The 230,686-nt window shown below is 62.4% G+C and carries 194 protein-coding genes and 4 pseudogenes (2 of these 198 running past the window's edge); 84 read left to right on the plus strand and 114 right to left on the minus strand.

Annotated elements, in window-relative coordinates:
• The 11 genes and pseudogenes from ubiB to ACI7M0_RS24730 all read left to right on the plus strand — a co-directional run.
• Positions 1–314: the 3' end of a ubiquinone biosynthesis regulatory protein kinase UbiB gene (ubiB, locus tag ACI7M0_RS24680; RefSeq protein ID WP_104886965.1), read on the plus strand. The gene continues 1,309 nt to the left of window position 1, outside the view; 314 of the gene's 1,623 nt are visible here — the last part of the coding sequence; the start codon falls outside the window, past its left edge; the stop codon is at positions 312–314.
• Positions 315–386: 72 nt separating this feature from the next.
• Entirely contained in the window at positions 387–779 is a 393-nt protein-coding gene (gene hisI / locus ACI7M0_RS24685; protein ID WP_064490835.1) for a phosphoribosyl-AMP cyclohydrolase, read from the plus strand.
• A 1-nt stretch (position 780) separates the two neighbouring features.
• Positions 781–1,116: a phosphoribosyl-ATP diphosphatase gene (locus ACI7M0_RS24690; protein ID WP_003249283.1), complete on the plus strand. Its 336-nt coding sequence runs from the start codon at positions 781–783 to the stop codon at positions 1,114–1,116.
• A gap of 81 nt (positions 1,117–1,197) precedes the next feature.
• The gene (locus tag ACI7M0_RS24695) at positions 1,198–1,470 is read left to right on the plus strand and encodes a twin-arginine translocase TatA/TatE family subunit (protein WP_010955575.1); all 273 of its coding nucleotides are present in this window, start codon (positions 1,198–1,200) and stop codon (positions 1,468–1,470) included.
• A gap of 3 nt (positions 1,471–1,473) precedes the next feature.
• The gene (gene tatB / locus ACI7M0_RS24700) at positions 1,474–1,860 is read left to right on the plus strand and encodes a Sec-independent protein translocase protein TatB (RefSeq protein ID WP_104962690.1); all 387 of its coding nucleotides are present in this window, start codon (positions 1,474–1,476) and stop codon (positions 1,858–1,860) included.
• Entirely contained in the window at positions 1,857–2,645 is a 789-nt protein-coding gene (gene tatC / locus ACI7M0_RS24705) for a twin-arginine translocase subunit TatC (RefSeq protein WP_129933677.1), read from the plus strand. Before tatB ends, tatC begins: the two co-directional genes overlap by 4 nt.
• The gene (locus ACI7M0_RS24710) at positions 2,642–3,349 is read left to right on the plus strand and encodes a 16S rRNA (uracil(1498)-N(3))-methyltransferase (protein ID WP_020192065.1); all 708 of its coding nucleotides are present in this window, start codon (positions 2,642–2,644) and stop codon (positions 3,347–3,349) included. The genes tatC and ACI7M0_RS24710 overlap by 4 nt, the downstream gene beginning before the upstream one ends.
• 218 nt (positions 3,350–3,567) lie before the next feature.
• Positions 3,568–4,512, plus strand: a pseudogene (locus ACI7M0_RS24715) (methyl-accepting chemotaxis protein); the annotation flags it as partial.
• Between the two features lie 141 nt (positions 4,513–4,653).
• A complete protein-coding gene (locus ACI7M0_RS24720) occupies positions 4,654–5,367 on the plus strand; it encodes a methyl-accepting chemotaxis protein (RefSeq protein ID WP_370588293.1) in 714 nt (237 codons plus the stop codon).
• A gap of 739 nt (positions 5,368–6,106) precedes the next feature.
• A pseudogene (locus ACI7M0_RS24725) lies at positions 6,107–7,147 on the plus strand (methyl-accepting chemotaxis protein); the annotation flags it as partial.
• Positions 7,148–7,345: 198 nt separating this feature from the next.
• Entirely contained in the window at positions 7,346–8,050 is a 705-nt protein-coding gene (locus ACI7M0_RS24730) for a methyl-accepting chemotaxis protein (RefSeq protein WP_371920368.1), read from the plus strand.
• Positions 8,051–8,159: 109 nt separating this feature from the next.
• Here ACI7M0_RS24730 and ACI7M0_RS24735 read toward each other — a convergent pair whose 3' ends face one another.
• The 12 genes from ACI7M0_RS24735 to hutU form a co-directional block, all read right to left on the minus strand.
• Positions 8,160–8,894, minus strand: a complete 735-nt coding sequence (locus ACI7M0_RS24735; RefSeq protein WP_010955581.1) for an amino acid ABC transporter ATP-binding protein — start codon at positions 8,892–8,894, stop codon at positions 8,160–8,162.
• Positions 8,887–9,849 (minus strand): amino acid ABC transporter permease, encoded by a 963-nt coding sequence (locus tag ACI7M0_RS24740; protein WP_010955582.1) that lies wholly within the window; start codon positions 9,847–9,849, stop codon positions 8,887–8,889. The genes ACI7M0_RS24735 and ACI7M0_RS24740 overlap by 8 nt, the downstream gene beginning before the upstream one ends.
• 79 nt (positions 9,850–9,928) lie before the next feature.
• Positions 9,929–10,726: a transporter substrate-binding domain-containing protein gene (locus tag ACI7M0_RS24745; protein WP_026031986.1), complete on the minus strand. Its 798-nt coding sequence runs from the start codon at positions 10,724–10,726 to the stop codon at positions 9,929–9,931.
• Positions 10,727–11,023: 297 nt separating this feature from the next.
• Positions 11,024–13,597: a glucans biosynthesis glucosyltransferase MdoH gene (gene mdoH, locus ACI7M0_RS24750; RefSeq protein WP_129933732.1), complete on the minus strand. Its 2,574-nt coding sequence runs from the start codon at positions 13,595–13,597 to the stop codon at positions 11,024–11,026.
• Positions 13,590–15,329 (minus strand): glucan biosynthesis protein G, encoded by a 1,740-nt coding sequence (locus tag ACI7M0_RS24755; RefSeq protein ID WP_218567989.1) that lies wholly within the window; start codon positions 15,327–15,329, stop codon positions 13,590–13,592. The genes mdoH and ACI7M0_RS24755 overlap by 8 nt, the downstream gene beginning before the upstream one ends.
• A 263-nt stretch (positions 15,330–15,592) precedes the next feature.
• Positions 15,593–16,030: a D-aminoacyl-tRNA deacylase gene (gene dtd / locus ACI7M0_RS24760; protein WP_003249262.1), complete on the minus strand. Its 438-nt coding sequence runs from the start codon at positions 16,028–16,030 to the stop codon at positions 15,593–15,595.
• Positions 16,027–16,998 (minus strand): prolyl aminopeptidase, encoded by a 972-nt coding sequence (gene pip, locus ACI7M0_RS24765; RefSeq protein ID WP_003249260.1) that lies wholly within the window; start codon positions 16,996–16,998, stop codon positions 16,027–16,029. The genes dtd and pip overlap by 4 nt, the downstream gene beginning before the upstream one ends.
• A gap of 169 nt (positions 16,999–17,167) precedes the next feature.
• Positions 17,168–17,971 (minus strand): N-formylglutamate deformylase, encoded by an 804-nt coding sequence (hutG, locus tag ACI7M0_RS24770; protein ID WP_104962696.1) that lies wholly within the window; start codon positions 17,969–17,971, stop codon positions 17,168–17,170.
• Between the two features lie 10 nt (positions 17,972–17,981).
• Positions 17,982–19,187 carry an imidazolonepropionase gene (gene hutI / locus ACI7M0_RS24775; protein ID WP_129933730.1) on the minus strand — a complete coding sequence of 402 codons (1,206 nt, stop codon included), beginning with the start codon at positions 19,185–19,187 and terminating at the stop codon, positions 17,982–17,984.
• A 15-nt stretch (positions 19,188–19,202) separates the two neighbouring features.
• Positions 19,203–20,606 carry an amino acid permease gene (locus ACI7M0_RS24780; protein WP_003249253.1) on the minus strand — a complete coding sequence of 468 codons (1,404 nt, stop codon included), beginning with the start codon at positions 20,604–20,606 and terminating at the stop codon, positions 19,203–19,205.
• A 156-nt stretch (positions 20,607–20,762) separates the two neighbouring features.
• The gene (hutH, locus tag ACI7M0_RS24785; protein WP_010955589.1) at positions 20,763–22,295 is read right to left on the minus strand and encodes a histidine ammonia-lyase; all 1,533 of its coding nucleotides are present in this window, start codon (positions 22,293–22,295) and stop codon (positions 20,763–20,765) included.
• A 108-nt stretch (positions 22,296–22,403) separates the two neighbouring features.
• On the minus strand, positions 22,404–24,077 hold the full coding sequence (gene hutU, locus ACI7M0_RS24790) for a urocanate hydratase (protein ID WP_004577162.1): 1,674 nt from the start codon (positions 24,075–24,077) through the stop codon (positions 22,404–22,406).
• A 478-nt stretch (positions 24,078–24,555) separates the two neighbouring features.
• On the opposite strand from hutU, the gene ACI7M0_RS24795 reads away from it, so the two are divergent.
• Positions 24,556–25,551, plus strand: a complete 996-nt coding sequence (locus ACI7M0_RS24795; RefSeq protein ID WP_129934054.1) for an IS110 family transposase — start codon at positions 24,556–24,558, stop codon at positions 25,549–25,551.
• Positions 25,552–25,868: 317 nt separating this feature from the next.
• On the opposite strand, the gene ACI7M0_RS24800 is transcribed toward ACI7M0_RS24795, so the two are convergent.
• Positions 25,869–26,441: a HutD family protein gene (locus ACI7M0_RS24800; protein WP_129933742.1), complete on the minus strand. Its 573-nt coding sequence runs from the start codon at positions 26,439–26,441 to the stop codon at positions 25,869–25,871.
• Positions 26,438–27,148 (minus strand): histidine utilization repressor, encoded by a 711-nt coding sequence (gene hutC, locus ACI7M0_RS24805; protein ID WP_172830964.1) that lies wholly within the window; start codon positions 27,146–27,148, stop codon positions 26,438–26,440. The genes ACI7M0_RS24800 and hutC overlap by 4 nt, the downstream gene beginning before the upstream one ends.
• Before the next feature lie 144 nt (positions 27,149–27,292).
• Between hutC and ACI7M0_RS24810 the strand changes: the two genes are divergently transcribed.
• Positions 27,293–28,657, plus strand: coding sequence for a formimidoylglutamate deiminase (locus ACI7M0_RS24810; protein ID WP_129933743.1), 1,365 nt, complete (start codon positions 27,293–27,295; stop codon positions 28,655–28,657).
• A gap of 156 nt (positions 28,658–28,813) precedes the next feature.
• Here ACI7M0_RS24810 and ACI7M0_RS24815 read toward each other — a convergent pair whose 3' ends face one another.
• From ACI7M0_RS24815 to ACI7M0_RS24835, 5 genes are all read right to left on the minus strand, one after another.
• Entirely contained in the window at positions 28,814–29,386 is a 573-nt protein-coding gene (locus tag ACI7M0_RS24815) for a lipocalin family protein (protein WP_010955593.1), read from the minus strand.
• Positions 29,383–29,637 carry an outer membrane protein assembly factor BamE gene (gene bamE, locus ACI7M0_RS24820; protein WP_003249234.1) on the minus strand — a complete coding sequence of 85 codons (255 nt, stop codon included), beginning with the start codon at positions 29,635–29,637 and terminating at the stop codon, positions 29,383–29,385. Before bamE ends, ACI7M0_RS24815 begins: the two co-directional genes overlap by 4 nt.
• Positions 29,638–29,864: 227 nt before the next feature.
• On the minus strand, positions 29,865–30,461 hold the full coding sequence (locus ACI7M0_RS24825) for a DUF924 family protein (protein ID WP_104886960.1): 597 nt from the start codon (positions 30,459–30,461) through the stop codon (positions 29,865–29,867).
• A 3-nt stretch (positions 30,462–30,464) separates the two neighbouring features.
• Positions 30,465–31,475, minus strand: a complete 1,011-nt coding sequence (locus ACI7M0_RS24830) for a class 1 fructose-bisphosphatase (RefSeq protein ID WP_010955595.1) — start codon at positions 31,473–31,475, stop codon at positions 30,465–30,467.
• A gap of 184 nt (positions 31,476–31,659) precedes the next feature.
• On the minus strand, positions 31,660–34,110 hold the full coding sequence (locus ACI7M0_RS24835) for a glycogen/starch/alpha-glucan phosphorylase (protein ID WP_020190970.1): 2,451 nt from the start codon (positions 34,108–34,110) through the stop codon (positions 31,660–31,662).
• Between the two features lie 184 nt (positions 34,111–34,294).
• Here ACI7M0_RS24835 and ACI7M0_RS24840 point away from each other — a divergent pair, with 184 nt between their 5' ends.
• Positions 34,295–34,699, plus strand: a complete 405-nt coding sequence (locus ACI7M0_RS24840; protein ID WP_003249225.1) for a YkgJ family cysteine cluster protein — start codon at positions 34,295–34,297, stop codon at positions 34,697–34,699.
• Positions 34,700–34,881: 182 nt separating this feature from the next.
• Here ACI7M0_RS24840 and typA read toward each other — a convergent pair whose 3' ends face one another.
• Positions 34,882–36,702 (minus strand): translational GTPase TypA, encoded by a 1,821-nt coding sequence (typA, locus tag ACI7M0_RS24845; RefSeq protein WP_010955599.1) that lies wholly within the window; start codon positions 36,700–36,702, stop codon positions 34,882–34,884.
• Between the two features lie 128 nt (positions 36,703–36,830).
• Positions 36,831–38,285 carry a tRNA uracil 4-sulfurtransferase ThiI gene (gene thiI / locus ACI7M0_RS24850; protein ID WP_003249221.1) on the minus strand — a complete coding sequence of 485 codons (1,455 nt, stop codon included), beginning with the start codon at positions 38,283–38,285 and terminating at the stop codon, positions 36,831–36,833.
• 450 nt (positions 38,286–38,735) lie between these two features.
• On the opposite strand from thiI, the gene glnA reads away from it, so the two are divergent.
• The 4 genes from glnA (at position 38,736) to ntrC (ending at position 43,619) form a co-directional block, all read left to right on the plus strand.
• A complete protein-coding gene (gene glnA, locus ACI7M0_RS24855) occupies positions 38,736–40,142 on the plus strand; it encodes a type I glutamate--ammonia ligase (protein WP_003249219.1) in 1,407 nt (468 codons plus the stop codon).
• A gap of 148 nt (positions 40,143–40,290) precedes the next feature.
• Positions 40,291–40,833, plus strand: a complete 543-nt coding sequence (gene aroQ, locus ACI7M0_RS24860; RefSeq protein WP_104962703.1) for a gamma subclass chorismate mutase AroQ — start codon at positions 40,291–40,293, stop codon at positions 40,831–40,833.
• 267 nt (positions 40,834–41,100) lie between these two features.
• Positions 41,101–42,186 (plus strand): nitrogen regulation protein NR(II), encoded by a 1,086-nt coding sequence (gene glnL / locus ACI7M0_RS24865; protein ID WP_010955600.1) that lies wholly within the window; start codon positions 41,101–41,103, stop codon positions 42,184–42,186.
• Positions 42,183–43,619, plus strand: a complete 1,437-nt coding sequence (gene ntrC, locus ACI7M0_RS24870) for a nitrogen regulation protein NR(I) (protein WP_010955601.1) — start codon at positions 42,183–42,185, stop codon at positions 43,617–43,619. The genes glnL and ntrC overlap by 4 nt, the downstream gene beginning before the upstream one ends.
• Before the next feature lie 987 nt (positions 43,620–44,606).
• Here the strand turns inward: ntrC and ACI7M0_RS24875 are convergent.
• Positions 44,607–45,044 (minus strand): hypothetical protein, encoded by a 438-nt coding sequence (locus ACI7M0_RS24875; protein WP_129932733.1) that lies wholly within the window; start codon positions 45,042–45,044, stop codon positions 44,607–44,609.
• Between ACI7M0_RS24875 and trmL the strand changes: the two genes are divergently transcribed.
• Positions 45,043–45,504 (plus strand): tRNA (uridine(34)/cytosine(34)/5-carboxymethylaminomethyluridine(34)-2'-O)-methyltransferase TrmL, encoded by a 462-nt coding sequence (gene trmL / locus ACI7M0_RS24880; RefSeq protein ID WP_003249209.1) that lies wholly within the window; start codon positions 45,043–45,045, stop codon positions 45,502–45,504. The two genes, ACI7M0_RS24875 and trmL, sit on opposite strands and share 2 nt — an antisense overlap.
• Positions 45,505–45,659: 155 nt before the next feature.
• On the opposite strand, the gene secB is transcribed toward trmL, so the two are convergent.
• From secB to ACI7M0_RS24895, 3 genes are read right to left on the minus strand one after another with little or no spacing between them, the layout of a single operon-like run.
• Positions 45,660–46,145: a protein-export chaperone SecB gene (secB, locus tag ACI7M0_RS24885; RefSeq protein WP_003249206.1), complete on the minus strand. Its 486-nt coding sequence runs from the start codon at positions 46,143–46,145 to the stop codon at positions 45,660–45,662.
• 39 nt (positions 46,146–46,184) lie between these two features.
• Positions 46,185–46,439 carry a glutaredoxin 3 gene (grxC, locus tag ACI7M0_RS24890; RefSeq protein WP_003249204.1) on the minus strand — a complete coding sequence of 85 codons (255 nt, stop codon included), beginning with the start codon at positions 46,437–46,439 and terminating at the stop codon, positions 46,185–46,187.
• 1 nt (position 46,440) lies between these two features.
• Positions 46,441–46,854, minus strand: coding sequence for a rhodanese-like domain-containing protein (locus tag ACI7M0_RS24895; RefSeq protein WP_010955605.1), 414 nt, complete (start codon positions 46,852–46,854; stop codon positions 46,441–46,443).
• Positions 46,855–47,061: 207 nt separating this feature from the next.
• Here ACI7M0_RS24895 and gpmI point away from each other — a divergent pair, with 207 nt between their 5' ends.
• The 4 genes from gpmI (at position 47,062) to ACI7M0_RS24915 (ending at position 52,225) form a co-directional block, all read left to right on the plus strand.
• Positions 47,062–48,597, plus strand: a complete 1,536-nt coding sequence (gpmI, locus tag ACI7M0_RS24900; RefSeq protein ID WP_010955606.1) for a 2,3-bisphosphoglycerate-independent phosphoglycerate mutase — start codon at positions 47,062–47,064, stop codon at positions 48,595–48,597.
• A 140-nt stretch (positions 48,598–48,737) separates the two neighbouring features.
• Entirely contained in the window at positions 48,738–50,054 is a 1,317-nt protein-coding gene (locus tag ACI7M0_RS24905) for a murein hydrolase activator EnvC (protein ID WP_014592693.1), read from the plus strand.
• 78 nt (positions 50,055–50,132) lie between these two features.
• Positions 50,133–51,449: a S41 family peptidase gene (locus ACI7M0_RS24910; RefSeq protein ID WP_004576741.1), complete on the plus strand. Its 1,317-nt coding sequence runs from the start codon at positions 50,133–50,135 to the stop codon at positions 51,447–51,449.
• A gap of 8 nt (positions 51,450–51,457) precedes the next feature.
• Positions 51,458–52,225, plus strand: a complete 768-nt coding sequence (locus ACI7M0_RS24915) for a divergent polysaccharide deacetylase family protein (RefSeq protein ID WP_129932734.1) — start codon at positions 51,458–51,460, stop codon at positions 52,223–52,225.
• Positions 52,226–52,269: 44 nt separating this feature from the next.
• On the opposite strand, the gene ACI7M0_RS24920 is transcribed toward ACI7M0_RS24915, so the two are convergent.
• A complete protein-coding gene (locus ACI7M0_RS24920) occupies positions 52,270–56,955 on the minus strand; it encodes a dermonecrotic toxin domain-containing protein (protein ID WP_129932735.1) in 4,686 nt (1,561 codons plus the stop codon).
• 117 nt (positions 56,956–57,072) lie between these two features.
• Complete coding sequence (locus tag ACI7M0_RS24925) at positions 57,073–59,019, minus strand: BCCT family transporter (protein WP_256658237.1); 1,947 nt, start codon at positions 59,017–59,019, stop codon at positions 57,073–57,075.
• A 532-nt stretch (positions 59,020–59,551) separates the two neighbouring features.
• On the opposite strand from ACI7M0_RS24925, the gene betI reads away from it, so the two are divergent.
• From betI to betA, 3 genes are all read left to right on the plus strand, one after another.
• Entirely contained in the window at positions 59,552–60,208 is a 657-nt protein-coding gene (gene betI, locus ACI7M0_RS24930; protein ID WP_014859113.1) for a transcriptional regulator BetI, read from the plus strand.
• A 39-nt stretch (positions 60,209–60,247) separates the two neighbouring features.
• Positions 60,248–61,720, plus strand: coding sequence for a betaine-aldehyde dehydrogenase (gene betB / locus ACI7M0_RS24935; protein WP_003249182.1), 1,473 nt, complete (start codon positions 60,248–60,250; stop codon positions 61,718–61,720).
• 77 nt (positions 61,721–61,797) lie between these two features.
• Complete coding sequence (gene betA / locus ACI7M0_RS24940; protein ID WP_010955611.1) at positions 61,798–63,495, plus strand: choline dehydrogenase; 1,698 nt, start codon at positions 61,798–61,800, stop codon at positions 63,493–63,495.
• 42 nt (positions 63,496–63,537) lie between these two features.
• Here the strand turns inward: betA and ACI7M0_RS24945 are convergent, their stop codons facing one another.
• Positions 63,538–65,688, minus strand: a complete 2,151-nt coding sequence (locus ACI7M0_RS24945; RefSeq protein ID WP_129932736.1) for a dermonecrotic toxin domain-containing protein — start codon at positions 65,686–65,688, stop codon at positions 63,538–63,540.
• Between the two features lie 173 nt (positions 65,689–65,861).
• Between ACI7M0_RS24945 and ACI7M0_RS24950 the strand changes: the two genes are divergently transcribed.
• The 4 genes from ACI7M0_RS24950 (at position 65,862) to trxC (ending at position 73,136) form a co-directional block, all read left to right on the plus strand.
• Complete coding sequence (locus tag ACI7M0_RS24950; RefSeq protein ID WP_104886953.1) at positions 65,862–67,604, plus strand: potassium/proton antiporter; 1,743 nt, start codon at positions 65,862–65,864, stop codon at positions 67,602–67,604.
• Positions 67,605–67,639: 35 nt separating this feature from the next.
• Positions 67,640–70,948 (plus strand): mechanosensitive channel MscK, encoded by a 3,309-nt coding sequence (mscK, locus tag ACI7M0_RS24955; protein ID WP_129932737.1) that lies wholly within the window; start codon positions 67,640–67,642, stop codon positions 70,946–70,948.
• Between the two features lie 162 nt (positions 70,949–71,110).
• A complete protein-coding gene (selO, locus tag ACI7M0_RS24960) occupies positions 71,111–72,571 on the plus strand; it encodes a protein adenylyltransferase SelO (RefSeq protein WP_104962710.1) in 1,461 nt (486 codons plus the stop codon).
• A 130-nt stretch (positions 72,572–72,701) separates the two neighbouring features.
• Positions 72,702–73,136, plus strand: coding sequence for a thioredoxin TrxC (trxC, locus tag ACI7M0_RS24965; RefSeq protein ID WP_129932738.1), 435 nt, complete (start codon positions 72,702–72,704; stop codon positions 73,134–73,136).
• Here trxC and ACI7M0_RS24970 read toward each other — a convergent pair.
• A complete protein-coding gene (locus tag ACI7M0_RS24970) occupies positions 73,133–73,906 on the minus strand; it encodes a ParA family protein (protein ID WP_010955617.1) in 774 nt (257 codons plus the stop codon). The two genes, trxC and ACI7M0_RS24970, sit on opposite strands and share 4 nt — an antisense overlap.
• A 76-nt stretch (positions 73,907–73,982) precedes the next feature.
• Positions 73,983–74,882 (minus strand): LysR family transcriptional regulator, encoded by a 900-nt coding sequence (locus tag ACI7M0_RS24975; protein ID WP_064491022.1) that lies wholly within the window; start codon positions 74,880–74,882, stop codon positions 73,983–73,985.
• Positions 74,883–75,047: 165 nt separating this feature from the next.
• On the opposite strand from ACI7M0_RS24975, the gene ACI7M0_RS24980 reads away from it, so the two are divergent.
• Positions 75,048–76,235 (plus strand): MFS transporter, encoded by a 1,188-nt coding sequence (locus ACI7M0_RS24980; RefSeq protein ID WP_256658238.1) that lies wholly within the window; start codon positions 75,048–75,050, stop codon positions 76,233–76,235.
• 67 nt (positions 76,236–76,302) lie between these two features.
• On the opposite strand, the gene ACI7M0_RS24985 is transcribed toward ACI7M0_RS24980, so the two are convergent.
• The 11 genes from ACI7M0_RS24985 to pilM form a co-directional block, all read right to left on the minus strand.
• Entirely contained in the window at positions 76,303–76,650 is a 348-nt protein-coding gene (locus tag ACI7M0_RS24985; protein WP_014859120.1) for a YgiW/YdeI family stress tolerance OB fold protein, read from the minus strand.
• A 116-nt stretch (positions 76,651–76,766) separates the two neighbouring features.
• Entirely contained in the window at positions 76,767–77,831 is a 1,065-nt protein-coding gene (gene hemE / locus ACI7M0_RS24990; protein WP_010955621.1) for a uroporphyrinogen decarboxylase, read from the minus strand.
• A 194-nt stretch (positions 77,832–78,025) separates the two neighbouring features.
• Complete coding sequence (locus tag ACI7M0_RS24995) at positions 78,026–79,444, minus strand: FAD-dependent oxidoreductase (RefSeq protein ID WP_003249156.1); 1,419 nt, start codon at positions 79,442–79,444, stop codon at positions 78,026–78,028.
• 123 nt (positions 79,445–79,567) lie between these two features.
• On the minus strand, positions 79,568–84,013 hold the full coding sequence (gene gltB, locus ACI7M0_RS25000; RefSeq protein WP_129932740.1) for a glutamate synthase large subunit: 4,446 nt from the start codon (positions 84,011–84,013) through the stop codon (positions 79,568–79,570).
• 373 nt (positions 84,014–84,386) lie between these two features.
• On the minus strand, positions 84,387–85,976 hold the full coding sequence (locus tag ACI7M0_RS25005; protein ID WP_129932741.1) for an SPOR domain-containing protein: 1,590 nt from the start codon (positions 85,974–85,976) through the stop codon (positions 84,387–84,389).
• Positions 85,977–85,991: 15 nt separating this feature from the next.
• The gene (gene aroB, locus ACI7M0_RS25010; protein WP_010955624.1) at positions 85,992–87,089 is read right to left on the minus strand and encodes a 3-dehydroquinate synthase; all 1,098 of its coding nucleotides are present in this window, start codon (positions 87,087–87,089) and stop codon (positions 85,992–85,994) included.
• 96 nt (positions 87,090–87,185) lie between these two features.
• Positions 87,186–87,704 (minus strand): shikimate kinase AroK, encoded by a 519-nt coding sequence (gene aroK, locus ACI7M0_RS25015; RefSeq protein ID WP_010955625.1) that lies wholly within the window; start codon positions 87,702–87,704, stop codon positions 87,186–87,188.
• A gap of 4 nt (positions 87,705–87,708) precedes the next feature.
• A complete protein-coding gene (locus ACI7M0_RS25020; protein ID WP_129932742.1) occupies positions 87,709–88,971 on the minus strand; it encodes a type IV pilus secretin PilQ in 1,263 nt (420 codons plus the stop codon).
• Positions 88,895–89,896: a pilus assembly protein PilP gene (locus ACI7M0_RS25025; RefSeq protein WP_129932747.1), complete on the minus strand. Its 1,002-nt coding sequence runs from the start codon at positions 89,894–89,896 to the stop codon at positions 88,895–88,897. The genes ACI7M0_RS25020 and ACI7M0_RS25025 overlap by 77 nt, the downstream gene beginning before the upstream one ends.
• 11 nt (positions 89,897–89,907) lie before the next feature.
• Positions 89,908–90,444, minus strand: coding sequence for a PilN domain-containing protein (locus ACI7M0_RS25030; RefSeq protein ID WP_020191285.1), 537 nt, complete (start codon positions 90,442–90,444; stop codon positions 89,908–89,910).
• Positions 90,441–91,322, minus strand: a complete 882-nt coding sequence (gene pilM / locus ACI7M0_RS25035) for a type IV pilus biogenesis protein PilM (RefSeq protein WP_129932743.1) — start codon at positions 91,320–91,322, stop codon at positions 90,441–90,443. Before pilM ends, ACI7M0_RS25030 begins: the two co-directional genes overlap by 4 nt.
• Before the next feature lie 206 nt (positions 91,323–91,528).
• Here pilM and ACI7M0_RS25040 point away from each other — a divergent pair, with 206 nt between their 5' ends.
• Entirely contained in the window at positions 91,529–93,979 is a 2,451-nt protein-coding gene (locus tag ACI7M0_RS25040; protein ID WP_371920359.1) for a penicillin-binding protein 1A, read from the plus strand.
• Between the two features lie 177 nt (positions 93,980–94,156).
• Here ACI7M0_RS25040 and ACI7M0_RS25045 read toward each other — a convergent pair whose 3' ends face one another.
• The 3 genes from ACI7M0_RS25045 to rpmE form a co-directional block, all read right to left on the minus strand.
• On the minus strand, positions 94,157–95,425 hold the full coding sequence (locus ACI7M0_RS25045) for a malic enzyme-like NAD(P)-binding protein (RefSeq protein WP_004575488.1): 1,269 nt from the start codon (positions 95,423–95,425) through the stop codon (positions 94,157–94,159).
• 177 nt (positions 95,426–95,602) lie between these two features.
• On the minus strand, positions 95,603–96,424 hold the full coding sequence (locus ACI7M0_RS25050; protein WP_129932745.1) for a thermonuclease family protein: 822 nt from the start codon (positions 96,422–96,424) through the stop codon (positions 95,603–95,605).
• Between the two features lie 2 nt (positions 96,425–96,426).
• Complete coding sequence (gene rpmE, locus ACI7M0_RS25055) at positions 96,427–96,642, minus strand: 50S ribosomal protein L31 (protein WP_003249127.1); 216 nt, start codon at positions 96,640–96,642, stop codon at positions 96,427–96,429.
• Positions 96,643–96,809: 167 nt separating this feature from the next.
• On the opposite strand from rpmE, the gene ACI7M0_RS25060 reads away from it, so the two are divergent.
• The 3 genes from ACI7M0_RS25060 (at position 96,810) to ACI7M0_RS25070 (ending at position 101,653) form a co-directional block, all read left to right on the plus strand.
• Positions 96,810–99,029 carry a primosomal protein N' gene (locus ACI7M0_RS25060; protein WP_129971884.1) on the plus strand — a complete coding sequence of 740 codons (2,220 nt, stop codon included), beginning with the start codon at positions 96,810–96,812 and terminating at the stop codon, positions 99,027–99,029.
• Positions 99,030–99,216: 187 nt separating this feature from the next.
• Positions 99,217–100,953 (plus strand): arginine--tRNA ligase, encoded by a 1,737-nt coding sequence (argS, locus tag ACI7M0_RS25065; RefSeq protein ID WP_010955633.1) that lies wholly within the window; start codon positions 99,217–99,219, stop codon positions 100,951–100,953.
• Position 100,954: 1 nt separating this feature from the next.
• Positions 100,955–101,653, plus strand: a complete 699-nt coding sequence (locus ACI7M0_RS25070; protein WP_014859104.1) for an SPOR domain-containing protein — start codon at positions 100,955–100,957, stop codon at positions 101,651–101,653.
• Between the two features lie 90 nt (positions 101,654–101,743).
• Here the strand turns inward: ACI7M0_RS25070 and ACI7M0_RS25075 are convergent, their stop codons facing one another.
• Entirely contained in the window at positions 101,744–102,163 is a 420-nt protein-coding gene (locus tag ACI7M0_RS25075) for a TM2 domain-containing protein (RefSeq protein WP_010955634.1), read from the minus strand.
• Between the two features lie 164 nt (positions 102,164–102,327).
• On the opposite strand from ACI7M0_RS25075, the gene ACI7M0_RS25080 reads away from it, so the two are divergent.
• Complete coding sequence (locus ACI7M0_RS25080) at positions 102,328–102,951, plus strand: C40 family peptidase (protein ID WP_104962719.1); 624 nt, start codon at positions 102,328–102,330, stop codon at positions 102,949–102,951.
• 127 nt (positions 102,952–103,078) lie between these two features.
• Here ACI7M0_RS25080 and ACI7M0_RS25085 read toward each other — a convergent pair whose 3' ends face one another.
• Entirely contained in the window at positions 103,079–104,077 is a 999-nt protein-coding gene (locus ACI7M0_RS25085) for a type IV pilus twitching motility protein PilT (RefSeq protein WP_405314529.1), read from the minus strand.
• A gap of 65 nt (positions 104,078–104,142) precedes the next feature.
• Here ACI7M0_RS25085 and ACI7M0_RS25090 point away from each other — a divergent pair, with 65 nt between their 5' ends.
• From ACI7M0_RS25090 to ACI7M0_RS25130, 9 genes are all read left to right on the plus strand, one after another.
• On the plus strand, positions 104,143–104,829 hold the full coding sequence (locus tag ACI7M0_RS25090; protein ID WP_019439137.1) for a YggS family pyridoxal phosphate-dependent enzyme: 687 nt from the start codon (positions 104,143–104,145) through the stop codon (positions 104,827–104,829).
• Between the two features lie 38 nt (positions 104,830–104,867).
• Positions 104,868–105,686, plus strand: a complete 819-nt coding sequence (gene proC, locus ACI7M0_RS25095) for a pyrroline-5-carboxylate reductase (protein ID WP_004575483.1) — start codon at positions 104,868–104,870, stop codon at positions 105,684–105,686.
• 10 nt (positions 105,687–105,696) lie between these two features.
• Entirely contained in the window at positions 105,697–106,287 is a 591-nt protein-coding gene (locus ACI7M0_RS25100; RefSeq protein WP_003249110.1) for a YggT family protein, read from the plus strand.
• A 99-nt stretch (positions 106,288–106,386) separates the two neighbouring features.
• Complete coding sequence (locus ACI7M0_RS25105; RefSeq protein WP_129933993.1) at positions 106,387–107,526, plus strand: homoserine O-acetyltransferase; 1,140 nt, start codon at positions 106,387–106,389, stop codon at positions 107,524–107,526.
• Between the two features lie 7 nt (positions 107,527–107,533).
• Complete coding sequence (metW, locus tag ACI7M0_RS25110) at positions 107,534–108,154, plus strand: methionine biosynthesis protein MetW (RefSeq protein ID WP_003249106.1); 621 nt, start codon at positions 107,534–107,536, stop codon at positions 108,152–108,154.
• A 22-nt stretch (positions 108,155–108,176) separates the two neighbouring features.
• Positions 108,177–108,611 carry a DUF4426 domain-containing protein gene (locus ACI7M0_RS25115; RefSeq protein WP_019439139.1) on the plus strand — a complete coding sequence of 145 codons (435 nt, stop codon included), beginning with the start codon at positions 108,177–108,179 and terminating at the stop codon, positions 108,609–108,611.
• Entirely contained in the window at positions 108,608–109,204 is a 597-nt protein-coding gene (gene rdgB / locus ACI7M0_RS25120) for an RdgB/HAM1 family non-canonical purine NTP pyrophosphatase (protein WP_020192922.1), read from the plus strand. The genes ACI7M0_RS25115 and rdgB overlap by 4 nt, the downstream gene beginning before the upstream one ends.
• Positions 109,201–110,376 (plus strand): radical SAM family heme chaperone HemW, encoded by a 1,176-nt coding sequence (hemW, locus tag ACI7M0_RS25125; protein WP_129933992.1) that lies wholly within the window; start codon positions 109,201–109,203, stop codon positions 110,374–110,376. The genes rdgB and hemW overlap by 4 nt, the downstream gene beginning before the upstream one ends.
• A 9-nt stretch (positions 110,377–110,385) precedes the next feature.
• Entirely contained in the window at positions 110,386–110,712 is a 327-nt protein-coding gene (locus ACI7M0_RS25130) for a DUF3392 domain-containing protein (protein ID WP_003249095.1), read from the plus strand.
• 894 nt (positions 110,713–111,606) lie between these two features.
• Here ACI7M0_RS25130 and trmB read toward each other — a convergent pair.
• The 4 genes from trmB to ACI7M0_RS25150 all read right to left on the minus strand — a co-directional run bounded on the left by trmB (position 111,607) and on the right by ACI7M0_RS25150 (position 113,880).
• Positions 111,607–112,329, minus strand: a complete 723-nt coding sequence (gene trmB, locus ACI7M0_RS25135; protein WP_004575478.1) for a tRNA (guanosine(46)-N7)-methyltransferase TrmB — start codon at positions 112,327–112,329, stop codon at positions 111,607–111,609.
• Positions 112,330–112,338: 9 nt separating this feature from the next.
• A complete protein-coding gene (locus ACI7M0_RS25140) occupies positions 112,339–113,151 on the minus strand; it encodes a thiazole synthase (RefSeq protein WP_003249091.1) in 813 nt (270 codons plus the stop codon).
• A gap of 54 nt (positions 113,152–113,205) precedes the next feature.
• Positions 113,206–113,406 carry a sulfur carrier protein ThiS gene (gene thiS / locus ACI7M0_RS25145; RefSeq protein ID WP_003249090.1) on the minus strand — a complete coding sequence of 67 codons (201 nt, stop codon included), beginning with the start codon at positions 113,404–113,406 and terminating at the stop codon, positions 113,206–113,208.
• Positions 113,407–113,508: 102 nt separating this feature from the next.
• Entirely contained in the window at positions 113,509–113,880 is a 372-nt protein-coding gene (locus ACI7M0_RS25150) for a DUF423 domain-containing protein (protein WP_104962726.1), read from the minus strand.
• Positions 113,881–113,909: 29 nt separating this feature from the next.
• On the opposite strand from ACI7M0_RS25150, the pseudogene mtgA reads away from it, so the two are divergent.
• A pseudogene (gene mtgA / locus ACI7M0_RS25155) lies at positions 113,910–114,655 on the plus strand (monofunctional biosynthetic peptidoglycan transglycosylase).
• A gap of 474 nt (positions 114,656–115,129) precedes the next feature.
• On the opposite strand, the gene rpoH reads toward mtgA, so the two are convergent.
• The 4 genes from rpoH to ftsY form a co-directional block, all read right to left on the minus strand.
• The gene (rpoH, locus tag ACI7M0_RS25160) at positions 115,130–115,984 is read right to left on the minus strand and encodes an RNA polymerase sigma factor RpoH (protein ID WP_003249083.1); all 855 of its coding nucleotides are present in this window, start codon (positions 115,982–115,984) and stop codon (positions 115,130–115,132) included.
• Between the two features lie 111 nt (positions 115,985–116,095).
• The gene (gene ftsX / locus ACI7M0_RS25165; RefSeq protein WP_010955647.1) at positions 116,096–117,121 is read right to left on the minus strand and encodes a permease-like cell division protein FtsX; all 1,026 of its coding nucleotides are present in this window, start codon (positions 117,119–117,121) and stop codon (positions 116,096–116,098) included.
• Positions 117,118–117,789 (minus strand): cell division ATP-binding protein FtsE, encoded by a 672-nt coding sequence (gene ftsE, locus ACI7M0_RS25170; protein WP_003249079.1) that lies wholly within the window; start codon positions 117,787–117,789, stop codon positions 117,118–117,120. Before ftsE ends, ftsX begins: the two co-directional genes overlap by 4 nt.
• Positions 117,790–117,791: 2 nt before the next feature.
• Positions 117,792–119,276, minus strand: coding sequence for a signal recognition particle-docking protein FtsY (gene ftsY, locus ACI7M0_RS25175; protein WP_405314530.1), 1,485 nt, complete (start codon positions 119,274–119,276; stop codon positions 117,792–117,794).
• A 231-nt stretch (positions 119,277–119,507) separates the two neighbouring features.
• On the opposite strand from ftsY, the gene ACI7M0_RS25180 reads away from it, so the two are divergent.
• The 6 genes from ACI7M0_RS25180 to ACI7M0_RS25205 all read left to right on the plus strand — a co-directional run bounded on the left by ACI7M0_RS25180 (position 119,508) and on the right by ACI7M0_RS25205 (position 126,756).
• Positions 119,508–120,863 (plus strand): pitrilysin family protein, encoded by a 1,356-nt coding sequence (locus ACI7M0_RS25180; RefSeq protein ID WP_129933529.1) that lies wholly within the window; start codon positions 119,508–119,510, stop codon positions 120,861–120,863.
• Positions 120,856–122,346 carry a pitrilysin family protein gene (locus ACI7M0_RS25185; RefSeq protein WP_020192227.1) on the plus strand — a complete coding sequence of 497 codons (1,491 nt, stop codon included), beginning with the start codon at positions 120,856–120,858 and terminating at the stop codon, positions 122,344–122,346. The genes ACI7M0_RS25180 and ACI7M0_RS25185 overlap by 8 nt, the downstream gene beginning before the upstream one ends.
• Complete coding sequence (gene rsmD / locus ACI7M0_RS25190) at positions 122,346–122,948, plus strand: 16S rRNA (guanine(966)-N(2))-methyltransferase RsmD (protein ID WP_129933527.1); 603 nt, start codon at positions 122,346–122,348, stop codon at positions 122,946–122,948. Before ACI7M0_RS25185 ends, rsmD begins: the two co-directional genes overlap by 1 nt.
• 90 nt (positions 122,949–123,038) lie before the next feature.
• Entirely contained in the window at positions 123,039–124,340 is a 1,302-nt protein-coding gene (locus ACI7M0_RS25195; protein ID WP_129933525.1) for a pitrilysin family protein, read from the plus strand.
• A complete protein-coding gene (locus tag ACI7M0_RS25200; protein ID WP_129933523.1) occupies positions 124,333–125,703 on the plus strand; it encodes a pitrilysin family protein in 1,371 nt (456 codons plus the stop codon). Before ACI7M0_RS25195 ends, ACI7M0_RS25200 begins: the two co-directional genes overlap by 8 nt.
• A gap of 60 nt (positions 125,704–125,763) precedes the next feature.
• A complete protein-coding gene (locus ACI7M0_RS25205; protein WP_129933521.1) occupies positions 125,764–126,756 on the plus strand; it encodes a hydrolase in 993 nt (330 codons plus the stop codon).
• Positions 126,757–126,858: 102 nt separating this feature from the next.
• On the opposite strand, the gene ACI7M0_RS25210 is transcribed toward ACI7M0_RS25205, so the two are convergent.
• Together ACI7M0_RS25210 and ACI7M0_RS25215 are read right to left on the minus strand one after the other, a co-directional pair.
• Positions 126,859–127,713: a sulfurtransferase gene (locus tag ACI7M0_RS25210; protein WP_129933519.1), complete on the minus strand. Its 855-nt coding sequence runs from the start codon at positions 127,711–127,713 to the stop codon at positions 126,859–126,861.
• A 35-nt stretch (positions 127,714–127,748) separates the two neighbouring features.
• Positions 127,749–128,414 carry a TetR/AcrR family transcriptional regulator gene (locus tag ACI7M0_RS25215; RefSeq protein WP_129933516.1) on the minus strand — a complete coding sequence of 222 codons (666 nt, stop codon included), beginning with the start codon at positions 128,412–128,414 and terminating at the stop codon, positions 127,749–127,751.
• Between the two features lie 150 nt (positions 128,415–128,564).
• On the opposite strand from ACI7M0_RS25215, the gene ACI7M0_RS25220 reads away from it, so the two are divergent.
• From ACI7M0_RS25220 to ACI7M0_RS25245, 6 genes and pseudogenes are all read left to right on the plus strand, one after another.
• Positions 128,565–129,995, plus strand: a complete 1,431-nt coding sequence (locus ACI7M0_RS25220; RefSeq protein WP_129933514.1) for a coniferyl aldehyde dehydrogenase — start codon at positions 128,565–128,567, stop codon at positions 129,993–129,995.
• 10 nt (positions 129,996–130,005) lie between these two features.
• Positions 130,006–130,491, plus strand: a complete 486-nt coding sequence (locus ACI7M0_RS25225; protein WP_014592739.1) for a hypothetical protein — start codon at positions 130,006–130,008, stop codon at positions 130,489–130,491.
• Between the two features lie 20 nt (positions 130,492–130,511).
• Positions 130,512–132,110 carry a GMC family oxidoreductase gene (locus ACI7M0_RS25230; protein ID WP_129933512.1) on the plus strand — a complete coding sequence of 533 codons (1,599 nt, stop codon included), beginning with the start codon at positions 130,512–130,514 and terminating at the stop codon, positions 132,108–132,110.
• Positions 132,111–132,222: 112 nt separating this feature from the next.
• Positions 132,223–132,708: a pantetheine-phosphate adenylyltransferase gene (gene coaD, locus ACI7M0_RS25235; RefSeq protein WP_010955660.1), complete on the plus strand. Its 486-nt coding sequence runs from the start codon at positions 132,223–132,225 to the stop codon at positions 132,706–132,708.
• A 101-nt stretch (positions 132,709–132,809) separates the two neighbouring features.
• Positions 132,810–133,061, plus strand: coding sequence for a YfhL family 4Fe-4S dicluster ferredoxin (locus tag ACI7M0_RS25240; protein WP_003249063.1), 252 nt, complete (start codon positions 132,810–132,812; stop codon positions 133,059–133,061).
• Between the two features lie 138 nt (positions 133,062–133,199).
• Positions 133,200–133,376, plus strand: a pseudogene (locus ACI7M0_RS25245) (ferredoxin); the annotation flags it as partial.
• A gap of 353 nt (positions 133,377–133,729) precedes the next feature.
• On the opposite strand, the gene mutM reads toward ACI7M0_RS25245, so the two are convergent.
• Together mutM and ACI7M0_RS25255 are read right to left on the minus strand one after the other, a co-directional pair.
• Positions 133,730–134,542, minus strand: a complete 813-nt coding sequence (gene mutM / locus ACI7M0_RS25250) for a bifunctional DNA-formamidopyrimidine glycosylase/DNA-(apurinic or apyrimidinic site) lyase (protein WP_010955661.1) — start codon at positions 134,540–134,542, stop codon at positions 133,730–133,732.
• Between the two features lie 3 nt (positions 134,543–134,545).
• On the minus strand, positions 134,546–135,364 hold the full coding sequence (locus ACI7M0_RS25255; RefSeq protein WP_177413614.1) for an HDOD domain-containing protein: 819 nt from the start codon (positions 135,362–135,364) through the stop codon (positions 134,546–134,548).
• Positions 135,365–135,539: 175 nt separating this feature from the next.
• On the opposite strand from ACI7M0_RS25255, the gene ACI7M0_RS25260 reads away from it, so the two are divergent.
• On the plus strand, positions 135,540–136,736 hold the full coding sequence (locus ACI7M0_RS25260; protein WP_129933508.1) for a class I SAM-dependent rRNA methyltransferase: 1,197 nt from the start codon (positions 135,540–135,542) through the stop codon (positions 136,734–136,736).
• A 270-nt stretch (positions 136,737–137,006) separates the two neighbouring features.
• On the plus strand, positions 137,007–138,848 hold the full coding sequence (gene ilvD, locus ACI7M0_RS25265) for a dihydroxy-acid dehydratase (protein ID WP_003249056.1): 1,842 nt from the start codon (positions 137,007–137,009) through the stop codon (positions 138,846–138,848).
• A 70-nt stretch (positions 138,849–138,918) separates the two neighbouring features.
• Here ilvD and ACI7M0_RS25270 read toward each other — a convergent pair whose 3' ends face one another.
• A complete protein-coding gene (locus tag ACI7M0_RS25270) occupies positions 138,919–139,809 on the minus strand; it encodes a LysR family transcriptional regulator (RefSeq protein ID WP_218115555.1) in 891 nt (296 codons plus the stop codon).
• A gap of 101 nt (positions 139,810–139,910) precedes the next feature.
• On the opposite strand from ACI7M0_RS25270, the gene ACI7M0_RS25275 reads away from it, so the two are divergent.
• Positions 139,911–140,579, plus strand: coding sequence for an FMN-dependent NADH-azoreductase (locus ACI7M0_RS25275; RefSeq protein WP_129933506.1), 669 nt, complete (start codon positions 139,911–139,913; stop codon positions 140,577–140,579).
• An 8-nt stretch (positions 140,580–140,587) separates the two neighbouring features.
• On the opposite strand, the gene ACI7M0_RS25280 is transcribed toward ACI7M0_RS25275, so the two are convergent.
• Positions 140,588–141,643 carry a phosphorylcholine phosphatase gene (locus ACI7M0_RS25280; RefSeq protein ID WP_021783642.1) on the minus strand — a complete coding sequence of 352 codons (1,056 nt, stop codon included), beginning with the start codon at positions 141,641–141,643 and terminating at the stop codon, positions 140,588–140,590.
• A 243-nt stretch (positions 141,644–141,886) separates the two neighbouring features.
• Here ACI7M0_RS25280 and ACI7M0_RS25285 point away from each other — a divergent pair, with 243 nt between their 5' ends.
• The gene (locus tag ACI7M0_RS25285; RefSeq protein WP_104962741.1) at positions 141,887–143,278 is read left to right on the plus strand and encodes an L-cystine transporter; all 1,392 of its coding nucleotides are present in this window, start codon (positions 141,887–141,889) and stop codon (positions 143,276–143,278) included.
• 131 nt (positions 143,279–143,409) lie between these two features.
• Here ACI7M0_RS25285 and ACI7M0_RS25290 read toward each other — a convergent pair whose 3' ends face one another.
• Positions 143,410–143,925, minus strand: coding sequence for a dihydrofolate reductase (locus tag ACI7M0_RS25290; protein WP_104962742.1), 516 nt, complete (start codon positions 143,923–143,925; stop codon positions 143,410–143,412).
• Between the two features lie 54 nt (positions 143,926–143,979).
• On the opposite strand from ACI7M0_RS25290, the gene ACI7M0_RS25295 reads away from it, so the two are divergent.
• Together ACI7M0_RS25295 and ACI7M0_RS25300 are read left to right on the plus strand one after the other, a co-directional pair.
• A complete protein-coding gene (locus ACI7M0_RS25295) occupies positions 143,980–145,371 on the plus strand; it encodes a DUF2868 domain-containing protein (protein ID WP_020192726.1) in 1,392 nt (463 codons plus the stop codon).
• Positions 145,364–146,728 (plus strand): GTPase/DUF3482 domain-containing protein, encoded by a 1,365-nt coding sequence (locus tag ACI7M0_RS25300; protein WP_129933504.1) that lies wholly within the window; start codon positions 145,364–145,366, stop codon positions 146,726–146,728. The genes ACI7M0_RS25295 and ACI7M0_RS25300 overlap by 8 nt, the downstream gene beginning before the upstream one ends.
• Positions 146,729–147,695: 967 nt before the next feature.
• Here the strand turns inward: ACI7M0_RS25300 and ACI7M0_RS25305 are convergent.
• The 5 genes from ACI7M0_RS25305 to ACI7M0_RS25325 form a co-directional block, all read right to left on the minus strand.
• Positions 147,696–148,721, minus strand: coding sequence for a putative 2-aminoethylphosphonate ABC transporter substrate-binding protein (locus ACI7M0_RS25305; RefSeq protein WP_014592747.1), 1,026 nt, complete (start codon positions 148,719–148,721; stop codon positions 147,696–147,698).
• Positions 148,722–148,739: 18 nt separating this feature from the next.
• Positions 148,740–150,464 carry a putative 2-aminoethylphosphonate ABC transporter permease subunit gene (locus ACI7M0_RS25310; protein ID WP_129932865.1) on the minus strand — a complete coding sequence of 575 codons (1,725 nt, stop codon included), beginning with the start codon at positions 150,462–150,464 and terminating at the stop codon, positions 148,740–148,742.
• A 1-nt stretch (position 150,465) separates the two neighbouring features.
• Positions 150,466–151,524 carry a putative 2-aminoethylphosphonate ABC transporter ATP-binding protein gene (locus ACI7M0_RS25315; RefSeq protein ID WP_129932864.1) on the minus strand — a complete coding sequence of 353 codons (1,059 nt, stop codon included), beginning with the start codon at positions 151,522–151,524 and terminating at the stop codon, positions 150,466–150,468.
• Between the two features lie 255 nt (positions 151,525–151,779).
• The gene (locus ACI7M0_RS25320; RefSeq protein WP_129932863.1) at positions 151,780–152,649 is read right to left on the minus strand and encodes a LysR family transcriptional regulator; all 870 of its coding nucleotides are present in this window, start codon (positions 152,647–152,649) and stop codon (positions 151,780–151,782) included.
• Between the two features lie 9 nt (positions 152,650–152,658).
• On the minus strand, positions 152,659–154,917 hold the full coding sequence (locus ACI7M0_RS25325; RefSeq protein ID WP_129932862.1) for a heavy metal translocating P-type ATPase: 2,259 nt from the start codon (positions 154,915–154,917) through the stop codon (positions 152,659–152,661).
• An 83-nt stretch (positions 154,918–155,000) separates the two neighbouring features.
• Between ACI7M0_RS25325 and cadR the strand changes: the two genes are divergently transcribed.
• Complete coding sequence (gene cadR, locus ACI7M0_RS25330; RefSeq protein ID WP_019439122.1) at positions 155,001–155,444, plus strand: cadmium resistance transcriptional regulator CadR; 444 nt, start codon at positions 155,001–155,003, stop codon at positions 155,442–155,444.
• A gap of 118 nt (positions 155,445–155,562) precedes the next feature.
• Here the strand turns inward: cadR and ACI7M0_RS25335 are convergent, their stop codons facing one another.
• Genes ACI7M0_RS25335 through ACI7M0_RS25345 form a run of 3 tightly spaced genes read right to left on the minus strand, consistent with a single transcriptional unit; the run spans position 155,563 to position 158,191 of the window.
• On the minus strand, positions 155,563–156,534 hold the full coding sequence (locus ACI7M0_RS25335) for a thymidylate synthase (RefSeq protein WP_010955677.1): 972 nt from the start codon (positions 156,532–156,534) through the stop codon (positions 155,563–155,565).
• Between the two features lie 51 nt (positions 156,535–156,585).
• The gene (gene lgt / locus ACI7M0_RS25340) at positions 156,586–157,392 is read right to left on the minus strand and encodes a prolipoprotein diacylglyceryl transferase (RefSeq protein WP_010955678.1); all 807 of its coding nucleotides are present in this window, start codon (positions 157,390–157,392) and stop codon (positions 156,586–156,588) included.
• Positions 157,393–157,408: 16 nt separating this feature from the next.
• On the minus strand, positions 157,409–158,191 hold the full coding sequence (locus ACI7M0_RS25345) for a sulfite exporter TauE/SafE family protein (RefSeq protein WP_014861379.1): 783 nt from the start codon (positions 158,189–158,191) through the stop codon (positions 157,409–157,411).
• A 130-nt stretch (positions 158,192–158,321) separates the two neighbouring features.
• On the opposite strand from ACI7M0_RS25345, the gene ACI7M0_RS25350 reads away from it, so the two are divergent.
• On the plus strand, positions 158,322–159,068 hold the full coding sequence (locus tag ACI7M0_RS25350; RefSeq protein ID WP_129932861.1) for an NRDE family protein: 747 nt from the start codon (positions 158,322–158,324) through the stop codon (positions 159,066–159,068).
• Positions 159,069–159,203: 135 nt separating this feature from the next.
• Here ACI7M0_RS25350 and ptsP read toward each other — a convergent pair whose 3' ends face one another.
• Together ptsP and ACI7M0_RS25360 are read right to left on the minus strand one after the other, a co-directional pair.
• Entirely contained in the window at positions 159,204–161,483 is a 2,280-nt protein-coding gene (ptsP, locus tag ACI7M0_RS25355) for a phosphoenolpyruvate--protein phosphotransferase (protein ID WP_003249020.1), read from the minus strand.
• A 22-nt stretch (positions 161,484–161,505) separates the two neighbouring features.
• Positions 161,506–161,985, minus strand: a complete 480-nt coding sequence (locus ACI7M0_RS25360) for an RNA pyrophosphohydrolase (RefSeq protein WP_003249017.1) — start codon at positions 161,983–161,985, stop codon at positions 161,506–161,508.
• 141 nt (positions 161,986–162,126) lie between these two features.
• On the opposite strand from ACI7M0_RS25360, the gene ACI7M0_RS25365 reads away from it, so the two are divergent.
• Positions 162,127–162,783 carry an HAD family phosphatase gene (locus tag ACI7M0_RS25365; RefSeq protein ID WP_010955680.1) on the plus strand — a complete coding sequence of 219 codons (657 nt, stop codon included), beginning with the start codon at positions 162,127–162,129 and terminating at the stop codon, positions 162,781–162,783.
• Between the two features lie 129 nt (positions 162,784–162,912).
• Here the strand turns inward: ACI7M0_RS25365 and ACI7M0_RS25370 are convergent, their stop codons facing one another.
• Entirely contained in the window at positions 162,913–163,338 is a 426-nt protein-coding gene (locus tag ACI7M0_RS25370; protein ID WP_012054018.1) for a DUF2269 domain-containing protein, read from the minus strand.
• Positions 163,339–163,485: 147 nt separating this feature from the next.
• On the minus strand, positions 163,486–165,000 hold the full coding sequence (gene ilvA / locus ACI7M0_RS25375) for a threonine ammonia-lyase, biosynthetic (protein WP_012054019.1): 1,515 nt from the start codon (positions 164,998–165,000) through the stop codon (positions 163,486–163,488).
• Between the two features lie 133 nt (positions 165,001–165,133).
• Here ilvA and rpiA point away from each other — a divergent pair, with 133 nt between their 5' ends.
• Positions 165,134–165,808 (plus strand): ribose-5-phosphate isomerase RpiA, encoded by a 675-nt coding sequence (gene rpiA / locus ACI7M0_RS25380; protein WP_129932860.1) that lies wholly within the window; start codon positions 165,134–165,136, stop codon positions 165,806–165,808.
• A 104-nt stretch (positions 165,809–165,912) separates the two neighbouring features.
• Here the strand turns inward: rpiA and ACI7M0_RS25385 are convergent, their stop codons facing one another.
• From ACI7M0_RS25385 to ACI7M0_RS25400, 4 genes are all read right to left on the minus strand, one after another.
• The gene (locus ACI7M0_RS25385; protein ID WP_104886931.1) at positions 165,913–166,815 is read right to left on the minus strand and encodes an SdiA-regulated domain-containing protein; all 903 of its coding nucleotides are present in this window, start codon (positions 166,813–166,815) and stop codon (positions 165,913–165,915) included.
• A 90-nt stretch (positions 166,816–166,905) separates the two neighbouring features.
• Positions 166,906–167,826, minus strand: coding sequence for an SdiA-regulated domain-containing protein (locus tag ACI7M0_RS25390; RefSeq protein ID WP_104962746.1), 921 nt, complete (start codon positions 167,824–167,826; stop codon positions 166,906–166,908).
• A gap of 202 nt (positions 167,827–168,028) precedes the next feature.
• Positions 168,029–168,694, minus strand: coding sequence for a fumarylacetoacetate hydrolase family protein (locus ACI7M0_RS25395; RefSeq protein ID WP_010955685.1), 666 nt, complete (start codon positions 168,692–168,694; stop codon positions 168,029–168,031).
• A 26-nt stretch (positions 168,695–168,720) separates the two neighbouring features.
• Entirely contained in the window at positions 168,721–170,118 is a 1,398-nt protein-coding gene (locus ACI7M0_RS25400) for an FAD-binding oxidoreductase (protein WP_129932859.1), read from the minus strand.
• 171 nt (positions 170,119–170,289) lie between these two features.
• Here ACI7M0_RS25400 and serA point away from each other — a divergent pair, with 171 nt between their 5' ends.
• The gene (gene serA, locus ACI7M0_RS25405; protein ID WP_020189953.1) at positions 170,290–171,519 is read left to right on the plus strand and encodes a phosphoglycerate dehydrogenase; all 1,230 of its coding nucleotides are present in this window, start codon (positions 170,290–170,292) and stop codon (positions 171,517–171,519) included.
• Positions 171,520–171,566: 47 nt separating this feature from the next.
• Here the strand turns inward: serA and ACI7M0_RS25410 are convergent, their stop codons facing one another.
• Complete coding sequence (locus ACI7M0_RS25410; protein ID WP_010955687.1) at positions 171,567–172,043, minus strand: DUF4399 domain-containing protein; 477 nt, start codon at positions 172,041–172,043, stop codon at positions 171,567–171,569.
• Positions 172,044–172,265: 222 nt separating this feature from the next.
• Here ACI7M0_RS25410 and ACI7M0_RS25415 point away from each other — a divergent pair, with 222 nt between their 5' ends.
• Positions 172,266–172,754 (plus strand): transporter substrate-binding domain-containing protein, encoded by a 489-nt coding sequence (locus ACI7M0_RS25415; RefSeq protein WP_129932858.1) that lies wholly within the window; start codon positions 172,266–172,268, stop codon positions 172,752–172,754.
• A 270-nt stretch (positions 172,755–173,024) separates the two neighbouring features.
• On the opposite strand, the gene ACI7M0_RS25420 is transcribed toward ACI7M0_RS25415, so the two are convergent.
• Positions 173,025–173,528: a DUF523 domain-containing protein gene (locus tag ACI7M0_RS25420; RefSeq protein ID WP_129932856.1), complete on the minus strand. Its 504-nt coding sequence runs from the start codon at positions 173,526–173,528 to the stop codon at positions 173,025–173,027.
• A complete protein-coding gene (locus ACI7M0_RS25425) occupies positions 173,515–174,147 on the minus strand; it encodes a 2OG-Fe(II) oxygenase (protein WP_029380732.1) in 633 nt (210 codons plus the stop codon). The genes ACI7M0_RS25420 and ACI7M0_RS25425 overlap by 14 nt, the downstream gene beginning before the upstream one ends.
• A 113-nt stretch (positions 174,148–174,260) precedes the next feature.
• Here ACI7M0_RS25425 and ACI7M0_RS25430 point away from each other — a divergent pair, with 113 nt between their 5' ends.
• Positions 174,261–175,013, plus strand: a complete 753-nt coding sequence (locus tag ACI7M0_RS25430) for a DUF2059 domain-containing protein (RefSeq protein ID WP_010955691.1) — start codon at positions 174,261–174,263, stop codon at positions 175,011–175,013.
• On the opposite strand, the gene ACI7M0_RS25435 is transcribed toward ACI7M0_RS25430, so the two are convergent.
• Entirely contained in the window at positions 175,014–175,940 is a 927-nt protein-coding gene (locus ACI7M0_RS25435; RefSeq protein WP_129932855.1) for an alpha/beta hydrolase, read from the minus strand.
• Between the two features lie 280 nt (positions 175,941–176,220).
• Between ACI7M0_RS25435 and ACI7M0_RS25440 the strand changes: the two genes are divergently transcribed.
• The 3 genes from ACI7M0_RS25440 to ACI7M0_RS25450 all read left to right on the plus strand — a co-directional run bounded on the left by ACI7M0_RS25440 (position 176,221) and on the right by ACI7M0_RS25450 (position 179,328).
• Positions 176,221–176,784, plus strand: a complete 564-nt coding sequence (locus ACI7M0_RS25440; protein WP_129932854.1) for a DUF6436 domain-containing protein — start codon at positions 176,221–176,223, stop codon at positions 176,782–176,784.
• An 85-nt stretch (positions 176,785–176,869) separates the two neighbouring features.
• A complete protein-coding gene (locus tag ACI7M0_RS25445) occupies positions 176,870–179,056 on the plus strand; it encodes an S-type pyocin domain-containing protein (protein ID WP_129932853.1) in 2,187 nt (728 codons plus the stop codon).
• A complete protein-coding gene (locus tag ACI7M0_RS25450; RefSeq protein WP_129932852.1) occupies positions 179,053–179,328 on the plus strand; it encodes a bacteriocin immunity protein in 276 nt (91 codons plus the stop codon). Before ACI7M0_RS25445 ends, ACI7M0_RS25450 begins: the two co-directional genes overlap by 4 nt.
• 38 nt (positions 179,329–179,366) lie before the next feature.
• On the opposite strand, the gene ACI7M0_RS25455 is transcribed toward ACI7M0_RS25450, so the two are convergent.
• On the minus strand, positions 179,367–179,918 hold the full coding sequence (locus ACI7M0_RS25455) for a sugar O-acetyltransferase (RefSeq protein WP_129932851.1): 552 nt from the start codon (positions 179,916–179,918) through the stop codon (positions 179,367–179,369).
• An 86-nt stretch (positions 179,919–180,004) separates the two neighbouring features.
• Between ACI7M0_RS25455 and ACI7M0_RS25460 the strand changes: the two genes are divergently transcribed.
• Positions 180,005–182,371, plus strand: a complete 2,367-nt coding sequence (locus ACI7M0_RS25460) for a penicillin acylase family protein (protein WP_129932850.1) — start codon at positions 180,005–180,007, stop codon at positions 182,369–182,371.
• Positions 182,372–182,580: 209 nt separating this feature from the next.
• On the opposite strand, the gene ACI7M0_RS25465 is transcribed toward ACI7M0_RS25460, so the two are convergent.
• From ACI7M0_RS25465 to ACI7M0_RS25515, 11 genes are all read right to left on the minus strand, one after another.
• Positions 182,581–183,366, minus strand: coding sequence for a MetQ/NlpA family ABC transporter substrate-binding protein (locus ACI7M0_RS25465; protein WP_019439108.1), 786 nt, complete (start codon positions 183,364–183,366; stop codon positions 182,581–182,583).
• Positions 183,367–183,541: 175 nt separating this feature from the next.
• Positions 183,542–184,372: a sigma 54-interacting transcriptional regulator gene (locus ACI7M0_RS25470; protein ID WP_129932849.1), complete on the minus strand. Its 831-nt coding sequence runs from the start codon at positions 184,370–184,372 to the stop codon at positions 183,542–183,544.
• A 64-nt stretch (positions 184,373–184,436) separates the two neighbouring features.
• Positions 184,437–185,018 carry an alpha/beta hydrolase gene (locus tag ACI7M0_RS25475; RefSeq protein WP_129932848.1) on the minus strand — a complete coding sequence of 194 codons (582 nt, stop codon included), beginning with the start codon at positions 185,016–185,018 and terminating at the stop codon, positions 184,437–184,439.
• Positions 185,019–185,228: 210 nt separating this feature from the next.
• Positions 185,229–186,218: a sulfate/molybdate ABC transporter ATP-binding protein gene (locus tag ACI7M0_RS25480; protein ID WP_003248965.1), complete on the minus strand. Its 990-nt coding sequence runs from the start codon at positions 186,216–186,218 to the stop codon at positions 185,229–185,231.
• 3 nt (positions 186,219–186,221) lie between these two features.
• Positions 186,222–187,094, minus strand: coding sequence for a sulfate ABC transporter permease subunit CysW (gene cysW / locus ACI7M0_RS25485; protein WP_010955698.1), 873 nt, complete (start codon positions 187,092–187,094; stop codon positions 186,222–186,224).
• An 11-nt stretch (positions 187,095–187,105) separates the two neighbouring features.
• On the minus strand, positions 187,106–187,924 hold the full coding sequence (cysT, locus tag ACI7M0_RS25490) for a sulfate ABC transporter permease subunit CysT (protein WP_003248961.1): 819 nt from the start codon (positions 187,922–187,924) through the stop codon (positions 187,106–187,108).
• A 183-nt stretch (positions 187,925–188,107) separates the two neighbouring features.
• Positions 188,108–189,115 carry a sulfate ABC transporter substrate-binding protein gene (locus ACI7M0_RS25495; RefSeq protein ID WP_129932847.1) on the minus strand — a complete coding sequence of 336 codons (1,008 nt, stop codon included), beginning with the start codon at positions 189,113–189,115 and terminating at the stop codon, positions 188,108–188,110.
• 51 nt (positions 189,116–189,166) lie between these two features.
• Entirely contained in the window at positions 189,167–189,349 is a 183-nt protein-coding gene (oscA, locus tag ACI7M0_RS25500; RefSeq protein WP_003248957.1) for a sulfur starvation response protein OscA, read from the minus strand.
• A 234-nt stretch (positions 189,350–189,583) separates the two neighbouring features.
• Positions 189,584–192,637 (minus strand): efflux RND transporter permease subunit, encoded by a 3,054-nt coding sequence (locus tag ACI7M0_RS25505; RefSeq protein ID WP_104962759.1) that lies wholly within the window; start codon positions 192,635–192,637, stop codon positions 189,584–189,586.
• Complete coding sequence (locus ACI7M0_RS25510) at positions 192,634–193,701, minus strand: efflux RND transporter periplasmic adaptor subunit (RefSeq protein ID WP_020192410.1); 1,068 nt, start codon at positions 193,699–193,701, stop codon at positions 192,634–192,636. The genes ACI7M0_RS25505 and ACI7M0_RS25510 overlap by 4 nt, the downstream gene beginning before the upstream one ends.
• Entirely contained in the window at positions 193,698–194,786 is a 1,089-nt protein-coding gene (locus tag ACI7M0_RS25515; RefSeq protein ID WP_104962760.1) for an efflux RND transporter periplasmic adaptor subunit, read from the minus strand. Before ACI7M0_RS25515 ends, ACI7M0_RS25510 begins: the two co-directional genes overlap by 4 nt.
• Before the next feature lie 342 nt (positions 194,787–195,128).
• Between ACI7M0_RS25515 and ACI7M0_RS25520 the strand changes: the two genes are divergently transcribed.
• The 3 genes from ACI7M0_RS25520 to ACI7M0_RS25530 all read left to right on the plus strand — a co-directional run bounded on the left by ACI7M0_RS25520 (position 195,129) and on the right by ACI7M0_RS25530 (position 197,940).
• Complete coding sequence (locus ACI7M0_RS25520; RefSeq protein ID WP_129932845.1) at positions 195,129–196,028, plus strand: RHS repeat-associated core domain-containing protein; 900 nt, start codon at positions 195,129–195,131, stop codon at positions 196,026–196,028.
• A gap of 387 nt (positions 196,029–196,415) precedes the next feature.
• Positions 196,416–197,180: an RHS repeat-associated core domain-containing protein gene (locus ACI7M0_RS25525; RefSeq protein ID WP_129932844.1), complete on the plus strand. Its 765-nt coding sequence runs from the start codon at positions 196,416–196,418 to the stop codon at positions 197,178–197,180.
• 304 nt (positions 197,181–197,484) lie between these two features.
• Positions 197,485–197,940, plus strand: a complete 456-nt coding sequence (locus ACI7M0_RS25530) for an REP-associated tyrosine transposase (protein ID WP_129932843.1) — start codon at positions 197,485–197,487, stop codon at positions 197,938–197,940.
• 77 nt (positions 197,941–198,017) lie between these two features.
• On the opposite strand, the gene ACI7M0_RS25535 is transcribed toward ACI7M0_RS25530, so the two are convergent.
• From ACI7M0_RS25535 to ACI7M0_RS25570, 8 genes are all read right to left on the minus strand, one after another.
• Positions 198,018–199,387 (minus strand): IS3 family transposase gene (locus ACI7M0_RS25535; protein WP_256658304.1). Its coding sequence is split into 2 segments (ribosomal slippage): positions 198,018–198,905 and positions 198,908–199,387, totalling 1,368 coding nucleotides; the frame shifts between segments, so codons are not numbered across the junction.
• A gap of 585 nt (positions 199,388–199,972) precedes the next feature.
• Entirely contained in the window at positions 199,973–200,866 is an 894-nt protein-coding gene (locus ACI7M0_RS25540) for an ABC transporter permease subunit (RefSeq protein ID WP_129933963.1), read from the minus strand.
• A complete protein-coding gene (locus ACI7M0_RS25545) occupies positions 200,863–201,783 on the minus strand; it encodes an ABC transporter permease subunit (RefSeq protein WP_003253736.1) in 921 nt (306 codons plus the stop codon). The genes ACI7M0_RS25540 and ACI7M0_RS25545 overlap by 4 nt, the downstream gene beginning before the upstream one ends.
• Complete coding sequence (gene potA, locus ACI7M0_RS25550) at positions 201,780–202,922, minus strand: polyamine ABC transporter ATP-binding protein (protein ID WP_104962763.1); 1,143 nt, start codon at positions 202,920–202,922, stop codon at positions 201,780–201,782. Before potA ends, ACI7M0_RS25545 begins: the two co-directional genes overlap by 4 nt.
• A gap of 72 nt (positions 202,923–202,994) precedes the next feature.
• Complete coding sequence (locus ACI7M0_RS25555; RefSeq protein WP_104962764.1) at positions 202,995–204,089, minus strand: polyamine ABC transporter substrate-binding protein; 1,095 nt, start codon at positions 204,087–204,089, stop codon at positions 202,995–202,997.
• A gap of 156 nt (positions 204,090–204,245) precedes the next feature.
• Positions 204,246–205,343, minus strand: a complete 1,098-nt coding sequence (locus ACI7M0_RS25560) for a polyamine ABC transporter substrate-binding protein (RefSeq protein WP_104962765.1) — start codon at positions 205,341–205,343, stop codon at positions 204,246–204,248.
• A 168-nt stretch (positions 205,344–205,511) separates the two neighbouring features.
• Positions 205,512–206,873 carry an aspartate aminotransferase family protein gene (locus tag ACI7M0_RS25565; protein ID WP_010955709.1) on the minus strand — a complete coding sequence of 454 codons (1,362 nt, stop codon included), beginning with the start codon at positions 206,871–206,873 and terminating at the stop codon, positions 205,512–205,514.
• Positions 206,874–206,921: 48 nt separating this feature from the next.
• Positions 206,922–208,280 carry a glutamine synthetase family protein gene (locus tag ACI7M0_RS25570; RefSeq protein WP_010955710.1) on the minus strand — a complete coding sequence of 453 codons (1,359 nt, stop codon included), beginning with the start codon at positions 208,278–208,280 and terminating at the stop codon, positions 206,922–206,924.
• Positions 208,281–208,321: 41 nt separating this feature from the next.
• On the opposite strand from ACI7M0_RS25570, the gene ACI7M0_RS25575 reads away from it, so the two are divergent.
• Both ACI7M0_RS25575 and ACI7M0_RS25580 read left to right on the plus strand, forming a co-directional pair.
• A complete protein-coding gene (locus tag ACI7M0_RS25575) occupies positions 208,322–208,582 on the plus strand; it encodes a hypothetical protein (protein ID WP_020193883.1) in 261 nt (86 codons plus the stop codon).
• A gap of 272 nt (positions 208,583–208,854) precedes the next feature.
• The gene (locus ACI7M0_RS25580; RefSeq protein WP_010955711.1) at positions 208,855–210,231 is read left to right on the plus strand and encodes a glutamine synthetase family protein; all 1,377 of its coding nucleotides are present in this window, start codon (positions 208,855–208,857) and stop codon (positions 210,229–210,231) included.
• Positions 210,232–210,372: 141 nt separating this feature from the next.
• Here the strand turns inward: ACI7M0_RS25580 and ACI7M0_RS25585 are convergent.
• The 3 genes from ACI7M0_RS25585 to argE all read right to left on the minus strand — a co-directional run bounded on the left by ACI7M0_RS25585 (position 210,373) and on the right by argE (position 214,383).
• Positions 210,373–211,727 (minus strand): IS3 family transposase gene (locus ACI7M0_RS25585; RefSeq protein ID WP_405314512.1). Its coding sequence is split into 2 segments (ribosomal slippage): positions 210,373–211,251 and positions 211,254–211,727, totalling 1,353 coding nucleotides; the frame shifts between segments, so codons are not numbered across the junction.
• A 90-nt stretch (positions 211,728–211,817) separates the two neighbouring features.
• Complete coding sequence (gene argA / locus ACI7M0_RS25590) at positions 211,818–213,116, minus strand: amino-acid N-acetyltransferase (protein ID WP_003253723.1); 1,299 nt, start codon at positions 213,114–213,116, stop codon at positions 211,818–211,820.
• 124 nt (positions 213,117–213,240) lie between these two features.
• Positions 213,241–214,383, minus strand: a complete 1,143-nt coding sequence (gene argE / locus ACI7M0_RS25595) for an acetylornithine deacetylase (protein ID WP_020193884.1) — start codon at positions 214,381–214,383, stop codon at positions 213,241–213,243.
• A gap of 116 nt (positions 214,384–214,499) precedes the next feature.
• Here argE and ACI7M0_RS25600 point away from each other — a divergent pair, with 116 nt between their 5' ends.
• Positions 214,500–215,867, plus strand: coding sequence for an inorganic triphosphatase (locus ACI7M0_RS25600; RefSeq protein WP_064491257.1), 1,368 nt, complete (start codon positions 214,500–214,502; stop codon positions 215,865–215,867).
• A 94-nt stretch (positions 215,868–215,961) separates the two neighbouring features.
• Here the strand turns inward: ACI7M0_RS25600 and ACI7M0_RS25605 are convergent, their stop codons facing one another.
• Positions 215,962–216,432 carry an Lrp/AsnC family transcriptional regulator gene (locus tag ACI7M0_RS25605; protein ID WP_010955714.1) on the minus strand — a complete coding sequence of 157 codons (471 nt, stop codon included), beginning with the start codon at positions 216,430–216,432 and terminating at the stop codon, positions 215,962–215,964.
• A gap of 126 nt (positions 216,433–216,558) precedes the next feature.
• Between ACI7M0_RS25605 and ACI7M0_RS25610 the strand changes: the two genes are divergently transcribed.
• The 3 genes from ACI7M0_RS25610 (at position 216,559) to ACI7M0_RS25620 (ending at position 219,099) form a co-directional block, all read left to right on the plus strand.
• A complete protein-coding gene (locus tag ACI7M0_RS25610) occupies positions 216,559–216,864 on the plus strand; it encodes a hypothetical protein (protein ID WP_064491258.1) in 306 nt (101 codons plus the stop codon).
• 158 nt (positions 216,865–217,022) lie between these two features.
• On the plus strand, positions 217,023–218,696 hold the full coding sequence (locus ACI7M0_RS25615) for a GspE/PulE family protein (RefSeq protein ID WP_129931911.1): 1,674 nt from the start codon (positions 217,023–217,025) through the stop codon (positions 218,694–218,696).
• Between the two features lie 88 nt (positions 218,697–218,784).
• Positions 218,785–219,099: a DUF2388 domain-containing protein gene (locus ACI7M0_RS25620; protein ID WP_003253711.1), complete on the plus strand. Its 315-nt coding sequence runs from the start codon at positions 218,785–218,787 to the stop codon at positions 219,097–219,099.
• A gap of 65 nt (positions 219,100–219,164) precedes the next feature.
• Here the strand turns inward: ACI7M0_RS25620 and gcvP are convergent, their stop codons facing one another.
• From gcvP to pepP, 9 genes are all read right to left on the minus strand, one after another.
• Positions 219,165–222,038: an aminomethyl-transferring glycine dehydrogenase gene (gene gcvP, locus ACI7M0_RS25625; RefSeq protein ID WP_129931910.1), complete on the minus strand. Its 2,874-nt coding sequence runs from the start codon at positions 222,036–222,038 to the stop codon at positions 219,165–219,167.
• A 196-nt stretch (positions 222,039–222,234) separates the two neighbouring features.
• Complete coding sequence (gene gcvH, locus ACI7M0_RS25630) at positions 222,235–222,618, minus strand: glycine cleavage system protein GcvH (protein WP_020191591.1); 384 nt, start codon at positions 222,616–222,618, stop codon at positions 222,235–222,237.
• Positions 222,619–222,669: 51 nt separating this feature from the next.
• On the minus strand, positions 222,670–223,752 hold the full coding sequence (gcvT, locus tag ACI7M0_RS25635; protein WP_020191592.1) for a glycine cleavage system aminomethyltransferase GcvT: 1,083 nt from the start codon (positions 223,750–223,752) through the stop codon (positions 222,670–222,672).
• Between the two features lie 127 nt (positions 223,753–223,879).
• A complete protein-coding gene (locus tag ACI7M0_RS25640; protein ID WP_129931909.1) occupies positions 223,880–225,502 on the minus strand; it encodes an iron ABC transporter permease in 1,623 nt (540 codons plus the stop codon).
• Positions 225,503–225,655: 153 nt separating this feature from the next.
• Positions 225,656–226,657 carry an extracellular solute-binding protein gene (locus ACI7M0_RS25645; protein WP_064491263.1) on the minus strand — a complete coding sequence of 334 codons (1,002 nt, stop codon included), beginning with the start codon at positions 226,655–226,657 and terminating at the stop codon, positions 225,656–225,658.
• A gap of 115 nt (positions 226,658–226,772) precedes the next feature.
• Positions 226,773–227,990: a 2-octaprenyl-3-methyl-6-methoxy-1,4-benzoquinol hydroxylase gene (locus tag ACI7M0_RS25650; RefSeq protein ID WP_165366971.1), complete on the minus strand. Its 1,218-nt coding sequence runs from the start codon at positions 227,988–227,990 to the stop codon at positions 226,773–226,775.
• Between the two features lie 9 nt (positions 227,991–227,999).
• Positions 228,000–228,482: a DUF4442 domain-containing protein gene (locus tag ACI7M0_RS25655; RefSeq protein WP_129931907.1), complete on the minus strand. Its 483-nt coding sequence runs from the start codon at positions 228,480–228,482 to the stop codon at positions 228,000–228,002.
• A complete protein-coding gene (ubiH, locus tag ACI7M0_RS25660) occupies positions 228,479–229,678 on the minus strand; it encodes a 2-octaprenyl-6-methoxyphenyl hydroxylase (protein ID WP_014592796.1) in 1,200 nt (399 codons plus the stop codon). The genes ACI7M0_RS25655 and ubiH overlap by 4 nt, the downstream gene beginning before the upstream one ends.
• On the minus strand, positions 229,675–230,686 hold the 3' portion of the coding sequence (pepP, locus tag ACI7M0_RS25665) for a Xaa-Pro aminopeptidase (RefSeq protein ID WP_003253692.1). It continues 323 nt past the right edge of the window; 1,012 of the gene's 1,335 nt are visible here — the last part of the coding sequence; the start codon falls outside the window, past its right edge — the gene reads right to left on this strand; the stop codon is at positions 229,675–229,677. The genes ubiH and pepP overlap by 4 nt, the downstream gene beginning before the upstream one ends.

The following is a 230,686-nucleotide window of genomic DNA, read 5'->3' on the forward strand; positions in this document are numbered from 1 at the left end:
GGATGCGCGACCGCTATAGCCCCAAGGCCGTATTCGGCAACCTGCACAGCCAGGTAGAGCAACTGCCGCACCTGGCCGGCATGACCCGCGACCTGCTCGAACGCCTGTCGCAGCCTCACCTGCACGATCCACAATTGCCGGAACGTCGCCGCCAGGGCGACCGTTGGGCGCTGCGCCTGCTGGGTGCCGGCCTGCTTGGCGGTGGCGCAGTCTTGGCCGCAGGCGCTGCCGAAACCGCCAGCCTGGCCGCCCCGGCCGCCTGGCCCGCCTGGCTGATGCTGGCTGCGGGCCTTTACCTGATCGTGCGCCAATAGCCAGCCGCGCCTGTGGCTGGCACACTAGCGCAAAGGGCCCGGCACAGGAGCGGGCCCGCTTTGGAGTCGACGATGAAAGACTGGCTGGACGAGATCAAGTGGAACAGCGATGGCCTGGTACCGGCGATCGCCCAGGACCACAAGACCGGACGCGTGCTGATGATGGCCTGGATGAACCGTGAATCGCTGGCCCTGACCGCCGCCGAGCAGCGTGCCATCTACTGGTCGCGTTCGCGTGGCAAGCTGTGGCGTAAAGGCGAGGAGTCCGGGCATGTGCAAAAACTGCATGAGTTGCGCCTGGACTGTGACGCCGACGTGATCATCCTGATGGTCGAGCAACTGGGCCATATCGCCTGCCATACCGGTCGTGAAAGCTGCTTCTACCGCGTCTTTGAAGACGGCCAGTGGAAAATCGTCGACCCGGTTCTGAAGGACCCGGATGCTATCTACAGCGCAGGACACTGACATGAGCGACACCCTCAACCGCCTGGCCGAAGTGCTTGAAGAACGCAAGCAAGCGGCGCCTGACAGCTCTTACGTGGCCAGCCTGTACCACAAGGGCCTGAACAAGATCCTTGAAAAACTCGGCGAAGAGTCGGTCGAAACGATCATTGCGGCCAAGGATGCCCAGATCAGCAAGGATTACAGCGATGTCATCTACGAAACCGCCGACCTGTGGTTTCATAGCCTGGTGATGCTCAGCGCGCTGGGCCAGCATCCGCAAGCCGTGCTGGATGAACTGGAACGCCGCTTCGGGCTTTCCGGGCATGATGAAAAGGCCGCACGCCAGCCATCTGCCTGATGTTTTATCGGGGACGCCCGCTCCCACAGGCGCCGGGTTGCCGCATCGATATGCTGTACACACAATTTTCAGGAGTACGAAATGGGTATCTTTGACTGGAAACACTGGATCGTCCTGCTGGTCGTCGTGGTCCTGGTGTTCGGCACCAAGAAGCTGAAGAACTTCGGCAGCGACCTGGGCGAGTCGATCAAGGGCTTCCGCAAGGCCATGAACGAAGAAGAGACCAAGCCGGCCGAGCAGACTCCGCCGCCTGCGCAGCCTGTGCCACCGGTGCAAAACACCGCGCAGCCGCAGCAAGGCCACACCATCGAAGGCCAGGCCCACCCGGTCCAAGAGCCGCAGCGGAAAGACTGACCCATGTTCGGCATGAGTTTCAGCGAGCTGCTGCTCGTCGGCCTGGTCGCCCTGCTGGTGCTCGGCCCCGAGCGCCTGCCGGGTGCCGCGCGCACGGCAGGGCTGTGGATCGGCCGGCTCAAGCGCAGCTTCAACAGCATCAAGATGGAAGTGGAGCGCGAAATAGGCGCCGACGACATCCGACGCCAGCTGCATAACGAGCACATCCTGCAGATGGAAGAGGAAGCCAAGCGTATCCTCAACCCCATGACGCCACCCGCGCAGCCGCCGGTCACCACGGCCAGCGTGCAGCCACCTGCCGGGCTCGAAGCCAGGCCGGTCGAAGCACCTGCAGCCCCGGCCGCACCGTCTGAACCGCCTCAACCGCCTCAACCGCCGCGAGCCCCATGAGCGAGAATCCGGACCACGACCAGCCAATGCCGCTGGTTTCGCACCTGACCGAACTGCGCACCCGCCTGCTGCGCTGCGTTGCCGTCATTTTCCTGATCTTTGCCGGGCTGTTCTCCTTCGCCCAGCAGATCTACACACTGGTTTCCGCGCCACTGCGCGAGCACTTGCCGGCCAATGCAACGATGATCGCCACCGATGTGGCCTCGCCGTTCCTCACGCCGTTCAAGCTGACCATGATCGTCTCGCTGTTCCTGGCCATCCCGTTCATCCTTCAGCAGATCTGGGGTTTTATCGCGCCAGGGCTATACCGCCATGAAAAGCGCATCGCCATTCCACTGTTGGTGTCGAGCATCTTCCTGTTCTATGCCGGCATGGCATTCGCCTATTTCCTGGTATTCCCGCTGATCTTCGGTTTCTTCGCCAGCGCTACACCAGAAGGCGTTTCGATGATGACCGACATCGCAAGCTACCTCGACTTCGTGATGACGCTGTTCTTCGCCTTTGGCGTGGCCTTCGAAATCCCAGTGGCGGTGGTGCTGCTGGTGTGGATCGGCGTGGTCGACGTGAAGTATCTGAAGAAAGTCCGCCCGTATGTGATCATCGGCTGCTTCGTGGTCGGCATGGTCCTCACCCCACCGGACATCTTCTCCCAGACCCTGCTGGCCGTGCCCATGTGGCTGCTGTTCGAGATCGGCGTGCTGTGCGGCAGCCTGATCCGCAAGCGCAGCGCCCACGACGAAACCGCCGACGACCATAACGACCAGCCACCAGCGACCCAACCGTGAACCTGTTGCTTCTTGAAGAGGCCGACTTCGTCTCGGCCAACCGCGTCGTTCTTGCTGATCGGCGCTTCACCCATATGCAGGAAATCCACCGCGTGGCAGTGGGCGACAACCTGCGCGTGGGCCGTATCAACGGCCTGATGGGCAAGGCCACGGTGCTGCGCCTGGAAAAGCACGAAGCCGAACTTGAAGTGGCCTTCGACCAGCAGCCACCGGCGAAGCTGCCGCTGACCCTGGTGCTGGCGGTGCCTCGGCCCAAAATGCTGCGACGGCTGTTCCAGACCGTGGCCACGCTGGGCGTGCCGCGGCTGATCCTGCTGAACAGCTACAAGGTCGAGAAAAGCTTCTGGCAAACGCCCTTTCTGCAGCCCGACACCATTCGCGAGAACCTGATCCTGGGCCTGGAACAGGCGCGTGACACCGTGCTGCCCGAGGTGATCATCGAAAAGCGCTTCAAGCCTTTTGTCGAAGACCGCCTGCCCACCATCGCCGCTGGCACCCTAGGCCTGGTCGGCCACCCCGGCCCTTACCCAGCCTGTCCGCGCGCCGTAGAACAAGCCGTTACCCTGGCCATCGGCCCTGAGGGTGGCTGGATCCCCTACGAGGTCGACCTGCTGGGCAAGGCAGGCCTGGCGCCGGTACAGCTGGGTGATCGCATCTTGCGGGTGGAGACCGCCGTCACCGCGCTGCTTTCGCGTATTTTCTGACACAAACACCCCTTCTTCGCCCATCAAGTTTCCCCCTCCCGGGCCGATGGCCTTGGCAACAATACAATTATTTGTGCTGCCAAGCCGCCGGGGAGTCGAACATGTATCAATGGTTAGCCCAATCGCTGGGCAATGTGAGCGTCAATCGCAAACTGGGGCTGGGTTTCGGCCTGGTGCTGCTGTTGACCTTGGCGATTACCCTGACCGGCTGGCACGGCATGGACAGCATCATCGACCGTGGCGACAAACTGGGAAACATCTCGGTCATCCAGCAATACACCCAGGAATTGCGCATCGCCCGCCAGCAGTATGATCGCCGCCGCGACGACGCTTCGCTGGCAGAACTGGAAAAAGCCCTGAGCAACCTCGACCGCCAGGTGCAGCTGATGCTTGGCCAGATCGAACAACCCGCCGATCGCCAACGCCTCGAACAGCAACGCGAGGCAGTGCGCATCTACCAGCAGGCATTCAACGAGCTGAAGCAGGCCGACCAACGCCGCGAAGCCAGCCGTGATGTACTGGGTAGCAGCGCCGATAAGGCCGTGGATTTGATAGGCCGCGTACAGCGTAGCCTGCTGCAAGGCGCTGACATCAATCAGTACCAGCACGCGGTGGACGTCAGCGCCCTGCTGCAACAAGCGCGTTTCCAGGTGCGTGGCTACACCTACAGTGGCAATGCCGATTACCAGCAAACGGCACTGAAGGCCATCGACCAGGCCTTGGCCGAACTGCGCGCCCTGCCGGCCAAAGTGCCAGCCGAACATGCTGCCAGCCTGGATGATGCCGCCACAGCCATGGGCGGCTACCGCGATGCGGTGACCCAGTTCGGCAATGCCCAGCTCGCCAGCGAGCAAGCGCTGCAACGCATGGTTGAACAAGGCACGGTACTGCTGCAGGCCAGCCAGATGATGACCGCTTCGCAAACCGAGGTGCGCGATGCCGCTGCCGCGCAGGCCAAAACACTGCTCACGGTTGCCACCGTGCTGGCACTGGCCCTTGGCCTGCTGGCCGCCTGGGCCATTACCCGGCAAATCATCATCCCGCTGCGCCAAACACTGCGCGCCGCAGAGCGTGTGGCCAGCGGAGACCTGACCCAGAGCCTGCAGGTGCAACGCCGCGACGAGCTGGGCCAATTGCAGGCCAGCATGCATCGCATGACCCAAGGTTTGCGTGAACTGATCGGCGGCATTGGCGACGGCGTCACGCAGATCGCCAGCGCTGCCGAGGAGCTGTCGGCGGTGACAGAACAGACCAGCGCGGGGGTCAACAACCAGAAGGTCGAAACCGACCAGGTGGCGACTGCGATGAACCAGATGACTGCCACCGTGCACGAAGTGGCACGCAATGCCGAACAGGCTTCGGAAGCCGCCTTGATGGCCGACCAGCAGGCCCGCGAGGGCGATCGCGTGGTGGGCGAGGCGGTGGCACAGATCGAGCGCCTGGCCAGCGAAGTGATCAACTCCAGCGAAGCGATGAACCTGCTCAAGACCGAGAGCGACAAGATCGGCAGCGTACTCGACGTAATCAAATCGGTGGCCCAGCAAACCAACCTGCTGGCCCTCAACGCAGCAATCGAGGCCGCCCGCGCCGGTGAGGCCGGGCGTGGCTTTGCCGTGGTTGCCGACGAAGTGCGCAGCTTGGCTCAGCGCACACAGCAGTCGACCGAAGAGATCGAAGAGTTGATTGCCGGCCTGCAAAGCGGCACCCAACGGGTGGCCAGCGTGATGGACAACAGCCGCCAACTGACCGACAGCAGCGTCGAGCTGACCCGCCGCGCCGGCAGCTCGCTGGAAACCATCACCCGCACGGTGTCGTCGATCCAGGCGATGAACCAGCAGATTGCCACGGCGGCCGAGGAGCAGACGGCGGTGGCCGAAGAAATCAACCGCAGCGTGATGAATGTGCGTGATATTTCCGACCAGACCTCGGCGGCCAGTGAGGAGACGGCCAGCTCCAGCGTGGAACTGGCGCGGTTGGGTACCCATTTGCAAGGGTTGGTTGGGCGGTTCAGGCTGTGATCTGAACCAGCGGTCGCCCGGTCGGGCCTCTTCGCGGGTAAACCCGCTCCTACACACAAATGCACAGGCCTTCGTAGGAGCGGGTTCACCCGCGAATGGGCCAGGCCGGCTGGCCAATTTCCACCCGCCGTTCACCGTTGCCGGCACCACCGTATTCGCGGGTAAACCCGCTCCTACACACAAATGCACAGGCCGTCGTAGGAGCGGGTTCACCCGCGAAAGGGCCAGGCCGGCTGGCCAATCTCCACCCGCCGTTCACCGTTGCCGACACCACCGTATTCGCGGGTAAACCCGCTCCTACACACATGCACAGGCCTTCGTAGGAGCGGGTTCACCCGCGAATGGGCCGGCCTTGCTGGCCAATCTCCAGCCGCCGTTCACCGTTGCCGGCACCACCGTATTCGCGGGTAAACCCGCTCCTACACACATGCACAGGCCTTCGTAGGAGCGGGTTCACCCGCGAAAGGGCCGGCCCTGCTGGCCAATCTCCACCCGCCGTTCACCGTTGCCGGCACCACCGTATTCGCGGGTAAACCCGCTCCTACACACATGCACAGGCCTTCGTAGGAGCGGGTTCACCCGCGAAGAGGACGGCACAGGACGATATGCATCCTACTGTTCGCGACGAAATTTCCTACCTGATTATCAGGTCAAGTCCTACAGCTCCGCTGCCGATGGGCAGAGATGTGATGCCAGCCATGCGCCTGCATCCTTTCTCTCACTCGCTCGGAGATTCCCCATGCTTGGCTCCCTCAACCGCAAGCTCGGCAACATCAGTGTCGCCGCCAAGCTGGCCCTCGGCTTTGCCGTGGTCCTGCTGCTCACCCTGGCCACCACCATCAGCGGCTGGCGTGCCCTGGATGGTGCCATCGTGCGCTCACAGCAACTCAGCGAAATAGGCCTGATCAACGATCTGACAAAAGACCTGCGCGCGGAACGCATCACCTACCGCGTGCTCAACGACGATGCCAGCAAAGCACGCATCAGCAACATCCTCGACCAGCTCAACAGCATGCTGACCACCCTGCAGCAACGCAGCAATGTCGATGAGTCACGGCAGTTGCTGACAGAAAAAATGGCATTGTTACAGCGCCTGCGCGACAACTTCAGCGAACTGCAGCGCAGCGTCGCCAGCCGTGTAGCCCTGCGCGAAGCCCTGCAGTCGCAGGAGCATGCACTCAGCGAGGCGATTGACCAACTGCAGACCCAGGCCTTGCTGAAAATGCCTGACGACAGTCAGCAAAGTGGTGTGCTGGGCCTGATGGATACCCTCAGCCGGCATGTCGAAGGTGCCAACCAGCAAAGCCTGGTTCCAGCCTACACCTTCGTCCCGGTCGAGGATTTTGCCAAAGTCGGTGATAACGCCCTGAACGCCGCCGACAGTAGCCTTGCGCAACTGCTTGAAGGCCTTGCGCCGTTGGGCTTGCCACGCGCGATCAGTGAGCAACCGGGTGTCGAGCTGAGCAAGTACCGCACCAGCCTGGATCAGTATCGCCGCGCCGCCGTACGTGTCGAGCAGTTGCAGAACAACATGGAAAACATGGGCAATGAGCTACGAACAGTGAGCCTCGAACTGGGTAAACGCAAGGTCGAACAACGCGACAGTGAGGCCCTGGCCGCCCGGTCGCTGCTGACCAGTGTGGCGCTGCTGGCAATGGTGGTAGGGGCGCTGGCCGCCTGGCTGATCACCTTGCAGATCACCCAGCCGTTGCGCCAGACGCTGGCTGTGGCTGCCCGCATCGCCAAAGGAGACCTGAGCCAGGTCGACACCGTGCAACGTCGCGACGAAATGGGCCAGCTGCAAACCAGCATGCGCGAGATGACCTTGAGCCTGCGCGAGCTGATCGGCGGCATTGATCAGGGTGTCGGCCAGCTGTCACAGGCAGCCACGCAGTTGGCGGCCAGTAGCGAAGACACCAAGCTGCGCATCAATCAGCAGCGCGAGGAAACCGACCAGGTGGCGACTGCCATGAACCAGATGAGCGCCACCGTACAGGAAGTGGCACAGAACGCCGAGCAAGCCTCCCTGGCCGCGACCAACGCTGACCAGCAGGCACAGGTGGGTGACCAGGTAGTCGCCGAAGCCATCGGCCGTATCGAACAACTGGCCGGGCAGATGGACCATTGCCTGGCGGCCATGCAGCACCTGGCAGGCGAGAGCCAGCGGATTGGCAGCATCCTCGATGTGATCAAGTCGGTGTCTGAACAGACCAACCTGCTGGCGCTGAACGCAGCGATCGAAGCGGCACGGGCCGGTGAAGCCGGGCGCGGCTTCGCCGTGGTGGCCGATGAGGTGCGTGGCCTGGCCCAGCGCACGTCGACGGCGACCGAGGAGATCGGCCAACTGATAGACAGTCTGCACAACGGTACCGACGAAGTGACCCGCTTGCTGGACAGCAGCAAGAGCCTGACCGAACAGAGCGTGGAGCTGAGCCGCAGGGCCGGGCACGCATTGAGCCAGATCACCGACACGGTATCGAGTATTCAGGGCATGAACCAGCAGATCGCCACCGCCAGTGAGGAACAGAGCGTGGTGGCCGAGCAGATCAACCGAAGTGTGATCAATGTGCGGGATGTTTCGGATCAGACCAGTGCGGCCAGTGAGCAGACGGCAGCCTCGAGCGGGGAGCTGGAGCAGTTGGGGCAGCAATTGCGGGGGATGGTTGGGCGGTTCAGCATCTGACTTCGCATCGCCCTCTTCGCGGGAAAGCCCGCTCACACAGGTACATCACCCCCATCAAGGCAGTGGTGGACATGCAGGAGCGGGCTTGTCCGCGAAGAAGCCCGCGCGGTTACAGCACCTGGCGCAGGAATGCCTGCGCACGCGGGTCTTTCGGCGCAGCGAAGAATGCGGCCGGGGCCGAATCTTCCAGCAGTTTGCCGTGGTCGAAGAACAGCACGCGGTCAGCCACTTCGCGGGCAAAACCCATTTCGTGGGTGACGCAAACCATGGTCATGCCTTCCTGGGCCAGGGTCTTCATCACGTCCAGCACCTCACCGACCATTTCCGGGTCGAGCGCCGAGGTCGGCTCGTCGAACAGCATCACTTTCGGGTCCATCGCCAGGGCCCGGGCAATCGCCACCCGCTGTTGCTGGCCGCCAGACAAGCGCGACGGGTACTCGTTGGCCTTCTGCGAAATACCCACCTTCTCCAGCAACGCCCGGGCCTTGGCTTCGCGGTCAGCCTTGTTGCGCTTGCGCACCACCTTCTGCGCCAGGCACAGGTTTTCCAGCACAGTCATGTGCGGAAACAGGTTGAAGTGCTGGAACACCATGCCGACTTCGCGGCGGTAGGCATTGATGTCGGTCTTGGGGTCGGCCAGTTGCAGGCCGTCGATGGCCACATGGCCTTGGTCGAAATGCTCCAGGCCGTTGAGGCAGCGCAGGAACGTCGACTTGCCCGACCCCGACGGGCCGAGCACGACCACCACTTCGCCCTTGGCGACCTGAGTGGTGACGTTATCCACAGCCCTTACCACCTGGCCACGGGTGTCGAAGACTTTCAGCAGGTCACGGACTTCAATCACTTTGCGCAAGCCTCCGCTCGAGCCGGCTGGCGATGTGCGACAGCGGCAGGTTGATCAGCAGGTACAGGCCTGCCACGCAGAACCAGATCTCGAAAGTAGAGAACGAGGTGGTGATAGCCTCACGGCCACTCTTGGTCAGTTCGGTGATGGCGATCACCGACACCAGCGAGGTGTCCTTGACCAGGCTGATGAACTGGCCGGCCAGGGGCGGAAGCACGCGCTTGAAGGCCTGCGGCAAGATCACATGGCGCATCGACTGGCCAGCGTTCAGGCCCAGCGACCGGGCAGCCTCGTTCTGGCCCTTGGCGATCGACTGCACGCCAGCACGGACGATCTCGGCCACGTAAGCACCAGTGAACAATGCCAGCGCCGCTACCCCGGCAAACTCGCGGGACAGGTTGAGCACGGTGCCGATGAAGAAGTAGAAGATGAAGATTTGCACCAGCAGCGGCGTGCCGCGCACCAGTTCGACATAGACGGTCGACAGGTCGCGCAGGGTCGGGTTGTTCGACAACCGGCACAATCCGGCGAACAGGCCGATCACCAGGCCCAGCGCCCCGGACACCACCGAGATCCACAAGGTGGTCCACAGGCCCCATGCCAGCGGGCCAGCGGCCCAATGGCGGGTTACCCCGATCTGGTCGCCCTCGGCAACATCGTCGCCGCGGCTCAGTTGCAGGCTGTCCTTGTCCACATCGAGCACTTGCTCGGCACCACTTTCGTCCTTCAGCGTGACGCGGGCGTTGTCACCGGAAATGACGATTTCCTGCACAGTGCCGTAGCCGGCAGCGCGTTGCGTTTCCTCGGCCTTGTAGGCGAAGTACTGCGGTACGCGGTTCCAGCGCCACTCGTAGGAAATCATCGAGGTGGCCATGTAAAGGCTGAGCGCCAGGCCTACCAGGACCAGGGCGGTCAACCCATGCCAAGGCCACTGGGCTTTCTTGTGTTTGATCACGTGGGGTACTTCCGTAAATGCGAACGCGCAGGGTTTGCCTGCGCGTCGGGGTCATAAAGCCGGGCTTGTGGCCTGAGCCTTATTCCATTTCCTTCAGCCAGTCCTTGTTCTTGAACCACTTGTCGTGAATACGATCGTAGGTCCCGTCGTGCTTGATCTGGTGCAGGAAGTTGTTGATGAAGTTGATGCTGTCGTAGTCGCCTTTCTTCAGGCCGAAGGCCAGCGGCTCGTAGGTGAAGGGCTCGTCGAGGAAAAGCAGCTTGCCGGCACCGGCTTTATCCACCGCCACCACGTTGTACGGCGCATCATAGACAAAGGCGTCGGCCTTGCCGTTGACCACGTCCATGACGGCTTCCTGTTCGTTGTCGTAGCCGTGGTACTTGGCTTTGCTGATCAGCTTCTTGGAGACCATTTCGCCGGTGGTGCCAAGCTTGGAGGTCAGGCGGTACTTCTCGTTGTTCAGGTCCTTGTACGACTTGATCTCGCCAGCCAGCTCCTTGCGGATCAGCAGGGTCTGGCCAACCACGATGAAGGGTTCGCTGAAGTTCAGACGCAGGTTACGCTCCTGGGTCAGGGTCATGCCGCTGCCGATCATGTCGAACTTGTCGGTCAGCAGCGCCGGGATGATGCCGTCATAGGCGGTGGACACGGCCTCGAACTTCACGCCCATGGACTTGGCCATGGCCTTGAGGATATCGACTTCGAAGCCGATGATCTCGCCACGCTTGTTGGTCATCTGGAACGGCATGTAAGTCGGGTCCATGCCCACCCGCAGGGTGCCACGCTTGACCGCGTCATCGATGGCGCCCGCCTGGGCCGCGGTCACGGCGACCAGGGCGGTCACACCGACCAGCAGTCGCGAAAGGTATTTCTTGATCATCACCAAGTCCCCTAGCAAGAAAAGTAGCGAATCTTATTGTGTTGGCACGGCCGTACTGGCCGAAGCGTCGTATCGGAGAGGGATGCTAACGCATGGCGGCCCGTGGACCTAGAGCCGCGGGGGGACTTTGTTGGCCAAAATGAGGGGGCTAGGCCAAAAAGCTTCGCGGGTGAACCCGCTCCTACAAGGGCATGTGTATCCCTGGTAGGAGCGGGTTCACCCGCGAACAGGCTCGATCAGGCGCCCCGTAGGAGCGGGTTCATCGGGGCGCCGAACCGCCGCGAACAGGCCCGATCAGGCGCCGACGAGGCTCGGTTGGCCTGCGTTTTCCGGGTGCAACGGCAACAGCGGCGAATGCGGGTCATTGTTGATCGACGCACGCCACACATCGATCCATGCCGCATTGTGCTCGGCCCACACCTGCTCGTGCAGGCGGCTCAGCGCCACCGGGTCGCTGAGCAGGGCCAGGCGAGTATTGAGGTCCAGGCCTTTCGGCCCGACTTCAATCGCCTTGGCAACGCGCTCGGCACGCAACGCTTCGATCGGTGCCGCCTGGCCATGGCGGGCAGTGGCCATGGCACAGGCCAGGGCATTCTGCCGCGGGTCGACCACGGCCCGCACGAAGCCATCATGCAGGGCATGCCAGCGGTTTTCGTGGGTGTACTGGTCGGTAGCCAGCAGCTCTTGTGGGGTGGCGTATTCCTCTGGGATGAGGAACAGCTTCTCGTCCTTGGCCGCCAGGCCCAGGCGGGTGCGGCTGGAAATCACCGATACCGGGATCGACAACACCAGCGAACCGACGATAGGCGCCAGCCACCACAGGAAGCTCGGGTTCAACCACGCCACCAGTGCGGCCCAGGCAACGCCCAGCAGCGTCTGCGGGCCATGCCGGCGCACCGCTTCGCCCCACGGCGTGGAGTCGTCGTCACGCTGCGGCGAGTTCCAGGTCGCAGCCCAGCCGAGGAACGCGGCCAGCACGAAGCGGGTGTGGAAGATCATGCGTACCGGTGCCAGCAACATGGAGAACAGCATCTCCATCAGCATCGACAAGGTGACCTTGGCTCGCCCACCGAACTCGACGGCGCCCTTGGCCCAGATCAGGATGACGCTGAGCAGCTTGGGCAGGAACAGCAGCACAATGGTGGTGGAGAACAGCGCCACAGCCTTCTCCGGGTGCCACTGCGGCCACAGCGGGTAAAGCTGGTAAGGCTCGATGAAATACTGCGGCTCCATCAGCGTGTTGGTCGCCAGCAGCGCGGTCGACAGCACCAGGAACAGGAACCACAGCGGCGCCGACAGGTAAGACATCACCCCGGTGAGGAACACCGCACGGTGAACCGGGTGCATGCCCTTGACCAGGAACAGGCGGAAGTTCATCAGGTTGCCGTGGCACCAGCGACGGTCGCGCTTGAGCTCGTCGAGCAGGTTTGGCGGCAGTTCTTCGTAGCTGCCCGGCAAGTCGTAGGCAATCCACACACCCCAGCCGGCACGGCGCATCAGCGCGGCTTCGACGAAGTCGTGGGAAAGGATGGCACCGGCGAACGCGCCCTTGCCCGGCAACGGCGCCAGGGCGCAGTGCTCGATGAACGGCTTCATGCGGATGATCGCGTTGTGGCCCCAGTAGTGCGACTCACCCAACTGCCAGAAGTGCAGACCGGCAGTGAACAGTGGGCCGTACACGCGGGTAGCGAACTGCTGCATGCGTGCATACAGGGTGTCCATGCCCGAGGCTTTCGGCCCGGTCTGGATGATGCCGGCGTCCGGGTTGGCCTCCATCAGGCGCACCAGGCTGCTCAGGCACTCGCCACTCATGACGCTGTCGGCGTCGAGCACGACCATGTACTTGTACTCGCCACCCCAGCGACGGCAGAAGTCGTCGAGGTTGCCGCTCTTGCGCTTTACACGGCGCCGACGGCGGCGGTAGAAGATGCGGCCAAAGCCTTTGGTTTCACGGCACACATCCAGCCAGGCCTGTTGCTCGGCCACGGCGATGTCGGTGTCGTTGGTGTCGCTGAGCACAAAGAAGTCGAACCGGTCGAGGTTGCCGCTGGCGGCCACCGACTCGAACGTTGCGCGCAGGCCGGCGAACACCCGCGGCACGTCTTCGTTGCAGATCGGCATCACCAGCGCGGTACGCGCCTCGGGCGCGATCGGCTCGTTGCCTGCGCTGCTACCGGAAATCTTGTATTTGTCGCGCCCGGTGAGCAGCTCGAGGAAGCCCATCAGCGCGGTCCAGAAGCCCGCCGACACCCAGCAGAACAGGATGCCGAAGAGGATCAGGATGGAAGTTTGCAGGGCATACGGCCACACCTGCACCACCGTGTCCCACAGCGGCTGGTTGACGATTTCGTCAAGGTCCACGAACGACCAGCCCTGGTACGGCAGGATGCCTTTCATGTACCAGCCAGCGACGATGGTCTGGCCGATCATCAGCGCCAGCAGAATGTAACGGCGGATAGAGCCGACCGTGCGCCAGCGGGCTGGCGGCAGCTCGCGCTTGGGCGGCTGCGGGGCGTTGGGGCGGCCGGTCATGCGTCGCCACATGCGGATCAGCACATTGGTGCGCCATGGCTCGGGCACGACCTTGGTGCGTTTGATCGGCGGGGCGATCTTCAGGCACAGGCGGCCGCTGCCGTCGACGCCGAGCATTTCGGCTTCTTCCAGCTCGGCGGCACTGCCCACGGTCAGGCGCGGGCCCACCGAGGCCTGCACGGCCTCGGCAGAGCTGGCGGCCGGGTTGGCCGCCAAGCGTTGGTGTAGCTCACTGAACGAGGTGCAGCTGGCAAGCTCAGCCCGCTGCTCGTCGCTCAGTGGTAGGTGGGCCAGGTACTCGCCAAGCGATTCCGGCCTTGCGCTTGAGTTACTCATCGGCAGGCAACTGATAGCTCCAGGTCTCGGTCAGCACCTGCTCGGTGGTGGCCGGGGCCCCGTTGGTGGGCGCCGCATCGGCGGCAGGTTGTTCGGCCTTGGCAGATTGCTCAGCCTTGACGGCTTTCTCGGCCTTGGCATGCTTGGCTGCGGCCTTGTCCTGCTTGGCGTCCTGGGCAGGCTTGGCAGGCTCGACCGGTACATCACGCACCAGTGCGGCGCGCATTTCGGTCGACTTGTTGGCTTCCTTGACCTTCAGGCGCAGAGTCAGGCGCCAGCCCTTGGTCTCAGGGTTATAGCGCAGATTGTTCTCGACCACCTCGGCGTTGTCGCCCACGCTGATCTGGCTGCGCACGGCGGTGTCTTCCGGCAGGGCGGCAAGCGCCGGGCCGGCGAAGTCGACCAGGAATGCCACGCTGCCATCTGGCTGGCGGATCAGGTTGGACTGCTTGACGTCACCGGTGGAACGCAGGGTCTGCTTGACCCAGCCCAGATCAGGGGCCTGGAACTTCGGCTCGTCGATGGTCCAGTGCAGGCGGTAGGCGTACTCGAACGGTTTACCTGGCTCCGGCAGTTTCTCCGGGCTCCAGAAGGCCACGATATTGTCGTTGGTCTCGTCGGCGGTCGGGATTTCGACCAGGTCGACGCTACCCTTGCCCCAGTCACCCTTCGGCTCGATCCAGGCGCTTGGGCGCTTCTGGTAGTTGTCGTCGAGGTCTTCGTAGTCGCTGAAGGCGCGCTGACGCTGCATCAGGCCGAAACCACGCGGGTTCTCGACACTGAAGTTACTCACGGCCAGGTGTTTCGGGTTGTTCAGCGGGCGCCACAGCCACTCGCCGTTGCCGGCATGGATCGACAGGCCTTCGGAGTCGTGCAGGGCCGGGCGGTAGTTGAGCACCTTGGACGGCTGATTGGGGCCGAACAGGTACATGCTGGTCAGCGGCGCAATGCCCAGGCGGCTGACATGGTCACGCAGGAACACGCGGGACTGCACGTCGACCACGGTGTCGTTGCCTGGACGCAGGGTCAGCTTGTAGGCGCCGGTGGAGCGCGGCGAATCCAGCAGCGCGTAGATCACCAGGTGCTTGTCGGCTGGCTTGGGTTTTTCAACCCAGAACTCGGTGAAGCGCGGGAATTCTTCGCCCGACGGCAGGGCGGTGTCGATGGCCAGGCCACGGGCAGACAGGCCGTACACGTGGCCCTTGCCGACCACGCGGAAATAGCTGGCGCCAAGCAGGGTCATGATCTCGTCCTGCTTGTCGGCCTTGTTGATCGGGTACAGCACGCGGAAACCGGCATAACCGAGGTTTTTCGTGGTTTCCGGGTCGTGCGGCACGTCACCGAACTCGAAGCGGTCCGGGTCGTACTTGATTTCCCGGACCTTGGTGGCGGTGACCTCGTTGATTTTCACCGGGGTGTCGAAGTGCATGCCCTGATGATAGAACGACAGCTTGAACGGGGTCTTGTCCTTGGCCCACTCGGCCTTTTCCTGCAGGAAACGGATTTTCTGGTAGTCCGCGAACTTCATGTCGCGGAATACGGCCGGCAGGTTGCTTTTTGGCGCGTCGTACTTCTGGCCGGCCAGATCCTTTGCCTTGGCAGCAACATCGTCAAGATTGAATGCCCACAGCTGGCCCGCGCTCATCAGGCCGACCAGAGCCACACTGGCCATCAGCGCCTTGCGTAGCCCGACGCCGGGGATTCTTGATGCTTTTTGGGGACTAACAATCACGAGCAACCCTCGCCGAAAACAGATCATGAAACCAACGGCCAGCGACAAATGCCGGGTTGGCGAGCACTGTTCGGACCCCGAGAGGGCGTAATGATTCCCCAAACGGATCCAGACAATGCTCGAGTCAGAGTGAAACGGACCTACGAACGCAGGTCCATGCAGCGCGCGATTATCCAGCAGGTTGCGTGACAACGCATCAGGCTGGAGCAACTATTTATCGTACAAAACCCCTTGTTTTCCTGTGAACAAAGGGTTTTTTGACCTCATATTTGTAACATAAATGTTACGGGGCCATCATTGACCAGGTGCACCTGCATATCCGCACCAAAACGGCCGCTGGCCACGTCGGCGTACTGAGCTTTTGCCTGTTGCAAAAGATAGTCGAACAACTCGGCGCCTAGGGCCGGTGGCGCTGCGGTCGAGAAGCTTGGACGCATGCCATTGCGGGTGTCGGCCGCCAAGGTGAACTGTGACACCAGTAGCAGGCCACCCCCGACATCCTTGAGCGACAGGTTCATCTTGCCCTGCTCGTCACTGAAGACCCGGTAGTTCAGCAGCTTGTGCAACAGCTTATCGGCCTGTTCACGGGAATCTTCAGGCTCGACCGCGACCAGCACCAGCAACCCTTGGTCGATGGCGCCGACCACCTCCCCCGCCACTTCAACCCGCGCACCGCGCACGCGCTGCAGCAGGCCCCTCATGCTTCTTCCAGGGGCAGGTCGAGCAGGCGCCGGGCCATCTGGTCGGCGGCACGCACCAAGGCATCGGTGATGCCAGGCTCGGAAGCCGCGTGACCGGCGTCACGGATCACTTTCAACTCACTGTTCGGCCAGGCCTGGTGCAACGCCCAAGCGTTGTCCAAGGGGCAGATCACATCGTAGCGACCATGCACGATCACCGCCGGCAGGTGGGCGATTTTGGGCAGATCGCGGATCAGCTGGTCCGGTTCGAGGAAGGCGTTGTTCATGAAGTAGTGGCATTCGATGCGGGCGATCGACAGCGCCCGCTGCGGTTCGGAAAAGCGGTCGACCACCAGCGGGTTGGGGCGCAGGGTGGCGGTACGGCCTTCCCAGGTGGACCACGCCTTGGCGGCGTGCATCTGGGCGATCTGGTCGTTACCGGTCAGACGCTTGTGGAAGGCCCTGACCAGGTCGCCGCGTTCCTCCGGTGGAATCGGTGCGATGTAGTCCTGCCAGTAGTCGGGGAACAGGCGGCTGGCGCCTTCCTGGTAGAACCACTCGATTTCCTGCGGCCGGCACAGGAAGATGCCGCGCAGGATCAGGCCGTGCACGCGTTCTGGGTGAGCCTGAGCGTAGGCCAGGGCCAGGGTCGAGCCCCAAGAGCCACCAAACAGCACCCACTTGTCTATGCCAAGGTGTTCGCGAATGCGCTCCAGGTCTTCGACCAGGTGCCAGGTGGTGTTGTTCTCCAGGCTCGCATGGGGCGTGGAGCGACCACAGCCGCGCTGGTCGAAGGTGATGATGCGGTACAGGTTGGGATCAAAGTAGCAGCGGCTCTGGGCGTCGCAGCCAGCACCGGGGCCTCCGTGGATGAACACCACGGGCAGACCTTCCGGCGAGCCGCTTTCGTCGACATAAAGCACATGCGGCGCTTCCACGGCCAGATCGTGCCTGGCGTAGGGTTTGATCTGCGGGTAGAGGGTCTGCATTGCGCACTCCGTGTGAGGATTATTCGGCCGTGGGCCATCATAAACCTGAATTGCGCTTTCAGCACCGTCCTTGCTGACGCGTTCGAACGGCGCGAATTGACCCTTGCGCAGAATTCCGGCAACTGCCTCCCACGGTGCCTGGCGACGCCGATAGCGTCGCCGCCTCCACTCAACGCTTGTAACGCTCGTCGCCCCAGGCCAGCAGCGCTTGCAGTAGCTGCCTCAATACCGCTTGCGTCGGTTGCGCCAAATCTTCCCGATAGGCAAAAGGCTCGACTTCCTCCATATAGGTGCTTTGCGCCAGCTCCAGCTGCACAGCATGGATATGGTTGGCCGGGTCGCCATAATGCCGGGTGATGTGACCGCCTTTGAACCGACCATTAAGCACGTGGCTGTAACCTTGCACCTTGGCGCACACACCCTGCAGCCGCTCAGCCAGTGCCGGATCGCAACTGGCGCCGTTGAAAGTACCCAGGTTGAAGTCCGGTAACTTGCCGTCGAACAGGTGCGGGATCAGCGAACGGATCGAATGGGCATCCCACAGCAGCGCATAGCCAAACTGCTCACGCAAGCGATCCAGTTCACGACGAATGGTCGCGTGATAAGGGCGCCAGATTTGCTCCAGGTAGCGTTTGCGCTCTTCGCCAGACGGCGCCAGCCCGTCTTTGAAGAGGGGTTCGCCGCCGAACAAGGTCGCCGGGTACAAGCCCGTGGTGGCGCCGACGTACAGCGGCTTGTCGTCGTCCGGACGGTTCAGGTCGATGACGAAGCGTGAGTACTCTGCGGCCACCACGCTGGCGCCCATGTCACGGGCAAAGTCGTACAACTGCGGGATGTGCCAGTCGGTGTCCGGCAAGCTTTGCGCCTGGTCGACCAGGCCGTCGCGCACGGCGTCGGTCAGACGCAAGCCAGCGTGCGGCATGCTGATCAGCAGCGGCAGGCGACCTTGGTGAAAACTCAATACCTTGTCCATCGTGCCTCGCTCAGTTGGAGATTTCGTGGCCCATGCGCACTACGCGCTTGGGCAGGTCGCCACCCAGCCAGTAGGCCAGGTCGGCGGGGCGTTCGATTTGCCAGGCAACGAAGTCGGCCACCTTGCCCACTTGCAGCGAGCCGTGGCTGTCACCCAGGCCCAGCGCCGTGGCAGCGTGGACCGTAACGCCGGCCAGGGCTTCTTCCGGCGTCATGCGGAAGCAGGTGCAGCCCATGTTCAGCATCAACCGCAGCGACAACCCTGGTGAGGTGCCGGGGTTGAGGTCGCTGGCCAGGGCAATCTTTACCCCGTGGCGGCGCAATGCATCCATTGGCGGCAGCTGGGTTTCACGCAGGAAGTAGAAAGCACCCGGCAACAGCACGGCGACCGTGCCGGCGTTTGCCATGGCCACGGCGTCTTCCTCTGTCATGAACTCCAGGTGGTCAGCCGACAGTGCCTGGTAACGCGCGGCCAGGCTTGAGCCGTGCAACGATGACAGCTGTTCGGCATGCAGCTTGACCGGCAGGCCCAGTTCGCGCGCCCTGATGAACAGCCGCTCGACCTGGGCCGGCGAGAACGCGAGGTGTTCGCAGAAGGCATCCACGGCATCCACCAGGCCTTCCCTGGCCAGGGCAGGCAACATCTCGTCACAGATGTGCGCGATGTAGTCGTCGGCCCGACCCGCGTACTCCGGGGGCAAAGCGTGCGCCGCCAGGCACGTGGCACGCACCGTCAGCGGCAGCTCGTCAGCCAGGCGGCGGACCACTCGCAGCATCTTGCGCTCATTGGCCAGGTCCAGGCCGTAGCCGGACTTGACCTCAAGGGTGGTCACGCCATCGCGCATCAGTGCCTGAACACGCTGGCGAGCACTGGCGAACAGTTCGTCTTCGCTGGCTGCCCGGGTAGCCCGCACGGTACTCGCGATACCACCGCCCTGCGCGGCGATTTCGGCATAGCTCACGCCCTGCAGGCGCTGCTCGAACTCGCCGCTGCGGTTGCCACCGAACACCGCATGGGTGTGGCAGTCGATCAGCCCGGGGGTGACCCAGGCACCACCCAGGTCAACCGTGCGGTCAGCTTCGACGGGCGCCAGCTCGGCGCGCGGGCCTATCCACTCGATCAGCCCAGCGCTGGTGACGATCGCCGCATCCTCGATGGCCGAGTAGCGGCCGTCGGCCATGGTTGCAACATGGCAATGCTGCCAGAGGGTTCTCATGCACAATCTCCTTTGCTAGCGGTGCAACTCGGCCGGCTCCGCTACCGGCTGGCCCTGCCCTGCGCGCGGCTTGCACCACAGCAGGTAGGACGCCACCAGGAACACCACCCAGATCACGCCGACGATCAATGCCGCCTGGGTGTCCGGGAAGTAACCGAGCACGCCAAAGATGAACACCATGAACGCAATGGCCATGGCCGGGCCGTATGGCCAGAACGGTACCGGGAACTTGAGCTGGGCCACTTCCTCGCGGCTCATGCTGCGGCGCATGGCTACCTGGGTGAGCAGGATCATCAGCCACACCCACACCGTGGCGAAGGTGGCGATCGAGGCAATCAGCAGGAACACATTTTCCGGGATCAGGTAGTTGAGCAATACGCCGATCAGCAGCGCAGCCCCCATCACCACGACGGTCATCCACGGTACGCCATGTTTCGACAACTTGCTGAAACCGCGCGGGGCGTGGCCTTGCTGGGCCAGGCCATACATCATGCGGCCTGCGCCAAAGATGTCGCTGTTGATGGCAGAGATGGCAGCGGAAATCACCACGACGTTCAGCACAGCAGCGGCAGAGCCAATGCCCAGGTTGCTGAAGATCTGCACGAACGGGCTGCCCTGGCTACCGATCTGCGGCCATGGGTACAGGCACATCAGCACGAACAGGGTGAGCACGTAGAACAGCAGGATCCGCAGTGGCACCGCGTTGATCGCTTTGGGAATGACGCGCTGCGGGTCTTTTGCCTCACCGGCGGTGACGCCGATGATCTCGATACCGCCAAAGGCGAACATCACCACGGCAAACGACGCGATCAAGCCACCCACGCCGTTAGGCATGAAGCCGCCATGGTCGAACAGGTTGCTCATGCCCACGGCATGCCCGGTACCCACCTGGCTGAAACCGAAGGCCATGATGCCGAGGCCGGCCAGGATCATCGCCACGATGGCGCCGACCTTGAGCAGCGACAGCCAGAATTCCATTTCGCCGAATACCTTGACGTTGCACAGGTTGAGGCCGCCGATCAGGAAAACGATGCCCAACACCCAGATCCAGCGGGCTACCTCCGGGAACCAGAAACCCATGTAGATACCGAACGCGGTGACGTCGGCGATGGCGACGATGACCATCTCGAAAGCGTAGGTCCAGCCAAGGATGAAACCGGCCATTGGGCCGAGGTAGGTGGTGGCGTAGTGGCCGAAGGAGCCGGCCACCGGGTTGTGCACGGCCATTTCGCCAAGGGCGCGCATGACCATGAACACTGCAGCGCCGCCGATCAGGTAGGCCAGCAGCACGGCCGGGCCTGCCATCTGGATGGCCGAGGCAGAGCCGTAGAACAGGCCGGTGCCGATGGCGGAGCCGAGGGCCATGAATCGGATGTGGCGGGCACTTAGCCCGCGCTTGAGACCTTGAGCTTGTTGCATGTCACGTCCTTGAATTGTTTTTGTGGTCGTGAGATTCAGGGGGCTGCTGCGCAGCCCCTTCGCGGGCACGCCCGCTCCCACAGGGGATGGTGTTTTGCACCTACTTCTGTGGGAGCGGGCGCGCCCGCGAAGGGCCGCCCAGCGGCCCCAGGGGCGTTACAGGCTTGGCAGTACACCCGCCGGCAGCAAGCCGGTCAGACTACCCTTGGCCAACAGGTCCACGGCCTTTTCAATATCCGGCGCGAAGAAACGGTCACGGTCGTAGTGCGGCACCTCGCTGCGCAGCGCCTGGCGCGCTTGCTCCAGCTTGGCCGAAGTCTTCAGGCCTTTGCGCAGGTCCAGGCCCTGGCACGCGCCCAGCCATTCGATGGCCAGCACGCCACGGGTGTTTTCGGCCATTTCCCACAGGCGCTTGCCGGCGGCCGGGGCCATCGACACGTGGTCTTCCTGGTTGGCCGAAGTTGGCAGGCTGTCGACGCTGTGTGGGTGCGACAAAGCCTTGTTTTCGCTGGCCAGGGCGGCAGCGGTGACCTGAGCGATCATGAAGCCGGAGTTGACCCCACCGTTTTCCACCAGGAACGGCGGCAGCTGGGACATGTGCTTGTCCATCATCAGCGAGATGCGGCGCTCGCTGAGCGAGCCGATTTCAGCGATGGCCAGGGCCAGGTTGTCAGCCGCCATGGCCACCGGTTCGGCGTGGAAGTTGCCGCCGGAGATCACATCACCTTCGGCAGCGAACACCAGCGGGTTGTCCGACACAGCGTTGGCTTCGATGCCCAGTACCTCGGCGGCCTGACGCAGCTGGGTCAGGCAGGCACCCATGACCTGCGGCTGGCAGCGCAGCGAGTACGGGTCCTGGACCTTGTCGCAGTTCTTGTGCGACAGCGACACTTCGCTGGAGTCGCCCAGCAGGTCGCGGAAGCAGGCCGCGGTGTCGATCTGGCCGCGTTGGCCACGCACTTCGTGGACACGCGCATCGAAGGGCGAGCGCGAGCCCAATGCGGCTTCGACGCTCAGGCCGCCGCAGGCGATGGCCGCGGCATACAGGTCTTCGGCCTGGAACAGGCCACGCAAGGCATAGGCGGTGGAGGCCTGGGTACCGTTGAGCAGGGCCAGGCCCTCTTTGGCGGCCAGGGTCAGCGGTTCGAGGCCGGCAATCGCCAAGGCTTCGGTGGCCGGCAGCCACTGGCCCTTGTAGCGGGCCTTGCCCTCGCCCAGCAGCACCAGCGACATATGCGCTAGCGGGGCAAGGTCACCGGATGCGCCTACCGAGCCTTTCAGCGGGATGTGCGGGTAGACTTCGGCGTTGACCAGGGCAATCAGCGCGTCGATGACTTTGCGGCGGATGCCGGAGAAGCCACGGCTGAGGCTGTTGATCTTCAGCACCATGATCAACCGCACCAGGTCGTCATCCAGCGGCGCGCCGATACCGGCGGCGTGGGACAGCACCAGCGAACGCTGCAGGTTCTCCAGGTCATGGCTGGCGATGCGGGTCGAGGCCAGCAGGCCGAAACCCGTGTTGATGCCGTACGCAGTACGGTCTTCGGCAATGATCTGCTCGACACAGGCGACGCTGGCGTCGATGGCCGGTGCGGCACTGGCATCCAGTTGCAGGCGCACGGGCGCGGCATGGATCGCGCGCAGCTGGGCCAGGGTCAGGGTGCCGGGCTTGAGGGTGAGTTCGGTCACGTTACTACTCCAAATCGCGTGGAGCCGCAGGCCCGCTTGTGGGTGCCTGCGCGCTCCTTCTTGTTGTTCAGTATCACCCCTTGCAGGGTGCGATCCAAAGCGTGGTGATCAGCCGGTGATCATCGGCAGGTCCAGGCCCTGCTCCTTGGCGCAGTCGATGGCGATGTCATAACCGGCATCGGCGTGACGCATGACGCCAGTCCCTGGGTCGTTGGTCAGTACCCGGGCGATGCGCTCGGCGGCCTCATCGGTACCGTCGCAGACGATGACCATGCCCGAGTGCTGCGAGAAGCCCATGCCCACGCCACCGCCATGGTGCAGCGAGACCCAGGTGGCGCCGCCTGCGGTGTTCAGCAGGGCGTTGAGCAGCGGCCAGTCGGAAACAGCGTCCGAACCATCACGCATGGCCTCGGTTTCGCGGTTCGGGCTGGATACCGAGCCGGAGTCGAGGTGGTCACGGCCGATCACCACCGGAGCCGACAGCTCGCCGCTGCGGACCATTTCGTTGAAAGCCAGGCCCAGCTTGGCGCGAAGGCCCAGCCCCACCCAGCAGATACGTGCCGGCAGGCCCTGGAAGCTGATGCGCTCGCGGGCCATGTCCAGCCAGCGGTGCAGGTGGGCGTCGTCGGGGATCAGTTCCTTGACCTTGGCGTCGGTCTTGTAGATGTCCTCAGCTTCACCGGACAGCGCCGCCCAGCGGAACGGGCCGACGCCGCGGCAGAACAGTGGGCGGATGTAGGCCGGAACGAAGCCTGGGAAGTCGAAGGCATTGGCCACGCCCTCTTCCTTGGCCATCTGGCGGATGTTGTTGCCGTAGTCGAAGGTCGGGATACCCTGCTTCTGGAAGTCCAGCATGGCCTGCACGTGCACGGCCATCGACTGCTTGGCGGCCTTGACCACTGCAGCCGGTTCGGTCTGCGCACGGTCGCGGTACTGCTCCCAAGTCCAGCCGGCTGGCAGGTAGCCGTTCAGTGGGTCGTGGGCGCTGGTCTGGTCGGTGACCATGTCCGGGCGCACGCCACGTTTGACCAGCTCTGGGAGGATTTCGGCGGCGTTGCCGTGCAGGGCGATGGAGATGGCCTTGCCTTCGGCGGTGTACTTGGCGATGCGTGCCAGGGCGTCGTCGAGGTCAGTGGCCTGCTCGTCGACGTAGCGGGTTTCCAGGCGGAAGTCGATACGGCTCTGCTGGCATTCGATGTTCAGCGAGCAAGCACCGGCCAGGGTCGCGGCCAGTGGCTGGGCGCCGCCCATGCCGCCCAGACCAGCGGTGAGTACCCACTTGCCTTTCAGGCTGCCGCCGTAGTGCTGGCGACCGGCTTCGACGAAGGTTTCATAGGTGCCCTGGACGATGCCCTGGCTGCCGATGTAGATCCAGCTGCCGGCGGTCATCTGGCCGTACATGGCCAGGCCCTTGGCGTCCAGTTCGTTGAAGTGTTCCCAGTTGGCCCAGTGTGGCACCAGGTTGGAGTTGGCAATCAGCACGCGCGGTGCGTTGCTGTGGGTCTTGAACACACCGACCGGCTTGCCCGACTGCACCAGCAGGGTTTCGTCGTCTTCCAGGCGGGTCAGGGTTTCGACGATCTTGTCGTAGCAGGCCCAGTTGCGCGCGGCGCGGCCGATACCGCCGTATACCACCAGCTCTTTGGGGTTTTCCGCGACCTGTGGATCGAGGTTGTTCATCAGCATGCGCAGTGGCGCTTCGGTCAGCCAGCTTTTGGCGGTCAGCTTGTTGCCACGTGGGGCACGGATTTCAACGTCACGGTATTTGTTGTTGTCGGTCACGGGAAAGGTCCTCTGCGGTCGTCCGCGGGCGGGTATGTCGTGGTCAATATACAAACACACCTTTACTTGTATGTACAAGCATGGACAACCAAAATAATCGGACCTTGTCGTTCTTACCTTGACTTTTTGGGGGGTGAAGCGAGCGCCGGTCCGGCTTGAGTTCTGCGGCGGTGCGAAGATCGAGCGCCGCCCGCGCGGCGCTTCGCGGGTAAACCCGCTCCTTGTATGTTGTCCTTAGCCTGGCGGGAGAGGTTATTCTCGTCAGGCTGAAGAAGCACTTCCGGGGAGGCCGATCGCTCCTAAAGGCAGGGATTACCCCTGACCTTGTACGTAGAGAGGCCCCCCGCCTCATTGCCCACTGCGAAGAGTATCGAGAAGCCGACAAGTCGGACTTCGCATTACAAGGTTGCAGCAGCATGAAGTTCGAGGTCGGGGAACCGGAGGCCATTGTTACCTAACTCGCTGGGGAGAGGGAAGAATGAGTGTCTGTGTTGGCCTCGATATCGGCTCACGCACTTCGATCGTCGGGGTACGTAAAGATGGGCGTCCGGCCGGACAGTGGGATATCGCTCAAACCCCTGCAGGCCGTAAGGCTGCGGTGAAAAAGCTGCTGGCACTCAAGCCCAAGTCGATCGTGATGGAGGCGACCGGAATCTATTACCTAGACTTGGCTCTTGAGCTACATGCGGCTGACCTCCCTGTTTCAGTGATCAACCCCAAGAGCTTTCACAATTTCGCCAAACTGATGCTGGTGAACAGCAAGACCGATGCAATAGATGCTCAGTTGCTGTCCGAGTACGGCGAGCGTATGACACCGCGCTTGTGGACGCCTCCAAGCCCTGTGCAGCTTGAGCTGAGGGCTCTGGGCCGGCACATCAACCGTTTGGTGGGACACCGTACCAGGGCGAAGAACGAACTTCATGCGCTGCAGGCGACCTCTACGACCGTGTCGATGCTGATCGAAGATCAAGAAGAAGCCATTGCTTCACTGGATAATCGAATTGAACGCTTTCGTAAGGCTGGCCGCGAGATGGTCGCCCAGTGTCCGACGCTTACTCGGCAGTACAAGCAGCTGCTCGCAGGCCCAGGAATAGGAGAAGTCTCAGCACTTGCTGCATTGGCTGAGCTGACCACCCTTCCTCAAATGCTCAAGTCCTCGCAGGTAGCTCGTCACGCGGGGCTGGATGTTCGGCAGACACAGTCGGGGACGAGCATTGACAAGCCCGGTCGGCTCGGCAAAAGCGGGAATGCTTATCTGCGGGCAGCCATGTACATGCCTGCCTTGACCGCAGTGCGCTGCGACCCTTATGCGAAGGCTTTTTACGAATCCCTGGTCAGTAGGGGCAAGAAAAAAATGCAGGCTATCGCTGCTGTCATGCGCAAGTATCTGACAGGCATCTGGGCATGCATGCGTGGGGATGTGCCATTTGATACGGTGAAGCTTTTCAGCTCTGAACACCTCGGAAAAGCTTGACCGCCAACAGAGTATCTACGTTTGTTTCGGGCCAGTCCATCCTGTGCCTGGCGCGCGCGACCGCCTTGTTGGTACGAAGCGATATCGAGATGGGCACCAAGGCGTTCGCGCGCAAATCCCACAGGCATAATTGGCCTGAAACAAACGTAGGAGCGGGTTTACCCGCGAAGCGCCGCGCGGGCGGCGCTCGATCTCACAGGCGCAGAATGTGTCGAGCCGGACACCTGCGGCGCTCGATCTCACAGGCGCAGAATGTGTCGAGGCGGACACCTGGCGGCGCTCGATCTCACAGGCGACAAAAACCTACAGCCAGACCCTCAGCGTTCAACCAGTTCGATCAGGCAGAACCGCCCCTGAACCTCCAGCCCAAGCAATTCCACATTGCCCTCCAGCCGCAGGCAGTCATACAACCCTAGCCGCTGCGTTTCACGCCCCACGATGGTCACCTCAACATGGCTGCTGGCAGCAAACAACAACACCGTCGACGCCGAGCTGTACACCCGGCTGGTGCCATCCAGCCACTGCAACCGCGCCCGATATCGCTGCGGTGCATAGATCAGGTTGAAATCGCGGATCGCCCCACCCAGCAACTTGCAGCTGACCTGGCTCTCGCCGCTGAACGCAAACGCATCGAACGCCAGCAATGGCCGGCTGGCCTGGCCATCGACCAGCAGGCGCATGCCGTCGCCCTGCAGCACGGTGATGATCCGCTGGTAGCCGGCAAAGGTGGAAAACCCTCCCGACTCTTCGATATCGGCAATCGACAGACGCCAGCCAAAACCGTCCAGGCCCTCGCCACTGTCGCGGGTGATCTCTTCGGTGAAACCACCACCGTTCTTCCAAGGCATGCGCGGGTAATCATGCGCACGCAACAACTGCAGCTGACTCATTTGCTGAAACGTCCTTCCAGGCGATGACGGGAACCGGGGTGGATCAGCCGTGCAGCGGTCACCGGCTGGCGGCCGGACCAGGTGCGACGACGAATCAGCAGGCAAGGCTCGCCCCGGTCGATCTGCAACAGGGTGCATTCTTCCGGCTCGGCCAAGATTGCCTCGACCACGTGCTCGCCCTCCGTCAGCGGCGCCACCTGGGACAGGTAGGCGTAAGGCGTCTGCCGGGTGAAATCCTGCTTGAGGTAATCGGGCGCAATGGCCGCGTTGACGTAACGGTCCTCGATCTGCACCGGCACGCCGTTCTCGAAATGCACGATCAGCGAATGGAACACGCGCTGACCTTCACGCATGTCCAGCGCCAGCGCCCGTTCGGAGCCGGCCGCTTCTTCGGCAAGCGTGATCACCTGGCAGCTATGCTGGTGTCCGCGCGCGGCAATTTCGTCGGCAATGTTGTTGACCTCGAACAGCGCCGAACGGCCCTTGGGCTCGGCCACGAAGGTGCCGACCCCTTGCATGCGCACCAGCAGGCCTTCGGCGGTGAGTTCACGCAGGGCGCGGTTGATGGTCATGCGGCTGAAGCCCAGCTCGTTGACCAGCTCGCTCTCGGAGGGTACCCGGTGATGCGGTGGCCAGCTGCCGTTGTCGATCTGCTGGATGATCATCTGTTTGACCCGGGCGTAGAGCGGCGCCGGGCCCTCGCCCATCTGGGCAACCAGCACGGAGACAGGAGGTGTCGGCACGGCGATGGATCCTTGTGCAAATGAAATGAGCGGTAGCTTGCCGCAGTTTACCCGGCAGGCAAACGCCTGTATATGTATATACAAGTTAACAATAACAGGATTCCACCGATGTCAGCCTACTTCGCCGAACGCGCCCTGCTACCTACGGGTTGGGCCAGCCATGTGCGTATCGAGGTCGCCAGTGATGGCCGTGTGGCCAGCATCGAGCCTGGCGCTTCGGCCGAAGACGCCGAGCGCCTGGCCGGCCCGCTGCTGCCCGGCATGCCCAACTTGCACTCGCATGCCTTCCAGCGCGCCATGGCAGGCCTGGCTGAAGTTGCCGGCAACCCCAACGACAGTTTCTGGACCTGGCGAGACCTGATGTACCGCCTGGTCGGGCAGATCAGCCCAGAGCAGCTTCAGGTCATCGCCCGCCAGCTGTACATCGAAATGCTCAAGGCCGGCTACACCTCAGTGGCGGAGTTCCACTACGTGCACCACGACCAGGCCGGCAAGCCCTACGCCGACCCGGCCGAACTGTCGCTCCGCATCAGCGCGGCTGCGGCCGATAGCGGCATTGGCCTGACCTTGCTGCCGGTGCTGTACAGCCATGCAGGCTTTGGCGGCCAAGCACCGAACGACGGGCAGCGGCGCTTCATCAACTCCACCGAACAGTACCTGCAGCTGCAAGCGCAACTCCTCCCGTTGCTGGCCGCGCAACCGGCGCAGCAACTGGGCCTGTGCTTCCACTCGCTGCGGGCGGTGAGGCCTGGGCAGATCGCCGAAGTGCTGGCGGCCAGCGACAGGCAGTGCCCAGTGCATATCCACATCGCCGAACAGCAGAAGGAAGTCGACGACTGCCTGGCCTGGAGCGGCCTGCGCCCGCTGCAGTGGCTGTACGAGCACGTGGACGTGGACCGCCGCTGGTGCCTGGTACACGCTACCCATGCCGAACCGGACGAAGTGACTGCCATGGCCCGCAGCGGCGCGGTGGCCGGGTTGTGCCTGACCACCGAAGCCAACCTGGGCGATGGGATCTTCCCGGCAGTGGATTTCCTGGCACAGGGCGGGCGCATGGGCATTGGTTCGGACAGCCATGTGTCGTTAAGCGTGGTGGAGGAGCTGCGCTGGCTGGAATATGGCCAGCGCCTGCGGGACCAGCGACGCAACCGCCTGTATCGCGGCGACCAGCCGATGGTCGGGCGTACGCTGTATGACGCGGCGCTGAGCGGTGGTGCGCAGGCACTGGGGCAGGCGGTCGGCGAGTTGGCGGTGGGCAAGCGTGCCGACTGGCTGGTGCTCGATGGGCAGGACCCCTACATCGCCATGGCGGAGGGTGATGCCATTCTCAACCGTTGGCTTTTTGCCGGTGGCGATCGCCAGGTGCGCGATGTCATGGTGAACGGGCAATGGGTGGTGCGCCAGGGGCGGCATGCCCAAGAAGAAGAAAGCGGGCGGGCGTTTGCCAAGGTGTTGCGCCAGCTTTTGGGCTGAGCGTACCGGGGCTGCGTTGCAGCCCTTCGCGGGCAAGCCCGCTCCCACAGGTTGGTGGACTGCCCCACAAAACGTCTTGGGGGCAGCCCAGGGTTCAGCGCAGAACCTGTGGGAGCGGGCTTGCCCGCGAAGGGTTGCAACGCAACCCCAAAAAACTCAGTGCATCTTTACTATTTGCTGATCGGACGCCCGCCAGATCAAGCGGCTGGTGTCATAGCCCTGCTGCCGCGCCCTGGACAGCAGGTTCTCGCGCTCCCATGCCGGCAGTGTCGGCGTGCGCGACAGAATCCAAAGGTATTTGCGGTCCGGGCTGCCGACGATGGCCGTACGGTAGTGCTCGTCCACATAAAGAATCCAGTACTCACCCCGCGCCACGCCTGGTACCAGCCTGGTGAACCAGTTATCGAACTCGACCCATAGCTTGTCGGTGTGCCCCGGCTCCTGGATATTCGCATGCCCTTCGGCGCGAAGCCATTCATCACCCATGGTGCGGCAGCGGTTGAGCACGCCATAACTGCCATCAGGCCTGAGGTTGTAATGGGCCTCGGACTGCTCGCAGCCTTCCTGGAAGCGCATGGGCAGGCGCGCCAGCTCGTACCATTTGCCCTGGTAGCGCTTGAGGTCGACATGGCCGGCGGTTTTCGGCGCCAGCGGGTCGTGCACGGAACCTGCACAACCGCCCAGCAGCAACGCCAGGCATACCCCCATCAGCAGGTACGCACGCCTCATTTGAGGCCCTGCCCGGAATACATCAGCACCTTGTCAGCTGCGTACTGCACGCTGATGAAGCTCTTCTCGTCCCCCCAGGTGCAGCTGCTCATGCCCAACGCGCCAGAACACTCGGTCGGCGTGCCGAGCAACTGCTCGACCTCGGCCTTGTTCATACCGGCCTTGATCTTGGAATAGTTTTCCTGATTGATCTTGCTGCAGGCAGTCAGCACGACGCACAGCGACAACAGGGCGAGGGAACGCAACGACATGAAGGGACACTCCTGAAAGATGATACAGGCGAGTGGCCTGCAGTGACCTTCGACGTGAAAATCCCTCCCAGGTTCCCTGCTCCACCCCCTATGTCCCTACACCATTGGTCGGATGGCCACTACTGTGCGATTAATCACAAAGCATTAATCATGCGCCCAATAAAAAAGGCCGCCCCCAATGGGAGCGGCCTTGCGTCGCGATGCCTGCACAGCAGGCCCCTTGGGCCTCAGAACCGGGACCCAGGCTCCAGCAAAAAGTCCATCTCTTCGCTGGTGCTCGGCCGCTCCAGCACCAGGTTGCGGTGCGGGAAGCGCCCGAAGCGGGCAATTACCCGCTGGTGCTGCTCGGCATAGTCGAGGAAGCCTTCAAACAGCCGGCGGTTGGCCTCGGGCTGTTCGTCCAGCAGCATTCGATAACGCTCCACGCACAGGTTCTGCCAGTCCAGCACTTCGGCATGCTCCAGTACCAGCAGCACGAACACGCGCTGGATCGGCAGCAACTGGTAGTCCCAGCCCTTCTGCAGGCCCTGCATGGCGACTACCTGGGCACGCCGGTCGCCGTCGAAGGCACGCGGCGTGTCGCGGTAGATCATGCGTGGCAGCTGGTCGAGCAAAATCAGCAGGCCCAGCCAGCCCTGCGGGGTTTGCTGCCACTCTTCGAGCCCACCCGCCAGGGCGTGCTCGACCAGGTCGCCAAACAGCGCATGGGCGTCGGCATCGTAATGCTTGCCGAACCACAGCGTGCTCTTCTCGTCAGCCACGGCCTGGGCACTGGTGCCCCAACCGAACCACCATTCCAGCAACGGCTGCCAAGGTGCGAGCATGACTTACTCCTTGTGGTAAGCGGTGACGCGCTCGACCTCTTCCTTCGAGCCGAGAATCACCGACACACGCTGGTGCAGGCTTTCTGGCTTGATGTCGAGGATGCGATCGTAACCGTTGGTGGAAGCGCCACCGGCCTGTTCGATGATGAACGACATCGGGTTGGCTTCGTACATCAGGCGCAGCTTGCCCGGCTTGCTTGGTTCGCGGGCGTCACGTGGGTACATGAACAGGCCGCCACGGGTCAGGATGCGGTGCACGTCGGCCACCATCGAGGCGATCCAGCGCATGTTGTAGTTCTTCTTCAGCGGGCCGGTCTCGCCTGCCAGCAGTTCGCCCACATAGCGCTGTACCGGGGCTTCCCAGTGGCGCTGGTTGGACATGTTGATGGCGAACTCGGCGGTGGTCTCCGGTACGCGGATGTTTTCGTGAGTCAGCACGAAGCTGCCCAGTTCGCGATCCAGGGTGAAGCCCTTGACGCCGTTGCCCAGGGTCAGGATCAGCATGGTCTGCGGGCCGTAGATGGCATAACCGGCAGCAACCTGCTCGGTACCTGGCTGCAGGAACGCTTCTTCGTTGAGGCTTTCGTTCTGGCTCAGGTACTGGTTAGGGCAACGCAGAACCGAGAAGATGGTACCGACCGACACGTTGACGTCGATGTTAGACGAACCGTCCAGCGGGTCGAAGACCAGCAGGTAGGCGCCTTTCGGGTACCTGCCCGGGATCTGGTACGCGTTGTCCATTTCTTCGGAAGCCATGCCAGCCAGGTGACCGCCCCACTCGTTGGCTTCCAGCAGGATATCGTTGGAAATCACGTCCAGTTTCTTCTGGACCTCGCCCTGCACGTTTTCAGTGCCCATGCTGCCCAGCACACCACCGAGGGCGCCTTTGGACACGTGGTGGCTGATTTCCTTGCACGCACGCGCTACCACTTCGATCAGGAAGCGCAGATCGGCAGGGGTGTTGTTGCTGCGGGTCTGCTCAATCAGATAGCGACTCAGGGTAACGCGGGACATGTATGGCTCCGAACGGATTGGGGGGATGAAAAACCCACGCAGTTTACAGGGAGAGTGACGGGCTAGCGAGTGATGAGACTCGCCACGGCTCTCAGACGGCACAATAGGTCGGTAGTTCAGCCTTCGCCAGGCCGGTGGTCTGGTTGTGTGTCCATTCGCGGGCGCGCCCGCGAACGGCCTCACCTCAATCCAATGCCTTCCAGATCTCGGTGGCATATTCGCGAATGGTGCGATCCGACGAGAACCAGCCCATCCGTGCCGTGTTCAATACCGCCTTGCGCCACCACTCCTGCGGTGTGTGCCACAGATCCTCGACCCGGCGCTGAGCATCCCAGTAGTCATCGAAATCGGCACACACCAGGAAGCGATCATAGGCCACCAGGCCGTCGATCAACCCGGTGTACCGGGAAGGGTCGTCTGGCGAGAACACACCACTGCGAATGGCCTGCAACACATCGGTCAAGCGGTTGGAAGCAGCTATGGCAGCATTGGCGCCAAAATCACCGGCACGCTTGCGCGCTTCAACCTGCTGCGAGGTCAGGCCAAAGATGAACATGTTGTCGGCCCCCACCTGTTCGCACATCTCCACGTTGGCGCCATCCAGAGTGCCAATGGTCAACGCACCATTGAGGCCGAACTTCATGTTGCTGGTACCGGAAGCTTCGTAGCCCGCGGTGGATATCTGCTCGGAAAGGTCCGCCGCCGGGATGATGCTCTCAGCCAGGCTGACGTTGTAGTTGGGCAGGAACACCACCTTCAGCAGGCCGCGCACTGTCGGGTCGTTGTTCACCACCCGGGCGATATCGTTGGCCAGCTTGATGATCAGTTTGGCCTGGTGGTAACTGGCCGCAGCCTTGCCGGCGAAGATCTTCACCCGCGGCACCCAGTTGGTGCCAGGGTCGTTGCGTATGGCCTGGTACAGTGCAACGGTGTGCAGCAGGTTGAGCAACTGGCGCTTGTATTCGTGAATGCGTTTGACCTGAACGTCGAATAACGCCTCGGGGTTGACCGTGACGCCGATGCGATCCTGAATGATGCTGGCCAGGGCACGCTTGCTGTGCAGCCGCTGGGCAGCGAACTGCTTGCGGAAACCGGGTTTGTCGGCAAACGGCACCAGGCCCGCCAGAAGCGTCTGCGGGTCGTCCTTGAGTTCCGGCCCAAGCGCCTCGACCAGCATCTCGGTCAGCTGAGGGTTGGACTGGTACAACCAGCGGCGGAAGGTAATGCCGTTGGTCTTGTTGTTGATCCGTTGCGGGTAAAGCTTGTGCAGCTCGGAGAACACCGTGCTCTTCATCAACTTGCTGTGCAGCGCCGACACACCGTTGACGCTGTGCGAGCCGAGAAACGCCAGATTGCCCATGCGCACCCTTCGACCGTTGTCTTCCTCGATCAGCGAAACCGCGCGCAGCACGTCGAAATCGTGCAGGCCTTTGGCCCGCAACGCATCGATATGGTAGGCATTGATCAGGTAGATAATCTGCATGTGCCGCGGCAGCATGCGCTCCATCAGCGCTACCGGCCAGGTTTCCAGGGCTTCTGGCAACAGGGTATGGTTGGTGTAGGCGAGTGTGCCGACAGTCAGCTCCCAGGCCTTTTCCCAAGGCACTTCGTGCTGATCCACCAGCAACCGCATCAGCTCCGCCACTGCAATCGAAGGGTGGGTGTCGTTTAGCTGGATGGCCGCTGCATCAGGCAGGTTGAGCAGGTCCTTGTGCATGTTCAGGTGGCGCCGCAGCAAGTCCTGCAGCGAAGCCGAGACGAAAAAGTACTCCTGGCGAAGGCGCAGTTCCTGGCCTGCCTCGGTACTGTCGGCTGGGTACAGCACACGCGAAATGCTCTCGGCACGCGCCACTTCAGCCACAGCCCCCAAGTGGTCACCGGCGTTGAAGCGCTCCAGGTGCAGCTCTTCCAGCGCCCGCGCACGCCACAGGCGCAGGGTGTTGACGCTGGATCCACGCCAGCCGACTACCGGCGTGTCGTAGGCCACCGCCCGCACCGTCTCGCCCGGCCACCATACCTGGCGCTGGGTACCGCTTGCATCGTGCACCGTTTCGACACTGCCGCCAAAGCTGATCGGGTAGATCACCTCGGCGCGCTCGAACTCCCAGGGGTTGCCGAAATCCAGCCAGTTCTCGGTCTGTTCCTGCTGCCAGCCATCGACCACGGCCTGACGGAACAGCCCGTGCTCGTAGCGGATGCCGTAACCATGGGCAGCGATACCCAGGGTAGACATGCTCTCCATGAAGCACGCCGCCAGACGGCCAAGGCCACCATTGCCCAGCGCGGCGTCCGGCTCGAGCAGGCGAATGCGTTCGAGGTCCACATTCAGCCCTTCCAGCGCATCGCGGGCGATGTCCAGCAGGCCCAGGTTGCTCAGGCTGTCGTACAGCAGGCGGCCGATGAGAAACTCCAGGGAAAGGTAGTAGACCCGCTTCTGGCTGCGCCGATAGGCCTGCCGGGTGTGATCCATCCAGTGGTCGACCATGTGATCGCGCGCGGCCAGGGCAATGGCTTCGAACCAGTCATGGTCGAAGGCGTGCTCGGGGTCCTTGCCGACCGCATAGGTCAGCTTGTTCAGTACAGCAGCGCGAAAATCCGCGACTTCGGCGTCACGTGCTTTGGGTTCCTGGGACATGCGGCATCCTCGGGCAAGTTGACGAAAGCGGAGGGAGAGTGTTGAGACTAGACCCTTCGACAGAGAGCGACAGTTACGGTTCGCAGTTTTCATGCCCACTCTGCGATTCCGGCAAAAGGTTGTTCATAAATTGAACAATTCCGGTATCATCGCGCGCCCCAAGACCGTGATCCACCTTATAAAGATGAAAACGACCCTGATCGCCGCGGCCGAAGTCGACCGCCTGGAGACCTGGCAGCGCTACACCAGCAACATGTGCCATGGCTGCCATTCGACCTGCTGCACCCTGCCGGTGGAGGTGAAGATCAAGGATCTGATCCGTATCGGCGTGGTCGACGAGTTCGAAAAAGACGAACCACCCAAGAACGTGGCCAAGCGCCTGCAAAAAGAAGGCATCATCGAGCGCTTCAACCAGAAGTCCGGAATCTTCACCCTGACCCGGATGAGCAACGACGACTGCATGTACCTGGATCGTAAAAGCCGGCTGTGCACCATTTATGACAAGCGCCCGGATACCTGCCGCAACCACCCCAAGGTCGGACCGCGCCCGGGGTATTGCGCCTACAAGCCCAAGGTGGTTGGGCGTTGATCTATTGCCTGCACCGGCCTCTTCGCGGGTAAACCCGCTCCTACAGGTCTTGACCTTTGTGGATATCCCGTAGGAGCGGGTTCACCCGCGAAGAGGCCGGTACAACCAGCACAAAAAACCCAGACAAACAAGAACGCCCCCGGCCTTTCGACCGGGGGCGTTTTCATTCAGCCTGAGCTAACTCAGTTCTTGGCTTTCTTGGCTGCGCGGGTACGCTCGCCTTCGTCCAGGATCTTCTTGCGCAGACGGATCGACTTAGGAGTCACTTCGCACAGCTCGTCGTCCTGGATGAATTCCAGGGCCTGCTCGAGGGTGTGGCGAACTGGCGGTACCAGGGCGATGACTTCGTCTTTGCCCGAAGCACGCATGTTGTCGAGCTTCTTGCCTTTGGTCGGGTTCACGCCCAGGTCGTTGTCACGGCTGTTCAGGCCGATGATCTGACCGTTGTAGATCTCCTGGCCGTGTTCAACGAACAGCTTGCCGCGAGCCTGCAGGGTTTCCAGCGAGTAGGTCAGTGCCTTGCCGGTCTCGACCGAAACCAGTACGCCGTTGAGGCGGCCGGACATCTGGCCCGACTTCATGGTGTCGTAGCGATCGAAGATCGAGGTCAGGATGCCTGCACCGTTGGTCAGGGTCAGGAACTGGTTACGGAAACCGATCAGACCACGGGCTGGAATGTTGTACTCCAGACGAACACGGCCCTTGCCATCCGGAACCATGTTGGTCAGGTCGCCTTTACGCAGACCCATCTCTTCCATGACCTTGCCCTGGGATTCTTCAGGGATGTCGATGGTGACGTTCTCGAACGGCTCCTGCTTCACGCCGTCGACTTCACGGATGATCACTTCAGGACGGCCCACGGCCATTTCGAAGCCTTCACGACGCATGGTTTCGATCAGCACCGACAGGTGCAGCTCACCACGGCCCGAAACCTTGAACTTGTCTGGGGAGTCGGTCTCCTGAACGCGCAGGGCAACGTTGTACAGCAGCTCCTTGTCCAGACGGTCCTTGATGTTACGGCTGGTGACGAACTTGCCTTCTTTACCGCAGAACGGCGAGTCGTTGACCTGGAAGGTCATCGAAACGGTCGGCTCGTCAACGGTCAGCGGCTTCATCGCTTCTACCGCATCCGGGGCGCACAGGGTGTCGGAGATGAACAGCTCATCGAAACCGCTGATGCAGACGATATCGCCAGCCTGGGCTTCTTCGACGTCAACGCGGTGCAGACCGTGGTGACCCATCAGCTTCAGGATACGGCCGTTGCGCTTCTTGCCGTTGGTGTCGATGGCGACAACCGGGGTGTTCGGCTTGACGCGGCCACGGGCGATGCGGCCAACACCGATCACGCCGAGGAAGCTGTTGTAGTCCAGTGCCGAGATCTGCATCTGGAACGGGCCGTCGCGGTCAACAGACGGTGCTGGTACGTTGTCGACGATCGACTGGTACAGCGGGGTCATGTCTTCGGCCATGGCAGTGTGGTCCAGGCCGGCAATGCCGTTCAGGGCCGAGGCGTAGACCACTTTGAAGTCCAGCTGTTCGTCGGTGGCACCGAGGTTGTCGAACAGGTCGAAGATCTGGTCCAGAACCCAGTCAGGACGTGCGCCCGGACGGTCAACCTTGTTGATCACGACGATTGGCTTCAGGCCGGCTTCGAAAGCCTTCTTGGTCACGAAGCGGGTTTGCGGCATCGGGCCGTCCTGGGCGTCGACCAGCAGCAGCACGGAGTCGACCATCGACATTACACGCTCAACCTCGCCACCGAAGTCGGCGTGGCCGGGGGTGTCGACGATGTTGATGTGGTAGCCGTTCCAGTTGATGGCGGTGTTTTTCGCCAGAATGGTAATACCGCGCTCTTTTTCCTGGTCGTTGGAGTCCATGACGCGCTCGTCGTTGAGCTCGTTACGCTCCAGAGTGCCGGACTGACGCAGGAGTTTGTCGACCAGAGTGGTTTTACCATGGTCAACGTGGGCGATGATGGCGATGTTACGCAGATTTTCGATCACAAGTGTATCTCGATCAGAGGATTCGGTTGCCGCCCAGTGTAGGCGGCCAATATGTACCGTTTAAGGCTCAGCGGGCCCGGCGGTCGGGAGGGCGATGGCGAATACTGCCGCCATACAGCCCCGGCGTCTTATGTCGGACGATAAACACGCACATTGGCATGTCCCTCACTGAGCAGATGGTGTGCGTGCAAACGGCTCATCACACCCTTGTCGCAATACAGCAAGTACTGGCGCGTGGGGTCCAGGTGCTTGAACTTGCTGTTGATGGCGTAGAACGGCATGGCCTGGACTTCGATACCTTCCAGCACCAGAGGTTCGTCTTCCTGGGCATCGGGGTGGCGAATGTCGATGACGATCTGGCCTGGCAGCGCCTCGGCCACTTCCTCGATTTCGATGTCCTTGCCCAGCTCATCGATCACATGGTCGATGGAAATGAACTTGGCGCGCTCGAGAGCGCGCTCCAGCACGGCCATGTCGAACTGCTTTTCTTCGTGCTCCATGCGGTGACGCTTGGCATGGGTGGTCGGGTTTACCGAGATCACGCCGCAGTATTCCGGCATGTGCTTGGCAAAGTCCGCGGTGCCGATTTCGGTGGCCTGGTCGATGATGTCCTGCTTGTGGCTGGCCAGCAGCGGGCGCAGCACCAGCTTGTCGGTGGCCGAGTCGATGATCGACAGGTTCGGCAGGGTCTGGCTGGACACCTGGGAAATCGCTTCGCCGGTCACCAGCGCGTCGATCTGCAGGCGGTCGGCCATATGGGCGGCGCCGCGCAGCATCATGCGCTTGAGGGTCACGCCCATGTAGCTGTTGTCGACCTTGTTGAGGATCTCGCCAACCACTTCTTCGAACGGCACGCTGATGAACAGTACGCGCTGGCTGCTGCCGTACTTTTTCCACAGGTAGTGGGCTACTTCCATCACGCCCAGCTCGTGGGCACGGCCGCCGAGGTTGAAGAAGCAGAAGTGGGTCATCAGGCCGCGGCGCATCATCTGGTAGGCCGCAACGGTGGAGTCGAAACCACCGGACATCAGCACCAGGGTCTGCTCCAGGGCACCCAGCGGATAACCGCCGATGCCATTGTGCTGGTTGTGGATCACGTACAGGCGCTGGTCGCGGATTTCGATGCGCACCAGCACTTCAGGCTTTTTCAGCTCGATCCCGGCGGCGCCACACTGCTGGCGCAGCTGGCTGCCGACGTAACGGTCGACGTCCATCGAGGTGAAGTCATGGTGGCCACCGCGCTTGCAGCGCACGGCGAAGTGCTTGCCGGCCAGCAGGTGGCCGAAGTGGTGCTTGCACTTGGCGACGATGTCGTCGAAGTCACCCAGCGGGTATTCCTCTACCTGCAGGAAGTGGGTGATACCCGGGGTGCAGGTGAGGCGTTCGATCATCTCGCGCTGGACTTTTTCGTCTTCGACGCGGGTGACCACCTCGAGATTGTCCCAGACACCATCGACCGCGAGCTCAGGGTCGAGATCCTTGAGCACGTTGCGGATGTTCTTGCCAAGCTGGCGGATGAAGCGCTTGCGCACCGGCCGGCTTTTGATGGTGATTTCTGGGAAGACTTTGACGATAAGTTTCATTGGTTAACAGCGCGCGCAGGGCCTGCCGAAAATGAGGGGCGCGAATTATATCGGAAATTGCTCAGGATTTGACCAACTTTTGATCAGAAGCTTTGAGATAAATGCAGAGGCCAGGTTTTGCAGTGCCTGTTCCGGCCCTTTCGCGGGTAAACCCGCCCGTAGGAGCGGGTTTACCCGCGAAGAGGCCCTAGAAGCTAGCACACCACTCACGTCACGCACCCAATTGGTGCGAGACGATCAAAAAACGCATCGTAAGGGTGCACTTTCACCCGCTAACCCAACGCCAAATGCCCGCAAACGCCCCCTTTTATCCCACCCTCGCCATTTTCGGGCACTGGCATGCAATTTGCTCCCTTGTGAGGCAGGTAAGCTTGGCCGACTATCCGCGCCCGGCAACACCCTTTTTCCAGGGCAGCGGCCCACCGCGCTCTAGACCATCCGGAGGACAACATGTCGAAGTCGGTTCAACTCATCAAAGATCATGACGTCAAGTGGATTGATCTGCGTTTCACGGACACCAAAGGCATTCAGCACCACGTGACCATGCCGTCGCGTGATGCGCTGGACGAAGACTTCTTCGAAGTCGGCAAGATGTTCGACGGTTCCTCCATCGCTGGCTGGAAAGGCATCGAAGCTTCCGACATGATCCTGATGCCGGTCGACGAAACCGCCGTTCTGGACCCGTTCACCGAAGAACCAACCCTGATCATCACCTGCGACATCGTCGACCCGTCGAGCATGCAGGGCTACGACCGCGACCCACGCGCCATCGCCAAGCGCGCCGAAGAGTACCTGAAGAGCACCGGCATCGGTGACACCGTATTCGCCGGCCCAGAGCCTGAGTTCTTCATCTTCGACGAAGTGAAGTTCCACTCGGACATCTCCGGTTCGATGTTCAAGATCTTCTCCGAGCAGGGCTCGTGGATGACCGGCGCTGACGTGGAAGGCGGCAACAAAGGCCACCGTCCAGGCGTGAAAGGCGGCTACTTCCCGGTTCCGCCGTTCGACCACGACCACGAAATCCGTACTGCCATGTGCAACGCCCTGGAAGAAATGGGCCAGACCGTTGAAGTTCACCACCACGAAGTGGCGACTGCCGGCCAGAACGAAATCGGCGTCAAGTTCAACACCCTGGTGAAGAAGGCTGACGAAGTACAGGCGCTGAAATACGTCGTGCACAACGTTGCCGACGCTTACGGCCGTACCGCCACCTTCATGCCGAAGCCACTGTACGGCGACAACGGCTCGGGCATGCACGTGCACATGTCGATCTGGAAAGACGGCAAGAACACCTTCTCGGGTGAAGGCTATGCCGGCCTGTCCGACACCGCCCTGTACTTCATCGGCGGTATCATCAAGCACGGTAAGGCCCTGAACGGCTTCACCAACCCGTCGACCAACTCGTACAAGCGTCTGGTCCCAGGCTTCGAAGCCCCGGTAATGCTGGCCTACTCGGCTCGCAACCGTTCCGCCTCGATCCGTATTCCTTACGTTGGCAGCCCGAAAGCCCGCCGTATCGAAGCACGCTTCCCGGACCCATCGGCCAACCCGTACCTGGCGTTCGCGGCCCTGCTGATGGCTGGCCTGGACGGCATCCAGAACAAGATCCACCCAGGCGACGCGGCCGACAAGAACCTGTACGACCTGCCGCCAGAAGAAGCCAAGAACATCCCGCAAGTGTGCGGCAGCCTGAAAGAAGCTCTGGAAGAGCTGGATAAAGGCCGTGCGTTCCTGACCAAGGGCGGCGTGTTCTCCGACGACTTCATCGATGCCTTCATCGAGCTGAAGAGCGAAGAAGAAATCAAGGTCCGTACCTTCGTACACCCGCTGGAATACGAGCTGTACTACAGCTGCTGATCTGATTGGCGCCTCGCGCCGATGACATGATCACAACGGCCTCCCTCGGGAGGCCGTTTTTGTTTTCATACATGCGAATCAGAACGCCCCTACAAGCAGCAGTTGGTCAACTGCGCACAATCCATTCTCCCTCTGTATGGAGAACACCATGCGCCTGGCCATCACGTCACTTTGCTTGCCGTTTGCCTTGATCGGCTGCATCGCTCCTGAAGCCTCCCAGCCTGAATTCAACCCACTCCTATCCAACATCGAGTACCGACTGGACCTGGCCAGCTCGGTTGCACTGCACAAGTGGGAACACAACCTTGCCGTAGCAGCGCCCGAGCGCGAGCGCGAAGTCCTTGCCCTGGTGCGCCAGCAGGCCGCCGACCATGACCTCAGCCCCGAACGCGCCGCAGCTTTCTTCAGCGACCAGATCGAGGCCAACAAGCTGATGCAGTACACCTTGCTCGATCGCTGGGTCACGCTAGAGCAGAGGCCATCAGCAGCCGTCCTTGATTTGGTCGACCAACTGCGACCTCGTCTGGACAAGCTTCAGGCAACGCTTCTATTCGAGTTGGGGCGCTTCGACCGGCACCCTCCAGAGGACTGCGCGCGTAAACTCGCCAACGCCCTGCACGCCCGCACCAATGACCCGATACGCCACCTTGCCCTGGTCCGCGCAACCGCACAGCTGTGTCCGAAACACTAGACGCGTCAATGCTCTATATTGGTGCATAACAACGCCTAACGCTCCGCCATGCACCCCAAAACAGGTCGCGCGGAGCGCCCGCTCAGCAAATTTTGATCCGATTGAGCGCAAATCCAGGCCTTTCTCAGCTATTTCCGCTTCTTTTCGGAGCCTTGGTTTGTTTCTTGCATTTTTTGCAGGAAGAGAGTCTCGCATCAGCGGATCCACAGCACGCCCGGATCTGGCCCCAAGTGCCAGGCAAGCGCCAAACGAGGTCAACGACGCCTTATGACCATCAGCGATGCACAGCACCGTCTGCTTCTGGACAACCTGACCACCGCCACGTTGCTGCTCAACGCCGAGCTGCGCCTGGAGTACATGAACCCGGCCGCAGAAATGCTGCTGGCCGTCAGTGGCCAGCGCAGCCATGGGCAGTTCATCAGCGAGCTGTTCACCGAATCGACCGAGGCGCTCAGTTCGCTGCGCCAGGCGGTCGAGCAGGCGCACCCGTTCACCAAGCGTGAAGCGCAGCTTACATCGCTGACCGGGCAGACCATCACCGTCGACTACGCGGTGACGCCGATACTGCATCAAGGCCAGACCCTGCTGTTGCTCGAGGTGCACCCGCGTGACCGGTTGCTGCGCATCACCAAGGAAGAGGCCCAACTGAGCAAGCAGGAAACCACCAAGATGCTGGTGCGCGGCCTGGCCCACGAAATCAAGAACCCCCTTGGCGGCATCCGCGGAGCGGCCCAGCTACTGGCCCGCGAACTGCCTGAGGAAGGGCTGCGCGACTACACCAATGTGATCATCGAGGAGGCCGACCGCTTGCGTAACCTGGTCGACCGCATGCTCGGCTCGAACAAGCTGCCGTCGCTGGCCATGACCAATATTCACGAAGTGCTGGAGCGGGTGTGCAGCCTGGTCGATGCCGAAAGCCAGGGGTGCATCACTTTGGTGCGCGATTACGACCCAAGCCTGCCGGACGTGCTGATCGACCGAGAACAGATGATTCAGGCCGTACTCAACATCGTGCGCAACGCCATGCAGGCGATCAGCTCGCAGAATGAGCTGCGCCTGGGTCGCATCACCTTGCGCAGCCGCGCGCTGCGCCAGTTCACCATCGGCCACGTGCGTCACCGCCTGGTAGCGCGGGTAGAGATCATCGACAACGGCCCGGGCATCCCGCCGGAACTGCAGGAAACCCTCTTCTATCCCATGGTCAGTGGCCGCCCGGACGGTACCGGGCTGGGCCTGGCCATTACCCAGAACATCATCAGCCAGCACCAGGGCCTGATCGAGTGTGAAAGCCACGCTGGCCATACCGCCTTCTCGATTTACCTGCCTCTGGAACAAGGAGCCACCGCCTCATGAGCCGAAGTGAAACCGTATGGATCGTCGACGATGATCGCTCCATCCGCTGGGTCCTGGAAAAAGCCCTGCAACAGGAAGGCATGACCACCCAGAGCTTCGACAGCGCAGACGGTGTCATGGGGCGCCTGGCACGTCAGCAACCCGACGTGATCATTTCCGACATTCGTATGCCTGGCACCAGCGGCCTCGACCTGCTGGCGCAGATCCGCGAGCAGCACCCGCGCCTGCCGGTCATCATCATGACCGCCCACTCCGACCTGGACAGCGCCGTGGCCTCGTACCAAGGCGGTGCCTTCGAGTACCTGCCCAAGCCATTCGACGTCGACGAAGCGGTATCGCTGGTCAAGCGCGCCAACCAGCACGCCCAGGAGCAGCAAGGCCTGGATGTGCCACAGAACCTGGCGCGCACCCCGGAAATCATTGGTGAAGCCCCGGCGATGCAGGAGGTGTTCCGCGCCATCGGCCGCCTCAGCCACTCCAACATCACCGTGCTGATCAACGGCGAGTCCGGCACCGGCAAAGAACTGGTGGCCCACGCCCTGCACCGGCACAGCCCACGCGCAGCATCCCCGTTCATTGCCCTGAACATGGCTGCCATCCCCAAGGATTTGATGGAGTCGGAGCTGTTCGGCCATGAGAAAGGCGCCTTCACAGGTGCTGCCAACTTGCGTCGCGGCCGTTTCGAGCAGGCCGATGGTGGCACGCTGTTCCTCGACGAAATCGGGGACATGCCTGCCGACACCCAGACCCGCCTGCTGCGTGTGCTGGCCGATGGCGAGTTCTACCGCGTGGGCGGCCATGTGCCGGTCAAGGTCGACGTGCGCATCATCGCCGCCACCCACCAGAACCTGGAGTCACTGGTGCAGGCCGGCAAGTTCCGTGAGGACTTGTTCCACCGCCTGAACGTGATCCGTATCCATATTCCGCGCCTGGCCGACCGCCGCGAGGATATCCCCGCCCTCGCCCGCCACTTCCTTGCCCGGGCGGCCCAGGAGCTGGCAGTCGAGCCGAAGATCCTCAAGCCGGAAACCGAAGAGTTCATCCGCAACCTGCCATGGCCTGGCAATGTGCGGCAGATGGAGAACACCTGCCGCTGGATCACCGTGATGGCCTCCAGCCGCGAAGTGCTGATCGGCGACCTGCCACCCGAACTGCTGAACCTGCCACACGATGCCGCGCCAGTGACCAACTGGGAGCAGGCCCTGCGCCAGTGGGCCGACCAGGCCTTGGCGCGCGGGCAGACCAGCCTGCTGGACAGCGCAGTGCCGAGCTTTGAGCGGATCATGATCGAGACGGCACTCAAGCACACCGCCGGCCGCCGTCGCGATGCCGCGCTGTTGCTAGGTTGGGGGCGCAACACCCTGACACGCAAGATCAAGGAGCTGGGGATGAATGTGGCTGGTGGGGATGATGAGGAAGGTGATGACCACTGAGCGCTGAATTAGCCTTCTAGATTGCTGGGGCTGCTTTGCAGCCCATCGCGACACAAGGCCGCTCCCACAGGATCGCCTCTGCCCCCAAGGCTGATGCGATGGACACACATCGGGGTCGTCGTAGGAGCGGGTTCACCCGCGAAGAGGCCGGGCCTGCTGGCCAATCTCCACCAGCCGTTCAGCGTTGCCGCCACCACCGTATTCGCGGGTAAACCCGCTCCTACCACGGCGGTGGGCACACATCGGGGTCGTCGTAGGAGCGGGTTCACCCGCGAAGAGGCCGGGCCTGCTGGCCAATCTCCACCTGCCGTTCAGCGTTGCCGCCATCACCGTATTCGCGGGTAAAACCGCTCCTACCACGGCGGTGGGCACACATCGCGGTCGTCGTAGGAGCGGGTTCACCCGCGAAGAGGCCGGGCCTGCTGGCCAATCTCCACCTACCGTTCAGCGTTGCCGCCGCCACCGTATTCGCGGGTAAACCCGCTCCTACCACGGTGTGGACACACATCGGGGTCGTCTTAGGAGCGGGTTCACCCGCGAAGAGGCCGGGCCTGCTGGCCAATCTCCACCTGCCGTTCAGCGTTGCCGCCGCCACCGTATTCGCGGGTAAACCCGCTCCTACCACGATCCTGTGGGAGCGGCCTTGTGTCGCGATGGGGCGCAAAGCGGCCCCAGCCATTTCAGCCCTCTGAATGCACCGTTCCTGTGCCCGCTGCACCTCTCGAAGGCACAAATCCCCTCAAAATCCGGCCAAATCACCCGCAAAGCCCAGTATTCACGGCTTTTGCAAAACTGGCACGCCCCCTGCAATAAGCAATACATCTCCAGTTTCGGGGGCCCTGGTACAGGCAGGCCGGGTGAACCCCTCTTTTATTTGCAGCACCGCCGCTTTTGGGGACCTCGGTACAGGCAGGCCGGGCATCCCCCCTTTATACGCAGTACCCCTTTTGGGGACCCTGGTACAGGCAGGCCGGGATATCCCCTCTTTTATTCGTGCAGTTTCACTTGCACCCGCCAGCGCCCAGCGTCCTCTGCACCGGCCCATTCGCCGTGCAGGGGGCGCGCGGCCACCACCGTCAGCAACAAACCTTCCTCGCTGTGCTGTACCCGCCAGCTCACCGGCTTGCCCTGCAGGCTGAGCTGCCCTTGCTGAGCCTTGCCCCGGGCCTGGAACAGCAACGCCACCGTCCCTTCCACGTTCTCGCCATGCAGCTTGGGCTCTTCGTTGAACCACAGCTCCAGGCCATCCTGCATCACTTGCACCTGCTGCAGTTCACGCTCGTCCGGCGTAGTCAGGCGACCGATCATCAGCCCTACCATCAAGCCGACGATCGCCAACGACAGCATCACCCGTGGGAAGGCCTTCGAACGCACGTCCGGTTCAGGGGTAGAATGCCCGTCATCTTCACGTTTGGAGCCGTGCATGTTTCACGTCATCCTTTTTCAACCAGAAATTCCGCCGAATACCGGCAACATCATTCGTCTATGCGCCAACAGCGGCTGCGCCCTGCACCTGATCGAACCCATCAGCTTCGAACTGGATGACAAGCGCCTGCGCCGCGCAGGGCTGGACTACCACGAGTATGCCACGCTCAAGCGCCACGAGAGCTTGGCCGGATGCCTGGAAAGCCTTGGCAACCCACGGTTGTTCGCCTTTACCACCAAGGGCTCGCACCCGTTCCACGAAGTGGCCTTCCAGCCGGGCGACGCCTTCCTGTTCGGGCCAGAGAGCCGCGGGTTGCCGGCCGAGGTGCTGGACAGCCTGCCGGCCGAGCATCGCCTGCGCCTGCCGATGCGGCCGGGGTGCCGTAGCCTGAACCTGTCCAATACGGTGGCGGTGACGGTGTATGAGGCGTGGCGGCAGAACGGGTTTGCCGGGAGCTGATGTGTTGCCTGTGCCGGCCTCTTCGCGGGTAAACCCGCTCCTACGCAGGTCGAGAGAACGGCGCGATCCCCTGTAGGAGCGGGTTTACCCGCGAAGAGGCCCGCACAGGCAACAAAAAAGCGCCCCGAGAGGCGCTTTCTTTATACCGGCAGTAATTACTGCACAGTAGGCGCTTCACCCGCTTCCTGCATACGCTGCATTTCTTGCGCGTACAGGGCGTCGAAGTTGACCGGCGACAGCATCAGCGCCGGGAACGAACCGCGGGTCACCAGGCTGTCCAGGGCCTCACGGGCATAAGGGAACAGGATGTTCGGGCAGAACGCACCCAGGGTGTGGCTCATCGAAGGCGCATCGAGGTTGGCGATCAGGAAGATACCGGCCTGCTGCACTTCAGCAATGAAGGCCACTTCGTCACCGTTCTTGACGGTAACCGACAGGGTCAGCACGACCTCGTGGAAGTCGCCTTCCAGGGATTTCTGCTTGGTGTTCAGGTCCAGGGCAACGCTCGGTTCCCAGGTCTGACGGAAGATCTGCGGGCTTTTCGGGGCCTCGAACGACAGGTCGCGCACATAGATGCGTTGCAGGGAGAACTGAGGGCTGTTGTCTTCTGCAGCAGCGCCGTTGGTCTGTTGGTCAGTCATGTCAGATCCTTATCCTAATGTTTTTGAATGCAGTGCAAATCAGGCCGCCAGCAACGCGTCGAGCTTGCCCGCGCGCTCCAGGGCATAGAGGTCATCGCATCCACCGACATGGGTGCTGCCGATCCAGATCTGCGGCACCGACGTGCGGCCGGCTTTCTGACTCATCTCGGCGCGAACCTGCGGCTTGCCGTCGACCTTGATTTCCTCGAAGGCCACGCCCTTGCTCTCGAGCAGGTACTTGGCGCGCATGCAGTAGGGGCAGTAGTCGCTGGAGTAGACGATGACAGGCTTCATATCACTTCACCAGGGGCAGGTTATCGGCTTTCCAGCTGGAAACGCCACCGCTCAGTTTGGCGGCGTTGTAACCAGCTTTGAGCAGCTCGCGGCAAATGGTGCCGGACTGCTGGCCCATCGCGTCGACGACGATCAAGGTCTTTTCTTTATGCTTGCCCAGCTCGGTCATGCGGTTGGCCAGCTTGTCCTGCGGGATGTTCACCGCACCGACGATATGACCGGCGGAGTATTCCTTGGCCGGGCGAATGTCGATCACCAGGGCCTTCTCGGCATTGACCAGGGCTGTCAGTTGGCCATTAGTCAGGCTTTGGCCACCACGACGGATTTCATTGATGAGCAGCAGGACCAGCAGAATGAGGAAGATCGCAACCAGGATGTAGTGATCTGTCGCGAATTGAATCAGGTGAGCAACCATCAGCGGTGTTCCAGGCGATTGAAAATGCCGGCCAGTATACACAGCCCCTTGGTGCCACCAAAGCCCGACGGGCCGGCCACAAAACCACCTTCATGTTGCCACCACAGGTGCGCCGGTCGGTGGAATGGGACGAATATTCGCCGCAGGTGGCGTATTTGCCCTAAAATGCGTGTCTTTATCATCTTTGAACAACCGTGAGTTTGATTGATGACGAGCACGCCCAAACCCCTGGTCCTGATTATCCTGGATGGCTTCGGCCATAGCGATATCCCCGAACACAACGCCATCTTTGCCGCCAATAAACCGGTCTATGACCGCCTGTGCGCCACCCAGCCGCATGGCCTCATTTCCGGCTCGGGCATGGATGTCGGCCTGCCGGACGGGCAGATGGGCAACTCCGAAGTCGGTCATATGAACCTCGGCGCAGGTCGCGTCGTGTATCAGGACTTCACGCGGGTGACCAAGGCCATCCGCGACGGCGAGTTCTTCGAAAACCCGGTACTGACCGGTGCTGTGGACAAGGCAGTCGGTGCTGGCAAGGCCGTGCACATCCTCGGCCTGCTGTCCGATGGTGGCGTACACAGCCACCAGGACCACTTGGTGGCCATGGCCGAACTGGCCGCCCAGCGTGGCGCCGAAAAGATCTACCTGCACGCCTTCCTCGATGGCCGCGACACCCCGCCACGCAGCGCGCAGTCGTCCATCGAACTGCTCGACGCCACCTTCGCCAAACTGGGCAAGGGCCGTATCGCCAGCCTGATCGGCCGCTACTACGCCATGGACCGCGACAACCGCTGGGACCGCGTCAGCGCTGCCTACAACCTCATCGTCGACAGCGCTGCCGAGTACACCGCTGACACAGCCCTGGCAGGCCTTGAAGCAGCTTACGCCCGCGACGAAAGCGACGAATTCGTCAAGGCCACGCGCATTGGCGAAGCCGTCAAGGTCGAAGATGGCGATGCCGTGATTTTCATGAACTTCCGCGCCGACCGTGCTCGCGAGCTGTCGCGTGCATTCGTAGAACCAGACTTCACGGAATTCGCCCGTGCGCGCCTGCCGAAGATGGCGGCGTACATCGGCCTGACCCAGTATTCGGCGAAGATCCCGGCACCAGCAGCCTTCGCCCCGTCCAGCCTGAACAACGTGCTGGGCGAATACCTGGCGAAGAACGGCAAGACCCAGCTGCGCATCGCCGAAACCGAGAAATACGCCCACGTCACCTTCTTCTTCTCGGGTGGCCGCGAAGAGCCGTTCGAAGGCGAAGAACGCATCCTGATCCCGTCGCCGAAGGTCGCCACCTATGACCTGCAACCGGAAATGAGCGCACCAGAGGTGACCGATCGCATCGTCGAAGCCATCGAACAGCAGCGCTTCGACGTCATCGTGGTCAACTACGCCAACGGCGACATGGTCGGCCACACCGGCGTGTTCGAGGCAGCGGTCAAGGCCGTCGAAGCACTGGATACCTGTGTAGGGCGCATTGTCGACGCACTGGACAAGGTCGGCGGCGAAGCGCTGATCACCGCTGACCACGGCAACGTCGAGCAGATGGAAGACGAGTGCACCGGCCAGGCGCACACCGCGCACACGACCGAGCCGGTACCGTTCATCTACGTGGGCAAGCGCAACGTGAAAGTGCGCGAGGGCGGCGTGCTGGCCGACGTGGCGCCGACCATGCTGAAGCTGCTGGGGCTGGAAAAGCCGGTGGAAATGACCGGTACTTCGATTCTGGTCGACGCCTGAATGTCGAAAGGGGCTGCGTTGCAGCCCCAATTGCACATGAATTCCAGACAAACGCCCCCCTGCATCCGCAGCGAGGCGTTTTTTTTGCCTGCCCAGGCGGGCATACTAGGCCAGTCTCCATCCTTGGTACGCCAAACCCCATGCTTCGCGCCCTGATCCTCCTAGCCCTGTCTTGCCTGCTCAGCCCGGCCTTCGCCGATGAGCGTGCGCAGACCCAGCAGCAACTGGATGCCACCCGCCAGGACATTGCCGAGCTCAAGAAAACGCTGAGCAAGCTCCAGGAAGAAAAGGCCGGTGTGCAAAAAGACCTCAAAGCCACCGAAACCGACATCGGCAACCTCGAAAAGCAGGTGGAGGCCCTGCAGCAAGAACTAAAAAAGACTGAAGGCGAGCTGGAGCGCCTTGATACCGAGAAAAAAAAACTCCAGAGCGCCCGCGTTGAACAACAACGACTGATCGCCATTCAGGCCCGTTCGGCCTACCAGAACAACGGTCGCGAGGAATACCTCAAGCTGCTGCTCAACCAGCAGAACCCCGAGAAATTCGCCCGCACCCTCACCTATTACGACTACCTGAGCAAGGCGCGCCTGGAGCAATTGCGCACCTTCAACGAGACCTTGCGCCAACTGGCCAACGTCGAACAGGAAATTTCCAGCCAGCAACAACAACTGCTGGCCCAGCGCACCGACCTCGACAGCCGTCGCCAGGCCCTGGAAACCGAGCGCGCCAAGCGCCAGCAGGTACTGGCAAAGCTCAACAGCGATGTGAAGGACCGCGATCAGAAGCTGCAAGCGCGCGAACAGGACCAGGCCGACCTGGCCAAGGTCCTGAAGACCATCGAGGAAACCCTCGCCCGCCAGGCGCGTGAAGCTGAAGAGGCACGCAAGAAGGCCCTGCTGGCGCAGCAGGAAGCGGAAAAACGCCGCCAGCAGGAAGCGCTGGCCGCCGCCGCTGCCCGCGACCGGGCCCGTGAGCCTGCAGAGCCAGTGGAACCGCCGAAAAAGGCCCGTACCACCCTCGGGCCGATGGTTTCCAGCGATGGCGCCAACTACGGCGGCGCATTTTCTGCTGCGCGGGGCAAACTTCCATGGCCAGTCAATGGTCGATTGCTGGCACGTTTCGGTGATGCCCGCGGTAGCGACGCCCGTGCCAAGTGGGACGGGGTTATGATCAGCGCCAACCCAGGCACCCAGGTACGTGCCGTGCACGGCGGGCGTGTGGTATTCGCGGACTGGTTGCGCGGTGCCGGGCTTCTGGTCATTCTCGACCATGGCAACGGTTACCTGAGCCTGTACGGCCACAACCAGAGCCTGCTCAAGAATGCCGGTGATATCGTCAAGGCCGGTGAAGCCATTTCCACCGTTGGCGACAGCGGTGGTCAGGACGCGGCAGGCTTGTATTTCGCTATCCGCCAGCAGGGCCGGCCTACCGACCCTTCGCAGTGGTGCCGGGGCTAGTCAAATTTCTACGGCGCAGCCTGAGTGCTGCGCCGATGCTCCCCAGGGAGCGCTTACAGGATCAGGAGTTCGTTCGACATGCTGCACTCGCCTCGTCTCACCCAGCTGGCCCTGTCCATCGCCCTGGCGGTCGGCGCGCCCCTGGCCACCGCCGCAGAGCCGGCCAAGGCCGCCGCAGTGCCAGCCACCGAGGTGACCGCCAAGGCGCCACTGCCGCTGGAAGAACTGCGCACCTTCGCCGAGGTCCTGGACCGCATCAAGGCCGCCTACGTCGAACCGGTAGACGACAAGACCCTGCTGGAAAACGCCATCAAGGGCATGCTCAGCAACCTTGACCCGCATTCGGCCTACCTTGGCCCCGAGGACTTCCAGGAGCTGCAGGAAAGCACCAGCGGAGAGTTCGGCGGGCTGGGCATTGAAGTAGGCCAGGAAGACGGCTTCATCAAGGTGGTCTCGCCAATCGACGACACCCCAGCCTCGCGGGCCGGCGTGCAGGCTGGTGACCTGATCGTCAAGATCAACGGCGCCCCGACCCGCGGCCAGACCATGACCGAAGCCGTCGACAAGATGCGCGGCAAGGTCGGCGAGAAGATAACCCTGACCTTGGTGCGCGACGGCGGCAACCCGTTCGACGTGAACCTGACCCGTGCAGTCATTCAGGTCAAGAGCGTGAAGAGCCAGCTACTGGAGAACGACTACGGCTACATCCGTATCACCCAGTTCCAGGTCAAGACCGGTGACGAAGTGGGCAAGGCCCTGGCCAAGCTGCGCAAGGACAACGGCAAGAAGCTGCGCGGGGTGGTGCTGGACCTGCGCAACAACCCAGGCGGCGTGCTGCAATCGGCAGTGGAAGTGGCCGACCACTTCCTGACCAAAGGCCTGATCGTCTACACCAAGGGCCGCATCGCCAACTCCGAGCTGCGTTTCTCGGCCGACCCGGCCGATGCCAGCGCAGGCGTGCCGCTGGTGGTACTGATCAACGGTGGCAGTGCATCGGCATCGGAAATTGTCGCCGGCGCCCTGCAGGACCAGAAGCGCGCCGTGCTGATGGGCACCGACAGCTTCGGCAAAGGCTCGGTGCAGACCGTGCTGCCACTGGCCAACGACCGCGCCCTGAAGCTCACCACTGCGCTGTACTACACCCCCAACGGCCGCTCGATCCAGGCCCAGGGCATTGTCCCGGACATCGAGGTGCGCCCGGCCAAGCTCACCGCCGAAGCCGACACCGAAAACTTCAAGGAAGCCGACCTGCAGGGCCACCTGGGCAACGGCAACGGCGGCGCCGACCGCCCGACCGGCAGCAGCAAGCGCAAGGAACGCCCGCAGGATGACGACTTCCAGCTGAGCCAGGCACTGAGCCTGCTCAAGGGCCTGAACATCACCAAGGGCGACTGAGCCACCCTATGCGTTTTCTGCTGTGTCTGTTGTTTTGCCTGATGGCCGGAATCGCGCAAGCGGCACCGGCCAACAAGGCCTACATGAGCATCATCATCGACGACCTGGGCCAGAGCCCGGAGCGCGACAGCCGTACCCTGGCCCTGCCTGGGCCGGTGACCATGGCGATCATGCCCGACACCCCGCATGCCACCGACTTTGCACGCCAGGCGCACAAGGCCGGCAAGACGGTGATCCTGCACATGCCCATGGACCCGGCCACCGGGCCCTATGCCTGGCACCCGGGCATCGCCATCGAAGAGCTGGCGCGGCGCCTGGACGCAGCATTGGTCAAGGTGCCCTACGCCGCCGGCATCAACAACCACATGGGCAGCCGCATGACCGCACAGCGTGAACCCATGGCGTGGTTGATGGGCGAGCTGCAGCGGCGCCATCTGTTCTTTGTCGACAGCCGCACCAGTGCCGCCACGGTCGCCGCGGCCGAGGCTCAAGCACACGATGTCGCGCATGTGTCACGGGATGTATTTCTGGATGACGTGCGCACGCCCGAAGCCATCGACGCTCAGCTGCAACAGGGTATTGCACTGGCCCGCAAGCAAGGCTCGGCCGTGCTGATCGGCCACCCCTACCCGCAAACGCTAGCGGTGCTGGAAAGTCAAATTCCACGGCTCAAGCAGTTGGGTATCGAACTGGTCACGCTGCAACAGATGATCGCCACACGTGGCAACCAGGCCATGCCTGCACACGGTAAGCATGGCCGTTACAGCAATCGCTAGCATTTGTTGATCGCGGGCAGCCGCTGGGCCACCCGGGCGAATGTTCAGAGGTTGAACGGAATGACATCCCTGGCCTGTGCGTAGGTCAGGTTACCCCGATAAATGCTCAGTACCTGCCCCTCGCTCGCCGCCTTCATTTGCTCGCGATACCCCATCTTGCGCTGGCTCCACAGCTTGAGATGGCCTTTGCCAAACGCCGTCGGCGCCGCCTGCGAGTCGGCAAAATGGAAATGCGCGGCCCACAAGGGTTTACCTCGACCCTCACCGGGAGCACGCAACAGGCTGATCCGGTACTCGTCCAGATAGCCATCGGAAACCACCTGCCGAGGCCCGACATATTCCACGGCGAGCAAACCCTGCTGATGGAGAAAATTCAGCCCTCTGGCACCTGGATAGCGCGTCTTGCTGTAAAGCGCTACCAAACAGTCGCGACGGGCCTGACGCAACTGAATCAGCGCATCGTCCATGCCCGCCAGCAGCGCGTGCTCTGCGTTGGCATCGCTGAGCTGTTCACGCAACTCGGACACTTCGTTGATCTGGCCGTCCAGCATCGACATCAGGCCCATGTCGTCAGCATCCTTGGCAACCAGGGCTCTGGCTTGAGCGATGACATTTTCGTTCTGTGCCAGCATGGCCTCGGCCAGTTCCCGGTTGTTCCTTTCGGACTCCGGCGTAGAAGTCCGCGACTGCTGTTCCGGTTCGCCCGCGGCTACCTCTTCAACCCAGGTGTTTCCCTGCTTCTGGAAGCGATGCAGCGCACTCTTGTTGAAAGCCGCTACAACTTGCAGCACAGCCTGCCCGTCGACCACCGATTCGCTGCCAATGACTATCTGACCAGCCCGCGTATGGGCCACCTGCAGGCTCTTTCGTGAATAGACCGCACGACGTGTGCCACGGACCTGCCCGTCCGCCTGCTCGCGCATGGCCTCGACCAACGCCTCACCGGCTATGGTTTTCAGTTCCACCATCTGTTGCTTGTAGGCCTCAAGGCGCTGGACATCGATGAGCTTGCTGCCGAGTGTCTTGATCCGTTCGGCGTTGAGAATCGCCGCGAGGTATTCGTCCCACGCACTTTGCAGCACCTCGATTCGTTCGGCGACAGGCAAGTCACAGAACATCAGCAGATGATGGGTTTGTGCAGCCACCCGCAAACGCTGACTGGCGAGCGCATGGCGGAAAATCATGTAGTGCTGGGTAGGCGTGCCTTTGTGCCACTGCAGGGCCAGCTCGACCAGGCCCATGGCCTGGAAAAACCGGATGTTGATCGTGGTCGTCTTGCGGCTCTCGATAATGCTCGAAACGGTCAGCGTGGTATTGACGTAAGGCACTTGCATGTCGATGTCGGTGATGGCCAACAGGCGATCCAGCTGGCTGGAGACATTGATGATCCTGGGCTGCTCTTCAAGCAACTTTTCCAACATCGTCCGGAACCTGGCATACAACTCGGCCTGTTTCTCTGGCGGTGCGACATTGAGCGCATTGGTGAGTTGGTCATATTCCCTGAACCCACCCAAGGCCAGCAGCTCATCAATGAAGAACATGCCAAAGCTGATCAGGTTCTTGCGGACCTGGCCCAAGAGTATCCGTTGATCTCTCACGCTGCCGACGTGCGTCGAGGCGCTCGACTTGTCAAGCACGTAGGTAATGTTGCGTTCGGCGTCGAGATAATCAAGGAACAATCTCTCGTTCAAGGGCAGGCGCTGGTTGCGCAACTTACTCGTCTGCTCTTGCAACTGCTGGAACTTGAGCTTGAACAACTCGGTAGCCTGCTCGAATTGCGCACGTTCGCCCGGCTCGGTGGGTGGCGCCTTTTGCAACCGTTCCTCGACTTTTTTTACCGGATCACGCAAACCGACAATCTGCTCGCTCAACGCGTTGAAATCCTTCGTGGCAGCCTCTGCGGCCAGGATAAGCCGCTCTATCTCGGCCTGAGCCTTGGCAATCGGCCCGCCAAGCTTCTTGCGCAATCGCTCTCGGGCCAACTCGCCGGAGCGATCATTGCCACCGTGCAAGCGCGAATTATTGAGGTGCCAGACATTGCCGTCGCGCATCAGGTATGGCCCAACCGTGCCGTCCGGACCAATGATGCGAAACGCTGCGTTATCAAGGCTGACTCGGTAGACATCACCGTCCAGAGACACATAGAAATCATCCCCGATCCGTACCAGCCCCGCGGCCACGCCCTGCGTCTGCGGTTCGCGCCCTTCCAGCGAAACACTGGCCGCCAACGCGCGCATCTGGCCTCGCTGGGCGCTTGACAGGCCATTGAGCCCCCCAGCCCCACGCCAGGAAAAATCGAGGTGGGTGTTGGCCATGGCCTGCAGGCTGTCGACCGAGGCGCTGGGCTCCCGCGTTGCTGCGCAAAGGTTCGCCAGCTCGACCCCAGTGCCTGCAGGTGGCCCCTGGAGCAGCGCTGGCGGCAGGTCGCCAGAAACGGGCGGCGCTGCCAGTTTCGGCGTCTGCAGGTGTATCAGCGCCAGCAAGGTGTTGTTCAGCACATCGACCATCGCCTGGATGCGCTCGTCGAGATGCGAGCTGCCCAGGCCATGCACATCGTTGATCAAGCTGCGCATGCCGATGTAGAGCCAGGCAACCGAGGTGAGCGGCCCTGGCAACACCGGAAACACAACATTCAGCAGTTCCCAGGAAAATGCCGTGACCAGTCGCCAGCGCACCTCGCTGTTGCTCATGGCGCTGCGATCCGCCAGCTCCAGCAACATCCGGCCCTTGGCTTCGAACATCTGCCGATCCACGTCCCGCGCCCAGAATTGCAGCGCCAACTGAACAGGCTGCGGTTTCTCCGGGAGGGTGTAAGGGTCGAGCAGCCATTGGGGCAGGTGCGGCTCCCGGAAGCCACCATTGTCGTAGACCGCGCGCTGAGCTTGCTCAATCCACAGCAGCACGTTGTCCTGCAACGCCCCCGGGCGGCTGATCGCATCCAACAGTGCTTGAGCGCTGTCGTACTGAATCAGCGCCTTTTCGGTGTACAGCGGGCAGTACAACAGATGAACACCCAACTCGATGAGTTCGATCACGTAGAAACCATGCGCGACGTCGACCCTCTCTGATGTCGGCGAGCGTTTGAACGCAAGCGGTGCAATCCGCACAGCGGCTGCCCCTTCCGCGCCGCTACGGCAGAATTCTGCCAGGGCGCCGTAGGCGAATTTGTCGAGCCGTTTGACGGCCCGCGCCCGCGCAGCATCGAACATCAGGGTGATACGCCAGCGTATGGCAAATGCCGAGATGTGTTCGGCGCGGCTCGCCGAGCGATCGAGCATCGACTGAACATGCCGTGGATAACTGCCGCCGATATCGACTCGCTGCACCAGCTCACGGACGTAATCAATGGTCATCCACTTCATGATCAGCTGGTTTTCCCGGTGGGCGATGTGTGTCACCACCCCGCCTGCGGTGGCATCCAGGCGGCCGATCGCCAGCTGCGTCAGGGTCAACGTCTTTTCACCGGTCTTCTGGCCGAAGCCCAGCCCGTGACCGTCACTGACAAAGGTCTCGACCGTGAGGAGAAGGTCATCAGGAAAATAATTTGCGTCTACCGGGTGGTCATGCAGCATCGCTTCGCGCAGGCGCGTCGCCGCATAGGTGTGCAAGTCCGGCAGACCGTCCTGAATGCCCTGCGCTGGGCTGTGCTGTTGCAGTAGCGACAAGTCGAGCATGGCTTGGAGGTAAGCGGTCTGGCTATCCGTATCGGCTCGCGACAGGCCCTTGGGAAGCGCCAGGCCCAGCCCACCAGTGCCATGGTCACTGAACTCGGCGAAAAATGATGTGGGGTCGCAGGCCAAGTGGCAGTAGTGCTCCAGTTGGTCGACGCTGTCGATCGCACTCCAGCGCAGGCGGGCCACGCGCTCGAGCAAGATTTCCAGCAGCGAGGCGCTGTACAGGGCGAAAGCGTCGCCCTCCACAGTCAGGCCCTGCCAGTTCAACTCATCAAACCGGTAACGTCCAGCCATCTGTATTTGCAACGCCGCGCCGAATGCAGCCTGGGCGTCGAAACTGCGGACCAGGCCTTCGGGAGAACACCAGAGTGTCAGTTCGCGAACCTCACTGGAGGCGGTAATCAGCAAGCCGGGCAACAGCTCATGGAACGTGTCTTCGCCCTCACGTAAGGCTACCCGCACCAGCTGCACATCGAGCCCGGTGCGGTTGCCCATCATCAGGTCACGCAGAAGCTTGCGCTGTTCGTCGTCCAGCGCTTCGTCTTTCAGGCCATCGAGCAGGTTGGCGCGCAACAACTGTTGCAACCACAGGTCCCGGTCGATCGTGCCGTCGCCGTTCCAATAGTCGATCTGCGCTCGCTGGAAGTGCCAAAGCAGCATTGGCAGCAACGCGTTGAGGCCATCGGTCAGGCGCGCGGGCTCGATCAAATCGCCCTCAGCCGTTTCGAAGCTCGACTCGATGGCGAAAAAGCGCCGGGGCGGGTTCAGGCTAAGGCGGTAGTCACCCGCCGGGGCGAGGTCCAGTGGTTTAGCCGCAAGCAGGGCCTGCAGCACAACATCCACCAGCGGCTGAGGGCGCCAGACACCATCCGGCTGCAGGGACATCAGGTACAGCGGTGCAGCCGAGGTCATTTCAGGGCGATGCACGCCAACCAGAGGATAGTGCTCCAGGATCACCTTCATGACCTGTTCGCCTACGACCTGGCGGAGCGTGGGACGGCTGGCGAACTGGGCGGCGACTGCGTGTTTGAGGTTGTGCGCGTGAGTGGCGGGCATGACCAGGACTCGTTGTGGAATGAACCACAAAGCGTCCTGGAAATGGTATCGAAACAGGTGCTACATATTGCTGCTGGCAGGCCGCGGCACCTGGCGATGCGGCGACCTGCCGGGCTGTCAGCTATAGACGCGGCCAAGCACCTGGCGATGGCTCTCGAACTGATCGAGCACATCACGCACGATCTGGTCTGGGGCAAAGCCCATCAGGTCGTACTCCTGACTGCCGTCATGCAGGTAGACCTCGGCGCGGTAGAAGCGCTGGCGCAGTTCAGGCTCACCCTCGACCGGCGCCTCGCTCGGCGCGGCCATATAGCCGTCAAGGCTCACTTCGTAGACGAACGGGTTGCCTTCTTCCATCATCACCCGCAAGCCCATCAGGTTGCGCGACTGGCCAACGCGGGTTTCCACCTCGAAGCCCTGCGTCTGCAGCTGTGCAGCGGCTTCTTTCAACGCCGGGCTGACCTGCTTGTCCATGAAGCGCTGCACCACGGCCTGGGTCGGCTGCAGTTCCAGCTGGGTCAGGCGCTCGCTAAAGCCGCGACGGCCACGGGCGGCCAGTTCGGCTCGCTCCTGCTCGATCACCACGTCCTGCTTCATGGCCTTGTACAGGCCGAACATGAACAGCACCAGCACCACCGAGAACGGCAGGCCCGCCAGCACGACCATGGTCTGCATGGCTTCGAAGTTACCGGCAAACAGCAGGCCGATGGTCACCAGGGTGATCACCACGGACCAGAACACCACCATCCAGTGCGGGGCATCTTCGTCGACCTTGCCGCCTGTGCACGACAGGTTGGCCATCATCACCGCGCCGGAGTCGGCCGGCGTGAGGAACAGCACGAACCCGACGAACACTGCCACACCAATGACGATCTTGGCTGCCGGGAAGTATTCCAGCAGCTGGTAGATCGACATCGATGGCTGTTCCAGCGCAGTCTTGCCCAGCTCCACGGCGCCCTGGTTGATCACCAGGTCCAGTGCGGTGTTGCCGAAGATCGACAGCCAGGCCAGGGTGAAGCCCAGCGGGATCAGCAGCACGCCCATCACCAGTTGGCGCACGGTGCGGCCCTTGGAAATACGCGCAATGAACATGCCGACGAACGGGCCCCAGGAGATCCACCAGGCCCAGTAGAACACGGTCCACAGGCCCAACCAGCGCTCCGACTTGCCGGCTTCGCCTTCATACACATAGAGGTCGAAGGTTTTCAGCACGATGCCGTTCAGGTAGTCGCCGACGTTCTGCACGAAGCCGTTGAGCAGGTGCAGGGTTTCGCCGCCCAGCAGTACGAAGATCAACAAGCCGCTGAACAGCATGATGTTCAGGTTGGACAGGCGGCGGATGCCGTTCTCCACGCCCGATACCGCTGCCACGGTGGCCACGCCAGCCATGACCAGGATCACCACCAGCAGGTTGGTCTTGCTGTGGTCCATGCCGAACAGGTATTCCAGGCCGGACGACACCTGCATCGCGCCGATGCCCAGGTTGGTCACCAGGCCCAGCAGGGTGACGAACATGCCGAAGATATCGACGGCGTTGCCGGCAGCGCCCTTGACCCAACGCTCGCCCACCAGCGGGTACAGCGCCGAGCGCAGTGCCAACGGCTGGTTGTGGCGGTAGGCAAAGTAACCCACGGCCAGGCCCACCAGGGCATAGATCGCCCAGCCGTGCAGGCCCCAGTGCAGGAAGGTCAGCTGCAGGCCCTGGCGCGCGGCCTCGAGGCTGGCCGGGGTGCCCTCCGGTGGGTTGAAGTAGTGGTCCAGGGGCTCGGAGGCGCCGAAGTACAGCAGCGAAATACCGATACCGGACGAGAACAGCATGCCGGCCCAGGCGCCATAGCTGAAGTCAGGCTGGTCGTCCTTGCCACCCAGCTTGAGGCTGCCGTAGTCGGAGAAAGCCAGGTAGACGACGAACAGCAGGTATCCGCAGATGACCAGCATGTAGTACCAGCCAAAGGTGCGCGTCAGCCACTTCTGGGCCACGCCCAGCACCTGGCCGGCGGTTTCGGGTACAGCGATCAGCAAGGCAGTCAGAACAAGGATCATCAGCGCGGAGGTGAAAAACACCACGCGGTTGACCCGTACCCTCTCGGCGGGGGGCTTGGTAAGTGAGGCAGAACTCATTGCACGAATGCTCCGGGCAGTGCGGCTGTGGAGGCTAATCAGTCTTTCCCGAGCAATTGGTGGAATATCCCCACTGCATCAGGTGTTATAAAAGAACCCTGGAAACCGTGATCCCGAATCGATACGTTGCCAAAAACAGACAGGTGGCCTGCTGAAAATGCCACGCCTCAACGGAGGTGCGCGCATTCGTCACAGGTCACCCCGCCCGCTCCAAGGGCCTGTCGCAGGGCCAATGGCCGTACGGCAGAATCTGCATTTCGCATCGCTCATGCCCGTCAACACCTTGTATTCCGGGGGTTACGCGATTTCCTGGGGTGTCAATCCGTGCCTTCTCGACCGCCTGAAAAACTGTCAATGGCACAAATTGTCGCAGAGCTTATTCTTTATTGATTGAACGTTCAATCAAAACAAAATAGACTGGCCTTCGCCGAGTCAGCCGCCTGTCGTCTGCTCGCAGGCCTGAGGAGATAGCAAGATGCCCAAGGTCGGTATGCAACCCATCCGGCGCCAGCAGTTGATCGAAGCCACATTGCAGGCGGTCGATCAGGTCGGACTGGGGGACGCCAGCATTGCGCTGATTGCCCGTTTGGCCGGTGTGTCGAACGGCATCATCAGTCACTACTTTCGGGACAAGAACGGCCTGATCGCAGCGACGATGGGTTACATCATGAGCATGCTCAACGAAGGCGTCAGAGCACGTCGCCAGGCCCTGAAAGACGACAGCCCGCGCGCTCACCTGAAAGTGATCATCGAGGGCAACTTCGATGCCAGCCAGGTAAACGGCCCGGCAATGAAAACCTGGTTGGCCTTCTGGGCTTCCAGCATGCACCAGCCCGATTTGCACAGGTTGCAGCGGATCAACGACCACCGCTTGTATTCCAACCTGTGCTGCCAGTTCCGCCGCGCCCTGCCGCTCTACCATGCGCGCAAGGCAGCCCGCGGCCTGGCAGCCCTGATCGACGGTTTGTGGCTGCGTGGCGCCCTGTCGGGTGATGCATTCGACACCGACCAGGCGATACGGATTGCTTACGAATACATGGAACTACAACTGGCCAAGCAGCACACCCTGGGCACAAACGACCAGGCTGCTGACAATGCGCGCAGGGCCCTTGCCAACCCGGCAGGAGCATGACGCGCAAGCCAAACCACACACTGCACTTGCGAGGACACTATGGCCCGTTTCGGAACGCAAAAACTCTACATTGATGGCGCTTACGTCGACGCTGGCAGCGATGCCACTTTCGAAGCCATCAACCCGGCCACCGGCGAAGTCCTCGCCCACGTACAGCGTGCTACCGAGGCAGACGTCGAGAAGGCCGTGGAAAGCGCCGAGCGTGGCCAGAAAGTCTGGGCTGCGATGACTGCCATGCAGCGTTCGCGCATCCTGCGCCGCGCCGTCGACATCCTGCGCGAGCGCAACGATGAGCTGGCCATGCTGGAAACCCTGGACACCGGCAAGTCGTACTCCGAAACCCGCTACGTCGACATCGTCACCGGCGCCGACGTGCTGGAATACTACGCAGGCCTGGTACCGGCCATCGAAGGCGAGCAGATCCCGCTGCGCGAATCGTCCTTCGTCTACACCCGCCGCGAGCCGCTGGGCGTGACCGTGGGTATCGGTGCCTGGAACTACCCGATCCAGATCGCCCTGTGGAAATCTGCCCCGGCCCTGGCCGCTGGCAACGCGATGATCTTCAAACCGTCGGAAGTCACCTCGCTGACCACCCTGAAACTGGCCGAGATCTACACCGAAGCCGGCCTGCCAAACGGCGTATTCAACGTTCTGACCGGCAGCGGCCGCGAAGTCGGCACCTGGCTGACCGAGCACCCGCGCATCGAAAAAGTGTCCTTCACCGGCGGCACCACCACCGGCAAGAAAGTCATGGCCAGCGCCTCCAGCTCATCGCTGAAGGAAGTGACCATGGAGCTGGGCGGCAAGTCGCCACTGATCATCTGTGCCGACGCCGACCTGGACAAGGCCGCTGACATCGCCATGATGGCCAACTTCTACAGCTCGGGCCAGGTGTGCACCAACGGCACCCGCGTGTTCATCCCGGCCGAAATGAAGGCGGCCTTCGAAGCCAAGATCGCCGAGCGCGTTGCCCGCATCCGCGTTGGCAACCCGGAAGACGAAAACACCAACTTCGGCCCGCTGGTCAGCTTCCAGCACATGGAAAGCGTGCTGGGCTACATCGCCAAAGGCAAGGAAGAAGGTGCCCGCGTGCTGTGCGGCGGCGAGCGTCTGACTGCCGGTGACTTCGCCAAAGGTGCCTTCGTTGCCCCGACCGTGTTCACCGACTGCACCGACGACATGACCATCGTCAAGGAAGAGATCTTCGGCCCGGTGATGAGCATCCTCACCTACGAAACCGAAGAAGAAGTGATCCGCCGTGCCAACGACACCGACTACGGCCTGGCCGCCGGCGTCTGCACCAACGACATCACCCGCGCCCACCGCATCATCCACAAGCTCGAAGCCGGTATCTGCTGGATCAACGCCTGGGGTGAATCGCCGGCCGAAATGCCGGTAGGTGGCTACAAGCAGTCGGGCGTCGGCCGTGAAAACGGCGTCAGCTCGCTGGCTCAATACACTCGCATCAAGTCGGTCCAGGTCGAGCTGGGCGGCTACAACTCGGTTTTCTGAACCCTGTCTAGCCCCGCCCGTGCCACCGCGCACGGGCGTTCCCGCTCCCCGATCACCGCCAACACGAGGGTACTTTCATGTCCCAAGAATTCGATTACATCATCGTCGGTGCCGGCTCGGCCGGTAACACCCTGGCGACCCGCCTGACCGAAGACGCCGGCGTCACCGTATTGCTGCTGGAAGCCGGTGGCCCCGACTACCGCTTCGACTTCCGCACCCAGATGCCAGCCGCCCTGGCCTTCCCGCTGCAAGGCCGCCGCTACAACTGGGCCTACGAGACCGACCCGGAACCGTACATGGACGGCCGCCGCATGGAATGTGGCCGTGGCAAGGGCCTGGGTGGCTCGTCGCTGATCAACGGCATGTGCTACATCCGCGGCAACGCCATGGACTTCGACGGCTGGGCAGAACTGCCAGGCCTGGAAGACTGGACCTACCTGGACTGCCTGCCGTACTTCCGCAAGGCCGAAACCCGTGACATCGGCCCGAACGACTACCATGGCGGCGAAGGCCCGGTCAGCGTGACCACGCCGAAAGCCGGCAACAACCCGCTGTTCCACGCCATGGTCGAAGCCGGCGTACAGGCCGGTTACCCACGCACAGAAGACCTCAACGGTTACCAGCAGGAAGGCTTCGGTCCGATGGACCGCACCGTGACCAAGAACGGCCGCCGCTCCAGCACTGCCCGTGGTTACCTGGACCAGGCCAAGAAGCGCCCGAACCTGACCATCGTCACCCACGCCCTCACGGATCGCGTTCTGTTCGACGGCAAGCGCGCCATCGGCGTGACCTACCTGGTCGGCGACAGCGAAGAGCGCGTCGAAGCCCGCGCCCGCAAGGAAGTGATCGTCAGCTCCGGGGCCATCGCCTCGCCGCAACTGCTGCAGCGCTCCGGCGTCGGCCCGCGCGCCCTGCTGGAAAGCCTCGACATCCCGGTTGTGCACGACCTGCCGGGCGTTGGCGAAAACCTGCAGGACCACCTGGAACTGTACCTGCAGTACGCCTGCACCCAGCCGGTTTCGCTATACCCGTCGCTGCTGTGGTGGAACCAGCCGGCGATCGGTGCCGAGTGGATGTTCAACGGCACCGGTATCGGCGCCAGCAACCAGTTCGAGGCCGGGGGTTTCATCCGGACTCGTCCGGAATTCAAGTGGCCGAACATCCAGTACCACTTCCTGCCGGTTGCGATTAACTACAACGGCTCCAATGGCGTGAAGGAACATGGCTTCCAGGCGCACATGGGCTCCATGCGCTCGCCTGCCCGTGGCCGCATTCAGGTCAAGTCGAAAGACCCACGCCAGCACCCGAGCATCCTGTTCAACTACATGTCCACCGAGCAGGACTGGCAGGAATTCCGTGACGGCATCCGCCTGACCCGTGAAATCATGGCCCAGCCGGCGCTGGACCCGTACCGTGGCCGCGAAATCAGCCCGGGCGCCGACGTGCAAACCGACGAGCAGCTGGACAAGTTCATCCGCGAGCACGCCGAAACCGCCTTCCACCCATCCTGCTCGTGCAAGATGGGCACCGACGACATGGCCGTGGTCGATGGCGAAGGCCGCGTGCATGGCATGAAGGGCCTGCGCGTGGTCGATGCCTCGATCATGCCGCTGATCATCACTGGCAACCTCAACGCCACCACGATCATGATCGCCGAGAAGATTTCGGACAAGATCCGTGGTCGCAAGCCACTGCCGCGCAGCACCGCCAAGTACTACGTGGCGGGGGATGCACCAGTGAAAGGCAAGCCGATGCGTGAAGTGAAACAGGGCTGAGGCCTTGATCAGGGGCCGCGCAGCGGCCCCTTTCACGTTTGCTCAGGCGGGTAGCGCAAAGAATGTGCGCATCAACGAATCATCCTCCGTGCCCAGCCGCATCGCCAGCGCCTGGCGATCGAACAACTGTCCTGTGCGCATTTCACGCACGGCCTTCCCGCCTGGCGCCTGCGCCAGTGCCTTCAGGCACACCTCGGTAAAGCGATAATTGTGCCCTTGAACGGCCGTCACCTTTTCCACTTGCAGGTAGCGCCCGGGCATCATCAAAGACTCCGCTTCATCAGGTCGCCTTGAAAAGGGCCCGATGGGCGTCGCCTGCATGTCTTCGCCCGGTTCCAATACATACACCAACGCATTTTCATCAAAAGCCCCCCTGCCGCTGACCTGGGTCTGCGGGTCGTTGAAAACCTCCCAGAGGGCATAGGGGTTTTCCGTGAATGACGTGAAGTCGGTTGTCACCAGCACGTCACCCACTTCAATGGCACCCTCACCAACTGCCTGAAAACCCGTGCCCCGCAGGCTGGAGGCAGCCCGATACAGCCTTACCTGATTACTGACGCCAATCTGCCCAAGTGCGCGGGCAAGGTCATGGCTGCGCTGGATATTCCCGGCGCGAGTGCCCTCCAGCGGCATACCCCGCCACAGGTTGTTGTAGCGCTCCGGCGAGCTGGTGTACTCGGCAATGGCGGGCGAACCAAACCCGAGCTCATCGCGGTAGACGGGGTAGGGCTCACCGAATGCATCCAGATACTCGCCATTGGGCCCCACGGCATCGAGATCAGCCCACGGAACCGCGCCCAACAGGGCTTCCTGGCGGGCCAGCGCCTGATCCGACACAGCCAGCAGGTCGTCTGCCGCCGGCGCCATGTAAAGCTCCCAATCGACCTTGGCAGCGGAGGCTTGCGCCTGACCAGTCACACGCGGGGGGACGTGGCCATCAGTGAACAGCTCGCTGGCACGCATCATGGCTATATCGAGCAGGATGAACAGGATATCCGTCAGTACTGACCACCATGCTGCCGTGCGCCAGGCCTGCTTGCCATTGATTGCCCGGTCCAGGTGCAGCGCCAGGCTTGCGGTGCCCAGACCGAGCGATGCCAATATCACTGGCCAGCCAAGCGGCGCCATCGGCGCAATTATAAAACTCGCTGCTTGCAAGCCCGACAGCCAATCGGCCTTGCGCAACTGTGCGTTGGTGGTCAGCCGTTCGTGGGCGTCGCTGGTCAGATCATCCATGACCGAATCGCGCAGACGAACGAACAGGTCCCCTTCAATGGCCTGTCCTGAAAACGTGGTGTCGCCTCGCGACTGCGCGAGCAACTTGAAGTAATTGCGTAGACGCGGGCGTAGTGACTGCGCCAGTACCCCGTCCCCGACGAACAGCCTGACCAGCCGCTCTCGCCCCACCGTCGTGATGGCCTGGTCAGCCATCCACATCTGGAACGCATGGCGATCGTCGAATACCTTCACCACAGCCTGCGCATCGGCAATATAGAGGCACAACCTGCCAGTCTTCAGCTTGTGAAAGAACATCAGCTTGGCGCTGATACCGCCGATGACAAGAGCGTTCCATTGAGGTTGGGCATTCGCCTGCCTGGCCTGTCGCAGGCCTTGCACGGTGCTTGGCAGAGCGGCATCAGCGACCGTCACCGCCATCAGTTCCTGGCGCTCAGGTTGGCTCAGCGCAGATTGGCCCACAGCAGCAATGAAGCGGGCACGGGCCAGGACACAATAGTCTTCGCCATGCCGTGACCGGAACTTGCTCAGCGCCTCGGTGTAGCGCCCTGCAAAATCCAACTGCCAGAACGCCGTCAGTACTTGCCGAGGGTCGAGCCGCACTTCGTTGCGCTCGTCGTAAACTGCGTGGCTGGCATCCACCCGGTAGAAGCCACCATAAACACTCAACTCGTCAGCACTGGCCTGCTGCTGCGGGCTGAATCGCTGGATGACCAGTTCGGTAAGGCTCAAAGACCGCAGTGGCGGCCCACTGTGGCGCCAGCCGGTGAAGCTCGACGAACTGCTGGCCGCCGACTGGAACTCGTGCCAATAGAGCCCGTCCGGGTCCAGCCAGTACCCCAGTTGGCGGCGAAGCACGTGGCCCGCCGCCTGGCGCGCCAGATTGTGCAAATCAGGAAATTGCCCGAGCAGGCGCTGGGCCACCTGGGCGAGAGAAATGGTTTCTTTGACATTCATGTCCTTGGCTGCCTGACAGTGGGCGAACCATTACAGCTGCACGCCGCAGCGACGATGCGGTATCGCTTTACAGCCTGCGCCGGCATCAGGTTAGAATCGATTGGCACGCGACCTGCTAGCTGTTGCTGAATGCGCTACCACGCCCCTTCCCCGCTGTCTCGGAGTACCTGCCTTTGGATGCAAGCACCATCAACAGCCTGTTCCTGATCGGCGCATTGCTGGTGGGTGCAAGTATCCTGGTCAGCTCGCTGTCGTCGCGCCTGGGTATCCCTATTCTGGTCATCATCCTCGCCGTCGGCATGCTCGCCGGTGTCGATGGTGGCGGCATCATCTTCAACAATTACCCAACCGCCTACCTGGTGGGCAACCTGGCACTGGCCGTCATCCTGCTTGACGGTGGCCTGCGTACGCGGGTGGCAAGCTTCCGCGTGGCGCTGTGGCCGGCGCTGTCGCTGGCCACGGTCGGGGTGATGATCACCACCGCCCTCACCGGCCTGATCGCCGCCTGGCTGTTCAACCTGAGCCTGATCCAGGGCCTGCTGATCGGCGCCATCGTCGGCTCCACCGACGCCGCTGCAGTGTTCTCGCTGCTCGGCGGCAAAGGCCTGAACGAGCGGGTTTCTGCTACCCTCGAGATCGAGTCGGGCAGCAACGACCCGATGGCAGTGTTCCTCACTGTCACCTTGATCGACATGATCGCCAGCGGCGAGACCGGCCTGCACTGGAGCCTGCTGGGCCACTTGCTGCGTGAGTTCGGTATCGGCGCGCTGCTGGGCCTGGGCGGCGGCTGGCTGATGCTGCAACTGGTCAACCGTATCAATCTGGCCGGCGGCCTGTACCCCATTCTGGTTGTGGCCGGCGGCCTGGTAATGTTCTCGCTGACCAACGCCCTGCATGGTAGCGGCTTCCTCGCCGTTTACCTGTGCGGCCTGGTGCTGGGCAACAAGCCGATCCGTAGCCGCCATGGCATCCTGCACATGCTCGACGGCATGGCCTGGCTGGCCCAGATCGGCATGTTCCTGGTGCTGGGGTTGCTGGTCACGCCGCACGACCTGCTGCCCATCGCCCTACCGGCACTGGGCCTGGCGCTGTGGATGATCCTGGTGGCACGACCACTGTCGGTGGTCGCGGCCCTGCTGCCTTTCAAGGCTTTCCACGGCCGTGAAAAGGGCTTCATTTCATGGGTCGGCCTGCGCGGCGCGGTACCGATCATTCTGGCGGTGTTCCCGCTGATGGCGGGCCTGCCAGACGCCCAGCTGTTCTTCAACCTGGCCTTCTTCATCGTGCTGGTATCGCTGCTGGTGCAAGGCACCAGCCTGCCGTGGGTGGCCAAGCTGCTGAAAGTGACGGTACCGCCAGACCCGGCGCCGATCTCCCGCTCCGCCCTTGAGGTACACATCACCAGCGAGTGGGAGATGTTCGTCTACCGCCTGGGCGCAGAAAAATGGTGCATCGGTGCCGCCCTGCGCGAACTGAAAATGCCCGAAGGCACGCGGATTGCCGCGCTGTTCCGTGGTGAGCAACTGCTGCACCCGTCGGGCAGCACCGTGCTGGAGGTTGGCGACATGCTCTGCGTGATCGGCCACGAACACAACCTGCCGGCCCTCGGCAAGTTGTTCAGCCAGGCGCCACAGCGTGGCCTGGACCTGCGTTTCTTCGGCGACTTCGTGCTCGAAGGCGATGCCGAACTGGGTGCGGTGGCAGCGTTGTATGGCCTGAAGCTCGATGGCCTCGACGCGAAAATGCCGTTGGCGCAGTTCATCCGACAGAAGGTCGGAGGCGCTCCAGTAGTAGGGGACCAGGTCGAATGGCATGGCACGATCTGGACCGTGGCAACCATGGACGGGAACAAGATCCAGAAAGTAGGCGTCAGATTCCCCGAAGGAACGCGACCCGGACCAGGATTGTTCCTCTAAACTTCGTTTCAGCCGGATCCACAAGTAGTCTGCCTATGTCCCTGCGCGTGTACCTTCGCACAGCCCTGCTCGGGTTGTGCCTGTCCCTTTCTTTTGCGGCTGGCGCGGCAGAAGCCCCGACCACCGCCAGTATCCAGAACAGCCTCGACAAGATCGCCGAGCGCAAGCTGCCCGAGGCAGACCAGAAGGCGCTGCAGCAGGTGCTCGAACAAACGTTGAGCCTGCTTGCTGCCAAGGAAGACAACGAAAAGAAACTGGCTGCACTGAAGCAGCAGCTGAGCAGCGCCCCCAAGGAGACCAGCGACAGCCAGAAGGAGTTGGCCAAGCTCAAGGAAACCAAGGCACAACCGGTGGCACAGCGCTACGCCAACCTCACCGTGCCACAGCTTGAACAGATGCTCAGCGAACGCAACACGCAGCAGGGCGAGCTGCAAAAGGCGCTGTCTGAAGCCAACAGCCTGATCATCAACTCGCAAACCCGCCCCGAGCGCGCCCAGGCCGAGATCAGCAGCAGCCAGACCCGCACCCAGCAGATCAACAACATCCTCAAAACCGGCAAGGACGGTGGCAAAGCCATCAATGCCGACCAGCGCAACCAGCTCAACGCCGAGCTGGCCTCGCTCAACGCGCTGACCCTGCTGCGCCGCCAGGAACTGGCCGGCAACAGCCTGCTGCAAGACCTCGGCAATGCGCGTCACGACCTGCTGGTCGAGCGCGCTGCGCGCCTGGAGCAGGAAATCCAGGACCTGCAGACGCTGATCAACGCCAAACGCCTGGCCCAGTCCCAGGAAGCCGTCACCCAGCAGTCGATCGAGGCTCAGAAGGCCGGCGGCAGCAGCCTGCTGGCCACTGAAAGCGCGATCAACCTCAAGCTTTCCGACTACCTGCTCAAGAGCACCGATCGCCTGAACGAACTGACCCAGCAGAACCTGCGCACCAAGCAGCAGCTCGACAGCCTGACCCAGGCCGACCAGGCGCTTGACGAGCAGATCAACGTGCTCAAGGGAAGCCTGCTGCTGTCGAAGATTCTCTATAAACAGAAACAGACCCTGCCGCACCTGAAGGTCGACCGCGACCTGGCCGACCAGATCGCCGACACCCGCCTGTACCAGTTCGAAGTCAACCAGCAACGCGAGCAGATGAGCAGCCCGGTCACCTACGTCGACAAACTGCTGGCTGCGCAACCGCAGGAAGATGTGACCCCGCAGCTGCGCAAGGCCCTGCTGGAAGTGGCCATCACCCGCAGCGACCTGTTGGAGCGGCTGAACCGCGAGCTGTCGGCGCTGCTCAACGAATCGATCACCTTGCAGCTCAACCAGAAGCAGCTGCTGGGCACCGCGCAGAGCCTGCGCACCACCCTCGACGAGCAAATGTTCTGGATCCCCAGCAACAAGCCGCTGGACTGGGACTGGCTGCAATACGTGCCGAAGCGCCTGGCCGACCAGGTCGCCAACCTGCCATGGGGCTCCAGCCTGAAAGAGCTGGCCGATGGCCTGAGCCAGCGTCCGTTGCTGTTCCTGCCGCTGCTGTTGGTGATCGGCGCGCTGTTGTGGCGGCGCAAATACCTTTACCAACGGTTAGGCAAAGTGCACCAGGATATCGGCCACTTCCGCCGTGACAGCCAATGGCACACGCCCCAGGCAATCCTTATCAACATTCTGCTGGCGATGCCGGTCAGCCTTGGCCTGGCGCTGTGCAGCTATGCCTTGCAGATCGACGCCCGCGGGCAGAATGCCAACCTGGGCGCCGCACTCTGGCAGCTGGCCCAGGCCTGGCTGGTGTTCTACACCGCCTACCGTATCCTCGCACCCGGTGGCGTGGCGGAAGTCCACTTCCGCTGGCACAAACCGCAGGTCGAGTTCCTGCGCGGCTGGGTTCGCCGCCTGGGCACTGTGGTGCTGGCACTGGTCGGCGTGGTGGCGGTGGCCGAGCACCAGCCTTCGGCACTGGCAGACGATGTATTGGGCATCGGCGTGGTGCTGACCTGCTATGCGCTGATGGCCTGGCTGCTCAGCCGCCTGCTGCTCAGCAGCCCGGCACACCGTGACACCTCGCTGTTCCGCAGGGCGGTGGGGGTGGCATTCACCGCCCTGCCCATTGCCCTGTTCGTCGCCGTGTGCTTCGGCTACTACTACACCGCACTGAAGCTTACCGACCGACTCATCTACACCCTGTACCTGCTGCTGTTCTGGTTGGTGATCGAGGCCGCTTTTGTGCGCGGCCTGTCGGTGGCTGCACGACGCCTGGCCTACCAGCGTGCGTTGACCAAGCGTGCGGCAGCCAAGGAAGGGCTGGATGGCGAAGTCATCACCGAGGAGCCAACGCTGGATATCGAACAGGTCAACCAGCAGTCGCTGCGCCTGATCCGCCTGGCCCTGCTCGGCGGCTTCATTGCCGGCCTGTACTGGGTATGGGCCGACCTGATCTCGGTGTTCGCCTACCTCAACAATTTCGTCCTCTACGAATACACCAGCGGCACCGGCGCCGCCGCCAGCATGGTACCGATCAGCCTCGGCGACCTGCTCGGCGCGCTGGTGATCGTCGGCATCACCTTCGCCCTGGCCGGTAACTTGCCAGGCCTGCTGGAGGTACTGGTGCTGTCTCGCCTGAACCTGGCCCAGGGCAGTGCCTACGCCACCACCACGCTGTTGTCGTACACCATCGTCGGCATCGGCATCGTCAGCACCCTGTCGACCCTGGGGGTGAGCTGGGACAAGCTGCAATGGCTGGTGGCCGCGCTGTCAGTAGGGCTGGGCTTCGGCATGCAGGAAATCTTCGCCAACTTCATCTCCGGCATCATGATCCTGTTCGAGCGCCCGGTACGGATTGGCGACACCATCACCATCGGCAACCTGTCGGGCACGGTAAGCAAGATCCGCATCCGCGCCACCACCATCACCGACTTCGACCGCAAGGACATCATCGTCCCCAACAAGACCTTCATCACTGGCCAACTGATCAACTGGTCGCTGACCGACACGGTCACCCGGGTGACGCTGAAGCTGGGCATCGACTATGGCTCAGACCTCGACCTGGTGCGCGACCTGCTGCTCAAGGGCGCGCATGAGAACCCACGCGTGCTCAAGGATCCGGAACCGATCGTGTACTTCCTCAACTTCGGCGAAAGCTCGCTGGACCACGAACTGCGCATGCACGTCCGTGACCTGGGCGACCGCAACCCGACGTTGGACGAGATCAACCGCTACATCAACCGCGAGTTCAAGGCCCATAACATCAAGATCTCGGTACGCCAGGTAGAGGTGTTCCTGATGGATGCGAAGGGCAGCAAGCAGCAATTGATTCCGATGGAACAGCCGAAATCGGATGGCACTGCTTCGGCCTGAATAGGCTCGAATACTTTATTGTGTGCAAAATGGCTGCGAGGGCTTCGCCCTCGTTCGCGGGTAAACCCGCTCCTACATCGGGCGCTGGCCGCTGTGGGAGCGGGTTCACCCGCGAAGGGCCGCCAAGCGGCCCCATTGGCACCGATTCCAAGGAGCAGTCCCGTGAAAGCCCTCGACCAACTCACCTTCGACAACCGCTTCGCCCGCCTGGGCGATGCGTTCTCCACCCAGGTGCTGCCTGAACCCATCGCAGACCCGCGCCTGGTGGTAGCGAGCGAGTCGGCCATGGCCTTGCTCGACCTCGACCCCGCCCAGGCCGAGCTGCCGGTGTTCGCCGAACTGTTCAGCGGCCACAAACTGTGGGAAGAGGCCGACCCTCGGGCGATGGTTTATTCCGGCCACCAGTTCGGCTCGTACAACCCACGTCTGGGCGACGGCCGTGGCCTGCTGCTGGCCGAAGTGCTCAACGACGCAGGCGAACACTGGGACCTGCACCTCAAGGGCGCCGGCCAGACACCCTACTCCCGCATGGGTGACGGCCGCGCCGTACTGCGCTCGTCGATTCGCGAGTTTCTCGCCTCCGAAGCCCTGCACGCCCTGGGTATCGCGACCAGCCGGGCACTGTGCGTAATCGGTTCCAGCACCCCGGTGTGGCGCGAAACCCGTGAAAGCGCGGCCATGCTGACGCGTCTGGCGCAGAGCCATGTGCGTTTCGGCCATTTCGAGTACTTCTACTACACCAAGCAGCCCGAGCAGCAGCGCGTGTTGATCGACCACGTGCTGGAACAACACTATCCCGAATGCCGTGACGCCGAGCAGCCTTACCTGGCCATGTTCCGCACCATCGTCGAGCGCAATGCCGAACTGATCGCCCGCTGGCAGGCGTATGGCTTCTGCCACGGCGTGATGAACACCGACAACATGTCGATCCTCGGCATCACCTTCGATTTTGGCCCCTACGCGTTCCTGGATGACTTCGACGCCAACTTCATCTGCAACCACTCCGACGACCGTGGCCGCTACAGCTACGCCAACCAGGTGCCCATCGCCCACTGGAACCTCAGCGCGCTGGCCCAGGCACTGACCACCGTGATCGAAGTTGAGCCACTGAAGGAAGCGTTGGGCCTGTTCCTGCCGCTGTACCAGGCCCATTACCTGGACCTGATGCGCCGGCGCCTGGGGCTGACCACCGCCGAAGATGATGATATGGCGCTGGTCGAGCGCCTGCTGCAGTGCATGCAACGCGGTGGCGTGGACTACAGCCTGTTCTTCCGCAAGCTGGGTGAGCAGCCGGTGGCCGAGGCGCTGAAGGTGGCGCGCGATGACTTTATCGACCTCGCCGGTTTCGATGCCTGGGGCGCAGACTACCTGGCCCGCTGTGGGCGTGAGCCCGGCAATGCCGAAGGCCGCCGCGAGCGGATGCATGCGGTGAACCCGCTGTACGTGCTGCGCAACTACCTGGCGCAGAAAGCCATCGAAGCGGCCGAGGCGGGGGACTACAGTGAAGTTCGACGGCTGCACCAAGTCCTGGCCAGGCCTTTCGAGGAACAGCCCGGGATGCAAGCCTACGCCGAGCGACCGCCGGAGTGGGGCAAGCACCTGGAAATCAGCTGCTCTTCCTGATCAGCGCCGAATCCTGTGGGAGCGGGCGTGCCCGCGAAGCAGGCAACGTGATGGATTGCACCGGCTTCGCCGGTGTTCGCGGGCACGCCCGCCCCCACAAGGAAACCGTGAACCCAACACCGGAGATGAAATGACCGACCCACTGGTAATCCCCTGCCCCCACTGCAACGGCCTCAACCGCCTGCCCGCCGAGCGCCTGGGCGATGCGCCGAAATGCGGTCGCTGCAAACAGGACGTGCTGCTGAGCACCCCTTTCGAGCTCACCGAAGCCAGCTACGCCAGCCAGATCAAAGGCGACCTGCCGCTGCTGGTCGACATCTGGGCCGACTGGTGCGGCCCGTGCAAGTCATTCGCCCCCACCTTCGAAGAGGCCGCCCGGAAGCTTGCTGGCCGCTGCCGCCTGGCCAAGCTCGACAGCGAAGCCAACCGTAACCTCGCAGGGCAACTGGGCATACGCTCGATCCCCAGCCTGCTGCTGTTCAAGAACGGCCGCGAAATCAGCCGCCAGGCCGGGGCGTTTCCACTCCAGTCGCTGCTGGAGTGGCTGCGTAGCCAAGGGGTTTAAGCGTTTTCTTCAAGCAGCGAATGCAGCTCGACAAACTGCTGAGTCAGCTTGTGCCGCGGCTCCAGGTGAATCAGCGGCAGGCTGGCGTGGTGCGATTCGCGCATTTTCACCGAGCTGCCCAAGTACACCGGCAGCACCGGCAACCCTTCGGCCAGCAGTTCGTCGAGCATCTGCTGCGGCAGGCTGGCACGTGACTGGAACTGGTTGACCACGATGCCTTCGACCACCAGGTCTTCGTTGTGGTCTTCCTTGAGGTCTTCGATCTCGGCCAGCAGGCCATACAGGGCCTGGCGCGAAAAGCTGTCGCAGTCGAAGGGGATCAGCACGCGATCGGCAGCGATCAGCGCAGAAACCGCATAGAAATTAAGCGCCGGCGGGGTATCGATGTAGATACGCTCGTAATCCTCGTCCAGCTCGTCGAGCAACTTGCGCAGCTTGTTGATCTTGTGTTTTGCCTCCAGCTTTGGCTGCAGGTCGGCCAGCTCGGCAGTGGCGGTGACCACATGCAGGTTGTCGAACGGGGTTTCGTAGATATCGACCTTGTTCTTCTTGCTGAACGGCCCGCTGGAAAGGCTTTGCTTGAAGAAATCGGCGATGCCCATGGGGATGTCCTCTCCGGTCAGGCCGGTGAGGTATTGGGTCGAGTTCGCCTGGGCATCCAGGTCGATCAACAAGGTCCGGTAGCCTTCATTGGCACTGACCGCCGCCAGGTTGCAGGCAATGCTCGACTTGCCCACGCCACCTTTCTGATTGAACACCACGCGCCGCATGTTTGACCTCCGTGTATCAACGAATGCCCGAGTATGTGGCGGCAGTGGGGCAATGACCAGTGCCATTTGACCGGCATCACGCCTGACCGACCACCTGCCCTGTCAACAACTCGGCAAATGCCTTGGCCATCACCGAATGACCACGCTCGCGCTGCACCAGCCACACCGCCGTCATCGCCTCTTCATCGAGCAAGGTGCGGTACACCACCCCTTCGATGCGCATGCGCTGGAACGACGCCGGCAACACCGACACCCCCAGCCCCGCCGAGACCAGGCCGATGATGGTCATCGCTTCCCCTGCCTCTTGCGCAAAATGGGGGCTGAAACCCGCATGCCGGGCCATGCTCAGCAATTGTGCATACAAACCGCTGCCATAGCTGCGCGGGAAGAACACGAAGGGCTCAGGGGCCAACGCCGCCATGTAGACGCCTTGCTCAGTGCCCTCGGCCAGCGGATGCGAGGCATTGATCACCGCCACCAACGGTTCTCGGAACAACTCGGTGGCCACCAACCCCTCCGGCAGCGGCATCGGCCGCATCAACCCCACCTCGATGGACTCGTCGAATACCCCTTCGGCAACGTCACGGCTGCTCATTTCCTTGAGGTTCAGGTGCACCGCCGGAAAGCGCTGACGGAAGGCGTGAATGGCCTTGGGGATTTTCGAGGTGAACGGGGCCGAGGAAGTGAAACCGATTTTCATCTCGCCCAGCTCGCCCAACTGCGCACGCCGGGCGACATCCGCGGCCTTCTCCACCTGCGCCAATACCTGGCGCGCTTCCTCGAGGAACAATCGACCGGCCTCGCTCAGTTCGACACGACGGTTGGTCCGGTCGAACAACCGGGCCCCCAACTCCTGCTCCAGGGCCTGGATCTGCTGACTCAAGGGCGGCTGGGAAATACCCAGCTGCTGGGCGGCGCGGCCAAAGTGCAGCTCTTCGGCCACAGCAATGAAGTAACGCAGATGACGCAGTTCCATGATCCGCTCCAAACAAGTCGCCAAACATCTCAAATAGGTCGAACAATATATTGGATCTAATCGTTAGCCAGCTATATGCTTTTTTCATTGCGCCAGAGGTACCCGCCCGTGAAAACTGCAGTAGCCCCCCTCCTCCTTGAGCCAAAACCTGCCATCCTGACCGAAATGTGGATCGAAAAAGGCACACCCGCCTTCATGAAAACCGTGCTGGCCTTGTTCAGCGGCGGTTTCGCCACCTTCGCCTTGCTGTACTGCGTACAGCCGATGATGCCTCTGCTGTCCAGGGAGTTTGCCATCAACGCGGCACAGAGCAGCCTGGTGCTGTCGGTGTCAACCGCCATGCTGGCGTTCGGCCTGCTGATCACCGGCCCCATTTCTGACCGCATCGGGCGCAAACCCGTGATGGTATTCGCGCTGGTCTGCGCCGCCCTGTCCACCTTGGCCAGCGCAGTGATGCCCAGCTGGGAGCTGGTACTGGCCACCCGCGCATTGGTCGGCCTGTCGCTGAGCGGCCTGGCGGCAGTGGCGATGACCTACCTGAGCGAAGAGATCCACCCGCAACACATTGGCCTGGCCATGGGCCTGTACATCGGCGGCAACGCGATTGGCGGCATGAGCGGGCGGCTCATCACGGGCGTACTGATCGACTTCGTCAGCTGGCACACGGCGATGCTGACCATTGGCGGCCTGGCCCTGGTGGCCGCGCTGGTGTTCTGGAAGGTGCTGCCGGAGTCACGCAATTTCCGCGCACAGACGATGAACCCACGCAGCCTGCTGGACGGCTTTGTCATGCACTTCAAGGACGCCGGCCTGCCTTGGCTGTTCCTTGAAGCCTTCCTGCTGATGGGCGCCTTCGTCACATTGTTCAACTACATCGGCTACCGCCTGCTGGCCGAGCCCTACCACATGAACCAGGCGCTGGTCGGCTTGCTGTCGGTGGTTTACCTGTCGGGTATCTACAGTTCGGCACAGGTCGGCGCCCTGGCGGACAAACTGGGCCGGCGCAGGGTGTTCTGGGCCAGTATCGTGGTAATGGCGGTTGGCTTGCTGATGACGCTGGCCAGTCCACTGGTGATGGTGATCGTGGGCATGCTGGTGTTCACCTTCGGCTTCTTTGGTGCGCACTCGGTGGCCAGCAGCTGGATCGGCCGCCGGGCGCTGAAGGCCAAGGGGCAGGCATCGTCACTGTACCTGTTCTGCTACTACGCTGGCTCCAGCGTGGCCGGTACGGCGGGCGGGGTGTTCTGGCACCAGTGGGGCTGGAACGGGATCGGGCTGTTCATTGGCAGCTTGCTGGCGGTGGCATTGCTGGTGGCGTTGCACCTGAGCAAGTTGCCACCCAAAACGGTGTGATGCATTCGTGGTCACGCCCGCACCCACAACCTGTGGGAGCGGGCGTCACCACGAGGAGGCCATCAGATCAGTTGATGATCTCGACAATATCCACATCCACTTCCCGGCTCATCAGGTGCTTTTCAACCTCACCGGTCAGCTTCACCTTGGTCTTGTCGTTGAACGGTGTCGGCGGCAGGTCCTCATCGTCGATCTCGACAGTGATGGTGCCGGTGTTGTCCTTGAACTCATACTTGTCGTCGTTGTTGATCTTCTTGGTCACGAAGCCCTGCAGCACAACCGGGGTGTCGTCGGCGGCGTCGTTCGCGGCGGCAACCGTGGTTACCGACTGGGCGCCAGGGCCGGTGTAGCCAGCGGCAAATGCGCCAGTGCTGAACAAGGGGGCGAGGATGAGGGCGAGATAACGGATTTTCATGATAATCGGGTCCTGTTTCGGTTTCGATGGGACCAGATTAGCGACGATCGCTGAATTCAAACTTAACGTACAAAAAACCCGGCATCGAAGCCGGGTTTACTGTGCAGTGCATCAAGTCACTGGTGGTACTGCGCCGACAGTTCGTGCACGGCATTGATGAATGCACCCGCATGTTCCGGGTCAACTTCCGGCGTGATGCCGTGGCCAAGGTTGAACACATGGCCAGTGCCGTGGCCATAGCTGGCCAGGATGCGCGCCACTTCCTTGCGAATGGCTTCAGGCTTGGCGTACAGCACGGTCGGGTCCATGTTGCCTTGCAGCGCCACCTTGTCACCCACACGGCGACGGGCGTCGCCGATCTCGCAGGTCCAGTCCAGGCCCAGCGCGTCGGCACCAGCTTCAGCAATGCTTTCCAGCCACAAGCCGCCATTCTTGGTGAACAGGATCACCGGCACCTTGCGCCCCTCGTGCTCGCGGATCAGGCCGCTGACGATCTTGCGCATGTAGGCCAGTGAGAACTCCTGGTAGGCCGCCGCCGACAGGTTGCCGCCCCAGGTGTCGAAGATCTGTACGGCCTGGGCGCCGGCCAGGATCTGGCCGTTAAGGTAGCTGGTGACCGACTGGGCCAGCTTGTCCAGCAGCAGGTGCAGGGCTTGCGGGTTGTCGTAGGCCATGGCCTTGGTCTTGCGGAAGTCCTTCGACGAGCCGCCTTCGACCATGTAGGTGGCAAGGGTCCACGGGCTGCCGGAGAAGCCGATCAACGGCACACGGCCATTGAGCTCACGGCGAATGGTGCTGACCGCGTCCATGACGTAGCCGAGGTCTTTCTGTGGGTCCGGAACTGGCAGCGCCTCGATGTCGGCGGGGGTGCTGATGACCTTCTTGAAACGCGGGCCTTCGCCGGTTTCGAAGTACAGGCCCAGGCCCATGGCATCGGGAATGGTAAGGATGTCCGAGAACAGGATCGCTGCGTCCAGCGGGTAGCGGTCCAGCGGCTGCAGGGTGACCTCGCAGGCGAACTGCGGGTTCATGCACAGGCTCATGAAGTCACCGGCCTTGGCGCGGCTGGCGCGGTACTCCGGCAGGTAGCGGCCGGCCTGGCGCATCATCCACACCGGGGTGACGTCTACGGGTTGCTTGAGCAGTGCACGCAGGAAACGATCGTTCTTCAGGGCAGTCATGTCGGCATCCGGAAAAATAGTGCGGGCATTTTCTCAGACACCAGCGCAAAAGGCACGGCCATGGCCATGTGTTTTGTCTATTGGATGCCACAGATCAAGCGTTTTTGTATACAAAAGCTTCGCGGGCATGCCTGCCCCCACGGGTTCTGCGCTTAACCCTGCGGGAGCGGGCATGCCCGCGAACAGGTCGAACCTCAGACTTCGAGGTAGTCCAGGATACCCTCGGCAGCCGTACGCCCTTCGAAGATCGCAGTCACCACCAGGTCCGAACCGCGCACCATGTCGCCACCGGCAAACACTTTCGGGTTGCTGGTCTGGTGCTTGAACTTGCCCTTCTCCGGGGCAACCACACGGCCCTGGCTGTCCAGCTGAATGCCATGCTGTTCAAACCAAGGTGCCGGGCTCGGGCGGAAGCCGAAGGCGATTACCACGGCGTCTGCCGGCAGGATCTCTTCGGAGCCCGGGATTGGCTCAGGGCTGCGGCGGCCACGGGCATCAGGCTCGCCCAGGCGGGTCTCGACCACTTTGACGCCTTCGACCTTGTCCTCACCCACAATGGCAATGGGCTGACGGTTGTAGAGGAACTTCACGCCCTCTTCCTTGGCGTTCTTCACCTCTTTGCGCGAACCCGGCATGTTGGCTTCGTCACGACGATAAGCACAGGTCACTGCCTTGGCACCCTGACGGATCGAGGTACGGTTGCAGTCCATCGCGGTGTCACCACCGCCCAGCACCACCACTTTCTTGCCCTGCATGTCGACGAAGTCTTCCGGCGACTTCTCGAAGCCCAGGTTGCGGTTGACGTTGGCGATCAGGAAGTCCAGTGCGTCATGCACGCCCGGCAGGTCTTCACCCGGGAAGCCGCCCTTCATGTAAGTGTAGGTACCCATGCCCATGAACACCGCGTCGTACTCGGCGAGCAGCTGTTCCATGGTCACGTCCTTGCCCACCTCGGTGTTCAGGCGGAACTCGATGCCCATGCCGGTGAACACTTCACGGCGGTTGCTGAGCACGGTCTTTTCCAGCTTGAACTCGGGGATACCGAAGGTCAGCAGGCCACCGATCTCAGGGTTTTTGTCGAACACCACCGGGGTTACCCCGGCGCGCACCAGCACGTCGGCGCAGCCCAGGCCCGCCGGGCCGGCGCCGATGATGGCAACGCGCTTGCCGGTTGGCTTGACCTTGGACATGTCCGGGCGCCAGCCCATGGCGAAGGCGGTGTCGGTGATGTACTTCTCCACCGAGCCGATGGTCACCGCGCCGAAACCGTCGTTCAGGGTGCAGGCACCCTCGCACAGGCGGTCTTGCGGGCAAACACGGCCGCATACTTCCGGCAGGGTGTTGGTCTGGTGCGACAGTTCCGCCGCGGCCAGGATGTTGCCTTCGGAGACCAGCTTCAACCAGTTGGGGATGAAGTTGTGTACCGGGCACTTCCACTCGCAATACGGGTTACCGCAGCCCAGGCAGCGGTGCGCCTGCTCCACGGACTGCTGCGGCTTGAACGGTTCGTAGATTTCCACGAACTCCTTCTTGCGCTGGCGCAGCAGCTTTTTTTTCGGGTCCTTTCGGCCCACTTCGATGAACTGGAAGTCGTTGTTCAGACGTTCAGCCATTTTTCAAAACCTCTTTACAGCAGCTGCAAGCTACACGCTGCAAGCCGCAAGACGATCACTTAAGCCGGGCAAACCTCTCACTGCCATTACGTGCAGCTTGAGGCTTGCCACTTGCAGCTGTTTTTACTGCGGGTTGGCACGGGTGCTGGACAACAGCTGCTTCAGGTTGGCTGCCTTCGGCTTGACCAGCCAGAAGCGCCGCACGTAGTCGTCCAGGTTCTCCGAGAGCTCACGCCCCCACTCGCTGCCGGTCTCATCCACATACTCGGCAAGGACACGCGCCAGGTGGCTACGGTAGGCCTCCATCGCTTCGCCACTGATACGCTGGATTTCCACCAGCTCGTGGTTGAGCTTGTCGACGAAGCTATTGTCCATGTCGAGCACGTAGGCAAAGCCGCCAGTCATGCCAGAACCGAAGTTGTAACCGGTCTTGCCCAGAACGCAGACAAAGCCGCCGGTCATGTATTCACAGCAGTGATCGCCAGTGCCCTCGACAACAGCATGGGCGCCGGAGTTACGTACAGCGAAGCGCTCGCCCGCAGTACCTGCGGCAAACAACTTGCCGCCAGTGGCACCGTACAGGCAGGTGTTGCCGACGATGGCGCTGTGCTGGGTTTCGAACGGGCTGCCGGCTGGCGGCACGATGGTGACCTTGCCACCGGTCATGCCTTTGCCGACGTAATCGTTGGCGTCGCCTTCCAGGTGCAGGTTCAGGCCACCAGCGTTCCACACGCCAAAGCTCTGGCCCGCAGTGCCCTTGAAGCGGAAAGTGATCGGCGCCGCGGCCATGCCCTGGTTGCCGTGCAGACGGGCGATTTCGCCCGACACACGCGCACCAATGGAGCGGTCGCAGTTGCAGATGTCGAGGCTGAACTCGCCACCCGCCTGGTCGCGGATGGCCGGCATGGCCATATCAACCATCTTCTCGGCCAACTCGCCCAGGTCGAACGGCGGGTTCTTGTCGACTTCGCAGAACTGCGGTTTGTCCGCCGGAATGTGCGAGCTGCCCAGCAGCGGCGACAGGTCCAGGTACTGCTGGCGTTCGGTGTCACCTGGCAGCACTTCGAGCAGGTCGGTACGGCCGATCAGCTCGCCAAGGCTGCGCACGCCCAGCTTGGCCAACCACTCGCGGGTTTCTTCGGCGACAAAGGTGAAGAAGTTGATCACCATGTCGACGGTGCCGATGTAGTGGTCCTTGCGCAGCTTGTCGTTCTGGGTGGCCACGCCGGTGGCGCAGTTGTTCAGGTGGCAGATGCGCAGGTACTTGCAGCCCAGGGCAATCATTGGCGCGGTACCAAAGCCGAAGCTTTCGGCGCCGAGGATGGCCGCCTTGATAACGTCCAGGCCGGTTTTCAGGCCGCCGTCGGTCTGCACCCGTACCTTGCCACGCAGGTCATTGCCGCGCAGGGTCTGGTGGGTTTCCGCAAGGCCAAGCTCCCAAGGGGCGCCGGCGTATTTGATCGAGGTCAGCGGCGAAGCACCGGTACCACCGTCGTAACCGGAGATGGTGATCAGGTCGGCATAGGCCTTGGCCACACCTGCGGCGATGGTGCCCACGCCCGCTTCGGCTACCAGCTTGACCGATACCAGCGCCTGCGGGTTGACCTGCTTGAGGTCGTAGATCAGCTGGGCCAGATCTTCGATCGAGTAGATGTCATGGTGTGGCGGTGGCGAGATCAGGGTCACGCCCGGTACCGCATAACGCAGCTTGGCGATCAGGCCGTTGACCTTTCCGCCCGGCAACTGGCCGCCCTCACCCGGCTTGGCGCCCTGGGCAACCTTGATCTGCAGCACTTCGGCGTTGACCAGATACTCCGGGGTCACACCAAAACGGCCGGTGGCCACCTGCTTGATCTTCGAGCTCTTGATGGTGCCATAGCGCGACGGGTCTTCGCCGCCTTCACCCGAGTTGGAGCGTGCGCCCAGGCGGTTCATGGCCTCGGCCAGCGCTTCGTGGGCTTCCGGCGACAGTGCACCCAGCGAGATACCCGCCGAGTCGAAACGCTTGAGAATCGCCTCCAGCGGCTCGATCTGCTCCAGCGCCAGCGGCTGGTCGACCACTTTCACCTTGAGCAAGTCACGAATCATCGACACCGGGCGCTGGTCCACCAGCGTGGTGTATTCCTTGAACTTGGCGTAGTCGCCCTGCTGCACAGCCGCTTGCAGGGTGTTGACCACGTCCGGGTTGTAGGCGTGGTATTCGCCACCGTGGACGAACTTCAGCAGGCCACCTTGCTGGATCGGCTTGCGCGCGCTCCAGGCTTCGGCCGCCAGCAGCTTCTGGTCGTTTTCCAGGTCTTCGAAGCGCGCACCCTTGATGCGGCTGGACACGCCCTTGAAGCTCAGGCCTACCACTTCCTCGGCCAGGCCAATGGCTTCGAACAGCTGTGCACCGCGGTATGAGGCGATGGTGGAGATACCCATCTTGGACAGGATCTTCAGCAGGCCCTTGGAGATACCTTTGCGGTAGTACTTGAACACTTCGTCCAGGTCGCCCAGCACTTCGCCGGTACGGATCAGGTCAGCCAGAACTTCATACGCCAGGTACGGGTAAACGGCCGAGGCACCGAAGCCCAGCAGCACGGCGAAGTGATGCGGATCACGGGCGGTAGCGGTTTCCACCAGGATGTTGCTGTCGCAACGCAGGCCCTGTTCGGTCAGGCGGTGGTGCACTGCACCAACGGCCAGCGAAGCGTGCACCGGCAGCTTGCCCGGGGCGATATAACGGTCGCTCAGCACCAGCTGGGTCTTGCCGCCACGCACAGCTTCTTCGGCCTGGTCGGCAATGTTGCGGATGGCCGCTTCCAGGCCGACGCCCTGCTCATAGTTGAGGTCGATCAGCTGGCGGTCGAAGCCTTCGCGCTCCAGGTTCATCAGCGAACGCCACTTGGCGGGCGAGATGACCGGCGAGCTGAGGATTACCCGCGAAGCGTGCTCCGGGGACTCCTGGAAGATGTTGCGCTCGGCACCCAGGCAGATTTCCAGCGACATCACGATCGCTTCGCGCAGCGGGTCGATCGGCGGGTTGGTTACCTGAGCGAACTGCTGGCGGAAGAAGTCGTACGGCGAGCGCACGCGCTGCGACAGCACGGCCATCGGCGTGTCGTCACCCATCGAGCCAACGGCTTCCTGGCCCTGCTCACCCAACGGGCGCAGTACCTGGTCACGCTCTTCGAAGGTGACCTGGAACATCTTCATGTATTGCTTGAGCTGGTCAGCGTCGTAGCTGGCCACACCTTGGTCGTCGGTCAGCGTCGCCTGGATGCGGGTGGCGTGCTGACGCAGCCAGCGCTTGTACGGGTGCCGCGACTTCAGGCGGTTGTCGATGGCGTCGGTGTCGAGGATCTGGCCGGTTTCGGTGTCCACGGCAAGGATCTGGCCCGGGCCGACACGGCCCTTGGCCAGCACTTCCTCAGGCTGATAGCCCCATACGCCGATTTCCGAGGCGATGGTGATGTAACCATTGGTGGTGGTCACCCAGCGCGCCGGGCGCAGACCGTTACGGTCGAGCAGGCACACCGCGTGGCGGCCTTCGGTCATGACGATACCGGCCGGGCCATCCCACGGCTCCATGTGCATGGAGTTGTATTCGTAGAAGGCGCGCAGGTCGGCGTCCATGGTCTCGACGTTCTGCCACGCTGGCGGTACCAGCATGCGCACGCCGCGGAACAGGTCGATGCCACCGGTGACCATCAGTTCCAGCATGTTGTCCATGCTGGAAGAGTCGGAACCGACGCGGTTGACCAGCGGGCCGAGCTCTTCGAGGTCCGGGATCTGGTCATTGGCGAACTTGGTGCGACGAGCCACGGCCCAGTTGCGGTTGCCGGTGATGGTGTTGATCTCGCCGTTGTGGGCGAGGAAGCGGAACGGCTGCGCCAGCGGCCATTTCGGCAGGGTGTTGGTGGAGAAGCGCTGGTGGAACACGCAGATCGCGGTTTGCAGGCGCTCGTCACCCAAGTCTGGATAAAACGCCGCGAGATCGCGCGGCATCATCAGGCCTTTGTAGATGATGGTCTTGTGCGAGAAGCTGCAGATGTAGTGGTCGGCGTCGTGGGCGTTGGCCACCGACGAACGACGACGGGCACTGAACAGCTTGATGGCGAATTCCTGGTCGCTCAGGCCTTCACCGCCAATGAACACCTGCTCGATCTGCGGCAGGCGCTCCAGGGCCAGGCGGCCGAGGACGCTGGTGTCGATCGGCACCTTGCGCCAGCCGACCAGTTTCAGGCCAGCGGCGAGGATCTCGCGGTCCATGTTGGCGCGGGCAGCTTCGGCTTTGACCGGGTCCTGGTTGAAGAACACCATGCCGACGGCGTACTGCTTGGGCAGCTCGACAGCGAAGTGCTCCTGGGCCATGGCACGCAGGAATTGATCGGGCTTCTGCATGAGCAGACCGCAACCGTCACCGGTCTTGCCGTCGGCATTGATGCCGCCGCGGTGGGTCATGCATGTCAGCGCCTGCATGGCAGTTTGCAGAAGGTGGTGGCTCGGCTCACCCGTCATATGGGCGATCAGGCCAAAACCACAGTTGTCCTTGAATTCTTCGGGATGGTACAGACCTGTTTTCATAGACACATTCTCACCAGGTTCACCTCTCAACGGAGGTAAATCTCTTTTTTAACAACCACTTACCATCCACGCCGATCAAACGCCAGCTTTTTTGCGGTGGTCATGGAAAACCATTGTTGCACAGCGACAGCGACGCCCACAAATTTTCATGTCTCGCCATTGAAAATTTATGTCGCAATTTTGAATGTTTTTGCGCCATGCGCCGTGATAGCGGCTTGGCTCGAGTCTGAAGCGTTTCAGCCATGACTGCAACTAAGGGCTTGTGGCCGGCAGTCCGGGACAGAAAAGCCTGCCGCGCTCGGGCGCAGCAGGCTAGTCGAAAGCTAGAATTCGCTTAGCTACTGGGCGGCGGGGTGATGCCGCCCGGAAGGTATCAGCGGGCCGTGGCCAGCTCTTGTTGGACGCTGCCGACGGTACGTGGCCAAGGTTTACCAGCCTGGACCTTCGCTGGCAAGTTCTTGATTGCCGCAACCGCTGCGTCGCGGTTGGCGAAACTGCCGTAAGTCACGACGTACAGAGGCTTGCCCTGCAGGTTTTTCTTGAAGTAGCGATAGTCGCCACCCTGGGCCTTGACGTAAGCCTGGGCCGACGCTTCGGAGCTGGTACCAAGGATCTGCACCACATAATTGCCCGGCTTCTGTCCGGCATACCAGCCACTGTTGCCAGCGCCAGCGGCGGCTGGTTTTTCGGCAGCTTTGGCAGCCGGCTTGGCCACGGCGACCTGGGTCGGCGCCGGTGCTGGCTTGGCCGGCGCAACCGGCTTGGCGGGCTGGGTTGCAACAGGCTTGGGCGCAGGCGCAACCGACTGCACGGGCTGGGCAGGCGCAGGCGCCGGGCCAGCCGGCACACCTTGTGGCGGAGCGATGGTGGTCACGGTGGGTGGCGGGTTGCCAGGCTGCAGCGCGGTGTCGACAGCCGGGCCTCCCTCTTCACCCTCGCCCATGCCTGCGGCTTGGGCCAGCGGCTCGCGCATCACCGGCTGCGACTGGCCAACCAGTGGCAGCGGCATTGGCTGGGACGAGCCAGAGAACTCGATGGCAGCACCCTGCTTGCCGTCGCCCAGTGGCAACTGGGCCTGGGCAGCCGGCGCTTCGGCAGGGGCCTTGTCGCCTTTCTTGGGCATCAATACCGCGGCCGCAACGGCAACCACGACCACAGCGGACAGCGCGAGCACATGTTTTTTAGGCATCTTGAACCCCATGGTTGGTCGCTTGGCCGTCGAGCGGCTGGCGATCATGGCTTCGATCAAAGTGTCACGGGCGACCTGATTGATGTTGCCAGGCCAGCCGTCGGAGTTTTCATGGATATCGGCGATCTGTTCACGGCTGAACACCTCGATGCCCCGGCCAGCCCCTTCCAGGCGCTGTTCCAGGTACTCGCGGGTTTCTTCTTCACTGTAGGGCGCAAGCTCGATGATGTGAAAACGTTCTTCCTCGACATTGAGCTCATCCAGCCCGGCAATCAGCGATGGCTCACCGAACAGAAACACGTGCGGACGCCCTTCAGGAACCCCCGCCGCCAACTCCAGCAACGCTTGGAGTGCCGACTCGTCGAGTTGTTCCGCATCGTCCACCAGCAAATACACTTCCTGCCCGATCAGTGCCAGCTGCACCACCTTCGACAGGATCGCCTGCACCTCGGGCTGGGCGACACCCAGCTCCTGCGCGACCTGCGCGAGCATACTGGAGGCATCGCTGGCGCTGCGGGCCGACACCACCACACTTTGCACAGCCTGCTTGTTGGTGCTGGCCACCAGGGCCTGGCGCAGCAGCGACTTGCCGCTGCCCAATGGGCCACTGACCACCAGCATCAGCTGGCTATAGCGCGCCAGGTGGTGCAGTTGGCCAAGCACGGGCTTGCGCTGGGCCGGGAAGAACTTGAAGCCAGGTACGCGGGGCGCGAATGGATCATGGCTCAACTGGTAATGGTCGAGAAAGGCCTCATCGGCATGCAAACTTGTCATTGCGCTGTCACAACCTCAAAGCTGGGCCACGATCGCGCGGTAGTCCGCCGACAGCGTGGCCTGGAGAATCTCTTTCGAATAGTCGTCGGTCACCACGGCCTCGCCCATCTGGCGCAGCAGCACCAGACGCAAACGACCGTCGAGCACCTTCTTGTCGACCGCCATGTGCTCCATGAAATGCGCCGGGGTCATTTCCTGTGGTGGCACCACCGGCAAACCTGCGTCCTGCAACAGGCGGATTCCACGATCGCGCTCAGCCTGGTCGATCCAGCCAAGGCGCATGGACATTTCCAGGGCCATCACTGTGCCCGCCGCGACGGCTTCGCCGTGCAGCCACACGCCATAGCCCATATGGGTTTCGATAGCATGCCCGAAGGTATGCCCCAGGTTCAGCGTGGCCCGTAGGCCGGACTCGCGCTCGTCGGCACCCACCACTGCGGCCTTGGCCGCGCAGGAGCGGCGGATGGCCTCGGTCAGGGCTGCCGAATCGAGGGCACGCAGTGCCTGCATATTGTCTTCGAGCCAGGCGAGGAACGGCTTGTCGCAAATCAGGCCGTACTTGATCACTTCGGCCAGACCTGCAGACAGCTCGCGCGCTGGCAGGGTCTTGAGGCTGGTGGTATCGATCAGCACCGCCTTGGGCTGATAGAACGCACCGACCATGTTCTTGCCCAGCGGATGATTGATGCCGGTCTTGCCACCTACGGAAGAGTCGACCTGGGACAACAGGGTAGTCGGCACCTGGATGAAATCGACACCGCGCTGGTAGCAGGCGGCTGCGAAACCAGCCATGTCACCAATCACGCCACCACCCAGAGCGACCACAGTAGTACGACGATCATGCCGAGCTGTCAGCAGGCCATCGAAGATCAGCTGCAATGTTTCCCAGTTCTTGTGGGCTTCACCATCGGGCAACACAACGGGCAGTACCGAGTAGGCACCAAGGGCCTTGCTCAGGCGTTCGAGATACAGCGGCGCGACGGTCTCGTTGGAAACGATGGCAACCTGCCGACCCGCAATGTGCGGCGCCAGCAGCTCAGGCTGGTCCAGCAGGCCTTCGCCAATGTAGATCGGGTAGCTACGCTCGCCCAGGTCGACCTTTAGTGTCTGCATGTATCCCCACAATGTACTTGGGCGCGGCGCCATCCGGCGACCTGCGCGGTAACGTTGAGCCTCGCCTCGGCGCTGGAGGCCGAGAATAGTCCCGGGTTAACGGGGCGGCAACTGCTGCAAGCGCTCGAGAATATCGATCACCACCATGCGTGGTGGCCGCTCGTCGGTTTCAACCACCAGGTCGGCGATCTCGCGGTAGAGCGGGTCGCGGGTTTCCAGCAAGGTGCGCAAGGTCGCCTCGGGATTGGCCGTGCGCAGCAGCGGGCGATTGCGGTCGCGCGCGGTGCGGCCGACTTGCTGCTCGACCGAAGCATGCAGGTAGATCACCCGGCCACCCTGATGCAGCGCCTGCCGGTTGGCTTCGCGCATCACCGCGCCACCGCCGGTGGCCAGCACCACACCGTCGAGCGCGCACAACTCGGCAATCATCGCTTGCTCGCGATCACGGAAACCCGGCTCGCCTTCCTTGTCGAATATCCACGGGATGTTCGCGCCGCATCGCAGTTCGATTTCCTTGTCGGAATCCTTGAACAGCAGGCGCAGCTCTTTGGCCAACAGGCGTCCGATGGTGCTTTTACCAGCGCCCATGGGCCCCACAAGTATCAAATTTCGCACAGAATCAACGACTCACAGCAATCGCCTGGTCACTCATGATACGCGGAGTCAGGAAGACCAGCAGCTCGGATTTTTTCTCTTGTAATGCATCGCGTCGAAACAGCCGCCCAACATACGGCAGATCGCCGAAAAATGGCACCTTGTCGACCACATTGTTTTGCGAAGTCGAGTAGACGCCACCGATCACGATCGTTTCGCCGTCAGCCACACGAACCTTGGCATTGACCTCGTTCTTGCGGATCGGCGGTACGTTGTTCAAGGCATTGACGTAATCCGGCTCGTCCTTGGTCACCCTGACGGTCATGATCACCTTGTTGTCCGGGGTGATCTGTGGCGTTACTTCCAGCGACAGCGAGGCTTCGCGAAACGATACCGAGGTAGCGCCGCTTTGGCTCGTTTCCTGGTAAGGCACCTCGGTACCCTTGAGGATCCTCGCCGTTTCCTTGTCAGCCGTGACCACCTTGGGCTGCGAAATGATTTCGCCGTTGCCGCTTTTTTCCATGGCACTGAGCTCCAGGTCCAGCAGCACGTCACCGCGCAACAAACCCAGGCCGATACTGCTGCCGGCACGCTCCAGACCGAGGTCGACGAACAGCTCCTTGCCGGGCCGCAGTTTCTCGCCGTACAGCGGCCCCCCCCAGCGTACCCCCAGGCTTTTCTCATAATCGACGTTGGCCTCGACGATACGCGCCTCGATCGCTACCTGGCGCACCGGCACATCCAACTGCGCCACCAGCTGGCGCATCTCGGCCAGGCGGTCAGCGGGCAGATGCACCACCAACGTGTTGGTGCGCTCATCGACACTCAAGCTAGCCGGAGGGATGCCGTCACCCTCCAGGCCTGCCAGCAGCAACTGCGCCAGATCGGCGGCCTTGGCGTGGTGAATGGGCAGCAGCTCCCGACGTAATGGCTGCAGGTGCGCATCCAGCGCCTGACTCACCCGGGCGCCTGCTGATTGCGCGGCAAACTCGGCTGCAGGTGCCACCAACAGCACATTGCCCTCCTGGCGCCGGGACAGGCCCTTGCTGCGCAGCACCAGGTCAAGCGCCTGATCCCACGGCACGTCCTGCAAACGCAAAGTGACACTGCCTTGTACTGCGTCACTGGCGACCAGGTTGACGCCAGCGTAGTCAGCCAGCACCTGCAGCACCGCACGCACCTCAACATCCTGGAAGTTCAGCGACAGGGGTTCACCCTGGTAAGGCGTCGCCGAAGCCAGCGGGATCGACAGCAGGGTCGCCAACAGGTATTTCATCCACATTTTCATTCGGGTCCGAGGCCTCCTTGCCCAGGCGCTTGGTGAGGGTGATGAACGCCGTGCGCTCGTGCCATACCCCCGCCATGAACAGCCGCTCACGCACTTCGACCTGACGTTGGTCTATATGCATCACTACCCCCTGATCACGCCCTACCCGGTCGCCCGGGCGTACGCGATAGAGCTTGCCAGCCGCCATCAGCAGTGCCTCGCGTGCCGCCCCGCGCGCCAGGCTGCCGACCATTTCCAGCTGCGCCAACGGCACGCCGACCAGCCCGGCGCTGGCCACTCGCGCCGCAGCGGGCGCAAACGGGTCCACTTCAGGCGCAGCCATTGCGGCCCTTGCCGGCAGGTACGCCAGCATTGCAGGTGCCTTCACGGGCGAAGCCGCGTGATAGGCATCAACCCGCAACTGCAGGCGCAACAGTCCAGGCTGGCGATCAACGGTTGCCAGGCTCATGTCACCGCTGCGCAGAATCCGTGCCTGCCCTAACCAGTCGTCCAGCCACAGCCGCAAGGCCGGATAACGCCCCACCACTTGCACCACCAGCGGTACCTTGCTGAATCCGGCCTGTTGCTCACCTGCCTCTACATCGAGGCGTTCGACAAGCAAGCCATGTGCATGCCCCGACACTGCCAGCCGTTCAAGCAGGTCGCTCATGCTCTCCCCGGCGGCCAGATACCAGTGCGCCTCTTGCAACCGCTGTTCGGCAATCACCACTAAAGCCTTCAGCCGCTCCAGTTCGGCCAACTGCGCTGCATTGGCTGCCTGCAGCTGGTTCAAATCGACATGCCTGGCATCCTCCCGCGCCTGCTGCTGTAACAGGGCAGGCAGGCGCATCGCGCAGCCCAGGCTGAACAACACAACAGCGATCAGCACTGGCGCCAGCCGTCGGAAGCGGCCTGAGCCCTCGACCACCGCCAGCCAAGCGAGCATCTGCGCTGGACTCACGACCAGAACGCCGCAACGCGAGCGGTGAGCAGAAACTCATCGCCGTCCGGCAGGCTCTTGATGCGCTTGAGCTCCAGATCGAGCAAAACGTTCGAGCGGTTCAAGTCGCGCATGAACTGCGCCACCACAGCACCGGACGCAGCCAACCCTGTCACCTGCAGGCGACCACTATCAAGGCTCAGGCCGACTAGCTGCACACCTTCAGGCAACGCCCCTTCAAGGTCGGCGAAGACACCGGCCAATACACCCTGATGGGCGCGCAGGCCCTCCAGGGCCACCACACGGGCAAGTAGCGCTTCATGCTGTGCACGCACTTCGGCCAGCGGCTGCAACTGCTCATCCTGTATATCAAGGGTCGCTTGGCGCTGGGTATTGGCCAGCACCTGCTGCTGCCCGCGTTGGCGGGCCAGCTGATCGACCAGCATCACGGCGCACAAAGCCAGGAGTGCGCCAGCAATCAACTGGCCTCGAAAGCGCCGCAGCGCCGCCTGACGCTGCCGTTCGCGCCAGGGCAGAAGGTTCAGCCGCATCATGGGCGCAGCCCTCCCAAGGCCAAGGCGCAGGCCAGGAGCATCGCCCCATCAACATCTTCCAGCCCTGCCAGCCCAGGCAGGTAGGTGCACGGCACATTCAGCCGGCTGCCCAAGGCTTGTAGCCAACCCGGATTGATCGATGAGCTGCTGGCAACCCACAACCCCGCAGGCAGGCTCTGCCCGACCAGTAAAGCCTGGAGGCGCTCTGGCCATTGCCCGTTCATGTCCGGGCCAGTCGTTTGCAGCTCACAGCGCTGGTACGCCCTGCCCGGCTGCCAGTCATGAAGGGTTACGCTGCGGTTTTCGACACGCAGCAGTGCTGCTCCCTCAAGGCCACCCTGTGGCAACATGCGGCACAAGGCAATGTTGTCGACCTCGACGGCTTCCAACTGCAAGCCTGCCTCCTCGACGACGGCTTCGAGTGACGCCAGCGCACTTTGCCGACAGGCTGCAACCATTACCTCGGAGCAACCTGGCTGGTCATGGGAAGCCCCCATGACCTGAAAATCCAAGGCCAGGTCTTCCAGCGGAAACGGAAACAGCCGCTCTGCATCGGCAAGCAGCTGTGCCTCCAACTGCGCCCCGCTCTGCTCCACCGGCAGATGGCACAACTTGCAGATAACCTGACTGGCCGGCAATGCCAGCGCTACCCGGCGTTGCCTGAGGCCGCTGCGCCGGTAAGCTCGCTGCAGCGCAGCCACCACCACCCCAGGCGCCTGAGCCCAGTCATCGGCCAGCGGCGCCTGAAACAGCTCTTGTGCCGACCCCATCACACGGCAGCGTCGATTGCGCTGCTGCAGTTGCATGATCCGAACGGCGTCGGGCGTAATTTCCACCCCCACGAGTGAACCGGCATCCTTGCCGAAGCGTCCAAACATCGCGACTCCTTTGCTGTCTGTTACAGCTGCCAAGCGCAGCCACCTGTCGCAACCCCGCGGCAACACTGGGCCAGGGCTACCCATCGAGTCGACGAGTAGCCTGGCCGGTCACCCGGAAAGGCGAAAAATGCTTATAATGCCCAGCGTTTTTTGGTCCACCGGACCTGCGTGCAATCCACTCCCAACCTGGACACCGAAAAGCCTTGATACGTCTGCTGAAGTTCTTCTGGTGGTCTTCCGTCGCAGTCATCTGCGCGCTCGTACTCGGTGTGAGCGGTGCGTTTCTGTATCTTAGTCCCAGCCTGCCCTCGGTCGAGTCCCTCAGAAGCATCCAGTTGCAGATCCCCCTCAGGGTGTACAGCAGCGATGGCAAGCTGATTGCCGAATTCGGCGAAATGCGCCGCTCGCCGATCCGCTTCGCGGAAATTCCCCCACAATTCATTCAGGCGCTGCTGTCAGCCGAGGACGACAATTTCCTCAACCACTACGGTGTCGACCCCAGCAGCCTGATGCGCGCAGCAACCCAGCTGGTGAAAACCGGTCATATCCAGACCGGCGGCAGCACCATCACCATGCAGGTGGCGAAGAACTTCTTCCTCACCAGTGAGCGCAGCTTCTCACGCAAGACCAACGAAATCCTGCTGGCCCTGCAGATCGAGCGTGAGCTGACCAAGGACGAAATCCTCGAGCTGTACGTGAACAAGATCTACCTGGGCAACCGCGCCTACGGTATCGATGCAGCTGCGCAGGTGTACTACGGCAAGTCCATTCGTGACGTGAGCCTGGCGCAGATGGCGATGATCGCCGGCCTGCCCAAGGCACCGTCGCGCTTCAACCCGCTGGCCAACCCGGTGCGCGCCAAAGAGCGCCGCGACTGGATCCTCGGGCGCATGTACAAGCTGGGCAAGATCGACCAGGCCAGCTACGAGGCCGCCCTGGCCGAGCCGCTCAACGCCAGCTATCACGTGCCGACGCCTGAGGTGAATGCCCCGTACATCGCCGAAATGGCCCGCGCGGAAATGGTCGGCCGCTACGGCAGCGACGCCTACACCGAAGGCTTCCGCGTCACGACCACCGTGCCTAGCGACATGCAGGAAATGGCCAACAAGGCCGTCCTCAAGGGCCTCTCCGATTACGATGAGCGCCACGGCTACCGTGGCCCTGAAGCACGCTTCCCGGGCCGCACCCAGGCAGCGTGGCTGCAGGAGCTGGGCAAGCAACGCACCCTTGGCGGCCTGGAACCAGCCATTGTCACCCAGGTGGAACACACCGGCCTCAAGGTGCTGACCCGTGACGGCCAAGAGGCGCAGGTTGCCTGGGACACCATGAAATGGGCGCGCCCGTTCATCAACAACAACGCCCAGGGCCGTTCACCGCAATCGCCGGCCGACGTGGCCCAGGTCGGTGACCTGGTGCGCCTGCAACGCCTTGACGATGGCACATTGAAGTTCAGCCAGGTGCCCGTTGCGCAGAGCGCCCTGGTCACCCTTGACCCGAACAGCGGCGCCATCCGCGCCCTGGTCGGCGGTTTCTCGTTCGAGCAGAGCAACTACAACCGCGCCGTGCAGGCCAAGCGCCAACCGGGCTCAAGTTTCAAACCATTCATCTACAGCGCCGCGCTGGACAGCGGCTACACCGCTTCCAGCCTGGTCAACGATGCGCCGATCGTGTTCGTTGACGAGTCGGTGGATAAAGTGTGGCGACCGAAGAACGATACCAACACCTTCCTCGGCCCTATCCGCATGCGTGAGGCGCTGTACAAGTCACGTAACCTGGTGTCGATCCGCCTGCTGCAAGCCATGGGCGTGGACCGCACCATCGACTACATCGCCAAGTTCGGCTTCAACAAACAGGACCTGCCGCGCAACCTGTCGCTGGCCCTGGGCACCGCCACCCTGACCCCGATGGAAATCGCCACCGGCTGGAGCACCTTTGCCAACGGTGGGTACAAGATCACCCCGTACCTGATCGAGCGCATCGAGAGCCGCAGCGGCGAGACACTGTTCACCGCCAACCCGGCCCGCGTACCGCAAGGTGCCGAAGACCAGGCGGGCCTGGCCGCACCCGAGCAGCCAATCAGCACTGCGGCCATGCCAGGCGAGGCACCTTCTGCCTTCAGCCAGGTGGCCGCGGCATCGCAAGCGCCGGCAGTGGCCGAACAGATCATCGATGGGCGTACCACCTACATCCTCACCAGCATGCTGCAGGACGTGATCAAGCGCGGCACCGGCCGCCGGGCGCTGGCCTTGGGCCGCACCGACCTGGCGGGCAAGACGGGTACGACCAACGAATCCAAGGACGCCTGGTTCTCCGGTTACAACGCCGATTACGTGACTACCGTTTGGGTCGGCTTCGACCAACCGGAAACCCTCGGCCGCCGCGAATATGGCGGGACTGCGGCCCTGCCGATCTGGATGAACTTCATGGGCGCGGCGCTCAAGGACAAGCCTGCGCATGCCCCGGCAGAACCGGAAGGCATTCTCAGCTTGCGCGTCGACCCGGTCAGCGGTCGAGCCGCATCGCCGAGCACACCGAATGCCTACTTCGAGCTGTTCAAAGCCGAAGACTCGCCGCCGTCGGTGGACGAACTGGGCAATGGCGTGGCACCGGGCAGCCCGCTTCCAGCCGATGAAGCGACGCCGATGGATCTGTTCTAAGGCAGGGCGCCTGACTCAGGTTTTGCGTGGGCGCGTGAATCGAGCGCCGCGCGGGCGGCGCTCGATCTGATAGGCGCCATAAGTGCCCTGACGAACACCCTGCAGCCCTGACACATTCCCAAGCCCCAATAAAAAGCCCCGGCTCATGTGAGCCGGGGCTTTTTAGTGTCGCGGCAATCAGCCGTTGAACACTTCATCCACGCTGGTCAGCGGGTAATGCTTCGGATAAGGCAGGGTAGCCACGCCGGATTCAATGGCAGCCTTGGCCACAGCATCGGAAACGACGGTGATCAAGCGTGCATCCAGCGGCTTCGGAATGATGTACTCACGACCGAACTCCAGGCCTTCAACGCCATAGGCTTCGCAAACTTCCTTCGGCACTGGCAGCTTGGCCAGGTCTTTCAGGGCGATAGCGGCAGCGATCTTCATTTCTTCGTTGATACGCTTGGCGCGAACGTCCAGAGCACCACGGAAGATGAACGGGAAGCCCAGTACGTTGTTGACCTGGTTCGGGTAGTCGGAGCGACCGGTAGCCATGATAACGTCGTTGCGAGTGGCATGCGCCAGCTCTGGCGAGATTTCCGGGTCCGGGTTCGAGCAGGCGAACACGATCGGGTTGGCAGCCATCGACTTCAGGCCTTCCGGGCTCAGCAGGTTCGGGCCAGACAGACCTACGAACACGTCGGCACCGTCAAGGGCGTCGGCCAGGGTGCGCTTGTCGGTCGCGTGGGCGAACTGCGCCTTGTACTGGTTCAGGTCGTCACGGCCAGCGTGGATCACGCCACTACGGTCGATCATGAAGATGTTCTCGACCTTCGCACCCATGCTTACCAGCAGCTTCATGCAGGAAATGGCAGCAGCGCCGGCGCCCAGGCAGACGATCTTGGCTTCTTCCAGTTTCTTGCCGGCGATTTCCAGGGCGTTGATCATGCCAGCGGCAGTCACGATGGCAGTACCGTGCTGGTCATCGTGGAACACCGGGATGTCGCACTGTTCGATCAGGGTACGTTCGATTTCAAAGCACTCAGGTGCCTTGATGTCTTCAAGGTTGATGCCACCGAAGGTGATCGAAATGCGGCGAACGGTGTCGATGAACGCTTGCGGGCTTTCCGATTCGACTTCGATGTCGAACACATCGATACCGGCGAAACGCTTGAACAGAACACCCTTGCCTTCCATGACCGGCTTGGAAGCCAGTGGGCCGAGGTCACCCAGACCGAGGATGGCAGTGCCATCGGAAATCACCGCAACCAGGTTGCCTTTGCCGGTGTATTTGTAAGCCAGCTCTGGATCACGGCCAATTTCGCGCACCGGCTCTGCAACACCTGGGCTGTAGGCCAGGGCGAGGTCACGGGCGGTGGCAGTGGGCTTGGAGAGTTCAACGCTCAGTTTCCCCGGACGAGGTTGAGCGTGATATTCGAGAGCGGCGGTTTTCAGGTCTGACATGGTGGGCATTCCGCTATTTACTGTTCTGACGGACCGCCGAGGATACGCAAAGAGCCGGGGAGCCACAAGACTGGCCGGTCACTTGTGTCAAGGCCTTTAGCCTACGACTTTACGCTACAACCCACGGGGCATACGACCAACAGTGTGTACAATCCAGTAGCGAAATGTCTACATCTTTTAACCTGAAATGCGCTCCAACATGCTCGGATCGGTCAATGGCAACACCCAGCGTCGCTGCCCGGGCTTGAGGCCACCCCTGCGGGAACGATCCAGCACCCAGCCGCGCGCTTCGACCTGGCGTCCCTTGAGGTTATCGAAGAAGCTGGCGGGGAAGTTGCGCTGCAGACGAGCGGGAACCTGCAGCACCAGGGTACTGCCCAGGGTAAGCCAGACCCCACCACGATTTCGCTCGATGCCTTCGATACGACCACGCACAACAGCGAAACCTGACTGCCCGACATTGCCTGCAGCCACTACGGGCGAATGCCGCCACAGGCCAACGCCAGCCTGGCGCGCACCTTGTTCGGCAAGCTGCTGGCAACCGCTGAGACGTACATTAGGGGCAATGGCCACGCGGTAGCCCAAGCCCTCGCTAAGCAATTGTGCTTCCAGATTGTCGCCATTGCGGCTGTAGATGTGCGCCAGTGTGCGACCGTACTTGTCTTTACCTTCAACACCAGGCACCAGCCCGACGCGATCGTCATTGGCCTTGACCAAGGCCTGCAATCGCCGCCTGGCAGCTTCGGCATAGGGCTCACTGGTACGCCCCTTGCGGCCTATTTCCGGGGCATTGATACCGATCAGCCGCACACTGCGGCCATCGACCAGACGCAAGGTGTCGCCATCAACCACCTGTCGTACCGCTACCCATTGGGGCTTGTCCGGCAGTGGGCAGAACGCCAGGACCGGGAAATGCCAGATAACGCCCACAAAAAAGGCGCCCACAAGGGACGCCTTCTTCAGCAACAATGCGAAACCCGAAGGATTCGCCATGCGCATGATTACTTCTTGGCACCGAACATGCCGAAGCGATCGGCGAACTTCTGTACGCGACCACCGGTGTCCAGAACTTTCTGCTTACCGGTGTAGAACGGGTGGCACAGGTTGCAAACGTCGATCGACAGGACGTTGCCCAGGGTCGAACGAGTTTCGAACTTGTTACCGCAGCTGCAGGTGACTGCAACTACTTCGTAGTTCGGGTGGATACCTTCTTTCATGGTCACTTCCTCGAGCTGCGTGCCGCCACCCAACACCAATTGTTGAATACCGCACGTAATTAGGCGGCGAATAATACCAGAGCACACCGTCAGCGCAAGATGTCGCTTGCACCGACCGTCGTCTGCTAGGCTCGCCAGTCCTTGTAACGCCCTCCGAGACTTTCCGCGTGTCCGACGTCATCCTGCGCCTTGCCCTGCCCTCTCCGCTGCGGCGCCTGTTCGACTACAAGGCGCCGGCGAGCATGGCGCGCCTGACCTTGACCCCTGGCATGCGCATCCGCGTGCCCTTTGGCCGCCGCGAAATGATCGGCGTGCTGATAGAGGTGTGCACGCAGAGCGAAGTGCCCGCCGACAAACTGAAGCCTGCCAGCGCCCTGCTCGACCCGGTGTCCCCCATCCCCGCGTCGCTGTTCAAGCTGTGCCTGTGGACCGCCCAGTACTACCAGCACAGCCTGGGCGATACCCTGAGCTGGGCGCTGCCCACGCTACTGCGCCAGGGCGAAGCCGCCGAGATGCGCCAGGAACGCTTCTGGCACATAGCCCCTGGCGCCCGCCTGGAAGACCCGCGCATCGCCCGCGCGCCGCGCCAGCGCGACGCCCTCAAGACCCTGGCCCAGCACCCGCACGGCGTGGCCCACAGCCTGCTGGCCAAACTCAACCTGAACAAGGACAGCCTCGACCTGCTGCTGGCCAAGGATCTGGTGCATATCGAGACGCGCCGCCACTTGCCGGCACTACGCCATGAGCACTGGCTGGCACAGCCGGAACTGCCGCTCAACGAAGAGCAACGCGAAGCCTTCGACGCCGTGTGCGAGGGCTTTGGCGGTTTCGGCGCGTTCTTGCTGGCCGGCGTCACCGGCAGTGGCAAGACCGAGGTCTACCTGCAACTGATCCGCGAAACCCTGGAAGCCGGCAAGCAGGCGCTGGTGCTGATCCCGGAGATCAACCTCGGCCCGCAAACCCTGGCCCGCTTCGAGCAACGCTTCAACGCGCGCATTGCCCTGCTGCACTCTGCGGTGAACGACCGCGAACGCCTGGATGCCTGGCTGGCGGCACGGGACGGCGAGGCCGATATCATCATCGGCACCCGCTCGGCATTGTTCACGCCGATGAAAAACCCCGGCCTGATCATCATCGACGAAGAGCACGACGGCTCCTATAAACAGCAGGAAGGCCTGCGGTACCACGCCCGCGACCTGGCGCTGGTCCGCGCTCACCAGGAGAACATCCCGATCCTGCTCGGCTCCGCCACACCCTCGCTGGAAACCCTGCATAACGCCCTGACCGGCCGCTACCGCCTGCTGCGCATGAACCAACGCGCCGGGGGGGCACGCCCCCCGCGCATGCTGCGCCTTGATGTGAAGAGCCTGCCACTGGACAGCGGCATCAGTGGCCCGCTGCAGCAGGCTATCCGACAGACCCTGGAGGCTGGCCAACAAGTGCTGGTGTTCCTCAACCGCCGCGGCTTTGCCCCAACCTTGCTGTGCCACGATTGCGGCTGGCTGTCCGAATGCCCACGCTGCGATGCGCGCATGACCGTGCACCAGCGCTCCGGCGTGCTGCGCTGCCACCACTGTGGCTATGACGAACGCCTGCCGCAACAGTGCCCGCAATGCAACCACGTCGACCTGCGCCCGGTCGGTGCCGGTACCGAGCGCGCCGAAGAGCGCCTGAAGGTGCTGTTCCCGGATTACCCGATCCTGCGCGTGGACCGCGACAGCACGGCGCGCAAGGACGCCATGCACAACCTGTTCAGCACCATCCAGCGCGGCCAGCCGAGCATCCTCGTCGGCACCCAGATGCTCGCCAAGGGCCACCACTTCCCGCGGGTGACCCTGGTGGCCATCCTTGATGCCGATGGTGGGCTGTTTTCCGGTGACTTCCGCGCCAGCGAGCGCATGGCACAACTTATCGTACAGGTGGCCGGGCGGGCCGGGCGGGCCGAAGAGCCCGGCAAGGTCATCATCCAGACCCACCTGGCCGACCACCCACTGCTGGTCCAGCTAACCGAGCAAGGCTACTTCGCCTTCGCCGAACAGGCCCTGGACGAACGCCGAGCCGCCGGGCTGCCACCCTACTCGCATCTGGCCTTGCTGCGTGCCGAAGCACACAAGCCGGGGCAGGCCGAAGGTTTCCTCGACGAAGCCTGTGCCGCCGCCGAGCGCCTGGTGGCCGAACAGCGCCTGCCTGGCATCGAACTGCTGGGCCCGGTACCGGCGCCCATGGAGCGCCGCGCCGGACGATTCCGCGCACAATTGTTGATACAGGCCAATACCCGGGCGCCGTTGCATCGACTGATCAGCGCCTGGTTGCTAGTGTTGGAACAGTTGCCGAGCGGGCGCCAGGTGCGCTGGTCGCTGGATGTCGACCCGGTAGACCTGTATTGAGCTGCAAGCTGCGAGTTGCCAGCCGCAAGCAAGCGACGGGCGGGTGCGATGCCGCTTTTTCTTGCCGCTTGTGCCCCCCAGCTTGCCGCCCAAAGGTTGGCAACCTGCTCCCGGCAACGGATAATGCCCAGTTTTTCCACCTGCGCATCCAGGCGCTCACCGCGCTTGCGGTCGAAAAGAGATCCCCATGAAAGACACCATTCGCCAGCTGATCCAGCAAGCCCTCACCCAACTCGTCACCGACGGTGTGCTGCCTGAAGGGCTGTCGCCGGCGATCCAGGTGGAAAACGCCCGGGACAAGACCCACGGCGACTTCGCCAGCAACATCGCCATGATGCTGGCCAAGCCGGCCGGCATGAAGCCGCGCGACCTCGCCGAAAAACTGATCAACGCCCTGCCGGCCAGCGCCGACATCAGCAAGGTCGAGATTGCCGGCCCCGGCTTCCTCAACTTCTTCCAGAACACCGACGCCCTGGCCAACCGCCTGGATGCCGCCCTGGCCGACGCCCACCTGGGTGCGCGCAAAGCCGGCCCGGCGCAAAAGGTGGTGATCGACATGTCGGCACCCAACCTGGCCAAGGAAATGCACGTCGGCCACCTGCGCTCGACCATCATCGGTGACAGCGTTGCGCGCGTGCTGGAGTTCCTGGGCGACAACGTCATCCGCCAGAACCACGTCGGCGACTGGGGTACCCAGTTCGGCATGCTGATGGCCTACCTGCAGGAAAACCCGATCACCAGCGACGAGCTGTCGGACCTGGAAAACTTCTACCGCGCGGCGAAGAAACGCTTCGATGAATCGGAAGAGTTCGCCACTCGCGCTCGCGGCCTGGTGGTCAAGCTGCAAGCCGGTGACCCCGAGTGCCTGGCCCTTTGGACACGCTTCAAGGACATCTCGCTGTCGCACTGCCAGAAGACCTACGAGCTGCTCAACGTCAAGCTGACCATGGCCGACGTGATGGGCGAAAGTGCCTACAACGACGACTTGGCCAACGTGGTGGCCGACCTCAAGGCCAAGGGCCTGCTGGTCGAAGACCAGGGCGCCCAATGCGTGTTCCTCGAAGAGTTCAAGAACAGCGACGGCGACCCCCTGCCGGTGATCGTGCAGAAGGCTGACGGCGGCTATCTGTACGCCACCACCGACCTGGCTGCCGTGCGTTACCGCAGCAACGTGTTGAAGGCTGACCGCGCACTGTACTTCGTCGACCAGCGCCAGGCTCTGCACTTCAATCAGGTGTTCGAAGTGGCCCGCCGCGCTGGCTTCGTCGGCCACCCGATGCAAATGGAGCACATGGGCTTCGGCACCATGAACGGCGCCGACGGCCGCCCGTTCAAGACCCGTGACGGCGGCACCGTGAAGCTGATCGACCTGCTCACCGAGGCCAAGGAGCGCGCCTACGCGCTGGTCAAGGAAAAAAACCCGAGCCTGGCCGACGACGAACTGCGCCACATCGGCGAGGTGGTGGGCATTGGCGCGGTGAAATACGCCGACCTGTCCAAGCACCGCACCAGCGACTACAGCTTCAACTTCGAGCTGATGCTCAACTTCGAAGGCAACACCGCGCCTTACCTGCTGTACGCTTACACCCGCGTAGCCGGCGTGTTCCGCAAGCTGGGCAAAGGCTTTGACGAAGTCGACGGCAAAATCGTGCTGCAAGCTGCCCACGAGCAGGACTTGGCCGCGCGCCTGGCGCAGTTTGGCGAAATCCTCAACAACGTCGCCGAAAAAGGCACGCCGCACGTGCTGTGCAGCTACCTGTACGACTTGGCCGGCCTGTTCTCCAGCTTCTACGAGAACTGCCCGATCCTCGCGGCCGAAACCCCTTCGCAGCAGCAGAGCCGGCTGCGCCTGGCCGCACTGACTGGCCGCACCCTCAAACAAGGTCTGGAACTGCTCGGCCTGGAAACCCTGGAGCGCATGTAAGTTGGCTGCCAAGAAAAAACCTGCCCCGAAACGCGGCGCCAGCCGCCAGACGGCACCGGCCAAACAGCCGATCCCCGGCTGGGTATGGCTGGCGGTCGGCCTGACCGTAGGCGCGTTCATCGTGTTCCTGATGAAGCTCGAACCCGGTGGCGATGACATCAAGCGCACCAAGCCCGAGCAGGAGAAACCGGCGAAAGCGGCCGAAGCCGGCAAGCCCGCGCAAGCTACCCCGCAACAGCCGGTGAAGCCGAAGTACGACTTCTACACCCTGCTGCCGGAGTCTGAGGTGATCGTGCCGCCGGAAGCCGTACCGGAGAAAACCCCACCGGTGCCGGCCCAGCCGGTAACCCCGGTAACACCAGCAGAAGCGGCGAAAATCGACACGGCGAGGGCCCAGGCAGCGTTGCTCGGCCAGACCCCGCCACCGCCACCACCCGTGATCAAGCCGGCGGCGACCACGCAGTACTTCCTTCAGGCCGGCTCGTTCCGCAAGCAGGCCGATGCCGACAAAGTACGGGCACAGATCATCCTGCTGGGCCAGTCCGTGAAAGTGGAGTCGGGCACGGTCAAGGATGAAACCTGGTACCGCGTGCTGGTTGGGCCGTTCAGCAACCGCGAGCAGTTGACAGGGGCACAGAAGCAGCTGGCTGGGGCCGGGTTCAGCAACCTGTTGCTGCAACAGCGGCAGACCCGTCAGTAACGAAGAAGGCCTTGCCGCAGCGATGCGACAAGGCCTTCTTTATATGGACAGCATTGCCCGTGAAGGGGCTGTAAAGCAGCCCCGCTACCGTCAGCCCCGCCCCGCATTCCTTTCGGACACCTGGCTGTTCAACGTCCAGAAGTCATACAGCACCCCCACCAGGAACAACCCGCCGGTAAAGAAGTAGATGATCGCGGTGATCCACTTGCCCTGATACAGCCGGTGCAGGCCAAACACCCCCAGGAAGGTCAGCAGGATCCAGGCGATGTTGTAGTCGATACGCCCGGACTGAAACCTCAGGTCGGCTTCACGGTCCATGGACGGGATCAGGAACAGGTCGATCAACCAGCCAATGCCCAGCAAGCCCAAGGTGAAGAACCAAATGGTCCCGGTAATCGGCTTGCCGTAATAGAAACGATGGGAACCGGTGAAGCCGAAAATCCACAGCAGGTAGCCGATGGTTTTGCTGTGGGTGTCGTGAAAGGGCACCCCCTGTTGATAACTGTTCATTCATAGCCCCTGTGGGTTATCCGAAAATTTTCTAAGAAAAAATGTGACTTTTTCGTCGCAAGCCGACATACGGCGCCTGGCAATCGACCAACGGATCAATAACTGATCAAAAAGCTGTTATAAAGTTGCGCGCCAACACATAACTATTCATAAGAGCTTCATCTATGCCGCCTTTGATCAAGACATGGCTGACCCTCTGCCTATTATTGCCCCTGGCCGCCCACGCCACCAATCGTGAGCAACGTCTTCCCAATGGTTTCACCGGCTACACGACCAACGCCTCGGTAAAACGCGCACCAGTCAAACAGACCGCGCTACGCGCCCGCCCAAGCAATGCTGCCAGCAGCCGCGGTGCGAATGTCGCCGCCATGTCGCCTAAGCAAAGCAGCGATGTGCTGAGCCGTGCGGTAAATGTGCTCGGTACTCCTTATGTTTGGGGCGGCAGCAGCCCGAAAAAAGGCTTTGACTGCAGCGGGCTGGTCAAATACGCCTTCAACGACGTCGCCGACGTCGACCTGCCGCGCACCTCCAATGCCATGGCCCAGGGCCACGGGGTGAAGGTGGCCAAGGGTGATCTGAAGCCTGGCGACCTGATCTTCTTCAACATCAAGAGCCGTCGGGTCAATCACGTAGCCATCTACCTGGGTAACGACCGCTTCATCCACGCTCCACGCCGTGGCAAGCGGGTGAGTATCGACACCTTGAGCAAGCCTTACTGGCAGAAGCACTACGTGGTGGCCAAGCGGGTGCTGCCGAAAGAGCAGCAGCTGAGTCTGGCCAAGCGTTAATCTGATCGGCGCTATCCGGTACCGGCCCCTTCGCGGGCACGCCCGCTCCCACAGGTAGCGCGTCGCTCTCGCGGGCAGCGCCATACCTGTGGGAGCGGGCGCGCCCGCGAAAGGGCCTTTGCAGGTACTACAAGCCTTTGATCAACCCTCGCTCCCTCAGCCTCCGCAACGCCCCCTCCATCGTCAGCATCCCCTCCGCCGCCCCGCCCTGCATCACTGAAGACAACTGCGCCAACCGCCCCTCCCGAACCAGGTTACGCACCGCCGGCGTCGCCACCAGCACTTCCCGCGCCGCCACCCGCCCACCCCCTACGCGCCTGACCAGCACCTGCGCGACCACCAGGCGCAGCGACTCGGCCAGCATCGCCCGCACCAACGGCTTTTCCTCGGCAGCAAACACCTCCACCAACCTGTCGATGCTGCTGGTCGCCGAACGCGCATGCACGGTTGCCAGCACCAGGTGCCCGGTTTCGGCCGCGCGCAGGGCCAGGCGAATGGTTTCCAGGTCGCGCAACTCGCCGATCATGATCACGTCCGGGTCCTGGCGCAGCGCACTGCGCAGCCCCTGAGCAAAGCCGCGACTATGGCGCCCCATCTCACGCTGGTTGACCAGGCTGCGCTGGCTGGCATGGATGACCTCGACAGGGTCTTCCAGGGTAATGATGTGCAGCGCCCGCTCGCGGTTCAGCTGGTCGAGCAGCGTTGCCAGGGTGCTGGACTTGCCACTACCGGTCGGCCCGCCCACGAGGATCAAGCCATCCCGGCAATGCGCAACAGCTTGAAACACATCCGCAAGGTCCAGCTCACTCACCGTCGCAATGCGCCCCGGGATCAGCCGAAAGGTAACCGCCGGGCCATTCAACTGGCGAAACAGGTTCAGCCGAAAGCGCCCAAGCGCCGGCAACTCCAGCGCTAGGTCCATTTCATCGCCTTGGGCCCACTGCCGGCGCTGATAGTCATCCAGCACGCTGGCCATGCCCTCGATCAAGGCACCCTGGTTCAACGGCGGCAAGCCCATACGCTGCAACTCGCCATCCAGGCGCAGCATCGGAATCTGGCCCGTCGCCAGGTGCAGGTCTGAAGCCCCCGCATCCACAGCTCGGGCCAACAGGTCGGTCACATCCATAAGACTCCCCAAAGGCCTTCAAGCAGGTAGAATGCCGCAGACCCCACAGCTGCCGGCATCGATCCATGTCCACCCTAGCAGACAACCTTTCCGCGATTTCCGCCCGTATCGCCAGTGCTGCCCAGGCAGTCGGGCGTGATCCGGCCAGCGTCCAGTTGCTGGCCGTGAGCAAGACCAAGCCCGCCAGCGCTATCCGCGAGATCCATGCCGCCGGTGTGCACGACTTCGGGGAGAATTACCTACAGGAAGCACTGACAAAGCAGCAGGCCCTCAGCGACTTGCCCTTGATCTGGCACTTCATCGGCCCCATTCAGTCGAACAAGACCAAAGCCATCGCCGAGCATTTCGACTGGGTGCATTCCGTGGACCGCCTGAAAATTGCCCAACGCCTGTCGGAACAGCGCCCTGCCGGGTTGGCGCCGCTGAACATCTGCCTGCAGGTGAACGTCAGCGGCGAAGACAGTAAATCCGGCTGCACCCCGGCCGACCTACCCGCGTTGGCCAAAGCCGTAGCCGCACTGCCCAACCTGCGCCTGCGCGGGCTGATGGCAATCCCGGAACCCACTGAAGACCGCGCCACCCAAGAGGCCGCCTTCGCCAGCCTGCGCAAGTTGCAGGAAGGCCTGGGGTTTGGCCTGGACACCCTGTCCATGGGCATGAGCCACGACCTGGAAGCGGCTATCGCCCAGGGCGCGACGTGGGTACGGATTGGCACGGCCCTGTTCGGAGCCCGCGACTACGGCAACACCTGATTCCATGCTTCACTCACTCTTTTCCACAAGGACCTGACATGAGCAAGACACGTATTGCCTTTATCGGCGCCGGCAACATGGCCGCCAGCCTGATCGGTGGTCTGCGTGCCCAGGGCCTGGACGCCTCGCAGATCCGCGCCAGCGACCCGGGCGCCGAGACCCGCAGTCGCATCCAGGCCGAGCACGGCATTGAAGCCTTCGAGGACAACGCCCAGGCCATCGATGGCGCTGACGTCATCGTGCTGGCGGTCAAGCCACAAGTCATGAAAACCGTATGTCAGGCACTGCAACCCAACCTGCAGGATGGCCAGCTGATCGTTTCCATCGCCGCCGGCATCACGTGCGCCAGCCTGCAAAGCTGGGTGGGCGCTCGCCCGGTGGTGCGCTGCATGCCCAACACCCCGGCATTGCTGCGCCAAGGCGTGAGCGGCCTGTACGCCACCGCTGAAGTGTCCGGCGAACAGCGTCAGCAGGCCGAACAACTGCTGTCGGCCGTGGGCACCGCCCTGTGGCTGGAGCAGGAACAGCAACTGGACGCCGTGACAGCTGTGTCCGGCAGTGGCCCGGCGTACTTCTTCCTGCTGATCGAGGCCATGACCGCGGCAGGCGAAAAACTCGGCCTGCCACGCGAAACCGCCTCCCAACTGACCTTGCAGACGGCCCTGGGCGCCGCGCGCATGGCGGTTGCAAGCGATGTCGATGCCGCCGAACTGCGCCGCCGCGTCACCTCGCCCGCCGGCACCACGGAAGCGGCGATCAAGTCGTTCCAGGCCAGCGGCTTCGAAGCCATCGTCGAGCAGGCGCTGCAGGCTGCAGCCACGCGCTCCGCCGAGCTGGCCGAACAACTGGGCAAATAAGGAGCCTTAGATGAATGCACTGTCAGGCGCCGCGATTTTCGTGGTGCAAACCCTGGTCAGCCTTTACCTGGTTATCGTCCTGCTGCGCTTCGTGCTGCAACTGGTCAAGGCCAACTTCTACAACCCGCTGTGCCAGTTCGCCGTTCGTGCCACCCAACCGCTGCTCAAGCCGATCCGCCGGATCATCCCTAGCGTTGGCGGGCTGGATACCTCGTCGCTACTGCTGGCGGTGGTCATCCAGGCCTTGCTGATGGGCTTCGTGCTGATGGTCACCTACGGTACCTTCGGCGACGTCCTGCACCTGCTGATGTGGGCGATCATCGGCATCACCTCGCTGTTCCTGAAGATTTTCTGGGTGGCGATGATCGTCATGGTGATCGTTTCCTGGGTTGCACCCAACAGCCACAACCCGGCGGCCGAACTGGCCTACCAGATCAGCGAGCCGGTGCTGGCGCCGTTCCGCCGCCTGGTGCCAAATCTGGGTGGCATGGACATCTCGCCGATCTTCGCCTTCCTGGCGATCCAGGTGGTCCAGTCGTTTGTCATGCCCCCGCTGGCCGCCTACGCCGGCATGCCTCAAGAGCTGTGGCGAATGATCTGAGGCTCGCCAGCGCCAGCTTGCCCCCAGTCGCAAGCCTTTGCTTGCCGCTGGGGGTAGCGCTCTTTAGACTTACGCCTCCGTCAAGCGTGAGCAGGGTCGATGTCAACTGTCTTTCCCGAAGATTCCGTCGGTCTGGTAGTACCGCAAACCGCCCGGTTCGATGAACCGCTGGCACTGGCCTGTGGCCGTTCACTGGCCAGTTACGAACTGGTCTACGAGACCTATGGCACCCTGAACGCCAGCGCGAGCAACGCCGTGCTGATCTGCCATGCCCTGTCCGGCCACCACCATGCCGCTGGCTACCATGCCGCCACCGACCGCAAGCCGGGCTGGTGGGACAGCTGCATCGGCCCCGGCAAGCCGATCGATACCAACCGCTTCTTCGTGGTCAGCCTGAACAACCTCGGCGGCTGCAACGGCAGCACCGGCCCCAGCAGCGTCAACCCTGCCACCGGCAAACCGTATGGCGCCGACTTCCCTGTACTGACCGTAGAGGACTGGGTACACAGCCAGGTGCGCCTGGCCGAGCGCCTGGGCATCCAGCAATGGGCCGCTGTCGTCGGCGGCAGCCTTGGCGGCATGCAGGCACTGCAATGGACCATCAGCTACCCCGAGCGTGTGCGTCATTGCGTCGACATTGCCTCGGCGCCCAAGCTGTCGGCGCAGAACATCGCCTTCAACGAGGTGGCGCGCCAGGCCATTCTCACCGACCCTGAGTTCCATGGCGGTTCGTTCCAGGACCAGGGCGTGATCCCCAAGCGCGGCCTGATGCTGGCGCGCATGGTCGGCCACATTACCTATCTGTCCGATGATTCGATGGGTGAAAAATTCGGCCGTGAGCTGAAAAGCGACAAGCTCAACTACGACTTCCACAGCGTCGAGTTCCAGGTCGAAAGCTACCTGCGCTATCAGGGCGAGGAGTTTTCCGGCCGTTTCGACGCCAACACCTACCTGCTGATGACCAAGGCACTGGACTATTTCGACCCGGCCGCCACGCACGGTGGTGATCTGGCCGCCACGCTGGCCCACGTCACGGCGGACTACTGCATCATGTCGTTCACCACCGACTGGCGCTTCTCTCCGGCCCGTTCGCGCGAGATCGTCGACGCGCTGATGGCCGCGCGCAAGAACGTCTGCTACCTGGAGATCGATTCGCCCTACGGGCACGATGCTTTCCTGATTCCCACACCTCGCTACATGCAGGGTTTCTCGAACTACATGAACCGCATTGCCATCTGAGGACAGCATGAGAGCCGATCTGGAAATCATCCACGACTGGATCCCCGCCGGCAGCCGGGTACTCGACCTGGGCTGCGGTAGCGGCGAACTGCTGGCCTCGCTGCGTGACCGCAAACAGGTCACCGGCTATGGCCTGGAAATCGACGCCGACAATATCGCCGCCTGCGTGGCCAAGGGCGTCAACGTCATCGAACAAGACCTGGACAAAGGCCTGGGCAACTTCGCCAGCAACAGCTTCGACGTGGTGATCATGACCCAAGCCCTGCAGGCCGTGGAATACCCCGACCGCATCCTCGACGAAATGCTGCGGGTGGGCCGTCAGTGCATCATCACCTTCCCAAACTTCGGCCACTGGCGCTGCCGCTGGTACCTGGCGACCAAAGGCCGCATGCCGGTATCGGACTTCATGCCGTATACCTGGTACAACACGCCGAACATCCACTTCTGCACCTTCGCCGACTTCGAAGAACTTGTGCACGAACGCCGAGCCAAGGTACTGGACCGCCTGGCGGTCGACCACTTGCACCGCAACGGGTGGGGTGGCCGGCTATGGCCTAATCTTCTAGGTGAGATCGGCATCTACCGCGTCAGCAGTCCGGGCCTGCAAGAGCACCAGCTCGCGGTCTGACGCCCACCGGAGGAATCGCCCCATGCGTCGCCTAGCCCTGTTCCTGATCAGCCTGTGCCTGGCCCTGCCAGTACTGGCTGCCGATGCCGCACGCCCCGAGCGCAAGGAGGTATTTGGCGACGTGACGGTGCACTACAGTGCATTCACCTCGAGCATGCTCACACCCGAGGTGGCCGCGGCCACCGGCCTGGTGCGCAGCAAGAACCAGGGCGTGCTCAACATTACCGTCCTCAAGGCCAGCAAACCTGCCACGGCGGTGATCAGCGGCACGATCAAGGACCTGACCGGGCGCAGCAGCCCGCTGTCGTTCAAGCAGATTACCGAACAGGGCGCGGTGTACTACATCGCCCAGTTCAAGATCGACCAGCCAGAAACCGTCACCTTCGACCTCAACATCGAAACCGGCGGCATCAGCAACTCTCTCCGCTTCAACCAGGAAGTGTTCCCAGGCGAATGATGAATTTCCAGCAACTCGTATTGGCCAGCCACAACGCCGGCAAACTCAAGGAACTCCAGGCCATGCTCGGCCATTCCGTGCAGCTGCGCTCGATTGGTGAGTTCAGCCAGGTGGAGCCGGAAGAAACCGGCCTGTCGTTCGTCGAAAACGCCATCCTCAAGGCGCGCAACGCCGCCCGCATTTCCGGCCTGCCGGCCTTGGCCGATGACTCTGGCCTGGCGGTGGACTTCCTCGGTGGCGCGCCGGGCATCTACTCGGCGCGCTATGCCGATGGCAAAGGTGACGCGGCAAACAACGCCAAGCTGCTCGAAGCTTTGAAAGACGTGCCTGAAGCTGAGCGCAGTGCACAGTTCGTCTGCGTTCTGGCGCTGGTGCGCCACGCCGACGACCCGTTGCCGATCCTGTGCGAAGGCCTGTGGCACGGGCGCATCCTGTTCGAGGCCAGCGGCGACCAGGGCTTTGGCTACGACCCGCTGTTCTGGGTACCGGAGCGCAACTGCTCCAGCGCCGATCTAGCCCCGGCTGACAAGAACCAGCTCAGCCACCGCGCCCGTGCCATGGCCCTGCTGCGCAAACGTCTGGGCCTGGCATGATCGAAATGCTGTCGCCCCCCGGCGCGGCAGGCTTTAGCAGCCTGCCGCCGCTGGCGCTGTACATCCACATTCCGTGGTGCGTACGCAAATGCCCTTATTGCGACTTCAACTCCCACGCTGCCGGGCCTGAGCTACCGGAAGATGCCTACGTCACAGCCCTGCTCGACGACCTCGACCAGGAACTGGCTGCCGTACAAGGCCGCCCGATCAGCTCGATCTTCTTCGGTGGCGGTACGCCAAGCCTGTTCAGTGCCAGCGCCCTTGGCCGGCTACTGCGTGGCGTAGAGCAACGTATTCCGTTCGCGCCAGACATCGAAATTACCCTGGAAGCCAACCCGGGCACCTTCGAGCAGGACAAATTCAAGGCCTACCGGCAGACCGGCATCAACCGTCTTTCGATCGGTGTGCAGAGCTTTCAGCCAGCCAAGCTGAAGGCACTCGGGCGCATCCACAATGGCGACGAAGCGGTTCGAGCCGCCGGCATGGCGCGCGCGGCCGGTTTCGACAATTTCAACATGGACCTGATGCACGGCCTGCCCGACCAGTCGCTGGACGACGCGCTGGGTGACCTGCGCCAGGCCATCGACCTGGGGCCGACCCACCTGTCGTGGTATCAGCTGACCGTGGAGCCGAACACGGTGTTCTGGAACCAGCCGCCAGAGCTGCCCGAAGACGACATCCTCTGGGATATTCAGGAAGCCGGCCAAGCGCTGATGGCCGAGCACGGCTACCGCCAGTACGAGGTATCGGCCTACGCTCAGGCAGGCCGCGCCGCCCGGCACAACCTCAACTACTGGCGCTTCGGCGACTTCATCGGCATTGGTGCCGGCGCCCACGGCAAGCTCACCTTCGCCGACGGGCGCATCCTGCGTACCTGGAAGACCCGCCTGCCCAAGGACTACCTGAACCTGGCCAAGCCGTTCAGGGCCGGAGAGAAGCTGCTGCCAGTCGATGAACTGCCGTTCGAGTTCCTGATGAACGCCCTGCGCCTGACCGATGGCGTGGAAACCGAACTGTTCACCCAGCGCACTGGCTTGCCACTGTCACAGCTGCAGGAAGCACGCCGTGCCGCCGAACAAAAGGGCCTTTTGCAGGTCGAACCGGATCGACTGGTGGCCACCCCAAGGGGCCAGCTGTTCCTCAATGACCTGCTGCAGTATTTCTTGACCTGAGGATGACCCATGGATCTGGTACTTGATCTGCTCGCGACGGTTTCCCGCTGGAGCCGCAGCAACCTGTCGGAGATTTCACTGGCCTTGGTAGGCTGCCTGCTGGTGCTGTTCGGCACCGATGTCAAAGCCTGGGCCGAGCAACGCCTGGGCGGCCTCGCCGGCGCCCTGCGTGTGCCGTTCATGGCGCTGATGGTGATGATCGGCAGCGGTGCTGCGCTGATCTATGCCACGCCATGGGTGGTGAAAGGCCTGAGCCAGTTCAACAACTATGCGCTGGCGCCTGTGTTGCTGGTGGTGCTGGTGTTGATTGGCGTGGTGGCGGATCGTCGCGGCTGAGCTAATGGCCCCTGGGTCAACTGTCTTGCTCAACATTTGAAAGACCTGCGCGGCCGCCTGTAGGAGCGGGTTTACCCGCGAAAGGGCCGGCCCTGCTGGCCAATTTCCACCCGCCGTTCACCGTTGCCGCCACCACCGTATTCGCGGGTAAACCCGCTCCTACACAGATCGGTGGTGGACACACCTCGGTGGTTGTACACAGGCCGCCCGTAGGAGCGGGTTCACCCGCGAATGGGCCGGCCCTGCTGGCCAATTTCCACCCGCCGTTCACTGTTGCCGCCGCTACCGTATTCGCGGGTAAACCCGCTCCTACACAGATTGGTGGTGGACACACATCGGTGGTTGTACACAGGCCGCCCGTAGGAGCGGGTTTACCCGCGAAAGGGCCGGCCCTGCTGGCCAATTTCCACCCGCCATTCACTGTTGCTGCCGCCACCGTATTCGCGGGTAAACCCGCTCCTACACAGATGGGTGGTGGACACACATCGGTGGTTGTACACAGGCCGCCCGTAGGAGCGGGTTTACCCGCGAAAGGGCCGGCCCTGCTGGCCAATTTCCACCCGCCATTCACTGTTGCCGCCGCCACCGTATTCGCGGGTAAACCCGCTCCTACACAGATTGGTGGTGGACACACATCGGTGGTTGTACACAGGCCGCCCGTAGGAGCGGGTTCACCCGCGAATGGGCCGGCCCTGCTGGCCAATCTCCACCCGCCGCTCACCGTCGCAGCCGCCCGCGAACACCGGCAAAGCCGGTGCCATCCACCGCGTTGGTTTCTTCGCGGGCATGCCCTGAGGTGTTGTGTATTACCGAAAAAAAACCGCCCTTCTCAAGGCGGTTATTTTCGCCTGCATTCCTGCAGGCATCAGCACATCGAAAAGCCGTATCAGCCGCTCAATCCACCTTCTCGAACTTCAAGTCCCACACCCCGTGCCCCAGCCGCTCACCGCGGCGTTCGAACTTGGTGATCGGGCGCTCTTCGGGGCGCGGCACATAGGTGCCGTCTGCCGCACGGTTGCGATAGCCAGGAGCTGCGCTCATCACTTCCAGCATGTACTCGGCATACGGCTCCCAATCGGTGGCCATGTGGAACACACCACCGGGCTTGAGCTTGCGACGTACCAGCTCGGCGAACTCCAGCTGGACAATGCGGCGCTTGTGGTGACGCGCCTTGTGCCAAGGGTCTGGGAAGAACAGCATCAACCGATCAAGGCTGTTATCCGCCACGCAGCGGTTCAGCACTTCGATGGCATCGCAGTCATACACCCGCAGGTTTTTCAGCCCCTGGGTCAGCACGCCATTGAGCAGCGCGCCAACACCCGGGCGGTGAACTTCCACACCGATGAAGTCCTGCTCAGGGGCGGCGGCGGCCATTTCCAACAGGGAATGGCCCATGCCGAAGCCGATCTCCAAGGTGCGCGGGGCCGAACGGCCGAACACCTGGTCGTAGTCCACCGGGCTATCAGCCAGTGGCAGGATGTACAGCGGGCCGCCTTGATCCAGGCCGCGTTGCTGGCCTTCGGTCATGCGCCCGGCACGCATCACGAAGCTCTTGATGCGGCGGTGTGGGCGGGCTTCGCCGTCGGGGGTGATCGGCGTATCGTGCGATTCAGTCATCAGTTGCTCTTACTTGATCAGACCATCCAGCGGCGAAGAGGCGCTGGCATAGAGTTTCTTCGGCATACGACCGGCCAGGTAGGCCATGCGACCCGCGACAATGGCGTGTTTCATGGCCTCGGCCATCAGCACCGGCTGCTGGGCGTGGGCGATGGCCGAGTTCATCAGCACCGCCTCACAGCCCATTTCCATGGCGATGGTGGCGTCGGAGGCGGTACCCACACCGGCATCGACCAGCACCGGTACCTTGGATTCTTCCAGGATGATCTGCAGGTTGTAGGGGTTGCAGATACCCAGACCGGTGCCAATCAGGCCAGCCAGCGGCATGACCGCGATGCAGCCGACTTCGGCCAGCTGACGGGCGATGATCGGGTCGTCGCTGGTGTAGACCATGACGTCGAAACCTTCCTTGACCAGCACTTCGGCTGCCTTGAGGGTTTCGATCACGTTGGGGAACAGGGTTTTCTGGTCGGCCAGCACTTCCAGCTTCACCAGCGTCCGGGACTCGTGCGATTTGCGCCCATCGAGCAGTTCGCGGGCCAGACGGCAAGTGCGTACCGCTTCCACCGCGTCAAAGCAGCCTGCAGTGTTCGGCAGGATGGTGTACTTGTCGGGCGACAGTACATCGAGCAGGTTCGGCTCGCCCGCGTTCTGGCCAAGGTTGGTGCGGCGTACAGCGACAGTGACGATTTCGGCACCCGAGGCCTCGGTGGCCAGGCGGGTTTCTTCCATGTCACGGTACTTGCCGGTACCGACCAGCAGGCGCGACTGGAAAGTACGCCCGGCCAGGGTGAAGGGCTTGTCGCTACGAACGTTGCTCATCGTTGTTCCTCGGGAAAAGGTTGCAGGGCTTGCTTGTGAACCGCCGGGCTGCTGTCAGCCGCCACCGATGGCGTGGACCACTTCGACCTGGTCGCCGTCATTCAGCAGCGTGCTGTCGTGCTGGCTGCGCGGCACGATATCCAGGTTCAGTTCCACTGCAACACGGCGCCCGGTCAGCTCCAGGCGCGCCAGCAGGGCTGCAACGCTTTCGCCAGCAGGCAGTTCGTAAGGTTCACCGTTCAATTTAATGCGCATGCGCACGGCCACCATTGTTCTTTGGGGCCAGCATTCTAGCGCCGAACCGTCCTGCAACCCAAGGGCGGTGCACGCCATTAGTCGTGATTGTGGACCACTCGGTCAGCCCAGCCGCCAGGCTGCCAGCCCCAGGCACAGCCAGCCGAGGAGGAAGCACAAGCCGCCAATCGGGGTGATGATGCCAAGCTTGCCAAGGCCGGTGAGGGTCAGCAGGTACAGGCTGCCGGAGAACAGCACGATGCCCAACGCAAACAGGCCGCCAGCCCACCCGACCAGGCGCCCGGGCAGGTGCGCCGAGAGCACCGCAACGCCGAAGATCGCCAAGGCATGGACCAGTTGGTAAGTCACGCCGGTATGGAAGATTGCCAGGTAGTCAGCCGTCAGCCGGTTTTTCAGGCCATGAGCGGCGAAGGCGCCCAGGGCGACACCGGTAAAGCCAAAAAAGGCGGCAAGCATCAGGAAGCTGCGAAGCATGGGACGACTCCTTGTATCGGGTCTGTATAATGGCCCCTTCCACCCTTAGGGCCAAGCCATCGACATGCTGTCAACGCTTATCCGTCGCCTCTCCCGCGCCCTGCTCTGGTTCGTTGCCGGCAGCATCGTGCTGGTGCTGGTATTCCGCTGGGTACCACCGCCCGGCACGGCGCTGATGGTCGAGCGCAAGGTACAGTCATGGGTGAATGGTGAACCGATCGACCTGCAGCGCGACTGGGAGCCATGGGAGAACATCTCCGATGAGCTCAAGGTTGCGGTCATTGCTGGCGAGGACCAGAAGTTCGCCAGCCACTGGGGCTTCGACCTCCCGGCCATTCAGGCGGCGCTGGCCCATAACGAGCGTGGCGGCAACATTCGCGGCGCCAGCACCCTGACCCAACAGGTGGCCAAGAACCTGTTTCTGTGGTCAGGCCGCAGCTGGTTTCGCAAGGGGCTGGAGGCCTGGTTCACCGCACTGATCGAGCTGTTCTGGTCGAAGGAACGGATTCTCGAGGTCTATTTGAACAGCGCCGAGTGGGGCAAGGGCGTGTTTGGTGCCCAGGCAGCGGCGCGTTATCACTTTAGCGTCGACGCCAGCCGGCTCAGCCGCCAGCAGGCAGCGCAGCTGGCAGCGGTGCTGCCAAGCCCAATCAAGTGGAGTGCCAGCCGACCGAGTGCCTACGTGGCCAGCCGGGCCGGCTGGATTCGCCGGCAGATGAGCCAGCTGGGCGGGCCCAGCTACCTGATGCAGCTGGACTCCTCCAGAAAGCTTTGAATGCAGGCCCGGCCCTTTCGCGGGTAAACCCGCTCCTACGGGCAAACCGCGTGCCCGGCCTCCTCGCGGGTAAACCCGCTCCTACGGGCAACCGCATCCCCGACCTCCTCGCGGGCAGACCCGCGCCTACGGGCAACCGCATCCCCGGCCTCCTCGCGGGCAAACCCGCGCCTACGGGCAACCGCATACCCGGCCTCCTCGCGGGCAAACCCACGCCCACGGGCAACCGCATCCCCGACCTCCTCGCGGGCAAACCCACGCCCACGGGCAACCGCATCCCCGACCTCCTCGCGGGCAAACCCGCGCCTACGGGCAACCGCATCCCCGGCCTCCTCGCGGGCAGACCCGCGCCTACGGGCAACCGCATCCCCTGTAGGAGCGGGTTTACCCGCGAAGAGGCCGGCAAAGCCAGCACAAACAAAAAAGCCGCTCACCCCATAGGGCCAGCGGCTTTTCTTTACAGCCCAGACTCGATCAGGCAGCGATCAGGGCCTTGACCTTGTTCATCGCATTCTTCTCCAGCTGGCGAATACGCTCAGCCGATACGCTGTACTTGTCTGCCAGTTCATGCAGCGTAGCCTTCTCTTCCGCCAGCCAACGCTGGTAGAGAATGTCGCGGCTACGCTCGTCCAGGCCCTGCAGCGCTTCGTGCAGGTTGCTGGTGGAGTTGTCACTCCAGTCGGCATCCTCCAGTTGCACCGCCGGATCGTAACGGTGGTCTTCCAGGTAATGCGCAGGCGACTGGAAGGCGCTGTCGTCGTCAGCTTCCGCTGCCGGGTCAAAGGCCATGTCCTGGCCGCTGAGGCGGCTTTCCATCTCGCGCACTTCGCGCGGCTCGACGCCAAGGCTTTCCGCCACGCGATGCACTTCGTCGTTGTTCAGCCACGCCAGGCGCTTCTTCTGGCTACGCAGGTTGAAGAACAGCTTGCGCTGAGCCTTGGTGGTAGCCACCTTGACGATGCGCCAGTTGCGCAGAATGAACTCGTGGATCTCTGCCTTGATCCAGTGCACGGCGAACGACACCAGGCGCACGCCCATTTCCGGGTTGAAGCGCTTGACGGCTTTCATCAGGCCGACGTTGCCTTCCTGGATCAGGTCAGCCTGGGCCAACCCGTAGCCGGCATAACTACGGGCGATATGTACGACGAAACGCAGGTGGGCCATCACCATCTGACGAGCGGCCTCGACATCCTGCTCATAATAGAGACGCTCGCCCAGATCACGCTCCTGCTCGACCGTCAGCAGCGGGATGCTGTTGACCGTGTGCACATAGGCTTCCAGGTTTGCACCGGGTACCAGGGCATAGGCAGGTTGCAACGATGTGGTCATTCAAGAACCTCCGACTTACAAAACTCGCACCTTGTGGGCGCTGCCAACATTGACCTGGAACGACGGTACAAGTTCCGCAGTGAAGAAAATGTCAATGCTGGCACGTAAAAACTATCGCGGCGCCAGCTCGTTCAAGTGGCGGGCGACTGCAATCCATGCACCGATATACCCCAACAACACTGCTCCGATCAAGAGCGACAGACCATCGGAAGCCGGAACGCCGCCCAGGGCGAAGTCACTGCCATACAGCCCGGAAAGCCCTACCACCGCCTCGTTCAGCCAGTTCAGGCCAAACGCCAGGATGCCCCACGCCAGCAGGCCTGCGCCCAGGCCATACAGGGCGCCCATGTACAGGAAAGGCCGGCGCACGTAGGCGTCGGTGCCGCCGACCAGTTTGATCACTTCGATCTCGATACGACGGTTTTCAATGTGTAGACGAATTGTGTTACCGATTACTAACAGCAGGGCAGAAATCAGCATCACGGCCAGGCCGAAGACGAAGCGATCACCCAGCTTGAGGATGGCTGCCAGGCGCTCGACCCAGACCAGGTCCAGTTGCGCCACGTCCACCCGCGGCAGCTCCGACAGGCGCTGACGCAAGGCGTCCAGGGCCGGTTTGTCGACCTCGGTCGGGGTTACCACCACCACACCCGGCAGTGGGTTGTCTGGCAGTTCGCGCAAGGCCTCGCCCAGCCCGGACTGCTGCTGGAACTCCTCCAGGGCCTGCTCGCGGCTGACATACTGGGCGTCCGCCACGCCAGGCATGCCCTTGATCTCGTCGCGCAGCGCTTCGCCATCGCGGCTGCCGGCATCAAGCTTGAGGTACAGCGAAATCTGCGCAGCGCGCTGCCACGAACCGCCCAGCTGCTCGACGTTCTTCAGCAACAAGGACAGGCCCATCGGCATGCTCAGCGCCACTGCCATGACCAGGCAAGTGAAGAAGCTGCCGATCGGCTGCTTGCCCAGGCGGCGCAGGCTGTCGGCCAAGCTGGCACGGTGGCTTTCCAGCCAGGCATGCAGCAGGGTGCGGAAGTCCGGGCCATCATCGTCTTCACCGCGCTTTTTCTTCGCAGGTTGCGGATCGGCCGGTTTCGGTGCGACCCGCTCGGAAACCTTCGGCGTACGTGTTGTGTTCATTGCCCGGCCTCCCCATCGCCGATCAAGCGGCCGCGTTGCAAGGTCAGCATGCGGTGACGCATGCGCGCGATCAGCGCCAGGTCGTGGCTGGCGATCAATACCGTCGTGCCCAGGCGGTTGATGTCCTCGAACACGCCCATGATCTCTGCAGCCAGGCGCGGGTCGAGGTTACCGGTGGGCTCGTCGGCCAGCAGCAGAGCCGGCTGGTGAACGATGGCGCGGGCGATACCCACCCGCTGCTGCTGCCCGGTGGACAGGTCGGCCGGGAACAGCTCGCCTTTGTCGGACAGCGATACACGCTCCAGGGCCGAGTCCACGCGCTTGGCGATCTCGACCTTGGACAGGCCGAGAATCTGCAGCGGCAAGGCAATGTTGTTGAATACGGTGCGGTCGAACAACAGCTGGTGGTTCTGGAACACCACGCCGATCTGCCGGCGTAGGAACGGGATTTGCGCATTGCTGATCTGGCCCAGGTCCTGCCCTGCCAGCATCAGCTTGCCGCTGGTCGGGCGCTCCATGGCCAGCAACAGGCGCAGCAGGGTGCTCTTGCCTGCGCCCGAGTGGCCGGTGACGAACAGGAATTCGCCCCGGCGCGCCCGGAAACTCAGCTCATGCAACCCCACATGACCGTTGGGATAGCGCTTGGCAACCTGCTCGAATCGGATCATGGTCAATCTCGCTCGGCGAACAGAGCCTTGACGAACGGCTCGGCTTCGAAGGTACGCAGGTCGTCGATGCCTTCACCGACGCCGATGAAACGGATCGGGATGTTGAACTGCTTGGCCAGGGCGAAGATCACCCCGCCCTTGGCAGTGCCGTCCAGCTTGGTCAGGGCCAGGCCGGTCAGCTCGACGCTCTGGTTGAAGTACTTGGCCTGACTGATGGCGTTCTGGCCGGTGCCGGCGTCAAGCACCAGCAGCACCTCGTGCGGCGCCTCAACGTCGAGCTTGCCGATGACCCGGCGAACCTTCTTCAGCTCTTCCATCAGGTTGTCTTTGGTGTGCAGGCGGCCGGCAGTGTCGGCGATCAGCACGTCGACGCCACGCGCCTTGGCGGCCTGCACGGCATCGAAGATTACCGACGCAGAGTCGGCACCCGTGTGCTGGGCGATCACCGGAATCTGGTTACGCTCGCCCCACACCTGCAACTGCTCGACCGCCGCTGCGCGGAAGGTATCACCGGCAGCCAGCATGACCTTCTTGCCTTCCAGTTGCAGCTTTTTCGCCAGTTTGCCAATGGTGGTGGTCTTGCCGGCGCCGTTCACGCCAACCACAAGGATCACATAGGGTTTGTTCTGGGCCTGTACGTTCAGCGGCTGCTCGACCGGGCGCAGCAGCGCAGCCAGTTCTTCCTGCAACGATTTGTACAGGGCATCGGCATCGGCCAACTGCTTGCGCGCGACCTTCTGGGTCAGGTTCTGGACAATGGCCGAGGTAGCCTCCACACCCACGTCGGCAGTCAGCAGGCGCGTCTCGATTTCGTCGAGCAGGTCGTCGTCGATGACCTTCTTGCCGAGGAACAGGCTGGCCATGCCCTCGCCGATGCTGGCACTGGTCTTGGACAGGCCTTGCTTGAGGCGCGCGAAGAAGCCGGGCTTGGCCTGTTCGACGGGTGCAGCAACAGGGGCTGGTGCCGCGCGTTCCGGGATTGCGGGCGGTGCCTTCGGCTCCAGGTCCGGCACCAGGGCCACGGGCTCTTCGGCAACCGGCAGCACCAGGTTGCTGACCGGCGCTGCGGCCTCGACAGGGGCAGACTCGACAGGGGCCGCCTGCAAGGGCATGGACGCAACCGGCTGCGGTGCAGGTGCCACCAGCGGCTGGGATGCGACCGGCTCTGGCTCAGGCGCCTGCAACGGCTGGGACGCAACCGGTTCAGGTACGGGGGCCTCGACTACCGGGGGCCGGGGGGGTGCGGCGACCGGCTGCGGCTCAGCCAGCTGTGGGGCCGTAGGGGCCTGAACGGGTTCGGGGGCCTGTGGCGCTTCGGCGGCAGGTCCCTCGACCGGAGCGGCTGCAGACTGCTCGACAGCGGGGGGTTCATGCGCGGGCACGCCCGCCCCCGCAGGTGGCTGCGGCTTCTTGCGAAACCAGCTGAACAGGCCTTTCTTCTCACCAGCCTCGGCCGGCGCTTTTTTGTCGTCGTTGGAACCAAACATGGAAGACGGCTATCTCAGGGTAGCGATAGGCCAGCTACGGCCAATCGGGAATTCTCTCTACGCAGAACAGACTATCTTGAAGCCGGCTGGTTCATGCGCAACGTTTTGACTTAGTGTCCTGTGGGCCAGAACGGCGACAGGCATGGTCGCCAGGCAACCGGATCAGTATCCTAGCACCTCCTGGCCCGCCGACGCTAAACCCAGCGGGCCGCCGAACAGGTTAAACACCGTATGAATGCTCTAGCCCGCCGCGCCGCTGGCCTGTTGCTCGGCACGCTCTGCCTGCCGCTCGCGGCCTTCGCCGCCGATGTGCAACCCACCCACGAATTCATCCTCGACAATGGCCTGAAGGTCGTGGTCCGCGAAGACCATCGCGCCCCCGTGGTGGTCTCGCAGATCTGGTACAAGGTCGGCTCCAGCTACGAGACCCCGGGCCAGACCGGCTTGTCCCATGCGCTGGAACACATGATGTTCAAGGGCAGCGCCAAGGTCGGCCCCGGCGAGGCCTCGCGCATTCTGCGTGACCTCGGCGCCGATGAAAACGCCTTCACCAGCGACGATTACACCGCCTACTACCAAGTGCTGGCCCGCGACCGCCTGCCGGTAGCCCTGGAGCTGGAGGCCGACCGCCTTGCCAGCCTGCGCTTGCCTGCCGACGAGTTCAGCCGCGAAATCGAGGTCATCAAGGAAGAACGCCGCCTGCGCACCGACGACAAGCCCAATGCCAAGGCATTCGAGCTGTTCCGCGCCATGGCCTACCCGGCCAGCGGCTATCACACGCCGACCATTGGCTGGATGGCCGACCTGGAGCGCATGAAGGTCGAGGAACTGCGCCACTGGTACGAGTCCTGGTACGCCCCCAACAACGCCACCCTGGTGGTGGTCGGTGATGTCACCGCCGACGAGGTCAAGGGCCTGGCGCAGAAGTATTTCGGCAATATTCCCAAACGCGCCGTGCCGCCAGCCAAGCTGCCTCTGGAGCTGGCCGAACCTGGTTGGCGCCAGTTGACCCTGCACGTACGCACCCAGCTGCCAAGCCTGATCTACGGCTTCAACGTGCCCGGCCTGCCCACCGCCAAGGACCCACGGACGGTGCATGCCCTGCGCCTGATCTCGGCACTGCTCGACGGTGGCTATAGCGCCCGCATGCCGGCCCGCCTGGAGCGTGGCCAGGAACTGGTGGCCGGCGCGTCGTCCAGCTACAACGCCTTCACCCGCGGCGACAGCCTGTTCCTGATCTCGGCGACGCCGAATGTGCAGAAGCAGAAAACCCTCGCCGACGTCGAAAAAGGCATCTGGCAGCTGCTTGAAGAACTCAAGAGCACGCCGCCCAGCGCCGAAGAGCTAGAACGCGTACGCGCCCAGGTCATCGCCGGCCTGGTCTACGACCGCGACTCCATCAGCAGCCAGGCCACCACCATCGGCCAGCTGGAAACCGTCGGCCTGTCCTGGAAGCTGATCGACAGCGAACTGGACGAGCTCAAGCGCGTCACCCCACAGGACATCCAGAACGCCGCGCGCACCTACTTCACCCGCGAACGCCTGAGCGTTGCCCATGTACTGCCCGAGGAGTCCGCCCATGAGTGATCGCCGCGCACCACGCCCAACCCTGCTGGCCACGGGCATTCGTGCCCTGGCGCTGGCGGCAGTGCTGGCCGCTCCGGCCATGGCCGATAACGCTGCCAAGGCCGACAGCAGCGCGGCCCGCCCGGCCAACACCTTGCAGTCGCTGGCCGAACTGAATGGCAAGGCACCCAGCCGGCGTCAGTTGAACATCCAGCACTGGAACACCGCCGAAGGTGCCCGGGTGCTGTTCGTCGAAGCCCGCGAACTGCCCATGTTCGACCTGCGCGTCACCTTCGCTGCCGGCAGCAGCCAGGATGGTGGCACGCCAGGCCTGGCCGCCCTGACCAACGCCATGCTCAACGAGGGCGTGGCCGGCAAGGACGTCACCGCCATCGCCGAGGGCTTCGAAGGCCTGGGCGCAGACTTTGGCAACGGCTCCTACCGCGACATGGCCGTCGCATCGCTGCGCAGCCTCAGTGCCAAGGACAAGCGCGAACCGGCCCTCAAACTGTTTACAGAGGTGGCGGGCAAGCCGACATTCCCCGAGGATGCCCTCAAGCGCATCAAGAACCAGATGCTGGCTGGCTTCGAATATGACAAACAGAACCCCGGCAAGATCGCCGGCAAGGCCCTTTTCGGCAAGCTCTATGGCGACCACCCCTATGCCCACCCAAGCGACGGCACTGCCGAGAGCATCACGGGCATAAGCCTTGCCCAACTGCGCGCGTTCCACGCGAAGGCCTATACCGGCGGCAATGCGGTAATCGCCCTGGTCGGCGACCTCAGCCGTGCAGAGGCCGAAGCCATCGCCGCACAGGTGTCTGCCGGCCTGCCCAAGGGCCCTGCGCTGGCCGCACCGGCCCAACCCGCAGACGCCAAGGCCGGCCTGACCCACATCGACTTCCCGTCCAAGCAGACCCACCTGATGCTGGCCGAACTGGGGATCGACCGCCAGGACCCGGACTGGCCAGCCCTGTCCATGGGCAACCAGATCCTTGGCGGTGGCGCCTTCGGTACCCGGCTGATGAGCGAGGTGAGAGAGAAGCGCGGCCTGACCTACGGCGTTTACTCGGTATTCAGCCCGATGCAGGTACGCGGCCCGTTCATGATCAACCTGCAAACCCGTGCCGAGCTCAGCGAAGGTACGCTCAAGCTGGTGCAAGGCATTCTCGCCGACTACCTGAAGACGGGCCCTACCCAACAGGAACTGGACGATGCCAAGCGCGAGCTGGCCGGCAGCTTCCCGCTGTCCAACGCCAGTAATGCCAGTATCGTCGGCCAACTGGGCGCGATCGGCTTCTACAACTTGCCGCTGACCTGGCTTGAGGACTTCATGCAACAGTCCCAGGCCCTTACCGTCGAACAGGTCAAGGCAGCCATGAACAAACACCTGTCAGCCGATAAACTGGTGATCGTCACCGTTGGCCCGAAAGTGCCACAAAAACCGCTGCCAGCACCCACTGACAAGCCCTCCGAGCAACCGCTCGGGGTACCGGAGCACTAATGCCAAGATCCACCCCTCCCGCCCGCCAGCAAGCGGGCCAAAGCAAGGGCCAGGGCCACCTGCGCATCATCGCCGGCGAATGGCGCAGCCGCCGCCTGGCGGTGCCGGAAGGCGAAGGCCTGCGGCCAACGCCTGACCGCGTGCGGGAAACCGTATTCAACTGGCTGGCCCCCTACATCGAGGGCGCCCGCGTGCTGGACGCCTTCACCGGCAGTGGTGCCCTGGTGCTCGAAGCCCTGTCCCGTGGGGCCGAGGACGCCGTGGCGCTGGACAGCAACCCTGCGGCCATCGCCAACCTGAAGAACAACCTCGAAATCCTGCGCTGCCCTCGCGGGCAAATCCTGCAAACCGACGCCCTGCGCTACCTGCAAGGCCCGGCCAAGCAGCAGTTCGATGTCGTGTTCCTCGACCCGCCGTTCCATCAGGACCTGCTGGCCAACACCTGCAACATGCTGGAGCAGAATCAGTGGCTGGGCGAGCAGGCATGGGTCTACACCGAAAGCGAAGCGGCACCCTCGACCTTGCAGCTGCCGGGCAACTGGCGGCTGCACCGCGAGAAGAAGACCGGCCAGGTGCACTACGCACTCTGGCAGCGGGGCTGATTACCCGCGGGTTGGGTGTACTTAGTTACCGCACCCCACCTGCGCCATGGTTGAAGCTGCACCTTCATTTCCTGAAGGAGCAGTTCAACCATGGCCGAACATCCCTCCCCGCCGCTAATGGCAGCCTCGAAAGGTTCTTTTACCCTCGCCAACGGCCTGCACGTCTGCCTGCGTGAAGACCACCGTGCGCCACTGGTCAGCGTGCAGCTGTGGTACCACGTAGGCTCCAGCTACGAACCTGAAGGCCACACCGGCCTGTCCCATGCCTTGGAGCATCTACTGTTCGAGGGCAGCAGCAAACTGGCGCCTGGTCAGTACTCAACCCTCATGACCCGCTTGGGCGGCGACCCGAATGCATTCACCTATGCGGATGCCACGGTATTTCCGCTCACCTTGCCAACCCGCCACCTGGAGATTGCCCTGGAGGCCATGGCTGATGTCATGGCCAGTGCCACCCTCGGCGATACGCCCTTTGCTCGGGAACTGGCAGTGGTCATGGCTGAGCGACGCGAGGCAGTGGACAACAACCCTTGGGCATTGGCGCTGGAGCATCACGACTTGCTGGCTTACGGCAATAGTGGCCATGGCACGCCTGTCATTGGCCACATGTCAGATCTGGAGAGCCTCACTCCAGCCGCAGCGCGTACCTGGTACAAGACCTGGTACCACCCCAACAATGCCACCCTCGCCGTGGCCGGCGACATCAGCCTGCTACAACTGCAAACCTTGGTGAAGCGCCACTTTGCGGCGATCCCCGCCCATCGCTTGCCGATGCGGCCCTTACCCACAGGGCCCTCCTCCCAGGGCCGGCGTTTTCAGACGCTGCGCCTGCCAGGCTTGCACAACGGCGTGATCATAAGCTTCAAACTACCCAGCCAGCGTACCGCGCGGTCTGCCAGGCAGGCCTACGCGCTGCGTCTGATTCCCGATCTGCTTGCCAACGGCTACAGCAGCATCCTCCAGCGCAGGCTGCTGCTGGACGAACCAATCCTGCAATACATCAAAGCGACCTATGAACCCTGGCAGCGCGGTGACAGCTTGCTGACCCTTTACGCGTTCTGCAGCCCACACGTAACCCCGCAGACCGCCGCCGAACGACTGATGCAGGAGATCGAAGCGTTTCGCCAGTCGGCGCCAGCCAAGGAACACCTGCAACGTGCCAAGGCTCGTCTGCTGGCCAGGCTGCTGTTCGAACGGGACGACATTGCCGAGCAGGCCCAAACCATGGGTAAACAGGCCGCCTGTGGCTTGCCGGTTATTTCGCTCGAGGAAGAACAACAGGCCATCGAGACCGTGACAGCCGAGCAGGTAGGCCTGGCTGTCTATGAATTCCTCACCCACTCCCGTGCAGCCTTCACGTTCACGCACCACAAGGAAAGCGCTCATGACTGACTCAACGACCCTGCAACAGCCTGCCGGAGCCAACAACCTCTACGGCGGGCTGCTCTCTGCCCAGGGACTTGACCTGGACCAGTTCGAAACCATCCATACACAGGTTCAAGCGTGGAAGACGACTGCGGGCACGGACGTCAAATTCGTTGAAGCACGGGAACTGCCAATTGTTGACGTGATACTACGGTTCAAGGCCGGCACCACGCAGGACACTCTGTACCCTGGCCTGGCAGCCTTGACGCTCTCCATGCTCGATGAGGGTAGCCAAGCCTACACGGCTGCCCAGCAGGCTGAGCACCTGGAGCGCCTGGGCGCGGTCATGGAAAAACAAGTACGTCTGGAACATGCGACGCTGCGCCTTCGCAGCCTTAGCCCCCCTTCTCTGCTCGACCCGGCCTTGGCGGTGTTCACCGACCTCGTGGCCCACCCAGCCTTCCACCCAATGGCCCTGACCAAGATCAAGCGCCAGTTGCTGCAAAACCATGCATCGCGCGAGCGGCTACCCATCCTCAGAGCACGTAGCGAAGTATTCCGCCACCTGTTCAACGGGCATCCTTACGGCAACCCTCTGGGCAGCACCGCTCAAGGTATCGAGGCCATTACCCCTGAGGACTTGCGGGCATTCCACCAACGCGCCTACAGCGCCAGCAACCTTGAGATGGTCGTGGTAGGCGACCTTTCGCCTGGACAAGCCCAAGCCATCTCACAACAGATCAGCCAGGCCCTGCCGCAAGGCTGGTCGGCCACTGAACTACCGGCGGCCCCGGCGGCCCCCAGCGCGACGATAGCCGTCGAGCAAGCTGGCGCCAGCAGTGCGATCCTGCTGGCACTGCCCATGAACGTACCCGCCAACGATCCGGAGTTTCTGGCCCTGACCTTGGCAAGTGCTGTTCTGGGAGAGGGCCTCGAGTCGCGCTTGATGGTGGAGTTGCGCCAACGACGCGGCCTGACCTACGGCGTGCACACGCATGTATTGCCATTGAGTGCAGGCGGCCTGTTCACTGTGGAATGGGAGGTTGCGCCCCCGCATGTGCAGGGCACGCAGGCACTGGTAGAAACCCTGCTGCAGGCGTTCATCGACGAAGGGCCCACCCAGCTGGAGCTGCAACTGGCACGCAAACAGCTGGAAGGGCAGTTGCTGCGAGGGATCGCGCAGAACAGGCAACTGGCAACACTGCTGACGGAAGTAACCCATCAGCGGCAACCTGCCGATCATCTCGACACGTACAGCGCCCGTATTGCCGAACTTACCCCGGAAGATGTCCGAGCCGTCATGCAGCGCCGGCTAGCCCTGAGCCGCAAGGTGCTTGTCAGTGTCGGACCAGGCGTTCAGCAACAGCCGCTGCCAGCCCCCGACCAATAGCGCAGGTACTGTGGCGCTGTTTCATGGCAAGCTAGCAGGGCACATCATGAGCCACCCAGCATGCCCAGCCACAACGCCACATTCCGTCCGGCCATCGGCCTGTCCAATCCCCACCTGCAGACCCTGTGGGGGCCGCTCTGGCGCAAGCTGCCTGAGCTGCAGCGTGACCGAGAGCGGCTGTGGCTGGCCGACGGCGACTTCATCGACCTGGACTGGCACGGCCCGCACCAACTCCATGCGCCACTGGTCATTGTGCTGCATGGGCTGACCGGCTCGTCTCACTCGCCCTACGTGAAAGGCTTGCAGCAAGCGCTGCAAGGTCGCGGCTGGGCCAGTGTGGCCGTGAACTGGCGGGGTTGTTCAGGCGAGCCCAACCTGTTGCCGCGCAGCTACCATTCCGGCGCCAGCGAAGACCTGGCGGAAATTGTCAGCCATCTTCGCGCCCAGCGCCCGCTGGCGCCGCTGTATGCAGTGGGTTATTCGCTGGGTGGCAATGTACTGTTGAAATACCTGGGAGAGAGCGGCGTCGCCAGCCAACTGGAGGCAGCGGCTGCAGTTTCGGTGCCCTTTCGCCTGGACCACTGTGCCGACCGTATCGGCCAAGGGTTCTCCAAGGTGTATCAGGCGCATTTCATGCGCGAGATGCTGGCGTATGTTCAGCTCAAGCAGCGGCACTTCCACGCCCGGGGCCAGCATGAACAGCTAGCGACACTGGAACGCTTGGGCCAACTCACCAATTTGCGCACATTCTGGGACTTCGACGGTAAAGTCACTGCACCGCTCAATGGCTTTCGCGATGCGCACGACTACTATCGCCGCTCATCGAGCCACTTCTTCCTTGGCCAGAACCGCACACCTACGCTGATCATCCATTCCAGCGATGACCCGTTCGTGTCCAGCCACAGCCTGCCGACGGCCCGTGAACTGTCACCACAAACCCGCTTCGAACTGCATGACCGCGGTGGGCATGTGGGCTTTGTCGATGGCAGCCTGCGAAATCCGGGGTACTACCTGGAACGACGGATTCCGCAGTGGCTGGTGGACGGTAGCTAGCCCTAGAATTGGTAAAGGCTGCGCGCCCCCTATGGGAGCGGGCATGCCCGCGAACACCGGCATTGCCGGTGCCACCCACCGCGGGGGTTCAACCCGGTCTGCTTACTCGCCGGTGGCCACAGCATGCTGCGGGTTGTTGATCCACTCACTCCACGACCCCGCATACAGCTTGCCCAGCGGGTACCCCGCCAGCGCCAGCGCAAACAGGTTATGGCAAGCGGTTACCCCAGACCCACAATAAGACACCAACTGCTCCGGCGCCCGTCCAGCCAGCTTTTCGGCAAAACGCTGCTTTAGCTCATCCGCCGGCAGAAAACGCCCGTCATCCCCGAGGTTGTCGGTAAACGCCGCACACTGGGCACCGGGAATATGCCCCGCCACCGGGTCGATCGGTTCCATTTCACCACGAAAACGCGGCAAGGCACGCGCATCGATCAAGGTCAAGTCTGTGCTACCAAGGCGCTTGCCCAGATGGTCGGCATCGATCAGCAGCTTCGCGTCAGGTTCACCACTGAAAGTGCCCTCACGTTTGGGTGGAGGGTCCAGGCTCAATGGCAGGTTCGCTGCGTGCCAGGCCTTCAGGCCACCGTCGAGAATCGCCACACCACTGCGCTTGCCCAGCCAGACCAGTAGCCACCAGGCGCGGGCGGCAAAGGCGCCGGGGCCGTCGTCGTACAGCACCACCTCGCTGTCGTTGTTCAGGCCCCACTCTCGCAGGCGCTCGACCAGCCGCTGCGGATCGGGCAATGGGTGGCGCCCGGTGCACCCCTTGCTCACCGGACCGCTGAGATCCCGGTCCAGGTCGGCAAAATGCGCCCCCTCAATATGCCCCAGGGCATAGCTGCGCTGGCCATAGTCCACATCCTCGAGGGCAAAGCGGCAGTCGAGGATCACCAACTTGGGCGAGCCCAGACGCTCGGCCAACTGCTGCGGGGTGATCAATTGCGCAAGGGGCATGACAATCTCCTGATCGATGGCACGAGAGCCCTGGGCTAGAGCTCCAGGGCCTGGTTGAACGGTACATGGAATTCCTGACACAGCGCGTCTACGGCAGTACGGGCATTGTCGGTGACGAAACCGAGCTCCAGCACCAGCACCTGATAGACGCCGCGCTTGAAGGCTTCTTCACCCAAATGCGCAGAATGTTCACGCGTGGTGCTGAGAAAACGTACCCATGATGTCAGCACGATCCAGGCGTTGATGGTCAGTGACTCGATCTGCGCCGGCACCATGGCCAGGATGCCAGCCTCGACGAAGCCGCGGTAGATCGCCTGGCCTTGGCGCAGGCAGCGCTCGGAAAAACGCCGGTAACGGGCGGCCAGTTCGGCATCGCTGTCCAGCAGATGCTCCAGGTCACGGTGCAGGAAGCGGTAGTTCCACATCGCCGCCAGCAAGGCCTTGAGGTAGAAGCGCTTGTCTTCCACGGTTGCCGCGCGGCCCTGCGGCGGGCGCAGAAAACTGTCCACCAGCGCTTCGTACTGGCTGAACAACAGGGCAATGATCGCCTGCTTGTTGGGGAAGTGGTAATACAGGTTGCCGGGCGAGATTTCCATGTGCGCGGCAATGTGGTTGGTACTGACGCTGCGTTCGCCCTGCTGGTTGAACAGCTCCAGGCTGTTCTGCACGATGCGCTCTCGGGTCTTCATGCGCGGGGCCATGCTCGCTCCCAGTCTGCGGGCCTTCATCAAAGGTTTATCTTACGGCGTATTACAGATGGAATGCACCGTTGAACGACATGTAAAAATTCGCACCATGGTACAAATTAGAGTATAGGCTCTAGGCAACCCCGGCCCGGACTCGACATAACCATGAACTCGCCCAGTGCCTTGCCCCCTGTGCAATTCGACCTCGACCTCGCGACGACGTTCGCGGCCCAGCGTTTGGCCTTTGCCGGTAACCCGCTGCCACCAGCGGCGAAGCGGCGCCAGTGGCTGAAGAGCCTGCGTGAAGCCTTGCTGAGCAGCCAGGCAGAACTGATCGAAGCCATCAGCCAGGATTTTGCCGGGCGCAGCGCCGACGAGACCTTGCTGGCCGAACTGCTACCGTCAGTGCAGGGCCTGCGCCACGCCGAAAAGCACTTGCAACGCTGGATGCGCAGCCGCCGACGCCGCGTCGGCCTGGCGTTCCAGCCGGCCAGCGCACAGGTGCGCTATCAACCCTTGGGCGTGGTCGGCGTCATCGTGCCGTGGAACTACCCGTTGTTCCTCGCCATCGGCCCGTTGACCTGCGCCCTGGCCGCCGGCAACCGGGTCATGCTCAAGCTTAGCGAGGCCACGCCCGCGACGGGCCTGGCCCTGCAGCAACTGCTCGAGCGTGTGTTCCCCACAGACCTGGTCAGCGTTGTGCTCGGTGAGGTCGAGGTGGGCCAGGCCTTCGCCCGCCTGCCCTTCGACCACCTGCTGTTCACCGGTGCCACCAGCGTGGGCCGCCAGGTGATGCAGGCTGCCGCGCACAACCTGACCCCGGTCACCCTGGAGCTGGGTGGCAAATCCCCCGCTATTGTTTCTGAGGATGTGCCGCTGGACAGCGCCGCCGAGCGCATAGCCTTCGGCAAGACCCTAAACGCCGGCCAGACCTGCGTCGCCCCCGACTACGTACTGGTGCCGCGCGAACGGCTGCCCGCCTTCAGCGACGCCTACCAGCGCGCCGTGCACCGACTGTACCCGCGCATCGCCGACAACCCCGACTACACCGCCATCATCAACCCGCGCCAGTTGCAGCGCTTGCAGCACCTGCTGGACGATGCCCGCGCCAAAGGCGCGCAAGTACTCGACTTGTACCCAGGCGAAGCCCCGCAGGGCCGGCGCCTGCCGCCACACCTGCTGCTGGACGTGAACGACAGCATGCAGGTGATGCAGGACGAAATCTTCGGCCCGCTATTGCCGTTAGTGCCTTATGACGGCATCGACCAGGCCTTGGCCTACATCAACCAGCGCCCACGCCCATTGGCGCTGTACTTCTTTGGCTATGACCGCCGCACCCAGGAGCATGTGCTGCGTCACACTCACTCCGGCGGTGTGTGCCTGAACGATACCTTGCTGCATGTCGCCCAGGACGATCTGCCCTTCGGCGGCATCGGCCCTTCAGGCATGGGCCACTACCATGGTCATGACGGTTTCCTCACCTTCAGCAAGGCCAAGGCGGTACTTGCCAAGCAACGCTTCAACGCCGCACGGCTGATCTACCCGCCTTATGGCAAAGCCTTGCAGCGCCTGGTCTACAAACTGTTCATCCGCTGAGGGCCGCGCCATGCACCGCCGCGACCTGCTGCGTTTCAGCCTCGGCGCCAGTGCTTTTCTGGCGGGTGCCAGCCTGGTGGGGTGCAGCGTGCAAACCGCCGCGACCGGCTATCAGGTACTTCGTGACGACGACTTGCCCCTGCTGCGTGCGCTGATCCCGGTGGTCCTGGCCGGTACACAGGCCACCGATGCGCCGGTGTTGCGCAGCCTCGACAACAAGCTGGCGGCGTTGTCGCCGGAAATGCTCAAGCTCACCCGGCAATTGTTCGACGTGCTCAGCCTGCCGCTAACTCGCGGCCCGCTGACCGGCGTCTGGGGCAGCTGGGGCCAAGCTGGCGCCACGCAGGTCACGGCGTTCCTGCAACGCTGGCAGGACAGCTCGCTGAACCTGCTACGCATGGGGCACGCCTCGTTGCTGCAACTGCTGCAAATGGCCTGGTACGAACGCCCCGAATCCTGGGCAGACTGCGGTTACCCGGGCCCACCGAAAATCTGAAAACAACAAGAGCATCGCCAATGCCTGTCCCCGATCCGTTTCGCCAAGGCCTCGAACGCGGCTGGATCACCCACGACGCCTCGCGCCTGGAGCACGACCTGTTTCTGGAGGCCGACATTGCCGTGATCGGCAGTGGTGCCGGCGGCGCCACCAGTGCGCAGATGCTCAGCGCTGCCGGTTTCAAGGTACTGCTGATCGAAGAAGGCCCCCTGAAGACCAGTAGCGATTTCCACCTGCTGGAGAGCGAAGCCTACGCCAGCCTGTACCAGGAAGGGCTGGGGCGCATGAGCAAGGATGGCGCCATTACCATCCTGCAGGGCCGCGCCGTGGGCGGCACCACGCTGGTGAACTGGACCTCGAGCTTTCGTACCCCGCCGCAAACCCTGGCGCACTGGGCCTCGGTCCATGGCGTGAACGGTTTGGGCGAGGATGAACTGCGCCCCTGGTTCGAGCGCATGGAGCAGGAACTGGGCATCAGCCCTTGGGCCTTGCCGCCGAATGCCAACAACGATGTGCTGCGCCGGGGCTGCGAACAGCTGGGTTACCGCTGGGGGGTGATCCCGCGCAATGTGCGCGGCTGCTGGAACCTGGGCTACTGCGGCATGGGCTGCCCGGTGAATGCCAAACAATCGATGCTGGTGACCCGTATACCTGCCACCCTCGAGCAAGGCGGCGAACTGCTGTATCTGGCGCGGGCCGAGCGCTTCGCTCACAACGGCGAACGCATTCAGAGCCTGACATGCCAGGCCCTGGACGCCCAGGGCATACACCCTACCGGCAGGCAGGTCAGCGTGCAGGCACGCCATTACCTCCTGGCCGGTGGCGGTATCAACAGCCCGGCCCTGCTGCTGCGCTCTGCCGCGCCCGACCCGCATGGTCGCCTGGGCAAGCGAACCTTCCTGCACCTGGTCAACTTCAGTGCGGCACGCTTCAGCGAGCGTATCGACCCCTACTATGGCGCCCCGCAGTCGATCTACAGCGACCATTTCCAGTGGCAAGGCGGCGCAGACGGCCCGGTTGGCTACAAGCTGGAAGTGCCGCCACTGCACCCGGCCCTGGCCAGCACCCTGCTGGGCGGGCACGGCCACGAGAGTGCCCAGCGCATGGCCGAGCTGCCCCATACCCATGTGATGCTGGCGCTGCTACGCGATGGTTTTCACCCCGAAAGCCAGGGCGGGGCCGTGGAACTGCGCGGCGATGGTTCACCTGTGCTCGATTACCCGGTCACCGACTACCTGCGTGACGGCTTGCGGCGCGCCTACCGCAGCATGGCACACGTCCAGTTTGCCGCTGGCGCCACCCATGTAACCCCGGTGCATAGCGACGCCAGCCCCGCCTCTAGCCTGGAACAGGCCCTGACCATGATCGACAAACTGCGCCTGGAGCCCTTCCGCACGCGCTTGGGCAGCGCCCATGTGATGGGCGGCTGCGCCCTCGGCGAAGACCCGCGCCACGCGGTGTGCGACAGCCTGGGCCGCCATCACCAGCTGGAAAACCTGTCGATTCACGACGGTTCACTGTTCCCCACCAGCATCGGCGCCAACCCGCAATTGTCGGTGTATGCCATCAGCGCCAGGCTCAGCGAAGCACTGGTCAGCCGCCTGGCACACAGCGCATGACAACGAACATGGCCCCTGTCTATAGTGCCATCAGTCGGCCGCATGACTTGGCCGGGGCGCCGTCGCTGCGCTACCATCCGACTCCCCAACGCACTCCAGCCAGGATGACGCGATGAACCGAGTGTTGTACCCGGGTACTTTCGACCCCATTACCAAAGGCCATGGCGATCTGGTCGAGCGCGCTTCGCGGCTATTCGACCACGTGATCATCGCGGTGGCGGCCAGCCCCAAGAAAAACCCTTTGTTCCCCCTGGAGCAACGGGTTGAGCTCGCCCGTGAGGTCACCAAGCACCTGCCCAATGTCGAAGTCATCGGCTTCTCTTCCCTGTTGGCGCATTTCGCCAAGGAACAGGGCGCCAACGTCTTCCTGCGTGGCCTGCGTGCGGTGTCCGACTTCGAGTACGAGTTCCAGCTGGCGAACATGAACCGGCAACTGGCCCCTGATGTCGAGAGCCTGTTCCTGACGCCGTCGGAGCGTTATTCGTTCATTTCCTCGACCCTGGTCAGGGAGATTGCGGCGCTGGGCGGTGATATCAGCAAGTTCGTCCACCCGGTGGTGGCCGACGCACTGACTGAACGCTTCAAGAAGCAAGCCTGACGCCTGATTGTCGCGCCCGCGTGCACTGCGGGCGCGAATGCGGCACAATTGTGCCCATTGCGTTGAACATGCCCGGGCTGTGAGCCCCGGCCGGAGTCCCCATGTCCCTGATCATCACCGACGATTGCATCAATTGCGACGTCTGCGAACCCGAGTGCCCGAACGAGGCTATCTCCCAAGGCGAAGAGATCTACGTGATCGACCCTAACCTGTGCACCCAGTGCGTAGGCCATTACGATGAGCCGCAGTGCCAGCAGGTCTGCCCGGTCGACTGCATCCCGCTGGATGAAGCGCACCCGGAAACCGAAGAACAGCTGATGGCCAAGTATCGCCGGATCACTGGCAAGGGCTGATCACTGCCCTTCCCTGCACGGTCCCTGTGGGAGCGGGCATGCCCGCGAACACCGGCGTAGCCGGTGCCATTCATCGCGTCGCCTGTTTCGCGGGCTTGCCCGCTCCCACAGTTACCGCGCCAACATTCAGGTTTCGCTTCAGGCGAAGAGATCTGCGTGATCGCCCCTTACCTGTGCACCCAGTGCGTAGGCCATTGCGACGAGCCGCAGTGCCAGCAGGTCTGCCCGGTCGACTGCATCCCGCTGGATGAAGCGCACCCGGAAACCGAAGAACAGCTGATGGCCAAGTATCGCCGGATCACTGGCAAGGGCTGATCACTGCCCTTCCCTGCACGGTCCCTGTGGGAGCGGGCATGCCCGCGAACACCGGCGCAGCCGGTGCCATTCATCGCGTCGCCTGCTTCGCGGGCTTGCCCGCTCCCACAGTTACCGCGCCAACATTCAGGTTTCGCTTCAGGCGAAGAGATCTGCGTGATCGCCCCCTTACCTATGCCTGGCAAGGGCTGATCACTGCCCTTCCCTGCACGGTCCCTGTGGGAGCGGGCGTGCCCGCGAACACCGGCGTAGCCGGTGCCATTCATCGCGTCGCCTGTTTCGCGGGCTTGCCCGATCCCACAGTTACCGCGCCAACATTCAGGTTTCGCTTCAACAGGTTCGCAGCGAACGTTTCATCGTTGGCAGCGCGGGCAGTACACGCTCGCCCTCTGCCCCAGCTTCACTTCGCGCAACTCAGTGCCGCATACCTTGCACGGCTGCCCGCCACGCCCGTACACAAACAGTTCCTGCTGGAAGTACCCCGGCTGCCCATCGCCACCGATGAAGTCACGCAGGGTGGTACCGCCCTGCTCGATCGCCGCCGCCAGCACCCGTTTGATCTCGATCGCCAGTTTCAGGTAGCGCGCCCGGGAAATCCCGCCCGCCTCCCGGCGTGGGTCGATACCGGCGGCAAACAACGCCTCGGTGGCGTAGATGTTGCCCACCCCTACCACCACCGCGTTGTCCATGATGAACGGCTTGACCGCCATCGACCGCCCGCGGGACAGCTGGAACAGCCGTTCACCATCGAACAGGTCGGTCAGCGGCTCAGGCCCCAGGCGCAGCAGTAATTCATGGTTCAGAGGGTCCAGGCTCCACAGCATGGCACCAAAGCGGCGAGGGTCGGTGTAACGCAGCATCAGCCCAGACTCCAGCTCAATGTCGACATGCTCATGCTTGGCCGCCGGCAAGCCCAACTCGACCAGCCGCAAGTTGCCCGACATGCCCAAGTGGCTGATCAGCGTCCCCACTTCGGCATTGATCAACAGGTACTTGGCGCGTCGCTCCACGCTGACGATGCGCTGCCCCGACAGGCGCACATCGAGGTCTTCCGGGATCGGCCAGCGCAGCCGCCGGTCGCGAACCACCACACGGCTGACCCGCTGGCCTTCCAGGTGTGGCGCAATACCGCGTCGGGTGGTTTCTACTTCTGGCAATTCCGGCATGTGTCAGTGTCCGCCCAACTCGCGAATGTTCTGCTTGAGGTTTTCGAAATCGTATTCCGACAAACCAATGTAATCGAGCACCAAGGGGCCCACCACATTCCATTCGTGGTCCACCGCCTGGTTGCCCAGCACCCGGTAGGACGCGCAGATATGCTCAGCCATCTTCAGCACCGCCAGCAGGTTTTTCAGCTGGCTCTGGGTATTGCGCGAGGTATCGTCGCGGAACACGGCCAAGGCATTGTGGTGGTTGGCGATGGCCGCACTGAGGTGCTCGGGCAAGCGCCAGGATTTGGCTGTGAAGTAGCCGACCACTGAATGGTTGGTGTTGAACGTGCGGTTTTCGGTATCGACCACGCGTGTTTCTTCGTCGGCCTTGGCGTATGCCTCTTCCAGCACCTCCATGTAATCGGGGAAGCGCTTGAGCATCAACGGCACGCCACAGTCATGGAAGAGGCCAAGGGTATAGGCCTCGTCCGCCGCCTGTATGCCGGTACGCTTGGCCAGCGTCAGGCAGGTCATCGCGACGTCCTGGGCGGTATCCCAGAAGCGGTTGAGGGTAACGATGGTCTCGTCACTCATCTCGCCCTTGATCGACTGGGCGTTGATCAGGTTGATGATCGAACGGCTACCCAGCAGGTTCACCGCACGCTGGATCGAACCGATCTTGTTCGACAAGCCGAAGTGCGGAGAGTTGACCAGTTTCAGCAAGGCGCCAGAGAGGCCCGGGTCCTGGGAAATCAGCTTGGCGATGGTTTCCAGGTCTGGGTCAGGCATGTACTGCTCGAACTGCAGATCGACCATGATCTGCGGTTGAGGCGGGATGGTGATGCCTTGCAAGGCTTGCTGGATCTGTTCGGCGCTGAGTTCTTGGGACATACGTGCACACTCGTTTAGGACGCGGCATTTTAACCCTCTAAGCGCTCCCAGTTACCACACCTCTAAAGGCGAAAGCACAGCAGACACGCTATAATCCCGCTCTTTTTCCCGGAGCGACGTCATGTCCCTGCCCAGCCTTCGCCTCAAAGCCAATGCCGACCGCCGCCTGCGCGCCGGCCACCTGTGGGTCTACAGCAACGAAGTCGATGTCAGCGCGACCCCTTTGCAAGGCTTCCAGGCGGGTCAGCAGGCCATTCTCGAGGCAGCCAACGGCAAGCCGCTGGGCATCGTCGCACTGAGCCCGAACAACCTGATTTGCGCCCGCCTGCTGTCACGCGACATCAAGCTGCCGTTGGACAAGTCGCTGCTGGTACACCGCCTGAACGTCGCCCTGTCGCTGCGCGAGCGCCTGTTCGACCAGCCGTGCTACCGCCTGGTCTACGGTGACTCCGACCTGCTCCCGGGCCTGGTGGTCGACCGCTTCTTCGATATCCTCGTGGTGCAGCTGGCCTCGGCCACCATGGAAGCGCACAAGGATGACGTGATCGCCGCACTGGTGCAGGTGCTCAAGCCCAGCGGCATCCTGTTCAAGAACGATTCGGCCGCGCGCGACGCCGAAGGCCTGCAGCGCTATGTCGAGACCGTCTACGGCGAAGTGCCGGACTGGGTGCTGCTGGAAGAGAACGGCGTCAAGTTCGAAGCTCCGGTGCGCGAAGGCCAGAAGACGGGCTGGTTCTACGACCACCGCATGAACCGCGCCCGCCTGGCACCGTACGTGAAGGGCAAGCGTGTACTCGACCTGTTCAGCTACATCGGCGGCTGGGGCGTGCAGGCCGGTGCCTTCGGCGCCAGCGAAGTGTTCTGCGTCGATGCCTCGGGCTTTGCCCTGGACGGCGTGGAGCGTAACGCTGCACTGAACGGCATCAGCGAGAAGCTGACCTGCATCGAAGGCGACGTGTTCGAAGCCCTGCGCGAGCTCAAGGCAGCCGAAGAACGCTTCGACGTGATCATTGCCGACCCACCTGCCTTCATCAAGCGCAAGAAGGACCTGAAAAACGGCGAAGCGGCCTACCGCCGCCTGAACGAACAGGCCATGCGCATGTTGAACAAAGACGGCATCCTCGTCAGCGCCTCGTGCTCGATGCACCTGCCCGAGGACGACCTGAACAACATCCTGCTGACCAGTGCCCGCCACCTGGACCGCAACATGCAGCTGCTTGAGCGAGGCGGTCAGGGCCCGGATCACCCGGTACACCCGGCCATCGCCGAAACCCGCTACATCAAAAGCATCACCTGCCGGTTACTGCCAAACAGCTGATATCTGCCAAAAAGGGCCGCCCAGCGGCCCTTTCCTGCCGCAATCCCCCCGCCAACCATCCACATCTGCATTCCCTCACCGCGCCAGCGGTGTAGAATCGGCCTATTCATCGCCAGTCATCCCCGGCGGGTTTATGAGCTCTGGTCAAGCACGCGGCGATCCCGCGCGGTCTTGGCCCCATCCGTGCCAGTGGCAACCGGCCTGCGGCGCAAAGGACACGAGAAGCTCACTCCCCTATTTGTGACCTGATTAAGCCGCCAGGAGTGTTTCATGCCTGATTATCGTTCCAAGACTTCCACCCAAGGCCGCAACATGGCCGGCGCCCGTGCACTGTGGCGCGCCACCGGGATGAAGGACGAAGACTTCAAGAAACCGATCATCGCCATCGCCAACTCGTTCACCCAGTTCGTCCCGGGCCATGTGCACCTGAAGGACCTGGGCCAGCTGGTGGCTCGCGAAATCGAACGCGCCGGTGGCGTGGCCAAGGAATTCAACACCATCGCGGTCGATGACGGCATCGCCATGGGCCACGACGGCATGCTGTACTCGCTGCCAAGCCGCGAAATCATTGCCGACGCCGTGGAATACATGGTCAATGCGCACTGCGCCGACGCCATCGTCTGTATCTCCAACTGCGACAAGATCACCCCCGGCATGCTGATGGCCGCCCTGCGCCTGAACATCCCGGTGATCTTCGTTTCCGGCGGCCCAATGGAAGCCGGCAAGACCAAGCTGGCCAGCCACGGCCTGGACCTGGTCGATGCCATGGTCATCGCGGCCGACTCCACGGCCTCCGACGAGAAAGTCGCCGAATACGAGCGCAGCGCCTGCCCGACCTGTGGTTCGTGCTCCGGCATGTTCACCGCCAACTCGATGAACTGCCTGACCGAAGCCCTGGGCCTGGCCCTGCCGGGCAACGGTTCGACCCTGGCCACCCACTCCGACCGCGAACAGCTGTTCCTCACGGCCGGCCGCACCATCGTCGAGCTGTGCAAGCGCTACTACGGCGAGAATGACGAGTCGGTCCTGCCACGCAGCATCGCCAACTTCAAAGCGTTCGAAAACGCCATGATGCTGGACATCGCCATGGGCGGTTCGACCAACACCATCCTGCACCTGCTGGCAGCAGCACAGGAAGGCGAAGTGGCGTTCGACCTGCGCGACATCGACCGCCTGTCACGCAAAGTGCCGCAGCTGTGCAAAGTGGCGCCGAACATCCAGAAGTACCACATGGAAGACGTCCACCGCGCCGGCGGCATCTTCAGCATCCTCGGTTCGCTGGCCCGTGGCGGCCTGCTGCACACCGACCTGCCGACCGTGCACAGCCGCAGCATGGAAGAAGCCATCGCCAAATGGGACATCACCCAGACCGATGACGAAGCCGTGCACACCTTCTTCAAGGCTGGCCCTGCCGGTATCCCGACCCAGACCGCATTCAGCCAGTCGACCCGTTGGGAAACCCTCGACGACGACCGTGAAAACGGCTGTATCCGCAGCTTTGAACACGCCTACTCGCAAGAGGGCGGCCTGGCCGTGCTGTACGGCAACATCGCACTGGATGGCTGCGTGGTCAAAACCGCCGGTGTCGACGAATCGATCCACGTGTTCGAGGGCACCGCGAAGATCTTCGAAAGCCAGGACAGCGCCGTGCGCGGCATCCTCGCCGACGAGGTGAAAGCCGGCGACATCGTGATCATCCGCTACGAAGGCCCGAAAGGCGGCCCGGGCATGCAAGAAATGCTCTACCCGACCTCGTACCTCAAGTCCAAAGGCCTGGGCAAGGCCTGCGCCCTGCTCACCGACGGTCGCTTCTCGGGCGGTACCTCGGGCCTGTCGATCGGCCACGCCTCGCCAGAGGCCGCGGCGGGCGGCGCCATCGGCCTGGTGCGCGACGGCGACAAGGTACTGATCGACATCCCTAACCGCTCGATCAACCTGCTGGTCAGCGATGAAGAGCTGGCGGAACGCCGTGTCGAGCAGGACAAGAAGGGCTGGAAGCCAGCCGAGGTCCGTCCCCGCAAAGTGACCACCGCGCTCAAGGCCTATGCCCTGCTGGCCACCAGTGCCGACAAAGGCGCAGTGCGTAACAAGGCAATGCTCGAAGGGCTGTAAGGGCTTTTCTGGCATTTGCACAACCGGCGTCTCGTACGCCGGTTTTTTTTGCCTGTGGATGAAGGCCGGATCAAAGCTCTCCCTTCGCGACACATTGGCGTAATTGCGCCAGCAGCAGGGCAGCCGAGCGCTTCGGTGTCGCCGCCGACGTCAGCACGAACTGTGCTTGAGGCAAGGCTGGCAACGTCGACACTTCTACAAGGCCGGCAGCCAGAGCAGACGATCGCGTGACAGGCGTTACCCCAAGCCCGCCACTTACGGCGGTCATCAGCCCGCCGACACTTGGGCTCTGGCAAACGATGCGCCATTGCCGCCCGGCGCGTACCAAGGCCTCAATAGCTGCGGCCCGATAAGGGCATTGATCAGAAAATACCGCCAAGGGCACAGGCGTGGTGACCTCATCGCTGCCCAGCGCAATCGGCCCTCTCGCCCACACCAATGGCTCGGACCAAAGCACCTCGCCCCGTTCTTCATCGCTGCAGCGGCTGCCCAATACGATATCCAGCCCACCCGAGTGGACGAGCGAGAGCAACTCCCCAGTCAGGCCGACGGTCAGGGACACCTCTGCATCGGGGTGTGCCACCGAAAAACGACGCATGCAGTCGATGATCGGGGCTTTCACCATTTCCTCGCTCAACCCCACGTACACCGTGCCTGACACCCGCCGCCCTGCTCCAAGGCTTGCGCGGGCATCATCGTGCAACGCCAGGATGGTGCGGGCATAGCCTGCCAACCGAGCGCCTGCGGGTGTCAGGCTGACCGAACGGGTCGTACGCTCCAGCAATTTTTGTCCAGCTTCGCGTTCAAGCCGCCGAATATGAGCGCTGATCGCCGACTGCGTTAGGTGCAGCCTCTGCGCAGCACGGGTGAAACCACCGGTGTCGGCAACGGCAAGCAAGCTCCGCAAAAGCACAGTATCGAACACAGATTCATCACCTATCTCACTCAATCTCGCGAGCATACGTCATTTCTATAATGAATCTCCCTGAATCAGACTGACCACCGAACGCCTGGGCGCTCAAGCGCCGGCAAGGCTTATCAACACTACTTGGGAGAAGCCCCGTGGTTGAACGTATCTTGTATGTCTGCGCCTCACCCAGAGGAGAGCGGTCCGTTTCCGCTCAGATTACCGACGTGTTCCTGGCGGCATTGGCCGAGCGCAAAGCGGTGGAAATCGATCACTTGAATCCTTGGGAATGTGAACTGCCTGAGGTAGATGGCGCCTTGCTCGCGGCGAAGTACGCGGGGCTTGCCGATGCCCCGCTGTCAACCGCACAGGCAGCTGCATGGGACCGGATCAAGGCCCTCGCTCAACGGTTCCACCGGGCGGATACCTTGGTGTTCAGCGTACCGCTGTGGAATTTCGGTATTCCGTACAAGCTCAAGCACCTGATCGACGCGATTTCGCACAAAGACGTGCTGTTCACCTTCGATGAGCAAGGATTGAACGGCATGCTTGGCGGGCGTCGAGCGATTGCCATCTACACCCGTGGTTTGGGCTACGGGCCCGGCTCACAGACACCCGACCAGGTGTTTGGCCTGGAGAAAACCTTCATCGACACATGGTTTCGCTTCGTTGGGATTAACCAGGCGCACAGTTTAGTGGTCGAACAGACCCTCGGCCCTGAGGGCGCCAGGATCCGTGAACGTGCCATTGAACAAGTGACCCTGTTGGCGCAGAACATTGACCAGAAAGCGGCCCAGACCCTCATTGTGGGCCGCGATGGTTGATATTCCCGTTACTGGATCTGCTCCGGCGTGACGATCACCCAGTTCTTGTCAGCCGTCACCGGCAACCCTTCCTTGGCCTGCGCCGCCGCATTCTTGGCAATCATCCCGTTGAGCTGGTCCATGTACTTGGCCTTGCGGTTTATCCACAGGTGGATACCGCCTTTGCCCACATCCACCCCGTGGAACTGCATGTAGCCATCGCTGGTCGGCGTGTCGCCGCCCACCAGCACCGGTTTCTTCCACTCATCGATGTAGGTAAGGATCGCCGCCTGCTTGCCCGCCATCCAGGTGGCCGGGGTCCACAGGTAAGGGGTCAACTCCAGGCCCTCGTTAGCCTTGGCATCGTAGTGCCCGGCGCTGATCTGCTTGCGCGCAGTGGTCAGCTGTCCGCTGGCGCGGTCCTTGAGCAGCAGGCTCACGCCAATCACGTTCTGGGGCTTCACGTTGTATCCATACTTGGGGTCCGAGGCGACCATGCGCACCAGCTCTTCGGAGGCCGCCGAAACCACATAGACCTCGATGCCATTCTCCATCAGCTTGTTGTACAGCTCGGCCTGGCCCTTGAAGACCTTGGGCGGCTGAACCTCGATGGCCTTGACCTGGTCGCCTTCGTAATAGGTGCTGGGGATCGGCTTGGTCGAAGCCATCAGCTCATCCACCTGCGCCTTCAGCTGCTTGAGGGTAAAGCCGGAGAACACCTGGGCTACCCACGGGTAGCAGACCATGTCATCGATTTCACACAGCCGGTAGTAGTAACTGAACAGGCTTTCCTTGTGCTCGGCAGTGTCCTTGAACGGCATCAGCTTCAACGAAGGGTCGAGCTTGTCGCGGCTTAGCAGCCCCTTGTTTTCCATAAACGGAAGCAAGGCTTCTTCCAGGTCATAGCGATAACTGGTGTTGTCCATGTCAAACACCGCGTAGTTACCCTTGTTGGCATTGGCGGCGATCATGCTGTCGAGCTGTTTGGCCGCGTCGGCAGGCCAGTGTTTGAGCTCCGTGGCGAAGGTTTCGATACTGAACAGCAGGGACAGGCCGATGGCGGCGGCTTTCACAGCGACTTTCATGTACGAATCTCCTGAAATGACCCAGAAACGCTAGTGCAACAATCCCCACTGCAAACCCCCGATAACGACCTCCAGGCAGCTGCAAACGCCTTGTTCATTGCAATCTGCGACATCCCGTTATTCCATAAACGACTATGTAAATTCCATTTGGGTATAAATTCGTTTGTTTTCAGGCTGTTAGCATTTCCGTTCGCAATCGCTCACAGAGGCGATGCCACTTCTGCTTTTTTTGCTGGAGCTTCAATGAACCTGCCGCTGTCACTCAACCTGCTGGCGTTCCTGGCCCTGTTGCTGGGTCTGGCACAAACCCGCCGCACCGACTGGAGCCTGGCCAAGAAGGTACTGCTTGGCCTGGTGCTGGGCGTGGTCTTCGGCCTTGTGCTGCACACGATCTATGGCGCTGGCCACCCTGTGCTCAAGGCAACCATCGCGTGGCTCGACCTGGTCGGCAACGGCTATGTCGGCCTGTTGCAGATGATCGTCATGCCGCTGATCTTTGCCTCGATCCTCAGTGCCGTGGCACGTTTGCACAATGCCTCTTCACTGGGCCGCATCAGCGTGCTGAGCATCGGCACCCTGCTGCTGACCACGGCCATTGCCGCCCTGATCGGCATTGTGTTGACCAACCTGTTCGGCCTCAGCGCCGAGGGCCTGGTGGCCGGCGCCCAGGAAAGCGCACGCATGCAGGTTATCCACAGTGACTACGCGGGCAAGGTCGCCGACCTCAACATCCCGCAACTGCTGCTGTCGTTCATCCCCAGCAACCCGGTAGGCGACCTGGCGCGGGCCAAGCCGACCTCGATCATCAGCGTGGTGATCTTTGCGGTGTTCCTCGGTCTGGCCGCGCTGCAGTTGATCAAGGACGACGCCGAGAAGGGTGAGCGCGCCCTGTCGGCCATCGACACCCTGCAGGCCTGGGTGATGCGCCTGGTGCGGGTGGTGATGAAGCTGACCCCCTATGGCGTGCTGGCGTTGATGACCAAAGTCGTGGCCAGCTCCAACACGGAGGACATCCTCAAGCTGGGCAGCTTCGTGGTGGTGTCGTACCTGGGCCTGGGGTTGATGTTCGTGGTGCATGGCATCATCCTCGCCGCCACCGGTGTGAGCCCGCTGCGCTTCTTCCGCAAGGTGTGGCCGGTGCTGACCTTCGCCTTCACCAGCCGCTCCAGCGCCGCCAGCATTCCGCTGAACATCGAGGCACAAACCCGCCGTCTGGGCGTGCCGCAATCGATCGCCAGCTTCAGCGCATCGTTCGGCACCACCATTGGCCAGAACGGCTGCGCCGGCCTCTATCCGGCCATGCTGGCGGTGATGGTCGCGCCAGCGGTGGGCATCAACACCTTCGACCCACTGTGGATCGCCACCCTGGTGGCCATCGTCACGCTGAGCTCGGCAGGAGTTGCCGGCGTGGGCGGCGGTGCCACCTTCGCCGCGCTGATCGTGCTGCCAGCCATGGGCTTGCCGGTGGAACTGGTGGCGTTGCTGATTTCGGTGGAGCCGCTGATCGACATGGGCCGTACGGCGTTGAACGTGAACGGTTCGATGACGGCGGGCGTTGTCACCAGCCAGCTGCTGAAAGAGACAGACAAGGAAGTGCTGGCCGGTGATGAACATGCCGAGCTGAGCCACACCTGACAGATCGCCGGGGCGCATTGCGCCCCTTTCGCGACAAGGCCGCTCGTGTCTTGCTCAAAACCTAAACCCCCTGCGGTCCCCCGTAGGAGCGGGTTCACCCGCGAAGGGCTGCAAAGCAGCCCCCAACAATCTCACCCCTTATCCCAAACCTCGAAGTGATACACCGGCTTACCTTCCTCAGCCTGTGTCTCGCTAGAAGTCAGCCTCCACTGCCCTTCATCAAACGCCGGGAACCACGCATCCCCCTCTGGCGCCAACTCAACCCGCGTCAGGTACATGCGACTGACCAGCCCCTTCTCCAGCGCCTGCCCATACAGCTGCGCGCCACCAATCAGCATCAGCTCACCGACGCCCTGCTCGCGCGCCCACTGCTCGGCCCGCACCAACGCCTCTTCAAGCGAGGCGAACACTTCGGCACCCGCCAGTTCAAGCCCCGGCTGGCGGCTGACCACGATGTTCAGCCGCCCAGGCAGCGGCCGCCCCAGCGAGTCCCAGGTCTTGCGCCCCATGATGATCGGCTTGCCCAGGGTGGTGGCCTTGAAGTATTTGAAGTCCCCCGGCAAATGCCAGGGCATGGAGTTGTCGATGCCGATCACGCGGTTCTCGGCATAAGCCGCGATCAGGCTGAGGGGAAGTGATGTATTCATGCCGGCGAGGATAGCACCGGGCGTGTGGGTTATGCTTCTGCCTTGACCTGTGCAATGGAAGACCTTGTGACTGCACCCACGCCACTGGACAAGCGCTGGCTCACCGAAGCGGTACGCCTGCGCGAAGAACATGCCGGCCCGCTGGAAGACCAGGAAGCCAACCGCCACGCCCGCCAGCTAGGTGGCGACCTGGCCACGCGCATCGAAACACGTGCGCTGTTCCTGGCCGAGCGCGATGACATGACCGGCGCCCTGCGCCATTGGAAGCAGGGCGCGCGCCTGGCGCTGCTGGCCCTGCTGCTGCTGGCCGTGCTCAGCGGCGCAGGCCTGGGGCTGGCCGCCCTCGGTGACGGGCAGCGCCCGGTGAATGTGTTCTGGGCGCTGGGCAGCCTGCTCGGGCTGAACCTGCTGATGCTGCTGGGCTGGGCCATGGGTTTTGCCCTGAGCGGCGAGCATGGCGCAGGGCTGGGCCGCTTGTGGCTATGGCTAAGCGAACGCTTTGCCCGCGATGCCAAGGCCGCGCACCTGGCGCCAGCGCTGCTGGTGCTGCTGCAACGTCAACGCCTCAACCGGTGGCTGCTCGGCCTGTTGGTACACGGTCTGTGGCTGCTGGCGATGCTCACCGCGCTGGGCATGCTGCTGGCCTTGCTGGCGACCCGACGCTATGGCTTTGTCTGGGAAACCACCTTGCTCGCCGCCGAGCCGTTCATTCACCTGACCCAAGCACTGGGCGCCCTGCCCTCGTTGCTAGGCTTCGCCGTGCCCGACGAAGCCATGATCCGCGCCAGCGGCGACAGCTTGCCGGCCCTGGACATGGCACGCCAGGCCTGGGCCAGCTGGCTGCTCGGCGTGGTGCTGGTATACGGCCTGCTGCCCCGCCTGCTGCTGGCCGGGCTATGCCTGTGGCGCTGGCGCCAGGGCCGTGAACGCCTGACGCTGGACCTGGGCCTGCCCGGCTACGCGCAACTGCGCGAGGCACTGATGCCGCGCAGCGAGCGCATCGGCGTGCAGGATGCTGCCCCGCAAGCCTTGCCACAGTTTGCCGCCGGGCAGCTGGAAAGCGGCAGCAGCGGTGCCCTGCTGGTGGGCCTGGAGCTGGACGACCAGCGCCCTTGGCCACCGGCCCTGCCCAAAAGCGTGACCGATGCCGGCGTGCTCGACAGCCGCGAATCACGCAACCGGCTGTTGGAGCAGCTCAGCCGCTTCCCACCGGCACGCCTGGCCATCGCCTGCGACCCACGCCGCTCGCCAGACCGCGGCAGTTTGGCGCTGCTCGCCGAACTGGCGCGCAATGCCGGCGCAACCCGTATCTGGCTGCTGCAGGCTGCACCGGGCCAGCCCCTCGATGCCGAGCGCCTGGGCGATTGGCACGAAGCTCTTGACCGCCTTGGCCTGCAACATGCCGACACCTCACCGCTGACCTGGCTGGAGCATGGCCATGACTGAGCCACTGAAACTGGCCGTGGTCGGCCATACCAATGTCGGCAAAACCTCGCTACTGCGCACCCTGACCCGCGACGTCGGTTTTGGCGAAGTGTCCCACCGCCCCAGCACTACCCGCCATGTGGAAGGTGCGCGGCTGTCTGTGGACGGTGAACCCTTGCTGGAGCTGTACGACACGCCCGGCCTGGAAGATGCCATCGCCCTGCTCGACTACCTTGAACGTCTGGAACGCCCGGGCGAGCGCCTGGACGGCCCGGCCCGGCTGGAGCGCTTTCTGCAGGGCAGCGAAGCGCGCCAACGCTTCGAGCAGGAGGCCAAGGTATTGCGCCAACTGCTGGCCAGTAATGCCGGGCTGTATGTGATCGATGCGCGCGAGCCGGTGCTGGCCAAGTACCGCGACGAACTGGAAGTACTGGCCAACTGCGGCAAGCCGTTGCTGCCGGTGCTCAACTTCGTCGCCAGCAGCCAGCACCGTGAGCCGGAATGGCGTGAAGCCCTTGCCCGGCTTGGGCTTCACGCATTGGTACGGTTCGACAGCGTGGCCCCGCCGGAAGATGGCGAGCGCCGCTTGTACGAAAGCCTGGCGCTACTGCTGGAAAACGCCCGCCCGGCGCTGCAACGGCTGATCGACGACCAGCAGGCACAGCGTTTGGCACGCCGGCACAGCGGCAAGCGCCTGATCGCCGAACTGCTGCTCGATTGCGCTGCATGCCGGCGCAGTGTCGAGGCCGAACCAGCGGCAGAAGCCCGGGCCATCGAGGCGCTGCGCCAGGACATACGCCAACGAGAACAACGCTGCGTCGAAGCCTTGCTCAAGCTGTATGCCTTCCGCCGCGAGGACGCCCATGCCAGCGACCTGCCGTTGCTGGACGGCCGCTGGGGCGATGATTTGTTCAATCCAGAGACGTTGAAACTGCTGGGCGTGCGCCTGGGCAGCGGCGTGGCGGCGGGGGCGACAGCGGGGGCCGGGGTCGATTTGCTGGTTGGTGGCCTTACCCTCGGCGCGGCGGCGCTGGCCGGGGCGATTGCCGGTGGCGCGCTGCAGACGGCGCGCAACTATGGTTCGCGGTTGATGGGCAAGCTCAAGGGCAAGCGCGAGCTGACCGTGGACGACACGGTATTGCGTTTGCTGGCCTTGCGTCAGCAGCAGTTGATGGTGGCGCTGGATAACCGCGGGCATGCGGCGCAGGACAGCATCAGGCTGGGTGAGCTGGATGAAAAGGCCTGGCGTGAGGGCAAGTTGCCGGAGGCGTTGGTCAAAGCGCGGGCGCACCCGCAGTGGTCCACCCTGAATCCCGGGGCCAAGCTGAATCAGGCTGAGCGGCAGGAGCAGTTGGAGGCGCTGGTTTCACAGATTTGAGCCAGCAGGGTTGGCCTCTTCGCGGGTAAACCCGCTCCTACGGGCGGCCTGTGTACAACCACCGATGTGCGCCCACCACCAATCCGGCGTAGGAGCGGGTTTACCCGCGAATACGGTAGCGGCGGCAACGGTGAGCGGCGGGTAGAAATTGGCCAGCAGGGCCGGCCCTTTCGCGGGTAAACCCGCTCCTACGGGCGGCCTGTGTACAACCACCGATGTGTGTCCACCGCCAATCCGGAGCGGGTTTACCCGCGAATACGGTGGCGGCGGCAACGGTGAGCGGCGGGTAGAAATTGGCCAGCAGGGCCGGCCTCTTCGCGGGTAAACCCGCTCCTACACGGCGGCCTGTGTCCAATCCCCGATGTGCGCCCACCACCAATCCGGTGTAGGAGCGGGTTTACCCGCGAATACGGTAGCGGCGGCAACGGTGAGCGGCGGGTAGAAATTGGCCAGCAGGGCCGGCCTCTTCGCGGGTAAACCCGCTCCTACACGGCGGCCTGTGTCCAACCACCGATGTGCGCCCACCACCAATCCGGTGTAGGAGCGGGTTTACCCGCGAATACGGTAGCGGCAGCAACAGTGAACGGCGGGTGGAAATTGGCCAGCAGGGCCGGCCTCTTCGCGGGTAAACCCGCTCCTACACGGCGGCCTGTGTCCAACCACCGATGTGCGCCCACCACCAATCCGGTGTAGGAGCGGGTTTACCCGCGAATACGGTAGCGGCAGCAACAGTGAACGGCGGGTGGAAATTGGCCAGCAGGGCCGGCCTCTTCGCGGGTAAACCCGCTCCTACACGGCGGCCTGTGTCCAACCACCGATGTGCGCCCACCACCAATCCGGTGTAGGAGCGGGTTTACCCGCGAATACGGTAGCGGCAGCAACAGTGAACGGCGGGTGGAAATTGGCCAGCAGGGCCGGCCCTTTCACGGTTTACCCGCGAAGAGGCCGGCCCTGCAATAGTGAAGCGTTACTGCTGGGCCACCTTCTCCGACTTGCCGTCATAGCGCTTGCGCCATTCGGCCAGAATCTGGTCGCGGTTCTTCGAGGCCCAGGCAAAGTCGTTCTTGATCAACCGCTGCTCATAATCCGCCGGTAGCTCGGTCTGCGGCTTGGCGATGCCCGGCGCGGCCAGTACGGCGAAGTTTTCCTTGTACAGTTCCATGGCCGCCGGGCTGGCGGAGAAATCGGCCAGGCGCTTGGCTGCATCCGCCTTGGGCGAGCCTTTGATCACTGCGGTTGCCTCGATCTCCCAGCCCAAACCCTCCTTTGGCAGCACGATGTCCAACGGCGCGCCTTGGCGCTTGAGCTGAACGGCCGGGTATTCGAACGAAATACCGATCGGGAACTCGCCCGCCGCCGCCAGCTTGCACGGTTTGGAGCCGGAATGAACGTACTGGCCGATGTTCTGGTGCAGCGCATCCATGTAGGCCCAGCCCTGCGGCTCGCCAAAGGTCTGCAACCAGGCACTGACATCCAGGAAGCCGGTGCCGGACGAGGCCGGGTTGGGCATGACGATCTTGCCTTTGTACTCAGGCTTGGTCAGGTCCTGCCAGCTCACCGGTTTGCTCAGGCCCTGTTTCTCGGCCTCGATGGTGTTGAAGCAAATGGTGGCGGCCCACACGTCCATGCCGACCCAGGCTGGCGGGTTGGCGGCGTCGCGATAATTGCCGGAGATCTTGCCCAGGTCCTTTGGCGCATAGGCTTCGAGCATGCCGTTCTGGTCGAGGATGGCCAGGCTCGATGCCGCCAACCCCCACACAGCGTCAGCTTGCGGGCGCTCTTTCTCCGCCAGCAGCTTGGCGGTGATGATACCGGTGGAATCACGCACCCACTTGATCTCGATATCCGGGTTGGCTTTCTCAAAGGCCTGCTTGTAGGTTTTCAGTTGCTCGGCTTCCAGGGCGGTGTAGACCGTCAGTTGGGTATCGGCGGCCGAAGCCTGCAGGCTGAACACGGCGGAAACGGCAACGGCAAGTGCAAGGTGCTTGTGCATGGGTAGGTTCCTTACAGGTCAGACGGTCGCGGCGCGTTGGCGCCAGGCTTGGGAGCGGCGCAGCAGGCCGCGCGAGGCTGCAGCCAGCAACAGTGAAGCGCCGGCACTGGTCAGCAGGATCAAGGTGGACATGGCGGCGGCACCGCCAACGTTGCCGGCGTCGTCCATGTTCAGCACGGCAACGGCAGCCAGGATGGTGTCGGGGCTGTACAGAAAGATCGCTGCCGACACGGTGGTCATCGCCGATACGAACAGGTAGCGGATGATGTCCAGCAGCGCCGGCAGGCAAATCGGCACGGTCACGCGCAGGAAGTGCTTGTACAACGGCGCTTTCAGCGACAGCGCGGCGGCCTCGAACTCGCCGTCGAGTTGGCGCAGGGCGGTGGTCGCGGTCATCTGCGCGGTGGTCAGGTAATGGGCAATGGTGCACACCACCAGCAACCCCATGCCGCCGTACAGCACATGCAGCGGGTTGCCGTTCAGGTTGAAGAAGAATACGTAGCCCAGGCCCAGTACCAGGCCCGGCACGGCCATGGGGATGAAGCTGAGCAGGCGCAGCGCATGGTTGAGCAGGCGTTGGCCCTGGGTCTTCTCCATCAGGTAGGCACCAGTGAAGATCACGATGCTGCCGATCAGCGCGGTGCCAATGGCCATGGTCACGCTATTGCGGTAGGCCAGCCAGCCGCCACCGGCAGTGTCTTCGAACATGTAGTGGCGCAACGACAACGACAGGTTGTAGGGCCAGAAAGTGACCAGCGAGGAGTACACCGCCATACCGATCACCACCAGCAACGCCGCGCACACCAGCAGCACAATGGTCAGGAAGCAGGCATCGCGGCCGCGTGATGGCTTGGGTTCGAACACCTGGGCACGGCCACCCATGGCCTCGCCCTGGCGTCTACGCAGCCAGGCGTCGACGGTAAAGCTCAACAGGGCCGGCAACAGCAGCACCATGCCGATCAGCGCGCCACGGCCGAACTGTTGCTGGCCCACCACCGCCTTGTAGGCTTCCAGCGCCAGCACCTGATAGTCGCCCCCCACCACGACCGGTACACCGAAGTCTGTGATAGTCAGCGTGAATACCAGGCAAAACGCCGCGAATACCGCCTGGCGCGAGGCCGGCCAGGTGATGCTGGTGAACGCACGCCACGAGCCTGCCCCCATGCTGGAGGCCGCATCGAACAGGCGAGCATCGGCCAGTGACAGTGCCGACAGCAGAATCATCAGCGCATGCGGGAAGGTATAGATGGCCTCGCCCAGCACGATGCCCCAGAAGCCGTAGATATTGTCGCTGAGCAACCCACGCAGCAGGCCCTGGTTGCCAAACAGGTAGACCAGGGCGATGGCCGGCAGCATCGACGGTGCCAGCAATGGCAGCAGCGAAATCCCCCGCCACAGGCCCTTGGCCGGAATCAACGTGCGTTGCAGGGCAAAGGCGAACAAATAGGCCAGCGGTACCACAATGGCCGCGACAGTGAAGGCCACCGACAGGCTGTTGCCAAGCAACCAATGGAAGCTGGCGCTGGTGAACAGTTCACGGGCCGCCAGCAAGCCACCGCCCTGGCCCGCTTCACCGCTGAAACCACGCCAGAAGATCGCCAGCAACGGCATCAGCACGGCCAGCACCAACAGGATCAGCAGCAGGCTCTTGCCGCCGACGACGAACAGCCGGTCACCCAGGGCGATGCCAGCACGCGGCGCGGCTTTGGCCTGGCTCAACGGCAGGGACATTGGCGCGGCCATCTCAGGCAAACACCTGCAGGCTCTGCGGCGGCAACGCCACCCAGATGTCCTGCGAGCCCAGGCGCGGCATGGCCTCAGGGGCCAGCTCGGCCAGCAGGGCATGGCCTGGCAGGGCCTTGAGTTCAAAGCTCATGCGGCAGCGGTTACCGAGGAAGGTGATTTCGCGGACCATGGCCGGGAACAGGTTTTCTTCGTGCACCACCGGGTTGACCGTGATCGCTTCCGGGCGGCAGAACAGCCGGCCACTGCTGGCCTGGGCTGAACCCGGCGCCAGGCGCATGTTCATGTCGCCGACCAGGGCATGGCTGTCGCTGCTGCGCTGGAACGGCAGCCAGTTGCCCTGGCCGACGAACTCGGCCACGAACGGCGTGGCCGGGTGGTCATAGATTTCCTGCGGGGTGGCGTACTGCTCGACCTGGCCGTTGTTCATCACCGCGATGCGGTCGGCCATCAACATGGCCTCGTCCTGGTTGTGGGTAACCATCAACGTGGTGATGCCCAGTTGGCGCTGCAGCTGACGCAATTCGGTGCACAAGTGCTCGCGCACCCGGGCGTCCAGCGCCGACATCGGCTCATCGAGCAGCAGCAGCGATGGCGACGGTGCCAGCGCGCGGGCCAGGGCCACACGTTGCTGCTGGCCACCGGAGAGCTGGCCTGGGTACTTCTTCTCGCTGCCAGACAGGCCTACCAGTTCGAGCATTTCGGCCACCTGCTGACGGGCCTGCTCGCGACCACTGCCCGTCAGGCCATAGGCGATATTGGCTTCGACGGTAAGGTTGGGAAACAGCGCGTAGGACTGGAACAGGATGCCGTAGTCGCGCGCCTGGGGGGACAGATCGGAGATATCACGTTCGCCGATGTACAGCGTACCGCGATCCTGGCGCTCCAGGCCGGCAATGCAACGCAGCAGCGTGGTCTTGCCACAGCCGGATGGGCCGAGCAGGCACACCAGTTCGCCCGCGGCGATGTCCAGCGATACATCGTTGAGCGCCGTAAAGGCACCGAAGCGCTTGTGGATGTTGCACACTTTTATCTGTGCGCCGGGGGTGGTGTGGTTCATGGCAAGGCCTCATCGAAGAGATGGGGCCATGCTAGGCAGGCTGTGCGAAGGTTCTGTGGCTTTAAGGCAAAAGCCGGTGATAGTGGTATAGGCAGATTTAGTAGTGGCCTGTACCGGCCTCTTCGCGGGTAAACCCGCTCCTACAACGGAATGCGTGTTCGCGGAAAATGCAGGCATGCGCGATCGCAGAAATGCAGGCATGCATGTACGCAGAAATGCAGGAGCGGGTTTACCCGCGAACAAGCCAACACGAATCTAGAACTGCGAACCGGCCACTTCCTGCGCCACCCCCAGGAATGCCGCCGGCAACCGGGCCTGGCGCCGCTCCTTCAGGCAATACAGGTACTCATGCATCACCGGCGCATTTTCCAGCGCCAGCACCCGGAGTTCGGGATTGTGCGGCACCTCATGGCGGGCAATCACGCTGATGCCGATATTGCGCAGCACCGCTTCGCGGATCGACTCGCGGCTGCCGATTTCCATCATGGCGCTGGCCTTGACCCCAGCCTCCTGCATCATCTGCTCGGTCAGCTTGCGTGTGGTCGAGCCCTTCTCGCGCATCAGCAGGCACTGCCCCGACACCACCTCGATCGACACCGTCTGGCGATGGGCCAGCGGATGGTTGCGGTGCACCGCCACCACCAAAGGGTCAGTGCCCAGTATCCGCCGCACCAACCGTGCGTCCTCCACCCATTGCGACGACGCGGCAATGTCCACCCGGTAATCCTCGAGCATTTCCAGCACCTGCTGCGAGTTGCCGATCTCCACCGCCACTTCAACCTGCGGCAGGCGTTCGCGATAGATCTTGACCAGGTCGAGAATGTAGTAAGGCGCAGTGGCAGCGATGCGCAGGCTGCCCTGGGCCTGGCCACTGTTGCGCAGCTCGAACTCGATGTCGGCTTCCTGCTGCAGCAGCGCCTTGACCATCGGCAGCAGGCGTAAGCCCTCCTCGCTCAACACCAGGCGCCGCCCGCCGCGGTAGAACAGCTCCACGGCGTACTGGCCTTCCAGGCTGCGGATCTGCGTGGTCACCGTGGGCTGGCTGAGGCCAAGCTTCTTCGCCGCCTGGGTGATGCTGCCCAGACGGGCCACCATGTAGAAGGCCTTCAGCTCGGAACTCAGCATGTACGTCCTCTATTTGCGCAAAAGGCGCAAGCCGTTGAACACCACCAGCAAGCTCACGCCCATATCAGCGAACACCGCCATCCACATCGTGGCCATGCCGGCGAAGGTGATCGCCAGAAATATCGCCTTGATGCCCAACGCCAGGACGATGTTCTGCATGAGAATCGCCGCACTTTGGCGCGACAGCCTGACGAAGGCCGGGATTTTCCGCAAGTCATCGTCCATCAGCGCCACATCGGCCGTCTCGATGGCGGTGTCGGTGCCGGCAGCAGCCATGGCAAAACCGATTTCGGCGCGGGCCAGTGCCGGGGCGTCGTTGATGCCGTCACCGACCATGCCCACCCGATGGCCCTGGGCGTACAACGCCTCAATGGTTCTCAGCTTGTCGGCCGGCAACAGGTTGCCCTCGGCGCGGTCGATCCCCACCACGGCGGCAATGGCCTGCGCAGTATGCGGATTGTCACCGGTCAGCATGACAGTCTTGATACCCAGCTGATGCAATTCAGCGATCGCCTGACGGCTGCTGTCCTTGACCGTGTCGGCCACAGCGAACAGTGCCAGTGGCCCGGAGCGGTCCAGCAGCAGGACCACGGTCTTGCCCTGGCGCTCCAGCGCATCCAGTTGGGCCTCCAGCGCTGGCGAACACAGCCCCAGCTCCTCGACCAGGCGGTGGTTGCCCAAGTGGTAGACCTCACCGGCAATGACACCACGCACGCCACGCCCGGCCAGGGCGGCGAAGTCACTGACCTCGCTCAAGGCCAGGCCTTGCTGCTTGCCGAACTCGGCAATGGCGCGGGACACCGGGTGGTCCGAACGCTCGCCCAGGCTGGCCGCCAAGGCTTGCGCACGGTCTTCGAACAGCGGCGCCAGCACCTTGGCGTCGGTCTGCACCGGCTTGCCATGGGTGATGGTGCCGGTCTTGTCCAGGGCCAGAAAATCCAGGTGGCGGCCACCCTCCAGGTACACGCCACCCTTGATCAGGATGCCTTTGCGCGCAGCGGCGGCCAGGCCACTGACGATGGTCACCGGAGTCGAGATCACCAGCGCGCAGGGGCAGGCCACCACCAGCAGCACCAAGGCGCGGTATACCCAGTCGAACCAGGCGCCAGCCAGGAACAGCGGTGGTATCAGCGCCACGGCCAGGGCAATGGCGAACACCACCGGGGTGTAGATGCGCGAGAAACGGTCGACGAAGCGCTGGGTGGGCGCCCGCGCGCCCTGCGCTTCCTCCACCGCCTTGATGATCCGCGCCAGTGTCGACTGCCCGGCAGCGGCGGTGACGCGAAATTCCAGCGCCCCCGCCTGGTTGATGGTGCCAGCAAATAGCTTGTCGCCCACACCCTTCTCTATAGGCAGGCTTTCGCCGGTAATCGGCGCCTGATCGACACTGGATTGCCCACTGGTCACTTCACCGTCCAGGCCGATGCGCTCACCCGGGCGCACCCGCACCAGTGCGCCGATGTCTACCTCACGCACTTCCAGCTCGCGCCACTGGCCATCGGCCTGCTGCACCGTAGCCATGTCCGGGGTCAGTTGCATCAAGCCGCCGATGGCATTGCGCGCACGGTCCAGCGAGCGCGCTTCGATCAGTTCGGCAACGGTGAACAGCACCATCACCATAGCCGCTTCCGGCCACTGGCCGATCAATACGGCCCCCGTCACGGCGATACTCATCAGCGCATTGATGTTGAGGTTCCGGTTTTTCAGGGCAATCCAGCCCTTCTTGTAGGTACCCAGGCCGCAACCGAGGATCGCGGCAAGCGCCAGTCCCGCTACCACCCACTCAGGGGCCAGTGCAGCAAAGTGCACGATTTCAGCGGCGATTGCGGCAACGCCCGACAATGCCAGTGGCCACCAGCGGGCCTTGGCCGGTTGTGGCACGCTGACGCTGCCGTCGTCCTGGGCGGCAATCGGCTCGGCCTTCATGCCCAGGCTGTCGATCGCCCGCTCGATGTTGGCGGTGCCGTCCAGGGTGTGACGCACGCCAAGCACGCGGTTGATCAGGTTGAACTCCAGCTGTTCGATACCGGCCAGCTTGCTCAGTTTGTCCTGAATCAGGGTCTGTTCGGTGGGACAGTCCATGGCCTCGATGCGGAAAAGGCTGAGTTGTGCCTGGGCACTGGCCGTTTCGCTCAGTTGCACCAGCGGCGGCGCGGCTTTGGCGCCGCAGCAGCTGTGGCCGTGGGCAGCATGGCCATGGTCGTCATTACCATGAGCGTGATCGTGATCGTGCGGATGCTTGTGTTCGTGGCTGACAGGCTGGTTCATGGGGTCATCCTTAAATTGAGCCTGTTGCCAAGTGAACACCCTGTAGCCACTATAGGGTCAAGCCACTTGCTGGAGATTTCGCGATGAAGATCGGAGAACTGGCCAAAGCCACCGACTGCGCGGTGGAAACCATCCGCTACTACGAGCGTGAAAACCTGCTGCCGGAGCCGGCGCGCAGCGAGGGCAACTACCGGTTGTACACCCAGGCCCATGTGGAGCGGCTGACCTTCATCCGCAACTGTCGCACGCTGGACATGACCCTGGACGAAATTCGCAGCCTGCTACGCCTGCGCGACAGCCCCGCCGACGCGTGCGGCAGCGTCAATGCGCTGATCGACGAGCATATCGAGCATGTTCAGGCGCGGATCGATGGCCTGGTGGCATTGCAGGAGCAGCTGGTGGAGCTGCGGCGGCGCTGCAACGCGCAGGGGAGTGAATGCGCGATCTTGCAGCAACTGGAGACGAACGGGGCGGTGTCGGTGCCGGATACCGAGCATTCGCATGTGGGGCGGAGTCATGGGCATTAAGCCAGAAGCTTCGCGGGTGAACCCGCTCCTACATGGACCGCGCAGGACTTAGGCCTGTGCAGTACCCCGTAGGAGCGGGTTCACCCGCGAAGAGGCCAGTTCAAACAATGAAGATCTATCAGACCGCCATCGGCGCTGTCATCGGCGCATGGTGCTCATAGCCTTCCAGCCAGAAATCACTCGGTTCGATCTTCTCCAGCCACTCCGGCTCATACTTGCCAGTTTCGGCAAATGCCGGAACACGGTCGCTGATCACCAGCTTCGGCGCTTCCAACGGCTCGCGCTTGAGCTGCTCGTTCAGCATGTCCAGGTGGTTTTCATACACATGGGCATCGCCGATGAAGTAGGTGAACCAGCGCGGTGTATAGCCGGTCAGGCGGCCGAACAGCGACAGCAGCGCCGCGCCTTCGGTGAGGTTGAACGGCGTGCCCAGCCCCAGGTCGTTGGAGCGGATGTAGAGGGTCAGGGAAATTTCCCTGGTCTCGACATTCGGGTGGAACTGGTACAGCAAGTGACACGGTGGCAGTGCCATTTCGTCCAGTTGCGCGCAGTTCCAGCCGTGGAACAGGATGCGGCGGCTACCCGGGTCGTTGGCGATGGTGTCCAGGCACTGGCGCACCTGGTCGATCGCCTTGTACAGGATGACGAACGCGACGCCGTCCTCTTCGTCCTGGGCAATGCGGCGGAAACCGGCTTGCTCGGCCATTTCGATGGCCGCCGGGTTGCTCAGCGGGATGCGCTTGTAGCCCGGCCACTGGCGCCATTGCACGCCATAGATCTCGCCCAGGTCGTCATGGCCCTGACGGAACGGGTTGGCCAGCCACTGGGCGTTTTCGTTGGCGTTCTGGTCCCAGACCTTGCAGCCAAGCTCACGGAACTCACCGGCGTTCTTCACGCCGCGCAGGAAACCGACCATTTCACCGATCGCCGACTTGAACGCCAGCTTGCGCGTGGTAATGGCCGGAAAGCCCTTCTGCAGGTCGAAACGCAGCATTGCGCCCGGCAGGCTGATGGTGCGGATGCCGGTGCGGTTTCCCTGCAACGTGCCGTTATCAATGACGTCGCGGACCAGGTCCAGATACTGTTTCATGGCTTACCTGTAGCAAAAACGGCAGGGGGATCGCCCCTGCCGTGGGATTAATCAGGCGGGTTTCGCCGTGGGCTTGCGATTATAAGCCCACCAGATCAAGACGAGGCCACCGACTATCATCGGAATGCACAGCAACTGGCCTTGAGTGAGCCAGCCGAACGCGATGTAACCGAGTTGTGCATCCGGCACCCGGACAAACTCCACGGCGAAGCGGAAGATGCCATAGCACAACGAGAACATTCCCGACACCGCCATGGTCGGCCGTGGCTTGCGCGAGAACAGCCACAGGATGACGAACAGCGCCACGCCCTCAAGGGCGAACTGGTAGAGCTGTGACGGGTGGCGCGGCAACTGGGCCGGGTCGCTGAACGGCGGGAAGATCATCGCCCATGGGACGTCGGTGGGTTTGCCCCACAGCTCGGCGTTGATGAAGTTGCCGATACGCCCGGCACCCAGGCCAATCGGTACCAGCGGGGCGACGAAGTCCATCAGCTCGAAGAACGACTTGTTGTTGCGCTTGCCGAACCACAAGGCCGCCAGCATCACGCCGATGAAGCCACCGTGGAACGACATACCGCCTTTCCATACCTCGAAGATCAGCGTCGGGTTGGCCAGGTAGGCGTGCAGATCGTAGAACAGCACATAGCCCAGGCGCCCGCCGACAATCACCCCCATCGACAGCCAGAACACCAGGTCGGACAGCTTCTCGCGGTTCCAGGTGGGGTCGAAGCGGTTCAGCCGGCGTGAGGCCAGCAGCCAGGCACCGCCGATGCCGATCAGGTACATCAGGCCGTACCAATGGATTTTCAGCGGCCCGATGGCCAGGGCCACGGGGTCTATCTGCGGGTAAGGCAGCATGGAACTTCCTCTCGATTCAAATCAAAAAGCTGAGGCCGACACAGAACAGCAGGGCTGCGAACAGGCGTTTCAACAAACGGGGCGACAGCTTGTGCGCCAGGCGCGCGCCGAAGCGGGCGAAGAACATGCTGGTCACGGCAATGCCGACCAGCGCCGGCAGGTACACGTAACCCAGGCTGTGGGGCGGCAGGTGCTCCTCGTGCCAACCCAGCAGCATGAAGCTCAGGGCACTGGCCACAGCAATCGGCAGGCCACAGGCCGATGACGTGGCCACTGCCTGCTGCATGGGCAGGCTACGCCAGGTGAGGAACGGCACCGTCAGCGAACCACCGCCAATGCCGAAAATGGCCGAGGCCCAGCCAATCACGCCACCTGCACCGATCAGCCCAGGTTTACCGGGGACGCCACGGCTGGCCTTGGGTTTGAGGTCAAGGGCCATCTGGGCGGCGATGACCAGGGCGAACACACCGATGATCTTCTGCAGCAGTGGGCCCTGGATCAGGGAAGCGGTCTTGGCACCGACACCGGCCCCCAGGAGGATGCCGACGGTCATCCAGATGAAGATCGGCCATTGCACCGCGCGCTTGCGGTGATGCTCCCGCACGGCGTTGATCGAGGTGAAGACGATGGTGGCCAGTGACGTGCCGACGGCCAGGTGGGTCAGCACCGAAGCGTCGAAACCCTGCAGGGTAAAGCTGAACACCAGCACCGGCACGATGATGATGCCGCCGCCCACGCCGAACAGCCCGGCCAGCACACCGGCACAGGCGCCCAACAACAGATAGAGCACGAATTCCATTCGGCGTCCCCTAGAAATCAATCCGGCATGGTAACGGAAGCCGGGCTCGGGGCTCTAGTGAACTCTGTGTCAGGATGGATCCGCATCGTTGCTGTGGGTACAGTGACCAAAAAACACAGAGGCCCAACCTATGTGCCTGATCGTATTTGCCTGGCGGCCGGGGCACGCCCTGCCGCTGATCGTGGCGGCCAACCGCGACGAATTCTATGCCCGCCCCACTCAGCCCCTGGCGGCCTGGGAGGATGCACCTGGGGTGCATGCCGGGCGCGACCTGGAGGCAGGCGGTACCTGGCTGGGCGTAGGCCCACAGGGGCGCTTTGCCGCGCTGACCAACATCCGCGACCCGGGCCAGGCGCCGGGGCCTCGCTCGCGGGGTGAGCTGGTGGCGGCGTTTCTGCAGGGCGAGCTAGGGGTCGAGGCTTACCTGGACCAGGTGGCCAGCCGTAGCGGGCAGTACTCGGGGTTCAACCTGCTGGTGGGTGATGGGCAGCGACTGGGCTATCTGCATGCCCGTGAGGCCACGCCGCGCCTGCTGAAGGCTGGGGTTTACGGGCTTTCGAACGCCGGGCTGGATACACCGTGGCCGAAGCTGGTGAAGGCACGTGACGGGCTGGAAAACCTGCTGGACACGCCGGAGCCGCACAGGCTGCTGGCTTTACTCGCGGATAACGAGCCCGCGGCTGATGGAGACCTACCCGAGACAGGCGTGGGGTTGGCGACCGAGAAGTTGCTGTCGAGCGTCTTCATCGCCAGCCAGAATTACGGGACCCGGGCGAGCACAGTGCTCATTGTGGATGACCAGGGGCAAAGGCGGCTGGTTGAGCGCAGTTTCGGGCCTTTTGGCGGGCATTTGGGGGAAATTGAGTTATTGGTCTGAGTATTTGATGTTGTCTGTTCGGGCCTCTTCGCGGGTAAACCCGCTCCTACGCTGATCGGGTGTACACATTGGTGGGCGCAGGCCGTTGTAGGAGCGGGTTCACCCGCGAAGAGGCCGGCACAGGCCGCATCACCCTCACAGGGTTTTATTAGCCCCAGGCCCAATCATCCGCGCCAACCCAAGGTTCTTCAGGGCCAGTTGCAGCGAGCTGTGGATAACCTGCGGGTTGTCATGGCTCAAGGCCTCGGCCAGCAGTTCCTTGGCCTTGCCCATATTGATCTGGCGCAGCATCCACTTCACCTTCGGCAGGTTGGTGGCGTTCATCGACAGGCTGTCGAAGCCCATGGCCATCAACAGGACCGCCGCCGCCGGGTCACCGGCCATCTCGCCGCAGATGCTCACCGGCTTGCCTTCGCCATGGGCGTCGCGCACCACCGTGTTCAGCGCTTGCAGTACCGCCGGGTGCAGGTAATCGTAAAGGTCGGCGACCCGCGGGTTGTTGCGGTCCACCGCCAGCAGGTACTGGGTCAGGTCGTTGGAGCCTACCGACAGGAAGTCCACCTGCCGCGCCAGCTCCTTGGTCTGGTACACCGCCGCTGGAATTTCCACCATCACACCCACTGGCGGCATCGGTACATCGGTACCTTCGTCACGCACTTCACCCCAGGCGCGGTGGATCAGGTGCAGCGCCTCTTCCAGCTCGTGAATGCCGGAAATCATCGGCAGCAGGATGCGCAGGTTGTTCAGGCCCTCGCTGGCCTTGAGCATGGCGCGGGTCTGTACCAGGAAGATTTCGGGGTGGTCGAGGGTGACGCGGATGCCGCGCCAGCCGAGGAACGGGTTTTCTTCCTTGATGGGGAAGTACGACAGTGCCTTGTCGCCACCGATGTCGAGGGTACGCATGGTCACCGGCAGCGGGTGGAAGGCCGCCAGTTGCTCACGGTAGATGGCCAGCTGCTCTTTCTCACTGGGGAAGCGCTGGTTGATCATGAACGGCACTTCAGTGCGGTACAGGCCTACCCCTTCGGCACCGCGCTGCTGGGCACGGGCCACGTCAGCGAGCAGGCCGGTGTTGACCCACAGGGGCATGCGATGGCCGTCGGGGGTGACGCACGGAAGTTCGCGCAGTGCATCCAGCCCTTGGGCCAGCTGGCGTTCCTCCTCGACCACTTCGCTGTACTGCTTGCGCAGCACTTCGCTGGGGTTGGTGAACACCTCGCCCTTGTAGCCGTCGACGATCAGTTCAATACCGTCGACCTTGGAGTATGGCAGGTCGACCAGGCCCATCACCGTGGGGATGCCCATGGCCCGCGCGAGGATGGCGACGTGGGAGTTGCCCGAGCCGAGTACCGAGACCAGGCCGACCAGCTTGCCTTCCGGCACTTCACCGAGCATGGCCGGTGTCAGTTCCTCACTGACCAGGATGGTGTTGTCGGCATACACCAACGACTGCGAGCGCGCTTCCTGCAGGTAGGCCAAAAGGCGGCGCCCCAGGTCCTTGACGTCGGAGGCACGCTCACGCAGGTAGTCGTCGTCCATCAACTCGAAGCGATTGACGTGCTCACCAACCACCTGGCGCAGGGCGCCCTGGGCCCATTGGCCGGTCTTGATGACCTCGGTCACCTCACCGCCCAGGGCTGCGTCTTCAAGCATCATCAGATAGACGTCGAACAGCGCACGCTCTTCCGGGCGCAGCTGGGTGGCCAGTTTGGCCGAAAGCTTGCGCATGTCGTCGCGCACACCTTCCAGGGCGTTCTGGAACAGCTTGAGTTCGGCGTCGATGTCATCGACTGTCTTGTCCGGGACCACTTCCAGGTCGGCCGGCGGCAACATCACCACCGCACGCCCCACCGCGGCACCAGGCGAACCCGGCACACCCACGAAGCGCGCTTCCTGAATACCTTTGCCCTGACGGCCCAGGCCACGGATCGAGCCGGTAGCCTCGGCGTGGGCGATAACCCCGGCAAGCTGGGCGCTCATGGTGACCAGGAAGGCTTCCTCGCCCTCGTCGAACTGACGGCGCTCCTTTTGCTGGATGACCAGTACCCCGACCACACGGCGGTGGTGAATGATCGGCGCACCCAGGAAGGAGGCGAATTTCTCTTCGCCGGTTTCGGCAAAGTAGCGATAACGCGGGTGGTCGGCGGCGTTTTCCAGGTTCAGCGGCTCTTCCCGGGTACCGACCAGGCCAACCAGGCCTTCGTTGGGGGCCATGCTGACCTTGCCGATGGAGCGCTTGTTCAGGCCTTCGGTAGCCATCAGCACGAAGCGGTTGGTTTCCGGGTCGAGCAGGTAGACCGAGCAGACCTGGCTGCCCATGGCTTCCTTGACGCGCAAGACAATGATCCCCAACGCCGACTTGAGATCTTTGGCGGAGTTTACTTCCTGGACGATCTTGCGCAGCGTATTGAGCATGGCTCGGGGTCGAACTCCGTCGTCAGTCGCGCGTCAACAGACGCGGTGCTAGCTCTTTCAGGGCGCGCCGGTACACCTCGCGCTTGAATGTCACAACCTGGCCCAGCGGATACCAATAGCTCACCCAGCGCCAGCCGTCGAATTCCGGCTTGCCGGTCAGGTCCATCCGCACCCGTTGTTCGTTGCTCACCAGGCGCAGCAGGAACCACTTCTGCTTCTGGCCGATGCACAGCGGCTGGCTGTGGGTACGTACCAATCGCTGGGGTAAACGATAACGCAACCAGCCACGGGTGCAGGCAAGAATTTCTACATCGTCGCGTTCAAGGCCAACTTCTTCGTTCAGCTCGCGGTACAGGGCGTCTTCCGGCGTCTCGTCAGGGTTGATACCACCCTGGGGGAATTGCCAGGCATCCTGGTTGATCCGTCGAGCCCATAGCACCTGCCCGGCATCATTCGTGAGAATGATCCCGACATTGGGGCGAAAACCATCCGGGTCGATCACGGCAGCAACCTCGCAAACGCATGTCAACGCATTGTTCCACAAAGCTTGCGAGCGCAGCAACGCGCCCGCCAAGCTTATGTGCAGCTGCGTGAAAACTCCGTATTCTGCGGGCCTACCCTGTGGCTGATGCGAGTGACCGCGATGCGCCTGGCTTTATTCGACCTGGACAATACCCTCCTCGGTGGCGACAGCGACCATGCCTGGGGTGACTATCTTTGCGAGCGCGGCATTCTCGACCCGGTCGCCTACAAGCAACGCAACGACAGCTTCTACCAGGATTACCTCAATGGCACCCTGGACCTGCAGGCCTACCTGGCCTTTTCCATGGAGATCCTGGCGGCAACACCCATGGCCCGGCTCGACGAGTGGCACCGCGACTTCATGCGCGACTGCATCGAGCCCATCGTCCTGCCCAAGGCCCTGGCCTTGCTGCAGCAGCACCGCGAGGCGGGCGACCAGCTGGTGATCATCACCGCTACCAACCGCTTCGTCACCGCACCGATCGCCCGGCGCCTGGGGGTGCGGGTGTTGCTGGCAACCGAATGCGAGGTACGCGACGGCCGCTATACCGGGCGTAGTACCGATATACCGTGTTTCCGTGAAGGCAAAGTGACGCGGCTGGAGCGCTGGATGCTGGAGAACGGCTTTGATCTTGAGGACAGCTACTTCTATAGCGACTCGATGAATGACCTGCCGTTGTTGCAGCGGGTGACGCATGCAGTAGCAGTGGACCCGGCCCCGGACCTGCGGGCCGAGGCGGATAAGCGTGGGTGGCCGGTGATCTCGCTACGGGATTGAGGTTTCGCGTGCCGGCCTTTTCGCGGGCACGCCCGCTCCCACAGGAATCACCACAGGCCTTGAGGGCTGCGCTGTACCTGTAGGAGCGGGTTCACCCGCGAAGAGGCCGGCACAAACAGCACAAGGCTGTCAGACCGGCTTGGCCCCCATCAGCCCGGCAATGGACAGGAAGCAAACCCCACTGAACACCGCCAGCGCCAAGGTAAACCGCAACCCCACTACCTCGGCCTTGCGCAGCCGGTTCAGCCGCACCAGTAGCCACCACACGGCAAACGCACCAAAGGTATAGATGACACTGGATGCCAACACCCAAGTCTGCCCCAGTGGCCAGCCCACCAGATGTACCAGCCACCAGCCGGTGAACGGCATGCTCACCAGGCACAGCCCCATCACCAGCCAGACAAACACCAACGGCCGGCGCAGCAGCTTGGCGTAGGCTTCGGCATCGCCCTGACGGCGGGCGCGCCAGGTCCAGATCGCCAGGCCCAGGGCGCCCAGAAGCAGCAGCGCGGTGGCGATGATGTGCAGGGTCTTGAGCGTGGTCAGGTGTTCCATGTCTCGGTCGTCCTTAAACTGGCATTTTGCGGTAGCTTCTTCGCGGGCTTACCCGCTCCTGCCAAGGTATCTCAGGCCTTTAGGCCTGCGCAGTACCTGTGGGAGCGGGCAAGCCCGCGAAAGGGCCATCAGCCCTAGCTTAGCCGCTCAGCCCAGGAACAGTTTGTAGGCCGGGTTTTCGGTCTCGTCCCAGTACGGGTAACCGATCTTGGCCAGCGCTGCCGGCACCAGGTGACGTTCGTCCTCCGGCACCTGCAGCCCCGCCACCACGCGCCCGTCAGCCGCGCCATGGTTGCGGTAGTGGAACATCGAGATGTTCCAGCGCCCGCCCAGCTTGTTGAGGAAGTTGAACAGCGCCCCCGGCCGCTCGGGGAATTCGAAGCGCAGCACCATTTCGTCGCTGGCACCGGCCGAGTGGCCGCCGACCATATGACGAATATGCAGCTTGGCCAGTTCGTTGTCGGTCAGATCGGTAACCGGGAAGCCCTGCTCGGTCAGTTGCTGCACCAGCGCCGCGCGCGGGTCGTTTTCCGGGTGGGTCTGCACCCCAACGAAGATATGCGCTTCGTCAGAGGTGTGCTTGCGGTAGTTGAACTCGGTGATCTGACGCTTGCCGATAGCCTCGCAGAAGGCCTTGAAGCTACCCGGGCGCTCAGGGATGGTCACGGCGATGATCGCCTCGCGCTTTTCACCCAGCTCGGCACGTTCGGCCACATGGCGCAGGCGATCGAAATTGACGTTGGCACCGGAGTCGATGGCCACCAGGGTCTGGCCGCTGACGCCGTATAGCTCGACGTACTTCTTGATGCCCGCCACACCCAGCGCGCCAGCAGGCTCGGTGATCGAGCGGGTATCGTCGTAGATATCCTTGATTGCTGCGCAGATTTCATCGGTACTGACAGTGACGACTTCGTCCACATGGTGGCGGCAGATATCGAAGGTGTGCTGGCCAATCTGCGCCACCGCCACGCCATCGGCGAACAGCCCGACCTGCGGCAGCACCACACGCTCACCGGCAGCCATGGCCGCCTGCAGGCAATTGGAATCGTCCGGCTCGACACCGATTACCTTGATTTCCGGACGCAGGTACTTCACGTAGGCAGCAATGCCAGCGATCAGGCCGCCACCGCCCACCGGCACGAAGATCGCATCCAGCCGGCCAGGGTGTTGGCGCAGGATTTCCATGGCGACGGTGCCCTGCCCGGCGATGGTGTGCGGATCGTCGTAAGGGTGAACGTAGACGAAGCCCTTTTCATCGACCAGTTTCAGCGAGTAGGCCAGCGCTTCAGGGAACGAATCGCCATGCAGCACCACCTTGCCACCGCGCGAGCGCACGCCTTCGACCTTGATCTCCGGAGTAGTCTTGGGCATCACGATGGTAGCCTTGATGCCCATTTCGCGCGCGGCCAGGGCCAGGCCTTGGGCGTGGTTGCCGGCCGAGGCGGTGACCACGCCACGGGCCAGTTCTTCCGGGCTCAGCTGGGCCAGTTTGTTATAGGCGCCGCGGATCTTGAACGAGAATACTGGCTGCAGGTCTTCGCGCTTGAGCAGAATCTGGTTGCCCAGGCGCTTACTCAGCTGCCCGGCGCTCTGCAACGGGGTTTCGACGGCAACGTCATAGACGCGCGAGGTGAGGATCTTCTTGACGTACTGTTCAAGCATCGGGAAAGCATCACTGGGCCGCGGGACGAGGGCTGGGAGTCTACCCCAGCGCTACGTCGGGCGACCACAGCAAAGCCGTGCGAGCCGTTATACTAGGCAACTTTGAAACCGCCCTGCCCCTTCCGGAGCCCGCATGACCCAGGACCAACTCAAACAGGCCGTCGCCCAGGCCGCTGTCGACTTCATTCTGCCCAAGCTGGATGAAAAGAGCGTCGTAGGCGTCGGTACCGGTTCGACCGCCAACTTCTTCATCGATGCCCTGGCTCAGCACAAGACCGCGTTCGACGGCGCAGTCGCCAGCTCCGAAGCCACTGCCCAGCGCCTGAAGGGCTATGGCATCCCGGTCTACGAACTGAACAGCGTCAGCGAGCTTGAGTTCTACGTGGACGGTGCTGACGAGAGCGACGCACACCTGCACCTGATCAAGGGCGGCGGCGCAGCCCTGACCCGCGAAAAGATCGTCGCGGCCGTGGCCAAGACCTTCATCTGCATCGCCGACGGCAGCAAGCTGGTGCCAGTACTGGGGGCCTTCCCGCTGCCGGTCGAAGTGATCCCCATGGCCCGCAGTCACGTGGCGCGTCAGCTGGTGAAGCTGGGTGGCGACCCGGTGTACCGTGAAGGCGTGGTCACCGACAACGGCAACGTGATCCTGGATGTGTACAACCTGCAGATCACCAACCCGGTGGAGCTGGAAGCGCAGATCAACGCCATCGTCGGCGTGGTGACCAACGGCCTGTTCGCGGCGCGGCCGGCGGATCTGCTGCTGCTGGGTACCGCTGAAGGCGTGAAGAGCCTGAAGGCCGAGTAAAACCCTTCGCGGGTAAACCCGCTCCTACAAGGTACCCCACAGGCCTGGAACCGTGGCGATCCCTGTAGGAGCGGGTTTACCCACGAACAGGCCCTGACAGGCGATCAGTCAGCCGGCTGCTTGAACACATAGAACAGGTTCGGCTCACTGACCAGGTAAATGGTCCCCGCTTCATCCATCGCAATCCCCTCAGCCTGCGGCACCGTCGCCTGCAACCCCTGGAAGCCCTTGCGCAACGACAAGGTACTCAGCGGCTGGCCCTGTACATCCAGCTCCAGCACCAACCGAGACTCGTCCGACAACGCCAGCAAATGCCCGCTGCGTTCATCGAACTGCAAGCTCGACAAGTCCCGCACAAACAACCGTGAATCGCGCTTGCGGTCCTGCACCACATGCACGGCGTAGGGCTTTTCCGGATTGTCATGAGGGAAGCCATGCACCTCATAGATCAGCATCGGGTCACGCTCCTTCGCCACGAACAGGCGCTTGCCCGCCGAATCGTACGCCAGGCCCTCGAAGCCTTTGTTGCCATTGAGGCCAATACCCAACGTCAGCTGTTCGGCATCACCGGCATCGAGAAACATCGTGTCGTCTTCCAGACGTACGCGAATCAGCCGTTGCTGACGCTCGTCGGTGATCACATAGCTGTTTGGCCCAACGTACTCCACAGCCTCCGGGTCGCCGAAGCCAGTCAGCGGCACACGGCGCAGGATACGGCCATCCAGCGACAGCTCGATCAGCTCCGAACGGGCGTTGGTGACCGTGAAGAGGGTTTTGCGGTCGGGGTCGTAGGTCAGCGCCGAAATGTCATCATCCAGCCCTTCGATCGGTTGCGCCTCCAGCACCACCCGGTAGCGATCCAGGCCAATGCTGCGCTCCACAGGCTGCCACCAGGTCTTGAGATTGAACCAGCCACGCTCGAACAGGCGAAACTCCTGCCCGGCCCAGCCAAGCAGCAACAGACCAAGGGCAGCCAGAACAAGGAACAGGCGAACAAAACGACGCATAGGGACAGACTCGACACAAGGATGGCGAATCTAATCATGAATGGCTGAAGCAAAGCTTAATGCAAGCGTCAGGCAAATCTGATGATGTTGTCAGTTTTTTTGGAATCGATAGAAAAGCGCCGGCTCGCTGACCATGTACAAGGTGCCCTTGTCGTCCATGGCCACCCCTTCCGCCCGCGGAATGGTGCCTTCAAGCCCGTTGAAGCCGCCCAGCAGCGTCATGAAGCTGACTTGCTGGCCCTGCTCGTCCAGCTCCAGCAGCATGTTGGAGTCGGCCGAAAGCACCAGCAAGTGGCCAGTACGCGGGTCGACACCCAGCGCAGACAGGTTGCGCAAGTCGAGTTCATCGCTAGGCAACGGCTGCTTCTCACCCTTGAGCGGGCTGCGGCCATCGGTGTTCCAGGTATACAGCTTGGGCGGGCGCTCCTCGCCAATGATCAGGCGCTGGCGCAGCGGGTCCCAGGCGATGGCCTCGAAGCCCTTGTTGCTCTTGATCGAAGGGCCCAGGTCGTGGCTCGGGAAGTCATCGTGATTCAGTGCAGTGGTCTGCGCGTCCACCTTGACCACGGTCAGGTCATGCAGGCGCTCGTCGGTGATGGCCAGGTTGCCGTCTTCCAGCACCGCGACGCCTTCGGGGTTGTTCCAGCCGTTGAGCGGGATCTTGCGCAGTACATCGCCCTCCAGGCTCAGCTCGACCAGGAACGGGTTCTTGCCCATGACCGCGAACAGCGTGCGGGTCTGCGGGTTGAAGGCCACATCCGAGGCTTCATCATCGTCCATGCCCGGCAGCGGCTTGGCGTCGATGTCCACCTGGTAATCCGGCAGCCATACGCTTTCGCTGCGCTCGGCGGTGCTTTCGAAGCTTTCTTTTACCCACAGTGCACCGCGGTCATCCCAGTGCATGGCCACGGCCACGCCATAGCCAATCACCGCCGCCACGGCCAGGCCGAAGGGCCAGCGCAGGTAGAAGCGACGCTTGGGAGTTGCCGGGGCGCTGGAGGAGGATGGCATGCGGTGATCCTGGGAAAATGGGCGTAGGTGCGCGCATTATCCGGATTGGGTGTGAAAAATCGGTAAACAGGGCCGGCCTCTTCGCGGGCCTGCCCGCTCCCAAGGCGCTGCAATCCCTGTAGGAGCGGGTTTACCCGCGAAGAAGGCGACGCGTTCCCTGTAGGAGCGGGTTTACCCGCGAAGAAGGCGACGCGGTTTCGAGTTAAAGCACCCGGCTTTCGAAGCGGCTCACACCCGGCAGCTCCAGCACCAGCTCGTCACCGACATTGAACGGCCCGACGCCCGCCGGGGTACCGGTGAGGATCACATCCCCCGCTTGTAGCGAGAAATGCGCTGCCATGTACTGAATCATCGGCACGATCGGGTTCAGCATCATCGCGCTGTTACCATCCTGGCGTACTTCGCCGTTCACGGTCAGGCGCACCGGGATGTCTGTCACGTCCTCGAAGCTGGCGGCCGAGACGAACGGTGGCAGCACGCAAGCGCCGTCAAAGCACTTGGCCAGCTCCCAGGGCAGGCCCTTTTCCTTCAGTTTGGCCTGCACGTCGCGCAGGGTCAGGTCCAGCGCCGGTGCGTAACCGGAAATGGCGTCCAGCACCTCTTCCTCGCTCGGGTGGGTCGACAGCGGCTTGCCCAGCAGCACGGCGATTTCAACCTCATAGTGCACCGACCCACGCTCGGCCGGGATCTTGAAGCCACCTTCGGCCGGCACCACGCAGCTGCCTGGCTTGATGAACAGCAGCGGCTCGGTGGGGATCGGGTTGTCCAGTTCCTTGGCATGCTCGGCATAGTTACGGCCGATGCACACCACCTTGCCCAGGGGGAAGTGAATGCGCGTACCGTCTACGTACTGGTGCTGGTAACTCATGGCCGACTCCTTCTGGATACTGCTTTTTATTCAGGTGCGAAGATCTTACCCGGATTCATGATGCCGTTAGGGTCGAACACGGCCTTTATTGCCTTCATGCAGGCGATTTCTTCGGGGGAACGGCTGTAGCCCAGGTAGTCGCGCTTGGTCATGCCCACGCCATGCTCGGCGGAAATCGACCCGTTGTAACGCTCGACGATCTCGAACACCCACTTGTTGACCTTGGCACACGAAGCGAAGAAGTCGTCCTTGCTCATATGCTCAGGCTTGAGGATGTTCAGGTGCAGGTTGCCGTCACCAATATGGCCGTACCACACCACTTCATAGTCCGGATAATGTTCAGAGACGATGGCGTCGATATCGCGCAGGAACGCAGGCACTTTCGAGACGGTGACGGAAATGTCGTTCTTGTACGGTGTCCAGTGCGAAATGGTTTCCGACAGGTACTCGCGCAGCTTCCACAGGTTTTTCAGCTGGGTTTCGCTCTGGCTCATCACCCCATCCAGCACCCAACCCTGCTCGACGCAATGCTCGAAGGTAGCCAATGCTTCGTTGGCCACGTCTTCAGTGCTGGCCTCGAACTCCAGCAGCGCATAGAACGGGCAATCCGTCGCGAAGGGCGCAGGCACATCGCCGCGGGCGAGGATCTTGGCCAGCCCCTTGTCGGAGAAGAACTCGAAAGCGGTCAGGTCCAGCTTGCCCTGGAAGGCGTGCAGCACCGGCATGATCGAGTCGAAGTCCGGTGTGCCCAGCACCATGGCGGTGAGGTTGCGCGGTGCGCGGTCCAGGCGCATGGTGGCCTCGACCACGAAGCCCAGCGTACCCTCGGCACCAATGAACAGCTGGCGCAGGTCGTAGCCGGTGGCGTTCTTGATCAGGTCTTTGTTCAGCTCCAGCAACTCGCCCTTGCCGGTGATCACTTTCAGCCCGGCCACCCAGTTGCGGGTCATCCCGTAACGAATCACCTTGATCCCGCCGGCATTGGTGCCGATATTGCCGCCAATCTGGCTGGAACCGCTGGAAGCGAAGTCCACCGGGTAATAAAGGCCTTGCTCTTCGGCGTAGGTTTGCAGCTGGCGGGTGACGACCCCTGGCTGGCAAACCACAGTACGGTCGAAAGCATTGAAGCCAAGGATCTGGTTCATGTAGTCGAAGGCGACGACAACCTCGCCATTGGCCGCCACGGCGCCGGCAGAAAGCCCGGTGCGCCCGCCAGAGGGCACCAGCGCCACCTTGTGCGCATTGGCCCAGTGCACAATGGCTTGCACCTGTTCTATCGTTTTGGGAAAGACGATGGCGCTGGGCGCAGGCGGGTAATGCTTGGTCCAGTCCTTGCCATACGCTTCGAGGGAAACCGGGTCAGTCAGGACCTTGCCAGGGTCGACAAGGGTCATCAGTTCTTCAATAACAGCGGGATGGGTCATCGCTGGAACTCTCGACTTATTCATGGTCACCCTGAGCACTCTTCACCTGTCGGGATAAGCTCAGATTGTGTCGCGTATGCTAGCATAGCCCTCCCGCTGTTCATGCTAAGGCTGCCCTCGCGCCTGGCATCACCCCTCGCCAATTTATCTCCGGGATACAGGTTTACGCAGATGAGCAAGACTTCTCTCGACAAGAGCAAGATCCGGTTCCTTCTTCTTGAAGGTGTGCACCAGAACGCGGTCGATACCCTCAAGGCCGCCGGCTACACCAACATCGAATACCTCACTGGTTCGTTGCCGGAAGCCGAGCTGAAGGAAAAGATCGCCGATGCCCACTTCATCGGCATCCGTTCGCGTACCCAGCTCACCGAAGAGATCTTCGACTGCGCCAAGAAACTGGTCGCTGTTGGCTGCTTCTGCATCGGTACCAACCAGGTTGACCTGGAAGCTGCCCGCGAACGCGGTATCGCCGTGTTCAACGCGCCATACTCCAACACCCGCTCGGTCGCCGAGCTGGTACTGGCCGAAGCCATCCTGCTGCTGCGCGGCATCCCTGAGAAGAACGCCTCCTGCCACCGTGGCGGCTGGATCAAGAGCGCGGCCAACTCGTTCGAAATCCGCGGCAAGAAACTGGGCATCGTCGGCTACGGCTCGATTGGTACCCAGCTTTCGGTACTGGCTGAGAACATGGGCATGCAGGTGTACTTCTTCGACCCGCTGACCAAGCTGCCACTGGGCAACGCCGTGCAGGTCACCAGCCTGAACGAGCTGCTGAGCCTGGCCGACATCGTCTCGCTGCACGTGCCTGAGCTGCCATCCACCCAGTGGATGATCGGCGAGAAGGAAATCCGCTCGATGAAGAAGGGCGCGATCCTGATCAACGCCGCCCGTGGCACTGTGGTCGAGCTGGACCACCTGGCCGCTGCCATCAAGGACAAGCACCTGATCGGCGCCGCCATCGACGTGTTCCCGGTCGAGCCACGCTCCAACGACGAAGAGTTCGAGAGCCCGCTGCGCGGCCTCGACAACGTGATTCTGACCCCGCACATCGGTGGTTCCACCGCCGAAGCCCAGGCCAACATCGGCCTGGAAGTGGCCGAGAAACTGGTCAAGTACAGCGACAACGGTACTTCGGTGTCCTCGGTCAACTTCCCGGAAGTGGCCCTGCCAGCGCACCCAGGCAAACACCGTCTGCTGCACATTCACGAAAACATCCCGGGCGTGCTCAGCGAGATCAACAAGGTCTTCGCCGAGAACGGTATCAACATCTCCGGTCAGTTCCTGCAGACCAACGAGAAAGTCGGTTACGTGGTAATCGATGTTGACGCCGAGTACTCGGACCTGGCGCAGGAAAAACTGCAACAGGTCAAAGGCACCATCCGTTCGCGCGTCCTGTTCTAAGGTCGCTGGCGGTATGAAAAAGGGAGGCCCTGGTGGCCTCCCTTTTTTTATTTCACTTCAACCGTGATCTTCTTCGACTCGACGCTAGGCTTGAACGGCACATGATACTGGTCACCCAGAATCAGTTGCAGGGTGTGCTTGCCCGGGGTCAGGGTAATGCTGGTTTCGGTCTGTGCCTTGCCGAAGTGCAGCACTTGCGGCCCCTTCGGCAGTGCGACGCCGGCCTCTGGCATCAGGCTGGTCGGCAGCGGCATGTCAGCCACCGGCTCTTTGTCTACATCCACCAGCAGATGGTGGTGCCCGGTGTGCGGGGTTTGGTCACCCGCAGGTTTGAGGCCCATACCCTCGATACCGAACTTGACGGTGAAGGTCTTGTCGACCGTGGCACCATCGGCGGGGGAAACGATGAAGACCTTCGCCTCCTTGGGCGGCTCCTGGCTCTTCAGGGCGTCTGCGGCACTGGCGAACACCGACGCTCCCATCAGCAGACCGGCAACGGCAGCACGCGAAAATAGGCTGTTCATTCACTTCTCCTGTGGTTCACTTATTGACCGCAGCTGTCATCCAAAAGCGGCGGTAGTTCACCTTAGTTGAAATAACCGCCAAGGTGTTCACATTGCCTGACAGAAATATTTCCGTCAGGGTTAAACAATGCCGAGGCTTGAAGGTCATAGGCTGCGCTCGATCACGGCGAGGAAGAAAGCCGTGGCGATCGATTTCAAACTGCTAAAAGAAAAGGGGCATACATGCGTTCGACCATAGGGGTACTGCTGGCAGTACTGATCAGTCCATTGGCTCAGGCGGAGCTGATCGACGAAATCGCCGACCGGGGCGAACTGCGCATTGCCGTACAGGCCGAGAACTCGCCATACGCCTTCAAGCAAGACGACCACCTGACAGGTTTCGACATCGAATTTGGCCAGGCCCTGGCCAAGGAACTGGATTTGCGCGCCGAGTTCGTCGAAGCCCCGACTACCGAAGTGCTGGCGGGTGTCGAGAGTGGCAAGTACGACATCACATTCACCCCGTCGAGTGAATCGCTCACAGGCGACGGCCCGCTCGATGTAAGCCTGCCGATTGGCGAGAAGAAGCTGGTGATCCCGTTCCAGAAGGACAACCCGGCTTTTGAAAGTGCTGTAAACAATGCGTTGCAGCGTTTGAAAGACAGTGGCCGGACTGCCGAACTTGAGCAGAAGTGGTTCAAGGGTGTGCAGGAGACTGCAGGCGGGCAGTGAGGTCTTGTTTGCAACCTATGCCGGCCTCTTCGCGGGTAAACCCGATCCTACGGCGGCCTGGATCCAACCCTCGACGTGTGTCCACCACCAATCTGTGTAGGAGCGGGTTTACCCGCGAATACGGTAGCGGCGGCAACGGTGAACGGCGGGTGAAAATTGGCCAGCAGGCCTGGCCCTTTCGCGGGTAAACCCGCTCCTACACGGCGGCCTGGGTCCAACCCTCGATGTGTGTCCATCAGCGGGTTCACCCGCGAAAGGGCCGGCACAGGTTCAAACAGATCTATCAGCCAAAGCCCGCCGCGCCTGGTCCAGCTCCAGCTCGCTGAACACCTGCACTCCCGCCCGCCGCAGTAGCGCCGTGGTTACCCCTTCCCCCGCCACTTTCACACCACTGAAGGTGCCATCATAGGTCAACCGGTTGCCACACGAAGGGCTGCCAGACTTCAGCACCGCTACACGAATGCCATGCTGCCGCACCAGTTCCAGCGCCAACTGCGCTCCGGCCAGAAACGCGGCACTGACATCTTCACCCGTCACTGTCAGCACCTGTGTGTCACCCTCGAGCACTGCGCTGCCCTGCCCTCCCGGGATCTCCGCTGGCGGCCGCGGTGTCGGCAAGCCGCCTGCTACCTCGGGGCACAACGGCACCACGCGCCCTTCGGCCTGCCACTGCTGCAACAAATCGGGATGGCCGCTGGCCCGGCCGTCATAGCGAACGGGCAGCCCCAACAGGCAGGCGCTCACCAGCACCTTGGGCCTATCAGAACGGGTCATTGCCACGCCGCCTGAACCAGCCGGTCAATGACAGCCGCTCACGCCCGGCCGGCAGTACTTCGTGAGGCACTTCGCCCGACAGGAATACCACCAGGCAACCGGCCACTGGCTCGACATCGTGCTCGACACCGTCGGCCAGGAACATGCGCAACTGGCCACCGTCATGCGATTGCCAACCTTCATTGAGGTAAAGCACCGCCGAGACCATGCGCCGGTCATCGTCGCGGAAGCGGTCCAGGTGCCGGCGATAGAACGCCCCCGGTGGGTACAGGGCAAAGTGGCATTCAAAGTCTTCCAGGCCCAGGAAAAGGCCTTGGTTGATTGCCAGGCGCAACTGATCCATCGCCGCCAGGTACTGGTCGCAGGCCTCGGCCTGCCCCGGGTCGATCCACTGGATCTGGTCACCGCGAATGGTTTCGCGCACCTCCTGGGTAGCACCCCGCCCAACCCCTGCGGGGTTCAGTTCGCCTTCGGCATCACGGCGCCGGCACTCGGCTGCCAGCGCGCGCACCAGGTCGGCAGGCAGAAAGTGCGCCTGCTGGGACCAGCCATGGGTGGCCAGATCGTCGACGACGGCCGCAAGCATCGGGTGTTCAGGGGATATGTGCATGGCGCGCATCATATCCATTCGCCCTGTCGCCGCACAGCGCCACTTGGCCGAGAAACACGCGGGTATCTCGACAAACCGGCGCCGGGCCAAGGACAATAGCCACCTGCCGACAGGAGTCCTGAATGCGCCGTCTGTTTTCCCTGATTCTGCTGATGATCTGCACCATGCCTGTCTGGGCAGACAACCTGGATCAACTGTACAAGGCTGCCGGCTGGCCCGACCAGCGCGCCCACTTCAACGATGCCCTGACCGCTGCCCAGGAGCGCTACCGCAACAGTTTGCCACCCGCCGTTTACCAGGCGCTGGTCAACAACAGCAACCAGCGCTTCCAGGCCCAGGCGGTGGACCGTCGCGCCCAGGCAAAGCTGCGCGCCACCCTGGCCGACCCGGCACCGGCCCTGGCCTTCTTCCAGTCACCGCTAGGGCGCAAAGTGGTGGCGGCCGAGCTCAAGGCCACCCGCAAGGACGAACTGGCCAAGAACGCCAAAGGCCTGCCCAAGATCCAGGCCAGCGACGATCGTCTGCTGATCATCGGCCACCTGGCCCAAGCCCTGCCTGCGCGGGAAGCCGGCGCCGAAGTCAGCCTTGCCATCGCCGGTGTAGCCGCCGACAGCCTCAGCTCGATGATCCCCGGCCTGTTCGGCGGCGGCCAGGCCCAGAGCCTGCTGGATGGCCAGCGCCAGCGGTTGATGGGGCAGATTGGCGAAGACCTGAACAACACCCTGCTGTACGTCTACCGCGACCTGTCCGATGCCGAGCTGGAAGCGTTCGCCACCTTTGCCGAGTCGCCCGAGGGCAAGGCTTACTACCAGGCGGCCCTGGCCGCTGTACGCGCCGGCCTGGCGGTTGGCCAAAGCACCAACGACCTGAAGTGATCAGCCCAGGCGCTGGTCGATGAAGTCGAAGTAGCGCTGGCGGATACCCGGCAACTCGTTGGCCAGGTGGTGACGGGCCTCGGGCAGCATCAGGATCTGCGGCTCGGCAAACTTGGCCTTGAGCACTTCGAGGTTGTGGGGCCAGTCCACCGTGCCATCCGCCTCCCCCTGCACGATCAATGGCCGACGCGCACTGCGCGGCGCGGCCTCGATGCGTTTGACCCAGGCGATCAGTGCGCCCACCCAGGCCGTTGGCAGGCGACGCGGTTGCAGCGGGTCGGCCTCAAGGAACGGCAGGAAGGCCGGGTCGTTGGTGTTCTCGCTGAAGCGCCGTTCGATGCCATTGACGAAGTGGCGCAGCACGCAATAACTGAACTTCGACCAGCGCCAGGAACATGGCCGCACCAACGGGGCCAGCAGGATGACCTGGCCATCGACGGGGCTGCGTGCGCCCTGGTGCAGCAGATGGTCCACGGCAATCGCCCCCCCCGTGCTCTGCCCACAAAGGTGCCACGGGTGCGGCAGTTGCAGCGTGTGCGCCTGTTCGAACAAGGCCTCCAGCACCTGCTGGTACACCGCAAAGTCATTGATGCTGGCCCGCTCGCCGCTGGACAGGCCGTGGCCGGGCAGGTCGCAACTGATCACCGCAAAACCTTGCTTGAGTGCCCACGCAATCACATGCCGGTAGAGGCCCATGTGGTCGTAATAGCCGTGCAGCAGGAACAACGTCGCGCTTGGCTGCTCGGGTAGCCAGGCCTGCCCGACCAGATCGAACCCCGCCGCCTGGAAGCCGCCCAGCCAGCTGTGTGCCGGCAGGTCCAGGCCATAGAAGCGCTGGTAGTCCTGCGCTTGTGCCGACAGTGGCTGGCGAGTGGTGAACGGCGCCAGGCTGGTGCGCAGGCGGTCGGGGTGAAAGGCAGGGGGCATCGGGTACATCCACATTGATGCAAGTATTGATCTGGAATCTTCAGCTCTGGCCGGCGCCATGGCAAGCTTGCTCACCTCGAACAACCAGCATCGAACTAATTGTGGGAGCGGCCTTGTGTCGCGAAAGGGCCGCAAAGCGGCCCCAGCGATCTATGCATGATGCCGAGATCCTGGGGCCGCTGCGCGGCCCTTTCGCGACGCAAGGCCGCTCCCACAGGGATCGCGCCAGCTTTTAGAAATTGAGCAAGACAGTTGCTACCACAAGGGCCACCGACTCTTCATGAATAGCCGAATCATCAAACCGCTGTGCACGGTCATCGCCTTGTTGGTCGGCGCCGTAATCCTCTGGCAGGCCTATAGCGCCTTTCAGGCCCGCTACCTGCGCCCGTTCGACAACCAGGCCACGCTGTTCGACGGCAGCCAGTTACAGCTACCTGCCGAGTTGGCCGGTGCTGGCCCGATCCGCGTGGTGCATTTCTGGGACCCGGCCTGCCCATGCAACGTCGGCAACCAACAGCACCTGGGCGACCTTATCAGCCAGTTCGCTGGCCACGACGTTACCTTCCATGTGCAGCAAAAACCCGGCAGCCACGGCCAGCTGCCGGCCAATATCGGCAGCTTGCAACCCATCACCCACCTGCCCGGCAGCGAGCACCTGCCTGCCTCTCCGGCCGTGGCCATCTGGGACCGGCAAGGCAACCTAGCCTACTTCGGCCCCTACAGCGAAGGTGCGGTGTGCAACGCCAGCAACAGTTTCGTGGAGCCCATCATCAAGGCCTTGCTTGAAGGCCGGCCGGTGCAGGCAACCAATACCTTGGCAATAGGGTGCTACTGCCCTTGGTAGATAGTGGGTACCCCATAGATATCTACAGCTTCGACCCATGGGAGGATTTTTACCGTAGCGACATACAGATCAATGGAGAAACTGTATGTCACCACAAGGCTTCACCGAGCTGCCCGATAGCCATGTCCACGGCACGCGCCCGATCTTCGTCCCTGGCGTTTTCTGGGGCCACAACCGCATACCTTATCAGCTGGTATCCAGCTTCCGTCCAGGCAGCCTCGTCATCGATCTGATTCCACAGATCGAAAACGACAAGCGGCAGGTCAAGCAAGCCCATGAGCAGCGCCAGGCCGCACTTGACCAGGATCTCGACCAGGCCATTCTCGCTCAAGCCGGCTCACTGGCCGGCCTGAGCGAGGTCCAGGCAATCGAGCGAAGAATCGCGGCGATCAGCCAGCTTCAGACGCAGCTTGGGCAACGCCTGGAAGCTGCCCGCCAACAAGCCAACAGCTTCTATGGCAAAGCCCCGGAGCATCGCTCCTTTCAGGAGTTCCTGGCTGTCACCCGCGCCCCCAACGGGCCAGCAGATCCACGCACCGCGTGGCTCGCATCCTACCGGGCCGCGTTCGAGGCCAAGTTGCTAGAGCAGCAAAGCAGCGAGTTGATACAGCGCCAGCATCGACTTCGAAGTGCGTTGTCCGCAGCCAGACTCAAAGAAGGTAACAACCGGAAGATCGATCAAACGCTCTATCAGACCGAGCAAGCACTGGTCCGCATCCTTGCTGCCAGCCATGAGTTCCAAATAGCGCGCAGTGCACTGCAGGACTTGCTCACTGCCTTCACCCGCCACCTGCATGAGGACATTGCCGAGGAAGCGGCACTGGAGCACAGCCGCGAACTGGTACAGGAAACCTCCGGCCTGCTCAGGGCGCGAGCGCGGCTGGTGCAGGCCTACTCTACCTGGGGCAGGCTTCATAGCCTGTTAGAGGTCGAAGCTCACCGCATCGATTTCGCCCTGCGAGTCATAGCAGTTGGCACCTCTGCAGATCGACGGCCAGAGTTGCTCGCCCTGCAAGCTCAAGCGGCCGAGCATGCAAGTACGTCATCTACCGATGCAACGACTGTGAGGCAGCTGCGAGACCAGGCGGACATCGCCCTGCAAGCGGCTTTCGACGAGCAGGCAGTACTCGCGGCGCTCTCGGGACACACACCCAGCAATACCCCGATTACCTTCAACGCCTGGACTGCAAGCACTCGCCACCCGGTGATATTGAGTTCCTCGCGCGGTGGCACGGCCGAATTTGAACTGATCTGGGAGAGCCTCGCCGAGTCAATTGGCAAGACTGCACAACGCCTGCTGACGGGCGCTGCACTGACGGCCATTCGGCATGCGTCACTGATGCTCTACGCCACGCGCCTGGGCGATGGCGAGCGCATGGGCGTCACCGTCCCGCTGGCCATGATGACGCCCGGTGCGGACCTGACCCTGGAGGCAAACCGCAAGGTCGGCCAGAACCTTGAGCTGCCGCTGCGGATGAACGCCATCCCGCAAGGCAACCAGACCGAGCTGTACCTGGCAGCCACTGATGGCAGCGGCGTGCTGCGTGACGTACGTGTGCGCCAGGCTCAGTGGGATCCCACTCACGGCGCCTATCGCTTTACCGCTGAAGGCCCGGGTGGTGCCACGCTGCTTTGGCACCCCGCAACACCGCCCTCGACCTTGGGCCAGTACGACGACGAGAGGGGCACCTACATCCCGGGCGCGACCATTGTCGAGGACCTGCAGACGCACCTGCCGGGCAACATCATCGTTCCTCCGGAACCGGATATCCGCACATTCCCCGGGTTGCCCGACCTGCACATTGATGACTACGTCATCGTCTTCCCTGCGGACTCGGGGCTGGCGCCGATCTATGTGATGTTGCGCAACCCGCGCAATTTGCCGGGGGTTGCCAGTGGGAATGGTGTTAGCACACCGGACAGGGTGCTGGATGCAGCCACCACCGCGGCGGGGGCGCCGATTCCTGCAAGAATTGCGGAGAAACTGAGGGGGCGACGGTTTACGAGATTCGATAAGCTCAAGGAAGCGATATGGCGAGAGATAGCTGCGGATGACGTTCTAAGACAGCACATCAGGCAGCCAAGCATCGACGACATGATGCATGGAAAAGCGCCGTATGCCCCAGAAAGTCACTGGGTTGGCAAACGGATGAAGTTAGAGATTCATCACAAGATCGAGATCTCGAAGGGAGGCGCTGTCTACGACTTCGACAATCTCGTATTCATGACTCCAAGAGTACACATAGATCACCACAAGGCAGGCAACCAATGATTTTGAAAGAACGACTTGAAGATTACACAGAAGCTGAGTTTCTTATGCTAATCAAAGAGCTCTATCAGAATCTCGATGGCCTCGACAGCAATGAGCTTGAACGACGACGGGATTCAATAGTGTCGAGTTTCCGAAAACTAACTGAGCACCCAGACGGAGCGGACGTCATTTACTACCCGCCTGAAGGGGCAGATGACAGCCCCCAAGGCGTCGTCAACCGCGTAAAAGAATGGCGCGCTGCCAACGGCAAACCCGGATTCAAACCCGCCTGACCCAAAGCCCTGCGGCCAACACCGCAGGGCTTTTCATATCACCCTCGCACCCTCGCCGGGTTACCCACCACCGTCGCGCCCGCGGGCACATCCCGGGTCACCACACTGCCGGCGCCGACGATGGCGTTATCACCGATGGTCACCCCCGGCAGGATGATCGCCGCACCGCCAATCCACACGTTGTCGCCGATGGTCACCGGCCGCCCACTCTCCAGCCCGCTGCGCCGCACTTCAGGGTCGAGCGGATGGTCGGCGGTATAGATCTGCACGTTGGGACCGATCTGGCAGTCGTCGCCGATACGCACCGGCACCACGTCGAGGATCACGCAGTTGAAGTTCATGAAAGTATTACGGCCAACGCTGATGTTGTAGCCGTAGTCGCAATAGAACGGCGGGCGAATCACCGCGCCTTCGCCAACCTGGCCAAAGTGCTCCACAAGCAGCCCGTGGCGTGCGTCGTTGAGCAGTTCGACACTGTTGTTGTAGCGATGCATCCAGTGCTTGTTGGCGATCTGCTCGGCCTGCAGTTCAGGGCAGCCAGCGTGGTAGAGCTGGCCGGTGAGCATTTTGTGTTTTTCGCTGAGGGACATGGAAACTCCTTCCTGGGGCTATGCTCTGTTCGCGAATCCGCCGATGATCGGACCACATTTTTCGTTTGAATGCACAAGGAGTCTGAATGAAGCGCAGCCTGACCCTGCTGGCGGTGGTAGTCACCGTGGCCGCTGGCGCCTCCGGGTACTGGTACGTTCAGGGCAAGCTGCCGCAGCGCGAGGGCGAGGTCGCCGTTGCCGGCCTGCAAGCGCCGGTCAGCGTGCGCTACGACGCACGCGGTGTGCCACACCTGCAGGCACAGAGCGAGCCGGACCTTTACCGCGCACTGGGCTACGTGCATGCCCAGGACCGATTGTTCCAGATGGAGATCATGCGCCGCCTGGCCCGTGGCGAGCTGGCCGAAGTGCTCGGCGACAAGCTGCTGCCCACCGACACCCTGTTCCGTAGCCTGCGCATACGCGAGCAGGCCGCGCTGATGGCCAAGCGGCAGGATCCGCAGGCGCCGGCATGGCAGGCCCTGCAAGCCTACCTCGACGGGGTCAACAGTTGGCAGGCCAGCCACCCCAAGCCCACGGAATTCGACCTGCTCGGCATCACCCCGCGCCCGTTCACCGCCGAGGACACGCTGAGCATCGCCGGCTACCTGGCCTACAGTTTTGCCGCCGCGTTCCGCACCGAGCCTGCTCTGACCTACATCCGCGACCAGCTGGGGCCTGACTACCTGAAAATATTCGACCTTGGCTGGCAACCCGAGGGCGCACTGGGCACGCCACTGGCCGCTGCCGACTGGCAAAGCCTGGAAACACTTGCGCGCTTAAGCGATGAGGCGCTGGGCGATGCCGGCATCCCGCAGTTCGAAGGCAGCAACGCCTGGGCGGTCGCGGGTAGCCGCACCCGCAGTGGCAAGCCGTTGCTGGCTGGCGACCCGCACATCAGCTTTGCCGTACCTGCGGTGTGGTACGAGGCCGAGCTGTCAGCGCCCGGCTTCAACCTCTACGGCTATTTTCAGGCACTTAACCCGTTCGCTCTGCTCGGCCACAACCGTGACTTCGGCTGGAGCCTGACCATGTTCCAGAACGATGACGTCGACCTGATCGCAGAAAAGACCAACCCTGCCAACGCTGACCAGGTCATGGTCGATGGCCAGTGGCGCACACTGGAAAAGACCGAGCAGCAGATTGCAATCAAAGGCGAGCAACCGGTCACCATCAACCTGCGCCGCTCACCCCACGGGCCAATCGTCAACGAAGTCCTCGGCGCCACGGCAGGGGCCACACCGATTGCCATGTGGTGGGCGTTCCTCGAAACCGAGAACCCGATCCTCGAAGGCTTCTACCAGCTCAATCGCGCCGACACCCTGGGCAAGATGCGCGAAGCGGCTGCCAAGGTGCAGGCGCCGGGGCTGAACTTCGTCTGGGCCAATGCCCGTGGCGATATCGGCTGGTGGGCGGCGGCGAAACTGCCGATTCGCCCGGACGGTGTGAACCCGGCGTTCATCCTCGACGGCGCCAGCAGCCAGGCCGACAAACCCGGCTTTTACCCCTTCAGCGTCAACCCGCAACAGGAGAATCCGGCCAGCGGTTATATCGTCTCGGCCAACTACCAGCCACCCGCCGTGGTGCCGATACCCGGCTACTACAACCTCGCCGACCGCGGCCACCAGCTCGATCGCCAGCTGGCCAACCCGGAGGTGAAATGGGACATGCAGAACAGCCAGGCGCTGCAACTCGATACGGCCAGCGATTACGGCCCGCGCACCTTGGCACCGCTGCTAGCGACGTTGCGTCAGATCGCCCAGGGTGACGAGGAAAAGGAACTGGTCGAGCAGCTGGCAGCCTGGCGCGGCGACTATCCACTGGACTCAACCAGCGCCACGCTGTTCAACCAGTTCCTCTACGAGCTGGCCTATGCCGCGTTGCATGACGAATTGGGCGATACCTGGTTCCCGGTGCTGATCAGCACCCGTGCCATCGATGCCGCGCTGCCGCGCCTGGCCGCCGATGCCGAGTCGCCCTGGTGGAACACCCGCGGCGCCAACCAGCGCACTGACCGCAGCTCGATCGTGCGCGAAGCCTGGCAGAAGAGCCTTGGCCACTTGCGCGACACCCTCGGCAAGGATCCAGCCAGCTGGCAATGGGGCAAGGCCCATACCCTGACCCACAACCATCCGCTTGGGGTGAAAAAGCCGCTGAACCTGCTGTTCAACGTTGGGCCATTCGCCGCACCCGGTACCCATGAAGTGCCGAACAACCTCTCGGCGAAGATCGGCCCGGCGCCATGGCCGGTGACGTACGGGCCGTCGACGCGGCGGCTGATCGACTTTGTCGATGCCGGGCAGGCGCTGACCAGCAACCCGGTTGGGCAGAGTGGCGTGCCGTATGACCGCCATTACGCGGACCAGGCCGAAGGGTATGTGCAGGGGCAGTATCAGAAGGCACAGATGGGGGTAATACCGGCGCAGAGTACCTTGCGATTGGTGCCAGGGCCGTAAGGGGCTGCCTTGCTCAAAACCCAAAAGTTTGCGCGAGCACTGTGGGGCTTTAGCCGCGAACACCGGCGCAGCCGGTGCCATGCACCGCGTTGGATTCTTCGCGGGTAAACCCGCTCCCACAGGGATCGCGCCAGCTTTCAGAGATCCCAGCAATGAAAACGCCGACACAAAGGTGTCGGCGTTGGGTCATGCAAGGTGAAGCAAGCGCATCAGAACGCCGGCAGCACCGCACCCTGGTACTTCTTGGCAATGAATTCCTTCACTTCAGGGCTGGTCAGGGCCTTGGCCAGTTTCTGGATGGCTTCGCTGTCCTTGTTGTCCGGGCGGGCCACCAGGAAGTTCACGTAAGGCGAGTCGGCACCTTCGATCACCAGGGCATCTTTAGCCGGGTTCAGGCCAGCTTCCAGGGCGTAGTTGGTGTTGATCATGTCCAGGTCGACCTGGTCCAGCACACGGGGCAGCATGGCCGACTCAAGCTCGCGGAACTTCAGCTTCTTCGGGTTCTCGGCGATATCCTTGGGGGTGGCCAGGGCATTCTTCGGGTCTTTCAAGGTAATCAGGCCGGCCTTCTGCAGCAGCAGCAGCGCACGGCCGCTGTTGCTGCCCTCGTTAGGGATGGCAACGGTTGCGCCTTCTTTCAGCTCGCTCAGGGCCTTGACCTTCTTCGAGTAGCCACCGAAGGGCTCTACGTGTACACCCACCACGGTTTCCAGGTGGGTGCCCTTGCCTTCGTTGAAGTTCTGCAGGTACGGCAGGGTCTGGAAGTAGTTGGCGTCCAGACGCTTCTGGTCCACCTGCACGTTCGGCTGCACGTAATCGGTGAAGACCTTGATCTGAAGGTCCACGCCTTCTTTTGCCAGTGTCGGCTTGATCAATTCGAGGATTTCGGCGTGCGGTACCGGGGTAGCGGCAACCACCAGTTTCTCGGCAGCAGCGGCCAGGCCGGAGAACGACAGGGCAGCAGCCAGGGCAGTGGTCAGCAGGGTCTTCTTCATGGTGGTCCTTGTTCTGAATCTGGGCCATCGACGATGGCGAATCGGGTGCCCAACCGGTTCACCAGTGGGCGTGAGGCGGACGATACCCAAATTTTTTATTCCGCAACAATATCTTTTACTTAGCTGCTTATTCCAAAAACAGAATGGCATCAGCCTCTTTACCCAGGAGCGATATCTAACGCGCGGGGTCAGGCAGGTCGAGGTCTTCGGGCAGGATCTCTTCGCCGCCATTGACCAGCAAGGCAAAGTGGATGACGTTCTCCAGTTCGCGGGTATTGCCGGGCCAGAAATGCCCCTCCAGAACCCGCTGCGCCGCCTCGCTCACCAAGGGCACAGGCCGCTGCAGGCGCACGCTGTAGATACCCGCGAAGTATTCGGCCAGCGGCAGGATATCGCCGGGCCGCTCGCGCAGCGGCGGCAGTTCCAGCGCGCCCTCCCGCAAATACTGGTACAGGCGCTCGTTGAAGCGCCCTGCACGCACCACACGGGCCAGGTCGATGCTGGTGGCGGCTACCAGACGCACATCCACCGGCTGTGGCTGCTGCGCGCCCACCCGAGTGACCTCGCGGTTTTCCAGGGCCGCCAGCAGCTTGCCCTGGATGGCCAACGGCAAGTCGGCAATCTCGTCCAGGTACAAGGTGCCGCCGCTGGCCGTACCGAACCAGCCGGCGCGGCTGCTGGCCGTACCGCCATGGCTGCCGGCGCTATAGCCAAACAGCTCGGCATCGGCGTAGGTGGGGCTGATGGCCGCGCAGTTGACGGACACGAACAACCCTCCACGGTCGCTGGTACGGTGGATCTGCCGGGCCAGCAGCTCCTTGCCGGTGCCGGTTTCGCCACGGATCAGCACCGGCAAAGGTTGTGGCGCCAGGCGCTCAAGGTCCTCACGCAGCTGCTGCGAGCGCGGGTCGATAAACACCAGCGCCTTGGCACGAATGCTCAGCGGGCTCTTGTCCAGCTCGGGGAAGGTCAACAGCGGCTGGCCGAACGGGTTTTGAAAAGTCATGACGAACTCCCGCCCCAGGCCCGTAATGGCCAGGCGTCAGGCAAAGGGTGAACAGTAAGGCCGATCAGGCGCGGCGCAGTGCGCGCTGCTCGATCCGGCTCTGCAAGCGATACAGGTAGGCGAAGCCTTGTTCCCAGCGCTCATGACCGGACTTGACGTTGATGTGCCCGGCATTGCTCAGCAAACCCGCTTCGGCGCCCCATGCCTGGGCCAGGTACAGCGCCCGTGGCACGTTCACGGCTGGGTCGTTGTCCGAGCTGACAACCTGGCTAGGGAATGGCAGCACCTCGGTAGGGATCGGCGCAAAATTGCGCAGCACGGGTGCGCACGTGGGCCGTTCGACATCTGCCGGCGCCACCAGCAGTGCACCACGCACCTGCCGTAGCAAGGCCGAGCTTGCCTGCGCTGTCCAATGGGCGACAGTGATGCAACCAAGGCTGTGGGCAATCAGGATCACCGGCGAGCGCTCGGCGGCAATCGCCTGCTCCAGCGCGTGCACCCAGTCCTGCCGCTGCGGGGTGAGCCAGTCTTGCTGTTCAACCCGTGCACTGTTGGGCAGGGTGCGCTGCCAGTGACTCTGCCAATGGTTGTCTGGCGATCCTTGCCAACCCGGCACAATCAGGTAGCGAATCGACTCATTGCGCATGGGGACGCCTCCAGTAAGTTTGCGTGCTTGGAGACAAGTATAGGGAGGGCGAAATATTCGTAAAGGAATAAGAAGATATTTATTAATACCCATATTGCATAACAAGCAGGCTACAGCCACTCGCTTGAGAAAGGCTGTAAAGCTGCCCTGTCACGCGTTCAGGCAAGAAAAACCCGGGACCATGCCCGGGCTCTCTTTGCCTTGTGCGACTTAGATATCCGCCACCTTCTGCCACACCTTCGGCCGGAAGAACAACGTCTCTCCCCGCGCCAACCCGGTCAGGCTGTCATGGTCTTTCACCACTTCGGCCTCGATCAGCTCACTCTGCCCTTCCACCTTCAAGGTCACCCGCGTGGTTGCGCCCAACGGCCGAATGTCGCGCACCTCGGCCGCATGGTGCCCTTCGGTCTCGTGCCGCGACAGCGACACCTCGTGCGGGCGAAACAGCACGTGATGCCCTTCGCTCAAGGCCAGGCGGTTGGAGTCACCGAGGAAGTGGTAGACGAAATCGTTGGCCGGCTGATCGTACACCTCACCTGGCGAGCCGATCTGCTCGATCACGCCTTTGTTCATCACCACGATGCGGTCGGCTACTTCCATGGCTTCTTCCTGGTCGTGGGTAACGAACACCGACGTCAGGTTGATATCCTCGTGCAGCCGCGCCAGCCAGCGACGCAGCTCCTTGCGCACCTTGGCATCCAGCGCACCGAATGGCTCGTCCAGCAGCAGCACCTTCGGCTCCACCGCCAGGGCGCGGGCCAGGGCGATACGCTGACGCTGGCCACCGGAAAGCTGCTCGGGGTAGCGGTCGGACAGCCAGTCCAGTTGCACCATGTTCAGCAGCTCATGCACCTTCTCGGCAATCTTGCTCTCGCTCGGGCGCTCGCCCTTGGGCTTCATGCGCAGGCCGAAGGCAACGTTGTCGAACACGCTCATGTGGCGGAACAGCGCGTAGTGCTGGAACACGAACCCGACGTTACGGTCACGCACATCATGGCCGGAAACGTCCTCGCCATGGAACACGATGTTGCCCTGGTCCGGGGTTTCCAGGCCGGCAATGATGCGCAGCAGGGTGGTCTTGCCGCAGCCGGACGGGCCGAGCAAAGCCACCAGCTCGCCGCTGTTGATGTCCAGGTTGATAGCGTTCAGGGCCTGGAAGCTGTTGAAGCGCTTGCTGACGTTACGAACTTCGATCGACATGAATCATTCCTCCGCGGCGCTGTGGCGCAGGCGGTTAATACGGTTCTCGCTCCACTGCTTGAGCAGCAGGATGAAGAGCGCCAGGATCAGCAACAGGCTGGCCACGCTGAAGGCCGCGACGTGGTTGTACTCGTTGTATAGGATCTCCACATGCAGCGGCAAGGTGTTGGTCACGCCACGGATGTGGCCCGACACCACCGACACCGCGCCAAACTCGCCCATGGCCCGCGCGGTACACAGCACCACGCCGTAAATCAGGCCCCATTTGATGTTCGGCAGGGTCACGTGCCAGAACATCTGCCAGCCGTTGGCACCGAGCAGCCGTGCAGCCTCCTCCTCTTGCGTGCCTTGCTCCTGCATCAGCGGGATCAGCTCACGGGCCACGAACGGCACGGTCACGAAAATGGTCGCCAGGACAATGCCCGGCAGGGCGAACACGATCTGGATATCGTGGTCCTGCAGCCACGGCCCGAGCAGGCCTTGCGCGCCGAACATCAGCACGTAGACCAGGCCGGCGATCACGGGCGACACCGAGAACGGCAGGTCGATCAGGGTGACCAGGATACTCTTGCCACGGAAGGTGTACTTGCTCACGCACCAGGCAGCGCTTACGCCAAATACCAGGTTCAGCGGCACCGAGATAACCACGGCGAGCAGGGTCAGCTTCAACGCCGACAACGCATCGGGTTCGAATATCGCCTCGAAGAAGGTGCCAAAACCGTTCTTCAGCGCCTGCGATACCACGATCACCAGCGGCAGCAGCAGGAACAGGGCGAACACCAGCCAGCCAAGGCCGATCAGGATACGCCGTGAGGTGGCGCTGCCACGGCGGGCGGCGTTGGCTGCGGCACTTGCACTCAGGGATGAACTGGACATGCCGGCCTCCTTCAAGGGGTTTCGATGCGGCGCTGCAGCAGGTTGATCAGCAGCAGCAGGATGAAGGAAACCACCAGCATCAACACGCCGATGGCGGTCGCGCCGGTGTAGTCGTACTGGTCGAGCTTGACCATGATCAGCAGCGGCAGGATCTCGGTCTTCATCGGCATGTTGCCGGCAATGAAGATCACCGAACCATACTCGCCCACGCCACGGGCGAAGGCCAGGGCAAAGCCGGTGAGCCATGCCGGCAACAGGGCCGGCGCCAGGATGTGGCGGAACACCTGCAGTGGCTTGGCCCCCAGGCAGGCCGCGGCCTCTTCCACTTCACGTGGGATGTCGGCCAGCACCGGCTGCACCGTGCGCACCACGAACGGCAAGGTCACGAAGGTCAGTGCCAGGGTGATGCCCAGCGGGGTGTAGGCGATCTTGAAGCCAAGGTCGGTGGCGAACTGGCCGACCCAGCCCTGCGGCGCGTACAGGGCCGTCAGGGCGATACCGGCAACCGCGGTGGGCAAGGCAAACGGCAGGTCGATCATCGCATCGATGATCTTGCGCCCGGGGAAGGTGTAACGCACCAGCACCCAGGCCAGCAGGGTACCGATCACACCGTTGATGATGGCGGCGAACAGGGCGGTGCCGAAGCTCAGCTTGAGCGCAGCGATCACCCGCGGCGCACTGATGATGGTCCAGAACTGCTCGAAGGTCAGCTGCGAGGCATGGATGAACATGGCCGCCAGCGGTATCAGCACGATCAGGCTGAGGTACACCAAGGTGTAGCCCAGCGTCAGCCCGAAGCCGGGTATGACGGGGGAGATACGACGCGACATAAATATCCCTGGTTGAACGCACTCAGCCCGGAAACACTCCCGGGCCTGTGCAAGCTTTTGAATCCTGGGGCTGCTTGGCAGCCCATTCGCGACACAAGGCCGCTCCACAGGAGATCATGATTCCTTGTGGAAGCGACCTTGTGCCGCGAATGGGCCGCACGCGGCCCCGCTTTCCTTTGGCGCTTACTGTGCCTGATAGATCTGGTCGAACACACCGCCATCATTGAAGAATTTCGGTTGTGCAGTCTTCCACCCACCAAAGTCCTTGTCGATGGTCACCAGGTCCAGTTTCGGGAACTGCTTGCCGAACTCCGCAGCGACTTTCTCGTCACGCGGGCGGTAGAAGTTCTCGGCGGCAATCTTCTGCCCGGCCGAGCTGTACAGGTGCTTGAGGTATTCGGTGGCAATCTCGGTATTGCCCTTCTTCTCGGCGTTCTTGTCGACCACGGCCACTGGCGGCTCGGCCAGGATCGACAGCGACGGCACGACGATGTCGAACTTGTCGGCACCCCCGTCTTCCTTCAGGGCCAGGAAGGCCTCGTTTTCCCAGGCCAGCAACACGTCGCCCTGGCCATTGTTGACGAAGGTGATGGTCGAACCACGGGCGCCGGTATCCAACACCGGTACATGCTTGAACAGCTCCTGCACATAGGCCTTGGCCTTCTCTTCGCTACCGCCGGCCTTCAGGCCGTACGCCCACGCTGCGAGGAAGTTCCAGCGCGCACCGCCGGAGGTTTTCGGGTTCGGGGTGATGACCGACACGTCCTTCTTGATCAGGTCGCCCCAGTCCTTGATGCCTTTCGGGTTGCCCTTGCGCACCAGGAACACGATGGTCGAGGTGTACGGAGTGCTGGCGTCAGGCAGGCGGGTCTGCCAGTTCTCGGGCAGGGTCTTGCCAAGTTTGGCCACTTCGTCGATGTCACCGGCCAGGGCCAGGGTCACCACGTCGGCGCGCAGGCCGTCGATCACCGCACGGGCCTGCTTGCCCGACCCCCCATGGGATTGCTGGATTTTCACCTTGTCACCCGGGTGGGCCTGTTGCCAGTGTTTGATGAACTCGGCGTTGTACTGCTGGTACAGCTCACGGGTCGGGTCATAGGACACGTTGAGCAGTTCGTAGTCCTTGGCGATGGCGGAACCGGCAAAAACAGCACTGGCCAGGGCGGCGAGCGCATAACGGCGGATGGACATGGTGAAGCTCCCGATTGGCATTTTTTCTAGTTTTGGATGTTGTGGCGCCGATCAGCCGGGCTTGTTGCCGGGCTGTTGCAGGCGGAACTTCTCCTTGCGCTCGATCTGTACGACCTGAGCGTTGTGCACGGTGATCTCCACCGCACCGAAACGCAGGTCGCGCAGGGCGCTCTGGATTTCACGCAAGATGGTGGCTTCGTCCTGACCGTCGATGCTACGCAGAGATGCACTCATGCTCGTTCTCCTTGGAGTGAGGGCGCCGGGCAGAGGTTTGAAGGGGGTGTGCGCCTGGCTTGAGGGCAATAGTAGTGAGGCGGGGTTATTCTTAAAAATACTGTTTAAGAATTTTTATATAACCATTCAAAAGCACACATGCCCTTGTAGGAGCGGGTTTACCCGCGAATGCGGTGGTCGATGCACCATCGCATTCGCGGGTAAACCCGCTCCTACAGGGGGCCATAGGGGCCTTCAGGAGTGTTTCTGCGGCTCGCGGATCTTGTACCAGGCCACATACAGCGCCGGCAGGAACAGCAGCGTCAGCAAGGTCGCCACGATGATCCCGCCAATCATTGCGTAGGCCATGGGGCCCCAGAACACCTCGCGTGCAATCGGGATCATGCCCAGGCTCGCCGCCGCCGCGGTCAGCAGGATCGGCCGGCGCCGGTGGTTGGTGGCCTCCACCACCGCATCCCACGGCGACAAGCCCTGGGCTTCGAACTCGTCTATCTGGGTCACCAGAATCACCGAGTTACGAATGATGATACCCGCCAGCGCGAGGATGCCGAGGATCGCCACAAAGCCCATCGGCGTCCCCGTAGGCACCAGCGCCAGCACCACCCCGATCAGCCCCAGCGGCGCCACGCTGACCACCAGAAACAGCTTCTGCACGCTGTGCAGCTGGATCATCAGGAAGGTCGCCATCAGGAACAGCATCAACGGGATAACCTTGCGGATCGGCCCTTGCGCCTTGGCACTCTCCTCCACCGTACCGCCGGTAGCCACTTCGAAGCCTACCGGCAACTTGCTGGCGAATTCGTCGATCTTCGGCTTCAGCTGGGCCACCAGGTCAGTGGGCTGGATCTCGCCATTGACCGAGGCCTTGATGGTGATGGTCGGCTTGCGGTCGCGGCGCCACACCAGCGGCTGTTCCAGTTCGTAGCGCACGGTGGCGAACGACAGCAGCGGGATTGACGTGCCGTTAGGGGTAAGAATTTGCAGGTTCTGCAGGGTATCAGGCGAGCCACGCTCGCTGTCTTCGGCGCGGGCGACCACATCGACCAGGTAGATATTGTCGTTGACCTGGGTGATCTGCACGCCACTTACGATGCTGTTCATCACATTGGCAACATCTTCGGACGACAGCCCCAACTGGCGTGCCTTGTCCTGGGCAATCTCCACGCGCAGCACCTTACCCGGCTCGTTCCAGTCGTAGATCATCTCGCCGATGTGCTCGTTCTGGTCGAGCAAGGTGGCCAGCTCGATAGCGTGTTTGCGCACCTGGTCGATGTCGGCACCGCTGACCCGGTACTGAATCGGCCGGCCCACCGGCGGGCCCATCTCCAGCGATTGCACGTTGGTGCCGACGCCGACGAACTCTTCGTGCAGGATCTTCTGCAGGCGGTCCATCATGGCCTCACGCTCTTCAAAGCCCTTGCTGACAATCACCAGCTGCGCGTAGTAAGGGTTCTGCAACTGCTGATCGAGAGGCAGGTAGAAGCGGATCGCGCCCTGGCCGATGTAGGTACTCCAGTGCACCAGGTCCGGGTCGTCCTTGATCCGCGCCTCGAAACGGTCGACCACCTTGCGCGTCTCCTCGATCGAAGCGTTCTGCGGCAGGTTGAGGTCGACGAGAATTTCCGGGCGGTCCGAGGACGGGAAGAACTGGTTCTGCACAAAACGCATGCAGAAGATCGCCAGGGCGAACAGCACCACGGTGCCGATGATGGTCAACCAGCGGTTGCGCATGCACCACAGCAACCCACCTTCAAATGCCCGCCCGACCCGACCAGGCTCAGCCTCGTGAGCCTTGAGCTTGTCGCCTTTGAGAATATGCACGCCAAGCACCGGCGCGAAGAATACAGCCACCACCCACGACACGATCAGGGCCACGGCAATCACCGCGAACAGGGTGAAGGTGTATTCACCCGCAGAGCTGGCGTTGAGGCCGATAGGCACGAACCCGGCCACGGTCACCAAGGTGCCGGTAAGCATGGGGAAGGCTGTGGAGGTGTAGGCGAACGTCGCCGCCTGCTCCTTGCTTTCCCCCATTTCCAGCCGCGTGACCATCACCTCCACGGTAATCATCGCATCGTCCACCAGCAGGCCTAGTGCAATGATCAGCGCACCCAGCGAAATCCGCTGCATGGTGATGCCGCTGTACTCCATGAACACGAACACCATGGCCAGCACCAGTGGGATCGAGCAGGCCACCACCAGCCCGGCGCGCACGCCAAGACTGACAAAGCTCACGGCCAGCACGATCACCACCGCCTCGAACAGCGCGCTGGTGAAACCGCCTACCGCCTGCTTGACCACCACGGCCTGGTCAGAAACGGTGTGTACACCGACACCCACCGGCAGGTCCTGGACCACCTGGTCCATGCGCTTTTTCAACGCCGCACCGAACACCTGGATGTTACCGCCGGCCTTCATGCCGATGGCGAGGCCAATGGCTGTCTGGCCGTTGTAACGGAACATTGGCGAAGGCGGGTCGACGTAGCCGCGCTCGATGTCGGCGATATCAGCCAGGCGGAAGAAGCGGTCGTTGATCCTCAAGTTGACGGTTTGCAGGTCTTTTTCCGAGGCAAACTGCCCGGACGTACGCACCGAGATACGCTCCGGGCCGGCCTCGATCATGCCGGCCGGCGTTACCGCGTTCTGCGCTTGAAGTGCCTGCATCACCTGGCGCTGATCAATGCCCAGGGCTGCCAGCTTGCGGGTGGAGAAGTTCAGGTACAGCACTTCGTCCTGGGTGCCGACCAGCTCGATCTTGCCGATGTTGGGTACATCGCGGACCTCGGCCCGTGCCTGTTCCACGTAGTCCCGCAGTTGGCGCAGGGTCAGGCCGTCAGCGGTAAAGGCATAGATCGAGCCGAATACATCACCGAATTCGTCGTTGAAGCCCGGCCCCTGGATACCGGCGGGAAATTCGCCACGAATATCCTGGATTTTCTTGCGCACCTGATACCAGATATCCGGAATGTCCTTGGCCTTGGTGGTATCGCGAAGGTACACGTAGACCGTGGATTCGCCGGGGCGGGTGTAGCTTTTGGTGTAGTCGAGCGAGTCGAGTTCTTCGAGCTTCTTCTCGATGCGGTCGGTAACCTGGTACAGGGTTTCGTCCTGGGTCGCACCGGGCCACCGGGTCTGGATGACCATGGTCTTGATGGTGAACGACGGGTCTTCCTCGCGGCCCAGGTTGAAGTAGGAAAAAATCCCCATCAACAGGCTAACGAACATCAGGTACCAGACGAACGATTGATGCTTGAGTGCCCAGTCGGACAGGTTGAAGCTTCCTTTCATTGCGCATCCTCGTCGAAGGTGACCTTCTGGCCAGGCTTGAGGCTGTTGACGCCGGCGGTGACCACACGCTCACCGGGCTGCACACCGGCGCTCAGCACGATGCTGTCAGCGGTGCGGTCGATCAGCGCCACGTCACGGGTGGCCACGGTCTTGTTCTGCGTATCGATCACCCACACCTGGGTCTTGCCATCGCGCTCGAGCAAGGCACTCAAGGGCAGTTCGCTGCGCGGGGACACTTCCGAGCTAAGGGTCACACTGATGGCGGTGCCGAGGTGAAAGGCCGCCGGTGTGCTGGCCAGGGTCAGGCGAGCGCGGCGGGTACGGGTGGTAGCATCAGCCTGGGGCTCCAGTTCACGCAGGCTGGCCGTGGTGTTGATGGTCGGGTCCAGTTGCGAGGCAACGGTGAAGGTCAGGCCTTTGCTCAACTGCTCGGCCAGGCCGATCGGCAGGTCGATTACCGCCTCCTTCACGTCCGGCCGGGCCAGGGTCACCACGGCTTGCCCGGCGGTAACGGTTTGCCCGGCTTCGGCCTGCCACGCGGTAATCACGGCAGCGTGGTCTGCACGCAGGGTGCTGTAGTCGAGCTGGTCACGGGCCTGGCTGACGGCGGAGCGCGCCTGCTCCAACGCCGCACTGGTGGTTTTCAGGTTGGTCTGGGCGATATCCAGCTGTGCCTGGGCGCCTACCCCACGGTCATACAACTGCTGCTGGCGACGGGCATCGGCCTGGGCGTTGATCCACTGTGCCTGCACCTTGGCCAGATCGCCTTCGGCGGCGCGCAACTGGTTCTGCTGGTCGGTCGGGTCCAGGGTGGCCAAGGTGTCGCCCGGCTTCACCTGGGCGCCCACGTCCAGCCACCGCCGGGCAATGCGCCCGGAAACCCGGAAGCCCAAGGTGCTTTCGAAGCGCGCCTGGATACTGCCGGCGAAGCGGCCCAGCTGCGACTGCACCTGAGGTTCGACCTTGACCGACAGCACGGGCCGGATCGCCTCGGGTGCCTCTTCTTCGCTACTGCAACCGACCAGCAGCACAGCGGCCGAGAGCATCAGCAACAGACGCTTCATAGCTCACCCCCCGGGCCCTTGGCATCGACCTTCTGTACCTGCATGCCGGGGTGCAGCAACTGGCCACCGTTGACCACTACGGTCTCGCCGCCTTTCAGGCCGCTGGCGACCACGATCTTGCCGGTGAGGTAACGGCGGATTTCGACCTTGCGCAGTTCCACCTTGTCGCCCTCGCCCACCACCCACACGGCAGGCTCATGCAAGGCCTTGGTCAGTGCCGACCATGGCAGCTCGATGCTGGGCCGGCCCTGGGCGTTGGTGGTGGCAGTAACCGGTGCCCCCAACTGCATCCCGGGCGGCACGTCCTTGAGCCCTACCTTGACCTGCACGGTGCCGCTTTGCGCCGACACGGTGGGGGTTATTTCGCGCACGAAGCCACGGGCCTGGACCTTGGGATCGTCCAGCAGGCTCACGACTACCCCGGCATCGCTGGGCGGCGCCACCAGCAGCGACTCGTAGACGTTGAACACCGCATCGCGGTCGCCATCGACGGCCAGGCTGAAGATCGGCATGGTCGCCTGCACCACCTGGCCAACCTCGGCCTGACGCTCGGTGATCACCCCGGCGGCCTCGGAGACCAGTGCGGTGTAGCTGAGTTGCTCGTTGGCATTGGCCAGTTGCGCCTGGGCGGCCTTGAGTGCGCTCTGATTGCTGCGCAGCGCGGCCTCGGCAGCATCGTACTCGCTCTGGCTGGTGTAGCCCTTGGGCAGCAGTTTTTGCTGGCGCACGAAGGCCGCACTGGTCTGGGTGACCCGCGCCTGCGCGGCGAATACCTCGGCCTTGGCCGAGTCGACATTGTTCTGCAGGTCTTTCGGGTCAAGCCGGGCGAGCACCTGGTTGGCCTTGACGTGATCGCCCACGTCGACGCTACGCGAAATGATCTTGCCGCCGACGCGGAATGACAAATCGGTCTGCACCCGCGCCTGCACGTCGCCGGTCAAAGTGACCCTGGCAGCGAAATCGGTGGGTTGTACCTGCTGCACACCCACCCGAGGCAGTGTCTCGGGGACCTCTTCCTTGCTACAGCCGGTGAGCATGTACAACAGCCCCAGGCAGACGACCGACAGCGGACGCATCAACGCCATGCTGGCTCCTTGCTTGTGCACAAATGATTTGTGGGATGCGACTGTGAGCGTAGTTCAGGGTTCGATAAACATCACTGACGGGGCCACGCTGGCATTTTTGTTGCCGGCCCCGGCGGGTTCATAGCGAAAGGGCCGCGCCGAGCCGGAGCAGCCGCCTCAGAAAGGAAAAAATCCGAGGCATGCAATGGAGCTCGGAGTCAGCACGATGGCTTACTGATGACCTGACATTTCTACCAGTAGCCGGGCACTCCCCGCCACTGCACACTGTATTCAAACTGATGTTTTCACCTGTGCGAGCAATAATCAGGTAGCTCTCTGCTATTCCGAATCCCAGGAGACCGCATGGCCGCTGCAAAACAAACACTGCGCTTCTATCAGAACAGCCATGTTTCTACCGAAGTCAAAGACGCTCTGACACATTCGGTGCTCCGGCATGCGGGTGGTCTTTTAGCGCAACGCGCCTCAGCTGCTGACGAAGGTCACTTACTCATGGGCGTTAACAATACTGACACCGTCATGACCGAGTTAGGGCATGCCGTGATGAAGGAGTATCCCTACAGCCCTTATGGCCACCGCCCCGCTCGTAGCGAATCGAACATCCCCTTGGCATTCAACGGCGAGTCGCTGGACTCGGCAACAGGCTGCTATGCACTGGGTAATGGCTATCGTCTGTATAACCCCACGATCGAGAGGTTCTACAGCCCAGATAATCTTAGTCCATTCGGGAAAGGTGGGTTGAACGCTTATATGTATTGTGCGGGTGACCCGGTAAATCGCGTTGATCCCACAGGACACTTAAGTTTCGCCATCATTAGGGTGGGGCAATATACCGCAATCGCCACCGGGGTTGTTGGAGCCGGTTTGACGATCGCTGGGATGTTTAAAAAGTCCAAAAAACTACAACTGGCTGGAGGATTACTTTCCGGAGTAAGCCTACTGATCATGGGGGCTGTGCCATTTGCTATACGAAGAGCGCGCATTATCTCTGCCAGAGCACCCTCAGCCCCTCGCCCTGGCCTTAACTCTAGCCGTATGTCTACACGTAGCGAGTTACCTCCAGCTTACGACCCCCCACCAGATTACGAATACCCACCAGCTTACGCTAATATTGAGACAACATCTCCACCAACTCGCCAAGACGCTGCGCGAGCGCTTCAGCCAATCTTGACTGAGGCCTCTGTTGATACAAACCTCGAGACAGTCTCAGTTAAACTCAGGACCGTAAGGGGCTCCGGACCATAAAATCGAAACTGAGGTAAATCCACTTAACAGGCGCGATATCAGGCCTAAGCCGTGAGCTGGCTCGAGCGCTTGCTTCTTGCTTGCGCAGCCAGCCCGCAGCGGGGATGCGACTGTGAGCGTAGTTCAGGGTTCGATAAACATCACTGGCGGGGGATCATTCCGACATTTTCACAGCCGGTGCGGGCCTCGCACAAATGAATCGTGGGATGCGAGGGAAAGCGTAGATCAGGGTTCATTGAACGTCATGAACCTGAATGTTTTTAGCCGCATCCAAGCAGCAGGAAAAGCGCAGCTAATTCACAAAAGCACTCGCTGAGACCTGATATTTCTAATAGTTGCCAAACGGCCAGAAAAGTAGAGAGTCAACCTGTAAAGGAGGACCTAATAATGACGAAGCTGAGCGATATCAATCGAAACCATACATTCACCCCCTACGGGCACTCAAAGACGCCCCGTAACCCTACCAACTCTTTACAGTTTCACGGCGAATTTCTACACAGCACAGTGGGCTTATACTTTCTTGGTCTTGGCGCCCGAACATACAACCCCAGAATTTTTCGTTTCCACTCCAGCGATAGCTTGAGTCCTTTTTCGCTTGGCGGTATCAACTCATATACCTATTGCTTAAATGACCCCATAAATCTATCCGACCCAACAGGCCGCTCACCCCTATTACTTCGCCCCAAGACAATAACACTCGATACAAACTGGACATTGAAATCCAGACCTGACTATGTGCAAAAACAGCTTCGCTGGGGAAACTCGAGCGCTAAAATCTTCAATTCAGATGAGAGCCCAGCTACGCTATCAGCTACGCCACCATCCAAACAACAACTCCATGAATCTTCACATAGCATACTACCCTCACGACGAGCTCCCGAATACATTAACGTAGCCCCTCAAGCAATCGCTAGGCTTCCTGACAGCACTCGCATTTCTTTAAGAGGTTATATTCGCACTGCAAATCAGCACAACGACTTCAAAGCTCAGAACGTTCGGCACCTTCCTTCAGATTCGCCAATAGTCAAGGATTTCATTCAAAATTTCGGTGAAGCCAGGCGCCTACGCACTGCCTTGAAAGAAATCTACAGAACCACTCTCGATGAATTAGAACGTAATTTGCTGTCTACCGTTCTCCGCGTCAGGCTGTGAAGCGTACTCAAAGATAGCCCTGCGGCTAAAGGAAAGTAGTATCTCGTCGCCACTACTCGCAACGCAGCGACGTGAGTTCATGAAAGTCATACACCTTCAGGGCCTCTTCGCGGGCACGCCCGCTCCCCCCAGAGAGAGCGCACTATCTGAGACTTGCGCGGTACCTGTGGGAGCGGGCGTGCCCGCGAAGAGGCCTCCACAGCCATGTATCAGTATCTGCCATATCCAGAAACCATCAGGCATCGGCCATCCCCGCTCCAACCGCTACCTTTCACAGGGAGGTTCACATTCAAGGAAGATCAAAATGCCGTTAGCCGAATCCCACCGATTGCGCCGTGGGCGCTTCTCCGAGCCCGGCAGGCTCTACATGCTGACCACCATCACGCATCAACGCAAACCATTGTTCCGCGACTTCCACCATGCCCGTTTGGTGGTCAAACACCTTCGGGTCTCAGATGACATTCAGGACTGCCGATCGTTGGCCTGGGTAGTGATGCCGGACCATCTGCATTGGCTGATTGAGCTGAAAGAAGTGACATTGGGAACGTTGATGCGCAAGTTCAAATCACGCACAGCGATTGCCTTGCGCAAGGCCGGTGTCGGGCACAAGCCGATATGGCAACCGGGTTACCAGGACCATGCGCTGCGGCGGGAAGAGAGTGTGGTTCATGTAGCCCGGTACATTGTTGCCAATCCCTTGAGGGCTGGATTGGTCAGAAGTATCAGGGACTATCCACATTGGGATGCGGTATGGCTTTGAATCGGTGCTGGAGCCTTCGCGGGCATGCCCGCTCCCACAGGGCTCTGGACTGCGCCCCAAATGTTGGATACTCGGCGTTAGCCTATCTCAGCCTGAACCCTGTAGGCCACAGGGCTCAGGCCGTTCAGTTTCATTTTTATCCGGTCATGGTTGTAGTAGTGGATGTATTCATCCAGGCCCGCCTTAAGCTCTGCAACATTCTCGAAGCGTTCGCGGTAGAAGTATTCCGACTTGAGCGTCCCAAAAAAGCTCTCCATCGCAGCGTTGTCTAGGCAATTGCCCTTACGTGACATGCTTTGCTCAAGACCTGCCTCTTTCAACCGTTTGCAGTAGTCGGGATACCGGTAGTGCCAGCCTTGATCTGAGTGCAGAAGCGGATTGCTACCCGCTGGAAGTCGATTAATCGCCGCCTCCAGCATCTCACCTACCAGTGTGAAGCGTGGCCGGGTGGCGGTGTGGTACGCAACGATCTCACCGTTGTACAGGTCCATCACCGGCGAGAGGTAGAGCTTTTCCCCAGCCACTTTGAACTCGGTGACGTCCGTCACCCATTTCTGGTTGGGCTGTTCGGCTTTGAAATCGCGCTTGAGGATGTTCGGTGCTGCTTCACCCATTAGTCCCCGATAAGATTTGTACTTCTTGAGGCGTACGGTGCATTTGAGGTCCAGCTCAACCATTAGGCGGCGTACTTTTTTACTGTTAACCATTTGTCCTTCGCTGCGTAGCGTAGAGGTGATCCGACGATAACCATAACGGCCTCGGTGCCGGTGGCTGATCTCCTGGATTGCCGCCTTGAGCGAGGCACACTGATCCCCGGCCGCGAGCACGCCAAGCTGGTAGTAGTAAGTACTGCGGGGCAGGCCAGCCACCTTGAGCAGTCGGGTAAGCGAGTAGCGCTTACGCAGCGCCGCCACTAGCCGGGTTTTTTCCTGGCTATCTTCAGCCTCGCCTTCTCCTCGTCTAACTCCTCGAGCTTTTTTAGGTAAGCGTTCTCCACTTCAAGCATGGCCAACCTCTCGAGCAACTCCGCGCGGGTGAGTTCCTCAATGGGCTTGGAAGCAGTTTCTACAGGCTTGCGTGGAGCTTTGCGCATCGCGGTAACCAGCATCTCTTTACGGTTGGACAGGGACTGACTCCCGCCACTGTAATACTGTTCTTGCCACCTGCGAACCAGTGTCGAGTTGCCGAGATTAAAAAGTGCTGCCGTGGCCCGTAACGAGAGGTTGTCGCGCAGCTTGCGGTGGATAACGCCGAGTTTGAATTCGACGCTGTAGTGGCCGCCTGGTTTGTTAAGACTGGCCTCACCGTGCACGCGATAGGCCTCGACCCAGCGGCGAAGCAGGGTCGGATCGATCTGGAACTGCGCGGCGATATGGCGAAAGCCCCGCCCGCGATCAAGAAACGCTTGGATAGCAGACAGCTTGAACTGCTTTGAATATTTGCTCATAAAAACCCCAGAAGATGGACGGATGTCCAACATCTGGGGTGCAGTCCACTCCCCACAACCCTGAAGGCTGTGATACCCCTGCCCCACAGGGCTCAGCACAACCCTGAAGGCTGTGACACCCCTGCCCCACAGGGCTCAGCACAACCCTGAAGGCTGTGATACCCCTGCCCCACAGGGCTCAGCACAACCCTGAAGGCTGTGATACCCCTACCCCACAGGGCTCAGCACAACCCTGAAGGCTGTGATACCCCTGCCTCACAGGGCTCAGCACAACCCTGAAGGCTGTGATACCCCTGCCCCACAGGGCTCAGCACAACCCTGAAGGCTGTGATACCCCTACCCCACAGGGCTCAGCACAACCCTGAAGGCTGTGATACCCCTGCCCCACAGGGCTCACCACAACCCTGAAAGCTATGACACCCCTACCCCACACGGCTCACCACAATCCTGAAAGCTATGACACCCCTACCCCACAGGGCTCACCACAACCCTGAAGATCGTGATGCCCCTGCCCCACAGGGCTCAGCACAACCCTGAAGGCTGTGAGGTCCCTGTGGGAGCGGGCGTGCCCGCGAAAGGGCCCGGTCAGGCCGACGCAGCCACCTGCGCCGGGCGCTTGACCTGCGGCTGCGAAGCGTTGGCTGCAGCACCCTCTTCGATCGCCTGCTGAATCGCCTTGCGACGACGCTCTTCGGCCTGGCGGCTGAAGTACCAGACGAAGAAGGTCACCAGCGATACCGACAGCAAGATCAGGCTGGCCACGGCGTTGATCTCAGGCTTCACACCCAGGCGCACCGCCGAGAACACTTCCATCGGCAAGGTGGTCGAGCCAGGCCCGGAGACGAAGCTGGCCAAGACCAGGTCGTCCAGCGACAGGGCGAACGACATCATGCCGCCCGCCGCCAGCGATGGCGCGATCATCGGGATGGTGATCAGGAAGAACACCTTCCACGGCTTGGCACCCAGGTCCATCGCCGCTTCCTCGATCGACAGGTCCAGTTCACGCAGGCGAGCCGACACCACCACCGCCACATACGCCGCACAGAACGTTGTATGGGCGATCCAGATGGTGACGACACCACGCTCCTGCGGCCAGCCGATCATCTGCGCCATGGCAACGAACAGCAGCAACAGCGACAGACCGGTGATCACTTCGGGCATTACCAGCGGCGCAGTGACCAGGCCACCGAACAGCGTGCGGCCCTTGAAGCGGGTGACGCGGGTCAGCACGAAGGCCGCCAGGGTACCCAGCGCCACCGCTGCCACCGCCGTGTAGCAAGCGATTTCCAGCGAGCGCATCACCGAACCCATCAGCTGGGAGTTGTCGAGCAGGCCGACGTACCATTTGATCGACCAGCCGCCCCACACCGTCACCAGCTTGGAGGCGTTGAACGAGTAGATCACAAGGATCAGCATCGGCAAGTAGATGAACAGCAAGCCGAGCACCAGCATCAGCTTGGAGAAACTGAAGCGTTTCATGCGCGGCCCTCCATCTCTTTGGCCTGGCTACGGTTGAACAGCAGGATCGGCACGATCAGGATCGCCAGCATCACCACCGCCAGGGCGGATGCCACCGGCCAGTCACGGTTGTTGAAGAACTCCTGCCACAGCACTTTACCGATCATCAGGGTTTCCGGGCCGCCGAGCAGTTCCGGGATCACGAACTCGCCCACCACCGGGATGAACACCAGCATGCAGCCGGCGATGATGCCGTTTTTCGACAACGGTACCGTGATCTTCCAGAAGCTGTTGAAGGTGCTCGAACCCAGGTCGGAGGCAGCTTCGAGCAGGCTCGGATCATGCTTCACCAGGTTGGCGAACAGCGGCAGGATCATGAATGGCAGGTACGAATAGACCACGCCGATGTATACCGCCAGGTTGGTGTTGAGGATCTGCAATGGCTGGTCGATCAAGCCGGTCCACAGGAGGAAACCGTTGAGCAGGCCGTTGTTGCTGAGAATACCCATCCAGGCATAGACGCGGATCAGGATCGCGGTCCAGGTTGGCATCATGATCAGCAACAGCAGGACCGTCTGGGTCTCCTTCTTGGCGTTGGCAATGGCGTAGGCCATCGGGAAGCCGATCAGCAGGCACAGCAGGGTGCTGAAGAACGCCATCTTCAACGAACCCAGATAGGCCGAGAGGTACAGCTCATCCTCGGTCAACAGCCCGTAGTTGGCCAGGTTGAGGACCAGCTGGATCTTGTCTTCGACGTAGGTGTAGATCTCGGTATACGGCGGAATTGCCACGTCAGCTTCGGCAAAACTGATCTTCAGGACGATGAAGAACGGCAGCATGAAGAACAGGAACAGCCAGATGAACGGCACGCCGATCACCAAGTGCCGCCCCTCCGGGACCAGACGCTGGAAGGCTCGCTTGAGCTTGCGCAGTTTCATGACCGCAGTACCACGCCGCTGTCGTCTTCCCACCATACGTACACTTCATCGCCCCAGGTAGGACGGGTACCTTGGCGCTCGGCGTTGGCAACGAACGACTGGACGACCTTGCCGCTCGGCAGCTCCACATAGAACACCGAGTGGCCGCCCAGGTAGGCGATGTCGTGGATCTTGCCGCGCGACCAGTTGTGCTCGCAGGTTGGCTGCTGGGTGGTGACCAGCATCTTTTCCGGACGCAGGGCGTAGGTGATGTGCTTGTCTTCCACCGAGGTGGTGATGCCGTGGCCCACGTAGATCTTGCGCTCCAGCTCCGGGCTGGCAATGATCGCGTAGCCTTCGGCGTCGTCGACCACGTCACCTTCGAACAGGTTGACGTTACCGATGAACTCGCACACCAGGCGGCTGGTAGGTGTCTCGTAGATGTCCACTGGCGAACCGATCTGGGCGATCCAGCCCAGGTGCATGATGGCGATGCGCTGGGCCATGGTCATGGCCTCTTCCTGGTCGTGGGTCACCATCACGCAGGTTACCCCCACGCGCTCGATGATCTCGACCAGCTCCAGCTGCATCTGCGAACGCAGTTTCTTGTCCAGTGCCCCCATCGGCTCGTCGAGCAGCAGCAGTTTGGGCCGCTTGGCCAACGAGCGGGCCAACGCCACACGCTGACGCTGGCCGCCCGACAACTGGTGCGGCTTGCGCTTGGCGTACTGGGTCATGTGCACCAGCTTGAGCATCTCGGCCACGCGGGCATCGATCTCGGCCTTGGGCAGCTTGTCCTGCTGCAGGCCGAAGGCGATGTTCTGCGCCACGGTCATGTGCGGGAACAGCGCGTAGGACTGGAACATCATATTGATCGGCCGCTCGTAGGGCGGCATGTCGGTAATGTCGACGCCATCGAGGAAGATCCGACCTTCGGATGGGCGCTCGAAGCCGGCCAGCATGCGCAGCAAGGTAGACTTGCCGGAACCGGAGCCACCCAGCAAGGCGAATATCTCACCCTTGCGAATTTCCAGGGACACATCGTCCACGGCTACCGTTTCGTCGAACTTTTTCGTGACCCGGTCGATCTTGACCAGCACCTGCTTGGGTTGCTGGTCACCCTCGAGGGCTTTTTTATAGGCACCGGAGGCAACTGCCATGAGTGAAACTCCCAACAAGATTTTTGTGCCCGCGCGGCCAGACCTGCAGAGGCCGCCGCGGGTCTGGATTTTTTACTTGCCCGACTTGACCTTGGTCCAGCTACGGGTCATCAGCCGTTGCACCTTGGGTGGCAACTCTGAGTTCACGAACATCTTGTTCAGCACTTCCTGCGATGGGTAAACCGCAGCGTCAGTCCTCACGGCCTGGTCCATCAGGTCGCCAGCCTTGGGGTTCGGGTTGGCGTAACCGACGTAATCACTGACCTGGGCGATAACCTCAGGTTTCAGCAAATAGTTGATGAAGGCATGCGCCTCTTTGACGTTCTTGGCGTCCTTGGGGATCGCCAGCACGTCGAACCAGAGGTTGCCGCCTTCCTTGGGAATGGCGTAGGCCAGGTTCACGCCCTTCTTCGCTTCTTCTGCGCGGGCCTTGGCCTGGAACACATCACCCGAGAAACCTGCCGCGACGCAGATGTCGCCGTTGGCCAGGTCGGTGATGTACTTGGACGAGTGGAAGTAGGTCACGTACGGGCGCACGGCCAGCAGCTTCTGCTCGGCCTTGGCGTAATCCTTGGGGTCGGTGCTGTTCGGGTTGAGGCCCATGTAGTTGAGCACCGCTGGCAGCATTTCGTCCGCCGAGTCGAGGAAGGCCACACCGCACTTGGAGAGCTTCTTCATGTTTTCGGGTTCGAACAGCACGGCCCAGGAGTCGATGGTGTCCACGCCCAGCGCGGCCTTGACCTTGTCGACGTTGTAACCGATGCCGTTGGTACCCCACAGGTAAGGCACCGCGTACTGGTTGCCCGGGTCGTTCTTTTCCAGGCGCTTCATCAACGCCGGGTCGAGATTGGAATAGTTGGGCAGCAGGTTCTTGTCGAGCTTCTGAAAGGCGCCCGCCTTGATCTGCTTGCCGAGGAAATGGTTGGACGGCACCACCACGTCATAGCCGGTGTTACCGGCCAGCAGCTTGCCTTCCAGGGTTTCGTTGGAGTCGAACACATCTTGCACAGGCTTGATGCCCGTGGCTTTCTCGAAGTCCGCGAGTGTGGTGGGGCCGATGTAGTCGGACCAGTTATAGAAGTGCACCGTCGGCGCCGCTTGGACGCTGCATGCCAGCGTCAGGCCCGCGCCAGCCATCAAGGCCTTGCGGAATACAGAAATAGACAAGTGGGGGTCCTCACAATCAGTGCCTGGGTAGCGACAATGCTGCCGCACACGCAAAACCGGCGCGCAACTTAACTTCGCAGCTTCGATGCCGCAATCATCAATTACCTTTCAATGGCTCTGGGCCGAAAAACCCGGCCCAGAGCTGTCGCATCGGGCTTACTTGCCCGACTTGATCTTCGTCCAGCTGCGGGTGATCACTCGCTGCACAGAAGCGTCAGGCGCAGCGATCGCGTACAGCTGCTTCTTCACTTCGGCAGGCGGGTAGATGCTCGGGTCGCTGGTGATGTCTTTGTCCACGAACTGGGTAGCAGCAGCGTTACCGTTCGGGAAGCGCACGGCGTTGGTGATTTCAGCCATGATTTCCGGCTGCATCAGGAAGTTCATGAACTGATAGGCAGCGTCTTTATGTTCGGCATCTTTCGGGATGGCGACCATGTCGTAGAAAGTACCGGCACCTTCCTTCGGAATGACGTAGTCCACCTTGACCTTGTCGCCCGCTTCATGGGCACGGGCCTTGGACTGCTCCAGGTCACCCGAGTAACCGACGGCTACACAGATGTTGCCGTTGGCCATGTCGCCGATGTATTTGGACGAGTGGAAGTAGGTGATCGAAGGACGGATCTTGAGGAACAGGTCCTCGGCGGCCTTCAGGTCTTCTTTCTTGGTGCTGTCGGTCGGCTTGCCGAGGTAGTGCAGCGCAGCCGGGAGCATTTCGGTCGGGGCGTCGAGGAAGCTCACGCCGCAGCTCTTGAGCTTGGCGATGTTCTCAGGCTTGAACACCACGTCCCACGAATCGATCTTGTCCACGCCCAGCGCAGCCTTGACCTTCTCCGGGTTGTAGCCAATGCCGATCGAGCCCCACATATAAGGGAAGGCATGCTTGTTGTCCTTGTCGCTGGCATCGCCAACGGCCTTGAGCAGGTCAGGATCGAGGTTCTTCCAGTTCGGCAGCTTGGAACGGTCCAGCTCCTCGTACACGCCCGCCTTGATCTGCTTGGCCAGGAAATTGTTCGAAGGCACGACGATGTCATAGCCCGACTTGCCTGCCAGCAGCTTAGCTTCCAGGGTTTCGTTGCTGTCGAAGACGTCGTACTTGACCTTGATCCCCGTCTGCTTCTCGAACTTGGCGATGGTGTCCGGAGCGATGTAGTCCGACCAGTTATAGACGTTCAACACTTTGTCTTCAGCCTGAACAGCGGAGGCCATGGCACCCATCAGGGCGGCGGCCAGCAACGTCTTGCCCATTTTATTCATGCGTAATGCTCCAGAATTTTTATTTAGCAACTGTCCAGCAGCCAGAACCCACGGTGCAGAGCGCGCGGCGACTGAAACAGTCGCTAGTCTGGCAAGTTACAAGGCCCTGTATCAAGGAAAGCAGGGCCATGTAACGACTTAATGTCACAACGCTAGCCTAGCAAACGCTTATTGAATCGCCTCAAGGGTCAGGTCCAGGCACTTGCGCGCCTTTTCCACCAGTTCGTCGATCTCTGCATGGCTGATTACCAGCGGCGGCGCGATGATCATGGTGTCACCCACCGCACGCATGATCAGGCCGTTCTCGAAGCAGAAGGTGCGACAGATCATGCCCACGCCCTTGCCCTCGTAACGGCTGCGGGTGGCCTTGTCCTTGACCAGCTCGATCGCACCCAGCATGCCCAGGCCGCGCACTTCACCCACCAGTGGATGGTCTTGCAGCTCGCGCAAACGCTTTTGCAAATACGGTGCCGCTTCCGTGCGCGCCTTCTCGACAATCTTCTCGTCACGCAGAATGCGCAGGTTTTCCAGGCCCACCGCGGCCGCCACCGGGTGGCCGGAGTAGGTGAAACCGTGGTTGAAGTCGCCGCCTTCGCTGATCACCTTGGCCACGGTGTCACGCACGATCACACCGCCCATGGGGATGTAACCGGAGGTCAGGCCTTTCGCGATGGTCATCAGGTCGGGCTTGAGGTCGTAGTAGTCCGAGCCGAACCACTCGCCGGTACGGCCGAAGCCGCAGATCACCTCGTCGGCGACGAACAGGATGTCGTACCTGGCGAGGATCTCCTTCACCTTCGGCCAGTAGGTTTCCGGCGGGATGATCACACCGCCAGCGCCCTGGATCGGCTCGGCGATGAAGGCAGCGACGTTGTCTTCGCCGACTTCGAGGATCTTCTTCTCCAACTGCTCGGCGGCCCAGACACCGAATTCGTCAGGGGTCATGTCGCCTCCCTCGCCGAACCAGTACGGCTGAGGGATGTGCACGATGCCCGGGATCGGCAGGCCACCCTGCTCGTGCATGCCGCTCATGCCGCCCAGGCATGCACCGGCGAAGGTGGAGCCGTGGTAACCGTTGATGCGGCCGATGATGGTCTGCTTGTGCGGTTTGCCCTTCAGCGCCCAGTAGTGACGCACCATGCGCAGCACAGTGTCGTTGCCTTCGGAGCCGGAGCCGGTGAAGAACACATGGGTCATACCTTTCGGCGCCACGTCGGTGATCGCCTTGGCCAGCTCGAGCGCAGGCGGGTGAGCGGTCTGGAAGAACAGGTTGTAGTACGGCAGCTCACGCATCTGTTTTTCCGCCGCCTGCACCAGCTCTTCACGTCCGTAGCCGACCGCCACGCACCATAGACCGGCCATGCCGTCGAGGATCTTGTGCCCCTCGCTATCCCACAAATGCACACCCTGGGCCTTGGTGATGATGCGCGGCCCCTTCTCCTTCAGCTGCTTGTAGTCACTGAAAGGTGCGAGGTGATGCTCCCCGCTCAGGGTTTGCCATTCACGGGTTTGCGGGTTGTTGACGCTCATGTGCTTCTCCGTTATTGGACCGCCGCGCTCCTGCGGCACCAGGGTTGATCAGACAGCGAACAGCAGGAACTCACGCTCCCACGAACTGATGACGCGCTTGAAGTTTTCATGCTCGGCGCGCTTGGTAGCGACATACCCGGTAATGAATTTCTTGCCCAGGTACTGCACCAGCGCACGGCTGTTTTCCATGCGTTCCAAGGCGTCTTCGATGGTCAGGGGCAGGCGCAGGTTGCGGCGTTCGTAACCACGGCCCTGCACTGGCGCGCTGGCCTCGATACCTTCGACCATGCCGATGTAGCCACACAGCAGGCTGGCGGCGATGGCCAGGTACGGGTTGGCGTCGGCGCCCGGCAGGCGGTTTTCGACGCGCCGGCTTTGCGGGCCGGCATCCGGGACGCGCAGGCCGACGGTGCGGTTTTCTTCGCCCCACTCCACGTTCACCGGCGCCGAAGTGTCGGGCAGGAAGCGGCGGAACGAGTTGACGTTGGGCGCGAACAGCGGCAGCGCCTCGGGGATGAACTTCTGCAGGCCGCCAATATGGTTGAGGAACAGCGCGCTCATGCTGCCGTCTTCATTGCTGAAGATGTTCTTGCCGGTGGCCACGTCGACCACACTCTGGTGCAGGTGCATGGCACTGCCCGGCTCGCCGGTCATCGGTTTGGCCATGAAGGTGGCAGCCACGTTGTGCTTGAGCGCCGCCTCGCGCATGGTGCGCTTGAACACCAGGATCTGGTCGGCCAGGTGCAGGGCGTCGCCGTGACGGAAGTTGATTTCCATCTGCGCCGTGCCGTCTTCGTGGATCAGCGTGTCGAGGTCCAGCTGCTGCAGCTCGCACCAGTCGTAGACGTCTTCGAACAGCGGGTCGAATTCGTTGGCAGCTTCGATCGAGAACGACTGACGGCCGGTTTCCGGGCGACCGGAACGGCCTACCGGGGGCTGCAGCGGAAAGTCCGGGTCTTCGCTGCGCTTGGTCAGGTAGAACTCCATCTCGGGGGCGACGATCGGCTGCCAGCCCTTGTCGGCGTATAGCTTGAGCACTTTCTTCAGCACGTTGCGCGGCGACAGTTCGACCGGGTTGCCCTTCTTGTCGTAGGTGTCGTGGATGACCTGTGCGGTCGGCTCGATGGCCCACGGGACGAGGAACACAGCGTTCTCGTCAGGGCGGCAGATCATGTCGATGTCTGCCGGGTCGAGCAGTTCGTAATAGATGTCGTCGTCGACGTAGTCGCCGGTCACGGTCTGCAGCAGCACGCTCTCGGGCAGCCGCATGCCTTTTTCAGCGATGAATTTGTTGGTTGGCGAAATCTTGCCGCGCGTGATGCCGGTCAGGTCGCTGATCATGCATTCGACTTCGGTGATCTTGTGCTCTTTCAACCAATCGGTGAGCTGGTCGAGGTTGTTACTCATAAATACCTCAGGAGGTAAGGTGGTCCGCGACTTGATTCTGGATGGAGTCGATTGCTAAAGCAAAAACCCACGCGCAGAGCCACAGTGGATACACTGAAATCAGCTGTGTCCGTAATGAGTTCAAAAGGCAGGAAGGTGAAGCGAAAGGCGGCAAGCCGCTGCGAGGACCGGTCCGGGAACGCGAAACGTCAATTATTGCGGCCAGGGCGACCACGCCATTGACGAAGCTTGCAAAAACGACGGATGTACCCGATGGCACTGCGCAGGCAATGCTTTCAGGTCGCGGCAAGCGGACCATGTGACCCTCGTATTATTGTGTTTTGGGTTGAAACCGAGCTTAGCCTTGTTCATTTTTTTACACAACACCTCCGTAAAAAATAAAACACGGCGCACCGGAGATAGCCCTTTACCCGGGAAATAGCGGATAATGGATTGCCCCGATATGCAGCAAATCTGCCGTAGATGTGCCATTTCAGGGCATCATGGGGTCGGCTTGACATCAGTATCTCTTTTCGATTGACTGGTCTTGCAAGCCCCCCTTGATTGATATTTTTAACAACAAAGGTGTTGCATCATGTCGGTACCCCCGCGTGCCGTTCAGCTTAACGAAGCGAACGCGTTCCTTAAGGAACATCCTGAGGTTCTCTACGTTGACCTTCTGATTGCAGATATGAATGGTGTGGTGCGTGGCAAGCGCATAGAGCGCACCAGCCTCCACAAGGTTTACGAGAAAGGCATCAATCTGCCGGCCTCCCTCTTTGCCCTGGACATCAACGGTTCCACCGTCGAAAGCACCGGGCTGGGCCTGGACATCGGCGATGCTGACCGCATCTGCTATCCAATCCCCGACACGCTCTGTAACGAGCCATGGCAAAAGCGCCCCACCGCCCAGCTGCTGATGACCATGCACGAGCTGGAAGGCGAGCCCTTCTTCGCCGACCCGCGCGAAGTGCTGCGTCAGGTGGTGACCAAGTTCGACGAACTGGGCCTGACTATCTGCGCCGCATTCGAGCTGGAGTTCTACCTGATCGACCAGGAGAACGTGAACGGCCGCCCGCAGCCACCACGCTCGCCAATTTCGGGCAAACGCCCGCAGTCGACCCAGGTGTACCTGATCGACGACCTCGACGAATATGCCGACTGCCTGCAGGACATCCTCGAAGGCGCGAAAGAACAAGGCATCCCGGCCGACGCCATCGTCAAGGAAAGCGCCCCGGCGCAGTTCGAAGTCAACCTGCACCACGTGGCCGACCCGCTCAAGGCCTGCGACTACGCGGTACTGCTCAAGCGGTTGATCAAGAACATCGCCTACGACCATGAAATGGACACCACCTTCATGGCCAAGCCCTATCCGGGCCAGGCAGGCAACGGCCTGCACGTGCACATTTCCGTGCTGGACAAAGATGGCAACAACATCTTCACCAGCGAGGATCCCGAGCAGAACGCCGCGCTACGTCACGCTGTCGGCGGTGTGCTCGAGACCCTGCCCGCGTCCATGGCCTTCCTTTGCCCGAACGTCAACTCGTACCGCCGCTTCGGCGCGCAGTTCTACGTGCCGAACGCGCCAAGCTGGGGCCTGGACAACCGCACCGTAGCGCTGCGCGTACCGACCGGCTCGGCCGATGCCGTGCGCATCGAGCACCGCGTCGCCGGTGCCGACGCCAACCCGTACCTGATGATGGCTGCCGTACTGGCTGGCGTGCACCATGGCCTGACCAACAAGATCGAGCCAGGCGCGCCGATCGAAGGCAACTCGTACGAGCAGCTGGAGCAGAGCCTGCCGAACAACCTGCGCGATGCCCTGCGCGAGCTGGACGACAGCGAGATCCTGAACAAGTACATCGATCCGAAGTACATCGACATCTTTGTCGCGTGCAAGGAAAGCGAGCTGGAAGAGTTCGAGCACTCGATCTCCGACCTCGAGTACAACTGGTACCTGCATACCGTGTAAACGAAAACGCCGCCCCTCAAGGGCGGCGTTTTTGTTTGAGACCGGTGTCGCCCTCTTCGCGGGCTCGCCCGCTCCCACAGGGTAATTTCGAGGGCTGAAGCCTGTGACTTACCTGGACTGCCCCCCAAAAGTTGGACAGTTTTAAGCTGCAGCCTGAGCCCTGTACTCCACAGGGCTCAGGCCATTGAGCCTCAGCTTGATGCGATCATGGTTGTAGTAGTGAATGTACTCATCCAGACCCGCTCTCAGCTCATCAATGCTCTCGAAACGCTTCAGGTAGAAAAACTCAGATTTGAGCGTGCCGAAGAAGCTTTCCATGGCCGCGTTGTCCAGGCAATTGCCTTTTCGAGACATGCTCTGCTTTACCCCACATTCGCTTAGCTTACGGCGGTATTGCGCCTGCTGGTAATGCCATCCCTGATCCGAATGCAGCACGAGCTTCGGTTTCTCTCCCAGGCAATCGAGCGCTTTGCCAAGCATGTTCCCAACCAGGCTATAGCACGGGCGGCTGGCCATTTCGTAGGCCACGATTTCGCCGTTGTACAAATCCATCACGGGCGACAGATAGAGCTTCTGTTGAGCTACTTTGAACTCGGTTACGTCAGTCACCCACTTCTGGTTTGGGCGTTGAGCGACAAAATTTCGCTCCAGTACATTCGCTGCCACTTTGCCGACGGTACCTCGATAGGAGCGATATTTCTTGGGGCGCACTACTGATTTCAATCCCTGCTCAGCCATCAGCCGTTCAATGACCTTCTTGTTCACCCGCTTTTCCTTCCTGATTACGAGTGCGACACGGCGATAACCATAAAGCCGTTTCTGCTCGTGATAGACGCGATGCACCAATGCCTTGAGCTCAGCATGCCGGTCTGGCTTCTGCTGAGCTTTGAGCTGGTAGTAGAAGGTGCTGCGCGCCAGCTCGACCAACTGAAGGAGGTCAGGCAAAGGAAACCTGCGCTTGAGTTTGGAAACGATCAGGGCTTTTTCCCGCGTGTTCGTTCCTTTTCCTCGCGCAGAGCCTTGAGCTCCTTTAGGACAGCATTCTCCATGCGCAGGTACTCAAGTTCAGCCATCAGCTGATCTCGAGACTTCTGATCATCATTGGTATCGGTGGGTTTGGCAGGCTTGATCTTCTTCGACACGTCGATTGGCTTTCTTGGCTTGATGGCAGTAGAGGGTGCAGGACTGCCACTGTAGTACTGCCGCTGCCAAATGCCTATCTGAGAGGACTGCCCAAGACCAAAGTGGGCAGCGGTCTGGCGCAGCGAAAGCCGATGCTCGTGCATATAGCTAAGCACCTGCTGTTTGAAATCACTGGTATAGCGCCGCCCATGCGAGCCTGGACCAATGCCATTATTGGCCTGATAACTGGCCACCCAGCGTCGAAGCAGGCTGAAATCGATACCTAAGTGTTGAGCCACCTTTCGGAAACCGTTGCTGCCATCCAGGTAGGCTGTGATCGCTGTGAGCTTGAATTGCTCGGTGTACTTGCCCATAGATCCCCCAAGGGTTGGATTGGTGTCCAACTTCTTGGGGGCAGTCCAACCTGTGGGAGCGGGCGTGCCCGCGAAGAGGGCGGCCCAGGCTTACAGGGGCTTCTCGAAAATCTTCGAATTGCGCTGGTAGTTGTACAGCGAAGCCCGCGCCGCCGGCAGCCGCTCCACGCCACTCGGCGCAAAGCCGCGCTCGCGGAACCAGTGCGCAGTGCGCGTAGTCAGCACGAACAAAGTACTCAAGCCCATCTGCCGTGCCCGGCTCTCGATGCGTTCCAGCAGCTCATCGCCACGCCCGCCATGGCGGTACTCCGGGTTCACCGCCAGGCAAGCGAGCTCCCCGGCTTCGGAATCGGCAATCGGGTACAGCGCCGCACAGGCGATGATCATGCCCTCGCGCTCGACCACACTGAACTGCTCGATCTCTCGCTCCAGCACTTCGCGCGAGCGGCGCACCAGGATGCCCTGCTCTTCCAGCGGGCTGATCAACTCCAGCAGGCCACCGACGTCCTCGATGGTCGCCTCGCGCACCACTTCGAACTGCTCCTGCGACACCAGCGTACCGCCACCGCCCCGGGTGAACAGCTCGGTGAGCAGCGCGCCATCCTCGGCATAGCTGACGATATGGCTGCGCGCCACACCGCCTTTGCAAGCCTCGGCCGCAGCATCCAGCAGTTCGCCCTGGTAGTCGCTGCCTAGACGCTGCAGATGCGGAGCAACCTGCTGCGGGCGCAGTTCGCGCACCAACCTACCGTCAGCGTCCAACAGGCCCGGCTCGGCGCCGAACAGCAGCAACTTGTCGGCGCCCAGTTCGATGGCCGCGCGGGTAGCCACGTCTTCGCAGGCCAGGTTGAAGATTTCCCCGGTAGGCGAGTAGCCCAAGGGCGACAACAGCACGATGGAACGCTCGTCGAGCAGGCGGCTGATGCCCTTGCGGTCGACCCGGCGCACTTCGCCAGTGTGGTGGTAGTCCACGCCTTCGAGCACGCCGATCGGCCGCGCGGTGACCAGGTTGCCGGAGGCCACGCGCAGGCGCGAGCCCTGCATCGGCGAAGCGGCGATGTCCATCGACAGCCGCGCTTCAATGGCCAGGCGCAGGGCGCCGACGGCATCGATCACGCAGTCCAGGGTGGCCGCATCAGTAATACGCATGCCCCGGTGGTAGTGCGGGGTCAGGCCGCGATCGGCCAGCCGGCTTTCGATCTGCGGGCGCGAGCCATGCACCAGCACCAGCCGCACGCCGAGGCTGTGCAGCAGCACCAGGTCGTGGACGATATTGCCGAAATTAGGGTGTTCCACCCCATCGCCAGGAAGCATGACCACGAAGGTGCAGTCGCGATGGGCATTGATATAGGGGGATGCATGACGCAGCCAGTTGACGTAATCGGGCATGACAGGGCCTGTGGATAAGTGGACGGAGAACGGCGATGCAGGGGGCGTTCAGGATCATCGTCGGAACAGGCTTGCGGTCACGCGCGGTCTCCTCTAGGCAGGAACGAATCAGTTCGATTGACGTTTAGTGCAGGCAATAGTGCCGGATCAAGTCACGCAATAGACGCACGGTAGGCTCGATTCGTGACATTTCAAGGTATTCGCCGGGCTGGTGGGCACAGGCAATGTCGCCAGGGCCCAGCACGATGGTCTGGCAGCCCAGTTGCTGAAGATAAGGTGCTTCGGTGCCGAACGCCACCGCTTCAGCGCGATGGCCGGTCAGGCGCTCCGCGACCTGTACCAGCTCGACATCGGCAGCCTGCTCGAATGGCGGCACCTCCGGGAACAGCGGCGCGTAGTCGATGCGCACCTCATGGCGCTCGGCCACGGGCACCAGCTTTTCGCGAATAGCCGCGCGCAGCTGGTCCACGTCCATGCCCGGCAGCGGCCGCAGGTCGAACTCCAGGGCGCACTGGCCGCAGATACGGTTGGGGTTGTCGCCGCCGTGGATGCAGCCGAAGTTCATGGTCGGGGTCGGCACGGTGAATTGCGGGTTGCTATAGGTTTGTTGCCACTGCTGGCGCAGGCCCATCAGCTCGCCCATGACCGCATGCATGGCCTCCATGGCGCTGCGGCCCAGGCTTGGGTCCGACGAATGGCCGCTGCGACCGAGGATGTCGATGCGGTCCATGAGGATGCCCTTGTGCATGCGGATCGGCCGCAGCCCGGTAGGCTCACCGATGATCGCTGCACGGCCCAGTGGCTGGCCGGCCTCGGCCAGGGCACGGGCGCCGGACATGGAGCTTTCTTCATCGCAGGTGGCAAGGATCAGCAGCGGCTCCTTGAAGTCGTGCTCCAGCAGCGGGATGACCGCTTCGATGACCAGGGCAAAGAAGCCCTTCATGTCGCAGCTGCCCAGGCCGACCCAACGGCCATCGGTCTCGGTCAGCTTCAGCGGGTCGCTGGCCCACAGCTGTTCGTCATAGGGCACGGTATCGCTGTGCCCGGCCAGCACCAGCCCTCCCGGGCCGGTGCCACGGCTGGCCAGCAGGTTGAACTTGCCGGGGCTGACCTGCTGGATATCGCACTTGAAACCCAGGTCGCCCAGCCAACCGGCCAGCAGGTCGATAACCTGGCGGTTGGACTGGTCCAGCGCAGGTTGGGTACAGCTGACCGAAGGCGCGGCGATCAAGGCGGCAAACTGGTCTTTCAGCGTCGGCAACGGCATGCGCGTACTCCTCGGAAACGTTGCCCATCATAGGACTATCCGCTGTCTGGAATAAACCGTTGAGGGCTGACTGCTGTAGACTCTCTGCCAACCACGCCCCCTCTTTCGAGTCTGTGATGCACAAAGAAACCGAACTGAAGCTCCGCGCCAGCCGCGAGACCCTTGCCGCCCTGCGCGAGCACCCTCTGCTGAAAAAGCGCAACAAGTCCGGCTGGCAGACCCGTGAACTGCTCAACCAGTACTTCGACACCCCCGAGCGTGAGCTGTCCGCCGCCCGTGTCGCCCTGCGCCTGCGCCGCGATGGCGACGCTGTCATTCAAACCCTCAAGTGCCGCGGCCAGAGCGTGGCCGGCCTGTCCGAGCGCAACGAGTACGAATGGAACCTGGACAAGGTCAAGCTCGACCTGAAGAAGCTGGACGCCACCTGCTGGCCCGAGCAACTGGCCAACCTGGACAAGAAAACCATCAAGCCGCTGTTCACCACCGACTTCAGCCGTGAATACGCCGAAATCGCCTGGGGCCGTGGCAAGAGCAAGGTGGTGATCGAGGCTGCACTGGACCAAGGCTTCGTGATCGCCGGCAAGCGCAAGGAAGAGATCTGCGAGCTGGAGCTGGAACTGCGCGAAGGTGAACCGCAAGCCCTGCTGGAACTGGCCGCAGAGCTGGCCGCCAGCCTGCCACTGATGCCGTGCGACATCAGCAAGGCTGAGCGCGGTTACCGCCTGCTGGAACCGGACAGCTACGAGCTGGACCTGCCGCACACTGCGCTGGAAGCCGAAATGGCCCTGGACGACGCCTATGCCGCCCTCGCCTGGCAACTGCTGGGCAGCAGCCAGCGCCTGGCCGAGCAGTACCGCCACAACGGCCACTGGCGCCTGCTCCAGGACTGGGTCGAGTGCCTGAGCGAGCTGCGCGCGCTCACCGCCAGCCTGGGCCAGGCAGCACCGCGCGCCACCACCCGCGACCTGCGCGCCAGCCTTGATGCCTTGCTTGAAGACTGGCGCCCGCTGGTGCAGGCCGGCAACGATGACGAAGACATCCGTCGCGCCGCGCCCGAGCAGTTCACCGAAGAACTGGAAGACGTACGCTGGGGCCAGTTCTCGCTGGAAACCTCACGCTGGCTGATGGCCCGGACCTGGACCGCAGAGCGCAAGGGCCGCGGCGAACGCCAGGGCAAGGCGCAGTTGGCCAGCTGGCTGGTGCACCTGCTGGGTGAGGAAGGCCGCGCGCTGAAGCTGCCGCTGTACACCCAGCGCCCGGAAGACCTGGCCGAGCAGCTGCCACGTATCGAGCAGCTTCTGGCCTGGCTGCACCACGCCCGCCAGGTACTGGAAGCGCCGCAAATGGACCGCTTGTACGGCGACCTGAAAAAGCTGCACGAGCTGGCCGAGCAGCCCATCAGCGATGAAGTGCTGGAAGCGCGTATCGAACAGGCTCGGGCGGTGGACCAGAGCCGCGGCTGGAAGCACCTGCTCAAGGCGTGATACCGCGTCGCCTGCTTCGCGGGTAAACCCGCTCCTACAAAGGTTCGCGCCAGGCGTGAGGCCGGTGTAGGCGCGGGTTTACCCGCGAATGGCCTCACCGCGGTAGCGGCAGGCTAGTGGTGGACTTGATCTCGGAAAGCGCCACAATCGAGTTCACCTCCTGAATCCCCGGCACGTTCGACAGTTTTTCGAAGAAGAACCGCTCGTAGGCCTCGATGTCCGACGTGACGATTCGCAGCAGAAAGTCCACGGCCCCCATCAGCACATAACACTCCAGCACCTCAGGGAACCCGCGGATCGCCTCGGTGAACTCGGTAAAGTTGGAGCGCCCATGGGCGTTCAGTTTCACTTCGGCGAAAATCTGCGTGTTCAGGCCGACCTTCTTGCGGTCCAGCAAGGTCACCTGCCCACGAATCACCCCCTCTTCCTTCAAGCGCTGAATGCGCCGCCAGCACGGCGATTGCGACAGCCCGACGCGCTCGGCGATCTGTGCACTGGACAGCGAAGCGTCCTCCTGCAGCAGCTCGAGGATGCGACGGTCGTAGGCGTCCAGCTCGCTGTGCATTATTTATTCCCCACTCCATATTTTCTTGAATAAAAAAATTCGCCAACAGGGCAAAATCACCCAATCATAGCGAAAAAATACCGCCAGCAACGTGCAAGAATTTCTCCCTCATTTGCGGAGACCAGTATGAACGCACAGCCCCGTATCGACGCCTGGGCCGCCAACAACGCCCACAGCACCGTGCACTATCGCCTGCAGGCCGAGGCCGAGCCCGATAGCCTGTGCCGGGTGCTCAACCTGTTCGCCTTGCAGTTCCTGACCCCGCATAGCGTGCAGGTCAGCCAGCAGGATGACTGGCTGGATATCGAAATCGGCATTGGCGGGTTGAGCTGGCACCGGGCCGAAGTCATTGCACAGAAACTGCGTAACCTGGTGTGTGTGGGTGAGGTGAGCCTGACCAACTTGCAGCGAGTGGCGTTGGCAGTGGTCTGAACCACCCTTCAAGGCCCGTGCGATCCCTGTAGGAGCGGGTTCACCCGCGAAGCGTCCGGTACAGGCGCAGCAAAATCCCGAAACCTTTCACCTCCGATAGCCTCCCGCCGCCCGGCTAGCCTTGATCAGCACTACCCGATCAGGCACGGACGCCAACCATGCACACCCCCGACAACCCCGCACTCGACCTCAAGCGCGTGCTCCAGGCCCTGCTCGCTGACCAGCACCTGCACGCCAGCGATACCCTGCAAGTACTCGAACACGCCGCTGCCCACCCCGCTAGCCACCCGCTGGAGCACATCGCCGCCTGCAGCCTGGAAAGCCGCCAGCACCCCGGCCAGCCCCTGGACTTGGAGCACCTTTGCCAGTGGCTGGCCGACAAGGTCGGCCAACCCTACCTGCGCATCGACCCCATGCAACTCGACCTGCCCCAGGTCACCAGCCTGATCTCCCCAGCCTTCGCCCAGCGCCACGGCATCCTCATCGTCGCGGCCGATGCCTCCAGCGTCACCGTCGCCAGCGCCCAGCCTTTCCAGAATGACTGGCAGGCCGACCTGGCCCGCAGCCTCGGCCGGTCGATCCGTCGCGTACTGGCCAGCCCGCAGCAGATCCGTCAGTCAGCGCAGTCGTTCCACCGCCTGGCCCAGTCGGTAAAAGGCGCGCAATACCAGCAGTCGGCGAGCCTGGGGGAACTTGAGCAATTGCTTGAGCTGGGCAAACGCCAGGCCGAGGCCAGCGCAGACGACGCGCATATCGTGCATATCGTCGACTGGCTGTTGCAGTACGCCATCGAGCAACGCGCCAGTGATATCCACCTGGAACCACGCCGCGAACAGGGCCAGCTGCGCTACCGCATCGATGGCCTGCTGCACACCGTCTATGCCTTCCCCGCCGGGGTCACCCTGGCCCTCGTCAGCCGCCTGAAACACCTGGGCCGCATGGACGTTGCAGAGAAGCGACGGCCGCAGGACGGCCGGCTGCAAAGCCGCCTACCCGGTGGTGGCGAAGTGGAGCTGCGGCTTTCAACCCTGCCCACCCCGTTTGGCGAGAAACTGGTGCTGCGCCTGTTCGACCCGCACCAGTTGCAAGAGGGCTTCGACCGCCTTGGCCTGCACGGCCAGCAACTGGCCCAATGGCAGCGCCTGCTTCGTCAGCGCCAAGGCATCATCCTGGTCACCGGCCCCACCGGCTCCGGCAAGACCAGCACGCTGTACACCAGCCTCAAACTGCTGGCCACACCACAGGTCAACCTGTGCACCATCGAAGACCCGATCGAGCGCCTGGAGCCAGCCTTCAACCAGCTGCAGGTGCAGCCCGCGCTGGACCTGGGGTTTGCCAACGCGGTCAGGGCCATGCTGCGCCAAGACCCCGACATCATCATGATCGGCGAAATCCGCGACCGCGAAACCGCCCTGGTGGCGGTGCAGGCAGCGCTGACCGGGCACCTGGTGCTATCGACCCTGCATACCAACGACGCCTGCGCAGCAATCACCCGCCTGCAAGAGCTGGGTGTGGCCGACTACCTGATCAAGGCAACGCTTATCGGGGTGATGGCCCAGCGCCTGGTGCGGACTGTCTGCACCGACTGCCAGGCAGGTTCATCAGCCACCTGCCGAGCCTGCCGCGGCACCGGTTTTCAGGGGCGCACGGGATTATTCGAACTGCTCGAGCCCAGCGACACCTTGCGCGCATTGATCGGCCCTGATGCCGACCTGACCCGTTTGCGGCGCCAGGCGCTGGCCGATGGCCTGGTTGACCTGCGCCGTTGCGGCGAGGCCAAGGTGGCCGCTGGGCAGACCCGTGCCGAGGAAGTGCTGCGCGTCTGCAACTGACGAAAAGTCCTTTGTATTCAAGGAACTTGCCTTGCCCGAAAAGATCCAAGCGCGCATCTTCAACCATCACCCTTCGAGGTGTTTCAACATGCGTCTCAAAACCGCCATTGCCGCCGCTACCTTGCTTTCGCTGCCTCTTGGCTCGGCCATGGCCGATACCTTCTGGCGTAACGTGATGACTTCCGGTGCTACCACGGCGTCGAGCTACCTGACCTCGCGGGATCACAAGCTGGTAGTGGCCGCGCAGGATGACGCCAGCAGCTTCGTCGCCAGCGAAGGCGCGATCCGCGGGCCGTTCCTGGAAGCGGCCATGCGCGAGGCACGGGCAGAGAACCCAGGGATGCAGGCTTCCGACATGGAGTTGGCCAATGCCATCCTGGCCAAGAATGCGGTAGCCGAGTAACTGCGTCGCCTGCTTCGCGGGTGAACCCGCTCCTACAGGCACCCGCGAAGCATCCAACACCAACCTCAGCGATAAGCCTCCACCGGCACACACGCACAGAACAGGTTCCTGTCCCCATACACGTTGTCTACCCGGTTCACCGCCGGCCAGTATTTGTGCTGGCGCACGTGAGCACTGGGGGCCACCGCCTGCTCCAGGCTATACGGTCTGTCCCATACCCCCAAGACATCAGCCAAGGTATGCGGTGCATGTTTCAGCGGGTTGTTCTCGGCTGGCCAGTTGCCCTGCTGTACTTCGTCAATTTCCGCCCGTATCGCCAGCATCGCCTCGACGAACCGATCCAGCTCGGCCTTCGATTCACTCTCGGTCGGCTCCACCATCAACGTGCCCGGCACCGGGAACGACATGGTCGGTGCGTGGAAGCCATAGTCCATCAGGCGCTTGGCCACGTCCTCTTCGCTGATGCCTGTCAGTGCCTTCAACGGCCGCAGGTCGAGGATGCATTCATGCGCCACGCGCTGGTTGCGCCCACGGTAGAGCACCGGGAACGCCGCGCCCAACTGGCTGGCCAGGTAGTTGGCCGAAAGGATAGCCACCTCGCTGGCGTCGGCCAGCTGCGGGCCCATCATGGCGATGTACATCCAGCTGATCGGCAAGATGCTTGCGCTGCCCCAGGGCGCGGCGCTGACCGCGCTGTTGTTCGGGTCCAACCCAGGCACCGGCACCACCGGATGGCTGGCGACGAACGGCTTGAGGTGCGCGCGGATACCGATGGGCCCCATACCCGGGCCGCCGCCGCCGTGGGGAATGCAGAAAGTCTTGTGCAGGTTCATGTGTGAAACGTCGGCCCCAATGTCTGCGGGGCGCGCCAGGCCCACCTGGGCGTTGAGGTTGGCACCGTCCATGTAAACCTGGCCGCCGTGCTGGTGCACCACATCGCAGATTTCGCGTATCCCCTCTTCGTACACGCCGTGGGTCGAGGGGTAGGTAATCATCAGGCACGACAGACGCTCCCCGGCCGCGTGCGCCTTGGCTTTGAGGTCAGCCAGGTCGACGTTGCCATCGTTGTCGCAATCGACGATCACCACTTCCATGCCGGCCATCTGTGCCGACGCTGGGTTGGTGCCGTGGGCCGACGACGGGATCAGGCACAACGTGCGCATCGGCTGGTGGCGGCTGCAGTGATAGCGGGTAATGGCCATCAGGCCGGCGTATTCACCCTGAGCACCGGAGTTGGGCTGCATGCAGATCGCATCGAAGCCGGTGATCGCGCACAGCCAGCTTTCCAGTTCGTCGATCATCGCCTTGTAGCCTGCCGCCTGGGCCGCCGGGGCGAACGGGTGCAGCTGGGCAAAACCGGGCCAGGTGATGGGGATCATCTCACTGGTGGCGTTGAGCTTCATGGTGCACGAGCCCAGTGGAATCATCGACTGGTTCAGCGCCAGGTCCTTGTTCTCTAGCTGCTTGAGGTAGCGCAGCATCTCTGTTTCGCTGTGATGCAGGTTGAACACCGGATGGGCGAGGAATGGCGTGCGTCGCACCAGGCTGGCGGGGATGCCTTCAGGCAGGGCCAGCTGGTCGAGGGCGGTGATTTCCAGGCCATGATCCACCCCCAGGAAGATGTCGAGCAGGCGCAGCACCGTCTGTTCGGTGCAGGTTTCGTCCAGGCTCACCCCCAGGTGCCCGCGACCGAGAATGCGCAAATTGATGTGCGCGGCCTCGGCGCTTTCAATGATGGCCGCCTGGGCACCACCAACATTCAGGGTAAGGGTGTCGAAGAAGTGCTGATTGAGGCGTTTGATGCCTTTGGCCTCAAGGCCGGCAGCCAGGATGAAGGTCAGCCGGTGCACACGCTGCGCGATGCGTTGCAGGCCTTCCGGGCCGTGGTACACCGCGTAGAAGCCGGCAATGTTGGCCAACAGCACCTGGGCCGTGCAGATGTTGGAGTTGGCCTTTTCGCGGCGAATATGCTGCTCGCGGGTTTGCAGGGCCATCCGTAATGCGGTGTTGCAACGGGCATCGCGCGACACGCCGATGATGCGCCCCGGCATGGCTCGCTTGTAGTCGTCGCGACAGGCGAAATAGGCCGCGTGAGGCCCGCCATAGCCCATCGGCACACCGAAGCGCTGGGTCGAGCCCAGCACCACATCGGCGCCCAGCTCTCCGGGCGGTGCCAGCACCACCAGGCTCAGCAGGTCAGCGGCTACGCAGGCCAAGGCCTGCTGGCCGTGCAACTGGTCGATCAGCGGGCGCAAATCGCGCACTTCGCCGTGGGTGTCGGGGTACTGCAGCAAAGCGCCGAACACCGAGTGTTTGGCAAGGTTATCCACAGAATCGACGATCAGCTCGAAGCCGAACCCCTCGGCGCGGGTCTTGAGTACCGAAAGGGTCTGCGGATGGCAGTGCTCGTCGGCAAAGAAGGCGTTGCTCTTGTTGCGTGCCACCCGCTTGGCCAGGGCCATGGCTTCGGCGGCAGCGGTGGCTTCATCGAGCAGCGAGGCATTGGCCAGAGGCAGGCCAGTGAGGTCGATGACCATTTGCTGGAAGTTCAGCAGCGCCTCCAGCCGGCCTTGGGCAATTTCGGGTTGGTAGGGCGTGTAGGCGGTGTACCAGCCAGGGTTTTCCAGCACGTTGCGCAGGATGACCGTGGGGGTGATGGTGCCGTGGTAGCCCATGCCGATGAGGCTGGTCCAGACCTGGTTCTTTTCGGCGTAACCGGCGAGCTTGGCCAGGGCGGCTTGCTCGTCCAGTGCCGCTGGGAGGTCGAGGGGGCGATTGAGGCGGATGTCTGGGGGAACGGTCTGCTCGATCAGCTCGTTGCGGCTGGCGATACCCAGCGCGTTGAGCATGGCCTGCTGCTCTGTGGCATCGGGGCCCAGGTGGCGGCGCAGAAATGGGTTGAGCTCTTGCAGTTGATGCAGGGATGGCGACTGGGACATGACGACGCTCTCTTCCTAGACCAGGCCTCATGGAGACTTACAAGTCTAGGAAGGGATTGCCGATTGTGCGGGGAAACTTGTTTGCAGGCCCGGCCTCTTCGCGGCTAAAGCCGCTCCTACAGGGGCTGCACCCGTCTCGAATGCAGCGCTGTACCTGTGTAGGAGCGGCTTTAGCCGCGAAGCAAGCGACGCGGTCTTACTCGCCAATCAGCGCCTGGTAGCCAGCCGCATCCAGCAACTTGTCCAGCTCGGCCGGGTTGCTTGGCTTCAATTTGAAGATCCACGAACCGTAAGGCTCTTCGTTAAGTAGTTCCGGGCTATCGGCCAGCTCTTCGTTGACCGCAATCACTTCGCCACCGACCGGGGCATAGATGTCCGAAGCGGCCTTGACCGACTCGACCACACCCGCAGCGTCGCCAGCGCCAAACACTTTGCCGACTTCAGCCAGCTCGACGAACACCACATCACCCAAGGCTTGCTGGGCGTGATCGCTGATACCCACGGTCACACTGCCGTCGGCTTCCAGGCGAGCCCACTCATGGCTTTCGGCAAAACGCAGTTCGGCGGGGATATTGCTCATGTCTTGAATTCCTCGATTGGCTCAGCGGTACGCCCGCCGGTTATAAATTGTTCAGATCAGAATCTTGCCGTGGCGCACGAAGGTCGGTTTGACCACCCGCACCGGGTACCACTTGCCGCGAATTTCCACCTCGGCCCGATCACCGGTAGCCATAGGCACGCGCGCCAACGCAATGGACTTGCTCAGCGTAGGCGAGAAACTACCACTGGTGATCTCCCCTTCGCCAATGCCGGCTACACGCACGACCTGATGGGCGCGCAGTACACCGCGCTCTTCCAGCACCAGACCCACCAGCTTTTCCTGCACGCCGTGCTCGATTTCCGCAAGCAGGCCGACACGGCCGATGAAGTTGCGCTCGGCCGGTTCCCAGGCGATGCTCCAGCCCAGGTTGGAGGTGAGCGGGGTGTGGTTTTCGTCGATGTCCTGGCCGTACAGGTTCATGCCGGCCTCCAGACGCAGGGTATCGCGGGCGCCCAGGCCGCTTGGGGCGATACCGGCGCCGACCAGGTCGTTGAAGAAGGCCACCGCCTGATCGCCCGGGAAGATGATCTCCAGGCCGTCCTCACCGGTATAGCCGGTGCGGGCAATGAACCAGTCGCCGTCGGCAACGCCCTCGAACGGGCGCAGTTCGCGGATGAGTGCAGCGCGCGCGGGGCTGAGCAGGGCCGCGACCTTTTCGCGGGCACGCGGCCCCTGGATGGCAAGGATGGCCAGATCAGGGCGGACCTGGAAGTCCACGGAAAACCCGGCACGTTGCAATTGCAGCCAATCGAGCACCTTGGCACGGGTGGCGGCATTGGTGACCAGGCGATAGCCGGTTTCAGTGCGGTAGACAATCAGATCATCGATCACCCCGCCCTGTTCGTTCAGCAGCGGGCTATACAGCGCCTTGCCGGTGTCGTCGAGGCGGGCCACGTCGTTGGCCAGCAGGCGCTGCAGCCAAACAGTGGCATCAGTGCCGTCGACATCGATCACGGTCATATGAGAAACATCGAAGACGCCGCAATCGCTGCGCACCTGATGGTGCTCCTCGACCTGCGAGCCATAGTGCAGGGGCATGTCCCAGCCACCGAAATCGACCGTCTTGGCGCCTAGCGCCAGGTGCAGGTCATACAAAAGCGTGCGCTGTCCCATGGGTTTCTCCTTCCGGGCGTGGCGAAGCGGCGGCGGTCGATGACGTTGGGTCGTCAGCTTTTCTTGTTACTCACACCCGCCGCGCGAATGCCGCGCATTGTAGCCGCAAGGTCGCAAACTGACATCCTCAGTGACTGTGACCGGGTCGACGGGCCGAACGGCGAATCAGGCCGATGACCGGCAGCAGGCCCACCAATACCAAGGTCAATGCCGGCAGCGAGGCGCGCGCCCACTCGCCCTCGCTGGTCATCTCGAACACCCGCACGGCGAGGGTGTCCCAGCCGAACGGCCGCATCAGCAAGGTGGCGGGCATTTCCTTGAGCACATCGACGAACACCAGCAGCGCGGCGCCAAGTGCCCCCGGCACCAGCAGCGGCAGATACACCTTGAAAAACAATCTTGCGCCGCCAACACCCAGGCTGCGCGAGGCTTCAGGGAGTGACGGGCGGATGCGCTCCAGGCTGCTCTCCAGCGGCCCGTAGGCCACCGCGATGAAGCGCACCAGGTAGGCCAGCAGCAACGCCGAGAGGCTACCTAGCAGCAGCGGCTTGCCGGCGCCGCCCAGCCAGCTGGACAACGGGATGACTAGGTGGTTGTCGAGGTAACTGAAGGCCAGCATGATCGATACCGCCAACACCGAGCCGGGCAGGGCATACCCCAGATTGGCCAGGCCAACCCCGGCGCGGATACCGCCCGTCGGTGCCTGGCGCCGGGCAAAGGCCAGCAGCAGCGCCACACATACCGTGACCAGCGCCGCCATGCTTCCCAGGTACAGGGTGTGCAGCACCAGGCCGATATAACGCTCATCCAGGTCATGCCGACCGCGTTGCCAGAACCACACCAGCAACTGCAGCAGCGGGATGACGAAAGCGCAGGCGAACACCAGCAGGCACCAGCCACTGGCCAACAGCGCCTTGAGACCACGCAGGTGATACAGCGCCTGCGCGCGCGGCCGTTCGTTGCCGCTCCGGCTGGCACCGCGGGCGCGGCGCTCGCCGTACAGCACCAACATCACCGCCAGCAGCAGCAGGCTGGCCAACTGGGCCGCACTGGACAAGCTGAAAAAGCCGTACCAGGTCTTGTAGATGGCCGTGGTGAAGGTGTCGAAGTTGAATACGGCCACTGCACCGAAGTCGGCCAGGGTTTCCATCAGCGCCAGGGCGATACCGGCACCGATCGCCGGCCGAGCCATGGGTAAGGCCACCCGCCAGAACGCCTGCAGGGGCGATAACCCGAGTACCCGCGCCGCCTCCATCAGGCCCTTGCCCTGAGCCAGGAAAGCCGTGCGCGCCAACAAGTAGACATAGGGATAGAAGACCAGCACCAGGACGGTGATTACCCCACCGGTGGAACGCACCCGAGGCAGGCGCATTGGCCCGAACACCTCGCGCAGGGCGCCTTGCACCGGGCCGGAAAAGTCCAGCAGGCCGACGAAGACGAACGCCAGCACGTAGGCCGGGATGGCGAACGGTAACATCAGCGCCCAGTCCAGCCAGCGTCGACCAGGGAAGTCGCAGAGGCTGGTAAGCCAGGCCAGGCTGACGCCCAGCACGGTGACACCAATGCCCACGCCCACCACCAGGGTCAGGGTATTGCCGAGCAGGCGCCCCATCTGGGTGTCGAGCAGGTGGGACCAGATCTGCAGGTCGATGGATTGCCAGGACAACAGCAGCACGCTCAGGGGCAGCAGCACCAAGGCGGCGATCAGGGAGACCGGGAGGTACCAGCGGCGTTGGGGGGTGTGGGGCAAATTGAATGTCTCTGTGGCTGATTTGCGACCGCTTTGCGGTCGTTCGCGGGTAAACCCGCTCCTACGGGGACCGCGCAAGGCAGTGCCGATCCTGAGGAGCGGGTTTACCCGCGAAAGGGCCCTAACGGGCCCAAAGAGGATAAAGCCTGGCGCTTAGTTGTAGCCAGCCCGATCCATCAGGCGAATGGCTTCAGCCTGGCGCTTGCCGGCAATTTCCACCGGAATGCTGTCGGCCTTGAAGCTGCCCCACGCCGCCACTTCCTCCGATGGCTTCACCTTCGGGTTGGCCGGGAACTCCTGGTTGATATCAGCAAACAGCTTTTGCGCTTCTTCGCCGGTCATCCATTCCACCAGTTTCTTCGCGGCCTCCGGGTGTGGCGCATGCTTGGTCAGGCCGATGCCCGAGAGGTTCACGTGCACACCACGGTCGCCCTGGTTGGGCCAGAAGATCTTCACCGGCAGGTTCGGGTTCTGCTTGTGCAGACGGCCGTAGTAGTAGGTGTTGACCACGCCCACATCACACTGCCCGGCCTCGATGGCCTGGATCACCGCGTTGTCGTCGGAGAACACATCGGTGGACAGGTTGTTGACCCACCCTTTGACGATTTGCTCGGTCTTGGCCTCACCGTGGGTTTCGATCAGGGTGGCGGTCAGCGACTGGTTGTACACCTTCTTGGCCGTACGCAGGCACAGACGGCCTTCCCACTGTTTGTCAGCCAGGGCTTCGTAGGTGCTCAACTCCTCGGGTTTGACCCGCTCGGTGGAGTAGATGATGGTGCGGGCACGCAGGCTCAGGCCGGTCCAGTCATGGGACGAGGCGCGGAACTGCGCCGGGATGTTCTGGTCGATGACGTCGGACTCGATCGGCTGCAGAATGCCCATCTGCTCGGCCTGCCACAGGTTGCCTGCATCGACGGTCAGCAGGAGGTCGGCCACGCCGTTGTCGCCCTCGGCCTTGATGCGCTGCATCAGCGGGGCTTCCTTGTCGGTGATGAACTTGATCTTGACCCCGGTCTTGGCGGTATAGGCATCGAACACCGGCTTGATCAGCTCGTCGATGCGCGAGGAGTACACCACCACTTCGTCCGCTGCCTGGGCAGTGCCGCCGAACAGGGTCAGGGCCAAGGCGGCCAGTAGGGGCTTGCGTGGCAACATTTGAAGCACTCCTCGATCGTATGAGAGGTGCGAATGGTAGTGAATCCCATTTTCTGGCTCACCTACCTAGGCGTTACCGGATGTTGCAAAGGACTGCTACGCAGCCCCGCCACTCTCAAGCCTTGGCCAGATCCGGCAGGTCACCACTCAAACCCAACGCCTGGCGCACAAACAGCGCCTTGGCCTCCGGCATCTGCTCCACCAGCTTCAACCCGCTGTTGCGCAACCAGCGCAACGGCAGCGGATCGGCCTGGAACAACCTCTCGAACCCCTCCATCGCCGCCATCAACGCCAGGTTGTGTGGCATGCGCCGGCGCTCGTAACGGCTCAACACCTTCACATCGGCCAGTCTCTCGCCGCGCTCGCAAGCATTGACCAGCACCTCAGCCAGCACCGCCGCGTCGAGGAAGCCGAGGTTCACACCCTGCCCGGCCAGCGGGTGAATGGTGTGTGCAGCATCACCGATCAAGGCCAGGCCTTCATCCACGTAGCGCTTGGCGTGACGCTGGCGCAGCGGCACGCAGACCCGTGGGTCGGCCTGAAGCACCGCGCCCAGACGCCCTTCGAAGGCCCGCTCCAGGGCCTGCAGGAAGGCCACTTCATCCATCGCCATCAGCTGCTCGGCATGCTCCGGGGTGGTCGACCAGACGATCGAGCACCAGTCCTGCTGACCATCGCGGGTCAACGGCAGGAACGCCAGCGGACCTTCGTCAGTGAAGCGCTGCCAGGCCGTGGCCTGGTGCCCGGCGCTGCAACGCACGCTGGTGACAATGGCATGGTGCAGGTAATCCCATTCGCGGGTTTCGCAGCCGGCCAGACGCCGCACCGCCGAATTGGCACCGTCGGCAGCGATCACCAACGGTGCCCGCAGTTGCCGGCCATCCGCCAGGGTCAGCAGCCACTCATCGCCGGAGCGACGCAATTGCTCCAGCCGCGCATTGGCCAGCAGGCCGATGTCGCTGTCGTGCAGGCGCTCCAACAGGCCGTCCTGCACCACCCGGTTCTCGACGATATGGCCGAGCACCTGAGCATGCACACTGGCCGCCGAGAAGTGAATCTGCCCGGTGCCGCTGCCATCCCACACATGCATGTCGGAATACGGAGTGGCGCGCCGCTGGGCAATGCCATCCCAGGCGCCAAGGCGCTCGAGGATGCGCTGGCTGGCCGCCGATAGCGCGCTGACACGCGGCTCGAACGGGGCCTGGGCATCGAAGGGTACGACCGTCAGCGGGCCACCATCGAGCAACAAAATTTGCAGGCCACTGTGGCGCAACGCCAAGGCCAGGGCGCTGCCGACCATACCGGCACCCACAATCAACAGATCTGCGCGCATGTCCATGCCTTACGCCAGCCTCGCTTGCGGCTTGAGCCGCACGTATAGGGTTTTATCGACCCGCGCCACCAACTCGCCGGCGCCATCGCGGATATCGACCTGCAAGCGCGGCAGGCATTTCTTGCCGGTGGCGGCCTGCTGGCGGATTTCGTCCAGCAGCGCATCATCGACGTGGAATTCGGCATAAACCGGGCCTTTGCCCGGCGAGATGAAATCGATGCTGGCGGCCTTGTCCCAGACGATGTAGTCGCGCCCCAGCTGCTCGATCAGCAGCAGCATGTAGAACGGGTCGACCATGGCATACAGGCTGCCACCGAACTGGGTACCGACGTAATTGCGGTTCCAGCGAGTCAGTTTCATCGCCACCTTGACGCTACGCAGGTCCGGGCTGATGTGCTGCACACGGATACCGGCACCCAGGTATGGTGGGTAGAGGTTCAGCATCCAGCGCAGCATGCGCGCCCGGCGCGCCAGTTTACGCGGGTTGCTCATGCCTGGCCCCGCGGATCAGGGCGGGTGCCCAGGCCCATCGCCTGGCGGGCGAACCAGCTTTTTGCCGGTGGCAACAGGTCGAGCCCGAGCAGGCCAAGGTTGCGCCCGGCCGTCAGCAACGGCTGATTGCTGCCGAACAGGCGGGTGACCTGGTCGGAGAAGCCGATGGTCATCGCCTGGTCCAGGCGCTGGCGCTGGTGATAGGCCTGCAACGTGGTCAGGTCGCCAGGCTGCTGTGGGCCCGCCAGCAGCGCTTCGGCCAGGGCCTGCACGTCACGCAACGACAGATTGAAACCCTGGCCCGCGATGGGGTGCAGGCTGTGTGCTGCGTTGCCCAGTACCACCAGGTGCGGCCGCACCTGCTCCTGGGCCTCGATCAAGGACAGCGGGTAGAGGTGCCGTGCGCCCACCTGCCGCAGCGCGCCCAGGCGGTACCCGAACACACCCTGCAGTTCGCGCAGGAAGCTGCGCTCGTCGATGTCGGCCAGGCGCCGCGCATCCATGCCCTGGCGGGTCCACACCAGTGCGCAGCGGTTTTCCGGCAACGGCAGCAAGGCCATGGGGCCCTCTTCGGTGAAGCGCTCGAAAGCCTGGCCGCCGTGGGCCTCACCCGGGGTAATGTTGGCGATCAACGCGCTCTGCTGGTAAGGCGTGTGGCGCACATGGATGCCCAACTGCTCGCGCAGGCCAGAGCGGCCACCATCGGCCAGTACCGCCAGGTCACATTCCAGCTGGGTGTCGTCGTTCAGCCGCAGGCGGTAACCGCGTTCGATGGCCTGCATCGAGGTCACTTCGGCCGGGCAGCGCCAGCTCACCACCTCGCTGTCCAGCCCTTGCCACAGGCACTGGCCGAGCCAGGCGTTTTCCACCACATAACCCAGCGCCGGTACGCCCTCTTCCAGGGCATCCAGGCGGGTCGCGCCAAAGCGACCACGGTCGGATACGTGAATCTGGCGAATAGGCTCGGCGCGGCGGCCGATGGCCTGCCACAGGCCCAGTTGCTGATAAATCTGCTGGGTACCGAATGACAACGCCGACGAGCGCGCATCGTAGCTGGGCTGGTAGCTGTCGCCGGGGGCGAACGGCTCGATCAGCAGGATCTTCCAGCCGCGCGCCTTGGCGCCGGCCTGCAGGGCCAACGCCAGGCTTGCGCCAACCAGGCCACCGCCGATGATCGCCAGGTTTACCCGGCTCATGCCACGGCCTTGCGGGCAGCCTGCATCAGCGCCTCGATCTCGGCGACCGTACGCGGCACGCCCGAAGTCAGGATTTCACAACCTTGCCTGGTCACTACCACGTCGTCCTCGATCCTTACCCCAATGCCGCGCCACTTTTTGGCCACGGCCTGATTGTCGGCGCCAATGTAGATACCCGGCTCCACGGTCAGCGCCATGCCGGGTTCCAGTACCCGCCACTCGCCGCCCACCTTGTACTCGCCCACGTCGTGCACATCCATGCCCAGCCAGTGCCCGGCGCGGTGCATGTAGAAGGCGCGATAGGCTTCGCTGTCGATCAGCGCCTGCACATCACCTTCGAGCAAGCCCAGCTCCACCAGGCCCGCGGTGATGACCCGCACGGTCGCTTCATGGGCGTGGTTCCAGTGCTTGCCGGGGGCTATTTCGGCAAACGCCGCCGCCTGAGCCTTGAGCACCAGCTCGTAGATGGCCTTCTGCTCGGGCGAAAACCGCCCACTGACCGGGAAGGTGCGGGTGATGTCGCTGGCATAGCAGTCGATTTCGCAGCCGGCGTCGATCAGCACCAGGTCGCCATCCTTAAGCGGCGCGTCGTTCTGTTGATAGTGCAGGATGCAGCCATTGCGCCCGGCCGCAACGATCGAGCCGTAGGCCGGCATCTTCGCCCCGCCCTTGCGGAATTCGTAGTCCAGCTCGGCTTCCAGGCTGTACTCGTGCAGCCCGGCGCGGCAGGCCTGCATGGCCCGCACATGGGCCCGCGCAGAAATGTCCGCGGCAGCACGCATCACCTTCACTTCCGCCGCCGATTTATACAGGCGCATATCGTGCAGCAGATGATCCAGCGCAACGAACTCGTTCGGTGGCTGGGCGCCCAGGCGTGCCTTGGAGCGGATCACATTGATCCAGTCCATCAGCCGGCGGTCGAACTCCGGGTTGCTGCCCATGGCGCTGTAGACCCGCTCGCGGCCTTCGATCAGGCCTGGCAGGATCTCGTCGATATCCGTGATGGGG

The sequence above is a fragment of the Pseudomonas sp. 10(2024) genome (assembly GCF_045164175.1).
In the GTDB taxonomy this organism is placed as follows: Bacteria; Pseudomonadota; Gammaproteobacteria; order Pseudomonadales; family Pseudomonadaceae; genus Aquipseudomonas; species Aquipseudomonas alloputida.

Bases quoted from the DNA above. Each gene is read 5' to 3' on its own strand.
- pilM (WP_129932743.1), bottom strand. From the start codon at position 91,322: ATGTTTGGACGCTTCGGCAAGGATGCCGGTTCACTCGTGGGGGTGGAA.
- ptsP (WP_003249020.1), bottom strand. From the start codon at position 161,483: ATGCTCAATACGCTGCGCAAGATCGTCCAGGAAGTAAACTCCGCCAAA.
- ACI7M0_RS24730 (WP_371920368.1), top strand. From the start codon at position 7,346: ATGAGCGCCACCGTACAGGAAGTGGCACAGAACGCCGAGCAAGCCTCC.
- ACI7M0_RS25295 (WP_020192726.1), top strand. From the start codon at position 143,980: ATGGAAGACCTTGTGACTGCACCCACGCCACTGGACAAGCGCTGGCTC.
- ACI7M0_RS25575 (WP_020193883.1), top strand. From the start codon at position 208,322: ATGGAGTCGATTGCTAAAGCAAAAACCCACGCGCAGAGCCACAGTGGA.
- ACI7M0_RS24835 (WP_020190970.1), bottom strand. From the start codon at position 34,110: ATGTCCCAGGAACCCAAAGCACGTGACGCCGAAGTCGCGGATTTTCGC.
- ACI7M0_RS25560 (WP_104962765.1), bottom strand. From the start codon at position 205,343: ATGAATAAAATGGGCAAGACGTTGCTGGCCGCCGCCCTGATGGGTGCC.
- glnA (WP_003249219.1), top strand. From the start codon at position 38,736: ATGTCGAAGTCGGTTCAACTCATCAAAGATCATGACGTCAAGTGGATT.
- ACI7M0_RS24910 (WP_004576741.1), top strand. From the start codon at position 50,133: ATGCTGCACTCGCCTCGTCTCACCCAGCTGGCCCTGTCCATCGCCCTG.
- mutM (WP_010955661.1), bottom strand. From the start codon at position 134,542: ATGCCGGAATTGCCAGAAGTAGAAACCACCCGACGCGGTATTGCGCCA.
- pip (WP_003249260.1), bottom strand. From the start codon at position 16,998: ATGCAGACCCTCTACCCGCAGATCAAACCCTACGCCAGGCACGATCTG.
- ACI7M0_RS25425 (WP_029380732.1), bottom strand. From the start codon at position 174,147: ATGCGCGCCATGCACATATCCCCTGAACACCCGATGCTTGCGGCCGTC.
- ACI7M0_RS25150 (WP_104962726.1), bottom strand. From the start codon at position 113,880: ATGCTTCGCAGCTTCCTGATGCTTGCCGCCTTTTTTGGCTTTACCGGT.
- ACI7M0_RS25390 (WP_104962746.1), bottom strand. From the start codon at position 167,826: ATGCCATCCTCCTCCAGCGCCCCGGCAACTCCCAAGCGTCGCTTCTAC.
- ACI7M0_RS25280 (WP_021783642.1), bottom strand. From the start codon at position 141,643: ATGAAAGTCGCTGTGAAAGCCGCCGCCATCGGCCTGTCCCTGCTGTTC.
- ACI7M0_RS25085 (WP_405314529.1), bottom strand. From the start codon at position 104,077: ATGGATGTGACCGACCTGTTGGCCCGAGCTGTGGATGCGGGGGCTTCA.
- ftsX (WP_010955647.1), bottom strand. From the start codon at position 117,121: ATGAACACAACACGTACGCCGAAGGTTTCCGAGCGGGTCGCACCGAAA.
- ACI7M0_RS25180 (WP_129933529.1), top strand. From the start codon at position 119,508: ATGAATGCTCTAGCCCGCCGCGCCGCTGGCCTGTTGCTCGGCACGCTC.
- ACI7M0_RS25080 (WP_104962719.1), top strand. From the start codon at position 102,328: ATGCCGCCTTTGATCAAGACATGGCTGACCCTCTGCCTATTATTGCCC.
- ACI7M0_RS25645 (WP_064491263.1), bottom strand. From the start codon at position 226,657: ATGTTGCCACGCAAGCCCCTACTGGCCGCCTTGGCCCTGACCCTGTTC.
- ACI7M0_RS25115 (WP_019439139.1), top strand. From the start codon at position 108,177: ATGCGTCGCCTAGCCCTGTTCCTGATCAGCCTGTGCCTGGCCCTGCCA.
- ACI7M0_RS25195 (WP_129933525.1), top strand. From the start codon at position 123,039: ATGGCCGAACATCCCTCCCCGCCGCTAATGGCAGCCTCGAAAGGTTCT.
- gcvP (WP_129931910.1), bottom strand. From the start codon at position 222,038: ATGTCCCAGTCGCCATCCCTGCATCAACTGCAAGAGCTCAACCCATTT.
- gcvH (WP_020191591.1), bottom strand. From the start codon at position 222,618: ATGAGCAATATCCCCGCCGAACTGCGTTTTGCCGAAAGCCATGAGTGG.
- ACI7M0_RS25445 (WP_129932853.1), top strand. From the start codon at position 176,870: ATGTCACCACAAGGCTTCACCGAGCTGCCCGATAGCCATGTCCACGGC.
- gcvT (WP_020191592.1), bottom strand. From the start codon at position 223,752: ATGGGACAGCGCACGCTTTTGTATGACCTGCACCTGGCGCTAGGCGCC.
- cysW (WP_010955698.1), bottom strand. From the start codon at position 187,094: ATGTCCAGTTCATCCCTGAGTGCAAGTGCCGCAGCCAACGCCGCCCGC.
- ACI7M0_RS25615 (WP_129931911.1), top strand. From the start codon at position 217,023: ATGCACACCCCCGACAACCCCGCACTCGACCTCAAGCGCGTGCTCCAG.
- ACI7M0_RS24690 (WP_003249283.1), top strand. From the start codon at position 781: ATGAGCGACACCCTCAACCGCCTGGCCGAAGTGCTTGAAGAACGCAAG.
- ACI7M0_RS24970 (WP_010955617.1), bottom strand. From the start codon at position 73,906: ATGCGGCGCGTGGTGTTCAATCAGAAAGGTGGCGTGGGCAAGTCGAGC.
- ACI7M0_RS24905 (WP_014592693.1), top strand. From the start codon at position 48,738: ATGCTTCGCGCCCTGATCCTCCTAGCCCTGTCTTGCCTGCTCAGCCCG.
- ACI7M0_RS24840 (WP_003249225.1), top strand. From the start codon at position 34,295: ATGAAAACGACCCTGATCGCCGCGGCCGAAGTCGACCGCCTGGAGACC.
- secB (WP_003249206.1), bottom strand. From the start codon at position 46,145: ATGACTGACCAACAGACCAACGGCGCTGCTGCAGAAGACAACAGCCCT.
- ACI7M0_RS25570 (WP_010955710.1), bottom strand. From the start codon at position 208,280: ATGAGTAACAACCTCGACCAGCTCACCGATTGGTTGAAAGAGCACAAG.
- ACI7M0_RS24875 (WP_129932733.1), bottom strand. From the start codon at position 45,044: ATGCACGGCTCCAAACGTGAAGATGACGGGCATTCTACCCCTGAACCG.
- ACI7M0_RS25420 (WP_129932856.1), bottom strand. From the start codon at position 173,528: ATGACCCGTTCTGATAGGCCCAAGGTGCTGGTGAGCGCCTGCCTGTTG.
- betB (WP_003249182.1), top strand. From the start codon at position 60,248: ATGGCCCGTTTCGGAACGCAAAAACTCTACATTGATGGCGCTTACGTC.
- bamE (WP_003249234.1), bottom strand. From the start codon at position 29,637: ATGTCGTTGCGTTCCCTCGCCCTGTTGTCGCTGTGCGTCGTGCTGACT.
- ACI7M0_RS25605 (WP_010955714.1), bottom strand. From the start codon at position 216,432: ATGCACAGCGAGCTGGACGCCTACGACCGTCGCATCCTCGAGCTGCTG.
- ACI7M0_RS25600 (WP_064491257.1), top strand. From the start codon at position 214,500: ATGCACAAAGAAACCGAACTGAAGCTCCGCGCCAGCCGCGAGACCCTT.
- ftsY (WP_405314530.1), bottom strand. From the start codon at position 119,276: ATGTTTGGTTCCAACGACGACAAAAAAGCGCCGGCCGAGGCTGGTGAG.
- trxC (WP_129932738.1), top strand. From the start codon at position 72,702: ATGACCGACCCACTGGTAATCCCCTGCCCCCACTGCAACGGCCTCAAC.
- ACI7M0_RS25315 (WP_129932864.1), bottom strand. From the start codon at position 151,524: ATGAACCACACCACCCCCGGCGCACAGATAAAAGTGTGCAACATCCAC.
- ACI7M0_RS25565 (WP_010955709.1), bottom strand. From the start codon at position 206,873: ATGAGCGTCAACAACCCGCAAACCCGTGAATGGCAAACCCTGAGCGGG.
- ACI7M0_RS25400 (WP_129932859.1), bottom strand. From the start codon at position 170,118: ATGACCCATCCCGCTGTTATTGAAGAACTGATGACCCTTGTCGACCCT.
- ACI7M0_RS25050 (WP_129932745.1), bottom strand. From the start codon at position 96,424: ATGCGCATGGCGAATCCTTCGGGTTTCGCATTGTTGCTGAAGAAGGCG.
- trmL (WP_003249209.1), top strand. From the start codon at position 45,043: ATGTTTCACGTCATCCTTTTTCAACCAGAAATTCCGCCGAATACCGGC.
- tatC (WP_129933677.1), top strand. From the start codon at position 1,857: ATGAGCGAGAATCCGGACCACGACCAGCCAATGCCGCTGGTTTCGCAC.
- argE (WP_020193884.1), bottom strand. From the start codon at position 214,383: ATGCCGTTGCCGACGCTGAAAGACCAGTTTGCCGCCTTGATCGCCGCG.
- ACI7M0_RS25505 (WP_104962759.1), bottom strand. From the start codon at position 192,637: ATGAAAGGAAGCTTCAACCTGTCCGACTGGGCACTCAAGCATCAATCG.
- tatB (WP_104962690.1), top strand. From the start codon at position 1,474: ATGTTCGGCATGAGTTTCAGCGAGCTGCTGCTCGTCGGCCTGGTCGCC.
- gpmI (WP_010955606.1), top strand. From the start codon at position 47,062: ATGACGAGCACGCCCAAACCCCTGGTCCTGATTATCCTGGATGGCTTC.
- ACI7M0_RS24695 (WP_010955575.1), top strand. From the start codon at position 1,198: ATGGGTATCTTTGACTGGAAACACTGGATCGTCCTGCTGGTCGTCGTG.
- ACI7M0_RS24830 (WP_010955595.1), bottom strand. From the start codon at position 31,475: ATGTCCCGCGTTACCCTGAGTCGCTATCTGATTGAGCAGACCCGCAGC.
- ACI7M0_RS25610 (WP_064491258.1), top strand. From the start codon at position 216,559: ATGAACGCACAGCCCCGTATCGACGCCTGGGCCGCCAACAACGCCCAC.
- rsmD (WP_129933527.1), top strand. From the start codon at position 122,346: ATGCCAAGATCCACCCCTCCCGCCCGCCAGCAAGCGGGCCAAAGCAAG.
- ACI7M0_RS25030 (WP_020191285.1), bottom strand. From the start codon at position 90,444: ATGATGCGGCTGAACCTTCTGCCCTGGCGCGAACGGCAGCGTCAGGCG.
- ACI7M0_RS24915 (WP_129932734.1), top strand. From the start codon at position 51,458: ATGCGTTTTCTGCTGTGTCTGTTGTTTTGCCTGATGGCCGGAATCGCG.
- ACI7M0_RS25335 (WP_010955677.1), bottom strand. From the start codon at position 156,534: ATGAAACAGTATCTGGACCTGGTCCGCGACGTCATTGATAACGGCACG.
- ACI7M0_RS25025 (WP_129932747.1), bottom strand. From the start codon at position 89,896: ATGCTCGCTTGGCTGGCGGTGGTCGAGGGCTCAGGCCGCTTCCGACGG.
- ACI7M0_RS25455 (WP_129932851.1), bottom strand. From the start codon at position 179,918: ATGTCCCTCAGCGAAAAACACAAAATGCTCACCGGCCAGCTCTACCAC.
- ACI7M0_RS25290 (WP_104962742.1), bottom strand. From the start codon at position 143,925: ATGAATACATCACTTCCCCTCAGCCTGATCGCGGCTTATGCCGAGAAC.
- rpmE (WP_003249127.1), bottom strand. From the start codon at position 96,642: ATGAAAGAAGGTATCCACCCGAACTACGAAGTAGTTGCAGTCACCTGC.
- ACI7M0_RS25320 (WP_129932863.1), bottom strand. From the start codon at position 152,649: ATGCTGAGTTCCGAGCTGAAGGCCTTCTACATGGTGGCCCGTCTGGGC.
- lgt (WP_010955678.1), bottom strand. From the start codon at position 157,392: ATGCTGCCTTACCCGCAGATAGACCCCGTGGCCCTGGCCATCGGGCCG.
- ACI7M0_RS25435 (WP_129932855.1), bottom strand. From the start codon at position 175,940: ATGCCCCCTGCCTTTCACCCCGACCGCCTGCGCACCAGCCTGGCGCCG.
- grxC (WP_003249204.1), bottom strand. From the start codon at position 46,439: ATGAAGCCTGTCATCGTCTACTCCAGCGACTACTGCCCCTACTGCATG.
- ACI7M0_RS25545 (WP_003253736.1), bottom strand. From the start codon at position 201,783: ATGAAACTGCGCAAGCTCAAGCGAGCCTTCCAGCGTCTGGTCCCGGAG.
- ACI7M0_RS25530 (WP_129932843.1), top strand. From the start codon at position 197,485: ATGCCGTTAGCCGAATCCCACCGATTGCGCCGTGGGCGCTTCTCCGAG.
- ftsE (WP_003249079.1), bottom strand. From the start codon at position 117,789: ATGATCCGATTCGAGCAGGTTGCCAAGCGCTATCCCAACGGTCATGTG.
- ACI7M0_RS25090 (WP_019439137.1), top strand. From the start codon at position 104,143: ATGTCCACCCTAGCAGACAACCTTTCCGCGATTTCCGCCCGTATCGCC.
- ACI7M0_RS25470 (WP_129932849.1), bottom strand. From the start codon at position 184,372: ATGACTTTTCAAAACCCGTTCGGCCAGCCGCTGTTGACCTTCCCCGAG.
- ACI7M0_RS24980 (WP_256658238.1), top strand. From the start codon at position 75,048: ATGTGGATCGAAAAAGGCACACCCGCCTTCATGAAAACCGTGCTGGCC.
- ACI7M0_RS25220 (WP_129933514.1), top strand. From the start codon at position 128,565: ATGAACTCGCCCAGTGCCTTGCCCCCTGTGCAATTCGACCTCGACCTC.
- ACI7M0_RS24995 (WP_003249156.1), bottom strand. From the start codon at position 79,444: ATGGCTGAACGTCTGAACAACGACTTCCAGTTCATCGAAGTGGGCCGA.
- ACI7M0_RS25460 (WP_129932850.1), top strand. From the start codon at position 180,005: ATGAAGCGCAGCCTGACCCTGCTGGCGGTGGTAGTCACCGTGGCCGCT.
- ilvA (WP_012054019.1), bottom strand. From the start codon at position 165,000: ATGCTTGAACAGTACGTCAAGAAGATCCTCACCTCGCGCGTCTATGAC.
- ACI7M0_RS24985 (WP_014859120.1), bottom strand. From the start codon at position 76,650: ATGAAAATCCGTTATCTCGCCCTCATCCTCGCCCCCTTGTTCAGCACT.
- ACI7M0_RS25450 (WP_129932852.1), top strand. From the start codon at position 179,053: ATGATTTTGAAAGAACGACTTGAAGATTACACAGAAGCTGAGTTTCTT.
- ACI7M0_RS25240 (WP_003249063.1), top strand. From the start codon at position 132,810: ATGTCCCTGATCATCACCGACGATTGCATCAATTGCGACGTCTGCGAA.
- trmB (WP_004575478.1), bottom strand. From the start codon at position 112,329: ATGACTGAATCGCACGATACGCCGATCACCCCCGACGGCGAAGCCCGC.
- aroB (WP_010955624.1), bottom strand. From the start codon at position 87,089: ATGCAGACACTAAAGGTCGACCTGGGCGAGCGTAGCTACCCGATCTAC.
- ACI7M0_RS24810 (WP_129933743.1), top strand. From the start codon at position 27,293: ATGTCAGCCTACTTCGCCGAACGCGCCCTGCTACCTACGGGTTGGGCC.
- hemW (WP_129933992.1), top strand. From the start codon at position 109,201: ATGATCGAAATGCTGTCGCCCCCCGGCGCGGCAGGCTTTAGCAGCCTG.
- ACI7M0_RS25300 (WP_129933504.1), top strand. From the start codon at position 145,364: ATGACTGAGCCACTGAAACTGGCCGTGGTCGGCCATACCAATGTCGGC.
- ACI7M0_RS25385 (WP_104886931.1), bottom strand. From the start codon at position 166,815: ATGCGTCGTTTTGTTCGCCTGTTCCTTGTTCTGGCTGCCCTTGGTCTG.
- ACI7M0_RS24825 (WP_104886960.1), bottom strand. From the start codon at position 30,461: ATGCTCGCACCTTGGCAGCCGTTGCTGGAATGGTGGTTCGGTTGGGGC.
- ACI7M0_RS25210 (WP_129933519.1), bottom strand. From the start codon at position 127,713: ATGCCCCTTGCGCAATTGATCACCCCGCAGCAGTTGGCCGAGCGTCTG.
- ilvD (WP_003249056.1), top strand. From the start codon at position 137,007: ATGCCTGATTATCGTTCCAAGACTTCCACCCAAGGCCGCAACATGGCC.
- argS (WP_010955633.1), top strand. From the start codon at position 99,217: ATGAAAGACACCATTCGCCAGCTGATCCAGCAAGCCCTCACCCAACTC.
- argA (WP_003253723.1), bottom strand. From the start codon at position 213,116: ATGCCCGATTACGTCAACTGGCTGCGTCATGCATCCCCCTATATCAAT.
- ACI7M0_RS24975 (WP_064491022.1), bottom strand. From the start codon at position 74,882: ATGGAACTGCGTCATCTGCGTTACTTCATTGCTGTGGCCGAAGAGCTG.
- rpoH (WP_003249083.1), bottom strand. From the start codon at position 115,984: ATGACCACATCGTTGCAACCTGCCTATGCCCTGGTACCCGGTGCAAAC.
- thiS (WP_003249090.1), bottom strand. From the start codon at position 113,406: ATGCGCATTAAATTGAACGGTGAACCTTACGAACTGCCTGCTGGCGAA.
- ACI7M0_RS25370 (WP_012054018.1), bottom strand. From the start codon at position 163,338: ATGGAACACCTGACCACGCTCAAGACCCTGCACATCATCGCCACCGCG.
- ACI7M0_RS25230 (WP_129933512.1), top strand. From the start codon at position 130,512: ATGCCTGTCCCCGATCCGTTTCGCCAAGGCCTCGAACGCGGCTGGATC.
- betA (WP_010955611.1), top strand. From the start codon at position 61,798: ATGTCCCAAGAATTCGATTACATCATCGTCGGTGCCGGCTCGGCCGGT.
- ACI7M0_RS25130 (WP_003249095.1), top strand. From the start codon at position 110,386: ATGGATCTGGTACTTGATCTGCTCGCGACGGTTTCCCGCTGGAGCCGC.
- ACI7M0_RS25200 (WP_129933523.1), top strand. From the start codon at position 124,333: ATGACTGACTCAACGACCCTGCAACAGCCTGCCGGAGCCAACAACCTC.
- mdoH (WP_129933732.1), bottom strand. From the start codon at position 13,597: ATGAGTAACTCAAGCGCAAGGCCGGAATCGCTTGGCGAGTACCTGGCC.
- hisI (WP_064490835.1), top strand. From the start codon at position 387: ATGAAAGACTGGCTGGACGAGATCAAGTGGAACAGCGATGGCCTGGTA.
- ACI7M0_RS24815 (WP_010955593.1), bottom strand. From the start codon at position 29,386: ATGAGGCGTGCGTACCTGCTGATGGGGGTATGCCTGGCGTTGCTGCTG.
- ACI7M0_RS25520 (WP_129932845.1), top strand. From the start codon at position 195,129: ATGGCCGCTGCAAAACAAACACTGCGCTTCTATCAGAACAGCCATGTT.
- ACI7M0_RS25365 (WP_010955680.1), top strand. From the start codon at position 162,127: ATGCGCCTGGCTTTATTCGACCTGGACAATACCCTCCTCGGTGGCGAC.
- aroQ (WP_104962703.1), top strand. From the start codon at position 40,291: ATGCGCCTGGCCATCACGTCACTTTGCTTGCCGTTTGCCTTGATCGGC.
- ACI7M0_RS25215 (WP_129933516.1), bottom strand. From the start codon at position 128,414: ATGGCCCCGCGCATGAAGACCCGAGAGCGCATCGTGCAGAACAGCCTG.
- ACI7M0_RS25020 (WP_129932742.1), bottom strand. From the start codon at position 88,971: ATGAAAATGTGGATGAAATACCTGTTGGCGACCCTGCTGTCGATCCCG.
- ACI7M0_RS25260 (WP_129933508.1), top strand. From the start codon at position 135,540: ATGTCCCTGCCCAGCCTTCGCCTCAAAGCCAATGCCGACCGCCGCCTG.
- ACI7M0_RS25650 (WP_165366971.1), bottom strand. From the start codon at position 227,990: ATGCGCGCAGATCTGTTGATTGTGGGTGCCGGTATGGTCGGCAGCGCC.
- ubiH (WP_014592796.1), bottom strand. From the start codon at position 229,678: ATGAGCCGGGTAAACCTGGCGATCATCGGCGGTGGCCTGGTTGGCGCA.
- serA (WP_020189953.1), top strand. From the start codon at position 170,290: ATGAGCAAGACTTCTCTCGACAAGAGCAAGATCCGGTTCCTTCTTCTT.
- ACI7M0_RS25580 (WP_010955711.1), top strand. From the start codon at position 208,855: ATGTCGGTACCCCCGCGTGCCGTTCAGCTTAACGAAGCGAACGCGTTC.
- cysT (WP_003248961.1), bottom strand. From the start codon at position 187,924: ATGTCGCGTCGTATCTCCCCCGTCATACCCGGCTTCGGGCTGACGCTG.
- glnL (WP_010955600.1), top strand. From the start codon at position 41,101: ATGACCATCAGCGATGCACAGCACCGTCTGCTTCTGGACAACCTGACC.
- ACI7M0_RS25105 (WP_129933993.1), top strand. From the start codon at position 106,387: ATGTCAACTGTCTTTCCCGAAGATTCCGTCGGTCTGGTAGTACCGCAA.
- ACI7M0_RS25440 (WP_129932854.1), top strand. From the start codon at position 176,221: ATGAATAGCCGAATCATCAAACCGCTGTGCACGGTCATCGCCTTGTTG.
- ACI7M0_RS24780 (WP_003249253.1), bottom strand. From the start codon at position 20,606: ATGCAACAAGCTCAAGGTCTCAAGCGCGGGCTAAGTGCCCGCCACATC.
- ACI7M0_RS25205 (WP_129933521.1), top strand. From the start codon at position 125,764: ATGCCCAGCCACAACGCCACATTCCGTCCGGCCATCGGCCTGTCCAAT.
- ACI7M0_RS25510 (WP_020192410.1), bottom strand. From the start codon at position 193,701: ATGAAGCGTCTGTTGCTGATGCTCTCGGCCGCTGTGCTGCTGGTCGGT.
- thiI (WP_003249221.1), bottom strand. From the start codon at position 38,285: ATGAAACTTATCGTCAAAGTCTTCCCAGAAATCACCATCAAAAGCCGG.
- potA (WP_104962763.1), bottom strand. From the start codon at position 202,922: ATGGCAGTTGCCTCCGGTGCCTATAAAAAAGCCCTCGAGGGTGACCAG.
- ACI7M0_RS24920 (WP_129932735.1), bottom strand. From the start codon at position 56,955: ATGCCCGCCACTCACGCGCACAACCTCAAACACGCAGTCGCCGCCCAG.
- metW (WP_003249106.1), top strand. From the start codon at position 107,534: ATGAGAGCCGATCTGGAAATCATCCACGACTGGATCCCCGCCGGCAGC.
- ACI7M0_RS25225 (WP_014592739.1), top strand. From the start codon at position 130,006: ATGCACCGCCGCGACCTGCTGCGTTTCAGCCTCGGCGCCAGTGCTTTT.
- rdgB (WP_020192922.1), top strand. From the start codon at position 108,608: ATGATGAATTTCCAGCAACTCGTATTGGCCAGCCACAACGCCGGCAAA.
- ACI7M0_RS25325 (WP_129932862.1), bottom strand. From the start codon at position 154,917: ATGAACCAGCCTGTCAGCCACGAACACAAGCATCCGCACGATCACGAT.
- ACI7M0_RS25410 (WP_010955687.1), bottom strand. From the start codon at position 172,043: ATGAACAGCCTATTTTCGCGTGCTGCCGTTGCCGGTCTGCTGATGGGA.
- ACI7M0_RS24945 (WP_129932736.1), bottom strand. From the start codon at position 65,688: ATGAATGTCAAAGAAACCATTTCTCTCGCCCAGGTGGCCCAGCGCCTG.
- ACI7M0_RS25305 (WP_014592747.1), bottom strand. From the start codon at position 148,721: ATGCACAAGCACCTTGCACTTGCCGTTGCCGTTTCCGCCGTGTTCAGC.
- ACI7M0_RS25045 (WP_004575488.1), bottom strand. From the start codon at position 95,425: ATGTCAGACCTGAAAACCGCCGCTCTCGAATATCACGCTCAACCTCGT.
- hemE (WP_010955621.1), bottom strand. From the start codon at position 77,831: ATGACTGCCCTGAAGAACGATCGTTTCCTGCGTGCACTGCTCAAGCAA.
- ACI7M0_RS24795 (WP_129934054.1), top strand. From the start codon at position 24,556: ATGAGTGTCTGTGTTGGCCTCGATATCGGCTCACGCACTTCGATCGTC.
- ACI7M0_RS25415 (WP_129932858.1), top strand. From the start codon at position 172,266: ATGCGTTCGACCATAGGGGTACTGCTGGCAGTACTGATCAGTCCATTG.
- ACI7M0_RS25540 (WP_129933963.1), bottom strand. From the start codon at position 200,866: ATGAAACGCTTCAGTTTCTCCAAGCTGATGCTGGTGCTCGGCTTGCTG.
- hutG (WP_104962696.1), bottom strand. From the start codon at position 17,971: ATGGACAAGGTATTGAGTTTTCACCAAGGTCGCCTGCCGCTGCTGATC.
- mscK (WP_129932737.1), top strand. From the start codon at position 67,640: ATGTCCCTGCGCGTGTACCTTCGCACAGCCCTGCTCGGGTTGTGCCTG.
- cadR (WP_019439122.1), top strand. From the start codon at position 155,001: ATGAAGATCGGAGAACTGGCCAAAGCCACCGACTGCGCGGTGGAAACC.
- rpiA (WP_129932860.1), top strand. From the start codon at position 165,134: ATGACCCAGGACCAACTCAAACAGGCCGTCGCCCAGGCCGCTGTCGAC.
- ntrC (WP_010955601.1), top strand. From the start codon at position 42,183: ATGAGCCGAAGTGAAACCGTATGGATCGTCGACGATGATCGCTCCATC.
- ACI7M0_RS25480 (WP_003248965.1), bottom strand. From the start codon at position 186,218: ATGTCGATCGAAGTTCGTAACGTCAGCAAGCGCTTCAACAGCTTCCAG.
- hutI (WP_129933730.1), bottom strand. From the start codon at position 19,187: ATGAGAACCCTCTGGCAGCATTGCCATGTTGCAACCATGGCCGACGGC.
- ACI7M0_RS25270 (WP_218115555.1), bottom strand. From the start codon at position 139,809: ATGCTCGCGAGATTGAGTGAGATAGGTGATGAATCTGTGTTCGATACT.
- oscA (WP_003248957.1), bottom strand. From the start codon at position 189,349: ATGAGTGCATCTCTGCGTAGCATCGACGGTCAGGACGAAGCCACCATC.
- ACI7M0_RS25515 (WP_104962760.1), bottom strand. From the start codon at position 194,786: ATGGCGTTGATGCGTCCGCTGTCGGTCGTCTGCCTGGGGCTGTTGTAC.
- ACI7M0_RS25100 (WP_003249110.1), top strand. From the start codon at position 105,697: ATGAATGCACTGTCAGGCGCCGCGATTTTCGTGGTGCAAACCCTGGTC.
- ACI7M0_RS25285 (WP_104962741.1), top strand. From the start codon at position 141,887: ATGAACCTGCCGCTGTCACTCAACCTGCTGGCGTTCCTGGCCCTGTTG.
- hutC (WP_172830964.1), bottom strand. From the start codon at position 27,148: ATGGGCGAGGGCCCGGCGCCGCTCTACGCCCGGGTCAAACAGATGATC.
- ACI7M0_RS25655 (WP_129931907.1), bottom strand. From the start codon at position 228,482: ATGAGCAACCCGCGTAAACTGGCGCGCCGGGCGCGCATGCTGCGCTGG.
- ACI7M0_RS25345 (WP_014861379.1), bottom strand. From the start codon at position 158,191: ATGGAATTCGTGCTCTATCTGTTGTTGGGCGCCTGTGCCGGTGTGCTG.
- ACI7M0_RS24800 (WP_129933742.1), bottom strand. From the start codon at position 26,441: ATGAGTCAGCTGCAGTTGTTGCGTGCGCATGATTACCCGCGCATGCCT.
- ACI7M0_RS25395 (WP_010955685.1), bottom strand. From the start codon at position 168,694: ATGAGTTACCAGCACCAGTACGTAGACGGTACGCGCATTCACTTCCCC.
- ACI7M0_RS25005 (WP_129932741.1), bottom strand. From the start codon at position 85,976: ATGACAAGTTTGCATGCCGATGAGGCCTTTCTCGACCATTACCAGTTG.
- ACI7M0_RS25075 (WP_010955634.1), bottom strand. From the start codon at position 102,163: ATGAACAGTTATCAACAGGGGGTGCCCTTTCACGACACCCACAGCAAA.
- ACI7M0_RS24720 (WP_370588293.1), top strand. From the start codon at position 4,654: ATGAACCAGATGACTGCCACCGTGCACGAAGTGGCACGCAATGCCGAA.
- ACI7M0_RS25525 (WP_129932844.1), top strand. From the start codon at position 196,416: ATGACGAAGCTGAGCGATATCAATCGAAACCATACATTCACCCCCTAC.
- ACI7M0_RS25495 (WP_129932847.1), bottom strand. From the start codon at position 189,115: ATGTCCATCCGCCGTTATGCGCTCGCCGCCCTGGCCAGTGCTGTTTTT.
- ACI7M0_RS25140 (WP_003249091.1), bottom strand. From the start codon at position 113,151: ATGAGCAACGTTCGTAGCGACAAGCCCTTCACCCTGGCCGGGCGTACT.
- dtd (WP_003249262.1), bottom strand. From the start codon at position 16,030: ATGAGGGGCCTGCTGCAGCGCGTGCGCGGTGCGCGGGTTGAAGTGGCG.
- gltB (WP_129932740.1), bottom strand. From the start codon at position 84,013: ATGAAAACAGGTCTGTACCATCCCGAAGAATTCAAGGACAACTGTGGT.
- ACI7M0_RS25310 (WP_129932865.1), bottom strand. From the start codon at position 150,464: ATGGCCGCGCCAATGTCCCTGCCGTTGAGCCAGGCCAAAGCCGCGCCG.
- ACI7M0_RS24895 (WP_010955605.1), bottom strand. From the start codon at position 46,854: ATGGTTGCTCACCTGATTCAATTCGCGACAGATCACTACATCCTGGTT.
- ACI7M0_RS25620 (WP_003253711.1), top strand. From the start codon at position 218,785: ATGCGTCTCAAAACCGCCATTGCCGCCGCTACCTTGCTTTCGCTGCCT.
- ACI7M0_RS25185 (WP_020192227.1), top strand. From the start codon at position 120,856: ATGAGTGATCGCCGCGCACCACGCCCAACCCTGCTGGCCACGGGCATT.
- ACI7M0_RS25475 (WP_129932848.1), bottom strand. From the start codon at position 185,018: ATGCGCAATGAGTCGATTCGCTACCTGATTGTGCCGGGTTGGCAAGGA.
- ACI7M0_RS25465 (WP_019439108.1), bottom strand. From the start codon at position 183,366: ATGAAGAAGACCCTGCTGACCACTGCCCTGGCTGCTGCCCTGTCGTTC.
- coaD (WP_010955660.1), top strand. From the start codon at position 132,223: ATGAACCGAGTGTTGTACCCGGGTACTTTCGACCCCATTACCAAAGGC.
- betI (WP_014859113.1), top strand. From the start codon at position 59,552: ATGCCCAAGGTCGGTATGCAACCCATCCGGCGCCAGCAGTTGATCGAA.
- ACI7M0_RS25430 (WP_010955691.1), top strand. From the start codon at position 174,261: ATGCGCCGTCTGTTTTCCCTGATTCTGCTGATGATCTGCACCATGCCT.
- proC (WP_004575483.1), top strand. From the start codon at position 104,868: ATGAGCAAGACACGTATTGCCTTTATCGGCGCCGGCAACATGGCCGCC.
- ACI7M0_RS25350 (WP_129932861.1), top strand. From the start codon at position 158,322: ATGTGCCTGATCGTATTTGCCTGGCGGCCGGGGCACGCCCTGCCGCTG.